199 protein-coding genes, 2 tRNA genes, 1 other RNA gene, 1 pseudogene and 1 riboswitch (1 of these 204 running past the window's edge) are annotated in these 229,781 nt (G+C 65.6%); of the genes and pseudogenes, 144 read left to right on the forward strand and 59 right to left on the reverse strand.

The genetic code is table 11. The features are described 5' to 3' along the window. The first annotated feature begins 52 nt into the window (after nt 1-52). The 4 genes from B5X78_RS11660 to B5X78_RS11675 all read left to right on the forward strand — a co-directional run bounded on the left by B5X78_RS11660 (nt 53) and on the right by B5X78_RS11675 (nt 2,898). Nucleotides 53-919: a TSCPD domain-containing protein gene (locus B5X78_RS11660; RefSeq protein ID WP_079724711.1), complete on the forward strand. Its 867-nt coding sequence runs from the start codon at nt 53-55 to the stop codon at nt 917-919. A 327-nt stretch (nt 920-1,246) separates the two neighbouring features. After that, nucleotides 1,247-1,702 carry an antitoxin Xre/MbcA/ParS toxin-binding domain-containing protein gene (locus B5X78_RS11665; protein WP_079724712.1) on the forward strand — a complete coding sequence of 152 codons (456 nt, stop codon included), beginning with the start codon at nt 1,247-1,249 and terminating at the stop codon, nt 1,700-1,702. Next, complete coding sequence (locus tag B5X78_RS11670) at nt 1,687-2,160, forward strand: RES family NAD+ phosphorylase (protein ID WP_139381542.1); 474 nt, start codon at nt 1,687-1,689, stop codon at nt 2,158-2,160. The genes B5X78_RS11665 and B5X78_RS11670 overlap by 16 nt, the downstream gene beginning before the upstream one ends. A gap of 66 nt (nt 2,161-2,226) precedes the next feature. Continuing rightward, nucleotides 2,227-2,898 carry a hypothetical protein gene (locus tag B5X78_RS11675; protein ID WP_079724714.1) on the forward strand — a complete coding sequence of 224 codons (672 nt, stop codon included), beginning with the start codon at nt 2,227-2,229 and terminating at the stop codon, nt 2,896-2,898. Nucleotides 2,899-2,965: 67 nt separating this feature from the next. On the opposite strand, the gene B5X78_RS11680 is transcribed toward B5X78_RS11675, so the two are convergent. Beyond that, nucleotides 2,966-4,102 carry a DUF2235 domain-containing protein gene (locus tag B5X78_RS11680; protein WP_176140849.1) on the reverse strand — a complete coding sequence of 379 codons (1,137 nt, stop codon included), beginning with the start codon at nt 4,100-4,102 and terminating at the stop codon, nt 2,966-2,968. Nucleotides 4,103-4,298: 196 nt separating this feature from the next. On the opposite strand from B5X78_RS11680, the gene B5X78_RS11685 reads away from it, so the two are divergent. Then, complete coding sequence (locus B5X78_RS11685) at nt 4,299-6,269, forward strand: patatin-like phospholipase domain-containing protein (RefSeq protein ID WP_079724715.1); 1,971 nt, start codon at nt 4,299-4,301, stop codon at nt 6,267-6,269. A gap of 140 nt (nt 6,270-6,409) precedes the next feature. After that, a complete protein-coding gene (locus B5X78_RS11690) occupies nt 6,410-6,784 on the forward strand; it encodes a DUF6970 domain-containing protein (protein WP_139381543.1) in 375 nt (124 codons plus the stop codon). Nucleotides 6,785-6,837: 53 nt separating this feature from the next. Here the strand turns inward: B5X78_RS11690 and B5X78_RS11695 are convergent, their stop codons facing one another. After that, nucleotides 6,838-7,764 (reverse strand): phosphoribosylaminoimidazolesuccinocarboxamide synthase, encoded by a 927-nt coding sequence (locus B5X78_RS11695; RefSeq protein ID WP_079726154.1) that lies wholly within the window; start codon nt 7,762-7,764, stop codon nt 6,838-6,840. Nucleotides 7,765-7,852: 88 nt separating this feature from the next. Here B5X78_RS11695 and B5X78_RS11700 point away from each other — a divergent pair, with 88 nt between their 5' ends. The 10 genes from B5X78_RS11700 to B5X78_RS11745 all read left to right on the forward strand — a co-directional run bounded on the left by B5X78_RS11700 (nt 7,853) and on the right by B5X78_RS11745 (nt 15,804). Then, the gene (locus B5X78_RS11700; RefSeq protein ID WP_079724717.1) at nt 7,853-8,179 is read left to right on the forward strand and encodes a J domain-containing protein; all 327 of its coding nucleotides are present in this window, start codon (nt 7,853-7,855) and stop codon (nt 8,177-8,179) included. Between the two features lie 21 nt (nt 8,180-8,200). After that, nucleotides 8,201-8,875 (forward strand): ribulose-phosphate 3-epimerase, encoded by a 675-nt coding sequence (gene rpe, locus B5X78_RS11705; protein WP_079724718.1) that lies wholly within the window; start codon nt 8,201-8,203, stop codon nt 8,873-8,875. 77 nt (nt 8,876-8,952) lie between these two features. Next, nucleotides 8,953-9,921 carry a lipid kinase YegS gene (gene yegS / locus B5X78_RS11710; RefSeq protein WP_079724719.1) on the forward strand — a complete coding sequence of 323 codons (969 nt, stop codon included), beginning with the start codon at nt 8,953-8,955 and terminating at the stop codon, nt 9,919-9,921. A gap of 118 nt (nt 9,922-10,039) precedes the next feature. After that, nucleotides 10,040-11,515, forward strand: coding sequence for an anthranilate synthase component I (trpE, locus tag B5X78_RS11715; RefSeq protein WP_079724720.1), 1,476 nt, complete (start codon nt 10,040-10,042; stop codon nt 11,513-11,515). A gap of 27 nt (nt 11,516-11,542) precedes the next feature. Further along, entirely contained in the window at nt 11,543-12,238 is a 696-nt protein-coding gene (locus B5X78_RS11720) for a class I SAM-dependent methyltransferase (protein ID WP_079724721.1), read from the forward strand. A gap of 57 nt (nt 12,239-12,295) precedes the next feature. Further along, on the forward strand, nt 12,296-12,874 hold the full coding sequence (locus B5X78_RS11725; protein ID WP_079724722.1) for an anthranilate synthase component II: 579 nt from the start codon (nt 12,296-12,298) through the stop codon (nt 12,872-12,874). Between the two features lie 3 nt (nt 12,875-12,877). Further along, nucleotides 12,878-13,915 carry an anthranilate phosphoribosyltransferase gene (gene trpD, locus B5X78_RS11730; protein WP_079724723.1) on the forward strand — a complete coding sequence of 346 codons (1,038 nt, stop codon included), beginning with the start codon at nt 12,878-12,880 and terminating at the stop codon, nt 13,913-13,915. A gap of 1 nt (nt 13,916) precedes the next feature. Further along, on the forward strand, nt 13,917-14,264 hold the full coding sequence (locus tag B5X78_RS11735) for an antibiotic biosynthesis monooxygenase family protein (protein WP_079724724.1): 348 nt from the start codon (nt 13,917-13,919) through the stop codon (nt 14,262-14,264). After that, the gene (gene trpC / locus B5X78_RS11740) at nt 14,261-15,055 is read left to right on the forward strand and encodes an indole-3-glycerol phosphate synthase TrpC (protein ID WP_079724725.1); all 795 of its coding nucleotides are present in this window, start codon (nt 14,261-14,263) and stop codon (nt 15,053-15,055) included. Before B5X78_RS11735 ends, trpC begins: the two co-directional genes overlap by 4 nt. Beyond that, nucleotides 15,052-15,804: a haloacid dehalogenase-like hydrolase gene (locus B5X78_RS11745; protein ID WP_079724726.1), complete on the forward strand. Its 753-nt coding sequence runs from the start codon at nt 15,052-15,054 to the stop codon at nt 15,802-15,804. The genes trpC and B5X78_RS11745 overlap by 4 nt, the downstream gene beginning before the upstream one ends. Before the next feature lie 47 nt (nt 15,805-15,851). Here the strand turns inward: B5X78_RS11745 and crp are convergent, their stop codons facing one another. Further along, entirely contained in the window at nt 15,852-16,538 is a 687-nt protein-coding gene (gene crp / locus B5X78_RS11750) for a cAMP-activated global transcriptional regulator CRP (protein ID WP_079724727.1), read from the reverse strand. Nucleotides 16,539-16,736: 198 nt separating this feature from the next. Here crp and speD point away from each other — a divergent pair, with 198 nt between their 5' ends. Both speD and sugE read left to right on the forward strand, forming a co-directional pair. Beyond that, complete coding sequence (gene speD, locus B5X78_RS11755) at nt 16,737-17,531, forward strand: adenosylmethionine decarboxylase (protein WP_079724728.1); 795 nt, start codon at nt 16,737-16,739, stop codon at nt 17,529-17,531. Between the two features lie 175 nt (nt 17,532-17,706). Next, a complete protein-coding gene (sugE, locus tag B5X78_RS11760; RefSeq protein WP_079724729.1) occupies nt 17,707-18,036 on the forward strand; it encodes a quaternary ammonium compound efflux SMR transporter SugE in 330 nt (109 codons plus the stop codon). Between the two features lie 9 nt (nt 18,037-18,045). Here the strand turns inward: sugE and coq7 are convergent, their stop codons facing one another. Beyond that, the gene (gene coq7, locus B5X78_RS11765) at nt 18,046-18,690 is read right to left on the reverse strand and encodes a 2-polyprenyl-3-methyl-6-methoxy-1,4-benzoquinone monooxygenase (protein WP_079724730.1); all 645 of its coding nucleotides are present in this window, start codon (nt 18,688-18,690) and stop codon (nt 18,046-18,048) included. Between the two features lie 225 nt (nt 18,691-18,915). Between coq7 and rplM the strand changes: the two genes are divergently transcribed. From rplM to maiA, 6 genes are all read left to right on the forward strand, one after another. Then, on the forward strand, nt 18,916-19,344 hold the full coding sequence (gene rplM / locus B5X78_RS11770) for a 50S ribosomal protein L13 (protein ID WP_079724731.1): 429 nt from the start codon (nt 18,916-18,918) through the stop codon (nt 19,342-19,344). 7 nt (nt 19,345-19,351) lie between these two features. Beyond that, a complete protein-coding gene (rpsI, locus tag B5X78_RS11775) occupies nt 19,352-19,744 on the forward strand; it encodes a 30S ribosomal protein S9 (protein WP_079724732.1) in 393 nt (130 codons plus the stop codon). A 21-nt stretch (nt 19,745-19,765) separates the two neighbouring features. Continuing rightward, nucleotides 19,766-19,840: transfer RNA gene (locus B5X78_RS11780), tRNA-Gln, on the forward strand. Nucleotides 19,841-19,953: 113 nt separating this feature from the next. Then, nucleotides 19,954-20,694, forward strand: a complete 741-nt coding sequence (locus B5X78_RS11785) for a 2OG-Fe dioxygenase family protein (protein ID WP_079724733.1) — start codon at nt 19,954-19,956, stop codon at nt 20,692-20,694. 68 nt (nt 20,695-20,762) lie between these two features. After that, nucleotides 20,763-21,752, forward strand: a complete 990-nt coding sequence (locus B5X78_RS11790) for a fumarylacetoacetate hydrolase family protein (protein ID WP_079724734.1) — start codon at nt 20,763-20,765, stop codon at nt 21,750-21,752. A 96-nt stretch (nt 21,753-21,848) separates the two neighbouring features. After that, a complete protein-coding gene (gene maiA, locus B5X78_RS11795) occupies nt 21,849-22,505 on the forward strand; it encodes a maleylacetoacetate isomerase (RefSeq protein WP_079724735.1) in 657 nt (218 codons plus the stop codon). Between the two features lie 33 nt (nt 22,506-22,538). Here the strand turns inward: maiA and B5X78_RS11800 are convergent, their stop codons facing one another. Beyond that, nucleotides 22,539-23,672: a PilT/PilU family type 4a pilus ATPase gene (locus tag B5X78_RS11800; protein ID WP_079724736.1), complete on the reverse strand. Its 1,134-nt coding sequence runs from the start codon at nt 23,670-23,672 to the stop codon at nt 22,539-22,541. A 94-nt stretch (nt 23,673-23,766) separates the two neighbouring features. On the opposite strand from B5X78_RS11800, the gene B5X78_RS11805 reads away from it, so the two are divergent. The 13 genes from B5X78_RS11805 to B5X78_RS11865 all read left to right on the forward strand — a co-directional run bounded on the left by B5X78_RS11805 (nt 23,767) and on the right by B5X78_RS11865 (nt 41,257). Beyond that, nucleotides 23,767-24,162: a DUF4398 domain-containing protein gene (locus B5X78_RS11805; protein ID WP_079724737.1), complete on the forward strand. Its 396-nt coding sequence runs from the start codon at nt 23,767-23,769 to the stop codon at nt 24,160-24,162. After that, nucleotides 24,159-25,046 (forward strand): OmpA family protein, encoded by an 888-nt coding sequence (locus B5X78_RS11810; protein WP_079724738.1) that lies wholly within the window; start codon nt 24,159-24,161, stop codon nt 25,044-25,046. Before B5X78_RS11805 ends, B5X78_RS11810 begins: the two co-directional genes overlap by 4 nt. 349 nt (nt 25,047-25,395) lie before the next feature. Beyond that, nucleotides 25,396-25,614 (forward strand): HP1242/YdcH family protein, encoded by a 219-nt coding sequence (locus B5X78_RS11815; RefSeq protein ID WP_079724739.1) that lies wholly within the window; start codon nt 25,396-25,398, stop codon nt 25,612-25,614. Between the two features lie 109 nt (nt 25,615-25,723). Then, complete coding sequence (locus tag B5X78_RS11820; RefSeq protein WP_079724740.1) at nt 25,724-27,094, forward strand: pyridoxal-phosphate dependent enzyme; 1,371 nt, start codon at nt 25,724-25,726, stop codon at nt 27,092-27,094. Between the two features lie 89 nt (nt 27,095-27,183). Beyond that, complete coding sequence (locus B5X78_RS11825; RefSeq protein ID WP_079724741.1) at nt 27,184-28,383, forward strand: cystathionine gamma-synthase; 1,200 nt, start codon at nt 27,184-27,186, stop codon at nt 28,381-28,383. Between the two features lie 9 nt (nt 28,384-28,392). Then, on the forward strand, nt 28,393-29,772 hold the full coding sequence (locus B5X78_RS11830) for a glycosyltransferase (protein ID WP_079724742.1): 1,380 nt from the start codon (nt 28,393-28,395) through the stop codon (nt 29,770-29,772). Continuing rightward, nucleotides 29,769-30,563 carry an ABC transporter permease gene (locus tag B5X78_RS11835; protein WP_079724743.1) on the forward strand — a complete coding sequence of 265 codons (795 nt, stop codon included), beginning with the start codon at nt 29,769-29,771 and terminating at the stop codon, nt 30,561-30,563. The genes B5X78_RS11830 and B5X78_RS11835 overlap by 4 nt, the downstream gene beginning before the upstream one ends. Further along, complete coding sequence (locus tag B5X78_RS11840) at nt 30,560-31,813, forward strand: ABC transporter ATP-binding protein (RefSeq protein WP_079724744.1); 1,254 nt, start codon at nt 30,560-30,562, stop codon at nt 31,811-31,813. The genes B5X78_RS11835 and B5X78_RS11840 overlap by 4 nt, the downstream gene beginning before the upstream one ends. Next, nucleotides 31,810-33,216 (forward strand): FkbM family methyltransferase, encoded by a 1,407-nt coding sequence (locus tag B5X78_RS11845; protein WP_079724745.1) that lies wholly within the window; start codon nt 31,810-31,812, stop codon nt 33,214-33,216. The genes B5X78_RS11840 and B5X78_RS11845 overlap by 4 nt, the downstream gene beginning before the upstream one ends. Next, on the forward strand, nt 33,213-36,803 hold the full coding sequence (locus B5X78_RS11850) for a glycosyltransferase (protein WP_079724746.1): 3,591 nt from the start codon (nt 33,213-33,215) through the stop codon (nt 36,801-36,803). The genes B5X78_RS11845 and B5X78_RS11850 overlap by 4 nt, the downstream gene beginning before the upstream one ends. A gap of 1 nt (nt 36,804) precedes the next feature. Beyond that, entirely contained in the window at nt 36,805-37,839 is a 1,035-nt protein-coding gene (gene gmd, locus B5X78_RS11855) for a GDP-mannose 4,6-dehydratase (RefSeq protein ID WP_079724747.1), read from the forward strand. Further along, nucleotides 37,839-38,741: a GDP-mannose 4,6-dehydratase gene (locus B5X78_RS11860; RefSeq protein ID WP_079724748.1), complete on the forward strand. Its 903-nt coding sequence runs from the start codon at nt 37,839-37,841 to the stop codon at nt 38,739-38,741. Before gmd ends, B5X78_RS11860 begins: the two co-directional genes overlap by 1 nt. A gap of 107 nt (nt 38,742-38,848) precedes the next feature. Beyond that, the gene (locus tag B5X78_RS11865) at nt 38,849-41,257 is read left to right on the forward strand and encodes a hypothetical protein (RefSeq protein WP_079724749.1); all 2,409 of its coding nucleotides are present in this window, start codon (nt 38,849-38,851) and stop codon (nt 41,255-41,257) included. Nucleotides 41,258-41,298: 41 nt separating this feature from the next. Here the strand turns inward: B5X78_RS11865 and B5X78_RS11870 are convergent, their stop codons facing one another. The 6 genes from B5X78_RS11870 to B5X78_RS11895 form a co-directional block, all read right to left on the reverse strand. Next, complete coding sequence (locus B5X78_RS11870; RefSeq protein WP_079724750.1) at nt 41,299-42,258, reverse strand: glycosyltransferase family 2 protein; 960 nt, start codon at nt 42,256-42,258, stop codon at nt 41,299-41,301. Nucleotides 42,259-42,278: 20 nt separating this feature from the next. After that, nucleotides 42,279-43,682 (reverse strand): mannose-1-phosphate guanylyltransferase/mannose-6-phosphate isomerase, encoded by a 1,404-nt coding sequence (locus B5X78_RS11875; RefSeq protein ID WP_079724751.1) that lies wholly within the window; start codon nt 43,680-43,682, stop codon nt 42,279-42,281. Nucleotides 43,683-43,697: 15 nt separating this feature from the next. Continuing rightward, a complete protein-coding gene (locus tag B5X78_RS11880; RefSeq protein WP_079724752.1) occupies nt 43,698-45,056 on the reverse strand; it encodes a phosphohexomutase domain-containing protein in 1,359 nt (452 codons plus the stop codon). A gap of 84 nt (nt 45,057-45,140) precedes the next feature. Then, nucleotides 45,141-46,085: an electron transfer flavoprotein subunit alpha/FixB family protein gene (locus B5X78_RS11885; protein WP_079724753.1), complete on the reverse strand. Its 945-nt coding sequence runs from the start codon at nt 46,083-46,085 to the stop codon at nt 45,141-45,143. A gap of 58 nt (nt 46,086-46,143) precedes the next feature. Further along, nucleotides 46,144-46,890, reverse strand: a complete 747-nt coding sequence (locus tag B5X78_RS11890) for an electron transfer flavoprotein subunit beta/FixA family protein (protein WP_079724754.1) — start codon at nt 46,888-46,890, stop codon at nt 46,144-46,146. Nucleotides 46,891-46,975: 85 nt separating this feature from the next. After that, entirely contained in the window at nt 46,976-47,908 is a 933-nt protein-coding gene (locus B5X78_RS11895; protein ID WP_079724755.1) for an ATP-grasp domain-containing protein, read from the reverse strand. 109 nt (nt 47,909-48,017) lie between these two features. On the opposite strand from B5X78_RS11895, the gene B5X78_RS11900 reads away from it, so the two are divergent. The 3 genes from B5X78_RS11900 (at nt 48,018) to B5X78_RS11910 (ending at nt 51,819) form a co-directional block, all read left to right on the forward strand. After that, complete coding sequence (locus B5X78_RS11900) at nt 48,018-48,761, forward strand: CoA transferase subunit A (protein ID WP_079724756.1); 744 nt, start codon at nt 48,018-48,020, stop codon at nt 48,759-48,761. Further along, nucleotides 48,761-49,390 carry a CoA transferase subunit B gene (locus B5X78_RS11905; RefSeq protein ID WP_079724757.1) on the forward strand — a complete coding sequence of 210 codons (630 nt, stop codon included), beginning with the start codon at nt 48,761-48,763 and terminating at the stop codon, nt 49,388-49,390. Before B5X78_RS11900 ends, B5X78_RS11905 begins: the two co-directional genes overlap by 1 nt. A 140-nt stretch (nt 49,391-49,530) precedes the next feature. Continuing rightward, on the forward strand, nt 49,531-51,819 hold the full coding sequence (locus B5X78_RS11910) for a reprolysin-like metallopeptidase (RefSeq protein ID WP_079724758.1): 2,289 nt from the start codon (nt 49,531-49,533) through the stop codon (nt 51,817-51,819). A 116-nt stretch (nt 51,820-51,935) separates the two neighbouring features. On the opposite strand, the gene B5X78_RS11915 is transcribed toward B5X78_RS11910, so the two are convergent. Genes B5X78_RS11915 through B5X78_RS11935 form a run of 5 tightly spaced genes read right to left on the reverse strand, consistent with a single transcriptional unit; the run spans nt 51,936 to nt 58,484 of the window. After that, on the reverse strand, nt 51,936-52,868 hold the full coding sequence (locus B5X78_RS11915; RefSeq protein ID WP_079724759.1) for a lysylphosphatidylglycerol synthase domain-containing protein: 933 nt from the start codon (nt 52,866-52,868) through the stop codon (nt 51,936-51,938). Further along, on the reverse strand, nt 52,865-53,599 hold the full coding sequence (locus B5X78_RS11920; RefSeq protein WP_079724760.1) for a class I SAM-dependent methyltransferase: 735 nt from the start codon (nt 53,597-53,599) through the stop codon (nt 52,865-52,867). The genes B5X78_RS11915 and B5X78_RS11920 overlap by 4 nt, the downstream gene beginning before the upstream one ends. Then, nucleotides 53,592-54,827, reverse strand: a complete 1,236-nt coding sequence (locus B5X78_RS11925) for a glycosyltransferase family 4 protein (RefSeq protein ID WP_079724761.1) — start codon at nt 54,825-54,827, stop codon at nt 53,592-53,594. Before B5X78_RS11925 ends, B5X78_RS11920 begins: the two co-directional genes overlap by 8 nt. Beyond that, complete coding sequence (locus B5X78_RS11930; RefSeq protein WP_079726155.1) at nt 54,799-56,832, reverse strand: glycoside hydrolase family 99-like domain-containing protein; 2,034 nt, start codon at nt 56,830-56,832, stop codon at nt 54,799-54,801. Before B5X78_RS11930 ends, B5X78_RS11925 begins: the two co-directional genes overlap by 29 nt. 41 nt (nt 56,833-56,873) lie before the next feature. Beyond that, nucleotides 56,874-58,484, reverse strand: a complete 1,611-nt coding sequence (locus tag B5X78_RS11935) for an electron transfer flavoprotein-ubiquinone oxidoreductase (RefSeq protein ID WP_079724762.1) — start codon at nt 58,482-58,484, stop codon at nt 56,874-56,876. 80 nt (nt 58,485-58,564) lie between these two features. Between B5X78_RS11935 and B5X78_RS11940 the strand changes: the two genes are divergently transcribed. Then, the gene (locus B5X78_RS11940; protein WP_079724763.1) at nt 58,565-59,176 is read left to right on the forward strand and encodes an alpha-ketoglutarate-dependent dioxygenase AlkB family protein; all 612 of its coding nucleotides are present in this window, start codon (nt 58,565-58,567) and stop codon (nt 59,174-59,176) included. Nucleotides 59,177-59,183: 7 nt separating this feature from the next. On the opposite strand, the gene B5X78_RS11945 is transcribed toward B5X78_RS11940, so the two are convergent. The 5 genes from B5X78_RS11945 to B5X78_RS11965 are packed head-to-tail and all read right to left on the reverse strand — an operon-like array spanning nt 59,184 to nt 63,596. Continuing rightward, a complete protein-coding gene (locus B5X78_RS11945) occupies nt 59,184-59,825 on the reverse strand; it encodes an ABC-type transport auxiliary lipoprotein family protein (protein ID WP_079724764.1) in 642 nt (213 codons plus the stop codon). Beyond that, nucleotides 59,822-60,748: an MlaD family protein gene (locus B5X78_RS11950; protein ID WP_079724765.1), complete on the reverse strand. Its 927-nt coding sequence runs from the start codon at nt 60,746-60,748 to the stop codon at nt 59,822-59,824. The genes B5X78_RS11945 and B5X78_RS11950 overlap by 4 nt, the downstream gene beginning before the upstream one ends. Before the next feature lie 3 nt (nt 60,749-60,751). After that, on the reverse strand, nt 60,752-61,591 hold the full coding sequence (locus B5X78_RS11955; RefSeq protein ID WP_079724766.1) for an ABC transporter ATP-binding protein: 840 nt from the start codon (nt 61,589-61,591) through the stop codon (nt 60,752-60,754). Nucleotides 61,592-61,593: 2 nt separating this feature from the next. Further along, nucleotides 61,594-62,709: an ABC transporter permease gene (locus B5X78_RS11960; protein ID WP_079724767.1), complete on the reverse strand. Its 1,116-nt coding sequence runs from the start codon at nt 62,707-62,709 to the stop codon at nt 61,594-61,596. Continuing rightward, the gene (locus tag B5X78_RS11965) at nt 62,706-63,596 is read right to left on the reverse strand and encodes a DMT family transporter (RefSeq protein WP_079724768.1); all 891 of its coding nucleotides are present in this window, start codon (nt 63,594-63,596) and stop codon (nt 62,706-62,708) included. The genes B5X78_RS11960 and B5X78_RS11965 overlap by 4 nt, the downstream gene beginning before the upstream one ends. A gap of 95 nt (nt 63,597-63,691) precedes the next feature. Here B5X78_RS11965 and B5X78_RS11970 point away from each other — a divergent pair, with 95 nt between their 5' ends. Next, entirely contained in the window at nt 63,692-64,939 is a 1,248-nt protein-coding gene (locus tag B5X78_RS11970) for a threonine/serine exporter family protein (protein WP_079724769.1), read from the forward strand. Nucleotides 64,940-65,034: 95 nt separating this feature from the next. Here the strand turns inward: B5X78_RS11970 and B5X78_RS11975 are convergent, their stop codons facing one another. The 4 genes from B5X78_RS11975 to B5X78_RS11990 form a co-directional block, all read right to left on the reverse strand. Next, nucleotides 65,035-65,409 carry an H-NS histone family protein gene (locus B5X78_RS11975; RefSeq protein ID WP_079724770.1) on the reverse strand — a complete coding sequence of 125 codons (375 nt, stop codon included), beginning with the start codon at nt 65,407-65,409 and terminating at the stop codon, nt 65,035-65,037. A 139-nt stretch (nt 65,410-65,548) separates the two neighbouring features. Further along, nucleotides 65,549-67,243 carry a proline--tRNA ligase gene (locus tag B5X78_RS11980; RefSeq protein ID WP_079724771.1) on the reverse strand — a complete coding sequence of 565 codons (1,695 nt, stop codon included), beginning with the start codon at nt 67,241-67,243 and terminating at the stop codon, nt 65,549-65,551. A 69-nt stretch (nt 67,244-67,312) separates the two neighbouring features. Beyond that, nucleotides 67,313-67,594: a DUF4124 domain-containing protein gene (locus B5X78_RS11985; RefSeq protein ID WP_079724772.1), complete on the reverse strand. Its 282-nt coding sequence runs from the start codon at nt 67,592-67,594 to the stop codon at nt 67,313-67,315. 6 nt (nt 67,595-67,600) lie between these two features. Beyond that, nucleotides 67,601-67,996 carry a DUF4124 domain-containing protein gene (locus tag B5X78_RS11990; RefSeq protein ID WP_079724773.1) on the reverse strand — a complete coding sequence of 132 codons (396 nt, stop codon included), beginning with the start codon at nt 67,994-67,996 and terminating at the stop codon, nt 67,601-67,603. A 98-nt stretch (nt 67,997-68,094) separates the two neighbouring features. Here B5X78_RS11990 and pssA point away from each other — a divergent pair, with 98 nt between their 5' ends. From pssA to rimI, 3 genes are read left to right on the forward strand one after another with little or no spacing between them, the layout of a single operon-like run. Next, nucleotides 68,095-68,874: a CDP-diacylglycerol--serine O-phosphatidyltransferase gene (gene pssA / locus B5X78_RS11995; protein ID WP_079724774.1), complete on the forward strand. Its 780-nt coding sequence runs from the start codon at nt 68,095-68,097 to the stop codon at nt 68,872-68,874. After that, nucleotides 68,871-69,317: a hypothetical protein gene (locus tag B5X78_RS12000; protein WP_079724775.1), complete on the forward strand. Its 447-nt coding sequence runs from the start codon at nt 68,871-68,873 to the stop codon at nt 69,315-69,317. The genes pssA and B5X78_RS12000 overlap by 4 nt, the downstream gene beginning before the upstream one ends. A gap of 50 nt (nt 69,318-69,367) precedes the next feature. Continuing rightward, the gene (gene rimI, locus B5X78_RS12005) at nt 69,368-69,808 is read left to right on the forward strand and encodes a ribosomal protein S18-alanine N-acetyltransferase (RefSeq protein WP_079726156.1); all 441 of its coding nucleotides are present in this window, start codon (nt 69,368-69,370) and stop codon (nt 69,806-69,808) included. 105 nt (nt 69,809-69,913) lie between these two features. Here rimI and B5X78_RS12010 read toward each other — a convergent pair whose 3' ends face one another. Genes B5X78_RS12010 through B5X78_RS12020 form a run of 3 tightly spaced genes read right to left on the reverse strand, consistent with a single transcriptional unit; the run spans nt 69,914 to nt 74,727 of the window. After that, nucleotides 69,914-72,808, reverse strand: coding sequence for a valine--tRNA ligase (locus B5X78_RS12010; protein ID WP_079726157.1), 2,895 nt, complete (start codon nt 72,806-72,808; stop codon nt 69,914-69,916). An 8-nt stretch (nt 72,809-72,816) separates the two neighbouring features. After that, entirely contained in the window at nt 72,817-73,242 is a 426-nt protein-coding gene (locus tag B5X78_RS12015) for a DNA polymerase III subunit chi (RefSeq protein WP_079724776.1), read from the reverse strand. 12 nt (nt 73,243-73,254) lie between these two features. Further along, entirely contained in the window at nt 73,255-74,727 is a 1,473-nt protein-coding gene (locus B5X78_RS12020) for a leucyl aminopeptidase (RefSeq protein WP_079724777.1), read from the reverse strand. A gap of 130 nt (nt 74,728-74,857) precedes the next feature. Here B5X78_RS12020 and lptF point away from each other — a divergent pair, with 130 nt between their 5' ends. Both lptF and lptG read left to right on the forward strand, forming a co-directional pair. Beyond that, complete coding sequence (gene lptF, locus B5X78_RS12025; protein WP_079724778.1) at nt 74,858-75,937, forward strand: LPS export ABC transporter permease LptF; 1,080 nt, start codon at nt 74,858-74,860, stop codon at nt 75,935-75,937. Beyond that, entirely contained in the window at nt 75,934-77,034 is a 1,101-nt protein-coding gene (gene lptG / locus B5X78_RS12030) for an LPS export ABC transporter permease LptG (RefSeq protein ID WP_079724779.1), read from the forward strand. Before lptF ends, lptG begins: the two co-directional genes overlap by 4 nt. On the opposite strand, the gene B5X78_RS12035 is transcribed toward lptG, so the two are convergent. Then, a complete protein-coding gene (locus B5X78_RS12035; protein ID WP_079724780.1) occupies nt 77,031-77,513 on the reverse strand; it encodes an RDD family protein in 483 nt (160 codons plus the stop codon). The genes lptG and B5X78_RS12035 overlap by 4 nt on opposite strands. Nucleotides 77,514-77,585: 72 nt before the next feature. Between B5X78_RS12035 and xerD the strand changes: the two genes are divergently transcribed. The 19 genes from xerD (at nt 77,586) to B5X78_RS12130 (ending at nt 101,270) form a co-directional block, all read left to right on the forward strand. Further along, nucleotides 77,586-78,539, forward strand: a complete 954-nt coding sequence (gene xerD / locus B5X78_RS12040) for a site-specific tyrosine recombinase XerD (RefSeq protein WP_079724781.1) — start codon at nt 77,586-77,588, stop codon at nt 78,537-78,539. Between the two features lie 78 nt (nt 78,540-78,617). Continuing rightward, complete coding sequence (locus B5X78_RS12045) at nt 78,618-79,415, forward strand: thioredoxin fold domain-containing protein (RefSeq protein ID WP_079724782.1); 798 nt, start codon at nt 78,618-78,620, stop codon at nt 79,413-79,415. Nucleotides 79,416-79,487: 72 nt separating this feature from the next. Next, a complete protein-coding gene (purL, locus tag B5X78_RS12050; protein ID WP_079724783.1) occupies nt 79,488-83,396 on the forward strand; it encodes a phosphoribosylformylglycinamidine synthase in 3,909 nt (1,302 codons plus the stop codon). Between the two features lie 112 nt (nt 83,397-83,508). Then, nucleotides 83,509-85,218, forward strand: coding sequence for a type II secretion system ATPase GspE (gene gspE / locus B5X78_RS12055; RefSeq protein WP_079724784.1), 1,710 nt, complete (start codon nt 83,509-83,511; stop codon nt 85,216-85,218). A 107-nt stretch (nt 85,219-85,325) separates the two neighbouring features. Then, a complete protein-coding gene (locus B5X78_RS12060) occupies nt 85,326-87,131 on the forward strand; it encodes a family 43 glycosylhydrolase (protein WP_244898565.1) in 1,806 nt (601 codons plus the stop codon). Nucleotides 87,132-87,218: 87 nt separating this feature from the next. Continuing rightward, nucleotides 87,219-88,436, forward strand: a complete 1,218-nt coding sequence (xpsF, locus tag B5X78_RS12065; protein WP_079724786.1) for a type II secretion system protein XpsF — start codon at nt 87,219-87,221, stop codon at nt 88,434-88,436. A 105-nt stretch (nt 88,437-88,541) separates the two neighbouring features. Continuing rightward, complete coding sequence (gene gspG / locus B5X78_RS12070; protein WP_079724787.1) at nt 88,542-88,973, forward strand: type II secretion system major pseudopilin GspG; 432 nt, start codon at nt 88,542-88,544, stop codon at nt 88,971-88,973. A 7-nt stretch (nt 88,974-88,980) separates the two neighbouring features. Next, complete coding sequence (xpsH, locus tag B5X78_RS12075; RefSeq protein WP_079724788.1) at nt 88,981-89,472, forward strand: type II secretion system protein XpsH; 492 nt, start codon at nt 88,981-88,983, stop codon at nt 89,470-89,472. Beyond that, the gene (xpsI, locus tag B5X78_RS12080) at nt 89,472-89,894 is read left to right on the forward strand and encodes a type II secretion system protein XpsI (RefSeq protein ID WP_079724789.1); all 423 of its coding nucleotides are present in this window, start codon (nt 89,472-89,474) and stop codon (nt 89,892-89,894) included. Before xpsH ends, xpsI begins: the two co-directional genes overlap by 1 nt. Then, nucleotides 89,891-90,535, forward strand: a complete 645-nt coding sequence (locus B5X78_RS12085; protein WP_079724790.1) for a prepilin-type N-terminal cleavage/methylation domain-containing protein — start codon at nt 89,891-89,893, stop codon at nt 90,533-90,535. Before xpsI ends, B5X78_RS12085 begins: the two co-directional genes overlap by 4 nt. Then, on the forward strand, nt 90,532-91,380 hold the full coding sequence (locus B5X78_RS12090) for a type II secretion system minor pseudopilin (RefSeq protein ID WP_079724791.1): 849 nt from the start codon (nt 90,532-90,534) through the stop codon (nt 91,378-91,380). The genes B5X78_RS12085 and B5X78_RS12090 overlap by 4 nt, the downstream gene beginning before the upstream one ends. Further along, complete coding sequence (locus B5X78_RS12095) at nt 91,377-92,519, forward strand: PilN domain-containing protein (RefSeq protein ID WP_139381547.1); 1,143 nt, start codon at nt 91,377-91,379, stop codon at nt 92,517-92,519. The genes B5X78_RS12090 and B5X78_RS12095 overlap by 4 nt, the downstream gene beginning before the upstream one ends. Continuing rightward, nucleotides 92,500-93,156: a type II secretion system protein GspM gene (gene gspM / locus B5X78_RS12100; protein ID WP_229730718.1), complete on the forward strand. Its 657-nt coding sequence runs from the start codon at nt 92,500-92,502 to the stop codon at nt 93,154-93,156. Before B5X78_RS12095 ends, gspM begins: the two co-directional genes overlap by 20 nt. Further along, on the forward strand, nt 93,146-93,940 hold the full coding sequence (locus B5X78_RS12105) for a hypothetical protein (protein ID WP_079724793.1): 795 nt from the start codon (nt 93,146-93,148) through the stop codon (nt 93,938-93,940). The genes gspM and B5X78_RS12105 overlap by 11 nt, the downstream gene beginning before the upstream one ends. A gap of 9 nt (nt 93,941-93,949) precedes the next feature. After that, nucleotides 93,950-96,259, forward strand: coding sequence for a type II secretion system secretin GspD (gene gspD / locus B5X78_RS12110; RefSeq protein WP_079724794.1), 2,310 nt, complete (start codon nt 93,950-93,952; stop codon nt 96,257-96,259). Then, entirely contained in the window at nt 96,256-97,089 is an 834-nt protein-coding gene (locus tag B5X78_RS12115) for a glycosyltransferase family 2 protein (RefSeq protein WP_079724795.1), read from the forward strand. The genes gspD and B5X78_RS12115 overlap by 4 nt, the downstream gene beginning before the upstream one ends. Continuing rightward, nucleotides 97,082-97,945, forward strand: a complete 864-nt coding sequence (locus B5X78_RS12120) for a glycosyltransferase family 2 protein (protein ID WP_229730767.1) — start codon at nt 97,082-97,084, stop codon at nt 97,943-97,945. The genes B5X78_RS12115 and B5X78_RS12120 overlap by 8 nt, the downstream gene beginning before the upstream one ends. 55 nt (nt 97,946-98,000) lie before the next feature. Beyond that, nucleotides 98,001-99,170, forward strand: a complete 1,170-nt coding sequence (gene pncB / locus B5X78_RS12125; RefSeq protein WP_176140851.1) for a nicotinate phosphoribosyltransferase — start codon at nt 98,001-98,003, stop codon at nt 99,168-99,170. 204 nt (nt 99,171-99,374) lie between these two features. Next, nucleotides 99,375-101,270: a M60 family metallopeptidase gene (locus B5X78_RS12130; protein ID WP_176140852.1), complete on the forward strand. Its 1,896-nt coding sequence runs from the start codon at nt 99,375-99,377 to the stop codon at nt 101,268-101,270. Nucleotides 101,271-101,352: 82 nt separating this feature from the next. Here B5X78_RS12130 and B5X78_RS12135 read toward each other — a convergent pair whose 3' ends face one another. Next, nucleotides 101,353-102,663, reverse strand: a complete 1,311-nt coding sequence (locus tag B5X78_RS12135) for an NCS2 family permease (RefSeq protein WP_079724797.1) — start codon at nt 102,661-102,663, stop codon at nt 101,353-101,355. A gap of 197 nt (nt 102,664-102,860) precedes the next feature. Here B5X78_RS12135 and B5X78_RS12140 point away from each other — a divergent pair, with 197 nt between their 5' ends. After that, nucleotides 102,861-103,079 (forward strand): hypothetical protein, encoded by a 219-nt coding sequence (locus B5X78_RS12140; protein ID WP_079724798.1) that lies wholly within the window; start codon nt 102,861-102,863, stop codon nt 103,077-103,079. A gap of 51 nt (nt 103,080-103,130) precedes the next feature. On the opposite strand, the gene ettA is transcribed toward B5X78_RS12140, so the two are convergent. Continuing rightward, a complete protein-coding gene (gene ettA, locus B5X78_RS12145; RefSeq protein WP_079724799.1) occupies nt 103,131-104,792 on the reverse strand; it encodes an energy-dependent translational throttle protein EttA in 1,662 nt (553 codons plus the stop codon). 283 nt (nt 104,793-105,075) lie between these two features. Between ettA and glyA the strand changes: the two genes are divergently transcribed. From glyA to thiL, 11 genes are all read left to right on the forward strand, one after another. Then, nucleotides 105,076-106,329: a serine hydroxymethyltransferase gene (gene glyA / locus B5X78_RS12150; RefSeq protein WP_079724800.1), complete on the forward strand. Its 1,254-nt coding sequence runs from the start codon at nt 105,076-105,078 to the stop codon at nt 106,327-106,329. A 24-nt stretch (nt 106,330-106,353) separates the two neighbouring features. Continuing rightward, nucleotides 106,354-106,890: a transcriptional regulator NrdR gene (nrdR, locus tag B5X78_RS12155; protein WP_079724801.1), complete on the forward strand. Its 537-nt coding sequence runs from the start codon at nt 106,354-106,356 to the stop codon at nt 106,888-106,890. Between the two features lie 12 nt (nt 106,891-106,902). Beyond that, nucleotides 106,903-107,394 (forward strand): hypothetical protein, encoded by a 492-nt coding sequence (locus tag B5X78_RS12160; RefSeq protein ID WP_188444672.1) that lies wholly within the window; start codon nt 106,903-106,905, stop codon nt 107,392-107,394. Nucleotides 107,395-107,435: 41 nt separating this feature from the next. Then, nucleotides 107,436-107,894, forward strand: coding sequence for a GNAT family N-acetyltransferase (locus tag B5X78_RS12165; protein WP_079724803.1), 459 nt, complete (start codon nt 107,436-107,438; stop codon nt 107,892-107,894). A gap of 58 nt (nt 107,895-107,952) precedes the next feature. Continuing rightward, entirely contained in the window at nt 107,953-109,017 is a 1,065-nt protein-coding gene (gene ribD / locus B5X78_RS12170) for a bifunctional diaminohydroxyphosphoribosylaminopyrimidine deaminase/5-amino-6-(5-phosphoribosylamino)uracil reductase RibD (RefSeq protein WP_425478744.1), read from the forward strand. Between the two features lie 13 nt (nt 109,018-109,030). Continuing rightward, on the forward strand, nt 109,031-109,795 hold the full coding sequence (locus B5X78_RS12175) for a class I SAM-dependent methyltransferase (protein ID WP_079724804.1): 765 nt from the start codon (nt 109,031-109,033) through the stop codon (nt 109,793-109,795). A 74-nt stretch (nt 109,796-109,869) separates the two neighbouring features. After that, nucleotides 109,870-110,015: riboswitch (FMN riboswitch) on the forward strand. 83 nt (nt 110,016-110,098) lie between these two features. Next, nucleotides 110,099-110,707 (forward strand): riboflavin synthase, encoded by a 609-nt coding sequence (locus B5X78_RS12180; RefSeq protein WP_079724805.1) that lies wholly within the window; start codon nt 110,099-110,101, stop codon nt 110,705-110,707. Further along, on the forward strand, nt 110,704-111,801 hold the full coding sequence (gene ribB / locus B5X78_RS12185) for a 3,4-dihydroxy-2-butanone-4-phosphate synthase (protein ID WP_079724806.1): 1,098 nt from the start codon (nt 110,704-110,706) through the stop codon (nt 111,799-111,801). The genes B5X78_RS12180 and ribB overlap by 4 nt, the downstream gene beginning before the upstream one ends. Nucleotides 111,802-111,849: 48 nt before the next feature. Further along, nucleotides 111,850-112,317, forward strand: coding sequence for a 6,7-dimethyl-8-ribityllumazine synthase (gene ribH / locus B5X78_RS12190; RefSeq protein ID WP_079724807.1), 468 nt, complete (start codon nt 111,850-111,852; stop codon nt 112,315-112,317). A 20-nt stretch (nt 112,318-112,337) separates the two neighbouring features. Continuing rightward, the gene (nusB, locus tag B5X78_RS12195; protein ID WP_079724808.1) at nt 112,338-112,796 is read left to right on the forward strand and encodes a transcription antitermination factor NusB; all 459 of its coding nucleotides are present in this window, start codon (nt 112,338-112,340) and stop codon (nt 112,794-112,796) included. 24 nt (nt 112,797-112,820) lie between these two features. Next, nucleotides 112,821-113,771, forward strand: a complete 951-nt coding sequence (gene thiL / locus B5X78_RS12200) for a thiamine-phosphate kinase (RefSeq protein ID WP_079724809.1) — start codon at nt 112,821-112,823, stop codon at nt 113,769-113,771. A gap of 76 nt (nt 113,772-113,847) precedes the next feature. Here thiL and B5X78_RS12205 read toward each other — a convergent pair whose 3' ends face one another. The 4 genes and pseudogenes from B5X78_RS12205 to B5X78_RS12220 form a co-directional block, all read right to left on the reverse strand. Then, nucleotides 113,848-114,702 (reverse strand): SGNH/GDSL hydrolase family protein, encoded by an 855-nt coding sequence (locus B5X78_RS12205; RefSeq protein WP_079724810.1) that lies wholly within the window; start codon nt 114,700-114,702, stop codon nt 113,848-113,850. Next, on the reverse strand, nt 114,699-116,078 hold the full coding sequence (locus B5X78_RS12210; protein ID WP_079726162.1) for an FAD-binding oxidoreductase: 1,380 nt from the start codon (nt 116,076-116,078) through the stop codon (nt 114,699-114,701). Before B5X78_RS12210 ends, B5X78_RS12205 begins: the two co-directional genes overlap by 4 nt. A gap of 88 nt (nt 116,079-116,166) precedes the next feature. Beyond that, entirely contained in the window at nt 116,167-116,538 is a 372-nt protein-coding gene (locus B5X78_RS12215; protein ID WP_079724811.1) for a YraN family protein, read from the reverse strand. Beyond that, a pseudogene (locus B5X78_RS12220) lies at nt 116,528-117,763 on the reverse strand (penicillin-binding protein activator); the annotation flags it as partial. The pseudogene B5X78_RS12220 and the gene B5X78_RS12215, both read right to left, overlap by 11 nt. A 205-nt stretch (nt 117,764-117,968) precedes the next feature. Between B5X78_RS12220 and rsmI the strand changes: the two are divergent. Both rsmI and rnpB read left to right on the forward strand, forming a co-directional pair. Further along, nucleotides 117,969-118,787 carry a 16S rRNA (cytidine(1402)-2'-O)-methyltransferase gene (gene rsmI / locus B5X78_RS12225; protein ID WP_079724813.1) on the forward strand — a complete coding sequence of 273 codons (819 nt, stop codon included), beginning with the start codon at nt 117,969-117,971 and terminating at the stop codon, nt 118,785-118,787. A 56-nt stretch (nt 118,788-118,843) separates the two neighbouring features. Then, an RNA gene (rnpB, locus tag B5X78_RS12230) (RNase P RNA component class A) lies at nt 118,844-119,196 on the forward strand. Nucleotides 119,197-119,643: 447 nt separating this feature from the next. Here the strand turns inward: rnpB and B5X78_RS12235 are convergent. Beyond that, entirely contained in the window at nt 119,644-120,408 is a 765-nt protein-coding gene (locus B5X78_RS12235) for an NRDE family protein (protein ID WP_079724814.1), read from the reverse strand. A 330-nt stretch (nt 120,409-120,738) separates the two neighbouring features. Here B5X78_RS12235 and mraZ point away from each other — a divergent pair, with 330 nt between their 5' ends. From mraZ to lpxC, 15 genes are all read left to right on the forward strand, one after another. Beyond that, nucleotides 120,739-121,185: a division/cell wall cluster transcriptional repressor MraZ gene (gene mraZ, locus B5X78_RS12240; protein ID WP_079724815.1), complete on the forward strand. Its 447-nt coding sequence runs from the start codon at nt 120,739-120,741 to the stop codon at nt 121,183-121,185. Next, nucleotides 121,182-122,153, forward strand: a complete 972-nt coding sequence (gene rsmH, locus B5X78_RS12245; protein ID WP_229730719.1) for a 16S rRNA (cytosine(1402)-N(4))-methyltransferase RsmH — start codon at nt 121,182-121,184, stop codon at nt 122,151-122,153. The genes mraZ and rsmH overlap by 4 nt, the downstream gene beginning before the upstream one ends. After that, nucleotides 122,150-122,413 (forward strand): cell division protein FtsL, encoded by a 264-nt coding sequence (ftsL, locus tag B5X78_RS12250; RefSeq protein WP_079724816.1) that lies wholly within the window; start codon nt 122,150-122,152, stop codon nt 122,411-122,413. Before rsmH ends, ftsL begins: the two co-directional genes overlap by 4 nt. 26 nt (nt 122,414-122,439) lie before the next feature. Further along, nucleotides 122,440-124,296 (forward strand): peptidoglycan D,D-transpeptidase FtsI family protein, encoded by a 1,857-nt coding sequence (locus B5X78_RS12255; protein ID WP_079726164.1) that lies wholly within the window; start codon nt 122,440-122,442, stop codon nt 124,294-124,296. Beyond that, nucleotides 124,293-125,777 carry a UDP-N-acetylmuramoyl-L-alanyl-D-glutamate--2,6-diaminopimelate ligase gene (locus tag B5X78_RS12260; RefSeq protein ID WP_079724817.1) on the forward strand — a complete coding sequence of 495 codons (1,485 nt, stop codon included), beginning with the start codon at nt 124,293-124,295 and terminating at the stop codon, nt 125,775-125,777. Before B5X78_RS12255 ends, B5X78_RS12260 begins: the two co-directional genes overlap by 4 nt. After that, nucleotides 125,774-127,141: a UDP-N-acetylmuramoyl-tripeptide--D-alanyl-D-alanine ligase gene (locus tag B5X78_RS12265; protein ID WP_079724818.1), complete on the forward strand. Its 1,368-nt coding sequence runs from the start codon at nt 125,774-125,776 to the stop codon at nt 127,139-127,141. Before B5X78_RS12260 ends, B5X78_RS12265 begins: the two co-directional genes overlap by 4 nt. Then, nucleotides 127,131-128,216, forward strand: coding sequence for a phospho-N-acetylmuramoyl-pentapeptide-transferase (mraY, locus tag B5X78_RS12270; RefSeq protein ID WP_079724819.1), 1,086 nt, complete (start codon nt 127,131-127,133; stop codon nt 128,214-128,216). The genes B5X78_RS12265 and mraY overlap by 11 nt, the downstream gene beginning before the upstream one ends. Continuing rightward, nucleotides 128,216-129,541: a putative lipid II flippase FtsW gene (gene ftsW, locus B5X78_RS12275; protein WP_079724820.1), complete on the forward strand. Its 1,326-nt coding sequence runs from the start codon at nt 128,216-128,218 to the stop codon at nt 129,539-129,541. The genes mraY and ftsW overlap by 1 nt, the downstream gene beginning before the upstream one ends. Beyond that, nucleotides 129,538-130,635 carry an undecaprenyldiphospho-muramoylpentapeptide beta-N-acetylglucosaminyltransferase gene (gene murG, locus B5X78_RS12280; RefSeq protein ID WP_079724821.1) on the forward strand — a complete coding sequence of 366 codons (1,098 nt, stop codon included), beginning with the start codon at nt 129,538-129,540 and terminating at the stop codon, nt 130,633-130,635. Before ftsW ends, murG begins: the two co-directional genes overlap by 4 nt. Nucleotides 130,636-130,669: 34 nt before the next feature. Further along, nucleotides 130,670-132,127: a UDP-N-acetylmuramate--L-alanine ligase gene (murC, locus tag B5X78_RS12285; protein ID WP_079724822.1), complete on the forward strand. Its 1,458-nt coding sequence runs from the start codon at nt 130,670-130,672 to the stop codon at nt 132,125-132,127. 3 nt (nt 132,128-132,130) lie between these two features. Continuing rightward, nucleotides 132,131-133,099 (forward strand): D-alanine--D-alanine ligase, encoded by a 969-nt coding sequence (locus B5X78_RS12290; protein WP_079724823.1) that lies wholly within the window; start codon nt 132,131-132,133, stop codon nt 133,097-133,099. Continuing rightward, on the forward strand, nt 133,096-133,941 hold the full coding sequence (locus tag B5X78_RS12295; protein WP_079724824.1) for a cell division protein FtsQ/DivIB: 846 nt from the start codon (nt 133,096-133,098) through the stop codon (nt 133,939-133,941). Before B5X78_RS12290 ends, B5X78_RS12295 begins: the two co-directional genes overlap by 4 nt. After that, nucleotides 133,938-135,173 carry a cell division protein FtsA gene (gene ftsA, locus B5X78_RS12300; protein ID WP_079724825.1) on the forward strand — a complete coding sequence of 412 codons (1,236 nt, stop codon included), beginning with the start codon at nt 133,938-133,940 and terminating at the stop codon, nt 135,171-135,173. The genes B5X78_RS12295 and ftsA overlap by 4 nt, the downstream gene beginning before the upstream one ends. 125 nt (nt 135,174-135,298) lie before the next feature. Next, nucleotides 135,299-136,534 (forward strand): cell division protein FtsZ, encoded by a 1,236-nt coding sequence (gene ftsZ, locus B5X78_RS12305; RefSeq protein ID WP_079724826.1) that lies wholly within the window; start codon nt 135,299-135,301, stop codon nt 136,532-136,534. A 222-nt stretch (nt 136,535-136,756) separates the two neighbouring features. After that, a complete protein-coding gene (gene lpxC / locus B5X78_RS12310) occupies nt 136,757-137,674 on the forward strand; it encodes a UDP-3-O-acyl-N-acetylglucosamine deacetylase (RefSeq protein WP_079724827.1) in 918 nt (305 codons plus the stop codon). Nucleotides 137,675-137,874: 200 nt separating this feature from the next. Here the strand turns inward: lpxC and B5X78_RS12315 are convergent, their stop codons facing one another. Next, nucleotides 137,875-138,348, reverse strand: a complete 474-nt coding sequence (locus tag B5X78_RS12315) for a DciA family protein (protein ID WP_079724828.1) — start codon at nt 138,346-138,348, stop codon at nt 137,875-137,877. A gap of 8 nt (nt 138,349-138,356) precedes the next feature. Between B5X78_RS12315 and B5X78_RS12320 the strand changes: the two genes are divergently transcribed. The 3 genes from B5X78_RS12320 (at nt 138,357) to B5X78_RS12330 (ending at nt 143,387) form a co-directional block, all read left to right on the forward strand. Beyond that, a complete protein-coding gene (locus tag B5X78_RS12320) occupies nt 138,357-139,307 on the forward strand; it encodes a M23 family metallopeptidase (protein WP_079724829.1) in 951 nt (316 codons plus the stop codon). A 145-nt stretch (nt 139,308-139,452) separates the two neighbouring features. After that, nucleotides 139,453-142,188, forward strand: coding sequence for a preprotein translocase subunit SecA (secA, locus tag B5X78_RS12325; RefSeq protein WP_079724830.1), 2,736 nt, complete (start codon nt 139,453-139,455; stop codon nt 142,186-142,188). A gap of 212 nt (nt 142,189-142,400) precedes the next feature. Beyond that, a complete protein-coding gene (locus B5X78_RS12330; protein ID WP_229730720.1) occupies nt 142,401-143,387 on the forward strand; it encodes a Nudix family hydrolase in 987 nt (328 codons plus the stop codon). Between the two features lie 6 nt (nt 143,388-143,393). Here the strand turns inward: B5X78_RS12330 and coaE are convergent, their stop codons facing one another. From coaE to pilB, 4 genes are all read right to left on the reverse strand, one after another. Further along, nucleotides 143,394-144,011 (reverse strand): dephospho-CoA kinase, encoded by a 618-nt coding sequence (coaE, locus tag B5X78_RS12335; RefSeq protein ID WP_079724831.1) that lies wholly within the window; start codon nt 144,009-144,011, stop codon nt 143,394-143,396. Between the two features lie 172 nt (nt 144,012-144,183). Continuing rightward, nucleotides 144,184-145,047 carry a prepilin peptidase gene (locus B5X78_RS12340; RefSeq protein ID WP_079724832.1) on the reverse strand — a complete coding sequence of 288 codons (864 nt, stop codon included), beginning with the start codon at nt 145,045-145,047 and terminating at the stop codon, nt 144,184-144,186. A gap of 9 nt (nt 145,048-145,056) precedes the next feature. Then, nucleotides 145,057-146,325 (reverse strand): type II secretion system F family protein, encoded by a 1,269-nt coding sequence (locus B5X78_RS12345; protein ID WP_079724833.1) that lies wholly within the window; start codon nt 146,323-146,325, stop codon nt 145,057-145,059. 119 nt (nt 146,326-146,444) lie between these two features. Further along, the gene (pilB, locus tag B5X78_RS12350; RefSeq protein ID WP_079724834.1) at nt 146,445-148,178 is read right to left on the reverse strand and encodes a type IV-A pilus assembly ATPase PilB; all 1,734 of its coding nucleotides are present in this window, start codon (nt 148,176-148,178) and stop codon (nt 146,445-146,447) included. Nucleotides 148,179-148,401: 223 nt separating this feature from the next. Between pilB and B5X78_RS12355 the strand changes: the two genes are divergently transcribed. Beyond that, entirely contained in the window at nt 148,402-149,121 is a 720-nt protein-coding gene (locus tag B5X78_RS12355) for a hypothetical protein (protein ID WP_079724835.1), read from the forward strand. 53 nt (nt 149,122-149,174) lie between these two features. Here the strand turns inward: B5X78_RS12355 and B5X78_RS12360 are convergent, their stop codons facing one another. The 5 genes from B5X78_RS12360 to B5X78_RS12380 form a co-directional block, all read right to left on the reverse strand. Next, nucleotides 149,175-150,032 (reverse strand): serine hydrolase domain-containing protein, encoded by an 858-nt coding sequence (locus B5X78_RS12360; protein ID WP_176140853.1) that lies wholly within the window; start codon nt 150,030-150,032, stop codon nt 149,175-149,177. A gap of 93 nt (nt 150,033-150,125) precedes the next feature. After that, complete coding sequence (locus B5X78_RS12365) at nt 150,126-151,280, reverse strand: methyltransferase family protein (protein ID WP_188444674.1); 1,155 nt, start codon at nt 151,278-151,280, stop codon at nt 150,126-150,128. A 121-nt stretch (nt 151,281-151,401) separates the two neighbouring features. Then, nucleotides 151,402-151,851: a pilin gene (locus B5X78_RS12370; RefSeq protein WP_079724838.1), complete on the reverse strand. Its 450-nt coding sequence runs from the start codon at nt 151,849-151,851 to the stop codon at nt 151,402-151,404. 562 nt (nt 151,852-152,413) lie between these two features. Beyond that, entirely contained in the window at nt 152,414-153,802 is a 1,389-nt protein-coding gene (locus B5X78_RS12375; RefSeq protein WP_079724839.1) for a sigma-54-dependent transcriptional regulator, read from the reverse strand. Nucleotides 153,803-153,897: 95 nt separating this feature from the next. Continuing rightward, nucleotides 153,898-155,514 (reverse strand): sensor histidine kinase, encoded by a 1,617-nt coding sequence (locus B5X78_RS12380; RefSeq protein ID WP_079724840.1) that lies wholly within the window; start codon nt 155,512-155,514, stop codon nt 153,898-153,900. A 189-nt stretch (nt 155,515-155,703) separates the two neighbouring features. Here B5X78_RS12380 and sucC point away from each other — a divergent pair, with 189 nt between their 5' ends. The 3 genes from sucC to B5X78_RS12395 all read left to right on the forward strand — a co-directional run bounded on the left by sucC (nt 155,704) and on the right by B5X78_RS12395 (nt 159,558). Next, the gene (sucC, locus tag B5X78_RS12385) at nt 155,704-156,867 is read left to right on the forward strand and encodes an ADP-forming succinate--CoA ligase subunit beta (protein ID WP_079724841.1); all 1,164 of its coding nucleotides are present in this window, start codon (nt 155,704-155,706) and stop codon (nt 156,865-156,867) included. Nucleotides 156,868-156,892: 25 nt separating this feature from the next. Beyond that, nucleotides 156,893-157,765, forward strand: a complete 873-nt coding sequence (gene sucD, locus B5X78_RS12390) for a succinate--CoA ligase subunit alpha (RefSeq protein ID WP_079724842.1) — start codon at nt 156,893-156,895, stop codon at nt 157,763-157,765. Nucleotides 157,766-157,920: 155 nt separating this feature from the next. Continuing rightward, nucleotides 157,921-159,558: an NAD+ synthase gene (locus B5X78_RS12395; protein ID WP_079724843.1), complete on the forward strand. Its 1,638-nt coding sequence runs from the start codon at nt 157,921-157,923 to the stop codon at nt 159,556-159,558. Nucleotides 159,559-159,597: 39 nt separating this feature from the next. On the opposite strand, the gene B5X78_RS18465 is transcribed toward B5X78_RS12395, so the two are convergent. Beyond that, nucleotides 159,598-159,900 (reverse strand): hypothetical protein, encoded by a 303-nt coding sequence (locus tag B5X78_RS18465; protein WP_139381550.1) that lies wholly within the window; start codon nt 159,898-159,900, stop codon nt 159,598-159,600. Between the two features lie 268 nt (nt 159,901-160,168). Here B5X78_RS18465 and B5X78_RS12400 point away from each other — a divergent pair, with 268 nt between their 5' ends. Beyond that, nucleotides 160,169-160,411 (forward strand): hypothetical protein, encoded by a 243-nt coding sequence (locus tag B5X78_RS12400; protein WP_079724844.1) that lies wholly within the window; start codon nt 160,169-160,171, stop codon nt 160,409-160,411. Nucleotides 160,412-161,234: 823 nt separating this feature from the next. Here B5X78_RS12400 and B5X78_RS12405 read toward each other — a convergent pair. After that, complete coding sequence (locus tag B5X78_RS12405; protein WP_079726166.1) at nt 161,235-162,140, reverse strand: outer membrane protein assembly factor BamD; 906 nt, start codon at nt 162,138-162,140, stop codon at nt 161,235-161,237. Between the two features lie 132 nt (nt 162,141-162,272). Here B5X78_RS12405 and rluD point away from each other — a divergent pair, with 132 nt between their 5' ends. Further along, on the forward strand, nt 162,273-163,247 hold the full coding sequence (gene rluD, locus B5X78_RS12410; protein ID WP_079724845.1) for a 23S rRNA pseudouridine(1911/1915/1917) synthase RluD: 975 nt from the start codon (nt 162,273-162,275) through the stop codon (nt 163,245-163,247). Then, entirely contained in the window at nt 163,244-163,999 is a 756-nt protein-coding gene (pgeF, locus tag B5X78_RS12415) for a peptidoglycan editing factor PgeF (RefSeq protein ID WP_079724846.1), read from the forward strand. The genes rluD and pgeF overlap by 4 nt, the downstream gene beginning before the upstream one ends. 258 nt (nt 164,000-164,257) lie before the next feature. Here pgeF and B5X78_RS12420 read toward each other — a convergent pair whose 3' ends face one another. Next, nucleotides 164,258-166,684: a TonB-dependent receptor plug domain-containing protein gene (locus tag B5X78_RS12420; protein ID WP_079724847.1), complete on the reverse strand. Its 2,427-nt coding sequence runs from the start codon at nt 166,682-166,684 to the stop codon at nt 164,258-164,260. Between the two features lie 229 nt (nt 166,685-166,913). Between B5X78_RS12420 and B5X78_RS12425 the strand changes: the two genes are divergently transcribed. The 3 genes from B5X78_RS12425 (at nt 166,914) to clpB (ending at nt 171,831) form a co-directional block, all read left to right on the forward strand. Beyond that, nucleotides 166,914-167,381: a DUF3574 domain-containing protein gene (locus tag B5X78_RS12425; protein WP_079726167.1), complete on the forward strand. Its 468-nt coding sequence runs from the start codon at nt 166,914-166,916 to the stop codon at nt 167,379-167,381. 81 nt (nt 167,382-167,462) lie between these two features. Next, nucleotides 167,463-169,061, forward strand: a complete 1,599-nt coding sequence (locus tag B5X78_RS12430) for a SulP family inorganic anion transporter (RefSeq protein ID WP_079724848.1) — start codon at nt 167,463-167,465, stop codon at nt 169,059-169,061. Between the two features lie 187 nt (nt 169,062-169,248). Beyond that, entirely contained in the window at nt 169,249-171,831 is a 2,583-nt protein-coding gene (gene clpB / locus B5X78_RS12435; RefSeq protein ID WP_079724849.1) for an ATP-dependent chaperone ClpB, read from the forward strand. Nucleotides 171,832-171,908: 77 nt separating this feature from the next. On the opposite strand, the gene B5X78_RS12440 is transcribed toward clpB, so the two are convergent. Next, entirely contained in the window at nt 171,909-173,123 is a 1,215-nt protein-coding gene (locus tag B5X78_RS12440; protein ID WP_176140855.1) for a DUF3300 domain-containing protein, read from the reverse strand. 205 nt (nt 173,124-173,328) lie between these two features. Between B5X78_RS12440 and B5X78_RS12445 the strand changes: the two genes are divergently transcribed. Next, a complete protein-coding gene (locus B5X78_RS12445; RefSeq protein ID WP_176140856.1) occupies nt 173,329-175,566 on the forward strand; it encodes an EAL domain-containing protein in 2,238 nt (745 codons plus the stop codon). A gap of 227 nt (nt 175,567-175,793) precedes the next feature. Here the strand turns inward: B5X78_RS12445 and ybaL are convergent, their stop codons facing one another. Continuing rightward, nucleotides 175,794-177,476, reverse strand: coding sequence for a YbaL family putative K(+) efflux transporter (gene ybaL, locus B5X78_RS12450; protein ID WP_079724852.1), 1,683 nt, complete (start codon nt 177,474-177,476; stop codon nt 175,794-175,796). A 102-nt stretch (nt 177,477-177,578) separates the two neighbouring features. Then, complete coding sequence (locus B5X78_RS12455; RefSeq protein ID WP_079724853.1) at nt 177,579-179,969, reverse strand: TonB-dependent receptor plug domain-containing protein; 2,391 nt, start codon at nt 179,967-179,969, stop codon at nt 177,579-177,581. A 161-nt stretch (nt 179,970-180,130) separates the two neighbouring features. On the opposite strand from B5X78_RS12455, the gene B5X78_RS12460 reads away from it, so the two are divergent. The 24 genes from B5X78_RS12460 (at nt 180,131) to B5X78_RS12575 (ending at nt 203,110) form a co-directional block, all read left to right on the forward strand. After that, nucleotides 180,131-182,005, forward strand: a complete 1,875-nt coding sequence (locus tag B5X78_RS12460; protein WP_079724854.1) for an ABC-F family ATP-binding cassette domain-containing protein — start codon at nt 180,131-180,133, stop codon at nt 182,003-182,005. Nucleotides 182,006-182,249: 244 nt separating this feature from the next. After that, the gene (locus tag B5X78_RS12465; RefSeq protein WP_079724855.1) at nt 182,250-184,319 is read left to right on the forward strand and encodes a hypothetical protein; all 2,070 of its coding nucleotides are present in this window, start codon (nt 182,250-182,252) and stop codon (nt 184,317-184,319) included. 212 nt (nt 184,320-184,531) lie between these two features. Beyond that, entirely contained in the window at nt 184,532-184,756 is a 225-nt protein-coding gene (locus B5X78_RS12470) for a hypothetical protein (RefSeq protein WP_079724856.1), read from the forward strand. A gap of 116 nt (nt 184,757-184,872) precedes the next feature. Then, complete coding sequence (locus B5X78_RS12475; protein WP_139381551.1) at nt 184,873-187,005, forward strand: hypothetical protein; 2,133 nt, start codon at nt 184,873-184,875, stop codon at nt 187,003-187,005. A gap of 79 nt (nt 187,006-187,084) precedes the next feature. After that, entirely contained in the window at nt 187,085-187,411 is a 327-nt protein-coding gene (locus B5X78_RS12480) for an FmdB family zinc ribbon protein (RefSeq protein WP_079724858.1), read from the forward strand. A 155-nt stretch (nt 187,412-187,566) separates the two neighbouring features. Next, entirely contained in the window at nt 187,567-189,321 is a 1,755-nt protein-coding gene (gene aspS / locus B5X78_RS12485) for an aspartate--tRNA ligase (RefSeq protein WP_079724859.1), read from the forward strand. Nucleotides 189,322-189,350: 29 nt separating this feature from the next. Beyond that, nucleotides 189,351-189,650 (forward strand): DNA primase, encoded by a 300-nt coding sequence (locus B5X78_RS12490; RefSeq protein ID WP_079724860.1) that lies wholly within the window; start codon nt 189,351-189,353, stop codon nt 189,648-189,650. A gap of 2 nt (nt 189,651-189,652) precedes the next feature. After that, nucleotides 189,653-190,183 carry a GNAT family N-acetyltransferase gene (locus B5X78_RS12495; RefSeq protein ID WP_079724861.1) on the forward strand — a complete coding sequence of 177 codons (531 nt, stop codon included), beginning with the start codon at nt 189,653-189,655 and terminating at the stop codon, nt 190,181-190,183. After that, the gene (locus tag B5X78_RS12500; RefSeq protein ID WP_079724862.1) at nt 190,176-190,826 is read left to right on the forward strand and encodes an esterase/lipase family protein; all 651 of its coding nucleotides are present in this window, start codon (nt 190,176-190,178) and stop codon (nt 190,824-190,826) included. Before B5X78_RS12495 ends, B5X78_RS12500 begins: the two co-directional genes overlap by 8 nt. A gap of 55 nt (nt 190,827-190,881) precedes the next feature. After that, on the forward strand, nt 190,882-191,613 hold the full coding sequence (locus tag B5X78_RS12505) for a YebC/PmpR family DNA-binding transcriptional regulator (protein ID WP_079724863.1): 732 nt from the start codon (nt 190,882-190,884) through the stop codon (nt 191,611-191,613). Nucleotides 191,614-191,627: 14 nt separating this feature from the next. Then, nucleotides 191,628-192,149 (forward strand): crossover junction endodeoxyribonuclease RuvC, encoded by a 522-nt coding sequence (gene ruvC, locus B5X78_RS12510; protein WP_079724864.1) that lies wholly within the window; start codon nt 191,628-191,630, stop codon nt 192,147-192,149. A 52-nt stretch (nt 192,150-192,201) separates the two neighbouring features. Next, nucleotides 192,202-192,789, forward strand: coding sequence for a Holliday junction branch migration protein RuvA (gene ruvA, locus B5X78_RS12515; protein WP_079724865.1), 588 nt, complete (start codon nt 192,202-192,204; stop codon nt 192,787-192,789). A gap of 48 nt (nt 192,790-192,837) precedes the next feature. Further along, nucleotides 192,838-194,778, forward strand: coding sequence for a potassium transporter Kup (locus tag B5X78_RS12520; RefSeq protein WP_079724866.1), 1,941 nt, complete (start codon nt 192,838-192,840; stop codon nt 194,776-194,778). A 15-nt stretch (nt 194,779-194,793) separates the two neighbouring features. Beyond that, entirely contained in the window at nt 194,794-195,834 is a 1,041-nt protein-coding gene (gene ruvB / locus B5X78_RS12525; RefSeq protein ID WP_079724867.1) for a Holliday junction branch migration DNA helicase RuvB, read from the forward strand. Between the two features lie 49 nt (nt 195,835-195,883). Then, nucleotides 195,884-196,315 carry a tol-pal system-associated acyl-CoA thioesterase gene (ybgC, locus tag B5X78_RS12530; protein WP_079724868.1) on the forward strand — a complete coding sequence of 144 codons (432 nt, stop codon included), beginning with the start codon at nt 195,884-195,886 and terminating at the stop codon, nt 196,313-196,315. A gap of 77 nt (nt 196,316-196,392) precedes the next feature. Continuing rightward, entirely contained in the window at nt 196,393-197,160 is a 768-nt protein-coding gene (gene tolQ / locus B5X78_RS12535; protein ID WP_079724869.1) for a protein TolQ, read from the forward strand. Between the two features lie 12 nt (nt 197,161-197,172). Then, nucleotides 197,173-197,613 (forward strand): protein TolR, encoded by a 441-nt coding sequence (tolR, locus tag B5X78_RS12540; RefSeq protein WP_079724870.1) that lies wholly within the window; start codon nt 197,173-197,175, stop codon nt 197,611-197,613. Beyond that, entirely contained in the window at nt 197,603-198,622 is a 1,020-nt protein-coding gene (gene tolA / locus B5X78_RS12545) for a cell envelope integrity protein TolA (protein WP_079724871.1), read from the forward strand. The genes tolR and tolA overlap by 11 nt, the downstream gene beginning before the upstream one ends. 113 nt (nt 198,623-198,735) lie before the next feature. Then, a complete protein-coding gene (gene tolB / locus B5X78_RS12550; RefSeq protein WP_079724872.1) occupies nt 198,736-200,052 on the forward strand; it encodes a Tol-Pal system beta propeller repeat protein TolB in 1,317 nt (438 codons plus the stop codon). A 64-nt stretch (nt 200,053-200,116) separates the two neighbouring features. Then, nucleotides 200,117-200,632 (forward strand): peptidoglycan-associated lipoprotein Pal, encoded by a 516-nt coding sequence (gene pal, locus B5X78_RS12555; RefSeq protein WP_079726168.1) that lies wholly within the window; start codon nt 200,117-200,119, stop codon nt 200,630-200,632. A 12-nt stretch (nt 200,633-200,644) separates the two neighbouring features. After that, nucleotides 200,645-201,472, forward strand: a complete 828-nt coding sequence (gene ybgF / locus B5X78_RS12560; RefSeq protein WP_176140913.1) for a tol-pal system protein YbgF — start codon at nt 200,645-200,647, stop codon at nt 201,470-201,472. A 75-nt stretch (nt 201,473-201,547) separates the two neighbouring features. Next, nucleotides 201,548-202,237 carry a 7-carboxy-7-deazaguanine synthase QueE gene (gene queE, locus B5X78_RS12565; protein WP_079724873.1) on the forward strand — a complete coding sequence of 230 codons (690 nt, stop codon included), beginning with the start codon at nt 201,548-201,550 and terminating at the stop codon, nt 202,235-202,237. 63 nt (nt 202,238-202,300) lie between these two features. Continuing rightward, the gene (gene queC / locus B5X78_RS12570; RefSeq protein ID WP_079724874.1) at nt 202,301-202,966 is read left to right on the forward strand and encodes a 7-cyano-7-deazaguanine synthase QueC; all 666 of its coding nucleotides are present in this window, start codon (nt 202,301-202,303) and stop codon (nt 202,964-202,966) included. Nucleotides 202,967-203,034: 68 nt separating this feature from the next. After that, a tRNA-Lys gene (locus B5X78_RS12575) sits at nt 203,035-203,110 on the forward strand. On the opposite strand, the gene B5X78_RS12580 is transcribed toward B5X78_RS12575, so the two are convergent. Next, a complete protein-coding gene (locus tag B5X78_RS12580) occupies nt 203,098-205,338 on the reverse strand; it encodes a methyl-accepting chemotaxis protein (RefSeq protein WP_139381552.1) in 2,241 nt (746 codons plus the stop codon). The two genes, B5X78_RS12575 and B5X78_RS12580, sit on opposite strands and share 13 nt — an antisense overlap. A 301-nt stretch (nt 205,339-205,639) precedes the next feature. Here B5X78_RS12580 and B5X78_RS12585 point away from each other — a divergent pair, with 301 nt between their 5' ends. The 7 genes from B5X78_RS12585 (at nt 205,640) to B5X78_RS12615 (ending at nt 212,477) form a co-directional block, all read left to right on the forward strand. Beyond that, entirely contained in the window at nt 205,640-205,771 is a 132-nt protein-coding gene (locus tag B5X78_RS12585; RefSeq protein WP_268234344.1) for an MbcA/ParS/Xre antitoxin family protein, read from the forward strand. Between the two features lie 156 nt (nt 205,772-205,927). Then, entirely contained in the window at nt 205,928-206,929 is a 1,002-nt protein-coding gene (locus B5X78_RS12590) for a sensor histidine kinase (protein ID WP_079726170.1), read from the forward strand. Between the two features lie 8 nt (nt 206,930-206,937). Next, nucleotides 206,938-207,288 carry a response regulator gene (locus B5X78_RS12595; RefSeq protein WP_079724877.1) on the forward strand — a complete coding sequence of 117 codons (351 nt, stop codon included), beginning with the start codon at nt 206,938-206,940 and terminating at the stop codon, nt 207,286-207,288. Nucleotides 207,289-207,371: 83 nt separating this feature from the next. Further along, entirely contained in the window at nt 207,372-209,675 is a 2,304-nt protein-coding gene (locus B5X78_RS12600) for an FdhF/YdeP family oxidoreductase (protein WP_079724878.1), read from the forward strand. After that, on the forward strand, nt 209,665-210,486 hold the full coding sequence (gene fdhD, locus B5X78_RS12605) for a formate dehydrogenase accessory sulfurtransferase FdhD (protein WP_079724879.1): 822 nt from the start codon (nt 209,665-209,667) through the stop codon (nt 210,484-210,486). Before B5X78_RS12600 ends, fdhD begins: the two co-directional genes overlap by 11 nt. 77 nt (nt 210,487-210,563) lie before the next feature. Then, nucleotides 210,564-211,403, forward strand: coding sequence for an N-acyl homoserine lactonase family protein (locus B5X78_RS12610; RefSeq protein ID WP_079724880.1), 840 nt, complete (start codon nt 210,564-210,566; stop codon nt 211,401-211,403). A 105-nt stretch (nt 211,404-211,508) separates the two neighbouring features. Continuing rightward, nucleotides 211,509-212,477 (forward strand): HPP family protein, encoded by a 969-nt coding sequence (locus tag B5X78_RS12615; RefSeq protein ID WP_079724881.1) that lies wholly within the window; start codon nt 211,509-211,511, stop codon nt 212,475-212,477. A 43-nt stretch (nt 212,478-212,520) separates the two neighbouring features. Here the strand turns inward: B5X78_RS12615 and B5X78_RS12620 are convergent, their stop codons facing one another. The 5 genes from B5X78_RS12620 to B5X78_RS12640 all read right to left on the reverse strand — a co-directional run bounded on the left by B5X78_RS12620 (nt 212,521) and on the right by B5X78_RS12640 (nt 217,229). Further along, on the reverse strand, nt 212,521-213,024 hold the full coding sequence (locus tag B5X78_RS12620) for a hypothetical protein (RefSeq protein WP_079724882.1): 504 nt from the start codon (nt 213,022-213,024) through the stop codon (nt 212,521-212,523). A 108-nt stretch (nt 213,025-213,132) separates the two neighbouring features. Continuing rightward, nucleotides 213,133-214,173 carry an MDR family NADP-dependent oxidoreductase gene (locus tag B5X78_RS12625; protein WP_079724883.1) on the reverse strand — a complete coding sequence of 347 codons (1,041 nt, stop codon included), beginning with the start codon at nt 214,171-214,173 and terminating at the stop codon, nt 213,133-213,135. A 75-nt stretch (nt 214,174-214,248) separates the two neighbouring features. Next, nucleotides 214,249-214,482 carry a hypothetical protein gene (locus B5X78_RS12630; protein WP_079724884.1) on the reverse strand — a complete coding sequence of 78 codons (234 nt, stop codon included), beginning with the start codon at nt 214,480-214,482 and terminating at the stop codon, nt 214,249-214,251. Between the two features lie 346 nt (nt 214,483-214,828). After that, nucleotides 214,829-216,622, reverse strand: coding sequence for a DNA helicase RecQ (recQ, locus tag B5X78_RS12635; protein WP_079724885.1), 1,794 nt, complete (start codon nt 216,620-216,622; stop codon nt 214,829-214,831). 76 nt (nt 216,623-216,698) lie between these two features. Next, nucleotides 216,699-217,229, reverse strand: coding sequence for a Dps family protein (locus B5X78_RS12640; protein ID WP_079724886.1), 531 nt, complete (start codon nt 217,227-217,229; stop codon nt 216,699-216,701). A gap of 84 nt (nt 217,230-217,313) precedes the next feature. Between B5X78_RS12640 and hrpA the strand changes: the two genes are divergently transcribed. From hrpA to B5X78_RS12655, 3 genes are all read left to right on the forward strand, one after another. Then, nucleotides 217,314-221,288: an ATP-dependent RNA helicase HrpA gene (gene hrpA / locus B5X78_RS12645; RefSeq protein WP_079724887.1), complete on the forward strand. Its 3,975-nt coding sequence runs from the start codon at nt 217,314-217,316 to the stop codon at nt 221,286-221,288. Nucleotides 221,289-221,394: 106 nt separating this feature from the next. Next, nucleotides 221,395-223,605, forward strand: coding sequence for a RelA/SpoT family protein (locus B5X78_RS12650; protein ID WP_229730721.1), 2,211 nt, complete (start codon nt 221,395-221,397; stop codon nt 223,603-223,605). 19 nt (nt 223,606-223,624) lie between these two features. Next, complete coding sequence (locus B5X78_RS12655; protein WP_229730722.1) at nt 223,625-225,226, forward strand: tetratricopeptide repeat protein; 1,602 nt, start codon at nt 223,625-223,627, stop codon at nt 225,224-225,226. A 52-nt stretch (nt 225,227-225,278) separates the two neighbouring features. On the opposite strand, the gene B5X78_RS12660 is transcribed toward B5X78_RS12655, so the two are convergent. Beyond that, complete coding sequence (locus B5X78_RS12660; RefSeq protein ID WP_079724888.1) at nt 225,279-227,384, reverse strand: glycosyltransferase; 2,106 nt, start codon at nt 227,382-227,384, stop codon at nt 225,279-225,281. 97 nt (nt 227,385-227,481) lie between these two features. On the opposite strand from B5X78_RS12660, the gene mrcB reads away from it, so the two are divergent. Then, a protein-coding gene (gene mrcB / locus B5X78_RS12665) for a penicillin-binding protein 1B (RefSeq protein WP_079724889.1) crosses the window boundary here: on the forward strand, nt 227,482-229,781 show its 5' portion. Its footprint extends 118 nt past the window's final position; only the first 2,300 of its 2,418 coding nucleotides appear in the window; it begins with the start codon at nt 227,482-227,484; its stop codon lies beyond the right edge, outside the window.

Below are 229,781 nucleotides of genomic sequence, written 5' to 3' on the forward strand. Positions count from 1 at the left end.
CCTCCGCCCACCGCCCAATCACCACACAAGAACCAAGCACAGGATTCGCGCCATGGCCGTCAAAATCGACAAGAAGATCAAGGGCTACACCGTCCTCACCCCGGAAGACAAAGCGCGCGAAGCCGCCGCCCCGGTGCAGGCCGAGTCGATCAGCCGCAGCAAGGCCGAATCCGAATTGCCCACCGCCGAAGTCATCCACATGCACGAGCGCATCGAGCGCCCGGAAGTGCTGGTGGGCAGCACCTACAAGATCAAATCCCCGCTGGTGGAACACGCCATGTACGTGACCATCAACGACATCGTGCTCAACGCCGGCACCGAGCACGAACTGCGCCGCCCGTTCGAAATCTTCGTCAACAGCAAGTCGATGGAACACTTCCAGTGGATCGTCGCGCTCACCCGCATCATGAGCGCCGTGTTCCGCAAGGGCGGCGATGTCACCTTCCTGGTCGATGAAATGAAGGCCGTGTTCGATCCGCGCGGCGGCTACTTCAAGGCCGGCGGCGTCTACATGCCGAGCCTGGTCGCCGAACTGGGCGCCATCGTCGAAGAGCACATGAAGTCGATCGGCCTGATCCACGACCCGGAAATGAGCGAGCACCAGCGCGCCATCCTGGCCGACAAGCGCAAGCAGTACGAAGAACGCGCAAAAAAAAACTCTGAAGTAAGCCCGGCCGCGCCGGCATCAGTCTCCTCCGCCAGCGCCACCCCTTCTCCCGCCAAAGCGGGAGAAGGTGCGCGAAGGGCGGATGAGGGCAACGCCGTGCAAAACGGCAGCTCCGAAGACATCGCCGTGACCGGCGACGGCACCAGCTTCCCGCCTTCGGCGACGCTTTGTCACAAGTGCAGCACCAAGGCCCTGGTGATCATGGATGGGTGTGCTACTTGCTTGAATTGTGGGTATTCGAAGTGCGGGTGAGGTGATCGCGCCACACCAGGTTCTCAAGACTTCGTTCTTGCAAACAGCGCAGCGGGGCTCCTTCTTGGGGCCCCTTTTGCTTCCTGGACTGCAAACTCTAATAGATGCACCCGGCCTCAGGAACACGGATATCGCCAGCTTACTCAGTCGTGCTACGACGATCACTTTTTGCAGAGGGAACATTAGCTTCGTCGTGGCAAAAGGACCGCACTATCGCGTGCATCTCAGGCTGAAGATTCCGCAACCTTTCGCCGCAATGTAAGTTGACGCTTTGAACGCACGGGAAGCAGGCTGGTCATCAACTTCCCTCGCAAGTTCACCGCGCGCATGACGCACACACTCTCCCCACCGGCAGACCAGACCCCAACACTCGAAGATGCCCTTCGCGCCTTCGAGTTCCTCGACCTCAAGGCCCAACCGCCGACAAGCAAAACCGCCCGCGCGCCCCTGCTGCCCGGGCGCGTTATTCGAGTGCTGGCAAACAAGCTCGCAATTCACGAGCGAAACGTGCTGGCCTTGCTGAAAATTCCGGAGCAGGCCTTCCAACGCAGGCAAGCGGCCCATGGGTCTCTGACCGAAGTCGAATCCGGACGCGTCCTGCGCATTGCACGCATCGCCGGCTTGGCCCGACACGTCTTCGAGAGTGATGCCAAAGCCACGCGCTGGTTGTCCAGCCGGCATCTGATCCTGGGTGGACGGCCCATCGATATGCTCGTTTCGGATGCTGGCGCCAGAGAGGTGGAAGATGAACTCTGGCGAATCGAGTGGTGCGACTTCGCCTGATGCGCGTGTACCGCATCAGCAAGTCCAGGTACATCGAACAAGCATTGTCAGGCATCGGAGCAGCCCGCAAACCGGGCCGGTGGAACTCGTGTGACAGACGGGTCGCCTACACGTCCAGCTCTGTTGCTCTGGCGATGCTCGAGTCGTTGGCCCACATGGACGAGGAAAACATGCCGAACGGCTGCATGCTGCTGGGATTCGACGTTCCCGATGCCGCCATCACCACGCTACCGGAGGTGGCGTATCCACCCGGCTGGAACAGGCTTCCGTACTCCGCCACCGTGCAGCGGGTCGGCGACAACTGGCTCAGGACCTCAGGCTCCCTGGCGCTTCGAGTACCCAGCGCCATCGCGCGCTATGAGTTCAACTTGTTGATCAATCCCCTCCACGCCAGATTCGCCGAGATAAGGCGCGTCTCGCTGGACCCGTTCTCGCTGGATACCCGACTTCAAAAATAGGGAAAGCCAAGTTGCGCCCGCCGCATCGAATTGCCATGCTCCGTCCAGGGAAGCGGGGAGCAAGTCATGGCAGACGGGGAATTGTCGTTCGCGGCGCTTGAGGCGCGGTTGAAGGAAATACCAGATGGACCGTCCTCGGTCCTGGACACACCCGGATGGCTGAAGGTATTCGTGGCTGTCTTCATCGCGGGATCCATCCTAGGCTTGGCGCCGTTGTTGCTCGTGCAGTTTCTGACGCCGCAGGAATGGATGGTGACGATGGCGCGCTTCGGGTTGATCTCATGCGCTTTGGGTGCGCTTCCCTACATCGTCCGTCACGGTTATGTCTTCGTCATGCAGATGCGTCGATGGCGCACTGAGCAAACAGCACAGCTGGACCATGACCGGATTGAATTCATGACGCTGGCGAGCTGGCTTGCCAAGCATTCGCCGGACCAAGTCAGCGAGCTCAGGGCCACCGTTCGCCTGCACCTGTGCACGATGGATTCGAAGGTGGGCCTGATCTCGGGCGGGCTGGCGCGGCTCGGTTTTCTGCCCGCTGCAATTGCTATCTGCACGTTCTTCGCGAATTGGAGGCAGCCACTGGACATGCCGGCCTGGCTCTTCGTGCTCGCCGTGTCTGTGGTGATGATGTACGTCGTATCTGTTGTGGCTGCGTTGATGCTGATTCGGTTGCAGTTTCTGGATGCGGTTTTGTCGGCGGCATTGAAGGACTTTGAAGCAGACAGCATCGTTTGATAGAGGGTCGGGTTCGGGGCTGAAGCCCCTCCTACAGTTCCTCGGTTCGATTTTTTGGGGGCGGTGATTACGCCGGACTCGGCGCCTTGACCCCCATCCCCACCTTCGCGACCCTCGGGTCATTCACCATCTTCAAATACCGCACCAGGTTGTTCGGGCGATAGCTCGGGTCCTTGTCCCAGCGCTCCAGCACGGACGGATGCAGATGCTGGGTGGGGTCGCGTTCGGTGGTGCTTTCGGTGGGTTGTTCCTGCAGCTTGGCGGCCATGCCGATCACGCGTTCGATGCCGGGGGTGACGCGGTACAGGCCTTTCTTGGATTCGTGCTTGTCGGCCAGCGGGTCGCTGTTCAACTGGTTCTGCGGGGCGGCTTCGAGGGTGGGGTCCATGTGCAGGCGCAGGGCTTCGGCCTTGTCACGCATCCATTTGAGCGGGATATCGGAGAGGCGGCGCTTGTGCGCGTCGGGCGGGTAGCCGCCGCCCACGTCGGTGTGCACGCCGCAGAACCACATCTGCTCCACGTACTGCTCGTCCTTCGGGCGCGGCACCCAGCGAGCGGCTTCGAAGGGCGCGCGGTGTTCGTCGATGGCCAGGGCCTGGTAGGCGTTCTTGACCGCGCTACTCAGCTCGACGTCGTGGAATTTGTACTTGTCGGCGGTGACCCAGCGCAGGCCGCGCACGGGGATGCCGAGTGAGCCCACGGTGTCCCACACGCCGATCATCTTGATCGGGATTTCCTTGCTGGTGGCGATGGAATGCTCGCAGCGGAACGCGGTGGGGCCTTCGTCGCCGGGGCGGGCGTTGTCGCAGTAGGTGTCGATGGCTTGCCGGTAGTGATCGACGGACAACCGATTGAGAATGCCGCACTTGCGGATCATTCCGGCCAGGCTGCGCACGGTGTAGGCGCCACGGCTGAAACCGAACAGGAAAATCTCGTCGCCCACTTCGTAGTTCAACATCAGGAAGCGGTAGGCCTCGTAGAGGTTGATATCCAGGCCCTTGCCGAATGCGCCGCCGGTGAGGCGATCGAGCTGGTTGCCGGTGCCCACGCCCTGGTCGTAGTAGGTGATCTGCGGCAGGCCGTCGGCGCCGGTGCGGGCCACGCGGGTGGCCAGCCGCATCACGTTGCTGGGGCAGGCCTGGCCGTCGTGTTCCTGGTCGGCCTGGTTCCAGGTGCCATCGCAGAAGATCGCCAGTCGCTTCATGGCCGCCATCCGGTTGCCCGTCCTCCCTGGTTCAACGCGGCACCGCGGGGGAACAGGCCAATCCCGCGGAGCATGGCGAGCCTCGCACCCGCGCCCACGCTGTCCGCGCTTCACGCCATTGCACGTGCAGGCTTGTGAGCATGGACGTCGGAAAGCCCGGAACGGTCCGGGTGGCGCATGACGCGAGGACACCACGATGCCCCACGAATCGGCCACTCCCGCTGCCGCAGGCCAGCGCGTATTCGCCACCCAGTGCGATCTGATCATGAAGGGCGGCATCACCAGCGGCATCGTCTATCCGCTGGCGGTGGCGGAAATCGCCAAGGCCTTCGAGCTGCGCTGCATCGGTGGGACCAGCGCGGGCGCGATTGCCGCGGCGGCGGCGGCAGCAGCGGAACTGGGGCGGCAGCGCTACAGGAACGGCAAGCTCGCTGAGGATCCGCAGGGCTTCCGGAAACTGGAAACCTTGCCCGCGCAACTGGCGGGCAAGCCGGCGGACGGGCAGGGCACGCTGTTGAAGGCGTTCTTCAAGCCCGTGCCCACGCTGCGGCCGTTGTTCGATGTGTTCCTGTCGATGCTGGGCGACAAGAGTCGCGGCGCGCGTGTGGTCTCGGTGGTCTGGGCCCTGCTGCGTCACTTCGGCTTCTGGATCGTGTTGGGCGCGCTGATCGGCGGCGCGCCGCTGGCATGGCTGGCCGGGCGGCAGCTGGTGTTCTGGCCATGGGTGCTGGCCGGCGCACTGGCGGGGGCGGTACTGGTGGTGATCGCCAATATCGTGCGCCTGCTGTTCCGCGAACTGCCGGCCAATCGCTTCGGCGCCTGCTCGGGCATGGCCGCTCCGGACGATCCCGCGCCCGATGAGGCGCTCACTCCCTGGCTGACGCAGTACTTCGACGACCTGTGCGGACAGGCGCAACGTTGGCGCGAGGACAATGACGCCATCCAGCGCGCCAAGCCGCTCACCTTCGGCGACTTGAACGAGGGCGACATCGACCTGCAGGTGATGACCACCTGCCTGACCCTGGGTCGCCCTTTCCGCATGCCGTTCCGCGACGACGACAAGGTGCGCGAGAACAAGCAGTTCTACTACCGCGATGCCGATTTCGAAGCGCTGTTCCCGCCGCGGATCACCGAATGGATGAAGGCGCGCGAGCGGCCGGCGTCGGATGAAGACCGCAGCGACATCGACCTGACCGGCTTCCGTCGCCTGCCCGCACCCGAAGACCTGCCGGTGGTGGTGGCGGTGCGCATGAGCCTGAGCTTTCCGCTGCTGCTCAGCGCCATCCCGCTGTACTCGGTGGATTACCTCAAGCCCAAGGCCGAGCGCAGGCTGGAGCGGTTGTGGTTTACCGATGGCGGGGTGGGTTCCAACTTCCCCATCCACTTTTTCGACAGCGCGTTGCCGTCGCGGCCGACGTTTGGCCTCAACCTCGGGCAGATCGACAGCGAGGACGCGCGCGATCCCGCGCACGGCCGCAACCAGCGCGTGGTGTTTCCCGCCACCAACGACAAGGCGCGGCTGCATCCGTGGCGGCGGTTTCCCGCTACGGGCGTGGCCGGGGTGATGGGGTTCCTGGGCGCGGTGGTGCATGTGGCCAAGGACTGGAACCACGACACCTTGTCGCATCTGGCCGGCTTTCGTGATCGCATCGGTTTGATCCGCCTGACGAAGCAAGAGGGTGGCCTGAACCTGACGATGGAAGACGCGCTGATCACCAAACTCACCGACTACGGGCGCGAGGCGGGCCGGGTGTTCGTGGAGCGTTTTGGCGATCCCGTGCATTGGACCACCGCCACCGAGCCGTCGAAGATGGGCTGGGGCAACCACCAGATCATCCGCCTGCGCCTGCTGCTGTCGAGCACGGCCGAGCTGCTGGAGTCACTGGAGAAGTCATGCAGCCGACTCGATGGCACGGACGCCGAGTACGCGCGCTTCTTTGACCCCGAAACTGGCAAGGGCAGCTATGCCTTCCACGGCTTGGGCGAGCTGGGCACCGACGAACAAGGCTTGTACCTGACGCAGGCCGGGCTCGCGCAGGAATCGCTGCGTCGCCTGCGTGAGTTGTCGAAGCTGATCATGGCCAGCAACGCGGCGCGCCCGGCCACGCAGTTGGATGTGGGCGCACCCAAGCCGACTCCGGAGTTGAAGTTGCGGCCGAGGATCTGAGCTTCGTCGCGAGGCCAGCTGCGTAATTGGATGCGGGGAGCTGGCCCCAACTGCCACAGGCGCTCGCCGTATCGGGCGTGTGCACATCGTGCTGGGTATAGTGCCGAAAAAGAACGAGACCCGGCATGCGCATCGCTACCATGAATCGAATCCTTGGCCTGGCGTTGGCGGCGACCACGCTACTCGCTTGCAGCGCCCATCCCGTTGGTGACGCGGCCATGCCCGACTGGCTGCAGCAACGCATTGCCGGCTATGAAGCCGGCGCGGAGCACGAATCGCCTTCCGCCATCTGGAAGATCCGCCACAACGGCGCCACCGCTTATTACGTGGTCGCGCCATGCTGCGATCAGTTCAACCCATTGTGGGATGCACGCGGCGACACGCTGTGTCATCCCTCGGGTGGCTTTGCGGGACACGGAGACGGCAAGTGCCCGGCGCCGAAGGATGCCGGCAGCGAAGCGACCTTGCTCTGGTCGGACCCGCGCAAGCCCGCGCCGGAAACGGTGCCTCCCTGAAAAAGAATCGCCCGGCAAGCGGGCGATACTTTCCTTGCTTGCGTAGCGCTACCTCAGTCGACGTGGATATCCGCCAACTTCAACAACGCCTCGGCGTACTTGGCGCGCGTGCGCTCAATCACTTCGGCCGGCAAGCGCGGGCCGGGCGCGGTCTTGCCCCAGTCCAGCGTCTCCAGGTAATCGCGCACGAACTGCTTGTCGTAGCTCGGCGGGCTGGTGCCTATCTCGTACTGATCGGCCGGCCAGTAGCGCGAGGAATCCGGCGTGAGCATCTCGTCCATGATGTACAGGCGACCATCGGCATCGGTGCCGAATTCGAACTTGGTGTCGGCCAGCAGGATGCCGCGTTCGGCCGCGTATTCGGCGGCGTAGCGGTAGATGCGCAGGGTGGCGTCGCGCACGCGCTCGGCCAGCTCCGCACCCACGGTCTTGACCATGGTGTCGAAGTCGATGTTCTCGTCGTGATCGCCAACCGCCGCCTTGGTCGACGGGGTGAAGATCGGCTCGGGCAGGCGCTCGGCCTGACGCAGGCCATCGGCCAGGTCGATGCCGCTGACCTTGCCGGTGCGCTGGTAGTCCTTCCAGCCGCTGCCAATCAGATAGCCACGCGCAATCGCTTCCACCGGCACCGGTTTGAGCTTGCGGGTGACCACGGCGCGTTTGGCGTACAGCGCCGGGTCCACGCCTGCGGGCAGCACGCTGGCCACGTCGATGCCGGTCAGGTGGTTGGGCATCAGGTGCGCGGTCTTGGCGAACCAGAAATTGGAAATCTGGCAGAGCATCTCGCCCTTGCCGGGAATCGGGTCCGGCAGCACCACGTCGAACGCGCTCAGGCGATCGGTGGCCACCATCAACAGGTAGTCGCCGGGCGGGGCGTCGGCGGGCAGGCGCTCGCGGGGCAGGTCGAACACATCGCGGACCTTGCCGCGATGGCGCAGCGGCAAGCCGGGCAGATCGGATTCAAGCAACGTCGTCGGCACAAACACTCCAGAAACGGCCGGGCCGCGTAGTGTACGGCGGGAATGGCCGGCTGTGACGTAAAATGCCCGGGAATTTTGAGGAGTGCGGATGAAGCGCTGGTACGGGAAATTGCTCGGATTCATCGCCGGCTGGCTGCTCATGCGCCACCCCCTGGGCGGCCTGCTCGGCGCCATCATCGGCCATGCCTTCGACGAGGACTGGTTCAAGCTGTCCCGCGAAAATCCCTACCGGATCTTCAACCTGACCAGCGAGGCCAGCGATGCCGAGGTCGACCAGGCCTACCGGCGGCTGATCTCCCAGTACCACCCGGACAAGATGGCCGGCGCGGCGCCCGAACTGGTGCGCCAGGCCGAACGCAAGGCCGGCGAGATCAACGCCGCCTACGACCGCATCAAGACCCTGCGCAAACGCTGACCCATTGCCGAGAGCCGCCCCATGTCGACCTGCCTGATTGCCCCGTCCATCCTGTCCGCCAACTTCGCCAAGCTGGGCGAGGAAGTGGACAACGTGCTCGCCGCCGGTGCGGACTGGGTGCATTTCGACGTGATGGACAACCACTACGTGCCCAACCTGACCATCGGCCCGATGGTCTGCCAGGCGCTGCGCAAGCATGGGGTGACCGCGCCCATCGACGTGCACCTGATGGTGGAGCCGGTGGACCGCATCGTGCCGGACTTCGCCGAGGCCGGCGCCAGCATCATCAGCTTCCACCCGGAAGCCTCGCGCCACGTGCACCGCACGATCCAGCTGATCAAGTCGCACGGCTGCAAGGCCGGGCTGGTGCTGAATCCGGCCACGCCGGTGGATGTGCTGGACTGGGTGCTGGACGACCTGGACCTGGTGCTGCTGATGTCGGTCAATCCGGGCTTTGGCGGCCAGGCGTTCATTCATTCCACGCTGGAAAAACTGCGCGCCGTGCGCCGCAAGATCGACGCCACCGGCAAGGACATCCGCCTGGAAATCGATGGCGGGGTGAAGGCCGACAACATCGGTGAGATTGCGGCAGCGGGCGCGGACGCCTTCGTGGCGGGCTCGGCGATTTTCAACGCGCCGGACTATGCCGACGTGATCCGCCGCATGCGCGCGGCAGTGGCGGCTGCGCGCGGCTGAGCGAAGCCGGACAACGCCTGCACACGCTGCGTCAGGGTGACCGGCTACGCTTGCGCACCCCCACCGGAACTTCCTCCATGGCAGCACCGCATTGGCGCCTGATCCTCAATGGCAAGGCCGCTGGCAACGACGATCTGCGCGAGGCCGTGGCGCATTGGCGCAAGCAGGGCATTGCCCTGTCGGTGCGGGTGACCTGGGAAGCCGGCGATGCCGAGCGCTACGTGGCCGAGGCGATCGAGGCGGGCGTGGATTGCCTGGTGGCCGCAGGCGGGGATGGCACCCTCGGTGAAGTCGCCGCGACCCTGGCCTTGCGTCCGGAAGCGGCCGAAGACCTGCCCAGCCTGGCGCTGGTGCCGCTGGGCACCGCCAACGATTTCGCCAGTGCGGCCGGCGTGGCGCAGGAGCCGCGCGATGCGCTGGGCCTGATCGCCGTGGCCCCGGCGGTGCCGGTGGATCTGCTGAAGGTGCAGGCCGACGATGGCCCGCACTGGTGCGCCAACCTGGCCAGCGGCGGCTTCGGCACCGACGTGACGGTGGAAACCGATGAAGGCTTGAAGAAGGTGCTCGGCGGCCTGGCGTATCTGATTACCGGCATCGCCAAGCTGGGCCGGATCGAGCCGATTCCGGCGCGCATCAGTGGTCCGGAGTTCGAGTGGAGCGGTGAATTCATCGCCCTGGGCATCGGCAATGGCCGCCAGGCCGGCGGTGGCCAGGCGCTGTGTCCGGAAGCGCTGGTCGATGATGGCCTGCTCGATCTGACCATCATCCCGGAGCTGCAGGGCGAACTGGCCGGTACCGTCAGCACCTTGTTGACCCAGGGCAAGCAGCCCGCACTGGAACGCATCGCCACGCGTGCGCGTCTGCCGTGGCTGGAACTGCAAAGCGATCAGCCCATCACCTTGAACCTGGATGGCGAACCGCTGCGTTCACGCCGGTTCCGGGTCGAATGCGTTCCAGGCCGGTTGCGCATGCATCTGCCGCAGGATTGCCCCTTGCTGGCCCCGAATCGCGCTTCACGACTGGTCCAGGCGGACACCCTCGGGTAAAGTACGGTCGTGCCCACGCAGACGCCCCTGCTTTCCGAAATTTCCGCTCGCCACGGCTGGCGATGGTGGCCTGTTGCCGTCGTCTGCCATGCCCCCGCGTCCCGGAAGGAAAGCCACCTTGATCTCGTTCGAGCAGTTCCAGCGCTACGCCGCTGAAGGCCACACCCGCATTCCCGTTGTCCGTGAGGTGTTGTCCGATCTGGACACGCCGCTGTCGGTCTATCTGAAATTGGCCGACGCGCCGCACACCTATCTGTTCGAATCGGTTGAAGGCGGCGAGCGTTTCGGCCGCTACTCGATCATCGGCCTGCCGGCGCGACGGGTCATCACCGTGCGCGGCCAGACCCTGGAAATCCGCGACCATGGCGCGCTGATCGAGCAACGCGAGGTCAGTGATCCGTTTGCCGAAGTCGAAGGCCTGCGCGCGGCTCACTTCGTGCCACAGCTGGAAGGCCTGCCCGGCTTCACCGGTGGCCTGGTGGGCTGGTTCGGCTTCGAGTGCATCGGCTACATCGAGCCGCGGCTGGCGCGTGGCGACAAGCCGGATGAGCTGGGCACGCCCGACATCCTGTTGATGCTGTCCGAAGAACTGGCGGTGTTCGACAACCTCAAGGGCCGGCTGTACCTGATCGTGCATGCCGATCCGCGCGAGGACGGCGCCTGGGAGAACGCGCAGGAACGCCTGGATTCGCTCACCGCCACCCTGCGCCAGCCCGGTTCGGGCTATCCGGCGCCGATCACCCGCGATGTGCTGGACGAAAGCCATTTTGTCTCCGGCTTCACCCGCGAGGGTTTCATCGCCGCGGTCGAGAAATCCAAGGAATACATCCGCGCCGGCGACATCTTCCAGGTAGTGCTGTCGCAGCGCCTGAGCGTGCCGTTCAATGCGCGGCCGGTGGATGTGTACCGCGCGCTGCGCGCGCTCAATCCTTCGCCGTACATGTACTTCCTGGATGTGGGCGATGTGCAGGTGGTGGGTTCCTCGCCGGAAATCCTGGTCCGCCTGCAGGACGGCGAAGTGACCGTGCGCCCGATTGCCGGCACCCGTCCGCGCGGCCGCAGCCACGAGGAAGACGTGGCGCTGGAAGCCGAGCTGCTGGCCGATCCCAAGGAACGCGCCGAGCACCTGATGTTGATCGACCTGGGCCGCAACGACGCCGGTCGCGTGTCGCAGGCCGGCACCGTGGAAGTGGGCGAGCAGTTCGTCATCGAGCGCTACAGCCATGTCATGCACATCGTCAGCGAGGTCACCGGCCGCCTGCTGCCGGGCCTGAGCTATGCCGATGTGCTGCGCGCGACCTTCCCGGCCGGCACGGTCAGTGGCGCGCCGAAGATTCGCGCGCTGGAAGTGATCCGCGAGCTGGAACCGATCAAGCGCAATGTCTATGCCGGCAGCATCGGCTACATCGGCTGGCATGGCGATGCCGATACCGCGATCGCCATACGCACCGCGGTGATCCGCGATGGTCGCCTGCACGTGCAGGCCGGCGCCGGCATCGTCTACGACTCCGACCCGCAGAAAGAGTGGGAGGAGACCATGAACAAGGGACGTGCCTTGTTCCGCGCCGTGGCCGAGGCGGCCAAGGGTCTTTGATTTCCGCCGAGTGAGCAGGAGGGTGCGGTGACGGACAACGACAGCCAATTCCAGGAAAACTGGTTCGAACACAACATCCCGCAATGGCGGGAGTGGCTGGGCGCATTCGCCGGCCGGGCCGGCTTGCGCGCGCTGGAAATCGGCAGCTTCGAAGGCCGCTCGACCCGCTGGCTCTGCGGCAACATCCTGACCGCGCCGGACGCGCATATCGACTGCGTGGACTTCTTCGCCGTGGATCCGGTGTATGGCGACTACCACGCGCGGTTCCGCAAGAACACCGCCGCCTACCAGGACAAAATCAGCGAATACGCCGGCCCCAGTTTCGAGATGCTGCGCCAGCTCGAAGGTCCGTACGACATCGTCTATATCGATGGTTGGCACTCGGCGTTCGGCGCGCTGTCCGATGGCGTGATGACCTGGCCGCTGCTCAACGTGGGCGGGGTGATGATCTTCGACGACTACCTGTGGCTGCCGCCGAAACTGGGCAAGGTGGCAAAACCCAGTGGCTTGTCGCGACGCCTGACCAAACTGCGCGGCGGCGACTGGCGACGTGAAGCCCTGCAACGCAGGATCGACAGCGTCGCCGTGGATACGCCCAAGCTGGGCGTGGACCATCTGCTGGATACCCTGCGCGGCTACCATGAAGTGATTGGCAGCCAGTACCAGCTGGCCGTGCGCAAGACGCGCGGCTTCGACCAGGGCCAGGTGGGTCATGACACCTGAGCATTCCGCGACATCCGCGCGCCCGGCGCGCGCCCCCCACTTAGCGAGACCGTTCCCGTGCTGCTGATGCTCGACAACTACGACAGCTTTACCTACAACCTGGTGCAGTACCTGCAGGCATTGGGCGCGGAGGTGAAGGTGGTGCGCAACGACGCGATGACGGTCGACGAAATCGCGGCGTTGGCGCCCGAACGCATCGTGATCTCGCCAGGTCCGTGCACGCCCAACGAGGCCGGCGTCTCGCTGGAAGTCATCGAACGGCTGGGCGCGACCACGCCGATTCTCGGCGTGTGCCTGGGCCACCAGGGCATCGGCCAGGCCTACGGCGGCAAGGTCATCCGCGCCGGCCAGATCATGCATGGCAAGACTTCGCGCATCCGCCACGAAGGAAAGGGTGTGTTTGCCGGCTTGCCGGACAGTTACGAGGCCACGCGCTACCACTCGCTGGTGGTGGAACGCAGCTCATTGCCCGAGGCGCTGGAAATCACCGCCTGGACCGAGAACGAGGACGGCAGCTTCGAGGAAATCATGGGCCTGCGCCATCGCGAGTTTCCGGTCGAGGGCGTGCAGTTCCATCCGGAGTCGATCCTCACCGAGCATGGCCACGCCCTGCTGAAGAACTTCCTGGAGCGCTGAACCATGCCGATGTCGCCACAAGAAGCGCTGCAGCGCACGATCGAGCACCGTGAAATCTTCCATGACGAGATGGTCGATCTGATGCGCCAGATCATGCGCGGCGATGTCTCGCCGACCATGACCGCGGCGATCCTGACCGGCCTGCGGGTGAAGAAGGAAACGGTGGGCGAAATCGCCGGTGCGGCCACGGTGATGCGCGAGTTCTCGCGCACGGTGCCGGTCAGTGATCGCAGCCGGCTGGTGGACATCGTCGGCACCGGCGGCGATGGTTCGCACACCTTCAATATTTCCACCTGCTCGATGTTCGTCGCGGCGGCGGCGGGTGCGCGCATCGCCAAGCATGGCAATCGCAGCGTGTCGTCCAAGTCCGGCAGCGCCGATGTGCTGGAAGCGCTGGGCGCGGCCATTGAATTGCAGCCCGAACAGGTGGCCGCTTCCATCGAGCAGGCCGGCATCGGCTTCATGTTCGCGCCCATCCACCATCCGGCGATGAAGGTGGTGGCGCCGGTGCGTCGCGAGATGGGCGTGCGCACGATCTTCAACATTCTCGGCCCGCTGACCAATCCGGCCGGTGCGCCCAACATCCTGATGGGCGTGTTCCATCCGGATCTGGTCGGCATCCAGGCGCGCGTGCTGCAGGAACTGGGCGCCGAACGCGCACTGGTCGTGTGGGGCCGCGACGGCATGGATGAGCTTTCGCTGGGCGCGGCCACCCTGGTGGGCGAACTGCGTGATGGCGAGGTACGCGAGTACGAGCTGCATCCGGAAGACTTCGGCATCGCCATGGCCGCCAGCCGCAACCTGCGCGTGGCGGATGCGGCCGAATCGCGCGAGATGCTGCTGGGTGTGCTCGACAACCGGCCGGGGCCGGCGCGCGAAATCGTGGTGCTCAACGCCGGCGCGGCGCTGTACGTGGCCGGCGTGGCGGAAAGCGTCGAAGAAGGCATCGCGCAGTCGCGCGAAGCCATTGCCAGCGGCCATGCCTTGGCGCGCTTGCAGGACTTTGTACGGGTCAGCCAGTCGCTGGCCAAGGGCGCATGACATGTCAGCCAGCGGATTCGCCAGCCTGCCCAAGCCGCCGTATTACGCGGTGATTTTTTCCTCCCTGCGCAATGACCGGGATGACGCCGGATACGGCGCCATGGCCGATCGCATGGTCGAGCTGGCCGCGCAGCAGCCCGGCTTCCTGGGGGTGGAGTCCACCCGCGGCGCCGACGGCTTCGGCATCACCGTGGCGTACTGGGACAGCGAGGACGCGATCCGCGCCTGGCGCCAGCATGCCGAACACACCGCCGCGCGCGAGCAGGGTCGCCGCGACTGGTACGATCACTTTGAATTGCGCGTGGCCAAGGTGGAACGCGCCTACGGTTGGAACCGATCCCCCGAATGAGCGACATCCTGGAAAAAATCCTGGCGCGCAAGGCTGAGGAAATCGCCGCGCGCCGCGCCGTCACGCCCCTGCAGGAGCTGGTGGCGCGGGCGGCGGACGCGCCGGCCACGCGTGGCTTTGCCAACGCCTTGAACGCGATGATCGCGCAGGGCGATCCGGCGGTGATTGCCGAAGTGAAGAAGGCCAGCCCGTCCAAGGGCGTGATCCGGCCGGATTTCCGCCCGGCGGATATCGCGGTGAGCTACGAGTTTGGCGGTGCGGCCTGCCTGTCGGTGCTGACCGACGTGGATTTTTTCCAGGGCGCCGATGACTACCTGCGGCAAGCGCGCGACGCCTGCACGCTGCCGGTGCTGCGCAAGGATTTCACCGTCGATCCCTACCAGGTCTACGAGGCGCGCACGCTCGGCGCGGACTGCATCCTGCTGATCGTGGCGGCCCTGGATGACCACCAGTTGGTGGGGCTGTCGGACCTGGCGCTGGAACTGGGCATGGACGTGCTGGTGGAAGTGCACGACATCGACGAGCTGGAGCGTGCGCTGCAGGTGCCGGTGCCGCTGATCGGCATCAACAACCGCAACCTGCGCACCTTCGAGGTGTCGCTGGACGTGACCCTGGAAATGAAGGACGCGGTGCCGCGCGATCGCCTGCTGGTCACCGAGAGCGGCATCCTGGTGCCGGATGACGTGGCGAAAATGCGTGCCGCCGGGGTCGATGCCTTCCTGGTCGGCGAGACGTTCATGCGCGCCGAAGAGCCGGGCGAGGCGCTGCGTCAGCTATTCTTCGCCGCATGAGCAAGTCCGTGTACCCCCGGCCCCGGCCGGAAGCCCCGCTGGTGGTGTTCGATTTCGATCACACCCTGTACGACGGCGATTCCGGTGGGCATTTGGTCAAGTGGTTGCTGGTGCGCAATCCCCTGCGCGCGCTGGTGGCGGTGGCCGCTTCGCTGGTGCTGGGGCCGATGACGGCGTTCCTGCCCACCCGTCGTCATGGCATCTCCGGCTATATCTGGATCGGCACGTTCGGCCTGCATGGCCGGCGCAGCTTCGACTCGCTGATTGACCGCTATGTGGCCACGCATCGCGAGGAAATCCAGGCCCGGCTGCTGCCAGTGGCGCTGGAGGTGTTCCGCGAACATCGTGCCGCTGGCGATTGCGTGGTGGTGGCCACCGGCGCACCGCCGGAACTGGCGCGTGCGATCCTGAAATTCGTGGCCCACGAAGACGTGCCGGTGGTGGGCACCGCGGTGGGCCCGCGCCTGGGCGCGGTGGTGGCCACGCGCCACTGCCACAACGAGGAAAAGATGCGCATGCTGCGCGAGCGCGGCTATGGCGAAGTGGCCGTGGCCTATTCGGACAGCAGCGCCGACCTGCCGTTGCTGAAAGCAGCGCGCGCGCCGGTAGTGGTCAATCCCAAGGCCTCGCGGGTGCCGATGTTCCGCAAGGTGCTGCCGCCCGGCACGCCGATACTCAACTGGGGTTGTGCGGATCGGGCCGGTAGCCGCGACCCGCTGGCGGTCCATCGCGAAGCCGACGGCCAGTAGCCGTCCTTGCCGCCGGTGGGGCGCTGCCCGCCGGAGCGGTAGCCGTCTCAGCGGGTGCCGTAAACCACGACGGTTTTGCCACGCGCGTGCAGCGCGCCGTCGGCCTGCAGCTTCTTGAGCACGCGGCCGGCCATTTCGCGCGAGCAGCCGACCAGGCGGGCCAGTTCCTGGCGCGAGACGCGCAGCTGGGTGCCTTGCGGATGGCTCATCGCTTCGGGTTCGCGCGCCAGATCATGCAGCGTGCGCACGATGCGGTCGGTGACATCCAGGAACGCAAGGCGGCTGGCCTTGCGGCTGGTATCCAGCAGGCGCCGCGAAAGCTGCGCGCCAATGGCGTAGAGCAGCTTGGGCGCGTCGGCCGAGAGCGTGCCCAGGAACAGCTGGTGCAGGCGCTCGTAGCTGATTTCCGCCAGCTCGCACTGGGTGCGGGTGCGGAGGATGACCTCGCGCCGGTCGGACTCGATGAACAGGCCCATTTCACCGACGAACTCGCCGGAGCCGAAGTAGCCCAGGACCAGCTCGCGGTCGTCGTCTTCCTCGGTGATGATGCTGACCGAGCCGCTGACCACGTAATACAAGGTGCCGGCCGGGTCGCCGGGCCGGAAGACATCGGCGCGGGCGGGGTAGCGGCGGCGATGACTGTGAGCCAGGAACCGCTCAAGCGTCGCCGTATCCGGCGTCAGCGGGTTGGCGGCAGCACGGGCGGGGGCGGAAAGGGGGATGCCTGGGCTCATGGTGGTCGGGGCAGTGAATTCACGAAGCTTAGGTCAACGTGAGCCCCACGGCAAACCCCGCCATGCAAGGGCTGGGCCAAAGCGGCGTCGGCGGGCCGACGCCCCTGCCGGGCCTGCGGGCCACCGACATTTCGTTGTCACGCGGTTTGCCTCATAATCGCGCCCCTTCACCGACACCCCCAGAGAGGGACCGCTGCCGTGGTAAAACCACTGCCTCGCCTCAGGCTGCAAGGCTTCAACAACCTCACCAAGGCGCTGAGCTTCAATATCTACGACGTGTGCTACGCCGTCTCCGAAGACGAGCGCCAGCGCTACATCGAATACATCGACGAGGAATACAACGCCGATCGCCTGACCCAGATCCTGACGGATGTGGCGGAGATCATCGGCGCCAACATCCTGAACGTGGCCCGCCAGGACTACGACCCGCAGGGCGCCTCGGTGACGATCCTGATCTCCGAAGAACCGGTGATCGACAAGAAGCAGGCAGGCAAGGAAATCATCTCCGACGCCGTGGTCGCGCATATGGACAAGAGCCATATCACCGTCCATACGTACCCGGAGACGCATCCGCAGCACGGCATCGCCACCTTCCGCGCCGACATCGACGTGGCCACCTGCGGCGTGATCTCGCCGCTGAAGGCGTTGAACTACCTGATCGAAAGCCTGGAATCGGACATCGTGATCATGGACTACCGCGTCCGTGGCTTCACCCGTGACGTGAAGGGCAAGAAGCACTACATCGATCACAAGATCAATTCGATCCAGAACTTCCTGGCCAGCAACATCAAGTCGCGCTACGAGATGTTCGACGTCAACGTCTATCAGGAAAACATCTTCCACACCAAGATGCACCTGAAGGACTTCGACCTGGACCAGTACCTGTTCGAAGAGAAGGCCAAGAACCTGTCGTTCAAGGAACGCATGAAGATCGAAGCGCTGCTCAAGCGCGAGATCGAAGAGCTGTTCCATGGGCGCAACCTGTCCGAGTAAGCCCGGCAGGCGCCGACGGGTTACATCCCGTTCGGCACCGGCGGATTAGTCTGGCGGCACAGTGAGCGGGACGACCCGCCCGCGGCTCGCGCCGCGAACCAGGACCGACGGCGGTCCGGAACGTAAGTTCCGGGCCGTTTTGCGTTACAGGCCCGGGAAAAACCTGGAGGTAATCATGGCGTGGGTATATCTGGTGTTGGCGGGTGTGTTGGAAGTGGTGTGGGCGGTGGGGCTGAAGTACTCCGAAGGCTTCAGCAAGCTCTGGCCGAGCGTGATCACGTTGGTCGCCACGGTAGCCAGCTTCTGGCTGCTGGCTCTGGCCTTGAAGCATTTGCCGCTGGGCACGGGCTATGCGATCTGGGTCGGCATCGGCGCGGTCGGCACGGCCGTGCTGGGCATGCTGATCTTCAAGGAACCGGCGACGGTGGCGCGGCTGATGTGCATCGGCCTGATCGTGGCCGGCATCATCGGCCTGAAGTTGACCTCGGGCGCCGACGCGGCCTGAGGCGGTGGCTCACAGCCGGTAGGCGATCGCCTTCATGAAGTTGGAGGCGGTCGCCATCAGCCGCGGAATCGGCTGCGGCAACGCGCGCGCGCCGGCCTGCTCGGCGTGCTCGGCGTGGCGGGCTTCATCGGCTTTCATCACCTGCAGGATTTCGCGGCTGCGCAGATCGGCCGGCGGCAGGGTTTCCAGGTGTTCGTCCAGATGGGCTTCCACCTGGTGCTCGGTTTCCACCACGAAGCCCAGGCTCCAGCCGTCACCGCGCAGGCCGGCCAGCGCACCCAGTGCATAGCTGCCGGCGTACCAGAGCGGATTGAACAGGCTGGCGCGGCTGTCCAGTTCGCGCAGGCGATCAGCGCACCAGGCCAGATGATCGGTTTCTTCCTGCGCGGCTTCGAGCAGCTGCGCGCGGGTCTGCTCGTCGCGGGCGACCGCGGCCTGGCCGAAATACAGGCCTTGCGCGCAGACCTCGCCGACGTGGTTGATGCGCATCAGGCCGGCCGCATGGCGGCGCTCATCGGCCGTCAGCTCCACTTCGGGGGTGTCGCCGGCCGGATTGGCGCGCAGGGCGGGCGGATTGCCGAACACCGTCTCCAGCGCCCGCTGTGATTCCACCAGCAGGCGGTCCAGGGGGGTATGCAGACGCTGGGCAGTCATGGGCGGGGCGGGGTGGGGGACCAGCCGGCATTGTCTCCGCCACCGGCGATACTGCCAACCGGTGGGCCGGATCCGCTTCCGGCCCCGCTCAGGCAAGCCAACCCCGGACTTGCGTGAACCCGGCCGGGTCCGTACAATCCCGCTCCTTTCCGCCGTACCACAACGCGTGGCAGAGTTCCGCCGGCTTTCCGGTGCAATGAGCCCGACCAAACAACAGAGTCAGTCATGAAAACCTTTACCGCCAAGTCCGAGACCGTCCAGCGCGACTGGTATCTCGTCGACGCCGCTGGCAAGACGCTGGGTCGTCTTTCCACCGAGCTCGCCCGCCGCCTGCGTGGCAAGCACAAGCCCGTCTACACCCCGCACGTCGATACCGGTGATTACCTCGTCGTAATCAATGCCGAGAAGATCGCGGTGACCGGCAACAAGCTGCAGGACAAGAAGTACCATCGCTTCACCGGCTACATCGGCAACCTGAAGACGGAAACCCTGGCGCAAGCGCTGGAACGTCATCCGGAGCGCGTCATCGAGACCGCCGTGAAGGGCATGCTGCCGAAGGGCCCGCTGGGTCGCGACATGTACCGCAAGCTCAAGGTCTACAAGGGCTCCGAGCATCCGCATTCCGCACAGCAGCCGCAGCCGCTGGACATCTGAGGCAATCATGGCAATCACCCAAAATTACGGCACCGGCCGTCGCAAGTCCTCCACCGCCCGCGTGTTTCTGCGCAAGGGCGCCGGCAACATCACGGTCAACGGTCGTCCGCTGGACGAGTTCTTTGGTCGCGAAACCGCGCGCATGATCGTGCGCCAGCCGCTGGAGCTGACCAAGAACACTGAAAACTTCGACATCCTGGTCACCGCCACCGGCGGCGGCACCACCGGTCAGGCCGGCGCTATCCGTCTGGGTATCGCACGCGCGCTGGTGGAGTATGATGAAACCCTGAAGAGCGAACTGCGCAAGGCAGGCTTCATGACCCGCGACGCCCGCGAAGTCGAGCGTAAGAAGGTCGGTCTGCACAAGGCACGTCGCGCTACCCAGTTCTCGAAGCGCTAATCCAGGCTTCCAACGCGTTACAGCCCCGTCGCCAAGCGGTAAGGCACCTGACTCTGACTCAGGCATTCGGTGGTTCGAATCCATCCGGGGCTGCCAATTCGAAGTCCGCAAGGACATCAGCAAAAAGCTCGCTACGGCGAGCTTTTTGTTTTTGGCGCTCCGATAATGGAGGCCTTCGCGCTTGCGCTCGCTGTGATCGGATCCCCGCCATGGTCGCCACGTTCCTGCCTCCCTTTTCAACTGCCGAGCAACTGCAGCCGTGCATGCGCGAGCGCGGTTACGCGGTGTTGACGCCGGAGGCGCTGGCGCAAGCCACGGGCGTTGCCCTTGCGGATCTGCAGGCCTTGACGCCTGACTGGGACGATCTGGAAGTGGATCAGTACCTCAAGGATGGCGGACGCTATCGCCGCCGCCGCCATTCCTGTTTCATCGCGGACCACAGTCGGCTGGAGCAGGCGCCGCATCGCGCGCATTGGCAGTCGGTGGACTACAACGCGCTGCACGGTGGCATGCATCGCTGGTTCGAGCCGATGAAGCCGGCCACAGCGGCCAATGACGCCTGGCAGACGCTGCTGCTGGGGCTGTCCCGGCATTGCTCGGCGTTGAAGGGCGAGCAGCCCTGGTACATCGAGGCGCATCAGTTCCGCATCGATACCATCGATGGCATCGGCCGGCCGACGCCGGAAGGCGCGCACCGCGACGGCGTGGATTTCGTGGCGGTGCTGCTGGTGGCGCGAGAAGGCATCAAGGGCGGCGAAACCCGTGTGTTCGAGGCCGCTGGCCCCGACGGCCAGCGTTTTACCCTGGAGACACCGTGGTCACTGCTGTTGCTGGATGATGCCCGCGTCATCCACGAATCCACGCCGATCCAGCCCGCTGCCGATGGCGGTGGGCATCGCGATACGCTCGTGCTGACCTTCCGCTCCGGGGGCTTCCAGGGCGAAGCCTGATGCGGCCCCCGAACGGACCCGGGGTAGTTACAATTGAAACCAACAGTCAGCCAACGAGTGGGGAAAGAATGAAGCTGGGTTCGTTGAAAGAAGGCGGCCGCGACGGCACGCTGATCGTGGTGTCGCGTGATCTGACCCGCGCCGTGCGCGCCACCAGCATTGCCGCCACGCTGCAGGCCGCACTGGAAGACTGGTCCAACCTGGCGCCGCGCCTGAACGCGTTGTCCGAATCGATCAACGCGGATGATGCCGACGGCGTCTTCGATCTGGATCCCAAGGCGCTGGCCGCACCGTTGCCGCGCGCCTACGAATTTGTCGATGGCAGCGCCTACCTGCCGCATGTGGAGCGCGTGCGGCGTGCGCGCGGCGCCGAGATTCCGGACACCTTCTACACCGACCCGCTGATGTACCAGGCCACCAGCGCTGGTTTCTACGGCCCGCGCGATGCGGTGCGCGTGGTCAGCGAGGACTACGGCATCGACCTGGAAGCCGAACTGGTGGTGATCACCGACGACGTGCCGATGGCGGTGACGCCGGAACAGGCCGCCGCGCACATCCAGCTCGTGGGTTTGGTCAACGATGTCTCGCTGCGCAATCTGATCCCGCCGGAGCTGGCCAAGGGCTTCGGCTTCCTGCAGTCCAAGCCGCGCTCGGCCTTGTCGCCGGTGTTCGTAACCCCGGACGAGCTGGGCGCCGCCTGGCAGGACAGCAAGGTGCACCTGCCGCTGCTGACCCACATCAACGGCCAGTGGTTTGGCGCGCCGGAAGCGGGCGAGGACATGCAGTTCAATTTCGCCCAGTTGGTGGCGCACGCGGCCAAGACGCGTCCGCTGTCGGCCGGCGCCATCGTCGGCTCGGGCACCATCGCCAACCAGGACACCAGCAAGGGCGCCTCGTGCTTTGCCGAGCAGCGCACGGTGGAAACATTGCGTGACGGCAAGCCGAGCACTCCGTTCATGAAATTTGGTGACGTGGTCCGCATCGAGATGCTGGACCGTGACGGCCATTCCATTTTTGGTGCAATCGAGCAGCGAATCGAGCAGCAGTCCTTGTCTTGAGGCAAGGCAGCGGCAAACTGGGTCAGCGCGAGCAGGGGAAACGCATGGTCAGTGGGTTACAGGGAAGTCGGTTCGACCGGCCGCAGGATCGCGGCCATGGGTGAGCATTTGCGCCTGTACTCGTACTGGCGGTCGAGCGCCGCCTATCGCGTGCGCATTGGCCTGAACCTGAAAGGCTTGAGCTACGAAATCCTGCCCGTGCACCTGGTGCGCGACGGCGGCCAGCAGCACCAGCCCGACTACGCGGCCAAGAATCCCCAGCACCTGGTGCCGACGCTGCTGCATGGCACCCGCGTGGTGCGGCAGTCGTTGGCGATCCTGGAATATCTGGACGAGGCCTGGCCGTCGCCGCGGCTGCTGCCGATGACCGCCCGCGATCGCGCCCGCGTGCGCGCGCTGGCGCAGATGGTCACCAGCGACATCCATCCGCTCAACAATCTGCGCGTGCTGCAATACTTCGAGAACACCTGGCATGTGCCGCACGCCGAGCGCGATGACTGGATCAAGCACTGGATCCTGGAAGGCTTCACCGCCATGGAGTCACTGCTGTCGCAGGACTCGGCCACCGGCGTCTATTGCCATGGCCAGAGCCCGGGCATGGCCGATTGTTGTCTGATTCCGCAGATCTTCAATGCGCGCCGCTTTGGCGTGGACATGGATGCGTTTCCGACCCTGGTGCGCATCGAGCAGGCCTGCCTGGCCTTGCCCGCCTTCGATCATGCTCGTCCGGAGCGGCAGCCGGACGCGCAGTAAGGCGGTTGCGGCGACGCAGTGCGTCGCCGGCGGTTACGAAAAGCCCTGGGTGATGCGCGGCGCGCTGCCGGTGTCGTAGTCGGCGTATGGATCGTGTTCGCCCTTGCTGCCTTCGGACAGGCGGAATTTCAGCGCCAGGCCATCACGCGAATCGGCGGCACGCAGCGCTTCTTCCTGCTCGATCTGGCCTTCCTTGACCATGCGGAACAGGCACTGGTCGAAGGTTTCCATGCCTTCTTCCAGCGATTCTTCCATCGCCTGCTTGATTTCGTGGACCTGGCCGCGGCGCAGCAGGTCGCGAATCATCGGCGTGTTGATCAGCACTTCCGCGGCCGGCAGGCGGCGACCATCCTCACCCTTGACCAGACGCTGCGAGACCACGGCGCGCAGGTTCAGCGCCAGGTTCATCAGCACGTTCTTGTGCGCACTCTCGGGGAAGAAGTTGAGGATGCGTTCGATGGTCTGGTCGGCGTTGTTCGAGTGCAGCGTGGCCAGGCACAGGTGACCGGTTTCGGCAAAGGCGATGGCCGCCTCCATCGTGGTGGCGTCCAGGATTTCGCCAATCAGGATGACGTCCGGCGCCTCGCGCATCGCATTCTTCAGCGCGTTGTGGAAGGCATGCGTATCCAGGCCTACTTCGCGCTGGTTGACGATAGACTGCTTGTGCTTGTGCAGGTATTCGATCGGATCTTCGATGGTCAGGATGTGGCCGGTGGTGCTGTTGTTGCGGTGGTCGATCATCGACGCCAGCGTGGTCGACTTGCCCGAACCGGTGGAGCCGACAATCAGCACCAGCCCGCGCGGGGTCATGATGATGTCCTTGAGCACCGACGGCAGGTGCAGCTCCTCGATCGAGGGGATCACGCTGCGGATGGCGCGGATGACCATGCCCACTTCGCCGCGCTGCTTGAACACGTTGACGCGGAAGCGTCCGGCGTCCTGCAGAGCGATCGCCATGTTGAGTTCCAGCTCGCGCTCGAAGGTGGGCACCTGGCCCTCGTCCATCAGCGAGTAAGCGATCTTCTTGACCATGCCCGCCGGCAGGCCAGTGTTGCCCAGCGGGTAGAGCTTGCCTTCAATCTTGATGTAGACCGGCGCCCCGGTGGTCAAAAACATGTCCGAGGCGTTTTTCTCGGTCATCAGCTTCAGGAAATAGCCGATGTCCATATGCAAGCATCCCCAATATGGCGGCCACCATTGCAACGGCGCCGCAGGCTTCCGACAATGGCCGCGCGATCCCCTGATACGACACGGCACCCGAATGAATCGTAGCTTCGCACAATTCCATATCCCGCTGCATGTGATGGCGGCCTCACTCGCGCTCATGCTGGCCTTCATCGGCACGGCAAATGCCCAGTCGGCGCCCATTCCGGAAGTGGATACCGCCCGCCAGGCCGTGGACCGGGCCGACCAGGCCGACGCCGACCAGTACGCGCCCGATGCCATGGCGCGTGCACGCAACCTGCTCGCCCAGGCCCAGCAGGCGCAAAGCAACCGCGACAAGAAGGACGCCATCGAGTTTGCCCTGCGCGCCTCTGCCGACGCCGATCTGGCACGCGCATTGAGCCAGGAAGCCCTGGCCAATGCCGAGTTGCAGCATCGGCGCGCGGAGATTTCGGAACTGCAGCGCAAGCTCGGCACGGAGGAGACCCCATGAAGGCATGGACGCAGCTGGCCCTGGCCACCGCTCTGACGCTATCGACCATCGGCGCTGCGACTGCCGCCGACGACCCGATAGCGGTCCAGCTCAACCAGCGCCTGCGCGCGCTGCAGGCTGACCCGAGCAGCAATGAACTGGCGGCGTTCGAACGGCTGCAGGCCCAGCAAGCCATTTCCGATATCCAAGAGGTCCGCCGCAGCCAGCGGGAGCGCGCCCAGTACGTGGCCACCCGTCGGGTGGAGATCGCCGAAGCCGTGGCCCGCACCCAAGCCGCGCAGCGCGAGCTTTCCCGACTGGACCGCACCCGCAGTGAATTGCTGGTCGAAGCCAGCCGCCGCGACGCAGAACGCGCCCGCCAGGAAGCCGACCGCCTGCGCCTGCAGGCGCAGATCCAGGCCGAGGAGACCGAGCGCCTGCGCCAGGCCGCCGAAGCCGAGACCCTGGCCCGGCAGGATGCCGAGCTGGCCCTGACCAGCGTGGCCGGCCAGCAGTCGGCGCGCCTGAGCGCGGCCCGGCAGAAGGAAGCCAGGCTGGCGCGCGAGGAAGCCGAGCTGGTCGCCGGCAGCAAACTGCCGGCCTCGAAATTCGAGGCCCGCGGCGAGGTCTTCACCTTGCCGGCCTCGCTGTTCGCCAGCGGCAGCGCCAAGCTCTCGGCCAGTGGCCAGGACATCGTCAACGCGCTGGCCGCTTACCTGCAGGCGAGCCCGAAAGCCAAGGCCCGCATCGAAGGCTACGGCGACAAGCAGACCAACGGCCAGCGCCGCGCCGATGCCCTGCGCGATGCGCTGGTGGCGGCCGGTGTTCCCAAGGCGCGCGTGCAGACAGCCGGTAAGGGCACAGGCAGCGCGGCGAAGGCGGCAGAATTCATCGTGACGCAGTAATTTCTGCCTATATTTCAATGGCTTGAACGAACAAGTGCGGCTTCCAGGCCGCTCCGCTGAACCGCAGCAATCAAGGCAAAATCCCGCGCGATCAGGCACTTGCGACAGGCCTTGCGGGGCCAGAAATCGGGGAGTAGGGTCATATACCCAGGCGCCCCCCGGTGCCTGGCTCACCGGAGAGAAGCGAGCCGATGAAGCAGTACCGCAACCCCCAGGAGATCAGTCCCGACGGCCAGGTCCGTGCGGGTGGTTCCGGTGGAGGCGATCGCCCGTCCAATCGAAGCTCCGAATTCCAACGCCCCGTGCCGTAAGGCCGGGGCGTTTGTATTTCTGCTGAAGGAGGTATCCCATGTTCGAAGGTCAACCGCAGGCTGAAATCGATGCACTGATCAAGGCCGACCCCGAATTCAAGCAGCTGTACCAGCGCCATCGCGAACTGGACAAGAAGGTCGCCGATGCCGAGCTGGGCGTGCTGCCCATCGATGACAACCTGCTGGGCCAGATGAAGCGCGAGAAGCTCGTCGCCAAGCAAAGGTTGATCCGAATCTACGACGCCAAACCACACTGACCCCTCTTTATCGTCGCGGGCGGCGACGGCCTCCTCGTCGGCCGTCGCCGCTCGCGTCACTCGAATGCGATAATCCGGGCTCCATCTCCTTTCGGATGTGCAGGCCCGCATGGCGATTCATTCCTCTGTTCTCCAGTTGATCGGCAACACGCCGATCATCCGCGCCCAGCGCCTTGATACCGGCGTCTGCGAGTTGTATCTGAAGCTGGAGAGCGCCAATCCCGGCGGGTCCATCAAGGATCGCATCGGCCTGTCGATGATCGAGGCGGCCGAAAAGCGCGGCGATCTCAAGTCCGGCGCCACCCTCGTGGAAGGCACCGCGGGCAATACCGGCATTGGTCTGGCGCTGGTGGCCCAGCAGAAGGGCTACAAGCTGATCCTGGTGGTCCCGGACAAGATGAGCCGGGAAAAAATCTTCAACCTCAAGGCGATGGGCGCCGAAGTCGTGCTGACCCGGTCCGATGTGGCCAAGGGCCATCCGGAGTACTACCAGGACCTGGCCGCGCGCATCGCCCAGGAAACACCGGGCGCTTACTTCATCAACCAATTTGGCAACCCGGACAACCCGGCCGCGCATGAATTCGGCACCGGCCCGGAAATCCTGGCGCAGATGGACGGCCAGCTGGACGCCATCGTGTTTGGCTGCGGCAGCTCCGGCACCATGACCGGCCTGTCGCGGGCATTTGCCAAGGACGCGCCGAACGTGGAGTTCGTGCTGGCCGATCCGGTCGGATCGATCCTCACCCAGTACATCAACGAAGGCACCCTGAGCGAAAAATCGGGGACCTGGTTGGTGGAAGGCATCGGCGAGGATTTCCTGCCGGAGATCTCCGACTTCACCCGGGTCAAGAAGGCCTATTCGATCACCGACCGCGAGAGCTTCCTGACCGCACGCGAGCTGCTGGCCAAAGAAGGCATCCTCGGCGGCTCCTCCACCGGCACCCTGCTGGCTGCGGCGCTCAAGTACTGCCAGGAACAGACCACGCCCAAGCGGGTGGTGGTGCTGGTGCCGGATACCGGCAACAAGTACCTGTCCAAGATGTACAACGACTACTGGATGCTGGACAACGGATTCATCGACCGCCCGCAGTACGGCGACCTGCGCGATCTGATCCTACGCCCCTACAGCCAGCGCGACACCGTGGTGGTCTCGCCGACCGACCTGCTGACCACCGCCTACCAGCGCATGAAGCTGTACGACGTCTCCCAGCTGCCGGTGATGCAGGGCGACCGCCTGGTCGGCATCGTCGACGAAAGCGACGTGCTGCTGCATGTCTACGGTGACGAGGCGCGCTTCCGCGACCCGGTCTCCACCGCCATGGTCAGCAAGCTGGATCGCCTGGACGTGCGCTCGCCCATCGAGGCCCTTCTGCCGGTGTTTGATCGCGGCCAGGTCGCCATCATCACCGACGGCGAGGCCTTCCTCGGCCTGATCACCCGCATCGACCTGCTGAACTACCTGAGACGGCGCGCCCAGTAAGGCCATTCAGCCGGGGAAGGGGCAACGCGCGAGGACGGCGCGTTAAGCCCCTGCTGCTAGAATTACAGGTCGATTTGAAAGGATTTCCCATGTCGGCACCCTCCCATGACGGCGACCCGAGCCAGTACGCCCTGGCCACCCTGGCCATCCACGGCGGCCAGTCGCCCGATCCCAGTACGGGCGCGGTCATGCCGCCCATCTACGCCACCTCCACCTACGCCCAGGCCAGCCCGGGCGTGCACCAGGGATTCGAGTACTCGCGTACCCACAATCCCACGCGGTTTGCCTATGAACGCTGCGCCGCGGCGCTGGAGGGTGGCACCCGCGGTTACGCCTTTGCCTCGGGCATGGCGGCTACTTCGACTGTGCTGGAACTGCTCGACAGCGGCAGCCACGTCATCGCCATGGACGACCTGTACGGTGGCAGCTATCGCCTGTTCGAGCGCGTGCGCAAGCGCAGCGCCGGTTTGGATTTCAGCTTCGTCGACCTGACCGACGTCGCCGCGTTCGAGGCGGCAATCCGTCCCGAGACCCGCATGGTCTGGATTGAAACGCCGACCAACCCGATGCTCAAGATTGTCGACATCGCCGCGATCGCCGAGCGGGCGCGCAAGCGGGGTTTGATCGTGGTGGTCGACAACACGTTTGCCTCGCCGATTCTGCAGCGCCCCCTGCAATTGGGCGCGCATCTGGTCATGCATTCGGCCACCAAGTACCTCAACGGCCACTCCGACATGGTCGGTGGCCTGGTGGTCGCCGGCGATGACAGCGAGTTGGCCGAGCAACTGGCCTTCCTGCAGAACTCCATCGGCGCTGTGCAGGGCCCGTTCGACAGTTTCCTGGCCCTCCGTGGATTGAAGACCCTTCATCTGCGCATGCAGGCGCATTGCCAGAATGCCCAGGCCCTGGCCGAATGGCTGCAAGGCCAGGCGGCCATCGAACAGGTGATCTATCCGGGCCTGGCCGCGCATCCGCACCATGCCTTGGCCACCCGGCAGATGCAGGGCTACGGCGGCATCATTTCGATCGTGCTCAAGGGCGGCTTTGAAGGCGCACGCCGTTTCTGCGAGACCACGCGCTTGTTCACCCTCGCCGAGTCGCTGGGTGGCGTGGAAAGCCTGGTCAACCATCCGGCGGTGATGACCCATGCCTCGATTCCGCCCGAGCGCCGCGCCGTGCTGGGGATCAGCGAAGGCTTGGTGCGCTTGAGCGTGGGTGTGGAGGATTTGGCGGATTTGCAGGCCGACCTGGCGGCCGCCTTGCAGGCATCTTCGGGCACGGACGGCTGATAGCACGCCATGCCCCGCCAACGCCTGGATCAGGTGCTCGTCAGCCTGTCCGCCTGGATCAGGCGCCAGCCATGGATGCGCACGCTTGCGCGAATCTTGCCCGCCACTTGGCGCAGGCAGGCAGCCACGCGCCTGCACGCAGCAGCGGTTGAGCGCCTGCGCTTTGCCAACAGCCACTCGTGGCCGGCGCCGCCGGGTGTGACCGACGCAGCCGTACGCCCGGCCCGGATTGACAAGTCGATCGGCATCAACGTTGTCGGCTACCTGCGCGGCGAGTTCGGCCTGGCCGAAGCAGCCCGGCTGTATGCGGGCGCGCTGATTGCCAGCGGCCATGACGTCGCGATGCGCAGTGTCGAGTTGGCATTGCCGCATGGCTGGGATGATCGCAGTCTGGAACCATGGATCACCGATCAGACGCCGCACGCGGATACGCTGGTGTTCGTCAATCCGGATTACCTGGCGCAAGTGGTGGATCACCTGGCGTTGCGTCGTGATCCGGATCATCGACTGTATGCGTGCTGGTTCTGGGAACTGGAAACCGTGCCCGCGCACTGGCAGCGCGCCATCGACGCGGTCGACGGCATTCTGGTGGCATCGAAATTCGTCGAACAGGCGTTCCGCGCCCGTACCGAAAAGCCGGTCCTGCGCGTGCCACTGCCGGTGACGCAACCCCCGCTCCTGCCGATGACGCGCAGTGACTTTGACCTGGAAGAGGGGGTATTCGTCTTCCTGTGCATGTTCGACTTCCACTCCGCCATCGAGCGCAAGAATCCGCATGCCGCCATCGCGGCATTTCGCGCGGCGTTTCCCCCGGCACGCAATGACGTGCGACTGCTGATCAAGACCAGCAATGCCGCCGCCGCTCCTGACCAGTTGGCCGGGCTGTTGGCCGCCATCGGCGACGACGCCCGCATCCGTGTGCGTGACCAGCACCTTCACCGCAGCCACCTCCATGCGTTGCAGGCGTGTTGCGATGTCTACTTGTCCCTGCACCGCGCCGAAGGATTCGGCCTGGGCATGGCCGAAGCGATGGCACTGGGCAAACCCGTGATTGCCACGGCCTGGTCGGGCAACCTGGATTTCATGGACGACCACAACAGCCTGCTGATCAACTGCCAACTTGTACCCGTGCCTGCAGGTGCCTATCCGGATGCCGCGGGCGCTCGCTGGGCCGAACCCGACATCCACGCCGCCGCCGCCGCGATGGCGCGCTTGGCCGACGATCCATCGCAGGCCCGCGAACTGGGCGAACGCGCTCGCATCTCGGTGCTCGAAACCCTCTCCGCCCCGCGTGCAGCATCGCAGATCCATGACTGGATCGCGCGCCAGGCACAGTCTCTGTCCACGCCGCATTCGGCCATCCACGAACAACAAGCGAGTCACCCGTGAGAGATTTACTTCGAGCCATCTACACGTATCGGCTCTTCATCCTCTCGTCGATCAAGAACGAGCTGCACCTGCGCTTTGTACGCAGCAAGCTGGGTGCCCTGTGGATCGTGATCCACCCACTGATGCAGGTGTTGATCTTCGCCCTGATCCTGTCAGAGGTCCTGTCGGCCAAGTTGCCGGGCATCGACAACAAGTATGCCTACGCGCTGTACCTGATGGCGGGCACCCTGTGCTGGGCGCTGTTTTCCGAAACCATATCCAAGTGCCTGACCTTGTTCATCGACAACGGCAATCTGATGAAGAAGATGGCATTCCCCAGGGTATGCCTGCCGCTGATCGCAGCAGGTACCGCGCTGGTCAACAACGTCCTGCTGTTCGTCGCGATCCTCATGGTGTTTGCCGCCCTGGGTCATTTTCCGGACCATCACCTGATCTGGTTGCCGGCATTGATCCTGGTCACGATGCTGATGGCGATGAGCGTCGGCTTGTTGTTGGGCACGATGAACGTGTTCATGCGCGATATCGGGCAGATCGTGCCAGTCATCCTGCAAGCGTTGTTCTGGCTGACCCCGATCGTCTACAACATCAGCATCTTGCCGCCGACACTGCAACACTGGTTCAAATACAACCCGTTGTATCCGCTGGTGACGAGTTACCAGAACATCATGGTGTTCGGACGCGAACCGTTATGGGAGTCCCTGGCAGCGATCGCCGTCGTCTCCTGCATTCTCTCGGTCGCGGCGTTGATCGTCTTTCGTCGCGCAAGCCCTGAAATGGTGGACTCGCTATGAGTGGCCGGCTGCTCGTCCAGAATGTAGGCAAGGTTTACCGTACCTGGTCCAGTGAATGGCTGCGCGTGGCTTCCTGGCTTGGGTTCAAGACCCGGCCGGCGGAAGAACACTGGGTATTGCGGGATGTTTCATTCTCCATCGGCCCCGGCGAAGCCGTCGGCGTCATCGGTCAGAATGGCGCCGGCAAGAGCACGCTTCTCAAGTTGATCACGGGTACCGCCCAACCGAGCGAAGGCAGCATCGTGCGCACTGGCAGGGTGGCGGCGATCCTGGAGCTAGGGATGGGCTTCAACCCCGACCTGACCGGTCGCCAGAACGCCATTCATTCGGCGGGCCTGATGGGATACGGCCAGTCCGAAATCGAAGCAGTCCTGCCGGAAATCGAAGCCTTTGCGGAAATCGGCGACTACTTTGATCAGCCGGTGCGTACCTACTCGAGCGGCATGCAGGTGCGCGTTGCGTTCGCGGTCGCCACCGCATTCAAGCCCGACCTGTTGATCGTCGACGAGGCGCTGTCGGTGGGTGACAGCTACTTCCAGCACAAGAGCTTCGATCGTATGCGCCGGTTCCGCGAGGAGGGTACTTCGATCATGCTCGTCTCTCATTCCATGGGCGACGTCAAGTCGCTATGTGATCGCGCGATCCTCCTGGATCGAGGGCGCGTCGTCCGTGAAGGCACGCCGGAAGAGGTGGTCGACTACTACAACGCCGCGATCGCGGAAAAAGAAAGCAGCCAGCAGAGCATCGAGCAGAAGCGTGCCAAACACGGCTGGGTCACCACGCGAAGTGGTTCCTTCGAGGTCATGGTGGACCACCTGGGGTTCCGGGATCCCACCACTGGAAACAGTATCGAGATGCTACGAGTCGGCCATGATGTCGAGCTTGTGCTGGAGGCGGCGGTGCACAGCGACATCGAACGACTCGTGCTTGGTTACATGATTCGGGACCGGCAGGGCCATGTGGTCTGGGGAACGAATACCTGGCATACCAGGCAGGTGTTGACTGACCTGCGCGCAGGCGACAGGGTGAGTTTCGTGCTGCCGTTCCGATGCACCTTCGGACCCGGCTCCTATTCGGTATCACCGGCGCTGGTGAGCTCCGATACGCACCTGGAGAACAATTACGAATGGACGGACAACATGCTTGTATTCGACGTACTCAATCTTGACCAGTCCGTCTTCATCGGGACGAACTGGATCGACGCTGAATTTTCCATCAGCCGGAGCCGGCCGACTGCGGAGCAGGCATGAGTACGTTTGTCTCATACGCGCAGAATTTCGAAGACGTCATGTTGCGGCGCGCATTGCGCGACGTAACGGAGGGTTTCTACATCGATGTGGGGGCCAACAGCCCCGTCATTGATTCAGTCAGTTTGGCGTTCTACCAACTTGGCTGGCGCGGCATCAACGTAGAGCCTTCGATCGAGTTCATCAACCAGCTGCGCGAGCAGCGGTCCCGCGACATCAATCTGCATGCAGCGCTGTCGGATGAACCGGGCATGCTGAAGTTCTTCGATTTTCCACAGACGGGTCTCAGTACCCTGGTCGAGGAAGTCGCACAGCAGCATCTAGCGTCTGGCTTCGAGGTGAAGGAGGATTGGGTTTCCGTCGTCACCTTGGATGACGTTTTCGCCCAGGTACCCGTGGATGAGGTCCATTGGCTGAAGGTCGATGTGGAGGGAGCCGAAAAACAGGTACTGGATGGATGGAGCAAGTCCGAGGTTCGGCCCTGGATCGTGATCGTCGAGGGAGTGGACCCGGAGCAACACGCGCCGTCGCATGCCGAGTGGGAAAGTGGCTTGCTTGCGAAGGGATACCGGTTCGTCTATTTCGACGCCTTGAACCGTTTCTATGTGTCAGAAAAGCACCTGCATCTGGCCGATGCGTTTTCCCTTTCCCCGAACCTGTTCGACAGATTCGCATTGAGTGGAACCGCTACCTCGATGTTTACCTCGTCGCTGGCGCAGCAAGCCCGCCAAGCCCATGCGGAGGCACTGGCAGCGATCGAGGATGGGCGCAGAAGGCGCGAGCAGCATGAGCATCTTCTGGAAGAACTTGCGCAGCGCTACCAGTCGGAGCGCGAGGCGTTGCAGAGCCGGCTGATTGCCACGCTTTCGGAGTATCGAGGCATCGTCCAGGAACGCGACGCGGCAGCGGCAACCCTGCAACGCACGAGTGACGAGTTGGTGGTGGCAAGAAGGGAGTTGTCGGAGTTTGCTGCCGTTCGCGAAGACCTGGCGCATGAGCTTGCAGTCAGCCGCCAGCGCGAGGCCATGCACAAGGCCGAAACGCGCCTGGTCGAGATGCAGATCCGGGAAATCCGCGCCAGCACGTCATGGACAATCACGGCGCCGCTTCGCTTCACGGTGTCGTTGTTGCGCGGCAAGCGTGCGGACGCTTCGCAGTACCTGCGTGAGGCACTGAAAGGAGCCGCAAATATCGGCTGGTTGCGCGCGCTCGCACGCACGCTGATCCCTGCTGACAGTCGCCTCAAGCGTGCCCTGGTTGCGCGCATCGTAAGTGCACCGACGGTGGTCCACGCCGGTGGTGTCGCCTCGATACTGCTGAGTGAGTCAGGGGCACCGATGGGTCCGGAGCGCGCCCAGCTCCTGAGCAGGATGAGGCGTGCCTCGGGACCGGAGCAAATGCGATGAAAATCGGCCTGGACATGCAATCGCGCCAGACCCAGGACAGCCGCGATCGAGGTATCGGGCGTTATTCGCTGTCGCTGGCCCTGGCCATGTTGCGTCAGAGGCGTGGCCATGAGTTCTCGATTCTGCTCAATGGGCGGTTCAAGCGCAGCCTGAATCTCGTCATGGACGATTTCGGGATAGAGCCAGGTGATCCGCAGGTCAGGATTTACCAGACCCTGCCTCACTCCACGGAATGGCACGCCCAGGATGCCTGGCGGCACGAGGCGTCCAAGCTGCTGCGGCAATCGAGCCTGGCGGCGATGGGTCTGGACATGGTCCACTGCACCAGCCTGTTCGAGAATCCGGCCGGGGACGCGTCGACGTCCTGGGGGGATGTGCCAACCGGCAGCCTGCATGCCGTCACCTTGTACGATTTGATCCCGTACAGCTTCCAGGACATCTACCTGCGAGATCCCACGATGCGGGCCTCGTACCTGCGCAAGATCCAGCAGCTTCGCGATGCGGACCTGCTGCTGGCGATCTCCGATTTCTCGCGTGCGGAAGCCATCGAACGTCTTGGCATCGACCCGCATCGCGTCGTCAACATCGCCGGCGCGGCAGACGCCCGCTTCCAGGAAGTGGACATCGATCCAGGCACCCGGGCGTCATTGCTCGCGCGTTTCGGCCTGGGGCGATTCGTCATGTACACGGGCGGTATCGACCATCGAAAGAACATCGAACGGCTGATCCAGGCCTATGCCAGTTTGCCGCGCGAACTCGTCGCGCAGTTCCAGTTGGTGATTGTCTGCAGCGTGCAACTCGCCCAGAAAGAGGAACTCCAGCGCCTGGCTGCTTCGCATGGCCTGGCTCCCGACCGCCTGGTGATGACCGGATTTGTCAGCGATCAGGATCTGCTCCACTTCTACAACCTGTGCGAGCTGTTCGTGTTCCCTTCCTGGTGCGAAGGATTCGGCCTTCCGGTGCTCGAGGCAATGCAATGCGGAGCCCCGGTCATTGCCGCGGGAACGTCCAGCCTGCCGGAAGTCGTTGGTTTCCCGGAGGCCTTGTTCGACCCCTATTCGATCTCCGACATCTCAGCCAAGATCCGGCGAGCTCTCGAGGATGAGGCGTTTCGCGCGGCGCTGAAGGAACACGGCCGACTGCAGGCACAAAAGTTCAGCTGGGATGCTTCGGCGACGCTGGCCTTGGATGCCATGGAGGAATCGCATGATCGCCGCGGACCGCGCAATACCCTGGTGCCGGTCGCCGAGACCAGTCCCGACCGGCCGACGCTGGCATTCGTCTCGCCGCTGCCACCCGGCAAGTCCGGTATCGCCAGTTACTCCGCCGAACTGCTGCCCTACCTGGAAGAGCATTACGAGATCACCTTGATCTGTAGCAGCGGGGAGATCAATGAGCCGTACCTCGAGGCCAACTTCCAGGTGAAGACACCGGAGTGGTTGCGCGAAAACGCCAGTGCGTTCGACCGTATCGTCTACCAGTTTGGAAACTCCGACCACCATACGTACATGTTCCGGTTGCTGGAGGAGCTGCCGGGCACGGTCGTACTGCACGATTTCTGGCTCAGCAACATTCTGGAACACACCCAGTTGCACAACCCCGAGCCTTACATTTGGGACCAATACCTGCACTATGCGCACGGTTGGCCAGCACTGGCACGGCGCGTGGGCCGTGGCCACGATCGAGCCGCGATTACGGCGTTCCCTGCCAATCGTCGCGTCATCGACGGTGCCATCGGCGTCATACTGCATTCGCAGTTCAGTGCCGCGCTTGCGACTTCCTGGTACGGCGACGACATGATGGCGAACATTCGCGTCGTGAAGCACCAGAGATCCGTGGCGCCGAAATTCGACAAGGCTGCGGCAAAGGCGAAACTGGGCCTGCGCCCGGATGAGTGGCTGGTATGTTCGTTCGGCTTCATCGACGCGACCAAGCATAGCCTGCGGCTCGCCCGCAGCTTCCTGGCATCGGATCTCCATCACCAGCGCAAGGCGAGGCTGGTATTCGTCGGGCAGAACCCGGGCGATGACTACGGACGCGAGATGGCCGAGTTGGTCGCAGGCAGCGCGGGCAGGGTCAGCTTCACCGGGTTTGCCGCTGACGAGGACTACGCGCTGTATCTGCAGGCGGCGGATGCCGCCGTGCAACTGCGGGGTCAGTCACGCGGCGAGACCTCCGGTGCAGCACTGGATTGCCTGGCCCATGAAGTGCCCCTGGTGATCAATGACAATGGTGCGTTCTCGCAAATTCCCGACGTTGCCGTCATCAAGTTGGCCGACGACTTCGACGATGCCACGCTGACGACCACGTTGAACGGGTTGATGGACGATCCCGCCCGTCTGCAGGCGATCAGTGTTGCCGGCCGGCATTATCTGGTCGAGGAATGCCATCCGCGCATCACGGCGCTCCACTATCGCGATGCAATCGAAGCCTTCCATCGGGAGCACCCTGGCGCCTTGCGCCTGGCTACCGTTGATCGGCTGGGCCTGCTCGCCTCACAGCATCAACCTGGCAGCGGAGATTTCGATCTCGCCGTGGCGGCTGTGCAGGCCAACTTTCCGAAAAGGGCGACGCAAAGCCACTTGTACGTCGACGAGCGGTTGTTCGACGGCATGGATCGGGAGGACGAGGGCGCCTGGAAGGCGGCTTTGCTGGCCCCGGGCGAGTCGCGCATCGAGATGCTGGGATTGGGGTCAGGCGGTTACATCAACCCGGTGGGCCGGACAGCGAGCTTCCTGGGACTGGAGGCAATCGCCTTGCCAGCCACTGGCATCGACTTGCGGCAAGACGACATGTTCCTGTTGTCGCCCCGCTCGGCCTTCGCTGATACCGAACAGCAGGCAGGTCTTGCTCGACTGCTTCGCGACGCCGCGATGCAGCAGTCTCGAGTTGTCTGGTACTGGCCCAGCCTGGCCCGCGACGTTGCCACGCTGGGTCTGGCCCGGGTCAGTGAAGCTTGGCTGCGCTACTCGGCCGAAGGCCATGCAATCGTGGTCGATACCGAAGCCGATGCTCGCTGGCTGTGTGATCACCAACTGCTCATGGGCACCGCCGCGGCCGGTTCGTTGCCGATTTTCCATCCGATCGACAGTGCGATCAGGAACGTGGCTGGCTTGCGTGCGCTGGTTCGCGACGGCGAGGCAGAGGGCTGGCAGATCGCCAAGGCAGTCGTCGCCACTCCGCATGCCTGGGTGGCCACGGATGCGGCCCTGAATACCCGGGTTGGGGTCCTGCGTGATGGCTGCCTGGTTGCTACAGGCAACGACGGCTATCTCGTCTATGGACCCTACGCCCGCGTTCCCGCGGGGCGATACACCCTGGCCATCTGGGGTGCCCTCGACCCGCCTGTCAGCGAAACAAGCGCGCAGACCAGATTCGAAGTGGCCACGGATTCGGGCAAGACCGTCTTGAAAGAGGGCCCGCTCAGTGAAGGACAGGGCCCGATTGCCGAGGCGTCGATCGTGCTGGAGGCGCCAAGCCACGATCTGGAGCTGCGAATCTGGGTCGATTCCGGCGCTTCATTGGCCTTCCGCGGGTACTATTTGTCACCTGTTGAGTCTGCCCCCCATTTATTGCAAGGATCTTGAAGTGAAGAAAGCCATCATCACCGGAATCACGGGGCAGGACGGCGCCTATCTGGCCCAGTTGCTTTTGGACAAGGGCTACGCGGTTTACGGTACCTATCGTCGTACGAGTTCGGTCAATTTCTGGCGCCTGCAGGAAGTGGGAGCGCTGGGTCACCCGAACTTGCACCTGGTCGAGTACGACTTGACCGATTTGGGCACGAGCATTGCCTTGCTGCAGAAGGCGGAGCCGGACGAGGTCTACAATTTGGCGGCGCAGAGCTTTGTCGGCGTCAGTTTCGACCAGCCGTCGACCACCGCCCAGATTACCGGCGTAGGCGCACTGAACCTGCTTGAAGCCATCCGGTTGACCAACCGGGGCATTCGCTTCTACCAGGCTTCGACATCGGAGATGTTCGGCAAGGTCCAGGCCATTCCCCAGGTGGAGGAGACGCCGTTCTATCCGAGAAGCCCCTATGGCGTCGCGAAATTGTATGCACACTGGATGACGGTGAACTACCGGGAGAGCTACGGCATCTTTGGCTCGAGCGGCATCCTGTTCAACCATGAAAGTCCCTTGCGCGGACGCGAGTTCGTGACGCGCAAGATCACCGACTCGGTCGCGAAGATCGCGTTGGGCCAGCTCGAATGCCTTGAGCTGGGCAATCTGGATGCCAAGCGCGACTGGGGATTCGCGAAGGAGTACGTGGAAGGCATGTGGCGCATGCTTCAACACGACGAGCCGGATACCTTCGTGTTGGCGACCAATCGCACGGAGACCGTTCGCGATTTCGTCTCCATGGCGTTCAAGGCAGCGGGCATCACGGTCGAGTTCCGTGGCAAGGATCTGGACGAAGTGGCGATCGACACGTCGAGCGGCAGGACGGTGATGCGCATCAATCCGCTGTTCCATCGCCCCGCTGAGGTCGATCTGCTGATCGGCAACCCGGACAAGGCCCTCCGCAAATTGGGCTGGCAAGCAAACACCACCCTGGAAGCGCTTTGCGACATGATGGTGAAAGCCGACCTGGGGCGGAACGAGCGCGGCGCGTCTTTCTGATGAGCAGGCCCCAGCGCGCGCTGATTACCGGAGTTCGAGGATTCACCGGACGTTATCTGTCCAGGGAACTTCAAGAGCATGGGTACGACGTATTCGGCCTGGGAAACAGCGGGTCAGACGAGGCCGGTTACTTCCGTGTCGACCTGGACGACCCCGCGGCCCTGAGGGCTGCCATCGACCAGGTGCGACCGGATCTGGTGTTCCACCTGGCGGCGCTTGCGTTCGTTGCCCACGGCAATCCGGACGACTTTTATCAGGTCAATGTCGTGGGGACCCGCCACCTGCTCGATGCAATCCACGCATCAGCCCACCGGCCCGTCAAGGTGTTAGTCGCCAGTAGCGCCAACATCTACGGAAACTCGTCCGCCAGTGTCCTGGCGGAGGAGACGCCGCCAGCCCCGAGCAACGATTACGCAGTCAGCAAGCTGGCAATGGAATACATGGCCTGGCTCTGGAGCGACCGGTTGCCGATCACCGTGGTCAGGCCGTTCAACTATACCGGCGTGGGTCAGGACGAAAATTTCCTGTTGCCGAAGATCGTCAGTCACTTCCGGAAACGGGCGGCATACATCGAGTTGGGAAACATCGATGTATCACGCGACTTCAGCGACGTCCGCACGTTCGTGCAGCTGTACCGGCGCCTGGCCGAATCGTCCGACGCGGTGGGCGGTACATTCAATTTCAGCTCCGGGAAAAGCCACTCGCTCCAAGAGGTGATTGCGATGTGCGAATCGCTCACGGGCCATTCGATGGAGATACGCATCAATCCGGCGTTCGTCAGGCCCAACGAAGTGAAGACCCTGCGCGGCGACAACAGCCGCCTGCGTAGCGTGCTGGGCACATGGAACGAGATCGAACTGCGGGACACCCTGGCATGGATGCTCGATGCGGGGCAGGGGTAAACCGACCGAATGGTTGGGGAGCGTAGCGACACTTGCGGCTGAAGCATGACCGCGCCAGTCCGGTGCCCTGGAGGCAATGGGCATTTGCAAACGAGAGGGGGAACTAGATGATGATTGACGAGTCCGGTAAGCGGCTGGATGTCTGGCGATGCCTGGAGTTGCTGGCCGTGGGGATACTGTCCGCGTCCATACTTGGCCTGCTGGCGATGCGCTTGGGTGTCTTCCACGCGTGGCCGATCTGGCTGCTCAGCATTCTGGCCACGTTCGCGTATGGCCACCGGTTTCCCGCCACTGCCGCGAAACCGCTGATTGAGCCGCCGGCCTGGCATGTGCTCGTCATCGTGCTGGTCGCACTGCTGTTCCGGCTGACACCTTATGTGTATCAGCTCGGCGGACAGGATGAAGGCATCTACACGAACATGGCCGCCTATCTGATGCACACAGGTGGCCTGGTTCCGTCCGATGCCATCCTCCAGTCGTCCACCAGTGCAGAAGCCCGCTCGGCCTATCTGCTGGGCAACTATTCCGCGCCCAAGCACTACTTGCCTGGGATCTACGGCGTGGAAGGAAGCCTGGAATTCCAGTTCTACCACTTGTTCCCCGTATGGTTGGCCTTGTTCGGCGACATCCTGGGTGTCGACAAGATTGGCTATGGTCTGTGCTTCCTTGCACTGGTCTCCGTGGTCTTCTTCCAGCGGGTTGCGCACCAGCTGACCGGGAGCGCCAAGGCCGGGCTTGTGGCGGGGTTGCTGCTCGCAGTGAACCCGCTGCATGCCTTTTTCTCGAAGTTTCCCGTCACTGAAATCCCGACGCTCGCCTTCTCGCTGATATCGCTGTCGTTTCTGCTGGCGTACTGGAAGGCACCCGAAGATCACGCGCAGCGGCGTTACCTTTACATCTCCGCGCTGGGGATGGCTGGGTTGTTCATGACTCGCATCAGCGGATTCATGTATTTGCCACTGATCCTTGGCGTGCTTTTCCTGGCGCTGATGATGGACCACCGTTCCCTCAAGCGGCGTCCCCTGCTGGGATGGGCCGGTCTGACCATTGCCCTGTACGTCGCGAGCATTGCCTACGGACTGGAATGGTCACGTATCTATTCCGTCGACATCTACAACTCCTCATTCGGTCCCGCGCTTGGCCCGCGCTGGAAGTTTTACGTACTGGCGCTGGTGGTCGGGCTGGGCTTGGCCTGGGTCGCCTTCTGGTACGCGGCCAACGAGCAGAGGCGACAAGCGAATCTGCTCAAGACACTGCAGCCGTTGCAGTTCCTGTTGCCGGTGATACTGGTGGCGGCCACTGCCATTTCGCTCTGGCGCGCCTATCGACTCGGTTACACCGACGCCTACGCCGAGCACCAGTGGTACGGCAAGATGTTTGGCCTCTCTCACAGTGGGTACTATGCGCTACGGTCAGTAAGTCTGATCGCGACCACCTTGTACGTATCTCCCTTCCTCCTGTTCGGGTTCTATGTCGCCAGCGTGAGGCGTCGGCTCGACCCCGCCATGGCAATCCTTCTGGTTTTCGTCACGGCGGTCTACTGCTACATCGCCGTGCTGCAGTGGGTCCTGCCCTATCAACCGTACTACGCACGTTATCTGGCCAGTGAGTTCGTGCCCTACATGCTGTTGTTCGTCGTGGTCAGCTGGCAGCAGGCGCCGACTGGCAACCTCAGGCGTTTCCTTGCGTCCTGTCTGGTGATTTGCGGGGCGTGGAGCTTGGTGTTGAGCGTCCAGCAGATCGGCAAGAACGAGCATCAGGGCGTGCAGCAGTCGCTTACCCGCCTGTCCCAGCATTGGGATCCGCGAGACCTGGTGTTCGTCGACAAAGGCATGACGGAGCCGCTCGCGCACGAAGTCAAGACCGCGCTGGTCTACACCTACGGAATCAACGTGGTCACCGTAACGCCACCGGACTTGCAAGCGGGTGGTTACGGGCATCGTCTGGCCTCGACCTACAATGACGTGTACTTCGTGACCCGCAGCCTGGTCGCGCCTCCGGGCTTCACCGAAGTGGACTCCGTCGACTTCCTCGAAAAGTTCTATTGCCACGGCTCGATGCCGCCGACGGAACTCTGCGTGCGTAGCGACAGTCGCTTGATGGTCTACAAACGTACCAGCCTGCCTCCTGCAGTGGCCGGTGACACGGCATTGGCGCTCAACGCGGATTCGCGCAAGATTGGCACGCTGGTCGGCACGCGCGAAGGCGCCCGGATCGTGGCCGATGGCCGTGCCGGCGTGCTGATGTTCGGACCTTACGTGCCACTGGGGGCCGGGCGCTACACGGTGGAAGTGCGGGGTACCGGCAGCAAGCCGTTTACGTTGGACCTGGTCGCCAACAAGGGGCGCGAGGTCATTTACCGCAGCACGTTCGAGACGGCGAAGGATGGCAAGGCAGGCATCCTCGCCAAGGCCGACGTCGAATTGAAGCAGCCAGTGGACGATCTCGAAATTCGCCTTCTGGTGCAGCCGGGCTCGGATGCCAGCATCGACGGCTACGTGGTCCTTCACCGATGAAACAAGGTCGGGCGCCCGTCACGGGCGCCCGATGTGCGTGATCAGGGCTTGTCCTGCTCCAGGCGCCGGTGCTCAACGCGCTGCAAGCGCACGTCGATGCGCTCCATCAACTTGCGGTTGGTGGAAATGAGTTCGGCCAGGAAGCCCATCATCACCATCAACGCACTCAGGATCAGGCACAGGGCGGCGAAGATCACCGACTGCACGTGGCCGCCGCCCTGGCCGATGGCGACGAAATAGACATAGCGCAGGCCGGCAATCAGGCCGGCCCCGCCCAGCACCACGGCCGGCCAGAAGAACAGCAGGAATGGCCGGTAGATCGCAAACACACGCAGGATGGTGATCAGCGAACGCTGCACATAGCTGCGGATGCTCTTGACCAGGCGGGAAGGACGCAGATCCGGGTTGGTGCGGATCGGCACCGACAGCACGCGCAGGTTGCTGCGGCCGGCCTGGATGATCGTTTCCAGTGTGTACGTGTAGGAATTGAACACGTTCAAACGCATCGCCGTTTCCCGCGAGATTGCGCGGAAACCGCTGGGTGCATCGGCCACGTCTGTCTGGCTGGCCACACGCACTGCCCAGCTGCCCAGGCGCTGCAGCTTCTTCTTGACCCAGGAGAAGTGCTCGGTCTCGTCGATTGGGCGCGCGCCAATCACCATGTCGGCCTGGCCGGCGAGGATGGGTGAGGTCAGCAGCGGAATGTCGTCGGCTTCGTACTGGTTGTCCGCATCGGTGTTGACGATGACATCCGCGCCCAGCCGCAGGCAGGCATCCAGGCCGGTCATGAAGGCCGTGGCCAGGCCACGGTTCATCTGGTGGCGGATCACATGGTGCACGCCAAGCTGGCATGCCAGCTCGCCGGTGTTGTCGGTCGAACCATCATCGATGATCAGCCACTCGACCTGGTCGAAGCCCTCCACCGTTCGCGGCAATGCGCCAATGGCCACGGCCAGCGTCGCGGATTCATTGAGGCAGGGGATCTGGATGATCAGCTTCATGCGTTGGCGTTCCTTGTGCCTCAGGTGCGTCCGTAGGTGTCTTCGAAGCGGACGATGTCGTCTTCGCCCAGGTAGCCGCCGGACTGCACTTCAATCAGTTCCAGCGGCAGCTTGCCGGGGTTGCGCAGACGATGGGTCACGCCCAGCGGAATGTAGGTGCTCTGGTTCTCGGTCAGCAGGATCACTTCTTCGCCGCGGGTCACCTCGGCGGTGCCGCTGACCACGATCCAGTGCTCGGCGCGGTGATGGTGCATCTGCAAACTCAAGGTGCCGCCCGGCTTGACGGTGATGCGCTTGACCTGGAAGCGCGCGCCATTGTCGATGGAATCGTAAGCACCCCAGGGACGATAGACCTTGCGATGCGCAGCGGCTTCGCTGCGGCCTTCGCGCTTGATCCGGCCGACGATGGCCTTGACGTCCTGCACGCGATCGCGATGGCCCACCAGCAGGGCGTCATCGGTTTCCACCACGACCACGTCTTCCAGGCCCACCAGGGCGATCAGGCGCGAGCCGTAGGCATAGGTGTTGCGGCAGTCGATTTCCATCACGTCGCCATGGTGGGCGTTGCCGGCCGCGTCCTTGTCGGACACCGCCCACAGCGCGGACCATGAGCCGACATCGCTCCAGCCCGCATCCAGCGGCACGACGGCGGCGTCGGCGGTCTTCTCCATCACCGCGTAGTCAATCGAGTCATTGGGGCTTTGCGCGAACGACTCGGCATCCAGACGGATGAAGTCCTGATCCCGCGCGGCCTTGGACAGGGCGGCTTCGCTGGCGCTGATGATGGCGGGCTGGAACTTGCGCAGTTCGGCGAGGTATCGCGATGCCTGGAACAGGAACATGCCGCTGTTCCAGAAGTATTCGCCCGAGGCCACATACTGGGTGGCGGTGGCCAGGTCCGGCTTTTCAACAAAGCGCTCGACTGCACGGACTTCGCCCTGGCCTTGCGCCTTGATGTAACCGTAGCCTGTTTCCGGCGCGTCGGGAACGATGCCGAAGGTGACCAGCTTGCCTTGCGCCGCTGCCTGGGCAGCGATCTTGACGGCCGCATGGAACGCGCGGTCATCGCGCACCACATGATCGGAAGGCAGCACCAGCAGCAGGGCGTCTTCGTGCCGGGTCAGCGCGTGCAGGGCGGCCACGGCAATCGCCGGCGCCGTATTGCGGCCGATGGGTTCCAGGATCACGGCGTCCGGCTCGGCGTTGCACTCACGCAACTGCTCGGCCGCCATGAAGCGGTGTTCCTGGTTGGCGACGATGATCGGCGCCTGATCGGCAATCGGAGCCACGCGCTTCCAGGTGGCCTGCAGCATGGTGTCGCTGCCCACCAGCGGCAGGAACTGCTTGGGGTAGGCTTCGCGCGACAAGGGCCACAGGCGCGTGCCAGAACCACCGGAAAGGATGACGGGGATGATGGGGAGCATGCGATCAGTCCTGGATCATGAATGGGTTGCTTGTCCACCCAGCAGGGCAGACAGTTCCTGGGTGCGGGTGGCCAACAGCGCCGCATCCGCTCGGGTCTCGACGTTCAGGCGCAGCAGCGGTTCGGTGTTGGAGCTGCGCAGGTTGAAACGCCAGTCGCCGAAGTCTGCGCTGAGCCCATCGGTGTCGTCCAGCACGGGATTGCGCGAACCGAAATGATCCATCACCCGCGCCTGCGCGGCCTTGGCATCCTCGACCCGGAAATTGATTTCGCCGCTGCAGGGAAATGCCGCGATGCGCTCGCGCACCAGCTCGCCCAGCGGCAGACCCGAGCGCGACACCAGCTCGGCAATCAACAGCCACGGAATCATCCCCGAGTCGCAGTAGGCAAAGTCGCGGAAGTAATGGTGCGCGCTCATTTCACCGCCGTAGATCGCATCCTCGGCGCGCATGCGCTCCTTGATGAAGGCATGCCCCGTCTTCGACATGATCGGCACGCCACCGGCTTGCTCGACCATCTCCACGGTGTTCCAGACCAGGCGCGGGTCGTGGATCACCTTGCCGCCGGGATGACGCCTGAGCAACGCGCTGGCGAGCAGACCCACCAGGTAATAGCCTTCGATGAACTGGCCTTCGGCGTCAAAGAAAAAGCAGCGATCAAAATCGCCGTCCCACGCAATGCCGAAATCCGCGCCGTGCTCGCGCACCGCATCGGCGGTGGCGGCGCGGTTGTCCGGCAGCAGCGGATTGGGAATGCCGTGCGGGAAGCGCCCGTCGGGTTCGTGCTGGATGCGGATGAATTCGAACGGCAGATGCGGGGCCAGTGCGTCGATCACCAGTCCGGCGCCACCATTGCCCGGATTGGTGACGATCTTCAGCGGCTTCAGGGCGGCGCGTTCGACGTAGCCCAGCAGGTGCTGGATGTAGGCCGACTTGTCGGCATCGACGCCGATCCCGCCGTGCCCGGCTGGCAGTGGCGTGTCGGCGGCGGCGAAATCGCGCACCTGGAACAGGCCGCTGTCGCCGCTGATCGGGCGCGATTGCTCGCGCACCAGCTTCATGCCGTTGTAGTCCATGGGGTTGTGGCTGGCGGTCACCATCACGCCGCCGGCCGCCTGGCGGTGGAAGGTCTGGAAATAGACTTCTTCCGTGCCGCACAGGCCGATGTCGATGACCTCGCGCCCGGCCAGGTTGAACCCCTCGGCCAGGGCCCGCTGCAGTTCTTCGCTGCTGAGGCGGATGTCGCGGCCCAGGACGACCGGACCGGGGCCGAGCAGGGCGGCGGTGCCGGCGCCGATGCGCCTGGCCAGGCCGGCGTCCAGTTCGTCCGGCACGCGGCCGCGTATGTCGTAAGCCTTGAAACAGGGCAGCAGCATCAAATCATTCCATTTCCAGGAACCCCGCAGTATAGCGACGGGGTCCGGGAGTCGGAATGAAGCGGGCTGTGCGACCTTGCGGACTCAGGCCTTGAGTGCGGCTTCCAGTTCCGGCAACAGGGTGAACAGATCACCCACCAGGCCGATGTCGGCGATTTCGAAGATCGGCGCATCGCCGTCCTTGTTGATTGCGACAATCGTACCGGCGTCCTTGATGCCGGTCAGGTGCTGGATGGCGCCGGATATGCCGACTGCCACATACAGCTCCGGCGCGATGATCTTGCCGGTCTGGCCCACCTGCAGCTCGTTGGGCACGTAGCCGGCATCGACTGCGGCGCGCGAGGCGCCCACACCCGCGCCGAGCTTGTCGGCCAAGTCATAGATGATCTTGAAGTTCTCGGCCGAGCCGACACCGCGGCCGCCGGACACCACGCGCTTGGCGCTCTGCAGGTCGGGACGGTCGGACTTGCCCGCCGCCAGGCCCACGTAGCGCGTATGCGTGGGCAGGCTGGCTTCCACGGTCGCTGCTTCCACGGCGGCATTGCCGCCCTTGGCGGCTTCGGGCCAGGACGCGCTGCGCACCGTCGCCACGACGGTGTGATCGGCGGGCGCTTCCACGGTGATGATGGCGTTGCCGGCGTAGATGGGGCGCTTGAAGACGTGGCTGGATTCCACGCTCATGACATCGGACACCTGCGCCACGCCGAGCAGCGCAGCCACGCACGGCATCAGATCCTTGCCGAAGGTGGTGGACGGACCGAACACGTGGCTGTAGCCGCCAGCGAGTGCGGCAACCTGCGGCGCCAGTACCTGCGCGATGAGCTGCGCGTTGGCGGGGTTGGCCACGGTCAGCACCTTGGCCACGCCGGCGATCTGGGCGGCTTCAGCGGCCACGGCGGCCGGTTCGGCGGCCAGCACGACGATGTCGATGCGGTCGGGTTTCAGCGCCAATGTGGCGCTCACGGTCTTGGCGGTGGAGGCATTGAGCTTGCCGTCCAGGTGTTCGGCGACGACGAGTACGGTCGACATGGTTACATCTCCAGAATGTGGGTCAGGGCGCCTGTGGGCACCCTTCAAGGAAGGACCTTCAGAGCAGGCCCTTGGCCTTCAACGCGGCCACCAGCTCGGCAGCATCCTTCACCATCACGCCCTTGCTGCGCTTGGCAGGTGCGGCGTAGTGGCGGGTGCTGAGCGTATCGGCGGCGGTGACACCCAGATCTGCCAGCTGCAGGGTCTCGAGCGGCTTGCTCTTGGCCTTCATGATGTCGGGCAGCTTGATGAAGCGCGGCTCGTTCAAGCGCAGGTCGGTGGTGATCACGGCGGGCAGATCCACTTCCAGCGTTTCCAGGCCGGCATCCACTTCGCGGGTGACCGTGGCCTTGTCGCCGGCCACTTCCAGCTTGGAGGCGAAGGTGGCTTGCGGGCGGCCCCACAGGGTGGCCAGCATCTGGCCGGTCTGGTTGGCGTCGTCATCGATCGCCTGCTTGCCCAGGATCACCAGCTGCGGCTGTTCCTTCTCGATCAGTTTGAGCAGGGTGCGCGCTGCGGTCAGCGGCTGGATCGCCTGATCGGTGACCACGTGGATGGCGCGGTTGGCGCCCATGGCCAGGCCATTGCGCAGATGCGCCTGTGCATCGGCGGGTGCGATGGTGGCAACCACCACTTCGCTGGCCACGCCCTTGTCGCGCAGGCGCAGGGCTTCTTCCAGCGCGATTTCGTCGAAGGGATTGGCCGAGAGTTTGACGCCGTCGGTGACCACGCCCGAACCATCCGGCTTGACCTGGATACGGACGTTGTAGTCCACCACGCGCTTGTAGGCGACGAGAATCTTCATCCTGTGGGATTTCCTCAGTGCTGCAACAGCTGTGAATGGCCCCGGTCGCGGCGGCTGACCGAGGGCAGAAGCGGGATTTTAGCGGTCAGACCCGGTCCGTGCGAGCCCGTACGGAAGTGTGAGGCAACCTGCCAAGCACGGCCTGGACCAGGCGATCGGCCGCCCCGGGGGCCTGGGCGAAGAAAAGAGAGGGCTCGGTAAGCTCCAGCTCCAGCAGGCAGGGCTGGCCGTGCGGGTCGCGCAGCAGGTCAACCCGCGCATACAGCAGGGGCGCGTCCAGCCGCAGCACCCGCTGGGTGGCGGACAGGATCTGTTCGGCCAGGGCCAGTTCGTCCTCGTCGGCGTCGGTGGCGCTGATGCCCTTGGAGGCAAAGGGCGTGGCGGCCTGCGCGTCGCCAGGGGCAAGCTGTGCCGCCTTGCGGATCGCATGGCTGAATCGGCCGTCGAAGTAGATCAGGGCGGTTTCGCCGCGGCTGTCCACGGCGGGCAGGTACGGCTGCAACATCACGCTGCGGTTTTCGTCGAGCAGTCGCGCGATGTGGTTGCCGGCAGCGAACTCCTGCTCGCGCCGGTAACGCTGGGTGTCGCGCGAGCCGGCGCTCACCGCCGGTTTGACCACGAACTCTTCCGCGCCGTGTTCTTGCAGGAACACCTGCAGCGCTTCCAGCGGTTCCTCGTGCGGCTCGACGAAGCGCGTGGACACCACCGGCACGCCGGCCTGCGCCAGATCACGCAAATAGTGCTTGTCGGTGTTCCAGCGGATCACCGCCAGCGGATTGAACAACGGCACTTGGCGGGCAGTGTGCTCGCACCAGGCCAGGAATTCGGGCAGGCGTTCGGTGTAGTCCCAGGGGCAGCGGAACAGCGCAGCGTCCACGCGCCGCCAAGCCACCGAGGCATCGTCCCAGGCCAGGGCACGGGTATGCAGGCCGGCGCGCGCGCAGGCCTCGATCAGCGGCGGCAGATCGTCGTCGTGTCCCGTGGCGGCGATGGCGGTGATGAGCGCAAGTGTGGTCATGCCGTCAGTCTAAGCGCAGCCTGCCTTCGCGATCCGCCATTGCCCGAAAGTACCTGTCGCCCAAGGGTGGCATCGGTAGAATGTGAGGATTCCCAAACGGATCAACCTCATGGTCGATGTCGCCGTCGCCGCCCGCGGTTCCGCGGGCAAGCAGAAGCTGTACCCCAGTGCGCAGGCCGCCCTGCAGGGAATCGTGGCCGATGGCCAGACGCTGGCCGTGGGCGGATTCGGTCTTTGTGGCATACCCGAAGCCCTTATTGCCGCCCTGCGCGACAGTGGCGTCACCGGCCTGACCGCCATTTCCAACAATGCCGGCGTGGATGGATTCGGTCTGGGCCAACTGCTGGCCACACGCCAGATCAAGAAGATGATCTCGTCCTACGTGGGTGAGAACAAGGAGTTCGAGCGGCAGTTCCTGGCCGGCGAACTGGAACTGGAATTCAATCCGCAGGGCACGCTGGCCGAGCGCCTGCGTGCGGGCGGCGCCGGCATCCCGGCGTTTTTCACCCGTACCGGCTTCGGCACCATCGTCGCCGAGGGCAAGGAAACCCGCCAGTTCGGCGAGCATTGGTACGTGATGGAAACGGCGCTGACCGCCGATGTGGCGCTGGTCAAGGCGTGGAAGGCCGACAAGGCCGGCAATCTGGTGTTCCGCAAGACCGCGCGCAACTTCAATCCCGCCTGCGCGATGGCCGGCCGCATCTGCGTGGCCGAAGTGGAGCAGGTGGTGGAGGTGGGCGACATCGATCCGGATCAGGTGCACCTGCCCGGCATCTATGTCGATCGCATCGTGCACAACCCCAGTCCCGAAAAGCGCATCGAGCAGCGCACCGTTGCCCAAGGAGACAAGTAATGCCCTGGACCCGTGACGAAATGGCCCAGCGGGCCGCGCGCGAACTGACCGATGGCGCCTATGTGAACCTGGGCATCGGCCTGCCGACCCTGGTCGCCAACCATATCCCGGACGGCATCGACGTCTGGCTGCAATCGGAAAACGGCCTGCTGGGCATCGGTCCGTTTCCGACCGAAGAGCAGGTTGACGCCGACCTGATCAACGCCGGCAAGCAGACCGTGACCGCCCGCGCCGGCGCCAGCTATTTCGGCAGCCACGACTCCTTCGGGATGATCCGCGGCGGCCATATCGACCTGGCCGTGCTGGGGGCCATGCAGGTCACTGACCAGGGCGACCTGGCCAACTGGATGGTCCCGGGCAAGATGGTCAAGGGCATGGGCGGGGCCATGGACCTGGTGGCCGGGGTCAAGCGCATCGTGGTCCTGATGGAACACGTAGCCAAAGATGGCAGCCACAAAATCCTGCCAAAGTGTGACTTGCCGCTCACTGGCGTGGGCGTGGTGAACCGAATCATCACCGACCTGGCGGTGTTCGATGTGACCCCGGAAGGGCTGCAGTTGGTGGAGATGGCGGAGGGGGTCAGCGAGGCTGAATTGGCCGGCAAGACCGGCGTCCCATTCCGCAGCTGACGGACCGCTCGATTACGGCTTAAGCCCTGCTGTACGGTCCTTTCCGGGGGAAAGGACCGAAATCACCGATTCACGTGGCCAAGAGTGTGAGGTGAGTTATATTTGTGATCTCAGGGGCTTTTCCGAGATTGAGGGTAAGCATGAAGTTTCGCCTCGGCGCGTGCGCCGCAGTTATGTTGTTGGCCGCGTGCAGCGGCGAAAAGTCCGCCGATGGCGCCGCTCAACTGTCTGTCAAGTCAGCCAGTGGCGTTGCCGCCACCGCGGCGAGCGTCCATTCCGGCCGCGCAGTCCTGACCTCGATCGCCAACGCGCCGGATCGCGGCGCGCTGATGACGTACCAGAACAAAGGCAAGCCCAGCAAAGTTGAGGGCGCCTTTACCTATTACCCGGTCGCGATCAGTGAAGACCACGCGCTCAAGGGTGTCGTCAGCGGTCACATGACCGTGCCCATGCCTGATGGCAGCCAAGTCAAGCTCAAGTACGAGCACCACGATGAAACCATCGATGGCAACTGGACCTGGGTGGGCAAGGTCGAAGGCGGCGATCCCATGCAGGAAGCGATCATCACCTTCGGTGAGAAGGCCGTGTTCGCCTCGATCCCGCAGAGCCAGGGCCGTCACCCGATCAGCATCCAGACCAGCAATGGTCAGCTGTTCGCCGTGCAGGTGGACCCGTCGCAACTGAAGTCCGGCAACTCGCATGACCGCACCGACGTGGCGATTCCCTCGGTTTCGTCGATCGTGGAAGCGGCCACGGCGCAAATCGCAGCGTCCGCGCAGGTCGCCCAGAGCGCGCCGGCGGTGGCTGCCAATGCGCCGCCGACCAGCCTCAACACGGTCGACGTGGCTGTCGGTTACACCCCGTCCGTCCGCACTCGCTACGGCAGCGCCTCAGGCGCCGTCACCCGCATTGCATCGCTGGTGGCGACGGGCAACGAAGCCCTGCGCAACAGCAAGGTCAACGGTTATATCCGCCTGGTCCATGCCATGGAAGTGGCTTACACCGAGACCAACAGCAATCAGACTGCGCTGCAGGAACTGACCGGCAGCAATGGTGTCAGCCCGGTGACCATCCCGGCGGCGCTTGCCCCTCTGCGTACCGCCCGCGACACCTACGGAGCGGACGTGGTGCTGCTGATGCGCAAGTTCCAGGAGCCGGAGCATCAGGGTTGCGGTATTGCCTGGCTGATCGGCGCCAATCAGGCATCGGTCACGCCTGCCAATGATTCGCGCTGGGGCTATGGCGTGGTCAGCGATGACAACGACGACAACTTCTATTGCGCCACCACCAGCTTTGTCCACGAAATCGGACACCTGCTGGGCTCGCAGCACAACGTGGCGAATGCGAACAACATTATCGGTCGCTATCCGTATTCGTACGGTTACAAGACTGACAGCGCCAACGGCAATTTCTTCACCATCATGGCGTATGGTGACGAAAACCAGACGCCGATGCTGTACTTCTCCTCGCCGCTGTTGACCCTCTGCGACGGCCGTGCATGCGGTACCGCCACCGCGGACAACGCGCGCAGCCTGAACCAGACCTTCCCGGTGGTGGCACAGTTCCGCGCCACGGTGGTGCCGTTCAATCGTGGTCTCGGCAACGATTTCAATGGCGATGGTCGCTCGGACGTGTTCTGGCGCAATTCGCAGACCAACGGCAATTCGTTGTGGTGGTCGGCTTCGCCCACGGGCTCCTACTCCACCACCACGGCGGCGAACTGGCGAGTCGTGGGTAGTGGTGACTTCAACAACGACGGCAAGTCGGACTTGCTGTGGCGGAGCACCACCGGTTCGAACTCGATCTGGTGGGGCGGCGGCGCTGCCGGTGCCACCAGCAGCTCCACCGCGCTGCCCTGGCAGGTGGCCGGAGTTGGCGATTTCAATGGCGATGGTCGCGACGACATCTTCTGGCGCAACCCGGTCAGCGGCGCGAATTCCATCTGGTGGAGCGGCAGCGTGACGGGCGCCAGCAACAGCAGCACGGCGACGGTGTGGTCCGTGGTCGGCGTCGGTGATTTCAACGGCGACGGGCGCAGCGACGTGCTGTGGCGCAACACCACCTCGCTGAACAACTCGATCTGGTTCTCCGGTGTGGCCGCGGGTGCACGCTCCAGCTCGGTGGCGGCCAACTGGTCGGTTGCCGGCATCGGCGACTTTGACGGTGACGGCGCGTCCGACATCCTCTGGCGCAATACCGGAGGCGGCAATTCCATCTGGCTGAAGGGTCTTGCTACCGGTTCCCGCAGCAGCAACCTGGCGACTGCGTGGACGGTTGAAACGACCGGTGATTTCGATGGTGATGGCGCCTGGGACATCTTCTGGCGTAATCGCAGCACCGGCGAGAATCAGATCTGGCGTTCGGGCTTGCCCACGACCGTGCAGGCCGTGCCTGCGGTCAGTGGTACAGCCTGGAGTGTCCAGCCCTGAGTCAAGCTGGATGAGCCCGAGTCCCTGATCAGGATGGGCCATGTCAATGCCAGAGGGCCCGCCAATCGGCGGGCCCTCTGCTTTTGGTGCGCGGCCTTGCCCCGGGATCAGGATGCTCAGGCTTGCGGCAAGCGTTTCATCATCACCAGGCCAACCGCAAACACCACCGCATCCATCAGGGTGGTGGTAACGCGCAACAAGGCGGCGGCCAGAAGCGCGACATCGTGGCCGGCGATGGGCGCCAGTCCCACGAGCAGGCACGCCTCGCGGATGCCCAGCCCCGCGGGAGCGCCAGGAATCAGGAAGCCCAACAGCCAGGCCGCGGCATAGACACCCACGACCTCTGGCAGGACGGACCACGGCGACACGCTGGGGGCCAGCGAACCGAGCAACAAGGACAGAGCCAGGCCACCCAGCAGGAAGCTGATGCAATACAGCCCGATGCCCTGGCCAAGCAACGGAAAGCTCTTTGGATTGGCGAGTATCGAAACCAGGCGGGCCAGCGCGCCCGCTTTCAGCCAGTGGGCGCGAGTCAGCCATGCGACGGCGCCCGCGGTCAACAGGCAGCCCAGGATCACGAGCAGCCATGTGCCGGAAAGCGCCACGCGTTGGCTGGCCAAGGCCCATATCAACGGATAACAAGGCAGGCTGCACAGCAGCGCCGCCAGCACCACCATCAGGCTATCCACCAGCAGACTGCCCACCACGAGTTGCGCCGGCAGGCCCGCACGTTGCGCCAGCAGCACTCGGCCGACGTGGTGACCCACGTTTCCGGGCAGGTATTTGGCGAACTGCGATACCAGGATGATCGCGGCGGAATGACCCAGGGCCAGGGTTGCGCCAAGGAAGCGCAACGCGCGCTGCCAGGTCGCTGCCGAAACGAGATAGGTAGTGGCGTAGAGCACGCCCGCCGCAATCATTGCCTGCAGCGTGAGCATCCCGAACTCGAACGACTTCAGCGATTCCCAATGCTTGCCGATGGCCTGTACGAAATAGAACGCGGACAGCAGGGTGAGGATGACTCCGACAATGACGTACAGCCGCTTCATGCGGGCTGTCTCTTCAGCCGGTAGATGAGCGTGGGTATCACCGGCATGGTCAGCTTCAACAGGCCATCGGGGACGAATCGACGCACCCAGGGCGTCACCGGAGAATGGGGATGCTCGATATCCAGGGTGGCGCGCAACGCCGGGATCGTGATGTCCTGGTGCAGCAGGTGACCTTCGTCAAACAGGCGCTCGGCAGAACGTGCGCTCAGCGGAACGCAATCGTAGTATTGGCCGCGTCGCGTACGACGGACCCACGCGTCGGCGATCGACTGCGGCAACCAGCTCAGCAAGGGCAAGCGGTAATGCGGCTCGACCAGGCGCCACTTGTTGGGGACGGCGAGGTAGCCGACACCCGCAGGCAACAATACGCGCGCGATTTCGCGCAAGTGTTCAAGTTGTGCCTCGTGGTTGCCTACGTGTTCGATGACATGGTTCGAAATGACCAGATCGAAATGGTGATCCGGGAAGGGCAGGTGCGTCCCTTCCACAATCGAGAAGTGATAGCCGGCAAACTCGATGCGGTTGTCCTTCACGTCGACGGCATGCACTTCCGCATTCGGCGCGACCTCGGCCAGTCGACTGGAAATGACGCCGGAACCACAACCGATTTCGAGGATGCGGCGACAACTTGCAAGGTCCAGGTCCGGTAGCAGAGCCACGATCTTGTCGGCCTTGCTGATGCGGCTGTCGCGCTCGAGGATTGCGTGTGCCTGGCGATCCGGCTCAGCCATGGTGGGCGTCCTTGCTCTGGCGCGGCGAGGCGTCGGGCCCTGCGGTCAATCGGTGAAGTTGCCGGGCGAGCGTATCCCAGGTCCATTGCCGACTCTGTGCCTTGACGTTGGCCGACAGGCGTTCCGCCTGTTCGCGACGTGCATCGGCCATCACCTGCGTCAACGCCGCAACGTCGTTGGGCGGAAACAGCATGCCCGTGACGTCGTGTTCCACTACGTCGGGAAGGCCTCCGACGTTCGTCGCCAGCAACGGTTTTTGGTAATGATGCGCGACAGACGCCACTGCGCTGCCGGTGGCATGACGGTACGGCAGGATCACGAAGTCCGCGCGCTCGAAATAATCGGCGACTTCCTCGTCTCCCTTGTACTCGAGGTGCAGTTCGACCCGGTCGCCCAAGCGCGCCGCAGCTTGCTGGATGGCCTCCATGTCGCCCCATGGTTCGCCCACCACAGTCAGGTAGACCGACGAATCCTGCAGCCTCTCCAAGGCTTCCATCAGCAGGTCCAATCCCTTGTAGGGTCTGATGAAGCCGAAGAACAGCAGTTCCAGGCGCCCGCGTTTCGGTAGGGAGCCGGTGGGCGCCGGGTAGTGTCCGTAGCTGGGAATGGGATGACAGAGAACCGGCTTGCCGGGGAACAACGCTTCCAGCGCCGCCTTCTGCGATTGCGAGTGGGTGAGAAAGCCGTCGGCCATGCCCAGCAAGCGCCGCGACAGCACCGACTTCAGCCGACCGGCGTCATGATCTTCGAGGTTGTGGACGATGAACGCGACACGCACGCGACGTCTCCGCAACAGGTAGCACATCGCAATGAAACACGGGGCCCAGAAGATCGTCCACCAGTGGAAGGCGACCAAGGCGGGTCGGGTCGCCGCAATTCGCCGTGCGCTGCGCCACCAGGTCAGGGGATTCAACGAATCGATGTCATACCGCACGCCAGGCAGCGATTGACCCAACTTCGAAGGATCCTTGTCACTCTTGCCGGGATACAACAGCGCGGGGTATTGACGCGAGAAGGAAATGAAACGGTTCGGCAAGCCCAGTTTTTTCATGCTGCCGTACAGCAGTTCGTTGTATTGGGATATCCCGCCGCGAAAAGGCAGGATCGGGCCCACGACCACGATGTCAGCGGGTGCCGATGGGTTTTCCTCTGGATTCATGCTTCGTGCTGGTCGCTGCGCATGACGGGATTCTAGCCTCTCAGCCGCCGTTCCTCGTAGGCCGGGCATAGGGATAGTGGTGGATGGCCGGCTCGATCCCGCTCCGGACGAAGGCCATGCTGTGCACGCGAAAGCCCGCGACCTGCACGCAATGGCCAAACTCGCGTTCGACGGCATGCGCCAGCGTGCCGTCCACCTGTCCCGCCTCGTCCTCGAAGTCGGAGGCAAACAGACAGGCATCCAGCAACGGCCGCAGTGCACGCAGCCGGACCCAGAACATGCTGCCAGCGACAAAGACCTGGTCAGGCCCGGCAGGCGGCACTCCCATCAGCGTGTTCAAGCGTGCCACGCTCGCCGCATTGGCGCCCAGGTAGTCCGCGTGGCGCAGCAGATGCCCTTCCGGGCCTATGACGCCCAGATCATCTTTCGCCTTGAACGCGGCAAGCACCGCTTGGACCGCTTCAGGGGCAAGCAGATCGTCGACCAGCTCGCGCCGCCATTGCTCTCCGTCGGCACGGTGCACGGAACGCTTGGTGTGCAGTTTCAGGACCAATTCGATCCCTTCGTCCATCAGGTCTTGTGCCACACGCAGGAAGGGCAGGATGTCGCGGCCTCGATTTTCGCAACAGCGCACCTCGGCATATGGGCAAGTGCGCTCGACGATGGCGCGCACCTGCTCTGCGACTTCGGGTGCGGTCGTGACGATCAGGCGAGCCTGGGGCAGATGCTCGGCGGTCGACCGCAGGAGCGGCGCCAACAGCTCCGGATACCAGGCGTGGATGATGCAAGCCAGGCCGCCGACGGGCACGGCAGGTCGGGACAGGGCATCGCGCGTGGCCTGGAGATAGGCATGGCCCAGGGTGGCGGTCGGCTCGAGGACCGCGCCCTCGGCCCATTCGTTCCAGGCGTTGATGAAGACCAGCGCGGAAGCAGGCTGCGCGTGAGTCGGGGTCAGTTCCAGCACGCTTCGCAGCCAGTCGCGGTACGCGCGCGGTGAATCATGGACAAAACTGCGTCCACGACCGGAACGCCGAGCTTCGTTGTCCCAGCCCGGGTTCACGCCTCGATACACGCGATAACCGGATTCCGCGGCACGCTGCTGGAATTGCGCGGACATGGAACGCCAATCCAGCACCTGGCCCGCGTAGCCGGCAGTGAGCAAAGCAGGCTGCGGATCGGCATGCTGGGGCGTGCCCAGGTTCGGCGGAAACTCCACCGCCGCGTCAAAGCCGATATCGGCCGGCACGGGGCGCTCGAAGCTCTGCACGTAGGCCAGATGAATCTCGCCAATGCCGTTGTCGCGACACCATCCGCGCCAGCGCTCCGCAGTGGCCGCCATCTCCGGAAACAGGCCGGGTCGGTACACCAGCAACACCGGCTTGCCGTCCACGCGCAGGTAGCGCGGGTCGCGCAGGTAATCGGCGATGTAGGCGATGAAGGCCAGATCATCGGCCGCACTGTGTTGCTGATCGATCAGGATTTCGTTACCGCGTCCATCCCACGTGCGCGACCACTTCTCGTTGGCCCAGCACAGGCAGAACGGCAGATCGATCGAGGGATCCGCCAACCAGTTGCGAAGTGGCGCTTCGAGCAGGGTCTTGCCGCCAAACCAGTAGAAGTAGAAGCAGAACGCACCGATCCCGTACTCGCGTGCCAGCCGTGCCTGTTCGCGCATCACCTCGGGATTGCGCAGATCGTAGAAACCGAGATCGCCAGGCAGCTTCGGCTGCACATGCCCTTCGAACTGCGGCAGCGCGCGGGTGACATTGCGCCACTCGGTGAAACCCTTGCCCCACCAGGCATCGTTTTCGGGGATGGCGTGGAATTGCGGCAAGTAGAAGGCCACCAGGGTGGCGGGCAGCGGGTCGATGAGCGGCTCTTTCCGGTACTCGACATAGCCCAACGCGCGTTCGTCGGCGCGTACGCGGCGATTCGATGCATGCTCGGCCAGCACACCGCGCGGCCCCACCGGCACCAGATCCGCATGCCGATCCAGAAACCGCTGGCGCAGGCGATCCCGCGTGGCCAGCGACATCGGCGTGATCCGGAATGCCCAGCGCAGCGCGTAGAACATTGCGTTGCGCAGCGGCGTGGGTGAGCGGGACGCCACGTTGCTCAAAGGTTCTGGTAGTTGGGGCCGGAACCGCCTTCCGGCGTGACCCAGGTGATGATCTCGTACGGGTCCTTGATGTCGCAGGTCTTGCAATGCACGCAATTGGCCGCGTTGATCTGCAGACGCTTGCCGGCCCCGTCATCGACGATTTCGTAAACTCCGGCCGGGCAGAAGCGCGTGCAGGGATTGTCGTACTCCACCGTGCAGCGTTCGATGCAGATGGAGGTGTCGGCCACCTTCAAGTGCACCGGCTGGTCTTCGTCATGCTCGGTGGCCGCGTAGTACACCGCCTGCAGGCGGTCGCGCGGGGCCAACGTGCGCTCGACGTAGTCGCGACGCGGCGCCTCGTGTGCGCCAATCTGGTCCAGCGAGCACCAGTCGGGCTTGTTCTTGAGCGTCCACGGCGACAGGCCGAACGACACCGTTTCCCACGCTGCATTCATCAGGCCAAACCACAGGCCCTTCTTGAAGCCGGGTTTGATGTTGCGGATCTGCTTGAGCTCCTTCATCGCCTCGGAGTCGCGCAGCTTGGCATCGAAGCCGCTCGGCTCCAGCGCGTTGCCGGCCAGGTGTTCGGCGGCCAGCATGCCGCTGCGGATCGCCTGGTGCGTTCCCTTGATCTTGGGCACGTTGAGCAGGCCGGCGGTATCGCCGATCAACAGCGCGCCCGGCATTTCCACCTTGGGCAGGGATTGCCAGCCGCCGGTGACGATGGCGCGCGCTCCGCCGGACAGGATGGTGCCGCCTTCCAGCAGCGGCTTGACCAGCGGATGGTTCTTCCATTGCTGGAAGGCTTCCCACGGTTTGTATTCCGCATCCTGGTAATCCAGGCCGCTGACGTAGCCCAGTGCAATCTGGTTGTTGTCCAGGTGGTACAGGAAGCTGCCGCCGTAGATTTTGTCATCGGCCGGCCAACCCAGGGTGTGCACGATCTTGCCGGGCGTCACGCGGCCTTCCGGCACCTGCCACAGTTCCTTCAAGCCAATCGAATAACCCTGCGGATCGCTGTCGCGGTCCAGCGCGAACTGCTTGACCAGGCGCTTGGTCAGATGGCCGCGCGCACCTTCGGCGAGCACCGTCACCTTGGCGTGGATGTCGATGCCCTGCGTGTAGCCGGGCTTGTGCTCGCCATCCTTGGCCACGCCCATGTCGCCGATGCGCACGCCAACTACGCGGCCGCTGTCATCGTGCAGGGTCTCGGCCGCGGCAAAGCCCGGATAGATCTCCACGCCCAGCGCCTCGGCCTGCGGCGCCAGCCAGGCGCAGAGTGCGCCCAGGCTGACGATGAAGTTGCCATGGTTGTGCATGCCCGGCGGCACGATTGGCGACTTGAAGCCGCCGGTCTTGGTATAGAACCAGAACTCGTCGTCCTTGGCGGGAACGCAGATGGGCGGCGGCGCGTCGCGCCAGCCCGGCAGCAGCGCATCCAGTGGCGCCGGCTCGATCACCGCGCCGGACAGGATCTGCGCACCCACGGTGCTGGCCTTCTCGATCACGCAGACCGAAATCTCCGGGTTGAGCTGCTTCAGGCGAATGGCGAAGGCCAGGCCCGCGGGACCGGCACCGACGGTGACGACGTCGTACTCCATGACATCGCGTTCAACCTCGGACATGCGGAATCCTCTCTGGCGTTTTGGCTGGGACCATTTTCGGGGTTTGCGCCAGCAGGGGCAATTCCATCAGCATGAGGCCGATGAGCCTGCCCCTGTTTCCGTCCGCAGAAAGTGAACTCGCATTGCCGGATGCGCGCTTGATCTGGCGACCGGGCTGGCTGGCCGTGGACGCGGCGGATCGCCTGCTGACGGCCTTGCGGACGGAAATCCCCTGGGAAATCCATCGCCTGCTCCTGTTCGGGCGCGAGGTGGACTCGCCGCGCCTGAGCTGCTGGATGGGTGATCCGCAGGCCCGCTACCGCTATTCGGGCAGCGAGTTCCGGCCGCGTCCCTGGCATCCGGCATTGCGCGAACTGGCTGAACGCCTGCAGGCCGAGCTGGGTGAGACATTCAACAGTGTGCTGGCCAATCGCTATCGCGATGGCCATGACAGCATGGGCTGGCATAGCGATGACGAGCCGGAGCTGGGGCCCGCGCCGGTGATAGCCTCACTCAGCCTGGGCGGCACGCGCCGCTTCGTGCTCAAGCATCGCCGGGATCCGGCGCTGAAGGCCGAGCTGGCGCTGGACCACGGCAGCCTGCTGGTGATGGCCGGCGACACCCAGCGCCACTACAGGCACGCCTTGCCACGCACTTCGCGGCCGGTCGGCGAGCGCATCAACCTGACCTTCCGCCACATCCGGCCGCATTGAACGCGGCTCAGCGCACGACGGCCGCCGGTCGAGTGGCGTCTGCCTGGCCCTGCACCAGTGACCAGCCGACGATGTCGTGGGTGATGCGGGTCAGCGATTGCTCGAACGCGCCGGCCACCTGGCTGACCTCGGTGCCGCTGGCCGGCTCGGCCTGCAGGAAGGTGCGCGAAGCCACCACGCGCTGGCTGCGCTGCTGGACCAGCTTGGCGCTGATCTCGATCGTCGCGGCCGGCACGCTCTGGCTGGCGTAATCGGACTCGAACCGGCGCACGTCCATCACCAGGCGGTAGTCGCCCAGGATGCCGGCATCGGAGCTGGACACGGCAGCAATGCGTCCGGAATCTTCAAGCACGCGTTGCACCGCATCCTGCAGCAAATCTGTGGCCGGTTGCGCCCAGGCGGCGCCCTTGTAGACCTGCAGTTCGCCCGGCGCAGGCCGTACCGAAATGCGTGGGCTGTCGACCACGCGCGCGGCAGTCGGCTTGGCGATCACCAGCGACCAGGCCACGGTGGGCCAGTTGTCGTCCGGCGCCACCCTGATCTGCGGCGAGTAGATCGTGACGGGATCGGTCTGCTTGCTGTCCAGGATCGAACAGCCGGCCAGCAGCAGCGCCGACAGTGCAAAGCTCAGGGGTCGCAGCGCCTTCATTTGGGTTCAAACTCCTTGGGTGCGTCACGGCCCAGCAGGTAGCGGGCGGGGTTGCCTTCCAGACGGTCACTGACCCGGCGCAGATCGCGAACCAGTCCGCGCAGTTCGGTCAGAGTCGGGCCCAACTGCCCCAGGCCGTCGGTGGCGAAACTGTTGATGGCCGCGCGGTTCTCGCCGAGGATCGCGTCGGCATTGCCGGCCGCCGAATCCAGCTTGGACAGCGTGGCGTCGAGCTTTTCCAACAGCGGCGGCAGTTCGCGCACCAGGTTCTGATCGATCCGCTCAATCGTGCCGTTGGTGGTGGTGAGGGTGGTGTCGAGTTTGCGCGCGGCATCGCGGGCGCTGACGATCAGCGTCTGCAGGCCTTCATCGCGGCTGGCCAGCGAACCACTGATCGATTCCAGGTTGTCCAGTGTGCGGGCGATGCTCGCCACGTTCTTGTCGCTCAACACCTGATCCAGCCGCTCGACGATGCGGCTGGCGGTGTCGGTGATGTTCTGCAGTGCAGAAGGTGCGGTCTGGATGACCGGGGCTTCGCGCTTGTCGACCGAGGTCAGCGCCGGCGCCTGCGGCGTGCCGCCACTGAGCTGGATGATGGTCGGGCCGGTCAGGCTGGTGATCGCCAGCTTGGCGCGGGTGTCGGTCTTGATGGGCGTGGAGGACTCCACGCGGATCTGGGCCACCACCTGGCGTGGATCGTTGGGCGCCAGCGACAGCTTGGTGATCGAACCGACCGCGATGCCGTTGTACTGCACCGGGCTGCCGACCGACAGGCCGGTCACCGCTTCGCGGAAGACGATCTGGTATTCCTGCCAGGTGCGCTCCGAGGAGTACTTGGCCGCCCACAGGCCGAACAGCAGCAGGGCGAACGCCACCACCAAGGTGAAGGCGCCGATCAATACATAATTGGCTCGGGTTTCCATGACTCAGTCTGCCTCTTGCTGTGCGGGCACGGCCGAACGGGCGGCGCGCGCGCGGGGTCCGTGGAAATACTCCTGCACCCACGGATGTTCGAATCGTTCCACTTCCGCCAGCGGCGCGGCGATCACCACCTTGCCATCGGCCAGCACCGCCACGCGATCACAGATAGCGTACAAGGTGTCCAGATCGTGGGTGATGAGAAAAACGGTCAGGCCCAGCGCTTCCTGCAGGGTCTTGATCAGCCGGTCGAAAGCGGCCGCGCCAATCGGGTCCAGGCCGGCGGTGGGTTCGTCCAGGAACAGCAGCGGCGGGTCCAGCGCCAGTGCACGCGCCAGGCCGGCGCGCTTGCGCATGCCCCCGGACAACTGCGCCGGCAACTTGTTCAATGCGTCGGCCGGCAGGCCCGCCAGTTTGACCTTGAGTAGTGCCAGTTCGTAGCGCCAGCTGTCGGGCAATTCGGCGTGGTGCTCCTTCAGTGGAACCTGCACGTTCTCGCCGACGGTCAGCGACGAGAACAGCGCGCCATCCTGGAACAACACGCCGGTATTGCGCTCGATGTGCAGGCGCGCGGCGGGATCGTCGGACAGCGCATCGGCATCCAGCACGGTAATCGTGCCGGCCTGTGGACGGCGCAAGGCCAGGATGCTGCGCATCAACACCGACTTGCCGGTGCCCGAACCGCCCACCACGCCGAGGATCTCACCGCGCCGCACGTCCAGATCGAGATTGTCGTGCACCGTCTGGTCGCCAAAGCGGTTGACCAGGCCACGCACCGAGATGATCGCCTCGGCGCCGGCGTTGGGGTCGCCCTCGGCGACGTCCTGCGGGGGAGCGTGGGTCTGCATCCTCACCAATCCATGTTCATGAACCACAGCGCGGCCATGGCATCGATGATGATCACCAGCGAGATCGACTGCACGACGCTGGAGGTGGTGCGTTCGCCGACCGACTGCGCCGTGCCTTCCACGCGCAGGCCTTCCAGGCAGCCAATCAGGCCGATGACCATGGCGAACACCGGCGCCTTGGACAGGCCCACCAGGAAATGCCGCACCTCGATGGTTTCGTGCATGCGCGACAGGTACATCTGCGGCGGGATGCCCAGGTCGAAAGCGCCCACGGTGATGCCGCCGGCCAGGCCGGCCATCATTGCGACGAAGGTCAGCAGGGGCAGCATCAGCAGCAAGGCGATCAGGCGCGGCAATACGAGCAGGTCAATCGGGTCCAGGCCCAGCGTGCGGATGGCGTCGATTTCCTCGCGACTCTTCATTGCGCCAATCTGCGCGGTGAACGCCGACGCCGTGCGCCCGGCCAGCACGATGGCGGTCAACAGCACGGCAAACTCGCGCAGGAAGGCGATGCTGACCAGTTCCACCACGTAAATCTCGGCGCCGAAATCGCGCAGGATCGTCGAGCCCAGAAAGGCGATCACGGCCCCCACCAGGTACGACAACAACGCCACCAGCGGCACCGCATCCAGGCCCACTTCTTCCATGTGCGAGACCGTGGCGGTCAGGCGGAAGCGCTTGGGCTCCTTGATCATGCGCAGCAACTTGACCAGGTTTTCACCGGTGAAGCTCAACAGCGAGACGATTTCCTTGCCGTTCTCGCTGACCCGCTCACCCAGCCGCGACAGCGCCGCGAGCACGCCGTAGTCGCGCTTGCGCGGCGGTCGATCATCGACCACGTCCTCGATGGTGGAGACCAGGGCCTGGTGGTCGCTGCGGAACTGGATCGCTTCGGCAGCCAGCTCGCGCCGCTTGGCATAGCGCAGCAACTGCAGCACACCGGCCGAATCGATGCGGGCGATGCCGGTGGCATCCAGGCTGCGCACGTCCTCGGGCAGTTCGCGCAGGCGATCGGCCACCACCAGCGCATTTATCAGCGTCCAGTCGCCTTCCAGCCGGACCCGGGACGGGTCGGCGGAGTCGGTCTTGCAGAGCGGGCGGGCGGGGGTAGGCGTCATGGGCTCGTTCGGCCAAGGAGCATACAGGCTATGCCGCCGAACGTGAGGGCTACGCCGACAACCCCACGCCGCCCCAGAGGCTCGCGCAACCACACCGCGGCCAGCACCACCAGGAACACTGAAGCCGACTCATTGAGTACCGCCGCCACCGACGCGCTGGTGTATTTGTACCCCCCCAACCAGCACAGCATCGACAGGCCCTGGCCCACCAGAGCCGCCGCCACGAGCCGCGGCCACGCTACGTTCCGCGGCGAAAAGGCAACCCAACGACGCATCGCCGGCAGCCACGCGATGGCCGCCAGCCCCACCACTGCGCCAAGCAGCCGCAGCAGGGTCACCCACAGCAACGGCTGTTGCTCCAGCACGCGCTTCACCATCACCACGGCTACCGCCATCAGTGCGATCGCGGTCATCCCAATCAACACACCGCGCAAGGTGTGGCCTGACGTCCGCTCGCCGTTGGCCGAAGGTCGGGTCACCAGCAACACGCCCAATGCCACCAGGCCGAATCCCAGCCATTGCTGTACGCCCAGCCGCTCCTGCAGCCAGACATAGCCCATCAGCAGCACCAGCGGGCTGTAGAGGTTGCCGATGATGCCCATGCGGCCGGCGCCCAATTCGTTGAGGGCGCGGAAGTACAAGGTGTCGGCAATTGCGATGCCCAGCACGCCACTGAGCAGGACCAGCAGCAAATCCGCCGTCGGCAATTGCGGCCACTGGCCGGCATACAGCCATAGCGCGATGGGCGCCAGTACGCTCAGCACCAGGCCGTTCTTGAGCAGGTTCAAGGCCAGCGGCGGCAGGGTCGAGCCGAGTTGGCGCGCCAGGATCACGCCCACCGCCCAGGTGGCCGCGCTGGCCAAGGCCAGGGCTTCGCCGATACCCATGTTCAAGATTCACCTTTATGCTGGCTTGCCGTTGCGAAAGTTTACGCACAGCGATCCTGGTCTTTCAGCCGGTGCCGTCCGATCCCTTCCGAGCCATGTCCGAACCTTCGACCACGTCCGCCACCTACGCGCAACGCATCGCCTTCGTCTGCGAGATCGCCAGTCGCTTGCACAGTTATGGAACCACGGCGCAGCGACTGGAGGCCGCGGTGGCGGCGGTGGCGCAGCGTCTGGGGCTGGACTGCGAACCCTGGTCCAATCCCACCGGCTTGATCCTGAGCTTCAATGATCCCACGCGTCCCCTGGGCGCGAGCGACACCACGCGCGTGATCCGGCTGGCGCCGGGCGAAACCGATCTGAACAAACTCAGCCAGGCGGATCGGATCGCCGAGGACGTGATGGCCGGCCACCTGAGCGTGGCCGAAGGCCACACCGCCCTGCGCTCGCTGGATCGCAAGCCCAGCCGGAGTTGGCGGGTGATGCAGGTGCTGGCCTCCGGGCTGGCATCCGGCGCGGTGGCCGGGCTGTGGCGGCTGCCGTGGGTGGACATTGGCGCCGCCACCTTGATTGGCGTGCTGATTGGCGTGTTCAACCATCTGCTGGAGCGGCGACCGCAGATGAAGGAAGCCGCCGATGCCGTGTCGGCCTTCATGGCCGGCTTTGTCGCGGTGCTGGTGGCCAACTTCGTGGCGCCGCTGAACCTCAACACGGTGATCATCGCTTCGCTGATCGTGCTGCTGCCCGGCATGTCGTTGACCAACGCGGTCAACGAGCTCACCAGCCAGCATCTGGTCTCAGGCGTGGCGCGTTTCGCCGGCGCGATGGCGACCATCCTCAAGCTCACCGTGGGCAGCCTGATTGCGATCACGCTGGCGCAACTGCTGGGCCTGTACCCGGAAGTGCGCGCGTTGCGTCCGCAACCCGAATGGGTGGAGTGGTGCGCGATGGTGGTGGCCGCCTATGCCTTTGCCGTGCTGTTCAAGGCCCATCGGCGTGACTATGTGTGGGTCATGGCGGCCGCGATAGGCGGCTACAGCATCTCCCGCTATGCCGGGCAAGCCTGGGGCGCTCCGGTCGGCATCTTCCTGTCGGCGCTGGTGCTCACCGCGGCCGGCAACGCCTTCGCGCGCTGGGCCAATCGCCCGGGTGCACTGATTCGCGTGCCGGGCATCCTGATGCTGGTGCCCGGCAGCGCCAGCCTGCGCGGCCTGATGAACCTGGTACAGCAGCAGGATGTGGGCGTGGGTCAGTCCGCTCTGCTCGGTGTCACCAACATCGTGATGGCGCTGATTGCCGGATTGCTGTTCGGCAATCTGGTGGTGTCGGCGCGCAAGAACCTCTGAAGCCAAGCGCCGGCATCGACACAGGAAAAAGCCGCCTCGCAGGCGGCTTTTTCGTGTTTGCGTGATCACTTGCCCGATGTGGCGGGCAAGCACACTTATTTCTTCTTGATCAGGAAATCCTCGACCTTCTTGCCCTTCGCGGTCAGCGCCGCCATCCAGCGCGGCTGCTTGCCACGGCCGGTCCAGGTTTCCTTGGGATTGGCGGGATTGCGGTATTTGGGCGCTACCTTGCCCAACTTGCGACCTGCGCGCGAGGACGGTGCGGCTGCGGTTTTGCCACGTGACGGAGCACTCTTCACGCCGCCGAAAAGTTCCTCCAACGTATAGCCTTCGGCCTGGGCGAACTTGGTGATCTTGCTGCGGACAGTGGCAATGGGCGTGCGCTTGGCCAGCTTGGTCTGCTGCTTGCGCGCCTGATCAATCAGGGCGCCCAGCTCTTTGGCCGACAGGCCTCGCAAATCAATCGACATCAAATTCTCCGGTGGATGGGTAGGTGGCACCAATCCATGGCGGCGACCCCATCTTAGGACATGGATTCGGCATAGGGAAACAAATCGGGCGGGCCATTGCGGACCCGCCCGACGAGTAACAGCTATAACGTTATTCGAGTCACGCGGAGATGCGTGCGAGCAACGTGGCCTTGTCCAGGTTTTCCGCTTCGCTGGCGCGTCGCGCGCGGTATTCGTACGTGCCCGCCGCCAGTCCGCGTTCGGAGACCACCACACGATGCGGGATGCCGATCAATTCGATGTCGGCGAACATCGCACCCGGGCGCAGTCCACGATCATCCAGCACCGCGTCCACACCGGCAGCACGCAGCTCCGCCAACAGATCGGCGGCGGCCTGCGCCACCTGGGCATCGTTCTTGGGATTGATCACGCACACAGCCACGGTCCACGGCGCCATCGGCACCGGCCAGATGATGCCGTTGGCATCGTTGTTCTGTTCAATGGCCGCGGCGACGATGCGCGACACGCCGATGCCGTAGCAACCCATCGCCGGCACGCTGGCCTTGCCGTTTTCATCGAGCACGCTGAACTGCATGGCCTCGCTGTACTTGCGGCCGAGCTGGAACACATGGCCCACTTCGATGCCGCGACCAATGCGAATCACACCACCGTCAGCGGCGGCTTCGCCTTCCACCACGTTGCGGATGTCGGCCACGGTCTCGGGCTCTTCCAGATCGCGACCCCAATTGACGCCGGCCAGGTGATAGCCGACCTCGTTGGCGCCGACCACGAAGTCGGCCATCGCGGCCACGTCGCGATCCGCCACCACGCGGATGGCTTCGCGCGGCCGCAGCGGTCCGAGGAAGCCCGGTTCGCTGCCCAGGTGCTGGCTGATTTCCGCTTCGCTCGCCAGGCGATAACCCGCCAGGCCCGGCACCTTGGCCAGCTTGATTTCGTTGACTACGTGATCGCCGCGCACCAGCGCCAGCACGAAGCCACCCTCGGTCATCACCGCGATCGACTTGACCGTGCGTTGCAGCGCAATGCCCATCAACGCCGCCACGTCTTCGCAGGTCTTCTGCGTCGGCGTGTCGACCTTGCGCAGTGCTTCGGTTGCGGCCGCACGCGGCGCCGGTGCGGCGGCCACCGCCGCTTCCACGTTGGCGGCATAGTCCGAGCCGGTGGAGAAGGCGATGGCGTCTTCGCCTGATTCGGCGAGCACATGGAATTCCTGCGAGGCGTCGCCGCCGATCGCACCGCTGTCGGCCTGCACCGCGCGGAACTCCAGGCCCAGGCGGGTGAAGATGCGCGTGTAGGCCGCATGCATGTTGTGGTACTCGCGCACCAGATCCTCGTCACTGATGTGGAAGGAGTAGGCATCCTTCATCAGGAACTCGCGCGCGCGCATCACTCCGAAGCGCGGGCGGATTTCGTCGCGGAACTTGGTCTGGATCTGGTAGTAGTTGACCGGCAACTGCTTGTAGCTGTTGAGCTCCTGGCGCGCGAAGTCGGTTACGGCTTCTTCTGCGGTGGGGCTGTAGCAGTACTGGGCTTCCTTGCGGTCGGTGATCTTGAGCAGCTGGTCGCCGAATTTTTCCCAGCGGCCGGTCTCGCGCCACAGTTCGGCCGGCTGGATGGTCGGCATCAGCAGTTCGATGGCGCCGGCAGCGTTCATTTCTTCGCGCACCACCGACTCCACCTTGCGCAGCACGCGCAGGCCCAGCGGCGACCAGGTGTACAGGCCGGCGGCCAGCTTGCGGATCATGCCGGCACGCATCATCAACTGGTGGCTCACCAGCTCGGCATCGGCCGGAGTTTCCTTGGTGGTACGGAGGTGGAATTGCGAAAGACGCATTGAAGGGGACTTGGCAGGGGATGAACACCGTATTCTGCCAGCCTTGGCCGGGGACCGCCCGATGGGCGCTCAGTCGCCCTGGCGCTGGCCATCCACGGCGATGGCCGGGTCACCCTGCCGATCCACGCGTTCATAGGGGCGACCACGCGGCGGCTTGTCGGTGATCTGCAGCACGCCCTTGTCGTCGCGCCAGCGGTACAGGCCGGGCAGGGCATCGGCATCCTGGCTGTCGGCGGCGCCGGGTGCGCGCGGGTCCGGCAGCGGGCGGTCGGCGTGCTCTTCACTCGCCAGCCATAGCGCCAGGCCAATGCCCGCGGCGGCTCCCAGCAGGATGGCCCAGACGGCGCGCATCGGCGGTCAGGGCGTGCAGTAGGCCTTCTGCGCGGCCTCGGCCAGGGCGCGCTGGTTGGCGCGCTGCTGTTCGTCCAGCGGTTGCCCACCGGGCTTGCCGTCTTCGCCGGCTTGCAACACGCGCGTGCTGCTGCTGAGCACTTCCAGATTCTTGCGTGCCTGCAGGCACTGCGGGCTGGCCACCGACTTGCCGGCCGGCTCGGACTGCGCCAGCGGTTCGCCGCGCGGGTCGATGCGACGATCCTTGTATTGCTCGCCAGCGGGCGGCTTGTCGGAATAGTGGGTGACGCCGTTGGCATCCTTCCACTGGTATACCGGGGCGGCCTGGGCGGCCAGGCTCGCTGCCGCCAGCAGGCTGCCCAGGACGACAGCGGCCGAGAGCGATCGGAAAGTGGCCCGCATGGTCGTTCCCCTGGCAGATAAGCGAGATTGCGATTCCAGCATCCCGCCAGCAGGGTTGGCAAGCCGTTGCGCCGATGCCATGGGCTAAACTGCGACCCATGGACGAAATCAAGCCGCCGCCGCGCTCGCGCGGGATCTACCTGCTGCCCAACCTGTTCACCACGGCGGGCCTGTTTGCGGGCTTCTACGCGATCATCGCCGCGGCCAACGAACAGTTCGTGCATGCCGCCATCGCGGTGTTCGTGGCCGGGTTGATGGATGGCATCGATGGCCGCGTGGCGCGCCTGACCGGCACCAGCAGCGACTTTGGCGTGCAGTACGACTCGCTGGCCGACCTGGTCAGCTTTGGCCTGGCGCCGGCGCTGGTGATGTACCACTGGTCCCTGTCGGCGCTGAAGCTGGACAGCCAGACCATGGGCCGGGTCGGTTGGGCGGTGGCCTTTCTCTATGCCGCCTGCGCCGCATTGCGCCTGGCGCGCTTCAACACCCAGGTGGGCTCGGTCGACAAGCGCTGGTTCATCGGGTTGGCCAGTCCGGCCGCGGCCGGATTGATGATGTCCTTCGTCTGGGCGTTTGCCGACGGCACCCTGGGTTGGAACGGCGACGAGCTGCGCTATGTCGCGCTGGTGGTGACCATCCTGGCCGCGTTGCTGATGGTGAGCCGGATCCGTTTCTGGAGTTTCAAGGGAACTGGTGAAGGTGGCGCGCGCGCCGATCGCGTGCCCTTCGTCGCCCTGCTGGTGGTCGCGGTGGCGATCGCCATTGCCTTCATCGATCTGCCGCGCGTGCTGTTTGCGGTGGGCGTGGTCTATGCACTGTCCGGGCCCGGCTACTGGCTGTGGCAGCGTGCGCGTCGCAGCGAGGCGCGGGTGTCATGAGCCTGGTCGACGCGGCGCTGCCCTGGTCGGCAGAACAGCAGGAGTGGCTGGCGGCGTTGGGCTACACCGTGTATGCGAGTGGTTCGGTGACCGAGGCCGTCGAACCGGAGGCTGTCGCCGCAGCGACGCCTGCACCGGAAACCGCCAACGCCGCGCCCGTCACGGCGAGAGCGCAAGCGCGCGTGGCGCCATTGCTGGATGAGGCCGCGCCGGCCCGCCCCGCGGCCGCCGCGCGGCCCGCCGCACGTCCCCGCGCAGCCGGAGCGCGACTGCCGGATCGCCTGCACTTCGCGCTGATTCGTGCGTCGGGCTGCAATCCGAATGCGGAAGGCGCCGCCGAGATCTTCGCGCAGTGGCCGGCGTCGGCCGAACTGCGCGGCAATCCCTCCGCCAAGCGCGCGCTGTGGCCGCGCCTGCGCGCGTTGCGCAGGCCAGTCCCCTAGTGAGCGCCATCCGCGCCGAACCTGCCGCCGGCCCGGTCGCATTGCGTCCGATGCGCGACAGTGATCTGGACGCGGTGATGGCGATCGAGCAGCGCGCCTATCCGTTTCCGTGGACCCGCGGCATTTTCCGCGACTGCCTCAAGGCCGGTTATCCGGCCTGGGTGCTGACCGAACATCAGTTGGTGATTGGCTACGGCATCCTCAGCGTGGCCGCCGATGAGGCGCATATCCTCAATGTCTGCGTGTCCCCCGAACGGCAGGGCCGGGGCCACGGCCGTTACCTGCTGCGTGCGCTGGTGAACTCGGCGCGCGATCTGCGCGCCGGCCGCGTTTTTCTCGAAGTGCGCCCCTCGAACCTGGGCGCGATCTGCCTGTACCACAGCGAAGGCTTCAACGAGATTGGTCGCCGTCCGCGTTACTACCCGGCGCGCGATGGTCGCGAAGACGCGCTGGTGATGGCGATCGAATTGTTCTTTGACGAGATGGCGTAGCGGCGAGCGCGCCACGCAGTTACCCACCCGCGTTCCAGCGCGTCGTTACGACCGGTAAAAAAAACGGGCCATGGGCCCGTTTTATTTCCGTGCTGTCCAACGGATTCAGAGCTTGCCGCGCTGCTCGCGCAATGCGCCCAGCTGGTTGGTCCAATCCGCCAGGCGTTGGCGTTCCTGTTCGACCACGGCGGCGGGCGCATTGTCGACGAAGGTGGCGTTGCCCAGCTTGCCGTTGCACTTGCCGATCTCGCCTTCCACGCGCTTGATTTCCTTGTCCAGGCGCGTGCGCTCGGCGTCCAGATCGACCAGGCCTTCCAGCGGCACCAACAAGGTCAGGTCACCAACCACCGCTGTCGCCGATGCCGGTGCGCTGTCGTTGGCCGAGAGCCAGGTGATCGCTTCGAGCTTGAGCAGGAACGCCAGCGACGCGCGGAAGCGATCCATGCGGGCGGGATCCTTGTCGCTGCCGCCTTGCAGCAGCAGGCTCACCTGCCTGGAGGGCGCCACGTTCAATTCACTGCGCACGCGGCGCAGCGCCGACACCATCTGCTTGAGCCATTCCACGTCCGCTTCGGCGGCAGCGAAATCCTGGCCGGCAAAGTCGGCGGCGTTGGGGTAGGGCTGCAGGGAGATGGTGTCGCCGGCAATACCCAGGCGCGGTGCGACCTGCTGCCAGAGTTCTTCAGTGACGAAGGGGATCAGCGGATGCAGCAGGCGCAGCAGCGATTCCAGCACGTGCAGCAAGGTGTGGCGGGTGCTGGCCGCGGCAACGGCGTCATCACCATTGAGCGCGGGCTTGGACAGTTCGACGAACCAGTCGCAGAACTCGTTCCAGGCAAACTCGTACAACGACTGCGCGAGCAGGTCGAAGCGGTAGTTGGCGTAGTGGCCTTCGGCTTCGGCGGTGACCTGCGCGAGGCGGGCGAGGATCCACTTTTCGGCGTCGGTGACGGCTGAAAGCTGATTGGCCGGCTTGCCCCCATCCGCCCTTCGGGCACCTTCCCCCGCTTGCGGGGGAAGGGAAGAGCCGTCGGCGGTTTCGGCAGCGGTGTTCATCAGCACGAAGCGGCTGGCGTTCCAGAGCTTGTTGCAGAAGTTCTTGTAGCCTTCGGCGCGGCCCAGATCGAACTTGATGTCGCGGCCGTGGGTGGCCAGGGCGGCAATGGTGAAGCGCAGCGCGTCGGCGCCGTGCGCGGCGATGCCGTCGGGGAATTCCTTGCGCGTGGCTTTTTCGATGCGCTCGGCGATCTTGGGCTGCATCAGCCCGACCACGCGCTTGGCCACCAGATCTTCCAGCGCGATGCCGTCGATGATGTCCAGCGGGTCCAGCACGTTGCCCTTGGACTTGGACATCTTCTGGCCCTGCGCGTCGCGGATCAGGCCGGTGACGTACACGTCCTTGAACGGCACGCGGCCGGTGAAGTGATCGGTTGCCATGATCATGCGCGCGACCCAGAAGAAAATGATGTCGAAGCCGGTGACCAGCACCGACGACGGCAGGTAGCGATCAAAACCGCGCTCCTGCATCGCCTGCGCATCAGGCCAGCCCAGCGTGCTGAACGGCCACAGCTGCGAGGAGAACCAGGTTTCCAGCACGTCGCTGTCCTGGTGCAGGGCCACGTCGGCGGAAAGGCCGGCCTTGGCGCGCGCTTCGGCTTCGTCGCGGCCGACGTAGCAGTTGCCCTGATCGTCGAACCACGCCGGTATGCGGTGGCCCCACCACAGCTGGCGGCTGATGCACCAATCCTGGATGTTCTCCATCCAGTGGCGATAGGTGTTGATCCAGTTGGCCGGGACGAACTTGACCTCGCCCTTTTCGACCAGTTCCAGTCCGCGCTGGGCCAGCGCGTCCATCTTCACGAACCACTGATCGGTCAGGTAGGGCTCGATCACCTGGCCGGTGCGATCGCCACGCGGTACCTGCAGCTTGTGCGGCCTGGTCTCGACCAGCAGGCCGAGATCTTCGAGGTCGGCTAGCACTACCTTGCGTGCTTCGTATCGGTCCAGGCCGCGATACTTCTCCGGCGCGTTGTCGTTGACCGCGGCGACCGGCGTGAACAGGTTGATCAACGGCAGGTCATGGCGCACGCCCACCTGGTAGTCGTTGAAGTCATGCGCTGGCGTGACCTTGACCACGCCGGTGCCGAAGGCGCGGTCGACATAGTCATCGGCAATCACCGGGATGCGCCGATCGGTCAGCGGCAGCTGCACCGCCTTGCCAATCAGCGACGCATAGCGGGGATCTTCCGGATGCACCATCGCGGCGGTATCGCCGAGCATGGTTTCCGGGCGGGTGGTGGCGACAATCAGGTAGTCGCGGGTTTCGCGCAGGATTTCGTTGCCGTCGGCGTCATGCTCGACGTGCTCGTAGCTGGCGCCATCGGCCAGCGGATAGCGGATCGACCAGAGGAAGCCGTCTTCCTCGACGTTCTCCACTTCCAGATCCGAGATCGCGGTCTTCAGCACCGGATCCCAGTTGACCAGCCGCTGGCCGCGATAGATCAGGCCTTCCTCGTGCCAGCGCACGAACGACTCGATGACCGCGCGCGAGGGCTGCTCGTCCATGGTGAAGGTGCTGCGCGACCAGTCACCGGAGGTGCCCAGGCGGCGCATCTGCCGTTCGATGGTGTCGCCGGACTGCGCCTTCCATTCCCAGACCTTGCCGATGAAACCCTCGCGACCGAGTGAATCGCGACTCTCGCCCTTGCCTTCGATCGCCAGGTTGCGGCTGACCACCATCTCGGTGGCGATGCCGGCGTGATCGGTACCCATCTGCCACAGCGTGTCGTAGCCGCGCATGCGGTGGTAGCGGATCAGCGCGTCCTGCAGGGTGTGCTGGAAGGCGTGGCCCATGTGCAGCGTACCCGTGACATTGGGCGGCGGCAGCAGGATCGAATACGGCTCGCCTTCGCCGCGCGGCTTGAAGTGGCCGGCGCTTTCCCACTCGGCGTACAAGCGGGCTTCAAAGGATTTGGGGTCGTAGCTGGAGGCGAGAGTCATGGGGTCCATTACATGTCGTACTTGTTTACGTCAAAGCCGCGCGCCTTGTACTGCTTCCAGCGCTCGCGCAGCGGATCGCGGGCGGCGGGATCGGCCGGGACCACTTCCAATACCCGCTCGCACTGGCCGGAAAAGGCCTCATCGCGCAGGTTGATCACCAGGGCGCGGGCGGGTGCATCGATGTCGGGCGTGGCGATCAGCACGGGCGTGAGATCGTCTTCGTCATCGGTGCCGGCAATCTGGTGCGGGATGTAGGCCTCCTCGTCGAAGGCCCACAACAGCTCGTCCAGTTCCTCGGCCTGCGCGGCGTCGCGGGCCAGGATCAAGGTCCACAAATTGCCGTCATACGCCTTGCGCGCCAGTTCGCAGACCAGCCGCAAGGGCTCTTCCAGGAAACGGGGCTTGGCGATCAGGTAGAAATCGGCGCGCATCAGGGGGAGCGGCGGTCAGCCGACGCGATCCAGCAACCACTGCGTCAGCAGACCCACCGGCCGGCCCGTGGCCATGCCGCGCTTGCCTTCGTCGTTGGCCACGCCGGCAATGTCCAGATGCGCCCAGCGCTGGCCTTCGGTGAAGCGCGCCAGGAAGCAGCCCGCGGTGATTGCACCGGCCCAACGGCCACCGATGTTGTAGACGTCGGCAAAGGTCGAGTCGAGCTGGGTCTGGTATTCGTCCCACAGCGGCAGGCGCCAGGCGCGATCGAATACGGTTTCACCCGCGGCCAGCAGTTCGTTGGACAGATCGTCGTGCTTGCTCATCAGGCCGGTGGCGTAGCGGCCCAGGGCCACCACACACGCGCCGGTCAGGGTGGCGGCATTGACCAGGGCCTGCGGCTCGAAACGCTGCGCATAGGTCAGTGCATCGCACAGGATCAGGCGGCCTTCGGCATCGGTGTTGCCCACTTCAATGGTCTTGCCGGACATGCTGGTGATGACATCGGACGGGCGATAGGCATTGCCGTCGATCGCGTTTTCCACCGCCGGCACGATCACCACCAGGTTGATCGGCAGCTGCATCTTCACCGCTGCCACGTAGGCGCCGATCACGCTGCCGGCGCCGAGCATGTCGTACTTCATTTCCTCGATGCCGCCCTGCGTCTTCAAGTTGACGCCGCCGGTATCGAAGGTGATGCCCTTGCCGACCAGCACGAACGGCTTGGCGTCGCCGCCGTTGTTCCACTTCAGCACGACCATGTACGGGCGATTGGCCGAACCGCGCGCGACCGCCAGCAGCGACCCCATGCCCAGGGTTTCCATCTGCGCTTCGTCGAGGACTTCGCACTCGGCGCCTGCGTGGTCGGCGGCAATCTTGCGGCCCTGCTCGGCGAGATAGGCGGGGTTGCAGATGTTGGGCGGCAGGTTGCCCAGTTCGCGGGTGACCTGCACGCCGGCCGCAATCGCGATGCCATGCGCCAGTGCCTGCGCGTCGTTGCCGCTGATCGCGAATCCGGTCAGGCCGGCTTCGTCGTTCTTCTTCTTGCCCAGCGTGGCGGTGTACCGGTAGCAGGCATGGTCGGCGGCGATCACCGCCTGGCGAATCTTCCAGGCATCGTCACGCTCCTTCACTTCCACTTCGGTCAAGGTGAAGAGCGCGTTGGCGGTCGGGCCGGTCTTCAACGTGCGCGCCGCATCGCCGATCGCCTTGAGATACTGCGGCACGCCGAACTTGGCCGGCTCGCCCAGTCCCACCACCAGCACGCGCGGCGCGGTGACGCCGGCCAGATCGTGCAACATGGCGGTCTTGCCGGTCTTGCCGCTGACGTCGCCACGTGCCACCAGGGCGGCCAGGCGACCTGCGCTGGCGCCGTCAATGGCTTGCGCGGCGGCGGTCAGGGTCTTGTCGGCGTAGACGCCGACGACGACGCAGTCGACCATGGCGTGGGCCGGGGCTTCCTGGTTCAGGGTGAATTCGAGGGTCATTGAGGAGATTCCGTGGACAGTTCCGTACAATCGCGCGTTCCGTCGGAGAGGGGACCGACCCGGGCGCAAGCCCGACAGGCCCCGCGCGGCGAACACCAGCGAACGAACCCCGGATTGTAAGACAAGCACGATGGCGAAGCTGGACCGCTACCTCTTCCGCGAATTCACCCAGAGCTTCCTGGCGACCCTGATCATCCTGTTGATGGTCAGTGTGGGCGGGGTGATGGCCGACATCCTCGGCCGGGTCGCCGACGGCAAGGTGCCGGCGCGCCTGCTGCTCTCCCAGTTGGGCCTGCAGTTCCTGGGCTATCTGCCCTACATCCTGCCGCTGGCCCTGATGTTGGGCCTGCTGCTGGCGTTCTCGCGCCTGTACCGGGACTCGGAAATGGCGGTGCTGACCGGCACCGGTGTGGGTCCGCGCCGGCTGTTGCGGCCGCTGCTGTCACTGGTGCTGCCGGTGGTGCTGGCCGTGGCCACCTGTTCGCTGTGGCTGGGCCCCTGGGCCATCCGCACCAGCCAGACCATGCTGGACCAGGCCAACCGCAGCCTGGTGGTGGCCGGGCTGGAAGCCGGCAAGTTCACCGTCCTGTCCAATGGCACGGTGGTCTATATCAGCGCCCTCTCGGCCGACGGCACCAGCCTCAAGCGGATTTTCATGCACCGGCAGAAGGACGATCGGTTGGACGTGGTCACCGCCCAGGACGGGCAGATGTTCTTCGAAGGCGAGCGCAAGCGTTACCTGCGCCTGAGCGACGGGTTCCGGGTCGAAGGCCCGGCCGGCAGCGGTCTGGATTACCGCTTGATGCGCTATGCCAGCAACGAAGCCGCGCTGCCGGATCGCGGTGACACCCTGGACAAGGACGATCCGGAAGTGTTGTCCACGCCCGCGCTCTTGACCGATCCGCGCCCCGGCGCCACCGCCCAGTTGCATGCCCGGCTCACCCCGCCGCTGCTGGCGCTGGCCTTCGCCCTGTTGACCTTGCCGCTGTCGCGCAGTTCGCCGCGGCAGACGCGCTATGGGCGAATCATGGTGGGTTTCCTGGCGTATCTGGTCGGGATCAGCCTGATGTTCAACGGTACCCAGGCCCTCACCGACGGCAAGCTGCCCGGCGTGGTGGGCCTGTGGTGGTTGACCCTGCCGATGCTGGCCCTGGCGATTTGGCTGTATCTGCGCGATGGCACGCTGGGCCGGGCCAAGGTGCGCGCATGAAGCTGGTCCCCAACATCCACGATCTGTACATCGGCCGGGTCGTGCTGGCCACGGTGCTGCTGACCTGGGCAGTGCTGGTGGGTCTGGACATGGTGATGGCGCTGTCCAACGAAGTGGGCGACATCGGCAAGGGCAACTACACCTTCGGCCACGCGGTGGCCTGGTTGTTCTACACCGTACCGCGTCGGGCCTACACGATGTTCCCGACCGCCGCGGTGATCGGTTCGCTGATGGGACTGGGCCAACTGGCCGCCAGCTCGGAACTGACCGCCCTGCGCGCGCTGGGCCTGTCGCGCCGTCGCCTGAGCATCTCGGTGGCGGCTGCACTGGCCTTGCTGACTGGTCTGATGGTGTTCAGTGGCGAAACCCTGGGCCCCTGGGGCCAGCGTCAGGCTGACGTGCTGAAGAACAGCGCACGCAGTGGTGACGTGGCGGTGGATCGCTACTCCGGGCTGTGGGCGCGCGAAGGCAATACCTTCATGTACGCCCAGGGCGGCGAGGAAATGGAAGACAAGGGCCGCAGCTGGCTGCAACTGCGGGATGTGCGCCTGTACGAACTGGCCGCGGATGGTCGCCTGGCGTCGATCGCGCATGCGGCCACCGCCGATCACCAGGAAGGCTTCTGGTTGCTCAAGAACGTGCGCCGCACCACCTTCCATGAGCGTTCCGTCAGCCAGGTGGTGTCGCTGGGCGAGCGCTGGGAATCCAAGCTGGATGCGGCGGTGCTGTCGTCGGGCCTGACCAAAGCGCGCAACATGCCGACCCGCGAACTCAGCCAGAACATCGACTACCGCAAGCGCAATGGCCTGGATGCGCGCGAGTACGAAGACCTGTACTGGAGCCGCTGGTTCTTCCCGCTCAATGTGTTGGCTCTGTGCCTGGCGGCCATTCCGTTCGCCTTCGGCAGCCTGCGCAGCGGCGGCATGGGCAAGCGCCTGTTCCTGGGCATCGTGTTCGCGGTCAGCTTCTGGGCGCTGCAGTTGCAGTTCGTCCGCCTGGCCAGCGCGTTCCATCTCGACTTCCGTCTGGCCTATGCGATGCCACCGATCCTCTTGCTGGCGGTCTCCGCCCTGATGTTCCGGCGCCGCAGTACCTAGCGGCGGGCGCGCTTGGGTTCGCGGATCAGGCGGGTGCCGCTGGCGCGGTCATGCCAGGTCAGATGTTGCCGGTCGATCCAGGCCCACCAGAAGCCCAGCCCACCGGCGAGCAACGACACGGTCGCTACGGCATAGCGCAGCCACAACGCGCGCCAGCCGGGCTGGCTGCCTTCCACGCCGACCACCCGCGTGCGCCACGGACGCATGCCCAGGGTCTGTCCGCCGCGGCGCCAGCTGGCCGTGGCGTAGACACCCGTCACCGCCCAGCACACCAGCCACAAGAGAATCTGCAGCGGGCTGAACGGAGCGATGTTCTCGCGGGCGGCGTGATGACCCAGGAAGGTATAGGCGACGGTGAACAGCGCCGAGATCAGCAGCCAAAGCGCAATTACCGGCAGCGCGTCGTAAACCATGCCGAACAGGCGCCAGAACACCAGCGCGCGCGGCTTTTGCGGGGAAGAATCGAGGGTGTCGTCCATCGCGAAAGGATAACGCGAGCGCCCGCCGGGCTCGCGTCCCCACTTTCGCAAGACGCCGGCTAAAGTGGCGGCATGAGTTCCAGCACGCCCGCCGAACGCCGCCAGGCCATCCTGGCCTTGCCGCCTGTCCCCGACGCCGACGCGGTGGCGATTGCCGCTTTCCTGGATGCGATCTGGGCCGAGAGCGGCCTGGCACGCCCCTCGCTGGACAGCTACCGGCGCGACCTCGAAGGCTATGCACGTTGGCGCAACGGCAAAGGCGGCGGCCTGCCGGCTGCCGATCGTGCCAGCCTGTTCGATTACCTGGCCTGGCGCACCCGCGAGGGCTACTCGCCACGCAGCAATGCGCGGCTGCTCTCGTCGCTGCGCGCGTTCTTCGCACATCGACTGCGACGTGGGGATCGTCCCGACGATCCCACCGCGCTGCTGGATCCACCCAAGTTGCCGCGGCCGCTGCCCAAGGCGCTGGCCGAATCGCAGATTGAAGCGCTACTGGCGGCGCCGGCGCTGGACGACCCGCTGGGCATCCGTGATCGCGCGATGCTGGAACTGATGTATGCCGCCGGCCTGCGCGTGAGCGAACTGGTCAACGTGCCCGCCAATGCCGTCAACCTGCGCCAGGGCGTGATCCGGGTGACCGGCAAGGGCAGCAAGGATCGGTTGGTGCCGCTGGGCGAGGAATCGCAGCACTGGATCGAACGCTACCTGGCGCAGTCACGCCCGGCGCTGGCCGGCAAGCGCAGCCTGGCGCCGCTGTTCCTGACTCCCAATGGCGAGGCGCCCACGCGGCAGCAGTTCTGGGCGCTGGTCAAGCGCTATGCGGTGTTGGCCGGAATCGATCCGGCCAAGATCAGCCCGCACGGACTGCGCCACAGTTTCGCCACCCACCTGCTCAACCACGGCGCTGATTTGCGCGCGCTGCAGCTGCTGTTGGGCCACAGTTCGCTGTCGACCACGCAGATCTACACACTGGTGGCGCGCGAGCACCTGAAATCGCTGCACGCCCGCCATCATCCCCGCGCCTGAGCCACCACCGGGATTCAGCGGCGCCGAAGGGCGCTGTGCGAGAATGCCGCGCATGTCTTCCGCCCCCCAGGAATCCTGATGAAGCGTCTTCTTGCCACCGCCCTGCTGGGTGCGCTCAGCCTGACCGCCTGCGCGCAAGCGCCGCAGTCACAGGCCGCGCAGACCCAGGGGCAGGCCAAGGCGCCCGCCAACAGCAGCGCGGCCGACGCGAAGGTGCGCGCCGCACTGAGCAAGCTCAATCCCGACGTCAGCGTGGAGTACATCGGCGTGGCGCCGCTGCCGGGCTTCCGCGAAGTGATCGCCGGTGGCCAGCTGGTCTACATCAGCGACGACGGCCGCTACCTGGTACAGGGCGCGGTGGTGGACCTGCAGCGCGAGAACCGCGACCTGATGCGCGACAGCGCGGCGTTGGCGAAATTCCGCCAGAAGCTGATCGACACCGTGCCGGTCAGCGATCGCATCGTGTTCGCCCCGCCCAATCCCAAGTACACCGTCACGGTGTTCACCGACATCGAATGCGGCTACTGCCGCAAGCTGCACAGCGAAATCGCCGAGCTCAATCGGCAGGGCATCGCGGTCCAGTACATGGCATTCCCGCGCATGGGCCTGGGCAGCAAGGACCACCAGGACATGATCTCGGTCTGGTGCGCCAGCGATCGCCGGCGCGCCCTGACCAACGCCAAGGGCGGTGGCTCCATCGAGCGCCGCGACTGCAAGAACCCGGTCTCGATGGAATACAACATCGGCCAGCGCATCGGCGTGGACGGCACCCCGGCCATCTTCACCGCCGACGGCACCCAGCTGGGCGGCTACCTGCCGCCGGGCAACCTGCGGCTGGCCCTGGACCAGTGGGCCGAAGGCAAGGGCGGCCAGTAAGCGGGAACCGGAGCCCCGGCTCACGTACAATGGCGAGCCCCGTCCCGACGGCACGCTCCCACGGTTCCGGACATGATCGTCCTTGAAGGCCAACCGGCCTTGTCGCAATTCCGCCGCGCGCGGCTTGAAAGCAAGCTCCAGTCCCTGGCTCCCGACGTCCGCATCCGCGGCGCCTGGCATGTCTACTTCATCGATGCCGAAGGGTCCGACCTGGACCTGGCCACGCTGGGACGCATCCTGCAGGCCAGCGGGCAGGCCGAGGGGCTGGCGCCGGGAGCGCAGTCGCGCTTCGTGGTGCCCCGCCTGGGCACCTTGTCGCCCTGGGCCAGCAAGGCCACCGAGTTGCTGCGCGGCGCCGGCCTGAAGCTGCGCCGGGTCGAACGCGGCCTGCGCATCGACCTGGAAAACTGGCGCGACGACGCCCGCGAGCTGGCGCGCGCCCTGCACGATCCGATGACCCAGTCGCTGCTGGCCAGCCGCGAGCAGGCCGCTGCCTTGTTCAGCGCCCCGGCGCGCGGCGAACTGGAACGCATCGCCCTGGCCGATCTGGAAGCGGCCAACAGCCGCCTGGGCCTGGCCCTGGCGCAGGACGAAATCGACTACCTGCGGGATCGCTTCGGCGAACTGGGACGCGACCCATCCGACGTCGAACTGATGATGTTCGCCCAGGCCAATTCCGAGCACTGCCGGCACAAGATCTTCAACGCCTCCTGGACCATCGACGGCAAGGAGATGCTGCACAACGGCGGCCAGCAGTCGCTGTTCCGCATGATCAAGCACACCCACCAGCAGACCCCGCAGTACACGCTGTCGGCATACAGCGACAACGCCGCGGTGGTGGAAGGCTATCCGGGCGCGCGGTTCCGCCCCGATACCGGCGGTCATTACCGCAGCGAAGCGGTGCTGGATTCGGCGTTCTGCATCAAGGTCGAAACGCACAACCATCCCACCGCGATTGCGCCCTTTCCCGGCGCCAGCACCGGCGCCGGCGGCGAGATCCGCGACGAAGGCGCGACCGGCCGTGGCGGCAAGCCCAAGGCCGGCCTGACCGGCTTCAGCGTCTCGCACCTGCGCATCCCGACCTTGCCGCAGCCGTGGGAAGCCGCGCGCGCGCTCAACCCGCGGATGGCGCCGGCGCTGGAAATCATGCTCGACGGCCCGCTCGGCGGCGCTGCGTTCAACAACGAATTCGGTCGTCCCAACCTGCTGGGCTATTTCCGCAGCTTCGAGTTGTCGCAGGGCGATGCGCTGGCGCGCGCCTACGACAAGCCGATCATGCTGGCCGGTGGCCTGGGCGCCATCGATCGCGTGCAGGTGGAAAAGAAGACCCTGTCGCCCGGCGATGCGGTGATCGTGCTCGGTGGTCCGGCCATGTTGATTGGCCTGGGCGGCGGTGCGGCCAGTTCGGTGGCCTCCGGCGAAAGCGCCGAGGAGCTGGATTTCGCCAGCGTGCAGCGCGACAACCCGGAGATGGAGCGGCGCTGCCAGGAAGTCATCGATCGCTGCGTCGGCCTGGGTCTGGACAATCCGATCCTCTGGTTCCATGACGTCGGCGCCGGTGGCCTGTCCAATGCCATTCCGGAATTGCTGCACGACTCCGGCGTGGGTGGCGTGATCGATCTGGGCAAGGTGCCCAGTGACGATCCCTCGCTCTCGCCGATGCAGTTGTGGTGCAACGAATCGCAGGAACGCTACGTGCTCGGCGTGCCGCAATCGCGGTTGGCGGAGTTTGCCGCGATCTGCGAGCGCGAGCGCTGCCCGTTCGCCGCCGTGGGCGTGGCCACCGCCGAAGAACGGCTGGTGGTGGGCTACGGCGCCACGGTCGATGCTGACCTGACGCGCGACTACCCGATCAACCTGCCGATGGACGTGCTGTTCGGCAAGCCGCCCAAGATGCATCGCGACACCCGTCATCCGCCCGCCGCGCCGTGGCCGGCGATCGACACGCGCGCGCTGGATCTGCATGAAGCCGGCCTGCGCGTGCTCGCGCATCCGACCGTGGCGTCCAAGCAGTTCCTGATCACCATCGGCGATCGCAGCGTCGGCGGCTTGACCGCGCGCGAACAGCTGGTCGGCCCCTGGCAGATGCCGGTGGCCGATTGCGCGATCACCCTGACCGATTACGAACGCTTCAACGGCGAAGCCATGTCCATTGGCGAACGCACGCCGCTGGCCTTGCTGGATGCCGCCGCGTCGGCACGCATGGCGGTGGGCGAGGCGATCACCAATCTGTGCGCCGCACCGGTGGAATCGCTGGACCGCATCAAGCTGTCGGCCAACTGGATGGCCGCCGCCGGCCATAATGGCGAAGACGCGTTGTTGTTCGACGCGGTCAAGGCCGTGGGCATGGAACTGTGCCCGGAACTGGAGATCAGCATTCCGGTCGGCAAGGACTCGCTGTCCATGCAGGCGCAGTGGTCGTCGGAAGCGGGCGCGCAGAAGTCGGTGTCGCCGGTGTCGCTGGTGATCTCCGCGTTTGCGCCGGTCACCGACGTGCGCCAGCAGCTGACGCCACTGCTGCAACGCGATGAAGCCAGCGACCTGTGGCTGATCGGCCTGGGCGCGGGCAAGAAGCGCCTGGGCGGTTCGGTGCTGGTGCAGGTCTATCCGGACGCACGCCTGGACAGCACGCTGCCGGCTTTTGCCGGCGACGATCAGGACGGCGTGCCGGATCTGGACGACCCGCAGCGCCTGCGCGATTTCTTCGCACTGATTCGTGATGCGCGCGAAGCCGGCCTGCTGCTGGCCTACCACGACCGCAGCGACGGCGGCGCGTTCGCCACCTTGAGCGAGATGGCCTTTACCTCTCATCTCGGCCTGGACATCAACCTGGATGGCTGGGGCGATGATCCCTTCCGCACGCTGTTCGCCGAAGAACTGGGCGCGGTGGTGCAGGTGGCCGATGAAGACCGTGCCGCATTCGCCGATCTGGTCGAACGCCACGCGCTGACCGAATGTGCGCAACGCATCGCCCGGCCCACCACCGCCCCGATGATTCGCGTGCAGCAGGAGGGCGAGTTGCTGTCGGAGTGGCGCTGGGAAGCCTTGTTCGATGCCTGGTGGTCGGTCAGCCACGCCATGCAGAAGCTGCGCGACAACCCGGAAAGCGCCGATCAGGAACGCGAGACCGCGCGCCAGTTCAACGCGCCGGGATTGAAGCCCAAGTTGAGCTTTGATGCCGGCGACGACATCGCCGCGCCCTTCATCGCCAAGGGCGCACGGCCGAAGGTGGCGATCCTGCGCGAGCAGGGCGTCAATGGCCAGATTGAAATGGCCTCGGCGTTCACCCGCGCCGGTTTCGATGCCTTCGATGTGCACATGAGCGATCTGATCGCCGGTCGCGTGACGCTGGATGGCTTCAGCGGCTTCGCGGCGTGCGGTGGTTTCAGCTACGGCGACGTGCTGGGCGCCGGTCGTGGCTGGGCCACCTCCGTGCTCGAACGCAGCGCGCTGCGTGACGCGTTTGCCACGTTCTTCGCCCGCAACGACACCTTCTCGCTGGGCGTGTGCAATGGCTGCCAGATGCTCAGCCAGCTCAAGGACATCATTCCCGGCGCCGAGCATTGGCCGCGTTTCCTGCGCAATCGTAGCGAACAGTTCGAAGCCCGCACCGCACTGCTGGAAGTGCTGGAATCGCCCTCGGTGTTCTTCCGCGGCATGGCCGGCTCGCGCATTCCGGTGGCGGTGGCGCATGGCGAAGGCCGCGCCGACTTCGATTCCGGCGTGGATCCGGCGGCGGCGCGGATTGCCCTGCGCTATATCGATGGCGAAGGCCACGTGGCCGAGCACTATCCGACCAATCCCAACGGCTCGCCCGACGGCATCACCGGCCTGACCAGCAACGACGGTCGCGCCACCATCTTGATGCCGCACCCCGAGCGCACCCCGCGCCGGGTCAACCACAGCTGGGCGCCGGCCGACTGGCCGGAAGACTCGCCGTGGCTGCGCATGTTCCGCAACGCGCGCGTCTGGGTGGGATGACCGCCAGTGCAGCGCCGAACCTGCTCCGTCGCTGCGCTGCAGGCGCTTCGGTACCAGGGTAGGGCGGCTCGCTGGCCGGTGCTAAAGTCTGCACGTCTTGACGAGGTGCTCGATGGAAGCTGACTCCGCCACACTGCAAGCGATGGAAGCGCAGATTGTCGACGCCCTGCTGGCCAAGGGCCGGCTCAAGGATGCGGATCTGACCCGCGCGCGCCGCCTGCAGGAAGAAACCGGCGGCAGCCTGCTGGGCCTGCTGGCACGGCTGGGCCTGGTGTCCGAGCGCGACCATGCCGAAACCTGCGCCGAAGTGCTGGACCTGCCCCTGGTCAGCGCCAAGGACATGCCGGAGTTGCCGCCGGAATCGGTGCCGCTGTCGATGCGCTTCCTCAAGCAGTTCCATGTCTGCCCGGTCGGCGAGGACGATCACGGCATCGATCTGCTGGTGGCCGACCCGCAGGAAAGCTACCCGGCCGAAGCCGTGCAACTGGCCACCGGCAAGGCCGTGCGCCAGCGCATCGCACTGCGTTCGGAAATCGATGATCTGGTCGAGCGCTACTTCGGCCAGGGCCGCAGCGCGATGGGCGCGATCATCGAAAACGCCGACGGCGACAACAGCGCCGATCTGGACGATGTCGAACACCTGCGCGACCTGGCCTCGGAAGCGCCGGTAATCCGCCTGGTCAACCTGCTGATCCAGCGCGCGGTGGAACTGCGTGCCTCGGACATCCATATCGAGCCGTTCGAGAATCGCCTGAAGGTGCGCTATCGCATCGACGGCGTGCTGGAGGAAGCCGAGAGCCCGCCTGCCAACCTGACCGCGGCGGTGATCAGTCGCATCAAGATCATGGCCAAGCTCAACATCGCCGAACGCCGCCTGCCGCAGGACGGCCGGATCATGCTGCGCGTGCAGGGCAAGGAACTGGATCTTCGCGTCAGCACCATGCCCACCGCGCATGGCGAAAGCGTGGTGATGCGCCTGCTGGATCGCGAGACCGTGGTGTTCGATTTCAAGCGGCTGGGCTTTACCGATGCGTTCCTGCCGCAGTTCCAGCGCGTGCTGGAACAACCGCACGGGATCCTGCTGGTCACCGGCCCGACCGGTTCGGGCAAGACCACCACGCTGTACACGGCGCTGAGCAAGCTCAACACCAGCGACGTCAAGATCATCACCGTCGAAGACCCGGTGGAATACCAGCTCGAAGGCATCAACCAGATCCAGGCCAAGCCGCAGATCGGCCTGGATTTCGCCTTCGCCCTGCGCAGCATCGTGCGCCAGGATCCGGACATCATCATGATCGGCGAAATGCGCGATCTGGAAACCGCGCGCATCGCGATCCAGTCCGCCCTCACCGGCCACCTGGTGTTGTCCACCCTGCATACCAACAACGCTGCCGGCGGCATTACCCGCCTGCTCGACATGGGTGTGGAGGATTACCTGCTCACCTCCACCGTCAACGGCATCCTCGCCCAGCGGCTGGTGCGCCGGCTGGAGCCGACCCACGCGGTGCCGTACCGCGCAACGCCGGAAGAAATCGAGAAGTTCGCCCTGCGCCGCTTCCAGCCCGAGGGCGACGTCATCCTCTACCGCCCCGGCCCTTCGGCGCTCGCGCCCACCGGCTACCTGGGCCGCACGACGATCATGGAATTCCTGGTGATGAACGACGAACTGCGCCGCGCCGTCATGCGCCATGCCGGCATGGGCGAGATCGAACAGATCGCCCGTGGCTCCGGCATGCGCACCATGTACGAAGACGGCATCGCCAAGGCGTTGGCAGGCGAGACCACGATCGAGGAAGTGCTGCGGGTGTCCGAAGACGCCTAGCAGCTGCATCGCTACGCTGCACTGCGTCTTTCCAGTCTCTCCCCAAGCGCGAATAATCGGGCCTGAAACCGTTTTCAGGCCCTGCCGTGATCCCCATGCTTCAAGCCATGGCCCTTGCCGCCGCGCTGCCATGCGCACTCACGGCATTCGCTGCCGAACCCGCGCGCCTGACCTACGCCAACCCGGTCGACATCGACTACCGCTACAACTTCGAGCAGCTCAATCTCGACATCTCCTATCGCACCGGCGCCGATCCGGTGATCGTGCGCCACCAGGACGCCTACTACCTGTTCCAGACCCTGGCCGATGGCTATTGGCGCTCCACCAACCTGGTCGACTGGCGCTTCATCGAACCCAGCCGCTGGCCCTTTGACAGCATGGTGGCGCCGGCGGCGATTTCCGACGGTGATCGCCTGCTGCTGATGCGATCGTTGTTCACGCCCGGCGCGGTACTGGAAAGCCGCGATCCCGAACACGGCAAGTTCGACTTCCTCACCCGCATGTTGCCCGAGCTTCCCAACGCGGTGGCGCCCGGCCTGGATCGCGACCTCACCCGCTGGCACAACGGCGATCCGCAACCGGATGCCATTCCACCCGGGCCCTGGGATCCGGCGTTCTTCAAGGATGACGACGGCCGCTGGTACCTGTACTGGGGCTCGTCCGACACGTTTCCGCTGTATGGCATCGAGCTCGACATGCGGCGTGGCGTGCGCTACATCGGCAAACCGCGCGCGCTGCTGGCACTGGATCCGCAGCAACATGGGTGGGAGCGATTTGGTCAGGACCATCGGCAGGAACAGCACCCGACCTACATCGAAGGTGCGTGGATGAACAAAGTCGGCGGCCGGTACTACCTGCAATACGGCGCACCGGGTACCGAATACAACGCCTACGCCACCGGTGTGTACGTGGGCGACAGTCCGCTGGGGCCGTTCCAGTACGCGCCTTACAACCCGGTCGGCTACAAGCCCGGTGGCTTCGTGCAGGGTGCCGGGCATGGCTCCACGTTCCAGGATGCCTACGGCAACTGGTGGAACACCGGCACGCCATGGCTGGGCTACAACTGGACCTTCGAGCGTCGCATCGCGATGTTCCCGGCCGCCTTCAGCAGCGACGGACAGATGTCGGTGTCAACGCGCTTCGGCGATTTCCCGCATTACGTGCCGCAGGGGCCGAACGCCGATCCGGAATCGTTGTTCACCGGCTGGATGTTGCTGTCGTATCGCAAGCCGGCCACGGCATCGTCCACCGATGGCGAATTTGTCGCCAGCCGCATCACCGATGAAAACCCGCGCACGTTCTGGGTGGCGGCGCGCAACGAGCCCGGACAGACCGTGACGGTCGATTTGCGCGGCGTGCGCACGGTCCGTGCCGTGCAGGTCAACTTTGCCGACTACAAGGCCGGTGTGTTCGGCGACTCGGACGAGATCTACACCGAGTTCCGCATCGAGGGCTCCGCTGATGGCCGCCAATGGCAGCCGTTGGCGCAGACCGAAGCACCGCGCCGGGATCGCCCCAACGCGTATCTGCCGCTCGCCATGCCGGCGCGCGTGCGCTATGTGCGCTATGTGCATGGCCATGTCGGCGGCGCGCATCTGGCGATCAGTGATCTGCGCGTGTTCGGAAAGGCTGACGGACCTGCGCCTCGCGCGCCGCGCGGGGTCAGCGCAGCGCGCGCCGCGGATCCGCGACAGATGACCGTGCGCTGGCGGGCCGTGCCGGGCGCCGTGGGCTACAACGTGCGTTGGGGCACCGCGCCGGATCGCCTCAATTCCAGCTATCAGGTCTTTGCCGATCAGGGCACGGCGCAGGAGATCCGGGCCCTCAACCGGGGCGTGAGCTACCACGTGGCGGTGGAGGCATTCGACGAGCGCGGCGTGTCGGTCTTGAGCCAGGTGCTGGCCGTGCCGTGAGCCGCTGCCGGAGCCGGCTGCGGCCAGGCCTCCCCGTGCATGTGCCTTCGGGCCTATCCTTGGCGCACGCATACCCTCGGCGCTGCCATGCCCCTGTACCGTTACAAAGCCCTCAATCCACGCGGCGAAGTGCTGGAAGGCCAGATGGAGGCCGCCAGTGACGCCGATGTCGCCGCCCGCCTGCAGGAGCAGGGCCACCTGCCCATCGAGGCACGACTGGCGTCGGAAGTGCGCGGCGGCACCTCGTGGCGGAGCATGCTGCGCGCGCAACCACTGGGCGGGGATCGGCTGGTGCAGTTCACCCAGCAACTGGCCACCTTGCTGGGCGCGGGCCAGCCACTGGATCGCGCGCTGACCATCCTGCTCGACATGCCCGAAGACGTACGGGCGCGTGACGTGATTGCCGATGTGCGTGATGCGGTGCGCAGTGGCGCACCGTTGTCGGCGGCGCTTGAGCGCCAGCACGGTGTCTTCAGCCGCCTGTACGTCAACATGGTGCGCGCCGGTGAGGCCGGCGGCAGCCTGCAGGACACGCTGCGCCGCCTGGCCGATTACCTGGAGCGCGCGCGCGCCTTGCGCGGCCGCGTGGTCAATGCGCTGATCTATCCGGCCATCCTGTTGATCGTGGTCGGCCTGGCGCTGCTATTCCTGCTCGGCTACGTGGTGCCACAGTTTGCGCAGATGTACGAGAGCCTGGACGTGGAGCAGCCCTGGTTCACCAGCCTGGTGATGGCACTGGGCGGCTTCGTGCAACAGGCGTGGTTCCTCCTGATCGCCTTGCCGCTGGTGGCGGTGTGGTGGTTTGACCGCAAGCGTCGTGACCCGGTGTTCCGCAACCGTTTCGACGACTGGCTGCTGCGGCAGAAGCTGGTCGGCCCGCTGGTGGCCAAACTGGAAACCGCGCGCCTGGTGCGCACCCTCGGCACCCTGCTCAAGAACGGCGTGCCCCTGCTGGCGGCGCTGGGCATCTCGCGCAACGTGCTGTTCAACCGCGCGCTGTGGGCCGACGTGGAAGCCGCCACCGAACAGGTCAAGAACGGCCATGGCCTGGCCGCATCGCTGGGACGTGGCAAGCGCTTTCCGCGGCTGGCCCTGCAGATGATCCAGGTGGGCGAGGAATCCGGCGCGCTCGACAGCATGCTGATCAAGACCGCCGATACCTTCGAGCAGGAGACCGGGCAGGCCATGGAACGCCTGCTGGCCTTGCTGGTGCCGGCCATCACCGTGCTGCTGGCCGGCGTGGTGGCGCTGGTGGTGCTGGCGGTCCTGCTGCCGCTTTACGATTTGACCAACGCCATCGGCTAGCGGCCGCCGCCGTACAACAGGTTCAGGCAGAATCCCCCAGACTCAGGTCCCTCCCGCCCCGGCGACGTCGCGGGGGAGGGGCACTCCACCAGCCCAGGAACCGCCATGCGTCCGTCCCGTTCCCGCGCCCCAGGCGCACCCTCCCGCCAGGCCGGTTTCAGCCTGCTGGAAATCATCATCGTGCTGATCCTGATCGGCGGCATCCTGGCGCTGGTGGGAAGCCGCCTGCTGGGCGGCGCGGATCGCGGCAAGGCCAACCTGGCGCGCTCGCAGGTGCAGACGCTGGCCGGCAAGATCGAGAACTACCAACTCGACACCGGCAGCCTGCCGCAACGCCTCGATGATCTGGTCGTCGCGCCGCAGAATGCGCCCAACTGGCTCGGCCCCTACGCCAAGGAAGCGGAGCTGAAGGATCCCTGGGGCCACGCGATTGAATACCGCGCACCCGGTGAAACCCAGGACTTCGATCTGATCAGCTACGGCAAGGATGGCAAGGCCGGCGGCAGCAGTTTCGACGCCGACATCCAGTACCAGTAATTCCTGCATGCGGTCAGGCGGTCTCCAGCGCCAGGGTCCGACGTCGCGGCATCGCGCCGGCGGCGTGACCCTGCTGGAAATCCTGCTGGTGCTGATGCTGATGGCGCTCGGCGGCGCGCTGGCGGCGATGTTGCTCAGCGGTGGCCTGGACGGCATGCGGCTGCGATCGGAAGCCCGCGAAATCGCCGCGCAACTGCGCTACACGCGCACCCAGGCGATGGTCACCGGCAAGCCGCAGCGCTTCGTGATCGATCCGCGCGCGCATCGTTGGGAAGCGCCCAACGGGCGTCATGGCGAAATTCCCAAGCAACTGGGTGTCACCGTCGTCAGTGCGCGCCAGGTGCAACGCGACGCCGGGCAGGCGGCGATCGTGTTCTTCCACGATGGCGGTTCCTCGGGCGGACAGATCCGCCTGAGCGCCAAGCGCGGACGCTGGCATGTGGACGTGGCCTGGCTCACCGGTGAAGTACGCGCCGTGCGCGGTGGAGGCGGAGGCTGATGCGCCGCCAACGTGGCTTCACCCTGCTCGAAGTGATCATCGCCTTTGCCTTGCTGGCCTTGGCGTTGACCTTGCTCCTGGGCTCCCTGTCAGGCGCCAGCCGGCAGGTTCGCGCGGCCGATCAATCCACCCGCGCTGCGTTGCATGGCCAGTCCCTGCTCGCGCAACTCGGGGTCGGTGAGCGATTGCAGATCGGCCATACCGAGGGCGAATTCGAAGGCGGTCGTTATCGCTGGCAACTGGATGTGGCCCCGTATGTCGATCCCGTCGCGGCCGCGGCGCCGCTGCGCGGCGCCAACACGCCGGAGCTGCTGCAACTGCGGCTGGTGATGCGCTGGGGCCAGGGCGCGCGCGAACGGATGGTCTGGGATTCCTTGCGGCTGGTGCCGCCGGATCCCAATCGCGGGCGGAACGTGCCATGAGCCGGCGCCCCCGCGGCTTCACCCTGCTCGAAGTGCTGGTGGCGCTGGTGCTGCTGGCGGCGGGGCTGGCGCTGGCTTTCGCGACGCTGCGCGCGGCCACCACCCTGGCCGAACGCGGGGAACTGCGTGCGCAGGGCAACGAGCGCATGCGCGCCGTGCAGGGCTTCATGCGCCGCAACCTGATGACCGCGTTGCCCTTGCCGTTTCATACGGACCCGGCCACGTTCCGTCAGTCACGCTTTCTGGGCGAACCCAAGCGGGTTCGCTTCGTTGCCGACCTGCCCGGTTACCTGGGGCGCGGTGGGCCGTACCTGTATGACATCCAGGCCGATGATGAGGGCCGGCTGCAGGCCAGTTTCGCGATGGTGCAGACCGGCCAGACCGTGGAGGACGCCGGCATCGCCCGCCCGGAACTGCTGGCCGACGGCCTGCGCTCGGTGCGCTTCCGCTATCGCGGCATGGATGGGCAGGGGCAGTTGGGCCCATGGCAGGATGCCTGGCGCGGCGGCGAACTGTTGCCCTTGCAGGTGGCGATGGATGTACGCGGTGAGGACGGCCGCGCCTGGCCGACCATGATCGTCAGTCTGCTGCACAGCGAAGGCGGCGCTGGCGGTGGCGAACTGCCGGTGCAGACGCAATGACCCGCGCGCGCGGCGCCGCCTTGATTCTGGTGCTGTGGCTGATCGCCTTGTTGGCGATGCTGGTGGGCGCGTTTGCGCTGACCGCGCGGATGGAGTCGTGGCAGGGCCAGGTGGCGCGCGATGGCAGCGTCGTGCGCGAACACGCGCGTGCGGGACTGGAATACGCGCTGGTGCGGGTGGTGGACAGCCAGGCGCAGACCCGCTGGTTGCCCGATGGCCGCCGGTATCGCTGGACGTTCGCCGGCAGCCGCCTGGAAGTTAGGCTGGTCGATGAAGGCGGCAAGATCGACATCAACCAGGCCGATGCCAACCTGCTCGCTGCATTGCTGCGCGTGCGCGGCGTGGAGTCGGAGCAGGCCGACGCCCTGGCCGCGGCGATCCTGGACTGGCGTGATGCCGACAACCTCAACCAGCCGCAGGGTGGCGCCGAAGATCCGGACTACGCCTCGGCCGGCCTGGGCTATGGCGCCAAGGATGCCCCCTTCGAAAGCATCGACGAGCTGCAGCAGGTATTGGGCATGGACGCCGGCATCTACGCGCGCATCGCGCCGTATCTGACGATCTATTCCGGACGCAACCTGCCGGACTCCAGCTATGCGCCAGGCCCGGTGCTGCAGGCGATGGGCCTGGATGCCGAACGCTTGCTGGCGCAGCGCGAGTTGCCGCAGGAGGGGAACGGCCAACTCGTCGGCAGCGGAAGCGGCACGTATAGTATCGACAGCCACGCCACGCTACGCGACGGCAAGGAAGCGACGTTGCGTGCAGTGATCCGGGCGGCGGGTGGACCGTTGCCGGGGTCGGCCTATGCCGTTTTGCGCTGGGAAGAAGGAGCGCCACCCCCGTGAACACCTACCGCGACAGTCTGGACACCCTGCGCACGCGCCTGTGGCCGCGGGCGGGTGGCTGGCTGTCCTGGTGGGGAACGGCGTTGGCCAGTTGGCTGCCGCAGCGTTGGCGGGCCCTGCTGGGCCTGACCCGCGATCGCCTGTTGCTGCGGCCGCTGGGTGACGAGCTGTATCTGCAGTGGCACAACACCGACGGCGTGCGTGACCTGGCGCAGGTGCCGTTGCCGCTGGACAGCGGTGATCTGGATCGCCTGCTGGGCAAGCGCCTGGCCGATTTGCCGCGCTGGTTGTTGTTGCCGGCGGGCAGTGCGTTGCGTAGGCCGCTGGTGTTGCCGGCCGCTGCGGCCGATCGCCTGCGCGACGTGGTGCGCTTTGAAATCGATCGGCAGACTCCGTTCAGTGCCGACTCGGTGCGCTTCGATGCCTGCCTGCGCCAGCGCCGCGACGACGGCCAGCTGGATGTTGAGCTGGTCGCCATGCCGCGCGCACGCTTCGATGCGGCGATGGCGCCGCTGGGCGATCTTGCCGCGGTGCTGAGCGGTGTCGATGTGGCCGATGCCAATGGCCGACCGCTGGGCGTGAACCTGTTGCCCGACAACGAACGCCGCCAGCGGCAGACCTCGCTGCGAGCCTGGCAGTGGGCGCTGGCTGCGATTGCGCTGCTCGCGCTGCTCTTTGGCGGCTGGAAACTGCTCGACAACCGTCGCCAGGCCGCCGATGCGCTCGAGGCATCGCTGCGCGCCAGCAGTGGCCAGGCACGGCTGGCCAGTGCGCAGCGACAACAGTTGATCGAAACCATCGACGGCATCAACACCCTGGATCGCGCGCGCGCGCAGCGACCCACCGCGCTGGAAGTGCTCGACGAACTGGCCCGGCGGCTGCCCGACAGCACCTATCTGGAAAAAGTGTCGATGGAGGGCGATCAACTGGTGTTGATCGGCCTGAGCACCGAGGCCTCTTCGCTGGTCGGCAAGCTGCAGGGTTCGCCACTGTGGCGCTCACCGGCGCTCAGCGGCGCCGTGCAACCGGACCAGGCGCTGCGCCGGGATCGCTTCACCCTGACCGCGCAACTGGTCGGCACCGCGCCGGCCAGTGCCGCCGCCACCACGGGAGCGCCGAGTGGCGAACGCGCTGACTGATCGGGATCGCTGGCTGGCGCTGGCGCTGTTGGCCGGTGCGTTGCTGCTCGGCTATTTCCTGCTGATCCATCCGTGGTGGACGGCGCCGATGCTGGAAGCCAACGATCGCATCCAGAGCCTGCGCGAGCGCGAACTGCGTGTGCGCAGCCAGCTCCAGCAGGCGCCTGCGGTACGCGAGCGGCTGGCCGCGGTGTTGGCGCAGCAGGCGCAGCGTCCGGGCTTCCTGCCCGAGGGCAGCGCCGAGCTGGCCACCGCCGGGCTGGTGCAACGGCTGGAAGCGGTGGTCAAGCAAGCCAGCCCAGGCAACCGCAGCTGCGCCATCGCCAACCAGTCGCCACTGCCGCAATCGGCGCGCGAGCGCTTTGCCCGCGTGGCGGTGCAGGTGCGCCTGCGCTGCGGCACGCCGGAGCTGGCCGCCGTGCTGCATGCCCTGGAATCGGGCAGTCCGCGCCTGTTCGTCGACAACCTCAACATTCTTTCCCAGCGCTACGCCTACATGACGCCGGACAGCGGCACCGGTGGCCTGGACGTGACCTTTGATCTGTATGGCTACCTGCGCCCCGGCACCGTGCCGGTGACCGCGGCGCCCGCACGCACGGCCGACACCGGTCCGGATGAGGTGGGCGATGCGCGCTGAAGCCTTCGGTCCGCGCACCTGGCTGTTGTTCGCCCTCGCAGGCTGGGCATTGCTGTTCGCGGTGTTGGCCTTGAGCGGCATGGGCGGGCATATCTCCCGGCTACCCGACGATCCCGCCCGGGCGGCGCGCCTTCCCACCCTGCGCCCGGCCTCGCCGGAGCGTCTGGGCGTGCTGGGCAAGTACAGCGAACTGACCGCGCGCCCGCCGTTCTACGACAGTCGCCAGCCGCAGCCATTCTTCATCAGTGGCGAAAGTGAGGCGCAGGCGCCGACCTTCGACTTCGTCCTGACCAGCGTGCTGATCACGCCGGCGTTCCGGATGGCCATCGTGCAACCCACGCAGGGCGGCGAAGGCATCCGCATCCGCCAGGGCGAGGCGGCCAGCAGTGCGCCGCAATGGACGCTGGTCGACCTGCAGCCACGCAGCGCGGTCTTTGAAGGACCCGATGGCCGACGCACGCTGGTGCTGCGCGTGTTCAACGGCAGCGGCGGCCAGCCGCCGACCGCGGTGTCGCAGGGCCCGGCCCCGGTGGCGCCGCCACCGGCCGGTCCCGTGCCGGGGCAACGTGTCACCGGGGGTAATGGCGGCGTCCGGCCGACGGGTTCCGCGCCCACGGCCGCCACGTCCACCGGGCCCGAACCACCCACCACCACCGAAGCCCCGGAAAGCCCTGCGATGAGCACCGAGGAACAGATGGACGCAATCCGCAAACGCATCGAGGCGCGTCGCGCGCAGATGCGCCAGCAGCAGGCCCAACCGCCTGCACCCCCGAATAATCAGTAGAGTGCCGGCATGACGCTACGCCTATTTCTAGTCTCCCTCTGTATCGGCACCCTGGCCGCCTGCGCCACGCCGCCGACGCCGGAGGTACGCCGTGGCGGCCCGCCGACCCCGACCGTCAGCCGTGGCAGTACGACCGTGGCGGCCGATGGCAGCACCATTCCCTCCTACCAGCAGACCTGCGCCGAATTTCCCAACGCCTGCACGGTGGAGCCGCTGCCGCCCGGCAGTGCGCAGACCGTGCCGCTGACCCAGGGCGAAGCGCCCGAAGCTGGTCCGCAGGCGGTGATCCGTCGTGGCAGCGGGCAGATGATCAACCGCAGCGCCGCCGCTGCGCCAATGCCGTCACTGGCCGGTGCCAGCAGCGGCTCGGCCAGCTTCAATTTCGAAGGCGAGTCCGTGCATGCCGTGGTCAAGGCGATCCTGGGCGACATGCTGGGGCAGAACTACGTGATCGCACCGGGCGTGCAGGGCACGGTCACCCTGGGCACGCCCAAGCCGGTGTCGGCCGCGCAGGCGATGACCCTGCTGGAGCAGGTGCTGGCGCAGAACAACGCGCGCATGGTCTACAGCGACGGCCGCTACAACATCATGCCGGCCGATCAGGCGATGGTCGGCACGGTCGCTCCGCGCACCGGCAGCGCCGGCAATGCGCGCGGCTATGAAGTGCGGGTGGTGCCGCTGCGCTACATCGGCGCCACCGAAATGAAGAAGGTGCTGGAGCCGTATGCGCGACCCAACGCCATCGTCAACATCGACAGCACGCGCAACCTGATCACCCTGGCCGGCACCCGCTCGGAGCTGGAGAACTACCTGCGCACGGTGGAAGTGTTCGACGTCGACTGGCTGTCCAACATGTCGGTGGGCGTGTTCCCGCTGGAAACCGGACAGGCCACCAAGGTGGTGGCGGATCTGGAAAAAGTCTTTGGCGCCGACAGCAAAACGCCCAGCGCCGGCATGTTCCGCTTCATGCCGCTGGAAGGCGCCAACGCGGTACTGGTGATCACGCCGCAGCCGAGTTATCTGGATCAGATCCAGCAGTGGCTGGAGCGCATCGACAGCGCTGGTGAAGGTTCGCGGCTGTATTCGTATGAGCTGAAGTACATCAAGGCGCGTGATCTGGCGCAGCGGTTGGCCGAGGTGTTCGGGTCCAATGGTTCGCGCAACGGCGACAGCAGCAGCACCGGCGGCAACGCGTCGCTGATTCCCGGCAGTGAACCGACCACCCTCAGCGACAGCGGCATGATCGGCCAAAACGACAGTTCGGGCCTGGACAGCGGCGGCTATGGCGGCGGCTCCACGGGGGGCAGCCTTGGCGGTGGCTTCAACCTCAGCCAACGACGCGACGGCAACGGGGCGGTGACCTTGCAGATCGACGGTGATCGCGTCGGCGTGGCAGCGGTGGAGGAAACCAACACGTTGCTGGTGCGTTCAAGCGCCAGCGCGTGGAAGTCCATCAAGGACGTGGTGGAAAAACTCGATGTGATGCCGATGCAGGTGCATATCGAAGCGCAGGTGGCCGAGGTCAAGCTGAGCGGCGATCTGAGCTACGGCGTCAACTGGTTCTTCGAAAACGCGGTGACCGATGAAGCGGGCTTGGCCAGCGCGCTTGGCCGGCAGATCTGGGGCGATATCAGCGGCAGCATCCGTGGCGACGGTCAAGGGCTGGGCTGGACTTTCCTCGGCAAGAACGCGGCGGCGATCATCGAAGCGCTGGAAGAAGTGACCGACGTCCAGTTGCTGCAGACGCCGTCGGTGCTGGTGCGCAACAATGCCGAAGCCACGCTCAATGTCGGCACCAAGATTCCGATTACCTCGGTGTCGGTGAATCCGGACACCTCGAACAGTTCTTACAGCAGCGTGCAGTACCTGGACACGGGCGTGATCCTGAAGGTGCGTCCGCGCATCACCAAGGACGGCATCGTTTTCCTGGATCTGGTGCAGGAAGTCAGTTCGCCCGGCCCGCGACCGGCAAATTGCGGCGACGACAACGTCAGCTGCAACGTTCCCATCGACACCCGCCGGCTGAAGACCGAAGCGGCGGTGCAGAGCGGCGACACCATCATGCTGGCTGGCCTGATCGGCGATTCCGTGGACAACGGCTCGTCGGGTATTCCCTATCTGGCACGCGTGCCGATCATTGGCGGATTGTTTGGCAGCAAGCGCCAGAACACCGATCGCCAGGAAGTCATCATCCTGATCACTCCCACGATCGTGCGTAACCCGCAGGAAGCGCGCAACCTGACTGATGAATACGGCCGTCGCTTCCGGGCAATGGAACCGTTGTACGCGCCCAAGGCACAGGGAGAACCGACCCGGTGACAGCGCTGCCTGTCGTCCTGCTGCCGGTGGGCGCGGACGACGACGCGCTGGACGCCTGTCTTGCTGCACTGGATGCCGGCACGCCTGCCGGCACCCGCGTCTGGCTGGCGGATGATGCGCAAGCAGGCCCACGCGGCCTGGCGATCGTCGAACGCTGGCTCGCCAGTACCCGTCTGCAGGCCGACTACACCCGCCGTCCCCGACCCGTGGGCGAAGTGGCGCACGTGGAGGAGATGTTCCAGGCCTGCGGCGACGCCGACGTGGCGCTGCTCGCGCCGGATGCGCAGCCGCTGCCCGGTTGGCTGCAACAGTTGAGCGCCTGCCTGACACGCGACCCGTCCATCGGCACCGCCACGCCCTGGTGCAACGCCGGCGAAGCCGCCGCGTGGCCGCGTCTGGGCGAGATCTCACCGCCGCCCGTGGATTTCGATCGCACCGCGCGCGCCTGCGCCGCCATGCCGCCGCTGCATCCCGAGTTGCCCTCGGCGATTGCGCACGCCGTGCTGATCCGTGGCAGTGCGCGCAAACGCGTCGGTGGCCTGGATGCGAGCAGCTATGGCTCCTGGTATGCCGCCTTGATTGACCTGTCGTTGCGGCTGGCCGGCCTGGGCTGGCGCAATGCCTTGTGCGAAACCGCGTTCGTCGCACGCGGTGGCGAAGGCAGGCCGGCCGACGGCGATCTGGACACCATCAACGCACGCTGGCCGACCTGGAATCCAAGGCTGGCCAAGTTCCTGATGGAAGATCCCATCCTGCGCCTGCGCGAACAACTGACCGACGCCTACAGCGATATCGGCGCACCGGAGCGGCAGCGTGAACTCTTTGACTGATCGCGATGACGCAGCGGGCATCGCGGCTGTCGTCGTCACCTACGAAAGCGCCAGCACGATCGAACAATGCCTGCAGCGCCTGCGCGCAGCGCACGGCGTGGTCGAGATCCGCGTGGTCGACAACCAGTCCAGCGACGACACCCTGGATGTGGTGCAACGGCATGCCATTGCCGATGCGCGCGTGCGCTTCATCGCCAATCCCGACAACCCGGGCTTTGGCGTGGCCTGCAACCAGGGGGGCATCACGGCCAGCGCGCCGTGGTTGGCCTTCGTCAATCCGGACTGCCTGGTGGAAGTCGACACCTTCACCCGCATGCAGGCATTGATTCCGGCCGGCACGCGCATGCTGCTGGGCGCGGACCTGGTGGACGAGCAGGGCGTGCGCGACGGCGCGGCGCGCCGGCATGATCCGGATTTCGCCGCGATGCTGGCAGCGGTACTGCGCGGGCGATCCCCGCCGAGCCTGGACGTGCCCATCGATGATGCGCAGTCGCTGCAGCCGGTCGAGGCGATCTCCGGTGCGCTGATGCTGATGCCGCGCGCGCTGTTCCAGCACATCGGCGGCTTCGATGAAGGCTACCGCCTGCACGCGGAAGATCTGGATCTGTGCCGCCGCGCGCGTGCAGCCGGGGCGCAGATTGCCGTGGCCAATGCCGTGCGCGTGCTGCACGTGCGAGGTGTCTCCAGCCGTTCGCGGCCGCTGTTCGTGGAGTGGCACAAGCACCGTGGCCTGTGGCGCTACTTCCGCAAATTCGAGGCGCCACAGCGCAGCATCGGCCAGCAAGTGCTGGTGATGCTGGCGATCATGGCGCGCTTCCCGCTGGCCTGGTGGCGCGCGCGTCGTCGCTGCCGATGACAATGGCCATCACGCCCTGGCGCTATGCTCGCCCGTGTCACGACGGTGCCTGCCGATGATCATCCGCTCCCTGCTCGACACCGATCTCTACAAGTTCACGATGATGCAGGCCGTGCTGCATCACTATCCGGCCGCGCAGGTGCAATACCGCTTCAAGTGCCGCACGCCCGGCGTGCCGCTAGCTCGGCACATTGATGAGATCCAGGGCGAGATCAACCAGCTGTGCCAGCTGCGCTTCCAGCCGGAGGAACTGGATTACCTGCGCGGCCTGCGTTTCATCAGAGCTGATTTCGTCGACTTCCTCGGACTGTTCCACCTGGATGCCAAGTACATCCGCCTGCGCCCTTCCGTGGAAGCGGAGGGCGAGATCGAGCTGGTAATAGAAGGCCCCTGGCTGCACACGATCCTGTTCGAAGTACCGCTGCTGGCGATCATCAACGAGGTCTGGTTCCGCCACGCCGACCCTGCCGACCCGCCCGAAGGCGAGCGCCGGTTGCGCGCCAAGATCGAGCGCTTGCGGCAAGCCGGCGGTGGCGTCGATTGCGCGATTGCCGATTACGGCACGCGCCGGCGTTACTCACGCGACTGGCACGCCCGTGTGGTGCCGATCCTGCGCGATGGGCTGGGCGAGCAGTTCGTCGGCACCAGTAATGTCCACCTGGCACGGACGCTGGGCCTCACCCCGCTGGGCACCATGGCGCACGAATGGTTGCAGGCCTTCCAGGCGCTGGGTCCGCGCCTGCGCGATTCGCAGGCGGTGGCCTTCGATGTCTGGGCCAAGGAATACCGCGGCGATCTCGGCATCGCGCTTTCGGACGTCGTGGGGCTGGATGCCTTCCTGCGCGATTTCGATCTGTACTTCTGCAAATTGTTCGACGGCATGCGCCATGACTCCGGTGATCCGTTCGAATGGGGTGAGCGAGTCATTGCGCACCTCCAGCAGATGCGGCTGGATCCGCGCAGCAAAGCCCTGGTCTTCAGTGATGGCCTGGATGTGGACAAGGTCCTGGCGCTGTACGCGCATTTCCGCGGACGCTGCCGGCTCGCCTTTGGCATCGGCACCAACCTGACCAATGATCTGGGGCCCACGCCGCTGCAGATCGTCATCAAGATGACCCGCTGCAACGGCCAGCCGGTGGCCAAGCTCAGCGACTCGCCCGGCAAGAGCATGTGCGAAGACGAAGGCTACGTGCGATACCTGCGCCAGGTGTTCGAGCTGGACTGAAGGCTCAGGACAGGGCGTAGCGCAGCACGAACAGCGCCGAGACCAGCCACACCGCCGGATGCACCTCGCGCCAGCGGCCCGGATTAGGATTTTTCCTATGGGGCGCTGATCCACGGCCCTCTATGTTCCGCAAGCGCCTCGCCACACGGCGTGAGCGGCATGACACGCGGGCCGATGCCCCACCCACCACCCGGATCACCCTCTATGAACCTGCAAACTTTCGCAGTGCGAGCGCTGATGTTCGCGCTCTGCTTCTTTTCCACCAGCGCGTGCACCCAGGCCGCCCCGCCGGCCACGCCGGCTACTCCTGCGGTGCCGGCGGCCATAGACAATGAGCCGCTACCGGAAGGTGATTATTTCATCCTGGCGCGAAACTCCTACAAACCGGTCACCGCCTACAGGACGGCCGACGGCGGGATAGCCGCTGCGCAGCAGAGCTGGTCGCCGGAAAATAGACAGGGTGAAATCTGGACGATCAAGAGGAAGGGCGATGGCTATCTGCTCTACTCGCGGCAGTTTGATCGCTATCTGGCCATGCCGAAGGGCAGCGAGGAAATGGGCGATGTGGCGCAGATGCAAACGCTTGCCGAGCTGGCATCCCATTGGAAACTGGCGCATCCCTTCATGAGCTCGTGGGGCCTGGCGGATGCGCTCAGTGGACAGACGCTGTGCATCAACAACAACCTGCCCGACGATGGCATGGCACTGGTGCAGTATGCCGAACCGCGTGATGACGAGAACGCGCAGTTCTTCTTCGTTCCGGTGACCTCGGCCGGCCGGGCGATTCGACGCAAGCTGGAGGGTGACCCGCTGCGACAGTCGCGCTATGACAACCAGCAGCGTCGTTATCACCTGTCCGCCCTGCTGTCCGGCGCCATGGAAGCACAGCGCGGCCGCCGTGTGCAGCTCATGGACTATCACCCCAGCGGCTTGTTCGTACGCCGGGGTGAAACCATCCAACTGCAAGTGGAAGGGCTGCTGCCCATGCTGGGCGATGGCCTGGTGGTCATGGTGGGCCAGGCCAATGGCTTCTGGGATGGCCCGGCGGCGCAGAATCCCCAGCGCGTGCAGGCGCGTGCCGGCAGCAACACGTTGACCGCCGCGCGTGACGGCATGCTTTACTTCCAGTACGTGGATCACGGCCTCAGTGCGCAGCCCGCGCCGGCCATTGACGTGGCGGTGACCCAGGGCGGGACCGCCATTCCGTTCTATGTCAGCGGCACCACCACCGACCAGCAATGGCAAGCGATGCTGCGCAATTCCGCCGCGCCGTGGGTCGAGATGGTGGGCCCGCGCAGCATGGCCACTGTCACCCGCGCGCTGTACGACAAGTCCAGCCACGAAGATCCCCGCCAGCTGGTCGATTACCTGGAAGGGATTGTCGAAAACCACGATGCCATCTCCGGTTTCGACAGCAGCAACTGGCGACACGTGCCGCCGGCGCAGCGCCTGCACTTCATGCAGGATGCGGTCACCTCGCCCAAGGTGTTGCAGGACGTCTACATGTATGCCGGTGACCACTTCATCGGTATGCCCGAAGACAGCGCCCTGCTGCTCTTGAACGGGCCGTGGAAGGTAAGCGCCTGGGGCCTGTGGCACGAGGCCGGGCACGTTTACCAGCAGACGGACTGGACCTGGGGCGCGGTGGGCGAAACCACCGTCAATATTTACTCGCTTACGATGCAGGAACGCGAAGGTGGCGAGTCGGAGATTGGCAAGGTGAACCCGGACACCGGCTACTCGCTGGAGGACTGGGCCGGGTCGTATCTGCAGCAGGACCTGCGCCGGTTCAATGATGACAACGGCTTCCCGGAAGGTTCCGAGACCATCTGGGTCCGGCTGGTGATGTTCGAACAATTGCGCCAGGCGTTTGGCGACAGCTTCTACCAGCGCCTGCACAAGTACTATCGCGAAAGTCCACTGGGCGGTGGCGCGATGGAGGACGAGCAGCGCATCCAGGCCTTCATCCTTCGCAGCAGCGTGATTGCGGGCAAGGACCTGAGCGCATTCTTCAGGCGCTGGGGTTTGCCCGCCAATGCCAGTACCCAGGCCGAACTGCGCCAGCGTGGCCTGCCGCTGGCGGCCGATCTGATCCACTGAGGCTACGCGGCGAGCCCTCGGCATCGCGGCGAAGTTGAAACCGGCGGCCCTGTGCCGCCGCTTTCATTTTTGTGTTCAAGGCTCAGGACAGGGCGTAGCGCAGCACGAACAGCGCCGAGACCAGCCACACCGCCGGATGCACCTCGCGCCAACGGCCCGTGCCCAGCTTGAGCGCGGCGTAGGCGATGACGCCGAAGGCCAGGCCATTGGCGATGGAGTAGGTAAACGGCATGGCCAGCGCGCACAGGGCGGCAGGTACAGCCTCGGTCAGGTCGCTCCATTCCACATCCACCAGTTCGCGCAGCATCAGTCCGGCCACGAACAACAGCGCCGGCGCAGTCGCATAGCCCGGTACCATCGCCGCCAATGGCGAGAAGAACAGCGCCACCAGGAACAACAGCGCCACCACCAACGCGGTCAGTCCGGTGCGGCCGCCCACCTGCACGCCGGAGGCGCTTTCGGCGTAAGCCGTGGTGCTGCTGGTGCCCAGCAGGGAGCCGGCGACAATCGCGCTGCTGTCGGCGAGCAGGGCGCGGCCAAAGCGCTTCTGCCCATCGGGCAGTTCCAGCAGGCGCGCGCGCCCCATCACTCCATACAAAGTACCGGTGGCATCGAAGACCTCCACCAGCACGAATACCAGCACCACCTGCAGGAGGATGGCGATGGGTGCGCCGCCATCACGGTGCAGCAGGCCCGGCAGATCCAACTGCAGCAGGGTAGGGGCCAAGCTGGGCGGGGTGGACACAATGCCATGGAATTGCACGTGGCCAGCAAACACCGAGGCGGCGGTGACAGCCAGGATGCCGATGAGGATCGCGCCACGCACGCGCCGCGCTTCCAGCACCGCAATCAGCAGGAAACCGCCGAGCGCCATCAACGGTTCCCACGCATGCAGGGAACCCAGCGTCACCAGCGTATCGGGATCGCCGACGATCACCTGCGACTTCTGCAAGGCGATGATCGCCAGGAACAAACCGATGCCGGCGACGATCGCCGCGCGCAACGAGGGCGGGATGCCCGCCACCAGCCACGCGCGCACACCAGTCAGGCTGAGCACCAGGAAGACGATGCCGGAGATGAAGACCGCGGCCAGCGCCTGCTGCCACGACAAGCCGGCGGCGCCGACCACGGTGAAGGCGAAGAACGCGTTCAAGCCCATGCCCGGCGCCATGCCGATCGGGAAGTTCGCCAGCAGCGCCATGATCAGCGAACCGAACGCGGCCGCCAGGCAGGTCGCCACGAACACCGCGCCCGCGTCCATGCCGGTGGTGGCCAGGATGTCGGGATTGACGAAGACGATGTAGGACATCGTCAGGAACGTGGTCAGGCCCGCGAGCACTTCGGTGCGGGCGTCGGTGCCGTGTTGGCGGAGTTTGAAGAAGGCGTCGAGCATCCGCGGTATCCGGCAGGCAGGGCAGGGCGAGGCCACCTTAGCACCGCGCCCGTGCAGCTCGCAGGCGAAGGGCACGGGTCGCCCATTGGCCGGTTTCATCGGCGCATACGGCGATTCGTCGCAGGGGTGATTGCCAGCGTCAGGACACGACCGCACCGTGCCGGGAGCGACGCTCCTGTCGCGTCGGAGACTGCCTGGTGAATACCCTGTTCCTGTTGGTGGCCTGGTGCCTGTTGCTGGTGCTGTGCTGGCCGCTCGCCTTGCTGGCGCTGGTGGCCTGGCCGGTGTTTTACCTGCTGTCGCTGCCGTTCCGCCTGGTCGGCATCACCTTCTCGGCGCTGTTTGCCTTGCTGCATGCGCTGCTGATGCTGCCGGCCCGCCTGCTGGGTTGGCGGCCGCGGCCGGCGGTGGCCTGACCCCTCCTACAGGTTTGCAGCCGTGGTCGCTGGGCGACCACGGCTTCTGCCTTATTTCAGCGCCTTGAAGCGCAGGCGGTGCGGCTGTGCGCCTTCGGCGCCCAGGCGACGCTTCTTGTCTTCTTCGTATTCGCGGTAGTTGCCCTGGAAGAACTCCACGTGCGAGTCGCCTTCGAACGCCAGGATGTGGGTGGCGATGCGATCCAGGAACCAGCGGTCATGCGAGATGACGAAGGTGTTGCCGGGGAATTCCAGCAGCGCATCTTCCAGCGCACGCAGGGTTTCGATATCCAGGTCGTTGGACGGTTCGTCGAGCAGCAGCACGTTGCCGCCCTGCAGCAGGGTCTTGGCCATGTGCAGGCGGCCACGCTCACCACCGGACAGTGAGCCGACCATCTTCTGCTGGTCCTGGCCCTTGAAATTGAAGCGGCCGATGTAGGCGCGCGACTGGATTTCGATGCCGTTGATGTTGAGGATGTCCAGGCCGCCGGAGACTTCCTGGAACACGTTGTGGTTGCCTTCCAGCTTGTCGCGGCTCTGGTCCACGTAGGCCAGCTTGACCGTCGAGCCCATGTCGATTTCGCCGGAGTCCGGTTTTTCCTGGCCGGTGATCATGCGGAACAGGGTCGACTTGCCGGCGCCGTTGGGGCCGATGATGCCGACGATGGCGCCCGGCGGCACGCTGAAGCTCAGGTTGTCGATGAGCAGGCGATCGCCGAATTTCTTGCTGACGTTCTTGAACTCCACCACCTTGTTGCCCAGGCGCTCGCCCGGCGGGATGAAGATTTCATTGGTTTCATTGCGGCGCTGGTAATCAACCGACTGCAGCTCGTCGATGCGCGCCAGGCGCGCCTTGCCCTTGCTGCGGCCGCCCTTGGCGTTCTGCCGCGCCCATTCCAGTTCCTTGGCGATCGCCTTCTGGCGCGCCTTTTCCTGGTTCTCTTCCTGCTTCAGGCGCTCTTCCTTCTGCACCAGCCAGTCGGTGTAGTTGCCCTTCCACGGAATGCCGCGGCCGCGATCCAGTTCCAGGATCCACTCGGCGGCGTTGTCGAGGAAGTAGCGATCATGGGTGACCGCCACCACGGTGCCGGTGTAGCGGGCCAGGAACTGCTCCAGCCATTCCACCGATTCGGCGTCCAAATGGTTGGTGGGTTCGTCGAGCAGCAGCATGTCCGGCTTCTGCAGCAGCAGGCGGCACAGCGCCACGCGACGCTTCTCACCGCCGGACAACTTGCCCACGACTGCATCCCACGGCGGCAGGCGCAGCGCGTCGGCGGCCACTTCCAGCTGGTTCTCCAGGGTGTGCGCATCGCCGGCGGCAAGAATGGCTTCCAGGCGTTCCTGCTCCTTGGCCAGCGCGTCGAAGTCGGCGCCTTCTTCGGCATAGGCGGCGTACACCGCTTCCAGCGCGGCCTGCGCGTTGAGCACTTCGCCGACGCCTTCCTCGACCGCTTCGCGCACGGTCTTCTCGGGATCAATCTGCGGTTCCTGCGGCAGGTAACCGACCTTGATGCCGGGCTGCGGACGCGCTTCACCGGAGAAATCGGTATCCACGCCGGCCATGATCTTCAGCACCGTCGACTTGCCCGCGCCATTGAGGCCAAGCAGGCCGATCTTGGCGCCGGGGAAGAACGACAGCGAGATGTCCTTGATGATCTGGCGCTTCGGCGGCACGGTCTTGCTGACGCCATTCATGGTGTAGATGTATTGCATGCGGACTCCGAAGCAGGGACGCGCCCGGCCGGAACAGGTCCGGCCGCGGCGGGAATTGGGATGTGGCGATTATATATCGGCGGTCCTGTATGGGCCTGCCGCTGGCCCGGCCCGGCAGGCCCGGCGCCGGTAAAAGCCTCGCCAGATAGCGCCGGGCGCGCCTGCCAATGGCCGGCCGGGGCCTGGCTGGGCTACTATTCGAGGTCTCGCGCCGCCCCCTCCAAGCGCATCGGACTGGCCCTGCGGCGCCCCGTCTTCCCTTCCGCTTGCCCCGAGGTCGCGCATGTTTCCCAGCTCCACCCGTATCGCCGGATTCGACGATGAACTGGCCCAGGCCATCGCCGCCGAAGCCCGCCGCCAGGAAGACCACGTCGAGCTGATCGCCTCGGAAAACTACGCCAGCCCGCGGGTGATGGAAGCCCAGGGCAGCGTGCTCACCAACAAGTACGCCGAAGGCTATCCCGGCAAGCGCTACTACGGCGGCTGCGAATACGTGGACATCGCCGAGCAGCTGGCCATCGACCGCCTGAAGGAGCTGTTCGGCGCCGACTATGCGAACGTGCAGCCGCATTCCGGCTCGCAGGCCAACCAGGCCGTCTACTTCGCCCTGCTCAACCCGGGCGACACCATCCTGGGCATGTCGCTGGCCCACGGCGGCCACCTGACCCACGGCGCCAAGGTCAATGCCTCGGGCAAGATCTTCCACGCCGTGCAGTACGGGGTGAACGAGCAGGGCCTGATCGACTATGACGAAGTCGAGAAGCTCGCGCTGGAACACAAGCCGAAGATGGTCGTGGCCGGCTTCTCCGCGTACTCGCAGGTGGTGGACTGGGCGCGATTCCGCGCCATCGCCGACAAGATTGGCGCCTACCTGTTCGTGGACATGGCGCACGTGGCCGGCCTGATCGCCGCAGGCGTCTACCCGAGCCCGCTGCCGCACGCGCACGTGGTGACCTCCACCACCCACAAGACCCTGCGCGGCCCGCGCGGCGGCATCATCCTGGCCAAGGGCGCCGGCGAGGAAATCGAGAAGAAGCTGCAGAGCATCGTCTTCCCCGGCATCCAGGGTGGTCCGCTGATGCACGTGATCGCGGCCAAGGCGGTGGCCTTCAAGGAAGCGCTGCAGCCGGAATTCAAGGCCTATCAGGCGCAGGTGGTGAAGAACGCGCAGGCGATGGCGAAGACGATCATTGATCGCGGCTACAAGATCGTGTCCGGCGGCACCGAGAACCATCTGATGCTGGTCGACATGATCGGCAAGGGCATCACCGGCAAGGCGGCGGAAGAGGCGCTGGGCAAAGCGCACATCACCGTCAACAAGAACGCCGTGCCCAACGATCCGCAGAAGCCCTTCGTCACCTCGGGCCTGCGCATCGGCACCCCGGCCGTGACCACCCGTGGTTACGTGGAAGCCGACTGCATCGACCTGGCCAACTGGATCTGCGACGTGCTGGATGCCCCCACCGACGAGGCCGTGCTGGCCAAGGTGCGCGCCAACGTCACCGCCCAGTGCGCCAAGTATCCGGTTTACGGCTGATCCGGTAACGACAGGCGCTCGCCCATGCATTGCCCCTTCTGCCAGCACACCGACACCCGCGTGATTGATTCGCGCGTGTCCGAGGACGGCGCGACGATTCGTCGCCGCCGTGAGTGCGAGGCGTGTGGCGAGCGCTTTTCGACGCTGGAAAACATCGAAATCAAGCTGCCGGCGGTGATCAAGTCCGACGGCCGTCGCGACGCCTTCGATGCCCGCAAGCTGCGTGCCGGTTTCGACCGCGCGCTGCAGAAGCGGCCGGTGTCGGAAGAACAGGTGGAAGCCGCCGTGCGCGCGGTCGTCCACAGCATCCGCATGAGTGGCGAACGCGAACTGCCGTCGCGCAAGATTGGCGAGTTCGTCATGATCGAACTGCGCAAGCTAGATCACGTGGGTTACGTACGCTTTGCCTCGGTCTACCGCAGCTTCGAGGACGTGGCCGATTTCCGCGAGGAAATCGAGAAGCTAGAGCGCGATCTGCCGGCGTCCAGCGGCCAGCTGTCCTTGCTCGGCGGCGAAGTGGTTCCGTTCGACAAGAACGTCGACAAGAACAAGAAGCGCTGAGCCTGCCAAGAAATGCGCTCGGGTCGTCTCCACAGATTCAATCGGAAAGAACTCATCCGCCAATTCCGCTTTGGCACCGGCTTGCATATCTACTTTATCGCAGCCGTGCCAATGCTTGTCGTCCTGATGGGTGCGCATGTTTTTTGGCAGGCGTGGGTCGTAAGTCTGCTGTGGTGTGCTTACGGGAGTTGGCGTTGGTATCGTGAAAGTCGGGCTGAGACTGCCGACTGGGCGACCCAGCGCAAGATCGTCGTGCGGTTTGTCGACGGAGACTTGATCGCCGAGAATGGCAGCGAATCGATCCGGGTTTCGCTTTCCGATGTGAAGAGCATCGAGGTCTATGGCACGCGCCGACGAGGGCCGGAACGCTTGATTGCAATCGATGCGAAAGCCAATCGCACTGTTTACGCGGGATATGAGGACATGGACGCCTTCGTACGGGATTTCCGGGCGCAAGCCCCTCGCGCCCAGTACCAAGAACACATGGGCTTTGTTTTCATTTGACCGTGACCAAGACGCTTTCATTCCGCTACTTGAGTCAGCACATGGACCTGGCGCGCGAACTCGCCCAAGCCCACGTCGACGCCTTCGGCTCGGTGCTGCGCGACTGGACGGTGGACGCGGCCGAGCAGGAACTGCGCGAACATGACGGTGGCTGCCGCATTCCCACCACGCTGCTGGCAATGGACGGCGACACCTGGCTGGGCAGCGTGAGCCTGCTGCAGAACGATGACGAGCGTATCCGCCAGTATTCGCCGTGGCTGGCCAGCCTGGTCGTGCGCGAGCAAGCGCGTGGCAAGGGCATCGGTCGCGCGCTGGTGGCGCGCTGCCTCGAAGAAGCCGCGGCCTTGCAGGTGCCCACCCTTTATCTCTATTGCGAAGCGCATCTGGTGCCGTACTACGGCGCCCTGGGTTGGCGCGAACAGGACATGGTGATGCTCGGCAAGCTGCCGGTGGCCGTGATGGCGCATGATGGCGCCCCGCGTGCCGAAGCAGCTGCCTGAGCCACCCAGCGAGGACCACGTGACCGACATCGCCTTCACCGCCTTCGACCACCTGTGCATGGCCCAGGCCCTGCGCCTGGCTGAGCGTGGCGCGTATACGACCAAGCCCAATCCGATGGTGGGTTGCGTGCTGGCCAAGGACGCACAGATCGTCGGCGAAGGCTGGCATCAGCGTGCCGGCGAAGCGCATGCCGAAGTGCTGGCGCTGCAGGCGGCCGGCGACAACGCACGCGGCGCCACCGCTTACGTCACCCTGGAGCCCTGCGCACACACCGGCCGCACGGGTCCCTGTGCCGATGCCTTGATCGCTGCGGGCGTGTCACGCGTGGTCGCGGCGATGCGCGATCCGTTTCCGCAAGTGGATGGCGCGGGTTTCGACAAACTGCGCGCGGCGGGTATCGAAGTCCAATCGGGCTTGCTGGAAGCGCAGGCACGCCATCTCAACCGCGGCTTCCTCTCGCGCATCGAGCGCAAACGTCCGTTCGTGCGCATCAAGCTGGCCACCAGCCTGGATGGCCGCACCGCCATGGCCAATGGCGATTCCAAGTGGATCAGCTGCGAAGCCTCGCGCCTGGATGTGCAGCATTGGCGAGCGCGCGCCGGCGCCATCCTGACCGGCGCGGGCACGGTGCTGGCCGACGACCCGTCGCTAACGGTGCGCCTGGGAGACGACACGCCGTTTGTCGCGCCCCTGCGCGTGGTGCTGGACCCGGGTCTGGCGACGATTGCACGCGGCCGTGTGCGCGAAGGCGACGCACCGACGCTGTACATCCACATGGCCGACGCCAAGCCGCCGCGCGAGATCCAGGCGCAGCGCGCCGTGGCGGCCACGCGCGATGGCAAGTTCGATTTGAAGGCCGTGCTCGAACTGCTCGCCGCGCGCGACGTCAATGAAGTGCAGGTGGAGGCGGGTGCGACCCTGGCGGGCGCGTTCATTGCCGCCGGCCTGGCCGACGAAATCCTGCTGTATGTGGCGCCGGTATTGTTGGGGGACCAGGCGCGCCCGCTGTTCGGTGGCTTGGGCATCCAGGACATGGAGCAACGCGCAAACCTGAAGATTGTCGACGCGCGCGTGATTGGCCAGGATCAACGCCTGTTGCTGCAACCCAGACCGGCCGCTTGAGCCGCAGACCGATATGGCCACTTTCAAGGATCACTTTTCCGCCTTGGCGGAAACCTATGCCGCCTCGCGACCCACCTACCCGGACGTGCTGTACGACGTCATCGCCTCGGTGGTGCCGGCGAGCGCGGAGGTGTGGGAACCCGGCTGCGGCAGCGGCCAGGCCACGATTGGCCTGGCGCAACGCTTCCGCCATGTCTACGCCACCGATCCCAGCGCCGCGCAGATCGAGCGCCACTGGGCGCGCCGGCAGCGCGCCGACAACGTGACGGTGGCGGTGGAGCCGGCCGAATCCACCCCGCTGCGTGATGCCAGCATCGACCTGATCGCGGTCGCCCAGGCATTGCACTGGTTTGATCGACCGGCCTTCTTCGCCACCTGCGAACGCGTGCTCAAGCCCGGCGGGGTGCTGGCTGCCTGGACTTACCAGGACATCGTGTTTTCCGACGACATGGCCGACGTGGCCGAAGCCGTGCGCGACGACATCGATCCGTACTGGCCACCGGAGCGCAACGACGTGGACGTGGGCTACACCGGCTACGACTGGCCGTTCGAAGCGCTGCCGGTACCGCAGGACATGTGGATGTACGCCGACTGGACCCTGTCGCAGTTGCTGGGCTACTTCTCCAGCCTCTCGGCCAGCGCCTGTTTCCTGCAGGCCACCGGCCGCGATCCCATCGCCATGCATGGACCGGAACTCGCCGCCGCCTGGGGCAATCCGGATCAGGTCAGGCGCATGCGCTGGCCGCTGGTGCTGCATCTGCGCCGCAAGCCGGCCTGAGCGCAACAGCGCGTCCCGGCCGTCGCCGCGGACCCGGATGCTACAATCCGCACCGCCGGTTCGCCGGCACTCCATGACGTCTTCAGGGCGGGGCGCAATTCCCCACCGGCGGTAGGTGCTTCGGCACGAGCCCGCGAGCGCCTCCGGTTCCGCCGGAGGGTCAGCAGAGCCGGTCCAATGCCGGAGCCGACGGTTACAGTCCGGATGAAAGAAGACGGCAATCGCACGCTCACCGCATCCCGTGGTGGCGGGTGCTTGCCATTGCCTGCGGGCGTTTTTCGCCATTACCTTGGGAAAAACGACATGTTTACCGGAATCATCGAAGGCGTCGGCCGCCTGGCCGCCAGCGAAGCACGCGGCGGCGACGTACGCCTGCGCGTGGACGTGGGCAGCCTGCCTTTCGAGCACGTGCAACTGGGCGAGAGCATCGCCGTCAACGGCGTCTGCCTGACCGTGGTCGCATTCGACGCCCGCCATTTCCAGGCCGACGCCTCCACCGAGACGCTGTCGCTGACCACCCTCGGCCAGCTGGTCGTGGACGCGCCGCTGAACCTGGAACGCGCGATGCGCCCGACCGATCGGCTGGGTGGGCACCTGGTCAGCGGCCATGTCGACGGTCTCGGCCAGGTGCTGTCGATCCATGAAGATGCGCGTGCGCAGCGCTGGCGTTTCGCCGCACCTGCGGCCTTGCTGCGCTACATCGCCAAGAAGGGTTCGATTTGCGTGGATGGCGTCAGCCTGACGGTCAACGAAGTCGACGCCGAAGGATTCGAGGTGGCGCTGATTCCGCATACCGTCTCGCACACCGCCTTCGCCGCCACCGGCGTCGGCGATGCGGTCAATCTGGAAATCGATCTGGTCGCGCGCTACGTCGAGCGCCTGCTGGGCGAGCGCACGGGAGCAGCAGCATGAGTTTCGCCACCGTCCCCGAACTGCTGGAAGAAATCCGCAACGGCCGCATGGTCGTGATTGTCGATGACGAGGATCGCGAGAACGAAGGCGATCTGATCATGGCCGCCGAGCTGGTCAAGCCATCGGACATCAACTTCATGGTGACCCACGCGCGCGGCCTGGTCTGCCTGTCACTGACCCGCGAGCGCTGCCGTCAGTTGGGCCTGCCGCCGATGGTGCAGTCCAACACCTCGCAGCACCACACCAACTTCACCGTCAGCATCGAAGCCGCCGAAGGCGTGACCACCGGCATCTCCGCCTACGATCGTGCGCACACCGTCCGCACTGCGGTGCGGCCGGACGCCAAGCCGCAGGATCTGTCGCAGCCGGGCCACATCTTTCCGCTGACCGCGCAGCCCGGCGGCGTGCTCACCCGCACCGGACACACCGAAGCGGCCTCGGATCTGGCCTTGCTGGCCGGCCTGGAACCGGCCGGCGTGCTGGTGGAAATCCTCAATCCCGACGGCAGCATGGCGCGCCGCCCGGAGCTGGAAGTGTTCGCCCGCGAGCATGGCCTGAAGATGGGCTCGATCGAGGAACTGATCCGCTACCGGCTCAGTACCGAACATACGGTCGAGCGCGTGGACGAGCGCGAGATCGACACCGAGCACGGCCCCTTCCGCCTGCACACCTACCGCGATCGCATCAGCCACGGCCTGCACTACGCGCTGTTGCGTGGCACGCCCGACGCCGCCACCCCGACCCTGGTGCGGGTGCACATGCAGAACCCGCTGGCCGATGCCCTGCACTGGCGGCGCGCCGACTTCGGCCCGGCGGTGGGCGATGTGCTCAGGCGGATTGCCGCCGAAGGCCAGGGCGCACTGGTCCTGCTGGGTGACAACGCCAGCGCCGACAGCCTGCTGGATCGCATCCGCCAGACCCCCGCGGCGCCGTCCAGCCGCGCCGGCGCGCTGGCCGAGTGGCGCAGCAACGGGGCCGGCAGCCAGATCCTGGCCGACCTGGGGCTGGGCAAGCTGCGCGTGCTGGGCACGCCACGCCGCCAGATTGGCCTGGCCGGGTTTGGCCTGGACGTGGTGGAGTACGTGGAGCCCTGAGCTTTGCGCGCCTGTTAAACTCCCCGACCCCCAAGGAAATCCCGTCCCATGGCCCATTACGAAGGCGACCTGCGCGCTCCCGAAGGCGCTCGCTTTGCCATCATCGCCAGCCGCTGGAACGCCCGCATCACCGATGTGCTGGTGGCCGGTGCGCGGCAGAGCCTGGATGGCAATGGCGTGGGCGCCGACGCGATCGACGTGATCCGGGTGCCCGGAGCCTGGGAGATTCCGCTGGTCGCGGCGCGCCTGGCCAAGGCCGGCCAGTACGTGGCGATCATCGCGCTGGGCTGCGTCATCCGTGGTGACACCCGCCATTACGAGCATGTGGCCGATGGCTGCGCGCAGGGACTGATGCGAGTGCAGCTGGATTACGCGCTGCCGGTGCTCAATGGCGTGCTGGCGGTGGAACGTATCGAGGATGCCGAGGCGCGAGCCGGCGGCAGCCATGGCAACAAAGGCGAAGAGGTCGCGCTGGCGGCCGTCGAGATGGCGCAGCTGCTCGAACAGTTGCCCTAACCCTACAGGCGAAAAAATCCGTGAGCCGACAGATCCGAAAAGATGGCGTTGATCCCGTAACCCGCGCGCGTGCGCGCCGGCGTGCGCTGCAGGCGATCTACGCCTGGCAGGTAAGCGGCGGCATGGTCGACCAGGTGATTGCCCAGTTCGCCCACGAGCAGGCGCATGAAATAGCCGATCTGGAGTACTTCGAGGATCTGGTGCGCGGCGTGGTCAAGCATCGTGCTTCGCTGGATGAAGCGCTGACGCCTTACCTGGATCGCACGGTCGAGGAAGTGGACCCGATCGAACGCGCGGTGCTGCGCATTGCCGCCTACGAGCTGCTGCACCGGATCGATGTGCCGTATCGGGTGGTCTTGAACGAAGCCATCGAGACGGCCAAGCGCTTTGGTTCCGAGCATGGCCATACTTACGTCAATGGCGTGCTCGATCATGCCGCCGTGGCCTGGCGCCCGGCCGAAACCGCCAGCAAGCGCTGATACGACCGTACCGGCGCATCGCCCATGATTCCGCCCAGCGGCAGTGGCGAGTTTGATCTGATTGCGCGCATCCGCGCACGCGTGCGCGACCGCGGTGATGTGGTGGTGGGCATTGGCGATGACGCCGCCGTGCTGCAGCCGCCCGCAGGCCAGCAGTTGGCCATCACCACCGACACGCTCAACGTGGGCGTGCATTTTTTTGCCGAAACCCGCGCCCGCGATCTGGGTTGGAAAGCGCTGGCGGTGAACCTGTCGGATCTGGCCGCGATGGGCGCCGAACCGGCCTGGTGCACGTTGTCGCTGTCCTTGCCGGAAAGCGATCCGGCCTGGCTGGATGAGTTCATCGAAGGCTTTCTGGATCTGGCTGGCGAACAGCGGATTGCGCTGGTCGGCGGCGACACCACGCGCGGCCCGTTGTCGATTGCGGTCACTGCCATCGGCTGTGTCGACGCCGGGCGCGCCTTGCGCCGCGCCGGCGCCTGTCTGGAAGACGATGTCTGGGTCAGCGGCACGCTCGGCGATGCCGCGGCCGCACTGGCGCCGTGGCCCACACCGCGCGATGCCCTGCGCCGCCGCCTGGAGCGGCCGCAGCCGCGCGTGGCCCTGGGTCGCCAGTTGGTGGGCCTGGCGCATGCCGCGGCCGACGTATCCGATGGCCTGCTGGCCGACCTCGGCCACATCTGTCGCGCCAGCGGCATGGGCGCGGAGATCTGGCTGCCGAGTTTGCCCGCTTCGGAAACCCTGCTGGCGCTGGAAGCCAACGACCGCGTGGCGTGGCAGGCCAGCGGCGGTGACGATTACGAGTTGTGCTTCACCGCGGCTTCGTCCCAGCGCGATGCCATTGCGCGGCTGGCCAAGGAGCTGGATCTGCCACTGACGCGGATCGGCCGGATCGTGGCCGGCAACGAGGTGGTGGCGCTGGATGCGCTGGGACGACCGTGGCGCGGTGAGCGCAACGGCTACGCACACTTCTGAAGTCGAGTCACGGCCGCTGCATCGGCCCGCATCGGCCTGCAACGGCCGCGTGCATCACCTGGCATGCCGCCTGAGCTTACGGGGGCGGTTCGGCCGCCTCGATCAGCGGTGGCAATTCACTCGCCGCCAGCGTCACCGGTCGCGCCAAGGCATTGAGTGCGGCGTTCTGCTCCAGTGGTTGGTTGGCGTCCATGCGACTGCCTGCCGGCAGCAGTGGAAAATCAAGCAGCATCGGGGCTGCCTCGGCCGTGCGTCCGCTGATCTCGTGATACAGCGACGCGGCCAGCAAGAGCGACCCCTGCAAGGCCGGGTGGGTGCCGTCCTCGCTGATCAGCGGCACATCGCGATGGCTGCTCTGGTAATTGCGCAGGCGTGTCCCCGCGAACAGCGGCGTCGCGCCGGTTTCGCGCGCCAACTGCCTGAGGCCGCGATCCAGGCGGTCCTGCCAGTCCGAATCCGGGCCCCAGGTGCCCAGCAGGATCACCCGCGTGTGGCTTGTCTTGGCGGCTTCGATGAAACGCTTGTGCGCGCGCACGCTGTTGCGGCATTCGCTTTCGTCGCGCTGGCCCAGGCTGTCCAGGCAGGCCAGCAGTCCGCCGCGTTCCTGCAGCACCAGTACATCCCAGTGCTGCGACTGCAGCGCCGTCAGCGCCTGGCCTTGCTTGAGATGGGTCTGCAAGTCCGCACCCGGCATCACGTAACTGGCGGTTTCGATGCGCGGTCCAACGTCCTGCGCGCGTGCCAGGCTGCGCAGCAGGCCGGGCAGGTTGTTGGTGTAGACGAGACTGTTGCCGACCAGCAGTACCTGCAGCGGCGGTTCGTTCGTGGCCGATGCCGCCGACGGCGCGGCTTGTGGCTGGGCGGGTGGCTGCGCCTGTGCAGGCAGCGATGCCGCCAATCCGGACACGATCAGCAGCAGCGCGGCTTTCATGGCGGCAGCACTTTCCCCGGATTGAGGATGCCGTGCGGATCCAGCGCATGCTTGATCGCGCGCATGGTATCGAGCGTGGCCGCGTCGAAGGCGTCCGCCATGAAGTCGCGCTTGGCCACGCCAATGCCGTGCTCGCCGGACAGGGTTCCGCCCAGCGACAAGGTCAAGGCGAACAGGCGCGGAAGCGCGGCGCGTGCACGCGCGCTTTCATCGGCATTGTCGGGATCGAACAGCAGGTTGACATGCAGGTTGCCGTTGCCGGCATGGCCAAAGGCGACGATCGTCAGATCGAACTCGCTGGCCATTGCTTCCACCCCCGCCACCAGCGCGGGAATCCGTGACACCGGCACCACCACGTCTTCGTTGATCTTGCCCTTGGCAATCGTGCGCAGCGCCGGCGACAGCGACTTGCGTGCCGCCCAGAGCTTCTCGCGCGAGTCTTCGTCGGGCGCTTCATCGATCGCGATCACGCCTGCGCCGTCGGCGGCGCGATTGAGCGCTTCCAGCGCGTGCGGCAAAGTCTCGGCCTCGCCATCGACTTCGATCATCAGCAGCGCGCCCGCATCCGGCAAATCGGCGCCGCCCACTTCGCGGGCCAGGCGGATGCAGGCGTGATCCATGAATTCCAGCATCGACGGTGCGACCGGTTGCTGCATGATGCGCGCCACCGCGGCGGCGGCGCTGGCCACGTCGCGATACAAGGCCCGCAGGCTGGCCCGGTGCGGCGGCCGCGGCAGCAGCCGCAGCGTGGCTTCCACGATGATCGCCAGCGTGCCTTCGCTGCCTACCAGCAAGTGGGTCAGGTCGTAGCCGGTGGCGTCCTTGGTAGTGAGGCTGCCGCAATGGATCACATCGCCCTTGCCGGTCACCGCGGTCAGTGCGAGCACGTTGTCGCGGCTGGCGCCGTATTTGACCGCCATCGGCCCACCGGCATTGCAGGCCAGGTTGCCGCCAATCGTGGACACATCGGCGCTGGCGGGATCGGGCGGCCAGAACAGGCCGTGCGCTTGCAGCGCTTGCTGCAGGTCACCGTTGATCACGCCGGCTTCGACCACCGCGTAGCGATCTTCCGGCGCGATCTGCAGGATGCGTGTCATCCGCTCGAAGCCGATCATCACGCCGCCGGCATACGGAATCACCGCCCCCGTGCTGCTGGTGCCGGCGCCGCGCGCGACCACCGGTACGCCGTGTTGCGCACAGGCGCGCACGATCATCTGCACGTCTTCGACCGTGCGTGGCAGCGCCACGGCGGCGGGCAGGGCATGGCGACGCGAATTGTCTTCGCCGTAGCGACGCAGTGCGTCGGCATCGGTCAACCAGCCGTCGCCGAGCAGGTCGGCCAGGCAACGGGCGAGGGACGGGGGCAGGTCATTCATGGCCGCCATTCTAGGCGTGATCCACGCCGACTCGGTCACCCCGGTCATGCGCCTGCGCGTTCGACCCGCGAACGGTCTGCAGGGAAGGTCAGTCGTCGGCGCGGAACGCGTCGCGAATCCAGTTCAGGCGAGGAGCGTCTGGATCGCCGTCCGCTTCGACGATATCGAACCGGCAAGGCGACTCGTTCCATTGGCGATTGCGCAGCAGGAACAGTTCGGCGGCGCGCACGATCCGGCGCTGCTTGCTCCAGTCCACCGACTCCGCGCCGCCGCCAAAACCGGCGTTGCCGCGATAGCGCACTTCCACGAACACCAGCGACTGGCCGTCGTGCATCACCAGATCCAGTTCGCCCAAACGCATCGCCACGTTGCGTGCGATCTGACGCAAGCCGGCATCCAGCAAGTACTGCAATGCCGCCTGTTCTACCGCAGCGCCACGAGCGCGACGATCAACCGCCATCGCGTACCGGTACGGGGCTGCCACCGCTGAAGGTGGACCAGGCCGGTGAACGCAGCACGTTGCCAAAGCCGTCCAGTTGCAGGCGACCGGTGGCGCCATCGATTTCCGGCTTGGCGCCGCTGACCAGTTTTTCCAGGTACGCACTGAGCAGCCAGGCGTCGTAGCCGAAGGCGAACAGGCGCGCGGCCGGACCGCGCGCGGTCGGCAGGCGTTCGCCGGTCATGCTGGCCGGCGGCAAGCCGGCCACGCCGCGCGAGGTCCACACCTCGGTCGGAAACACGATGCCATCCAGGGCCACGTCGTCCACGACCTTGCCGGTGCCCGACAACAACTGCGAAGTGGCCACGCGGGTCTTGCCGCCGAGGCCGGCCAGCGCCAGCTGCGGCGTCAGCAAACGCGCGGTGCTGCCCTTGACCGCCAGGAACACCGCATCCACGCCACCCGCGGCGGCGGTGGCCAGCGCGGCCGACAAGTCACCCGGCGCGTCGCCCACGCTGAGCACGCTGGCGACCTTGCCGCCGCGTTCGCTGAAGCGAGCGTTGAAGGCCTGCGCGGCGCGACGGCCATTGTCGTCGCTGCCGCTGATCACCAGCACATTGCGATGCTCGCGATTGAGCAGGTACTCGGCGGCGATCAGCCCATCGTCTTCCGGCGCCAATGAAAAACCGGCATTGCCTGCCGGCGGGGCCACATTGCCGCGGTTGAGCACCAGCACCGGCACGCTCAGCTGCGCCTGCTGGAAAATCGCGGTGACTTCATCGCGGCCCAGCGGACCGACCACGAAGTCGGCGCCGGCAGTGACGGCACGCTGGTAAGCGCCGATCGCACCGCCTGCGGTCCCGGCCGTGTCGAAGAATTCAACCTCGGGACGGCGGCGTGTTTCGCCGTAATAACCCGTCATCAAGCCATCGCGTACCGGCGCGGCGGCGGTGGCCAGTTCGCCGGACAGCGGCAGCAGCACCGCCAACTTCACGGGCGGGCGATAGCCATCGCGATCGGCGGGCGGACGGGCGTCGAACTTCCACGCGCTCGCATCGAACGGATGCGGCAGCGGCAAGCCACGGCGCAGCAGCGCGCGCCCGACGAAGTTGTACAGCGGGTCGCTGGCCGGCAGGCCTGCGGCATCGCGTGACAGCGTGGTGTTGTCCAGACCCGACAGCAGGCGCTCGATCTCGCGCGCGTTGTCGATGCGGGCCTGGCCGGTGAGGGTGGCATCCTGGCTGGCCAGCGTGGATGCCTGCGCGATGGCGGCGGATGCTTGCGCCTTGGGCGTGGTGGGGCCGCTGACCTGACTGGTGGCGCAGGCCGACAGCAGCGCAGCGAGCAACAACGGGGCAAGAATCCGGGCGTGGCGCTTATCCGCAGGCATGGGCATCGTCTGGACCAGGGAACGGGCTACGATTCTAACCTTGCCGAAGGAAGCCCACCGCATGTCCGCAGGAACCCTGTTCATCGTCGCCACACCGATCGGCAACCTGGCCGACATGAGCCCGCGCGCGCTCGACACGCTGCGGCAGGCGGCGGCGATCTGCGCCGAAGACACCCGCCGGACGGGACAGTTGCTGTCGCACTTCGGCATCGCCACCTCACTGGTGGCCCTGCATGAGCACAATGAAGACGCGTTGGCGCAGCGGCTGGTCGAGCGCTTGCTGGCGGGCGATTCGCTGGCGCTGGTCAGCGACGCCGGCACGCCGCTGGTGAGCGATCCCGGCTTTCGCGTGGTGCGCGCCGCGCGCGCGGCCGGCATCAAGGTCAGTCCGGTGCCGGGCGCCTGCGCGGCCATCGCGGCGTTGAGCGTGGCGGGCTTGCCGAGTGATCGCTTCGTCTTTGAAGGCTTCCTGCCGGCCAAGGCCAGCGCCCGCCGTGAGCAGTTGGCCAGGCTGGCCGGTGAGACCCGCACGCTGGTGTTCTACGAATCCTCGCATCGCATCGAAGAGTCCCTGGCCGACATGGCCGCGACCCTGGGCGCGGATCGCCCGGCGGTGATGGCGCGCGAATTGACCAAGCTGTTTGAAACCGTGCTCGATGGCGATCTTGCCGGCCTGCAAGCGCGCGTGGCGAGCGATGACAACCAGCGCAAGGGCGAATTCGTGGTGATGGTGCAGGGCGCGGGTGACGATGCGGCGGCGCAGCTGACCGAGGGCAAGCGCGTGTATGCGCTGCTGGGCCAGCATCTGCCACCGTCCACCGCTGCCAAGCTGGCCGCGGAAATCACCGGCGCGCCGCGCAAATCGCTGTACGGCTCCTAGGCGCGCGCTTTTCGCCACGCCTGCTCAAGCGGGCGACGTGCGACAATGCGCGCGGCGGAGTCGGCCAGACAGTCGCGTCATGCGCAAGCATGCCGAGGAAAGTCCGGGCTCCACAGGGCACGGTGCCAGGTAACGCCTGGGCGGCGCGAGCCGACGGAAAGTGCAACAGAAAGATACCGCCGATGGCCGTCTTCGGATGGCACAGGCAAGGGTGAAATGGTGCGGTAAGAGCGCACCGCGAGTCTGGCAACAGACCGGCACGGCAAACCCCACCGGGAGCAAGACCAAATAGGGAGGCAATGCCGCGGCCCGCGGTGTCTCCGGGTAGGTTGCTTGAGCGTCGCGGTGACGCGGCGCCTAGAGGAATGACTGTCCACGACAGAACCCGGCTTATCGGCCGGCTCCGCCGCTTTATCGCGCTGGCGCGATAAAGCCCCACGATTTTGCTGCGCAAAACCGTGGGCCCCGGCGCATCGCTTCCACACCCCCGGCTCGCGCTGTCGCGCTCGTCGCCCCCTGACTCAGGGGGCGATTGCTGGGCTTTGCCCAGCAACTCCTCGTTTCGTTACTGCGCGCTCGTGCCTGCGGCACTCGTTGGGATCGTTGGGATCGTTGGGGGATGAGATTGCGCGCTCGTGCCTGCGGCACTCGTTGGGATCGTTGGGATCGTTGGGGGGATGAGATTGCGCGCTCGTGCCTGCGGCACTCGTTGGGATCGTTGGGGGCGCGGGATTTCGCGCTCGTGCCTGCGGCGCTCGTTGGGATCCGGTGGCGGGGTTTGCCCCTTCCCCCGCTTGCGGGGGAAGGTTGGGATGGGGGCGCGACGCTCGCGCGTTGCCTCCGAAGAGCTGCTGACTCAATCGTGATTGGCCAGCGTGGTTTCTCCTTGCAGCTTGCCTTCCTGGTCGAATCGTCGTTCGCTGATCCAGCCACGCCCTTCGTAATCGAGCGCTATCACCGTGCTGGCCCTGGTGCCGTAGATCGGATTGCGGATGAAGGCGGCTGAGAGCAGGCGCTCGCGGTCCAGGCCTATACCGGTGTCGGGCAGGTTCTGGTCTTCGGCCAGGTGCTCGTCGGCCAGGGCCTGCCAGAGGCTGTCCGGTTCCGATTCCTGGCGGGTCACCCAGTCGGACAACACTTGCCGCAGGCGCACGGTCTTGGGCCAGGGTTCGTCCAGGTCGCCATTGGACAGGCCATAGACGCCTGGCTGCAGGCGGACTTGGCGGGCGAGCGGATAGTTGCTCAGGAAGATGGCGTCCTGGCCGTCGGCCAGGATCAGGTTGAAGGGGGCATAGGCGGGGGCATTGGCCTGCACGTCTTGGCCGTAGCTCGCCGCCGTTTCGCCGCCGCCGAGGAAATCCGCCGCCAGCGCGCCGCGGGAGGGGGCCTGGGGCAGGACGATGCGCGGGTCGCGGACATTGGTGACCACGGCCATCCGGCCGTCGTGGTCCAGACCGGCCCAGGTGCCGCCGGAGCGCAGGTCGCGACCGGCCAGAACGCCGGGGTGATCAGTCCAGCGGGCCAGGGGGGACGTCGGGCGTGCGTGGGCTTCGTCGCGGTTGCCGGCCATCAGCAGACGCCAGCGGGGATGCACATTCCAGGCAAGGGCGAGCAGGCACATGGCGCCATTCTGGCGCGGCGATGCGCGATAGGACCACCTGTCGCCCGCCAACAGGCAGACGACGTTGACGCCAGTCTCACGTCGGTGAACTTCGCCGAAATCTCAAAAATTGAGACTAAACAGCAACTTGTGGATAAGGCTTGAACAAGTCTCTGAAGTTCGCTGCAAGCCATTGATACATCAAGCGATTCTTTCCTTCCGCGCCTGTTGACAACCCTGTGGCCGGTGCTAATGTGGGCACCCGAGGGAAAACCAGGTTTTACGTGGTTTTTCGTGGTTCAATGACCGCCTTCGTGCGGCACGTCATGGGTAAAGGGAAGGGCAGGGGTCGTGTTTCAAGGTGAGACCGCCATCACAGTTGATGACAAGGGCCGGCTTGCGGTGCCCACCGCATACCGTGACCTGGTCGCGCGCGAGTGCGGCAATCGCCTGGTGATCACCTACAACCCTTTCGAAGCCGGCAGCCTGTACCTGTACCCCGAGCAGATCTGGCAACGGGTCCGCGACGAGGTCAGCAAGCTGCCCAGCACCCAACGCGCCCATCGCAATCTGCAGTTGAAGCTGATTGGCGCCGCCTCGCCGGTGGAACTGGACGGCAACGGCCGCATCAGCATCCCGGCCAGTCATCGCAGCGCCGTGGGCATCGAGAAAAAGGCCGTGCTGCTGGGCATGGGCGACAAGTTCGAACTTTGGAGCGAGCAGGCTCACCACGCGCAGATCCGCCAGACCATCGGCGACGAGGATCTCAGCGCGCACATGCTCGAGTTGCGCTTGTGAGGACGGGTGACGGCACGCGGCAGTCTGCGCAGGCCGGTCACCTTCCAGCGCTGCATTTGCCGGTGTTGTACGCGCAGGTCATGGAAGGGCTGCAGGTGAAGCGGGACGGGACATATCTGGACGGCACGTTCGGGCGTGGAGGCCACGCGCGCGGCGTGCTTGAACGACTGGGGCCGGGAGGTCGGCTGCTGCTGATGGACAAGGATCCCGAAGCGATCGCACATGCCGAAGCCCACTTCGGCGGCGACGCGCGCGTGCAGATCCGCCGCGGCAGTTTTGCCGGCATGGCGCAGTGGGATGCGGTGGCCGACGGCCTGGACGGCGTGCTGCTGGATCTGGGCGTGTCCTCGCCGCAACTGGATGTGGCCGAACGCGGCTTCAGCTTCGGCAAGGACGGCCCGCTCGACATGCGCATGGATTTCGAATCCGGCCAGAGTGCGGCTGATTGGATTGCCAGCGCCGACGAAAAAGACATCGCCGACGTGCTGTGGACCTATGGCGAGGAACGCATGAGCCGGCGCATCGCCCGCGCCATCGTGCAGCGCCGCGAGAGCGAGCCGTTCACCCGCACCGCCGATCTGGCCGCGGTGATCGCCACGGCCGTGCCGCGCGGCAAGCAGGAGATTCACCCGGCCACGCGCAGCTTCCAGGCGATCCGCATCCATATCAATCGCGAACTGAGCGATTTGGAGACCGGCCTGGATGCCGCACTGGCCAGCCTCAAGCCCGGTGGCCGGCTGGCGGTGATCAGCTTCCACTCGCTGGAAGATCGCATCGTCAAGCGCTTCATCACCGCCCACGCCAAGGCGCCGCCAACCAACCGCCGGTTGCCGGTGGCGATCGAGTTCGTGCCCACGGTCAATGCCATCGGTGGCGCGCAGAAGGGCACGGCCGAGGAAATCTCCGCCAATCCGCGTGCGCGCAGCGCCGTGCTGCGGGTGGCCGAGAAGCGGGAGGCGCAAGCATGACCCGCATCCTCCTGACCATCCTGCTGGTGGCCAATGTCGCTTCGGCCATCGGCGTGATCTACGCGCGCCATCGCCATCGCCAGCTGTTCGTCGAGCTCAACCGGCTGATCAACGCGCGCGATGAACTGAACATCGAATTCGGCCGCCTGCAACTGGAACAGGCCACCGTGGCCGAGAGCAACCGCGTGGATCAGATCGCACGCACGCGCCTGGGCATGAAGTTCCCGGAAGCCAATGACGTTGTCGTGGTGCGCCCGTGAACGGCCCCTCGCGCACCTCGCCGCCGATCAAGAACCGCAACCGCGCGCGCTTCAATCTGCGCGGCCGGCTGGCGCTGGTGATTGGCGCGCTCGGCCTCTGCTCGGTCAGCCTGGTCGGCCGAGCCGCCTACGTGCAGCTGGTCAACAACGATTTCTACCAGCGCCAGGGTGATTCGCGCTTCCTGCGCGAGATTCCCATCCCGACCTCGCGCGGCATGATCACCGACCGCAACGGCGAGCCGGTGGCGGTGTCCTCGCCGGTGGAATCGGTGTGGGCCAACCCGCGCGAACTGATGAAGTTTCCGGATCGCCTGCCCGAACTGGCGCAGGCGCTGGGCGTGCCGGTCGAGCATTTGAACAATCGCCTGTCGCAGCGTGCCGACAAGGAATTCGTCTACCTCAAGCGCCGCATCAATCCGGACGAAGCGCACCGCATCCTGTCGCACAAGATTCCGGGCGTGTTCTCGCAGCGCGAATTCCGTCGCTTCTACCCGCAGGGTGAGGCGATGGCGCACGTATTGGGTTTCACCAACATCGATGATCGCGGCCAGGAAGGCCTGGAGCTGGCCTTCGACGAATGGCTGCGCGGCAAGCCCGGCGCCAAGAAGGTGATCCGCGACAACCGCGGCCGCATCGTCGAGAACGTGGATCTGGTGCGTTCGGCCGAGCCGGGCAAGGACCTGACCCTGAGCATCGATCGGCGCATCCAGTTCCTGGCTTACCGCGAACTGCGCAACGCACTGATCGAACACCAGGCCAGCAGCGGCTCGATGGTGATCCTGGATGTGGCCACCGGTGAAGTGCTGGCGATGGTCAGCCTGCCCACCTACAACCCCAACGCCGTCGGCCAGGCCGGTGCGGAAACGCGCCGCAACCGCGCCGTCACCGACGTGGTCGAGCCGGGTTCGACGATGAAGCCGATCACCGTGTCCGGTGCGCTCAAGGCCGGCGTGGTCACGCCCAATACGCTGATCAACACTTCCCCCGGCTACATGTCGCTGGGCAAGTACACGATCAAGGACGTGCCGCGTAACAACGGCGTGCTGACGGTCACCGGCATCATCACCAAGAGCTCCAACATCGGCTCGGTCAAGCTGTCGGAAAAACTCTCCAGCGAATATTTCTACAACCATGTGCGCAGCTTTGGTTACGGCAGCGCGCCGGGCAGCGGTTTCCCGGGTGAAGCGGTCGGCATCCTGGCGCCGCCCTCGCGCTGGAACGGTTTGCAGAAAGCCACGATGTCCTATGGCTACGGCCTGTCGGTGACGCCGCTGCAGATTGCGCGCGCCTACGCCACGCTCGGCAACGGTGGCCGTCTGGTCACGCCCACCTTCGTCAAAGGCGAGCACCACGACACCCAACAGGTGCTGGATCCGGCGATCGCGCAGGAAGTGGTCAACATGATGGAAACCGTGGTCACGCAGGGCGGCGCCAAGCGCGCCGGCGTGCTCGGTTACCGCGTGGCCGGCAAGACCGGTACCGCGCGCCTGGCGTCGGGCGGCGGTTACGCGCGCGGCCGCTACGCCTCGCTGTTCGCCGGCCTGGTGCCGGCCAGCAATCCGCGTTTTGCCGCGGTCATCGTCATCAGCGATTCGCAGGAAGGCGGCTACTTCGGTGGCCTGGTGGCTGCGCCGGTGTTCCACAACGTCATGGACGGCGCGCTGCGCCTGATGGACGTGCCGCCGGATGACATCGAAACCTGGCTCGCCGCGCAGGCCAAGAGTGAAGGCAAGGCGGGCAAATCGAGCACGGCCAACGCCGTCGCCACGCCGGCCGCGCTCACCGATTTCACCGACGATGCCGCCGACGTGACCGATACCGCCACGTTCGATGCGCCGGCCCCCGTCACTGCCACCGCACCCGTGCAGGGCGGTGTGCGATGAGGCGGATGATGGCCCTGGCCGAACTGCTGCCCGACGTGGACGTGCCGCGGGATCTGGTCGTGCGCGGCCTGGTGCAGGACAGTCGCGACATCGGTCCCGGCGATGCCTTCGTGGCCATCGCCGGCTTTGGCGCGCACGGCTTGAACTTCGTCGAGCAGGCCAGGCAGAAGGGCGCCAGTGCGATCCTGTTCGAGCCGCCGGTGCCGGCCGGATTGAGTGCGCCGCGCGACGCCATCGCCGTGCCCGGTTTGCGTGCACGCATGGGCGCGCTGGCGGATCGTTTCCACGCCTATCCCTCGCGTGACATGCGCATGGTCGGCGTGACCGGCACCAACGGTAAAACCTCCACCGTGCAGTTGCTGGCGCAGGCCTGGCATATCCGTGGCACCCGCTGCGGCAGCATCGGCACGCTCGGCGCGGGCATGTACGGCGAAGTGGTGCCGACCGGCTTCACCACCCCGCTGGTGCTGCAGATGCATGCGTTGCTGGCGCAGCTGCGCGATTCGGGCGCCAAGGCGGTGGCGATGGAAGTCAGCTCGCACGCGCTGGATCAGGGCCGCGTGGATGCCGTGCATTTCGATGTCGGCGTGTTCACCAACCTCACCCGCGATCACCTGGACTACCACGGCGACATGGCCAGCTACGGCGCGGCCAAGGCGCGCCTGTTCGCCTGGCCGGAGCTGAAGGCGGCGGTAATCAACCTGGATGACGACTACGGCCGCATCCTGCATGCGCAACTGCCCAAGGCGGTGCGCCCGGTCGGCGTCAGTTCGCGCGGCCAGGCCGATGCGGCGCTGCTCGCCACCGGATTGACCATGGACGCCAGCGGCATCGGCTTCCAGCTGGAAGCCGATGGCGAGTCGCATCCGGTCGCCTCGCGCCTGCTGGGTCGTTTCAATGTCGACAATCTGCTGGCGGTCGCAGGCGTGCTGTACGCGCTCGGCGAACCCGTGCTGGAAATCGCCCGCACGCTGTCGCGCCTGCAGCCGATCCATGGCCGCATGAACCGCCTCGGCGGCACCGTCGATGAGCGGCAGCGTCGCCTGCCGCTGGTGGTGATTGACTACGCGCATACCCCGGACGCGTTGGAACAGGCCTTGGCCAGCCTGCGCGACCACACCGCCGGCCGCCTGATCTGCGTGTTCGGCTGCGGCGGCGATCGCGACGCCGGCAAGCGTCCGCAAATGGCGGAGGCAGCCGAACGGCTGGCCGATCGCGTGATCGTCACCGATGACAACCCGCGTACCGAAGACGGCGACCGCATCGTCGCCGACATCATGGCCGGCTTCGTCAACCCCTCGGCGGTGACTGTGCTGCGCGATCGCCGCGCGGCCATCGAGCGCGCCATTGGCGAAGCCGGTGAGAACGACATCGTGCTCATCGCCGGCAAAGGCCATGAGCCCTACCAGGAAATCAACGGCATCAAACATCCTTTTGACGACACCGGCGTCGCCCGGCAAGCGATGGAGGTGCGCGCATGAAACGCCTGCCGCTTTCCCTGCTCGCCCATTGGTCCGGCGGCGAACTGCAGGGCGATGACGCGATCATCGCCGGCATCACCCAGGACACCCGCGCGCTGCAACCGGGCAGCCTGTACGTGGCGCTGCGTGGCGAGCGCTTCAACGGTCATGACTTCGCCTACGACGCCGCCATGCGCGGCGCCAGCGCACTGCTGGTCGAGCATGCGGTCAACGTGGACCTGCCGCAGATCATCGTCGGCGACAGCCAGCTAGCGCTGGCGCGCATCGCCACCGGCATCCACCAGGATCAGGGTGGCAAGGTGGTGGCCATCACCGGCAGCAACGGCAAGACCTCGGTGAAGTCGCTGATCGTGTCGATCCTGCAGCGCGCCGGCGTGACCTATTTCAATCCGGGCAACCGCAACAACGAGATCGGCCTGCCGCTGGCGGTCATCGATGCGCCGGACGACGCCGACTTCTCGGTGTACGAAATGGGCGCCGGCCAGCCCGGTGATATCGCCTACCTCACCGACATCGTGCCGCCCGACGTGGCGCTGGTGAACAACGTCGCGGCCGCGCACCTGGAACGCATGGGTTCACTGCTGGGCGTGGCCGAAACCAAAGGCGCGATCTACGACGCGCTGCCGGCGGCGGGCACGGCGGTGATCAATGCCGACGATGCGTTTGCCGAGTACTTCGCCGAGAAAGTCGCCGATCGCCGCATCCTGCGCTACGGCCTGGAATCCAGCGCCGATATCACCGCGCAGGGGATCCAGCTCGGTGCGGACGGCAGTCGCTTCACCCTGGTCACGCCGCAGGGCGAGATCGCGGTGGAGCTGCACCTGCCCGGTCGCCACAACGTGCTCAACGCGCTAGCCGCGGCTTCGCTGGCGCTGGCCTGCGACGTGTCGTTGCGCATGATCGCCGAAGGCCTGGCCGCGGCGCAGCCGGTGGCCGGCCGCCAGATCGCGCACACCCTGGGCAGTGGCGCCGTGCTGATCGATGACAGCTACAACGCCAATCCAGGCTCGCTGGCAGCCGCCATCGATACGCTGGCGGCAGGCGCGGGCGAGGCCTGGCTGGTGCTGGGCGACATGCGCGAACTGGGCGCCGACGCCATCGCCCTGCATGCCGATGCCGGTCGCCGCGCGCGCGATGCGGGCATCAAGCGCCTCTACACCCTGGGACCGCTGAGCCAGGCCGCCACCACGGCGTTCGGCGAAGGCGCCCGCCATTTCGATACCCACAAGATCCTGGCTGATGCATTGCGCGTCGATCTCCACGCCGGTGTGCGCTGCCTGATCAAGGGCTCGCGCGGCAGCGCCATGGACAAGATCGTCACCGCCCTGCTGTCCGAAGGGGAGGGCAAACCGCATGTTGCTTGAACTCGCTCGCTGGTTGCAGAGCCTGGAAAATTTCTTCGGCCTGTTCGGCTACCTGACTTTCCGCGGCATCCTGGCGGCGCTGACATCGTTGGCGCTTTCGCTGTGGTGGGGACCGGCGGTGATCCGTCGCCTGGCCCAGTTCAAGGGTGGCCAGCCGATCCGCCAGGACGGCCCGCAGACGCATTTCTCCAAGGCCGGCACGCCGACCATGGGCGGCGGCCTGATCCTGATGACCGTGCTGGCCGCGGTGTTGCTGTGGGGTGACCTGCGCAACAAGTATGTGTGGGTGGTATTGCTGGTGATGTTGGCCTTTGGCGCCATCGGCTGGTACGACGACTGGATCAAGATCGTCCGCCGCGATCCGAACGGCCTGAAGTCGCGCTGGAAGTATCTGGCCCAATCCGTGTTCGGGCTGATCGCCGGCCTGTACCTGTATCTGTACGCCGACGTGCCGGCGGCGACCACCTTCTATGTGCCGTTCTTCAAATCGATCGCCTTGCCGCTGGCCGGCATCAGCTTCGTGGCGATCGCCTACTTCTGGATTGTCGGCTTCTCCAACGCGGTCAACCTGACCGACGGCCTGGATGGCCTGGCGATCATGCCGACCGTGCTGGTCGCCTGTGCACTGGGCATCTTCGCCTACGCCTCCGGCAACGCGGTGTTCTCCAACTATCTGCAGATTCCGCAGGTGCCGGGAGCGGGCGAGCTGGTGATCATCTGCGCGGCCATCGCCGGCGCAGGCCTGGGCTTCCTGTGGTTCAACACCTATCCGGCCATGGTGTTCATGGGCGACATCGGCGCGCTGGCGCTGGGCGCGGTGCTGGGCGCCATTGCCGTGATCGTCCGCCAGGAACTGGTGCTGGTGATCATGGGCGGCATCTTCGTCATCGAAACGCTGTCGGTGATGATCCAGGTGGCTTCGTTCAAGCTCACCGGCAAGCGCGTGTTCCGGATGGCGCCGATCCATCACCACTTCGAGCTCAAGGGCTGGCCGGAGCCGCGCGTGATCGTGCGCTTCTGGATCATTTCGGTGGTGCTGGTGCTGATTGGCCTGGCCACGTTGAAGGTGCGCTGATGAACGATCGCGCCCGCCAAGCCACGCGCCTGGAAGCCATCGGAGGTCGCTACGACCCGTGGCTGCTGGGCGCTGCGCTGGCGCTGGCGTCGCTGGGCGTGGTGATGGTGGCGTCGAGCTCGATCTCGCAGACTGCCAGCCCGTTCTACTACCTGATCCGCCACGTGCTGTTCCTGGGCGTGGGCATCGGCCTGGCCGTGTGGGCCATGCGCACCGAGCTCAAGACCATCGAGCACTACAACCAGTTGCTGCTGCTGGGTTGCGTGGGCCTGCTGGTGTTGGTGTTCGTGCCCGGCCTGGGCCAGAGCGTGAAAGGCGCGCACCGCTGGATCAACCTGGGCGTGTCCAACTTCCAGGTGGTGGAAGCGGTCAAGGTGTTCTTCATCGTCTGGCTGGCTAGTTACCTGGTGCGTTTCCGCGACGAGGTCAACGCCACCTGGACCGCGATGCTCAAGCCGCTGGGCGTGGTGGTGGTGCTGGTCGGGCTGTTGCTGATGCAGCCGGACTTTGGTTCCTCGTCGCTGTTGCTGTCGATCACCGCCGGCATGCTGGTGCTGGGCGGGGTCAACATGCCGCGCATGTTCGGCCCGGTGCTGGTCGGCCTGCCGGTGCTGGCGGTCATCGCCATCGCCGAGCCGTATCGCATGCGCCGCCTGACCTCCTTCGCCGATCCGTGGGCGGATCCGTTCGGCAGCGGGTACCAGCTGACCAATGCGCTGATGGCCATCGGCCGCGGTGAGTGGACCGGCATCGGCCTGGGCGGTTCGGTGCTCAAGCTCAACTACCTGCCTGAAGTGCACACCGACTTCATCTTCTCGGTCATCGGCGAGGAACTCGGCTTTGCCGGCATCTGCCTGGTGATCGCGCTGTATGCGCTGCTGGTCGGCCGTGCGTTCTGGGTGGGCCTGCGCTGCGTGGAAATGGGCCGGCATTTTGCCGGCTACTGCGCGTTCGGCATCGCCCTGTGGATTGGCCTGCAGAGCTTCGTCTCGATGGGCGTCAACCTGGGACTGCTGCCGACCAAGGGGCTGACCCTGCCGCTGATTTCTTCCGGCGGGTCCAGCGTGCTGATGACGTGCGTGGCCATGGGCCTGTTACTGCGCGTGTCGTACGAACTGGATCGCGCAGCACGCCAGGTGGCCTTGCGTGGCGAAGCGCTCGGTGATGTCCCCGCCAGTGCCGACCCGGCTGCGGCTCCGTCGCGCGATGCCGCGCCGGTCAGTGCAACGGCTGCCGCGGCGGCCGCGCAGGTAACGGCGCCGGCCGTGCGCGGCACCAGTCGACTGCGCCAGCGCATCGAACCGATCTTCGAGAGGATGGCATGAGCAGCGCCACGCCCTCGATCGCCTCCTCCGCACCGGTGATGGTGCTGGCCGGTGGTACTGGTGGCCATATCTTCCCGGCGCTGGCCGTGGCCAAGGTGCTGCGCTCGCGCGGCGTGCCGGTCACCTGGCTGGGCGCCGACGGCGCCATGGAAACCCGGCTCGTACCGCCGCATGGCATTCATCTGGACACGCTGGCCATCGCCGGCCTGCGTGGCAAGGGCAAGGCCACCTTGCTGGCGGCGCCGCTGCGGGTGGCGCGCGCGGTGATGTCGGCCATGGGCGTGCTGCGTGCGCGCAAGCCGCGCGCGGTGATCAGCTTTGGCGGCTTTGCCGCCGGTCCCGGTGGCATGGCCGCGCGCCTGCTCGGCAAGCCGTTGCTGGTGCACGAACAGAACCGCGCGCCGGGCTTTACCAATCGCGTGCTGGTGCGCTTCGCGCGCCGCGTGCTGACCGGTTTCCCGGGCAGCTTCGCCCAGCGCGAGGAATACGTAGGCAATCCGGTGCGCGAAGAAATCGCCGCCATCGCACCGCCGAGGCAACGCATGGCCGAGCGTGTCGGTCCCCTGCGTTTGCTGGTGCTGGGTGGCAGCCAGGGTGCGCGTGCGCTGAACCAGGCGGTGCCCAAGGCGCTGGCGATGCTGGGCGCGGAGTTCCGCGTCGACGTGCGTCACCAGTGTGGCGAAAAAATGCGCGAACAAGCCGCGCAGTGCTACGCCCAGGCCGGCGTGGAAGCCAGCGTGGAAGCCTTCATCACCGACATGGCCGGCGCCTATGCCTGGGCTGATCTGGTGGTGTGCCGCGCCGGTGCATCCACGCTCGCCGAACTGTGCGCGGCGGGCGTGGGCAGCATCCTGGTGCCGTTCCCGCAAGCCGTGGACGACCACCAGACCCGCAATGCCGAATTTCTGGTCGAACGCCACGCCGCCATCCTGTTCAAGCAGGACGACTACCTGGCAGAACGCCTGCACGGCGCACTGAGCGATCTGGCCAGCCACGCCGACAAGCGCGTGGCGATGGCCGAGTCCGCGCGTGCGCTGGCCAAGACCGATGCAGCCGATCGCATCGCCGACATCATCCTGGAAGAGAGCAAATGAGCAGCAAGCAGTACCGCAACAAGGGAGCACGCGCATGATGGCCGCCGCACGCGAACGTCGCCTGCAGCACACCGGCAACCTGGCGGGCGAGTTCCGCCGCGTCCATTTCGTCGGCATCGGTGGCTCGGGCATGAGCGGTATCGCCGAGGTGCTGTGCACGCTGGGCTATGAAGTCTCCGGTTCGGACAACGCCGACAACGCCTCCACGCGCCGGCTGGCGTCGCTGGGTGCACGCGTCATGCGCGGCCACAATGCCTCCAACGTGCTGGGCACCGATTGCGTGGTGGTCTCCAGCGCCATCAAGAACGACAACCCCGAACTGATGGAAGCGCGCTCGCAGCGCATTCCGATCGTGCCGCGCGCGGCGATGCTGGCCGAGCTGATGCGCTTCCGTCGCGGCATTGCCGTGGCCGGCACCCATGGCAAGACCACCACCACCAGCCTGACCGCCGCGATCCTGAGCGAGGGTGGCCTGGATCCGACCTTCGTCATCGGTGGCCAGCTGCTCGCGGCCGGCGCCAACGCCAAGCTCGGCGATGGCCAGTGGCTGGTGGCCGAGGCGGATGAAAGCGATGGCAGCTTCCTGCGCCTGAATCCGCTGATCGCGATCATCACCAACATCGACGCCGATCATCTGGAGAACTACGGCAACGATTTCGAGCGGGTCAAGGAAGCCTTCGCCGAGTTCCTGCAGCGCCTGCCGTTCTACGGCCTGGCGGTGCTGTGCATCGATGATCCGGAAGTAGCCGCGCTGGCCGCGGAAACCCCGCGCCACGTGATGACCTACGGCTTTGCCGCCAACGCCGACGTGCGTGCGGAAAACGTCAGCCAGGACGCCGGCCGCATGCGCTTCAGCCTGCGCCTGCCGGAAGACGTGAGCATCGACGTGACCTTGGCGCTGCCGGGCCGGCACAACGTGCAGAACGCGCTCGCTGCCGCCGCCGTGGCCTGGCAGTTGGGCGTGTCGCCGCAGAACATCGGCGCCGCGCTGGAGAAGTTCGCCGGCATCGGGCGACGTTTCAACGATCTGGGCACGGTCACCACCGCGCAGGGCGCACGCGTGCAACTGGTCGACGACTACGGTCACCACCCCAGGGAACTGGCGGCCGTGTTCGCCGCCGCGCGTGGCGGTTGGCCGGACAAGCGCCTGGTGGTCGCCTTCCAGCCGCATCGCTACAGCCGCACGCGGGATCAGTTCGACGCCTTTGCGGCGGTGCTCTCCGAAGCCGACGCGCTGGTCTTGAGCGAGGTGTATCCGGCCGGCGAAGCGCCGATTGCCGGCGCCGACGCAAAGTCGCTGGCGCGCGCGATCCGTGCGCGTGGCCGCAATGAACCGGTGGTGGTGAGCCAGGTCGGTGATCTGGTGGACGTGCTGCCCGACGTGCTGCGCGACGGCGATCTGCTGTTGCTGATGGGCGCCGGCGATATCGGTCATGTGTCGCAGCAGTTGGCGGCGCATGGCTTTGTCAAACCGAATGATGCCAAGGCCTGAGTGATGAGCAGTTTCGTGTTCCCATCGCCCCGCGTGACCGACCCGGCCCAGTTCGGCCGCGTCGCCGTGCTGCTGGGCGGTACCTCCAGCGAGGCCGAAGTCTCGCGCGACTCCGGCCGCAACGTGCTGGAAGCACTGCGTGCGCGCGGTGTGGACGCCGTGGCGGTGGATGGCATTCCGGCGCTGGCCGAGGCGCTCGTGCAGCGCCGCTTTGATCGCGTCTTCAACATCCTGCATGGCCACAAGGGCGGCGGCGAAGACGGCGTGGTGCAGGGGCTGATGGAAGCCTTCGGCATGCCCTACACCGGCTCGCCGGTATTGGGTTCGGCGCTGAGCATGGACAAGGTGCGGACCAAGCAGGTGTGGTTGTCGCTGGGCCTGCCGACGCCGCGTTACGTGCGCCTGCTCAAGGGCGATGACGTCCACGCCGCCGCGCGCTCGCTGGGGCTGCCGGTGATCGTCAAGCCGGCCAATGAAGGCTCCAGCGTCGGCGTGACCCGGGTCTTCGCCGATGCCGATCTGGATTCGGCGGTGGAGCTGGCCATCCGTTACGACGGCGAACTGCTGATGGAGCAGTTGATTGAAGGCGACGAACTGACCGTGGCCGTGCTGGGTGATATCGCGCTGCCTTCGATCCGAATCGTGCCCAAGGGCCAGTGGTACGACTACCACGCCAAGTACGTGGCCGAGGACACCCAGTACCTGTGCCCGGGCCTGGAAGGCGCGGCCGAGGAAGAAATCCGCGACATCGCGCTGGCCGCGTTCCGCGCCGCCGGCTGCCGTGGCTGGGGCCGCGTGGACGTGATGCGGGATCGCAACAGCGGCCGCTTCTATCTGCTTGAAGTCAACACTGCGCCGGGCATGACCAGCCACTCGCTGGTGCCCAAGTCTGCCGGCAAGGCAGGCCTGGGTTTCGAAGAACTGTGCTGGCGGATCCTGGAACAGACACTGCCGGAGGAAACCTTGGCGTGAGCGCCCTGTTGCGCATCCTGGCGTGGGTCTTGGCGGTGGCGCTCGTAGCGCTGCCGGTCGTGGCCGTGGTCAATGGCTGGATCGGCGCCGATCGCTGGCCGTTGAGCAAGCTGCGCGTGCACGGCGAGTTCAAGCGCGTGGATGCCAACCAGTTGCGCGGTGCGCTGCTGCCGTACGCCAAGCGCGGCTTCTTCGCGGTGGATCTGCAGCAGGCGCAGGACGCCATCGAGAAGTTGCCATGGGTGGAGCGCGCCGAAGTGCGCAAGCGTTGGCCGGACGTGCTGGAAGTGAGCATCGTCGAACACCGCCCGTTCGCGCGCTGGGGTGATGATCGCCTGCTGTCCGAACACGGCCACCTGTTCCCCACACCCAAGGCGCTGGAAGGTCTGAAGCTGCCGCAGCTGGGCGGACCGGATTCGCAGGTGATGGAAGTGGTGGCGCTGTACAACGAATCGCGCCAGCTGTTCGCGCCGCTGGGCATGCAGGTGGACAGCCTGGTGATGGATCGCCGTGGCAGCTGGACGCTGTTGCTGGCCAACGGTACCGAAGTGGTGATTGGCCGCGCCGACGCGCGCCCGCGCCTGACCCGCTTCGTGCGGATGCTGCCGCAGATCCTGGGCCGCACCGACGAAGCGCTGCAGCGCGCCGACCTGCGTTACACCAACGGATTTGCCCTGACCTGGAAGAGCGGCCGCAGCAACGGCGCCGCCAGTGCCGCGCCTGCCGCCACGCCTTCCACTGTCGTCGCCGCGCCCGTGGCCGCGGTAGTGCGCGCGGTGCGCGCGCACACGCTTGCTCACGGCATCACTCCTTTCCACCCCATTTCTGGTTTCGCAACATGAATCGCAAGGGCGACAAATCGCTGATCGTCGGACTCGACATCGGCACCTCCAAGGTCACGGCGCTGGTCGGCGAATACGCGCCGGGCAATCCCATCGAAGTGATCGGCATCGGCTCGCACGAATCGCGCGGACTCAAGCGCGGCGTGGTGGTCGATATCGAGTCCACCGTGCAATCAATCCAGCGCGCGGTGGAGGAGGCCGAGTTGATGGCCGGCTGCGAAATCCGCTCGGTCTACGCCTCGATTTCCGGCAACCACGTGCAATGCCGCAACTCGCCTGGCATCGTGCCGATCCGTGATGGCGAAGTGACCTGGGGCGATCTGGATCGCGTGCTGGAAGCGGCCAAGGCCGTGGCCATCCCGGCGGATCAGAAAATCCTTCATGCCATCCCGCGCGAGTACAAGCTGGACAACTCGCAGGAAGGCATCCGCAATCCGGTCGGCATGACCGGCGTGCGCCTGGAAGTGGACGCGCACCTGGTGTTCTGCGCGCAGTCGGCCGCGGCCAACATCAGCAAGTGCGTGCAGCGTTGCGGTTTGCAGATTGACGATCTGATCTTCTCCTCGCTGGCCTCCAGCGTGGCGGTGCTGACCAGCGACGAGCGTGAACTGGGCGTGGTGCTGGTCGATGTCGGCGCGGGCACCACCGACCTGGCGGTGTTCGTGCAGGGCGCGATCTGCCACACGGCCTCGCTGCCGATTGCCGGCGATCAGGTCACCAACGACATCGCCCACATGCTGCGCACGCCCACCCCGGAAGCCGAGCAGATCAAGGTGCGTTACGCCTGCGCCTTGGCGCAGCTGGCCACCGCCGAAGAAAGCATCCAGGTGCCGAGCGTGGGCGATCGTCCGCCGCGACGCCTGCCGCGTCATTCGCTGGCGCAGGCCGTGCAGCAGCGCTACGAGGAAATCTTCGAGATGGTGCAGGCCGAACTGCGCCGTTCCGGTTTCGAAGAGCGCGTGCGTGCCGGCATGGTCCTGACCGGCGGCGCTTCCAAGATGGAAGGCGTGGTCGAACTGGCCGAGGAAATGTTGCAGATGCCGGTGCGCGTGGGCATTCCGCAGCACGTCACCGGCTTGGGCGAAGTGGTTGGCAATCCGGTCCACGCCACCGGCGTGGGCCTGCTGCTGATGGGCAGCCAGATAGAACATCCGCGGCGTCCGTCCCTGCCTACGGGCAAGGCCGGCAGCTGGTTCAAGAAGATCCAGAACTGGTATCGCGGCGAGTTTTGAGCAGTAGCAAGTGCAAGTGCGTCGAGCGGCGGGCAGGGACGGAGTGAAGCGATTTTGCAGTACGCGGTAACACCTAAAACACAACAGTACGCCGGCGTCGTACCGGCTCAATGAGGACAATGGACATGGCACATTTCGAACTGGTTGAAAAAATGGCTCCGAATGCGGTGATCAAGGTGGTGGGCGTGGGCGGCGGCGGCGGCAACGCCGTGGCGCACATGGTCAACAGCAGCGTGGATGGCGTCGAGTTCATCACTGCCAACACCGATTCGCAGGCCATCAAGAATTGCGGCGCCAAGTTGCAACTGCAGCTGGGCGGCAACGTCACCAAGGGTCTGGGCGCTGGCGCCAACCCGGAAGTGGGTCGCCAGGCCGCACTGGAAGATCGCGAGCGCATCATCGAAGCGCTGGACGGCGCCGACATGGTGTTCATCACCGCCGGCATGGGCGGTGGCACCGGTACCGGCGCAGCGCCGGTGGTAGCGCAGCTGGCCAAGGAGATGGGCATCCTGACCGTGGCCGTGGTGACCAAGCCGTTCCCGTTCGAAGGCCGTCGCCGCATGCAGGTGGCGCTCAAGGGCATCGAGGAACTGAGCCATCACTGCGACTCGCTGATCACCATCCCCAATGAAAAGCTGATCACCGTGCTGGGCCGAAACGCCACCATGATCCAGGCCTTCCGCGCCGCCAACGACGTGCTGCTGGGCGCCGTGCAGGGCATCGCCGATCTGATCGTGCGTCCGGGCCTGATCAACGTCGACTTTGCCGACGTGCGCACCGTGATGAGCGAAATGGGCCTGGCGATGATGGGCACTGGCCATGCGCGTGGTGATGATCGTGCCCAGGCTGCGGCCGAGAGCGCGATCCAGAACCCGCTGCTGGACGACGTCAACCTGTCCGGCGCCAACGGCATCCTGGTCAACATCACCGCCGGTCCGGACTTCACCATGGCCGAGTTCGACGAAGTGGGCCGCACCATCGAAGGCTTTGCATCGGAAGACGCCACCGTGGTCGTCGGCACCGTGCTGGATCCGGAAATGCAGGACGAAGTGCGCGTGACCGTGGTCGCCACCGGCCTGAACCGCAGCGCCGGCCGTCAGGCGGTGGGTGGTCGCGGCGGCATGGAACGCGAGACGGTGCGTGCGCCGATCAAGCTGGTCCGTGACGCCACCACCGGCCTGCCGGCGTATGACGCCATGGCCAACCTGGATCCGGTGGCCGATGCCGTCGGTGGCCTGGGCCTGCGCCGTGGTTCGGCCAGCCCGGCGCCGAGCATGTCCTCCGCTCCGGTCGCCGCCGCAGCGGACCTGCCGGCGGACTACCTGGATATCCCGGCCTTCCTGCGTCGCCAGGCCGACTGATTCAAAGCAGCACCCCTCCCTGGAGACGGGGAGGGCAGAAGTACCGCCTTGTCCTTGGCTGCCGGACCACCCGGTCCGGCAGCGTTTTCTCCGATGGCCAACCGGCCAGCTTCGGAGGTGGATGTTTCACTGCCGGGACAGTGTGATTCTTCCGTTAAGATTCAGCTAATTGCGTGGTATTCTCGCCGCCCTTGGACGCACATTCCTCGGTCCCCACACCCGATGGCCCAACAACGAACCCTCAAGAACGTCATCCGCGCCACCGGCGTGGGCCTGCACAGTGGCGAAAAGGTCTACATGACCTTGCGTCCGGCCCCGGTGGATACCGGAGTGGTGTTCCGTCGCGTCGACCTCGAGCCGGTCGTTGAAATGCCCGCGAGCGCCGAGCTGGTCACCGAGACCACGCTCTGCACCGGCCTGACCTGCCAGGGCGCCAAAGTCCAGACCGTTGAACACCTGATGTCGGCACTCGCCGGCCTCGGCGTGGACAACGTCTATGTGGAACTGTCCTCGGCCGAACTGCCGATCATGGATGGCTCGGCCGGTCCGTTCGTGTTCCTGCTGCAGTCGGCGGGCATCGCCGAGCAGAACGCACCCAAGCGCTTCATCCGGATCACCGCACCGATTGAAGTGACCGACGGCGACAAGGTCGCCCGCTTCACCCCGTACAACGGCTTCAAGGTCGGCTTCACGGTCAAGTTCGATCACCCGATGATTCCGGCCGCGCAATCACGCGCCGAGGTGGAGTTCTCCACCGGGGCGTACATCAAGGAAGTCTCGCGCGCCCGCACCTTCGGCTTCATGCGCGATTTGGAATACATGCGCGAGCGCAACCTGGGCCTGGGCGGCTCGATGGACAACGCCATCGTCCTGGACGAGTTCCGTGTGCTCAACGACGACGGCCTGCGTTACGCCGACGAGTTCGTCCGCCACAAGATCCTCGACGCCATCGGCGATCTCTACCTGGCCGGTCGCCCGATCCTGGGCGCCTACGAGGGCTACAAGTCCGGCCATGCGCTCAACAACAAGCTGGTCCGGGCCCTGCTGGCCCAACCGCAGGCCTGGGAAGAAGTGACCTTCCAGGACGCCGGCCGGCCCTCGCCGGTGCTCTACGGCACCCCGGCCACGGCCTCGGCCTGAGCCCACCGGCGTCATTCGACGCCGGCTTCACGACAAATCTGATCCAAATCCCGGTTCGATCGGCAAACCGCCGCTACGCATGGTCGTTTTTGAGACGTGCGTCTGATTTTGTTGTGAACGTTAACGCCGTTTTAACTTTTGGCTAACGACCCGACCAGCGGTGGCCGGTACTATGCCCCCTGCTTCGCGCCGCGGGTCCCCTACCGCTTTCGCCCGCCGCGCCGGCTGCCAGGAGTTGTGTCCCCGGAAGAGTTCGGGGTTTCCAGGGACGCCAGGACGGCTGCAAGCGCTTTGCGCGACGCGTCAGTGACAGGGGTAGTTGCAGGTCCATCGGCCCGGAGCGGCGGATGGAGTGGAGACAAAGAAATTTTGACGGTGACTTCGGTGACTGTCAGGCCGATGGAACGGGCCGCATCAAGGAGTTCGGCCGAGGCAAGCCTGAGTTTGGCGCGCCACACGGGGGAGTCGACGATAAAAACGAGCCGTTCGCCGGCCACATTCGCCAATCGGCAATGCGGGGCCAGGGCGGGCGGGAGACAGGGGCGAAGTTGCTGTTCCAAGTCGTCGAGCCAGAGGGCACGACGGACCGGGTCGGTAGCGGACCCCGTCAGTGCGGCCTGCAAGGCGCGCTGCGGGTAGTTCGGACCACGCGGCTTGGACTTCGAATCAGACATCGGTATTTATGGCTTTCCAAAACATCCTCAACAATACGCGTGCTTGGCTGGTCCAGCATCTTGCTGGCCCGTCCTACCACGCGCGGCGTGTCATCCACGCCCGTCCGCTCACCATCGCCTCGTGCGTGCTGGCCGTGGGTCTGGTCGCCGGCCTGGCCGGTCGCAGTGCACTGGGCATGGCCCAGGTGTCGGTGCTGCAGGCCAAGGCGGATCGCCAGGGCGCGGAACTGGAGCAGGTGCGCCGCGGCGCCCAGCAAGAGATCAACGCCATGGCCGCCCGCCTGGGTGAGCTGCAGGCCCAGTCCAACCGCCTCAACGCGCTCGGCGAACGGCTGACCCGCATGGGCCAGCTGGAAGACGGCGAGTTCGATTTCGAAGAGCCGGTGGGCGTGGGTGGTAATGATGTCACCTACGACATGTCGCCGTCCGAGTTGAATCGCGAAGTCGGCCAGCTCGAGCGCCAGTTTGCCGCCTCCGGGCAGCAGCTGTCGGTGCTGGAGTCGCTGCTGTTCAATCGCGAACTGGACAAGAACGCCACGCCTTCGCGCATGCCGATCGCCAACAGCTACATCACCTCGGGCTTTGGTGGCCGCGCCGATCCGTTCGGCGGCGGTGGTCAGTACCACAAGGGCATCGACTTCAAGGCCAAGGTGGGCGACCCCGTGTTGTCCGTGGCCGATGGCGTGGTCAGCTTCGCCGGCGTCAAGGGCGGCTACGGCAACGTGGTCGACGTGGATCACGGCAATGGCTACGTCACCCGTTACGCGCACAACTCGCGGCTGGTGGTGAAGGCCGGCGATCTGGTGCGCGTGGGCCAGGAAGTGGCCCGTGCCGGTTCCACCGGCCGCTCCACCGGCGCCCACGTGCATTTCGAGGTGTGGGAAAACGGCCGAGTGGTCAACCCGCGCAAGTTCCTGGGCGATGGCCCCACCCCGGTAGGCAAGGTGCAGCGCGGCTGATGCCGTGATGGGGCAAAGGCGTCAGGGTTGATTCCCCGGCCCGCGCCCCAAGTTACAATGCGGTGTTGCCAGACAGGGCGCCTAGCGCCCTGTTTCGTTTTGGGCCCTTTGCCGGCCCAACGCTCATTTCCAACCGGTTCCTTACATGATCAACAACTTGCTTACCCGTGTCTTTGGCAGCCGCAACGAACGCCTTCTGAAGCAGCTGCAGCGCAGCGTCAGCAAAATCAATGCCCTGGAACCGGAGATGGAGAAGCTCTCCGATGAAGAGCTGAAGGCCAAGACCCCGGAATTCCAGAAGCGCATCCAGGACGGCGAGTCGCTCGACAAGATCCTGCCGGAAGCCTTTGCCGTCTGCCGCGAAGCCAGCCGTCGCGTGCTGGGCATGCGCCATTACGACGTGCAGCTGATCGGCGGCATGGTCCTGCACCTGGGCAAGATTGCGGAAATGCGCACCGGTGAAGGCAAGACCCTGGTCGCCACCCTGCCGGTCTACCTCAACGCCCTGGAAGCCAAGGGCGTGCACGTGGTGACGGTCAACGATTACCTGGCCCGCCGCGACTCGGCCTGGATGGGTCGCCTGTACAACTGGCTGGGCCTGTCGGTGGGCGTGGTCTACCCGGGCATGCCGCACAGCGACAAGCATGCCGCCTATGCCGCCGACATCACCTACGGCACCAACAACGAATTCGGCTTCGACTACCTGCGCGACAACATGGCCATGGCCAAGGAAGATCGCTTCCAGCGCGGCCTGCATTACGCGATCGTCGACGAAGTCGACTCGATCCTGATCGACGAAGCCCGCACCCCGCTGATCATCTCCGGCCCGGCCGACGAATCGCCCGAGCTGTACCTGCGCGTCAACCAGATCGTGCCGCAGCTGGTGAAGCAGGAAAACGAAGAAGCCGAAGGCGACTTCTGGGTCGACGAGAAGGGCAAGCAGGTGCACCTGTCCGAAGCGGGCATGGAGCACGCCGAAGCGCTGCTGCTCAAGGCCGGCATCATCACTGACGAAGACAGCCTGTACGGCGCCAACAATCTTTCCGTCGTCCACCACCTCAACGCCGCCATGCGCGCGCACGCCATCTACCAGCGCGACGTGGATTACATCGTGCGCGATGGCGAAGTGGTGATCGTCGACGAGTTCACCGGCCGCACCCTGCCGGGTCGCCGCTGGTCCGATGGCCTGCACCAGGCGGTGGAAGCGAAGGAAGGCGTGCAGGTCCAGCGCGAAAACCAGACGCTGGCCAGCATCACCTTCCAGAACCTGTTCCGCATGTACAAGAAGCTGTCCGGCATGACCGGTACGGCCGATACCGAAGCCTACGAATTCCAGAGCATCTACGGCCTGGAAGTGATCGTGATCCCGACCCATCGCCCGACCGTGCGCAAGGATTCGCCCGACCAGGTGTTCCTCAACCGCAAGGGCAAGTTCAATGCGGTGTTGACCGACATCCAGGACTGCTACGAGCGCGGCCAGCCGGTGCTGGTGGGTACGACCTCGATTGAAACTTCCGAAATGCTGTCGGACTTCCTCAACAAGGCCGGCGTCACCCACGAAGTGCTCAACGCCAAGCAACATGAGCGCGAAGCGCACATCGTCGCCCAGGCCGGTCGCCCGAAGGCGGTGACCATCGCCACCAACATGGCCGGTCGCGGTACCGACATCGTGCTGGGCGGTTCGCTGGAAGCCGAACTGGAAACCCTGCCCGAAGACGCCACCGAGGCCGATCGCGCCGCCATCAAGAGCGAGTGGCAGAAGCGCCACGAAGCAGTGAAGGCCTCCGGTGGTCTGCACATCGTCGGCACCGAACGCCACGAATCGCGTCGCATCGACAACCAGCTGCGCGGCCGTTCCGGTCGCCAAGGCGATCCGGGTTCCTCGCGCTTCTACCTGTCGCTCGAAGATAACCTGATGCGCATCTTCGCCTCGGACTGGGTGCAGAAGGCGATGAAGCTGATCGGCATGAAGGAAGACGACGTGATCGAAGATCGCCTCGTCAGCCGCCAGATCGAGAAGGCCCAGCGCAAGGTCGAAGCGCACAACTTCGACATCCGTAAAAACCTGCTGGACTTCGACGACGTCAACAACGACCAGCGCAAGGTGATCTACGCCCAGCGCGACGAGTTGCTGGAAGCCGAGTCGGTACAGGACAACATCGACGGCATCCGCGGCGACGTGGTGGCCGAGACGGTCTACCGCTTCGTGCCGGCCAATTCGGTCGACGAACAGTGGAACCTGGCTGCGCTGGAAGCCGAACTGGCCGAGGAAATGGCGCTGCCATTGCCGGTCAGCCGCTGGCCGCAGGAGATCGAAGAGCTCGACGCCGAAGGCATCGAACAGCGCGTGCAGGACGCGATGAACGCGCACTTCGCCGACAAGGAAGCGCAGATCGGCCCGGACACCATGCGTGCGCTCGAGAAGCACATCATGCTGACCGTGCTCGACAAGAACTGGAAGGAACACCTGGCCCGCATGGACTACCTGCGCCAGGGCATCCACCTGCGTGGCTATGCGCAGAAGCAGCCCAAGCAGGAGTACAAGAAGGAAGCCTTCGAGCTGTTCTCCGAGATGCTCGAGCGGGTCAAGCGCGAAGTGGTGACCCTGCTGTCGCGCGTGCGCATCCGCACCGAGGAAGAAGTGGCCGCACTGGAAGCGCAGGAACGCGCGCTGGCCGAGGCCAAGGCCCGGCAGATGCAGTTCCAGCACGCCGACGTGGGCGGTTATGGCGCCGACGAGGAAGCGGCCGCCGCCGCGCTGGCCCAGGCCGGTCGCCCGCTGCCGCTGCCGGTCGAAGCCGGCCCCAAGGTCGGCCGCAACGACCCGTGCCCCTGCGGCAGCGGCAAGAAGTACAAGCACTGCCACGGCCAGCTGGGCTGAGCCGTCGCCCATGCCGCGCCCTGATGGCGCGGCGCGATCCGGAAAGGCCGCCGCAAGGCGGCCTTTCTGCATCTAGGTATGGGCATTCCCCGTTTCCCTGTAGGAGGGGCGACCAGACATACGTCTGTTGAGAGCCAGCCCCGAACCGGCCATCCCCCCACCCCATGACTTCCGGCGTTGCACGACCCTGCAACTACCGGCAAGCTTCAGCCATGTCCTCCGAACCGCTGCGATCCATCCATGTCATGGCTGGGGTCATCACCGACCCGCGCGGCCGCATCCTGCTGACCCGCCGCACCGAAGGCCGGGATCTGGCCGGTCGCTGGGAATTCCCCGGCGGCAAGCGCGAACCCGGCGAGACCGAAGCCCAGGCGCTGTCGCGCGAACTGCACGAAGAACTCGGCATCGCCGTTGAAGTGGGCGAGCCCCTCATCACCGTGCCGCAGCAATACCCCGACAAACGCCTGCGCCTGGACGTGCGCCATATCGCCTCCTGGAAGGGCGCCCCGCGCGGCCACGAAGGCCAGGCGCTGGCCTGGGTCGCGCCCGATAAACTGCCGCGCTACGCGATGCCGCCGGCGGATCGCCCGGTGGTGGCGGCGCTGCTGCATCCGGATCGTTACCTGGTCACGCCGGTCCCCGCCGCAGGCGAAGACACCACCTGGCTGGTCCAGTTGGAAGCCGCGCTGTCGGCTGGCGTGCGCCGCGTGCAAATTCGCCTGCCCGGCATGGGCGAGGACGCCCGCCGCCGCCTCGCGCGCCTGGCCGTCACCCTCTGTCGCAAGGCCAACGCCGAGGTGCTGATCAACGGCGACCTGCGCCTGGCCCGCGAACTGGAAACCGGTGTGCACCTGCGCGCGGCGCAGCTGCCAGAACTGTCCCTGCGTCCCCTGTCCGACGCGGTCCCGGTCGCGGCCTCCTGCCATACCGCCGAAGAACTGCGTCGCGCCGAAGACCTGGGCTGCGACTTCGTGGTGCTGGGCAGTGTCCAGGCCACCGCCAGCCATCCCGGCGCGGCGCCGTTGGGCTGGGAAGGTTTCGCACGCCTGCGCGAATCGGTGTCGCTACCCATCTACGCCATTGGCGGCATGCAACCGGACCAGATCGATCACGCCCGCCAGCAGGGCGCGCAGGGCATCGCCGCCATCCGCGGGCTGTGGCCGGTGACGGCGGAAGCCGTGGCGACCAGTTTGAGTTGAGCCGATCTACCTGGCTGCTTCCGCCAATGCGCGATAACGCGCATCCAGTTCGGCCACCGCCTGGTCCAGATGATCCCAGTGGCCGTCGTTGATCACGATGTCATCGGCCAAGGCCAAGCGCTGTTCGCGACTCGCCTGCGCATCGATCATGCGATCCGCCAACGCCGCATCAATCCCGTCGCGCTCCATCAAACGCGCCTGCTGCATCGCGCGCGGCACATCCACCACCAGCACGCGATCCAGCCAGGGGTAGGCCGTGCGGCCACCGCCTTCGGTCAGCAGGGGAATGGTCGCCACCGCGTAGATGCTGTCGGCTGCACTGCAGATCTCATGCATGCGCTGGCGGATGCGCGGATGCAGGATGCCTTCCAGCGCGCGCCGCTCGCCTTCATCGGTGAACACATGCGCCCGCAACGCCGCGCGATCCAGCCGGCCATCGGCGGTGAGCATGCCGCCACCAAACCGCGCCGCCACCTCGGCCAACGCCGGCTCGCCCGGCTCGACAATCGCCCGGGCAATCAAATCCGCATCGGCAATGACAATCCCGCGCGCGGCAAAGCACCGCTCCAGCGCACTCTTGCCGGAAGCGATGCCACCGGTCAGTCCAATCACGTAATCGCTCATAAGCCGATTATGGTCGCGGCAATGGCCTATCGGCGAGGCCTGTTAGCCCCTTCCGCCGCTTGCGGGGACACATCGGCAGGATTGCCGATGTGTACGGCGAAGCCGCCCGAAGGGCGGGCCACAGAGATGTGGCGAGTACACGCTGGGAGGGGGGCAGTCCGAAGCCGACCCTCTACCTCATCCCCGCAAATCTAAGGTAAGCATCAATCAAATCCTTACCCCAGAAAAACACAATCCACCCGGCAATCGCCAGATACGGCCCGAACGGAATCGGCGTAGCCCGGTCGCGCCCCTTCACCGCCAGCCAGATGGAGCCGATGATCGCCCCCACCAGCGAGGAGATCAGGATGGTCGGCAGCACGCCCTTCAACCCGGTCCAGGCACCAATCGCCGCCAGCAGCTTGAAGTCGCCGTGGCCCATGCCTTCCTTGCCGGTCAGCTGCTTGAACAGCCACCACACCGACCACAGCGAGATATAGCCGGCCATCGCCCCCAGCACGGCCGACTTGGGCGGCAGGTACAGGTTTTCCACGCTGGCGATCAGGCCCAGCCACATCAGCGGCAGGGTCAACTGGTCCGGCAGCAGGCGGGTGCGCAGGTCGATGCCCGACAGCGCCACCAGGAAGCAACTCAACAGCGCCGCGCCAAAGCCCTGCCAGCCGAAGCCGAAGCGCCAGACCGAGGCCACCACCAGCACGCTGGTCAGCAGCTCCACCAGCGGGTACTGCGGCGAGATGGGCGCCTTGCAATGTCGGCAGCGGCCGCGCAGGGCCAGCCAGCTGATCAGCGGGATGTTCTCGAACCAGGACAGCTTGTGCTTGCAGTGCGGGCAGTGCGAGCTTTCGACCACAATGCCCGGTGGGGGCGGGTCGTAGATGTCCTGTTCTTCCAGGATGTCGCGCGCCTCACGCCGCCACTGCCACTCCAGCTTGCGCGGCAGGCGCAGGATCACCACGTTGAGGAAGCTGCCCACCAACAGGCCAAGACCGGCCGCGACTGGGAAGCCGAGGCCGGGATGCTGATCTAGAAATGCCATCGGGCCAGTTTAAATGGTCGCGGCGAGTTTGAAGATGGGCAGGTACATACCAATCACCATGCCACCCACCAGCACGCCCAGGATGACCATGATGAAGGGCTCAATCAGGCTGGCCAGCGCGTCGACTGCGTTGTTGACCTCCTGTTCGTAGTACTCGGCCACCTTGAACAGCATGGTGTCCAGCGCACCGGCCTCTTCACCCACCGCGGTCATTTGGATGACCATGTGCGGGAACAGGTTGGTCTGCTTCATCGCCATGTTGACCGGGTAACCCACGGCCACGTCGTCCTTGATGCGATGCACGGCTTTCTCGTAGACCGTGTTGCCGGTAGCGCCGGCCACGGTGTCCAGCGCTTCCACCAGCGGCACGCCGGCGCGGAAAGTCACGGCCGTGGTGCGGGCAAAGCGGGCGATGGCCGAGTTGTGCATGATTTCGCCGATGACCGGCACTTTGAGGATCATGCGATCGACGAAATGCTGGAAGGCGGGTGAGCGTTTGAAGAAGAAGATAGTGCCGAAGATGGCGCCTACAAGGATGATGAGCAACAGCCACCAGTAGGCCACCATGAATCGCGACGCTGCCACGATCATCTGGGTGAACGCCGGCAGCTCTGCGCCAAAGCCCTTGAACGTTTCTTCGAACTGCGGCACCACGAAGATCAGCAGGATCGCGCTGACGATAATCGCCACGGCAATGGTCATCGCCGGGTAGAACATCGCCTTCTTGATCTTGCCCTTCAGCGCTTCCAGGTTTTCTTTGTAATTGGCGATCGTGTCGAGCACGGTCTCCAGCACACCGGCGCTTTCGCCGGCACGGACCAGGTTGCGGTAGAGCTCGTCGAACTGCACCGGGTGTTGACTAATGGCTTCATGCAGCGAAGAACCGCCTTCGATGTCGGCACGGATTGTCCCGACCATTTTCTTCATGCGGGGATTCTTTTGCCCACCCTCGATGATGTCCAGCGAGCCGACAATCGGCACGCCTGACTTCATCATTGTCGCCAACTGGCGACTGAAGAAGGCGATTTCTTTGGGGCTGATGGTCCGGCCCGCGGAGCCAAACAGCGGCTTCGGCTTGTTCTTGACCACGTTGGGGGTGATGCCTTGCTTGCGCAGTTCGGCGCGCAGCATGTTGGCGTTCTTGGACGCCTGCTCACCCTTCATCTTGACGCCGCGTTTGTCGACGCCTTCCCACACAAAGGTGGTCAGCGCCGTTTCCCGCAGGGGACCTGCGGCGGCAGCGGCGGACTTCTTGGCAACGGATCGGCTGGCAGCCATATTGGTTTCCCCGTCCGGCTTCCCCCACCGGACTACTCCCCGCATGGTAGCCGTTATTGCCGGGAAGGGAACTCCCCCCGCCTGTGACGCGGGGCAGGGTTTACACGCCCGGCAGGTGATTAGTCCTTGGTGACGCGGTTGATCTCGGCCAGGCTGGTCACGCCATTGCGGACCTTCATCAGCGCCGACTGGCGCAGGTCACGCACGCCGGCCCGCTGGGCGGCTTCGGAAATCTGGATGGCGTTGCCGCCTTCCAGCACGATGGTGGCGATTTCCTCGCTCATCGGCATCACCTGATAGATGCCGGTGCGGCCCTTGTAGCCCTCGGTGCACTCGTCGCAGCCGACCGGCTCGTACAGGGTGAAGCCCTTGCTGATCTCCGCCTCGGTGAAGCCTTCGGCGATCAGGGCATGGTGCGGCAGCTCGGCCGGGCGCTTGCAGCGGCTGCACAGCCGGCGTGCCAGGCGCTGGGCGATGACCAGGGTCACCGAGCTGGTGATGTTGTAGGGCGCGATGCCCATGTTCATCAGGCGGGCGATGGTCTGCGGGGCGTCGTTGGTATGCAGGGTCGACAGCACCATATGGCCGGTCTGCGCGGCCTTGATGGCGATTTCGGCGGTTTCCAGATCGCGGATTTCGCCGACCATGATGATGTCCGGATCCTGGCGCAGGAAGCTGCGCAGGGCCGCGGCGAAGGTCATGCCGCGCTTGACGTTCTGTTGCACCTGGTTGACGCCGGGCAGGCGGATTTCCACCGGGTCTTCGACCGTGGAGATATTGCGGATTTCGTCATTGAGGATGCCCAGGGCGGTGTACAGCGACACCGTCTTGCCCGAGCCGGTGGGGCCGGTCACCAGCACCATGCCGTAGGGCTTGGCGATGGCGTCCTCGAACAGCTTCTGCTGGTCCGGCTCGTAACCCAGCTTGTCGATGCCCAGCTTGGCCGCGCTGCCGTCCAGGATACGCAGCACCACCTTCTCGCCGAACAGGGTGGGCAGGGTGCTGACGCGGAAGTCGATCTGCTTGCTCTTGCTCAGGTTGAGCTTGATGCGGCCGTCCTGCGGCACGCGCTTTTCGGCGATGTCCAGCTGCGACATCACCTTCAGGCGCGCGGCAATGCGCTGGCTCAGCTTCACCGGGGCCTTGGCCACCTGCTTCAGGATGCCGTCGATGCGCAGGCGCACGCGGTAGTCGCTTTCGTAGGGTTCGAAGTGGATATCCGAGGCGCCGCGCTTGATCGCGTCAATCAGCACTTTGTTGACGAACTTGACCACCGGCGTGTCGTCGCCCTTGGCGTCGACGCCTGCTTCGCTGGCGGCGTCGTCGTCATTCCCGACTTCCAGGTTTTCCAACCCTTCATCGTCGTCGCCACCAAAAGTACCCGTCAGGCTGCTGGAGGCATTGATCCACTGGTCCAGAGCCCGGCGAAGCGAATCATCGTCGACCAGGATCGGCTCCACCACCAAGTTGGTGTGGAACTTGATTTCGTCCAATGCCTGCAGCTTGTTGGTCGGGTCGGAAACGCCCACAAACAGCTTGTTGCCACGCTTGTAGATCGGGAGGACCTGGTGCTTCTGCAGCAGGTCTTCGCTGACCAGCTTGACCGCGTTGTGGGAAACGTCAAAGGCGTTGACGTCCATCAGGGGCATGCCGAATTCCACTGCGTTGGCCGCCGCCATCTGCGCGGCCGTCACCAGCTTCTTGTCGGTGATCCACTGGGCCAGCGGCACCTTGGCATCGCTGGCCTGGCTCATGCTGGCGCGCGCGGCGGACTCGTCCATCGCCCCGTCCATGACCAGGCGGCGGGCAATGCCGGTGATTCCGACGAGGTTGGGGGCGGCGACAGCATTCATGGGCAAGTCTCGGCAACGGGGCAAAGGGCAGAACGCAAGGACCGGGCCAACTGGCGGGGTCACCGGGATAAGGTAACCCCGAAGCCGCCGGCTCGGCCATGGCTCGATGGTAGAACTTGTGGGGTGCATCGCGGTCCATGCAGCCGTGGCGGTCTCAGCCGGATTGCAAGCCGAGGGACCCCTCCACAGAATCTCATATGCCCGACCTTCTCACGGAACCACAATGAATCGCTGGAAAGCCTCTGCCGTGCATCTGCTGCTTAGCCTGTTGCTGATTGGCGGCATTGCCCTCACGGCTCTGCACACATGGTTTCCCTTCGGCCTATACCGCGTCGCGGCGCCTGATCGCCTCCTCTACGTCATGTGGGGTATCGATCTGGTCGCCGGCCCGCTGCTGACGCTTGTAGTTTACAAGGCGGGTAAACCCAGTTTGCGATTCGATCTGACGGTCATAGCGATTCTGCAGCTAGCCTTCCTATCTTACGGATTGCATACGCTCTGGGTTTCACGGCCAGTGTTTCTGGTAGCCATGCCCATGCGCATGAGCTTGGTGTTCGCAAACGAGATTGAACCGTCTGAACTGGCGAAAGCCAACAAGGAGGAATGGCGGAGGTTGTCCTGGAGTGGCCCCACGCTCGTTGGCGCTTTGGCGCCAAAAAATGACCAAGAACGTCAAGATCTGCTCTTCGCCACCCTTCAATCAGGTGTTGATCTCGACAAGATGCCGTCTCGGTATGTCGAGTTCTCGGAGTCCGCTCCGGCGCTGCTGGCAGTGGCACGTCACGTTGAGTTGGCAGAATCCGAACGAGCCGGGCTAAAGCAACAGGTCAAGGAAGTAGTACTGGTCACTACTCGGGCCAACGGTGTCATGTGGCTCGATGCGAGTTCCGGCATGCCGGTAGCGGCATGGCCGGGTACAAGGCGCAACGTTTCTCGGAGGTGAGCAAATCCAATTGCAAGTCGTCGCTGCGTCCTGCGGCCAAGAGCCATTCCGAGTCACTCGGAAAGCTCCATGCATCGCCAGGCACCTCGGGCAAGCGTAAGTGCAGTCGAATCCACGTCAGCAGGGTCTCCGTCAAAGTACGCAACCATTAGTTTGTGTCGACCATCGGTCACAGCGACGGTCATCAAGCCAGGCTGGCGCCCGAAATGCGTCCACTTCGGTCCTTGCACTGTATCGGGCCAGTGCCGCCAACCAAAGTCGTAGTGGCTGCCATCCGGCAGAGAAACACTGTCGTCGATATGCCGCAACGGCAAGGTCTCAAACAGACGATTGTGCAGTTCCCCAAGGGTAGAAAACCAGCCGCCGGCCGATCCCAGGGGCGATTGAATCATAGTTAGATCTGTCGATGGGATGTGGTCCATGTGCTCGACCAGGATCTTCCCAAGCAGGCAATATCCGGCGTTGCTGTAAGCGACTCGCTCGCCAGGAACGAAATCGAAGCGAGCCCTTAAGATGTAGTCCGCCGCAGCCATGCAGTCCGCTTTAGGTTCGTGCAACCCATCAGAACTCCAGAGTGGATCGCCGCTTATGCTGCGGTCAAAGCCAGCAGCGTGCTGGAGAAGATGTCGAAGGCGGATGTCACGATGTGCGGCATCTACTGAATCGAGCGCGGATAGAGGAAGTAAATCGGCGATCCGACCGTCAAGTGACAGTGCACGCGTGTCGACAAGCTGGCGGATATCGCTGGCTGTGATGGGCTTGCTAAGGCTTGCTGCTGGCAGCTTTCTGTTGAATGCCAAACGAAGCTTGGCCTTGAGGTCCCCCGCCATCGCGGTGGAGTTGCCATTCAAGTCACTGAAAACGGCTTGGCCATGATGCAGTTCCGTCTGCGTACTTAGAAACGTCCTCACACATGTTCCGCGCGGCGAGTCACCCTGCGCACATCCGCTCAGGCATACCCCAAGGAATGCCGCCAAACTGACGATTCTAGGCAATGGCATGGATCAGGACCGCCCTGCCAACCTGTGGCGAAGACTGCCAAGCAAGCCGTGCTTATCGATCCAGGCCGCATATTGGCGGTATGACTCGTCCTGCATCAGATGACGCTCTTCTGTTCTCGCGCGGAGCCAATAGATGATGTTCACACCAATCAGAGCAAGGCTGTTGAAAAGTGCGGTCTTGAGGCCTGCATTCGCAACGAACGGAACTGAGATCAACCACCAAGAAAGATTTTTGCAGAAGTAGGCCGGATGCTTGCAATAGCGGTATGGGCCGGACGTAATGATTCCGCGATTGGTCAAGTTCGAAAAACGCGGTCCGAACATGACGGTCGAAAGCGTGTAAATCGCGGTTAGCAGTAATATGGCGGCTCCCCATACAAGAGCCAAGGCGGGTGATGCGTGCAGCCACGCATCCCACTCGAATCCATCCTTGTACTCAAGCCATGTGCGCAGCACGAGCAAGCTCAAGGGTGGATAGCAGGCGAGGGCGGATAGCCAACCGAGTAACGCCGTATCTACGGATCGTATGTGGGCGCCGATCCGCCGCGACGTGGACATGTAACCGATAGTGGCGAATGCGGTATCGATTGCATACAGCCATGCCATCGCGATGGCGAAGAAAGACGCCCAGCCAATGCTATTCCAATTTTGATCGCTGGCGTCTGCTAACCAGACATATGACCAAGCCAGCATCAAGGGCAAGAAAAAAGCCTTGACGACCCAGCCCAGAAGAATCTGTACGCCGCCAGCGTCTAGCCTTTTTTGGTTCCAGGCTCCGACAATCGATATGCCGAGTTCTTCGATTGGTGATGGAGGGCCGGGCCGACAAAATAGTTGCCAGAGACAAAAGAAGCCAAGGACAGGCGCGGCAGGCAGCGTCCACTCATAGACGCCCACAATCCAGTCCTTCGCCAGGAAATTCTGCATGGTGATGGATGATGCAAACAGAATCGCTACGCCGGCCAACCCAATCAAGCGTTGAAGTCGGAGTTGCTTCAGCGGGACTTGACGCTCATGGTCCCCATGGTCGAATGCGCGGGAATGGCGCCGCAATTCCAGCAACCACATAGGAATTGCCGTTGACACAACGAGCAGTACGATGGCTGGCAATGCAGGCAATCGCCAATGAAGTATTGCCACCCATGCAAGTGTGGCCATGAAAAGGCCCGTAAGGCCTGTTCGAATAGGCACTGACGAGGCAGGCAGAACCGATGCGGAAGACAAAAAAGAGTTGGGGGGCGCAAGGCCCCCCAACTCGGAACGCAATTTTCTCGATGAATCAGCCGCCATTGGCCGGAGCAGCGGCAGCGCCCTGGCAGGAACCCGGACGGAACTGCGGCTCGATGGTGCCATCGCAGGTCCAGCGACCGATAACGCCGTTGCCAGCCTGTGCGTCATCCGGAGTCAGGGTGATGGTGTCGGTATCGACGTCATCAGCAATGCCGGTGGCCGTGGCGGTAACGGCAGTGCCGTTCCAGGTGATGCCCGAAACGTACTGGGTAGCAACCGACTGCGGCTCATACTCAGCCTGGGTCGGCAGACGGTTGTTCGAAGCCACGAACTCCGAGATCGCGGTACGCGAAGCCGAAGCAGCGGTGATGACTTCCGAAACCTTCGCCTTCTTGGTGTAGTCGGAGTAGGCCGGCAGCGCGATGGCGGCCAGGATGGCGATGATGGCGACCACGATCATCAGTTCGATGAGGGTGAAGCCCTGCATGTTCTTCTTCATTACATTCCCCTTTCAGGATTGGCTTGGATAGTTAAGGACACACCGGCCCCGTGTCCCTAACGTGGACCCGTGGGCGCCGTGCAACACGACGCACTGGCATTGGAACAATTGCAGAATGCGTGCCAACTGTCGGAACCACTTTCCTGTTTCCTTTAGCAGGTCACAGAAAAGACCCCAGGTGCCGAAGTCGAGGCGAACTATGGCAGCAAACTCAAAAGTTGGATATCGGGAAAGCGGTCCACAAAGCGTTGTTTCATCACAATCTGGCGAATTCCCGACGCTCGCTGGATTCAACTCGCGAGTGGCCGTCCGCAGCAGCTGACGCACAACGTCACATAGCGACGCAACAGGTCAGATTTCCGGCGGGCAGGCGGCCGTGTGTCGGATTACTGTCGCGCGACGGACCGGAGGAGGCCGGTCGGTCGAAGCGCCTGCGTCGCGAACCTGCGCCGGCTTGGCCGGCCCCTGCCCGGACGCAATCGCGTCCGACCCGGACAAACCGGGTCAGATCCTGACCTATACCTATAAAAGGAGCGGCGGGGCCTGGCCTCCGCCGCTGCCTTCATTCCATGCCCAGCTTCTTGAGCTTGTAGCGCAGGGCGCGGAAGGTGATGCCCAGCTGCGCGGCGGCGCGGGTCTTGTTCCAGCGGTTTTCTTCCAGCGCCTTCTGGATGGCCGCGCGCTCCAGTTGCTCGATGTAGCTGGGCAGCGGACCGCCGGCCGGGTCCAGGTCCACCGGGCTGACGATGGTGCCGGGGCTGGCGCCGGGCTCACCGCCACGGGCGGCGCCGGCCTGGGGCAGGTACAGATCCTCGACCTCGATGCTGTGGCCATCGGCCATGGCCAGGGCGCGTTCCAAAATGTTCTCCAGTTCGCGCACATTGCCCGGGAACGCATAGCGCCGCAGTTCGGTCATGGCATCGGGCGAGACCGACGGCGCATTGCGGCCATGCTGCTCGGCCAGGCGATCCAGGATGGCGCTGATCAACTGCGGCAAATCGCTGGAGCGCTCCCGCAGCGGCGGCACCCGCAGCTCGATGACATTGATGCGGTAGTACAGGTCATGGCGGAAGCGGCCATCGCTGGCCAACTCGCCCAGATCCTTGTGGGTGGCCGAGAGGATGCGCACGTCCACCTGCACTTCCTGCGCGGCGCCGACCGGGCGCACGGCCTTTTCCTGGATCGCGCGCAGCAGCTTGACCTGCATCGGCAGCGGCAGCTCGGCCACTTCGTCCAGGAACAGGGTGCCGCCATGCGCGGCCTGGAACAGGCCGGCCTTGTCGGCATGCGCGCCGGTGAAGCTGCCCTTCTTGTGGCCGAAGAACTCGCTTTCCATCAACTCGGCCGGGATGGCGCCGCAGTTGACCGGCACGAACGGCCCGGCCGCGCGTGCGCCCTGCTCGTGGATGGTGCGCGCCACCAGCTCCTTGCCCACGCCGGATTCGCCGCGGATATACACGGGCGCCTGGCTGCGTGCGACCTTGCCGATGGTGTCGCGCAGGGTGGCCATGGCGGTGGAACTGCCGAGCAGGCGGCTGGCCTGTTCCGGCGGCGGCGGGGTCGGTGCGGCGCGCTCGGCGTTGTTCAATTCCAGCGCGTGCTTGACCAGGCCGCGCAGCACGGTCAGATCCACCGGCTTGCTGACGAAGTCGAAGGCGCCGGCTTTCAGCGCTTCCACCGCCAGCTCGATATTGCCGAAGGCGGTAATCATGGCTACGGGCGTGCGCGGGAAGTTGCGCGAGATTTCGCCGACCAGCTCGATGCCGTTGCCATCGGGCAGGCGCATGTCGGTGAAGCACAGGTCGTAGGTATTGCGCGAGAGTTGCTCGCGGGCCTCACCCAGGTTGGCCGCGGTGTCGATGCGCAGGCCCATGCGGCCCAGCGTCAGTACCAGCAGCTCACGGATGTCGCGTTCGTCATCGACGATAAGGGCGCTACGGTTTTCGCTCATGAATCCCCCTATTGCCCCTGTCCATTCAGTTTAGCGGCAAGGCGCGAGAGGCCGCTAGTCTGGCAAACCATCCATGAAAAATCCGCAGGCGCGGGTCAAGCGGGCAACAGCGCATGCGGGCCGGGCAGGGTGATGCGGAAACAGCTGCCGCCACCGGGCACGGCCACGTATTCCAGCGTGGCCTGGTTGGCACGGCACAGCTCGCGGGCAATATACAGGCCCAGTCCGGTGCCATGCTCCGAGGTGGTGAAGAACGGGCGGAACAACTGCGAGGCCACCGCTTCGGGAATGCCGGGGCCGCGATCCATCACGTCGATCATCGGCCGGCTCTCGGCCTGGAACACCCGCACCCGCACCCGCGCGGGCTCGCCGGGCAGGCGGCCGTAGTTCATCGCGTTCTGGATGAGCACGGTGACCACCTGCTGCAGGTGGCGCAGATCCACCAGCGCCGGCACCGGCTTGTTGCCGATCACCGACTCCAGCGTGTCGGTCTCGATCGACAGCGACTGCTGGTACTCGTCGATGAAGCGGCGCACGAAGGTGTTGAGATCCACGTGCTCGGGGTTGGCGCGTTCGCGCCGCGCCAGGCCGAGCACGCTTTCGACGATGCCGTTGGTGCGCTGGCATTGCTGGTGGATGATCTGCAGCAGCCGCTTGTCGCCATCGATGATGTGCGGGGATTCTTCCAGCAACTGCACCGCGTAGTTGATGGCGGCCAGCGGATTGCGGATTTCATGCGCCAGGCTGGCCGAGAAGCGGCCCAGAGCGGCCAGGGTCAGCGACTCGGCGCGGCGCGACACCACCGTGGCGTCGTCCAAAAAGATCAGCGAGGTCTCGCTGTCGGCCAGCAGGCGGGCAAAGCGCGGCTGCATCTCCGGCTGGTCGGGCGAGAGCTGCATGGGCGTGTCATCGGCCTGCCAGCCATTGCGCCAGCGCTGCAGGCGTCGCGCCAGTTCGGGTGCGGCATGGGTCAACAGCACGCCGCCGTCATCGCGGCCTTCGCTGCCATCGCCCAGCAGCAGGCTGGCTGCTTCGTTGGCCAGCTTGATGTGGTTCTCGGCATCCACCACCAGCACGCCGGTGCGCATGCGGCGGATGATCAGCTCGTTGATCTCCACCAGGTTGGCCACTTCGGCGCCGCGCTTGTCGGCCAGCGCCTCGCTGTGGCGCGCGCGCTGGCTGATCTGGTGGGCCAGGTAGCCCACCGCCAGGTAGCTGATGCAGAACATGATCAGCTCGGCCACCGAGCGGTCGTTGCCGTTGTGGCGCACCGAGGTCCAGATGAACTCGAAAGTCAGCGCGCCCACCGCCATCAGGGTGGCGGCCATCGCCCAGCGCGCGGTGGGCAGCAGCAGTGCGGCCGAGGCCACGTTGAACAGCAGCATCATCGCCACGCCGGCGGTGGCCGCGGGCATCGCATGGGTAATCAGGGCGCCGGCCAGCACGTCCACGGCCAGGCTGACGAAGACGGTGGCGGTCAGTACGCGCGGGTTGCGCGCCACCAGCAGCAGGATGACCGAGGCCAGCAGGTAGCCGACGGTGACCGCGATGCCCAGCTGGGGATGGCGCTGCTGGCCCAGCAGGTCCGACAGCGGGCTGAACAGCAGCCCTGCCAGGATGGCTGCCTCCAGCGTCCGGTACAGGGCGAAGAAGTACAGCTCGCGGCGTGGCGCGGATTCGATGCGACCCAGGATCGAATGGCGTTGCAGCAAGCGCGAACTCCCCCTGTAGCGGTGCAACCAGTATAGGCACGGCCGGCCCCGGAGGCCCGGTTTTGCGCCGCCCGCCCCGGTGGGCGACAATAGGGGGCTGGCCGAGGGCCTTGGGCAACCTATTGCCCATCCAACGCAATTTGGCAGTCCGCCCGGCCGTGCTTGTTTGTTCCCTACCCACGGTGACGCATGAATTTTCACGAATACCAGGCAAAACAACTGTTTGCCGACTATGGCATTGCAGTCCCGGCCGGGCGCGTCGCGCGCACGCCGGAAGAAGCGGTGGAAGCCGCCAAGTCCATCCCGGGCGATCTCTGGGTGGTCAAGGCCCAGATTCACGCCGGTGGCCGCGGCAAGGCGGGCGGTGTGAAGCTGGCCCGGAGCCTGGACGAGGTCAAGCAGTACGCCGCCGCCATGCTGGGCACGCGTATGGCCACCTACCAGTCGGCCGGCGTGGCCCTGCCGATTGACGCGGTGCTGATTTCCGAAGGCACGGACATCGCCAAGGAACTGTACCTGTCGGTGCTGATCGATCGCGGCACCCGCGCGATCACCTTCATCACCTCGCCGGAAGGCGGCGTGGACATCGAAAAGGTTGCCGAGGAAACCCCGGAACTGATCTACCAGCTCGACGTGGACTTCGTTGAAGGTCTGCAGCCGTACCAGTGCCGCGACATCGGCTTCAAGCTGGGTCTGAACGCCAAGCAGGTCAACCAGCTGAGCAAGATCATGCTGGGCCTGTACAAGCTGTTCAACGAAAAGGATCTGGCGCTGGTCGAACTCAACCCGCTGGCCATCCTCACCAACGGCGACCTGGCCGTGCTGGACGGCAAGATCAACTCCGACGACAACGCCAACTTCCGCCATCCGGCGCTGGTTGCCATGCGCGACAAGGCGCAGGAAGACGAGACCGAAGTGCTGGCCTCGGAGATGGACATCAACTACGTCACCATGGACGGCAACATCGGTTGCATGGTCAACGGCGCAGGCCTGGCCATGGCCACCATGGACGTCATCAAGCTCAATGGCGGCGAGCCGGCGAACTTCCTGGACGTGGGCGGCGGCGCCAACAAGCAGCGCGTGATTGAAGCCTTCAAGCTGATCCTGTCGAGCGACAAGGTCAAGGCGATTTTCGTCAACATCTTCGGCGGCATCGTCCGCTGCGACATGATTGCCGAAGGCATCATCGAAGCGGTCAAGGAAGTGGGCGTGCAGGTGCCGGTCATCGTGCGTCTGGAAGGCACCAACGTGGAAGAAGGCAAGAAGCTGCTGAAAGAAAGCGGCATGGCCATCATCCCCGCCGACGACATCAACGACGGCGCCAAGAAGGCCGTTGCTGCGGTCGCCGCCTGAGTCCACACGAGCCTAGGAACTATCCATGTCTGTTTTGATCAACAAGAACACCAAGGTCATCGTGCAGGGCTTTACCGGCCAGCAGGGCACCTTCCACGCCACCCAGATGATTGAGTACGGCACCCAGGTCGTGGGCGGCGTGACCCCGGGCAAGGGCGGCACGACGCACATCGAACTGCCGGTGTTCAACACCGTGGCCGATGCGGTCAAGGCCACCGGCGCCGACGCCTCGGTCATCTACGTGCCGCCGCCGTTCGCGGCCGACGCGATCCTGGAAGCGGCCGCGGCCGGCATCAAGGTCATCGTGTGCATCACCGAAGGCATCCCGGTGCTGGACATGCTGCGCGTCAAGAACGTGCTGAAGTCGCATCCGGACACCGTGCTGATCGGTCCCAACTGCCCCGGCATCATCACCCCGGGCGAGTGCAAGATCGGCATCATGCCGGGCCACATCCACAAGCCGGGCAAGATCGGCATCGTCTCGCGTTCGGGCACGCTGACCTATGAAGCGGTCAAGCAGACCACCGACGTGGGCCTGGGCCAGAGCACCTGCATCGGCATCGGCGGCGACCCGATCAACGGTTTGAACTTCGTCGACTGCCTGAAGCTGTTCAACGAAGACCCGCAGACCGAAGGCATCATCATGGTCGGCGAAATCGGCGGCGACGCCGAGGAAGCCGGCGCCGAGTACATCAAGGCGCACGTGAAGAAGCCGGTGGTGGGTTTCATCGCCGGTGCCTCGGCTCCCAAGGGCAAGCGCATGGGCCACGCCGGTGCAATCGCCTCGGGCGGCAAGGGCACGGCCGAAGGCAAGTTCGCGGCGATGGAAGCCGCTGGCGTCACCACCGTCCGTTCGCCGGGCGACCTGGGTGCGGCCATTGCGGCACGCTTGAAGTAAGCCTCCGCGCAAGCGGGTGTGTGGAAGAAGCCGCCTTCGGGCGGCTTTTTCTTTTGGGGGGAGGGGAGGGCTGGCAGTGGCCGGGCGTGAGGCGTGTGACCACGCCGCTTCTGGAATAATGCGCTTCTGTAGCAAGTACACGGCAGAATGACTCCATGACCGCACCGCTGCGCATCGCCCTGGCCCAGTTCGACTTTCCGGTGGGTGACGTCGCCCGCAATGCCGAGCGCATCACCGAGTACATCGCGCAGGCGCGCGATGAGTACGGCGCCGATGTGGTGTTGTTCCCGGAACTGGCCATCAGCGGCTATCCGCCGGAAGACCTGCTGCTGCGGCCGCGCTTCCTGGCCGATTGCGAGAGCGCGCTGCGGCAGATTGCCGCCACCACGACCGGCATCACCGCCGTGGTCGGTTGGCCGGAGACCGCCGGCAGCGTGGTCTACAACGCGGCCAGCGTGCTGCGCGATGGCCATGTCGAACAGACTTACCGCAAGCGCGAGTTGCCCAACTACGCGGTGTTCGACGAGCGCCGCTATTTCGACGTCGACCCTAATGGCGAGACCTGCGTGTTCCAGGTCAAGGACGTCACCCTGGGGCTGATCATCTGCGAAGACCTGTGGTTCCCCGAGCCGCTGGCCGACACCGCGCGGGCCGGCGCCAGCGTGGTGCTGATTCCCAACGCCTCGCCTTACGACCGCGACAAGCACGCCCAGCGCGATGCCTTGCTTGCCGAACGTTGCCGCGATACCGGCCAGGCGCTGGCCTACTTGAACGTGGTGGGCGGGCAGGATGCGCTGGTGTTCGACGGTTCTTCCGTCGTGGCCGATGGCGATGGCACGGTGCATCCGGCCGCCGCTGCGTTCACCGATCAGTGGCTGGTGGTGGACTACGACGACGCCACCCGCAAGTTTCGCCCGGTGCAGTGGGTCGATGACGGTGATGAAAGCCGCGAGGCGCTGGCCTGGCGCGCCATCGTGCGCGGCTTGCGTGATTACTGCGGCAAGAACGGTTTCCAGAAGGTCTGGCTGGGCCTGTCCGGTGGCATCGACTCGGCGTTGGTGCTGGCGATGGCGGTGGATGCGCTGGGTGCGGACCACGTCACCGCCGTGCGCCTGCCTTCGCGCTACACCGCCGGCCTGTCCAATGACCTGGCCGCCGAGCAATGCCGCGCGCTGGGGGTAAAGCTGGAAGCCATCTCCATCGAAGCGCCGTTCAAGGGTTTCCTGGAAGCTCTGGCGCCGATGTTCGGCGACCTGCCGGTGGACGTGACCGAAGAGAACCTGCAGTCGCGCAGCCGCGGCGTGATCCTGATGGCGCTGGCCAACAAGTTCCATGGCCTGCTGCTGACCACCGGCAACAAGAGCGAGTACGCGGTGGGCTACGCCACCATCTACGGCGACATGTGCGGCGGCTACGCGCCCATCAAGGATCTGTACAAGACCGAGGTGTTTGATCTGGCGCGTTGGCGCAATACCGTGGGCGGCGCGCCGGTGATTCCGCCGGAGGTGATCAATCGCCCGCCGTCGGCGGAGCTGCGCGAGAACCAGAAGGATCAGGACTCGCTGCCGCCGTACGACGTGCTGGATGCCATCCTGTTCCGTTACGTGGATCAGGAACAGTCACGCGACGAGATTGTCGCCGCCGGCTTTGATGCCAACGTGGTGGATCGCATGTTGCGGCTGGTGCGCATCAGCGAGTGGAAGCGCCACCAGGCCGCGCCGGGGCCAAAGATTTCGCGCCGTGCGTTCGGGCGTGAGCGGCGCTATCCGATTACCAACAAGTATTCGAGTTGAGAGAAAGCCCGGCAACGCCGGGCTTTCTTTTGGCTGGCCTCATGCGGCCAGCGGGTCTTGCGGTTCCTTCAGTGCTTGCGCCAGCTGGGTGCTGAGCAGGTTCAGGCAGCCGCTCCATTGCTCGGGCGCGATGATGGGATCGTCATTGCGCGAGAGGGTGAGCAGGTGGAGCAGATGCAGGGTTTCCTGCACGGTCCAGAGTTGGTCGCGGGCGTCGTCGGAGAACGGCGCTGTGGTGGGAGGGGCCGGCGGGGCCGGAGGCGAAGGCGGTGCGGGGGGCGGGTTGAAGGCGCCTTCGGTAGCCGGGCGGAGGAGGGTGCTTGTAGGATTGAGGCTAGCCATGATCGGTACTCCACTTACTGGTTTTGGTTAGCGGGCCGGCTGAGTGACTGCTCAGACGGTCCGCGCTTTTGACTCGCAGCTGGGGAATGGGGCGGGGCGCTGCGGGACGGGGATGCCCTGTAGCAAAACCTAGAACCTGTAGCGACGGATTGCACCTATATCGCGAAAGAAATTTTGTCGGTGAAGTGCGCGCGTGGGTGTCGGAAATGACTGACAAGGAAGCGAAACGGACTTCGCACACAAGAGGGGGAGCACGATGGAATCAGCGATGCACATGATCCTGGGCTTGCCAAAGTCTCAACTTCTCTTTGGCGCCCTGTTCTTGCTGACAACCGCGGTTGGACCCAACCTGGTCTTCCGCAGCCATAAGCGACGCACGGGCAAGCAAGGTTCGCTGTTCGAGGACGTCGTCCCGTACCTGGCCAAGTTCAATGCGAAAGAGTGGCTCTGGATGGGTGTCGTTGCCCTGCTGTCCTTCGCATTCCTGGTCCTCGCGATGCATGCATCGTGACTATGGGGAGTTCTTACTTCTGAGCGCTCTGCGATCACGGCAATGGCGTGCACACTGTACAAAGTCAGCAAGGAACGCGGTGTGGGATCAAGGTGGCGGTCGTAGATTCGTGCTCTGACCCGCGTTTTCCTTTCTCGCCTAAATTGAACTACGAACGTCCAAAGGAAGAATGAAGTGATCCTTGTGCTCGTTGTTGCTACGTTCGCTCTTAATACTGCTTACTTGGCAAGTTTTCGCTCACTGATGACGAAATTGGAGGACGGAGCGGGGGCCTACTGGGAAAGTATCGGGAGGCCGAACAGTTTTTCCGGGAATCATGTCTCGGCAGTCTTGTCGAACCTTTATCGCAAGAAGATGGCTTTGGCTTGCGAACAGGCAGGGATATCAGGATTGCTTGGTGCGATAAGAGTTCTGCTTCCCGCAACATTTCTTGTTACTGGGTATACCTTGTTCTGCCTTTCCGAGTTACTTAATGGCTTGCAAAGCTGAGCAAGAAATCTGGGGCCGAGAAAAATGCCCGCTCACCGAGCGGGCTTTGTCGTTGCGGCGCAAGACTCATCGCCACCATGAGGGGTTAGGAAAGGGCTTCGGCCGCGTGCCTAGCTGTGCATGCATTTTCCGACCCGCTTCGAGGGCCGGCCCAATCTAGGCGTTGGTCGATCAAGGAACACCGCGAATCGGACCCAGAAACTTGCTGCTCGCGAAAGCGGCACAACTGCAGAATGTAGCCAACGCAGCGGGTGACGTCGGGTCGGCAACACCAGCCGACTTTCGAGCAAAAAAAAGAGCCTTGCGGCTCTTTTTTTTTGGGGAGTCGGCGAACTTACTTCCGCTCACTCATCCCACTCGCCGGCGACTTCTCGCCCGCAAACGGATTCAGGCGGCGAATCTGCCAGGGGTACTTCGGCCAGTCGCCGGTCAGCCACGGGTGCTGCGGGTCGTTGAGCTGCAGCACGCGGCGGGCGTCGTCGGCCAGGGCCTGGTTGCCCAGCTTGGTGTAGGCCTCGCCCAGCACAGCGACGGCGTCGTACTGGTACTCGCTCTGCGGGTAGGTTTCCAGCAGGTAGCGGGCGCGGGTGGCGGCGGAGACGTAGGCGTCGCGGCGCATGTAGTACAGCGCGGTGTCCAGCTCATGGCGGGCGAACTGGTTGCGCAGAAAGATCATTCGCTGGCGCGCGTCGGCGGCGTAGCGGCTGTTGGGGTAGCGCTCGGCCACGATGCTCAGATCGTTGTAGCCCTGCATCGGCGTGGACAGATCGCGGCGGCTGGCGTCCAGCTTCCACACGCGCTGCAGGAACACCGCATCGCGGGTCGAGTTGGCCAGGCCGCGCAGGTAGTACATGTACGGCACGTTGCGGTGGGTCGGGTAGGTGCGCAGGAACTTGTCGATTGAGGAGACCGCATCGTCCAGCTTGCCGGCCTTGTACTGGGCGTAGGCCGATTCCATCAGCGCCTGCTCGGTGTAGGGGCCGTACGGGTACTGGGCGATCAGGCTGCGGTACTGGGTCTGCGCGCGGTCCCAGTTGGCCGTCTTCATCGACTGGTGGCCGGTCTCGTACATCGTCTCGACCGGCTGCACCACCGGCGCGTCCTTCTTGAACCACTTGCAGCCCGTACCGGTCGCGGTAACGGCCAGGACCAGCGCCAGCACCAGGAAACGGGCCACGGAGGAAGAGCGGGGGGTTACGTGCGGCTTCGCGGTGGACGGGCTCGAAGCGGGCAGGGTCATGCGCTGGGTCATGGGCTGGCGGCGGGGCCGCGGCAGGGAAACGAGCCATGGATGATAGCCTAGGCAGTGCCCCAGCCATGAATATTCGGCCAACATTCCCGGAAACCCCGGGCTTGGCCGCACCGACCCCGTATGACCGATACCCCCTCATCCGACGCCCCGCGCACCGCGCGCGTGCCTGAATCCGCCGCCGGCCGCCGTTTCGACGCGGTCCTGGCCGACCTGTTCCCGGAGTACTCCCGCTCGCGCCTGGCCGAGTGGATCAAGTCCGGCGACGCGCAACTGGACGGCCAGACCGTCAAGCCGCGTGATGCCGTGCGCGGCGGCGAAACCGCCAGCCTGAGCGTGGTGCTGGACACCCAGACCCACGCCGAGCCGGAAGACATCCCGCTGGACGTGCTGTACGAGGATGCCGACGTGTTCGTGCTCAACAAGCCGGCCGGCCTGGTGGTGCACCCGGGCGCCGGCAATCCGCGCGGCACCCTGGTCAACGCCCTGCTGTTCCGCGACCCGTCGCTCAACGTGCTGCCGCGCGCCGGTATCGTCCATCGCCTGGACAAGGACACCTCCGGGGTCATGGTGGTGGCGCGCAACGTGGTGGCGCAGACCGCGCTGGTGGAACAGCTGTCCTCGCGCGAAGTGCATCGCCAGTACCTGGCGATCGTGGTCGGCGCGATGGTCTCGGGTGGCACCGCCAATGCGGCCATCGACCGCCATCCGCGCGACCGCCTGAAGATGGCCGTGCGCGAAGACGGCCGCGACGCCGTCACCCATTACCGCCTGCGCGAGCGCTTCCGCGCGCACACCGCGCTGGAGTGCCGCCTGGAAACCGGCCGCACCCACCAGATCCGCGTGCACATGGCGCACATCAAGTACCCGATCATCGGCGACCCGCTGTACGGCGGTCCGCTCAAGCTGCCCAAGGGCGCCAGCGAGGAACTGATTGCCGCGCTGCGTGGCTTCAAGCGCCAGGCGCTGCATGCCGAAACGCTGGAGTTCCGCCATCCGGTCAGCGGCGACGCCATCCGCGTCAGCGCGCCGGTGCCACAGGACATGCAGGATCTGATGGCCGCCCTGCGCGCGGATAGTCAGGCGCACAAGGCGTGAGCGAAGGGGCGATCCTGCGCGCCGACTGGCCCGCGCCTGCCGGCGTGCATGCCTTCACCACCCTGCGTCATGGCGCGGGGCGGTCGCAGCCGCCGTTCGATCACTTCAACCTGGGTACCCGCTACGGCGACTACCGCGATGACCCGGCGGTGGTGGAAGCCAATCGCATCGAACTGATTGAACGCTTTGGCCTGCCTGCTGCGCCGCAATGGCTGCGCCAGGTGCATGGCACCGATGTCGCGGTGGTGGAGCGCGTCGACGGCGAAGAACCGGTGGCCGATGCCGCGGTGACCCGCCAGGCCGGCGTGGCGCTGGCCATCCTCACCGCTGATTGCCTGCCGGTGGTGTTTGCCAGCGACGACGGCCAGGTCATCGGCGCGGCGCATGCGGGCTGGCGTGGGCTGGTCGGTGGCGTGCTGGAGAACACCATCGCCGCGATGGCGGTGCCGGGTTCATCGATCATTGCCTGGCTGGGGCCGGCGGCGGGGCCAGCTTCGTATGAAATCGGCGCGGAAGTGCACGATGCGTTCGTGGGTCACGATGCCGGCGCGGCCTCGGCGTTCATCGCGACGCGACCGGCTCATTGGCGCGTGGATTTGTATGCGCTGGCGCGGCGGCGATTGCATGCAGCGGGCGTGACCCGCGTCAGTGGCGGTGGCCGCGACACGATTGCCGAGGCCGATCAGTTTTTCTCGCATCGACGGGATGCGCAGACCGGGCGGATGGCGACGATCATCTGGAAGGTCGCCTGAGACTAGCCCCCTCCCCCGCGAGCGGGGGAGGGCTGGGGTGGGGGCGAACGAAGACCAGACTTCGACGCACCTGGTTGTCGTCGTCGGAGCCGACAGATCCGCTTGGAAGGTGTAACGCACCCGCGTGTAGTGAGCGAAGGACAGATTGATCGCATGCCCAGTTGATGCGCTTCGGTGCGAAGGTTGCAGGCGTTGAGGTTGGGACTTCGGTGGCCCCCACCCCAACCCTCCCCCGCACGCGGGGGAGGGAGCAAAATGTCAGAAGCTGTAACGAACCCGCGTGTAGTAGTACGCACCATTGCTGCCAATCGGCGACAACACGTCATACGGCAGGTTGCCGAAGTAGTAGATGTCCTGGTTCGACAGATCCGGGTACTCGTCGGTCAGGTTCAAGCCACCCAGCGCCAGACTCCAGCGTTCGCTGAAGCGATACTCCACTTCCGCATCCAGCTGCCACTCGGCGCCGTAGGTCTGCTCCGGCTCGAAGCCGCCGCCAAAATTGAACACCCGCTTGGCGCTGCCATGCCGGCTCACGCGGCCGAGCAGCGACCAGTTGTCATTGCCCCAGTTGGCGCTGAACACCGCGCGTGTGCGCGGCGCGGCATCGGTCAGCGTGTTGCTCTCTTCCACGCCAAACAGCACGTAGGACGGGTCGATATCCAGCAGCGCCTGCGGGGTGGCGGTGACGTTCTTCAGCTCGGTCTTGGCGTAGCTCCAGGTGCCGGTCAGCAGCAGCTGGCCATTGCCCAGGCCCTGGCGCCAATTGGCGACCAGCTCGCCGCCTTCGGTGCGGGTGTCGGCGGCGTTGATGAAGAAGCCGGCGCTCTGCACGCCCGGCACGCCGAAATTGTCCAGCACGAACTCGGTGAGCGCATCGCCGGTGATGCGTTCGGTAATCGCGATGCGATCGTCGATATCGATGCGGAACACGTCGAACGACAGGTCAAAGTGCTCGCCTATGCGGCTGGTGAAACCCAGGCTCAGGTTGATCGACTTTTCCGGATCCAGATCGGTGGCGCCCAGCGCGCGGGCAATCGGATTATTGACCGAGAGCAGGCGCCCCTGGGTCAGTTGGCCGGAGGCGTCGTAGCCGGTGGAGGTGGATTCGAAACCAATCTGGCTCAACGAAGGCGCGCGGAAGTTGTTGGAGACCGAACCACGCAACGCGAAGGCCGGCGCAAATTCGTAGCGCGCGGCCAGCTTGCCAGTCAGTTCGCCGCCAAAGTCGCTGTAGTGCTCGTAGCGCGCGGAGATATCGGTGTAGAACTTCTCGCCGAAGCGGCTGCTCAGGCTGGCGTAGACACTGGCCACGTCGCGATCCAGATCCGCGGTGTCCTGCGGGGTCAGGCCGCCGCCGGCCTGCGAGCCGGTCGGGCGATCAATGAAGGGTCCGGTGGCATAGGAGGCGGGATCGCCGGCGCCGGTCTGGTAGTCCTCGCGGCGGAATTCCACGCCGGTGGCAAAGGTGTGATCGCCAAACACGCGGCTGATGTCGAAATTGAACAAGGCCTGCTGGAATTCGTAATCGCCGACGCGGAACTGGGTCGGGCTGCTCGGGCCCAGCGAGGCATTGAGTGAATTGCGCAGGCGGTAGGTGAAGTCGTTGCGGCCGTAGTTGAGGCTGCCGTCGTAATCCCACTCACCCCACTGGCCGCGCACACCGGCGACCAGCGCAGTGTCCTGGTTCTCGCCCAGCGAGACCGGGCGATAGCCGTTCGGATAGATTTCGCGCCAGGTCGACACGCTGTCCGGATAGCGGAAGTAGTTGGCGCCCTGGGTCTTGCTCTGGTGGAAGGTGCCGAAGGCGTACAGGCTGGCGCTGTCGCTGATCGGCAGCTCGCTGTTGAACCAGCCGTTGATGTCCTTGGAATCGCCGTCGCCGAGGTAATAGTTGCGCTTGCCGGCCAGCGCCAGGTTGTCCGGGGTCTGCTCTTCGAAGAAGGGAATCTGATCGAAGCCGGCGCGGTTGGTGCCGTTGCGCTCCTTGTACTCCACGCCCACGCGCAGGAAGCCGCCATCGCCCAGTGCGGTGCCGACCTTGCCGCTGAAGAAGCCGGTCTGGCCATCGGTGATCGTCTGTCCAATCGGCTCCACGTCGGTGTGGTGCAGGCCGTAGCTCACTTCCACTGCGCCGCCTTCCGGAGCGTCTTCGAGGATCACGTTGATCACGCCGGCCAGCGCATCTGAACCGTACTGCGCGCCGGCGCCGTCACGCAGCACTTCGATGCGCTTGATCGCGCTGACCGGGATGGCGTTGAAGTCGACCGGGGTGTTGCCCTTGCCGATCTTGCTGTCGGTGTTGACCAGCGCGCTGGTGTGGCGGCGCTTGCCATTGACCAGCACCAGCACCTGGTTGGGGCTGAGGCCGCGCAGCTGGGCGGCGCGGATGTGGTCGGCGCCGCCGGAGTTGGACTGGCGCGGGAAATTGAACGAGGGCAGCAGCGCCTGCAGCGCGCTGCCCAGTTCGCCGTTGAGCACGCCGGCCTTGCGGATGTCCTCGGCGGTCAGCACGTCCACCGGCACGGTCGATTCCAGCACCGTGCGATCGCGGGCCACGGTGCCGGTGACCAGCACGGTGTCGAGGTTGGTGGGGTTGGCGGCGGGGCTGCTGTCCTGGGCATGAGCGGGCAGGGCCAGGGCGGCGGCGATGGCGACGGCGAGCGGCGCCGCGTAGGTGCGGGGCATGGGGGGCTCCAGTGGGGGTCGGGGTCCGGAAAGTGGCGCGGCCAGTCAGGCCAGGCCAGCCGGCAGTCTATTGCCAACCATCCATCCGGATATAGAGATATATTAGCCGCCGACCGGACCCAGCAGCGCCGCCCGGCATATGGCGCTGGTCCATCTGCTTATGACCAGCGGTTATTTCGGCGCCACGCCGGTGGTGGCCGACAGTGGTCGCCTTGTTATCGGAGTTGCCATGCGTCGCCGTTCGCTCGTCCTTGCTCCCCTGTTGTTGGCCCTGGTCGCTTGCGCCAGTTCTCCCACCCCCGTCGTCCGCCGTGGCGGCGAAGTCACCGCCACCATGCAGGGCGACGCGGCCCGGCCGGCGCAGGCCGCGGGTTGGGTGCGCAGCGAGCTGTACTTCGGGGTGGGCACCGAGGGCGATACCACCTCGTCGATCAGCGAGACGCAGTGGCGCGCGTTCCTGGACAAGGAAGTGACGCCGCGCTTTCCCGACGGGCTGACCGTGTTCAACGCCTATGGCCAGTGGCTGTTCCGCGGCAAGGATGGCCCGGAGCGGTTGAACTCGAAGGTGCTGGTGATCCTGCATGAGGACACGCCGCAGCGGACGGCCGACATCGAGGCAATCCGGTTGGCGTGGAAGCAGGCGACCAAGCACCAGTCGGTGCTGTGGTCCAAGCAGGCGGCGGAAGTTTCGTTCTGATCGATCATCCGCGCGTCCTGCCCTCATCCCAGCCTTCTCCCGCAAGCGGGAGAAGGGGCTAAAACCGGTTTCGAGCTGCCCATGAATTCAACGTCTTTCCGCCCCCGCTGGTTCGTCCCCGGCGATCTCAATGGCTTCTTCGGCCTGGTGGTCGACAACCTGTCGATCCTCGGCTTCATTGCCGCCGCACTCATCGGCATCTTCCAGTTCCCGGCCGATGTGGTGTTTACCCGCATGTTCCCGGGCACCGCGCTGGGCGTGCTGGTCGGCAATCTGATCTACACCTGGATGGCGCATCGACTGGCGCAGCGCACGGGTCGCGATGACGTGACCGCGATGCCGCTGGGCCTGGATGCGCCCACCAGCATCGGCATGGCGCTGCTGGTGCTGGGCCCGTCATTCATCGGCTTCAAGCAGGCCGGCCTGGACGAAAGCGCCGCCGCATTGGCGACTTGGCAGCTGGGCATGGCCTCGCTGGTGGTGATGGGTACGCTCAAGCTGGTGCTGTCTTTCTTCGGCGATGCGATCACGCGCGCAGTGCCGCGCGCCGCGCTGCTGGGTTCGATTGGCGGCGCCGCGTTGACCCTGCTCGGCTTCCTGCCGCTGATCGAAACGCTGCGCTCGCCGGTGGTGGGCTTCGTCACCTTTGGCCTGCTGCTGTACGTGCTGGTGGCCAAGGGCAAGTTGCCGGTGCGTATTCCGGGCGTGCTGCTGGCTTTCATCGTCGGCACCACGCTGTATTACGGGCTGGGCCTGGCCGGGCTGGGTACGCCGGGCTTCAAGGTGCCCGAAGCCACCGCGCTCGCGTTCACCCTGCCGTTGCCCACGCTGGGTTTCATCAACGGCCTGCGCGACACCGTGCCCTACCTGCCGTTGCTGCTGCCGTTCGGTCTGCTGATGGTGGTGGGCGGCATCAACGTCAGCGAAAGCGCGCGCGCCGCCGGTGATGACTACCGCACGCGCGATGTATTGCTGGCTGAAGCGATTTCCACGCTGGTGGCCGGCTTCTGCGGCGGCGTCGCGCAGACCACGCCCTACATTGGCCAGCCCGCTTACAAGCACATGGGTGCGCGGCTGGGTTACACGCTGCTGGCCGGCTTGTTCATTGGTCTGGGTGGCATCTTCGGTTACGTCTCCGGGCTGGTGCAGTGGCTGCCGGTGGCGGTGCTGGCGCCGATCATCGTGTACGTGGGCCTGGACATCACCGTGCAGGCCTTCCACGAAAGCCCGCGCAAATATGCGCCGGCGGTGGCGCTGGCGTTCCTGCCTTCGATTGCCTACCTGCTGGTGATCAAGGTCGGCAACCCGGCGTGGATCGCGCCGGAAAACTTTGCCGCGCTGTACAACGGCGTCGACAGCCATGGCCTGCCGGATCTGGCCACCATCGTGACCCTGGGCAACGGCTTCATCATCACCGCGATGATCTGGTCGACCGCGCTGGTGGCGATGATCGATCAGCGCTTCGGGCGTGCCGCACTGGTGTTGCTGCTGGGGGCGGGGCTGACCCTGTTCGGCTTCATCCACTCGGTGGATCCGCGCGGCGGCATCTATCTGCCCTGGCACGTGGTCGGGCTGGGCAAGGCGATCCTGTGGCAGTTCGTCGGCGCCTATGTGGCCTTGGCGGTGCTGTTGGGATTGCTGGGGCTGCAGAAGCCGCAGGTGCAGGCGGAGAGTCGCTGAGGTTTGCCCTCACCCGGCGCGCTATGCGCGCCGACCTCTCCCGCTGGCGGGAGAGGTGGACGCCTCAGGCTGGCTGGTCGCTGACGCTGCATCGTGCGCCGTCTCAAATGGTCTTGAAACCGACGGCAGCACCCGCATCTGGATACCATTGCCGGCGCAGGCCGGCCTCTTTTTGAGGGTTTCCCCGATGCGGATGGACAAGCTCACCTCGCGTTTCCAGCAGGCGCTGGCCGACGCGCAATCGCTGGCCGTGGGCCGCGACCACACCATGATCGAGCCGGTGCACGTGCTCAGTGCGCTGCTGGAGCAGAGCGGCGGCAGCACCCGGCCGCTGCTGGCCCAGGCCGGCGTCAACATTCCCGTGCTGCGCGAACGCGTGGGCGAGGCGTTGGACAAGTTGCCCAAGGTCACCGGCCAGGCCGGTAATCTTTCCATCGGCAACGATCTGTCGCGCCTGCTCAACGTCACCGACAAACTGGCGCAGGACAATGGCGATACCTACATCGCCAGCGAGTGGTTCCTGTTGGCGGCGCTGGATGATCCGGGAGCGGCCGGCCAGGAACTGAAATCCAGCGGCGCCGACAAGCAGAAATTGCGCGCGGCGATCGACAAGCTGCGGGGAGGCGAAAAGGTGCAATCGGAAAATGCCGAAGACCAGCGCCAGGCGCTGGAAAAATACACCATCGATCTGACCGAACGCGCCGAGGTCGGCAAGCTCGATCCGGTGATTGGCCGCGATGAAGAGATTCGCCGCACCATCCAGGTATTGCAGCGTCGTACCAAGAACAATCCGGTGCTGATCGGCGAGCCGGGCGTGGGCAAGACCGCGATTGTCGAAGGCCTGGCCCAGCGCATCGTCAACGGCGAAGTGCCCGAAGGACTGCGCGGCAAGCGCGTGCTGTCGCTGGACATGGGTGCGCTGATCGCCGGCGCCAAGTTCCGCGGCGAGTTCGAGGAGCGGCTCAAGGCCGTGCTCAGTGACCTGTCGAAGAACGAAGGCCAGATCATCCTGTTCATCGACGAGCTGCACACCATGGTCGGCGCCGGCAAGGCCGAAGGTTCGATGGACGCCGGCAACATGCTCAAGCCGGCGCTGGCGCGCGGCGAGTTGCACTGCATCGGCGCCACCACCCTGGACGAATACCGCAAGTACGTGGAGAAGGATGCCGCGCTGGAGCGCCGCTTCCAGAAGGTCTTCGTGGGCGAGCCCAGTGTCGAGGACACCATCGCGATCCTGCGCGGGCTGAAGGAAAAGTACGCCGTGCACCATGGCGTGGAAATCACCGACCCGGCCATCGTCGCCGCGGCCACGCTCTCGCATCGCTACATCGCTGATCGGCAACTGCCGGACAAGGCCATCGACCTGATGGACGAAGCCGCCAGCCGCATCCGCATGGAAATCGACTCCAAGCCCGAAGAAATGGATCGGATGGAGCGCCGCCTGATCCAGCTCAAGATCCAGCGCGAAGCGCTGAAGAAGGAAAAGGACGCGCAGTCCAAGCAGCGCTTGAGCGATTTGGAAAGCGAAATCGACAGCCTGCAGAAGCAGTTCAGCGATCTGGAGGAAGTCTGGAAGGCCGAGAAGGCCACGCTCACCGGCGCGACAAAAATCAAGGAACAGATCGAGCGCGCCAAGCTGGATCTGGAAGCGGCCCAGCGCAAGCAGGACTACGCGCGCATGAGCGAAATCCAGTACGGCTTGCTGCCGTCGCTGGAAAAGCAGCTGGGCGCCGCGCAGGAAGCCGAGCAAAAGGGATTCAAGCTGCTGCAGGACAAGGTCACCGACGAAGAAATCGCCGAAGTCGTGTCGCGCTGGACCGGCATCCCGGTCAGCAAGATGCTGGAAGGCGAGCGCGAGAAACTACTGAAGATGGAAGACTCGCTGCGCGGACGGGTGATTGGCCAGGAAGAAGCGATCAAGGTCGTCTCCGATGCGGTGCGGCGTTCGCGCGCCGGTCTGTCGGATCCGGAGCGGCCGTCAGGCAGCTTCCTGTTCCTGGGCCCCACCGGCGTGGGCAAGACCGAGCTGTGCAAGACGCTGGCCGAGTTCCTGTTCGATTCTTCCGATGCCATGGTCCGCATCGACATGAGCGAGTTCATGGAGAAGCACGCGGTCAGCCGCCTGGTCGGTGCGCCTCCGGGCTATGTGGGTTACGAGGAAGGTGGCTACCTGACCGAGGCGGTGCGTCGCCGTCCGTACAGCGTGATCCTGCTCGATGAAGTCGAGAAGGCGCATCCGGATGTGTTCAACATCCTGCTGCAGGTGCTGGACGACGGCCGTCTGACCGATGGCCAGGGCCGCACGGTCGACTTCCGCAACACCGTGATCGTGATGACCTCCAACCTCGGCTCCAGCCTGATCCAGGAGCTGTCCGACGACAGCCCGGAAAGCTACACGCAGATGAAGGCCGCGGTGATGGGCGTGGTGCAGGCGCACTTCCGTCCGGAGTTCATCAACCGGCTCGACGACATCGTCGTGTTCCATCCGCTGGACAAGGCGCAGATCCGCGAGATTGCCCGCATCCAGACCCGCTACCTGGCCAAGCGCCTGGCCGAGCGCCAGATCAGCTTCGAGATCGACGACAGCGCGCTGATGCTGCTGGGCAATGTCGGCTTTGATCCGGTTTACGGTGCGCGCCCGCTCAAGCGTGCGATCCAGAGCCAGTTGGAAAACCCGCTGGCGCAGAAGATCCTGTCCGGCGAGTTCGGCCAGGGCGACCGCGTGCGGGTCGCGGCCGAAGGCGGGCACCTGGTGTTCCGCAAGGAATGAGTTGGGTCCATGCGTTGTGCAGAAAAAGAAGGCCGCCTCAGGGCGGCCTTCTTGATCCATCAGGGTGGAAGCGCGGGTTACTCGTCCTCGTCACCACTGAATCCGCTGTCGGCATCGCCGCCGTCATCGCTGATTCCACCGTCGGCATCGCTGTCATCACTGCTTAGCCCATCGTCCGAACCATCGTCTTCATCGCTGAACCCATCATTGGATTCTTCGACAGGGTCATTGTCGAAGGAAATGTCGGCTTCCTGCTCCTCCTCATCATCCTCGCCGACGATGGTGTCATCGGCGCCATCATGATCCGGCTGGCCTGAGCTGATATCGTCGCCGTCGTCTCCTTCATCGTCGTCGATCACCGGGCTCGACGCGTCAACCTGCGAAACATGGTCGCTGTTGTCCTCGACGTGGTTCGAGTGGTCGCTGTTGTCCTCGATGTGGTTCGAGTGGTCGCTGTTGTCTTCGACGTGGATCGAGTGGTCGCTATTGTCTTCGACGCGAATCGAGTGGTCACTGTTGTCGACATGCGTGGAACGGTCATCCACGTAGACGCTGTTGTCGGTGTAGTAATGGTTGACCACGGTCGTGCCGTGATCCCAGTCGATGTCGCCCCACTGCGCGTTGATGATGGCCACGCCCAGACCAAAGGCCAGTCCCGCCGCTACTGCCTCGCCCACGCGCGCGCGCGGTGCGAAGACGACCGGCGGGGAGGCGTAGGCCCAATGGCCATACACCACGACCGGGTCGTAGGCCGGCACGTACACCAGGCGCGGGTCGACCGGCTCGATGCTGATCCGTCCATGCGCCAGCACCACCTGCTGCTGTTTGCCGGTCCGCAGATGGCCTGCCTGGTAGGCCTGCCGGCGCAAGCGTTGCACCGCGTCCATCACCTGGGTCGGCTGCTGCGCATAGGCCTGACCCAGGTTGCGCAACCAGGCGGGCTGACCGGCCATGGCGTGCAGCACGTCCGGGAACGCCACCAGCGACTGGACGCTGGCATTCCAGCGTTTGCGGGCGGCCTGGCGGGTGGCGGCATCACCCTGCAGACGCGGATTGAGCTGCAACCAGCGCGAGGCTTCGGCCACTTGTCCGGGGAACTGCGCGGCGGTGAACACCTGCGCCAGCAAGGGATCCGGATAGAGCGCCACTGATGCGACCACCGGTACCAGCCGGTCGGCCGTCGAGATCGCAGGGGCGGCCCGGGCCGGCGCGATGACGAGGCCGCTGACCGGGGCGCAGCCGAGAAAGGCGGTCAGCACAGCGGCCAGATAGTGCGTGCGGGGAAAGGACATGGGGGGCAGGCGATGGGGAAACGGGCAGGGCGTTGCGGCGGTTCCGCAGCGGTCGAGCATGGTAGGCGGCCGACCACCGCGCTTGCGTGCGTGCTTTGTCAGCACGCCTGAGCGGCAGGGCTTGGCCGCTTTGCGCCTTGTCCTGCGTTCGTCGAACCATAGGACGTGCCCGATGCACGTCCATCGACAAGGCGTGGATGAGCCAATGAAAGCATGGTGGCGCAGCCCGGCTGGCAAGATCGTCCTGTTGGGTGGCCTGTGCGTGCTGGCCCAGCAGGTGGCGATCAGCTATCGCATCGATTTTTTCGGCACCACCGCCAACGCCTCCCTGATTCACCTGCACGCCGGCCTGCTGCTGGCCATTGCCCTGCTGGAAACCGACCGCCGCGTAGTAGCGGGCGCCGTGGCGTTCACGGCCGTGGGCTGGGCGGTGCGGCAGTGGAATTTCGAGCCCGGCCAGTGGCCTCCGCTGCTGTGGGGACTGGGCGCCTGGATCGCCATCGGTTTCTGGACACTGGCCTGTGCCCGTTGGGCCGGCTGGCCGCGGGATCCCGAACGTCGCCGCATCGACCGCCGTGGCCTGGGCCGGTTGGTGGTGATGGGCTTGTTTGTCTATCCAGCCGGGCTGGCCTTGCTGGGTGGCACCACCGTCCTCATTGCCGAGCCGGCGGTGGCGATCAGCTCGATGTTCCAGACCTTTTTCGCCAAGCAGTTCGGCGTGGCGGTGGTGACGTTGCCGCTGTTGGCGGCCTGGACCGAGCGGGGCGAGACCGCACCGCACCGCAGCAGCCGCTTCGCCGGCTGGGGCTGGCCGCTGGCGCTCATCGCCGGCCTGGCGATCAGCCTGTGGAGTTCGCAGGCCGTGCATGCGGGCCTGGCATCGCCGGCAGTGGTGTTGATGGATTACCGCTTCGCCCTGTTCGTGGTGCTGGCCTGGTTCGTGCTGCGGCTGCCGCCGCGCCGCTCGATGCCGGCGCTGGCGGCGGCGCTGTTCTGCCTGGTGTATGCGATGTCGGGTGCGGCCGAAGCCGGCAACACGGGCCTGGGCCTGGTCAATCTGTTCCACCTTGCGCTGGAAGTGGACATCCTGCTGCTGGCGATGCTGTACCTGTGGGTGATCAGCCGCGATCGCCGCGACCTGTCGCAACGACTGGGCGAGGAAAGCCTGCGCGACACCATCACCGGCCTGCCCAACCTGCGTGCATTGAGACTACGCATGCGCAACGCGCCGCCGGCGCGGCACGAACTGGGCTTCCTGCTGCTGGATCAGGCCGACACCCTGCTGACCGGCTTCGGCCTGGACACGCAGGCCCGGGTGATGGAAGCCATCGCCACGCGCCTGTCCGATCTGGTCGAGGTCTATTACCTGGGCACGGGCCAGTTCGGCCTGGTGCCGTTGAACAAGAGCGACGACGACATCTGGGAGCGGCTGGTGGTGCGCGTCGAGCACGCCGAACTGCATGCCGAGGATCAGCCAGTGCGCCTGCTGCCGTACCTGGGCGTGGCGTCGCTGTCGGCCTCGCCGGCCGACACCGTGGACGCGGCGCTGCTGACCGCCTCGCACCTGGCTTTTGATGCGCGCCAGCATGGCGAAGTGCTGCCGCGTTACAGCGATCTGAATGATGATCGCCTGCGCGAATCGCATCGCCAGCAGATGTCGGATGCGGCAATGGCACTGTCCTGCCTGCGCAACGAACGCATGGTGCTGTACTTCCAGCCGATCCGCCGACGCGCCAGCGCCGACGAAGCCGACGCCACCATCTCCGGCGAGGTGCTGTGCCGCCTGCGCGATGACGAAGGCCGGCTGATTCCCCCGGCGCGCTTCATGCGCCCCATCGAAGCCGCCGGCCGTGGCGCCGAACTGGATCTGGCGGTGATCCGCGCGCTGTTCCGGCAACTGCGGCGTTACCCCGATGCCTTGCCGTATTGCGAGCGCATCGCCATCAACCTGACCGGGCAGAGTCTGGCCTCGATGAGTTTCCAGATTGAGCTGCGCACCTTGCTGGCGGACTCGCCGCTGCCGCTGTCGGCGCTGTGTTTCGAAGTGACCGAAACCGCGGCCATTTCCAGCACCGCCATGGCCAGCCGCCTGCTGCGGGATCTGCGTGCGCGCGGATGCCAGGTGGCAATCGATGATTTCGGCACCGGCATGCAGAGCTTTGCACGCCTGAAAGAACTGCCGGTGGACATCATCAAGATTGACGGCTCGTTCATCCGCAACGTTGCCCAGCGCGGCAGCGATTACGCGCTGGTGCAGGCGACCGTAGCGGTGGCTGGTGTATTCGGCGCCGAGACCGTGGCCGAATTCGTCGAAGACCGCATCACCGCCGAATGCCTGGGTGAACTGGACGTGGACTGGGTGCAGGGCGATTTGTATTCGCCGCCACTGCCGCTGTCGGAAGTGCTGGCCAACGTGCTGCCTCGCGAGATGTCGTTCGGCTGATCTGCAGGGATGGCTTCAATGCCACGCTGCTTTTGCTCCCTCTCCCGCTTGCGGGGGAGGGCTGGGGTGGGGGCAGAACGAAGTCGCAAACTCAAAGACCTGGTCTTCGTTCCGCCCCCATCCCAACCTTCCCCCGCAAGCGGGGGAAGGGGCAGAAGCGATCCGCCCCGCAGCGCGTGGAGATGTCTGGCTTATCGGGCGCGCAGCGCCCGGTGACGTTTGACTTATCAGGCGCGCAGCGCCCGATACGGTGGCGTGGCCATCACCATCTCCGCCAGCGAGAACGCCAATTCGCGCTCGGCCAGCACCGCGCCATCGGCGCCATGTTCCAGCAGGTGCCGCACTTCGGTGTCGCTGTGCGCGCGCGCCAGCAGGGTCAGGCCGGGATTGATCGCACGCAGCTTGGCGATGGCCTCACCGGCTTCCAGTGGCTGCGGAATCGCCAACACGGCAATCTTGGCGCGATCCGGATGTGCTTCGGCCAGCACGCGATCTGCCGCCGCACTGCCACGGATGGCGGGAATACCGGCGGCATGCGCGCGCGCCACATGCTCGCCGTTGTCATCGATCACGATCAGCGGCACGCCGCGATCGCGCAGCACCTGCGCCAGCGCACTGCCCACGCGGCCGTAGCCGATGATGATGGCGTGGTCGTGCAGATCGAGCGACGGACCCGGCGGGATTTCCGGCTCGATCGGTTGCGGCGCATTGGCTTCGCGCTTGCGCACCCAGCCATCCAGCCACGAGAACAGGAACGGATTGGCGATGATCGACAGTAGCGAGCCGGCCAGGATCAAATCGCGTCCGGTCTGCGGCAGCAGATCCAGGCTCACACCGAGCGCGGCCAGGATGAAGGAGAACTCGCCAATCTGCGCCAGGCTGACCGAGATGGTCAGCGCGGTGCCGGTGGGATGGCCGAACATCCGCACGATCACGAACGCCGCCAGCGACTTGCCCACCACGATGATCAGGAAGGTGCCCAGCACCTGCCACGGATGCTCGATCAGGATGGCGGGATCAAACAGCATGCCCACCGAGACGAAGAACAGCACGGCGAAGGCATCGCGCAGCGGTAGGGAATCGTTGGCCGCCTTCTGGCTCAGTTCCGACTCGTTGAGCAGCATGCCGGCAAAGAACGCGCCCAGCGCGAACGACACGCCGAACAGGGTGGCCGAGCCGAACGCCACGCCCAGCGCGATCGCCAGCACCGACAGGGTGAACAACTCGCGCGAGCCGGTGGCGGCGATTTTTTCCAGCGTCCACGGAATGACGCGGCGGCCGACCACCAGCATCACCGCCACGAACAGGCTGAGCTTGACCAGCGTCCAGGCGATGGCCACCACGATGACGCCGAACACGCCTTCCTCGGCCTGCTGGCCCTTGCCGAACACATCGGCCAGCGCCGGCAGCAACACCAGCGCCAGCACCATCGCCAGATCTTCGACCACCAGCCAGCCCACCGCGATGCGGCCGCGCTGGGTGTCGAGCAGGCGTCGATCTTCCATCGCCCGCAGCAGCACCACCGTGCTGGCCACCGACAAGGCCAGGCCGAACACGAAACCATTGATGGGGGTCCAGCCCATGCCCCAGGCCAGGCCCCAGCCTAGCAGCGTGGCCACGGCGATCTGCGCCAACGCGCCGGGGATGGCGATGGCTTTGACTTCGAGCAGATCATCGAGCGAGAAATGCAGACCAACGCCGAACATCAGCAGCATCACGCCCAGTTCGGACAACTGGTTGGCCAGCGCCTGATCGGCGACGAAGCCAGGAGTGAAGGGACCGACAAGGATGCCCGCGAGCAGATAACCGACCAGAGGTGACAGGCGCAGTTTGTGGGCCAGCGCGCCCAGGACGAATGCCAGGGCCAGGCCAACCGCGACGATGTTGATCAGGTCGGTGTCATGATGCATCGATACTCGCGGGTGGTGGCAGGGGGAACCCCGAGTTTCGCCGAAGGCGGCGCGATCCTGCAAACCCGTCTTGTTGTGGCACAGATTCATGCACCGGTTTGCTTACCAGCGATAGCCAACCCGGCCGTACACGAAGGCGCCGTTGAAGCCGAACGGCGAGTAGCTGCTGTAAGGGAATTGCCCCGAGTTGGAGGTGGCGAAAATCGTCTTGTCCGGATAGCTGTCCAGCAGGTTGTCCGCGCCCACGGTGAAGGTCCAGCCCTGCAGCTTGTAGCTGGCCGAGGCATCCACCACCCATTCGTCGCCGTAGCGCTGATCGTTGGCGGCGCTGGTGGCGTTGCGCACGGTGTAGTCGCCATAGCGCGTGGTGGACAGGGCGAAGTCCCAGTTTTCCAGGTTCCAGGTCGCGCCGAGGTTGAGCTTGGTCTTGGGATTGACCTCTTCGATGCGCCCTTGCTCGTCACGCGAGACGCGTTGCAGGTTCAGGCCGTTGCTTTCCAGCTCGGGCGGGTTGGCCGCGATGTGGGTGATCTCGGTCTTGTTGTAGCCGAAGCTGCCGGTCAGGTTGAGCGTGCCGCTGCCCAGCGGCAACGCATAGGAGCCGACCAGATCCACGCCGCGGGTACGCGTGTCCACCGCGTTGGTGAAGTAGCGCACGCTGGTGACGTTGGGATAGCCCAGCGAGGACACCAGCGACACCAGTGCGGCACCCTGCAGGTTGCCCGACAGGATGATGCGATCGTCCACGTCGATCTGGTACGCATCCAGGGTGATGTACAGGCGATCAATCGGCTGCAGCACCAGGCCCAGACTGTAGGACAGCGAGGTTTCCGGTTGCAGCGGTTCGGCGCCCAGCGCGGCGGCCACCGGATGATCGACCGGGAACGTGCCCGACTCCAGGAATACCGTGCCGTTGAAGTTGCTCGTCACCGCGGTGTAGTGCTGCTGCGGCAGCGACGGCGCGCGGAAGCCGCTGGCCACGGTGGCGCGCAACGCGACCTGATCGGTGAAGGCATATCGCGCCGACAACTTGCCGGAAGTCTCGCTGCCGAAGTCGCTGTAGTCCTCGTAGCGCACGGCCGCGCCGCCGGAGAATTTGTCGGTGAAATCCGCTTCCAGATCCGCGTACAAGGCGTAGCTGTGGCGCGAATAGTGACCCGCGTTGGCCGGCGAGAAACCGCCAAAGCCCTGCGCACCGGCCGCCAGCGTGCCGGACTGGAAGTAGGAGTCCGGCCGGCCCGGCGACTGGTTCCACTTTTCGTCGCGGTATTCGGCGCCGAAGGCCAGCGTGACCGGATAGGCCAGGCCCCAGTCGAAGCCCTTGCTCACATCCAGGTTGACGATGTTCTGCGTGGTTTCCAATGCGCCGTCGTAGAACGAACGCGGGCTGGACGCGCCCAGGCTGGTGTTGAGCGAGTTGCGGGTGAAGAACTCCAGGTGGTTGTAGCCGTAGTTGTAGCTGGCGTCCCACTTCCAGCCGCCGGCGGTATCACCACGCAGGCCGGCGACCAGCGAGCGATCCTGCGAGACGTTGTTGATCTCCGGCACGAAGCCGTCCGGATAGATCGACAGGATGTTGCGTGCATCGCCCGGCGCGCGATAGAAGGCGAACGAGGTGATGTCGCGGTTGCCGAAGATGCCGAACGCGTACGCGGTGATCGCATCGGTCAACTTGAATTCGGTGTTGAGCGAGACCGACTGCGCTTCCACTTCCGGATCGCCGTAGACGAACTTCTTCTGGCCCAGTTGCGGATTGGAACCGCCCGGCGAGGTACCGGCGTAGGGGCGGGCGCGGTTGGTGCTGTCCTGGTCGTCGACCTGGCCGGCCACGTGCAGGAAGCCGCGGTCGCCGCCGAAAGTGATGCCGACATCGCCGGCCAGCTGATACTGCGCACCGTCGCCGGCCGAGTACTGGCCACCCTTGACGCCGATGCTGCCGCCTTCACCCGCGCCCTTGAGCACGATGTTGACCACGCCGGCGATGGCGTCGGAACCGTATTGCGCCGAAGCGCCGTCGCGCAGCACTTCGACGCGATCGATGGCGGCGATCGGGATGGTGTTGAGATCCACCGGCGCCGAGCCGCGGCCCATGCTGCCGTTGACGTTGAGCAACGAAGAGGTGTGCCGGCGCTTGCCGTTGACCAGCACCAGCACCTGGTCCGGGGCCAGGCCGCGCAGCTGCGCCGGGCGGATGGCGCTGGTGCCGTCGGTCACGGCAGGACGCGGGAAGTTGAGCGAGGGCAGGGAGCGCGCCAGGGCGGTGGCCAGTTCGGTGGTGCCGGTGGCCTGCAGCGCTTCGGAGGTGATGATGTCGATGGGCGAGGCCGACTCGGCCACGGTGCGGTCACTGACCCGGGTACCGGTGACAATCAGGGTGTCGAGCGTCTGCGGGGCTTGGCCTGGCGCGGCCACGGGGGCGTTCTGGGCGAGGGCGGGGGCGGTGGCGAGGGCCAGGAGGATGGCGGCGGACAGCGACGAAACCTTGCGAATCATGGGATCTCCAGCGACGGCGGGGAGGGGGCGGCGGCCCGGTACCTGCGAGGGCGGGGGCCACGGCTCCAACGTAACGTCAATTATTTGTTAACAGGTAGAATGGTGTCGCAGAACTTCTGCTTATCTGCTTATTCCCTCCGGCTCTCTCTGGCATTGCCCCCATGATTTCCTTGCGTAACTTCGCCATGCGGCGCGGCGAACGGTTGTTGCTGTCCAACGTCGATCTGACCTTGCATGCGGGCTACCGCGTGGGCGTGGTGGGCCGCAACGGCACCGGCAAATCCAGTCTGTTCGCGGCGATCCGCGGTGAGCTGGAAGCGGACAAGGGCGATGTCGATCTGCCCGGCAAGGTGCGTATCGCCAGCGTGGCGCAGGAAACCCCGTCGCTGCCGGACTCGGCCATCGACTTCGTGCTGGGCGGCGACCCGGTGGTTGCTTCGGCGCTGAAAGCCGAAGCTGATGCGCTTGCGGCCGAGGATTGGGAAGCCGTGGCTGCGGCGCATATCCGTCTGGAAGAAGTGGGTGGCTACGACGCCAGTGCCCGCGCCGGCAAACTGCTGCATGGCCTGGGCTTCCCGGCCGATACGCATCAGCGCGCGGTGTCGGCGTTCTCCGGCGGCTGGCGCGTGCGCCTGAACCTGGCGCGGGCGCTGATGATGCCCAGCGATCTGTTGCTGCTCGACGAACCCACCAACCACCTGGATCTCGATGCGGTGCTGTGGCTGGAGCAATGGCTGCTCAAGTATCCCGGCACGCTGTTGCTGATCTCGCATGATCGCGAGTTCCTCGACAACGTCGCCACCCACACCCTGCACCTGCATGGCGGCGGCGCCAAGCTCTACACCGGCGGCTACACCGACTTCGAGCGCCAGCGCGCCGAGCAACTGCGCCAGCAGCAGATTGCGTTCGAGAAGGAACAGACCGAACGCGCGCACCTGCAGTCCTTCATCGATCGCTTCAAGGCCAAAGCCAGCAAAGCCAAGCAGGCGCAGAGCCGGATGAAACGCCTGGCCAAGCTGGCCGGCACCGAAGCCGTGCGCATGGAGCGCGAGTTCCGCATCGAGTTCGCCCCACCCAACCGCCTGCCACATTCGCTGATCCGCATCAACCATGGTGAGGCCGGTTACCCCGCGGAAAGCGCGGCGGCCACACCCACCGTCATCCTGCACAACGTTGGCTTTGGCCTGGAAGCCGGCGATCGCATCGGCCTGCTCGGCCCCAACGGCGCCGGCAAGACCACGCTGGTGAAGTCGCTGGTGGGCGAATTGCCCTTGTTGGCCGGCGAGCGCGCCGCGCATCCGGATCTGCGCATCGGCTACTTCGCCCAGCACACGGTGGAGTCGCTGCACGAGGGGCAGTCGGCCATCGATCACTTCCGCGATCTGTCGCCGGACGCCTCCACGCAGTCGTTCCGCGACTTCCTGGGCAAGTGGAATTTCCCCGGTGATCGCGCGTTTGAAGTGGTCGACGGATTTTCCGGCGGCGAGCGCGCGCGCCTGGCCTTGGCGCTGATCGCCTGGCAGCAACCCAACGTGCTGCTGCTCGACGAACCGACCAACCACCTGGATCTGGAAATGCGCGAAGCGCTGGCCGAAGCGCTCAGCGATTTCGACGGCGCCATCGTCATGGTCTCGCATGACCGCCATCTGATTGGCCTGGTCTGTGACAGCTACTGGCGCGTGGCCGATGGCGTGGTGGAACCCTTCGACGGCGACCTGGACGAATACGCCGCCTGGCTGCGCACGCGCCCGGCCGCGCAGGGCACCAAGACCCGCATGGCCGAAGCCGCGCCCACCCCGCCGCCCAAGCCGGCCGGTCCGAAGAAGCCGCCCAACCCGCACAAGCTGGCCCAGGCCGAAGCGCGTCTGACCGAGTTGGAAGCGCAGATCGCCGGCATCGACGCCGACCTGGCCGACCCCAAGGTCTACGCCGACCCGCGCCGCGTCGAAGCCTTGGGCAAGGATCGCCAGGCCGCGCAGTCGGCGCTGGAACAGGCCGAGCAGGCGTGGTCGGCGTTGTACGAGGAAGCGGGCTGACCCGCTCGGCATCAGACGACCCTCTTCGCGCAGCCTCGATGAAGGCTCGAAGGTCGCCAGACGCACTCGACGGACTCCGGGGCTTGGGCTAGATTTGCCGTCATCCAAGGAAAGGCGTTGCGGGCTTCCGGGGAATCGCCCACAGCTACAGCGCCTGGACGCGAAGGGGGCGGGGATGCGGATTCGAAGTGCAACAGCCGGTGTGGCCCTACTGGCTGTAGTGGCTTGCGCCTGGGCCGCACGCATGGATTGGGCACCGTTCGCGGATGGACCGCGCGTCGCAGCGCGTGCCGCGCAAGCGGATCCGGGTATCGCCGCCGCGGCTGCCGCCGCGGCTGCCGGAGCGCGTGCAAACGGTTCACAGCCGCTGGTGCCTGGCGGCTACTTCACCATCGTCGGCGATGTAGTGGATCTGGCCAGCGCCAATGAACCCATGACAGTCACCGCACGCGTCGGCACGCGGGTATTCCCTGCCGTCGTACAGGGCCATACCTACAGCGTGAGCGTGTCAGGTGGACCGTCCACGGCAATGGTGAAGGTGGAAGTGGAATCCACCCGTGTGCATTACGAATCGGTGCTCGGCACCTTCGGCAGACTGCAGGCGCTGGCCGGCCCCGATGCACGTCTGGTGCAGGCGGAAAACGCCTGGGTGAAGGTGTCGTCGTACACCACCGCGCTCTCGCTGATGAGCGAATTCCAACTGGGAGGGCGGCAGGCAGCCAACGACACCGACATCCAGCGTGGCATGCGCGCCACGCCGACCGAAGATCTGGAAGCGGCCGCCTACCTGTTGATCCGGGGCATCACCGATCCCACGCCGGCTTACTTCCCGAACGGCTACGAGATGGTGAAGAACCAGGTCGAATACAGCCTGGCCTTGCGGGAAGACTCCGACCTGCTCTACGCGACCTATGGTTTCCTTTCGAAGCGGCCACCGACGGCGCCCGTCGCTTCGCTGAGCGAATTGCCCGAGCAACTCGTGATGAGCGACGGCGTGTCGGCGCTGGACTTGCCGCTGGGCGGCAAGCGCACGGTATTCCTGTTGCAGAAGGAGGCAGGCAATCAGGTCTCCTTTCTCGAGTCCTACCCGATGGCCCATACGCAGTACCGGGCCAGCATCGCGAGCGATGGCACGGTTGTACTCGAGCCCGACGTGCCGCCCGTCCACCGCGCTTTCAGCCGTGATCACGACGCCACGGTGGAGCGGCGCCGCACTCGTTATGAGCTGCGTCGCCTCTATCAGGGCGACCCGTACAGCCACTGGGCGATCAAGATGTTCTGGACCGAGCAGGTCGTGTCGTCGCCGGACCTACCGGTAGTGACCGGTTCGACCGAATACGTAATGGCAGGCATCGACGTGCAGCGCTGGTCGCAGCCGCAAGGCTGGGTCAATCCATCCAATCAGTTGATGGTGATGCCCTGGCTGTGCATCGACAGCGAGTCCAACCTCAATCGCTGCGAATCCACCCGCCATTCGTTTGCAGCCAACGGCAACGGCAGTACGCTGGGCTACGGAATGAAGTTCGCAGACAATCTGGCGATGGCGGGCGAAAGCGCACCAGGCCCGGATTTCAGCTGGAGCATTGACTCCGCTGCGCGCACATTGCAGATCACAGCGGGCGCCATCAGCACCACGTTCTGGCGGGTGGATGGCCAGGATCACGGCGCTGGCACGCTGCTTTATCTCGCGCGCGAGCAGGGCTCAGGGCAAGTGCAGGTCAGCTTGGATTTCGTCATCCCGCAGCCCGACCCGGCTCAGTGGTTGAGCTCCGGCGAAGGGCAGTGGCGTCGCAGCGATTATTCGCCCAGCAGCATCCGGTTCTATTACTACTACTGGCCGGGCCAGTTCGACATGACCCGCACCGCGGGCGTGGCCACCTACTACCGTCGTCCGCCAGCCTCGCGCGTGGACGTGCCACCGCTGGACTACCTGACCTATACCCAGCAGGGCGCCGTGGTTGACCATCGCGTCAACCGGATAACCACGCCCACGACCTGCGCCATCTATTACCCGGCCACCTGTCAGACCTTGCTGGTTTACTTCCGCCCGTTGTTGCGCGTTGGCAATCGTTACTACGGCCTGCAGGAAGAATACGAGCACCTCGCGGGCGGCAGTGTGGCGACCACCCTCACGCGCACGAGCAGTCGGGCGGTGTTCCAGGATTGCCTCGCCGGCGCCTGCAACGGGGTCACCGGACTGACCGACGTCGCTGCAGCGCCATCGCACGCTTCCGCGGGGCGCGCCTGGATGATTGATCGGGCTCCGGTCCAACGGCGTGCACGATACAAGGGAATTGCGCGCGCGGACCTGTAAGTGCATCGCCCGGCTGTCCGCCCGCACTCGACTGGCCCGGGTTGAGTGTGCAGAAGCACACGTTTCCACCGGCAATCGCCATGTCGGGCTCGACGGCGCACAGAGATACCTATAGATTGCGCGCCAGGGGAACGCGCAGCGGCAGCTGGATCGTCGCTACTTGCCATCAGGAAGTAAGGAAATCCATGGAAAGGAATCAGTCAGGTAAACGCATGGCGATGCTGGCCATCTTCAGCTTCGTTGCCTATGCCTGCGCGGCACACGCGCTGGGCGAATGGGAAAGCTCCCGCCAGCGCGAACCTGCCCGGGCCACGGCCTCGGCGGCGATGCGCATGACCGCCGCGGTGGTCGAAGCCACCCGCCATCCGGCCCGGCAGACCCGCTCGCTCCCACTGCCGGATAGCCGTCGCAAAGACGATACCGCGCGCATGCCGTAGCGCACTCGACGGCCAATGCCGGTTCGGCTAGATTGGCAGCATCCAAGGAAAGGCGCGTGGGGATTCGGGGGAATCGCCCACGGTTGCAGCGCCTGGACGCGTATTCGGGGAAATCAGTGAAGCGGATCAAGACAGGCTTGGCCATCGTGGCCGTATTGGGCGTGGTCGCGGGCGCATGGGCCGCGCGCATGCAATGGGCATCGCCTGACACAGCATCCGGCGTCAGCAACCGAACTGACTCCCGTGGTGTAGCGCTGCCGGCTTCCGCGGCTGCGGCCGCAGGCAAGCGCGCCAATGGCTCGCAACCGCTGGTCCCGGGCGGAATCGTCACCCTCGTCGGCGAGGTCGTCGAGCTTGCGCCGGGTGGTCGACCCATGAGCGTGGTGGTGCAGGTCGGCGCCAACGACTATCCCGCTGTCGTGCAGGGCACTACCTACAGCGTCCGCGTTTCCGGTGCTCCTTCGAACGCGATGGTGAAGGTGGTGGTGGAATCCACCCGGGTCCACTACGAATCGGTCCTGGGCACCTACGGCCGCCTGCATGTGCTGGCCGGCGCGGACAACACCCTGAGCCTGAGCGAACAACCCGCGCTGCGCGTTTCGCCGTACACCACCGCGCTGGAATACCTGGCGCGCAATTCGCTGGGCCATGCCGCAGGCAGCGATCGCGAATTCGAACTGGCGGTGCGGTCGGTCTACTCCGACGAACTGGAAAACGCGGCGTATCTGATATCGGCCGTGTCAGCCGGCACAATCGCGCTGCCGACCCTGTTCGCCGACGGCTACGGCATGCTGCATGACCGCGACCGTTTCCGCGATCTCTACTACGACACCGCCTTCCTGGCAGCGGCCAAAGGCTATCTGGATCGCCAGGCCACGCAGGCGCCGGTGGCTTCGCTGGCGAACATACCGGTCAAGCTGGCGATGATGTCGGCCCTGCCTTGGCACGAGTTGCCGATGAATGCCGACCAGTTCTTCCTGTTCGATCGCTCCGCCTCCGGGCAGGCGCTGTTCCTGGAGAGCATCAGCCTGCCGTCGCCGTACTACAACGTCAGCGTGCTGCCCAATGGCGTGATCGATCTGCAGCCCTGGAATCCCTACCCGAACCAGTTCTATCGCGCTGCGGACAACACCAACGTCAATCGCACGCGCGTGCGCTACCAGCTGCGTCGCCTGTTCCAGGGCGCCGACTATAGCCAGTGGGTCGTGCGCCTGGACTGGAAAGAGCAGGTGATCACCTGGGACGACACGGGTGCGATTGAAACCGGCACGGACTATTTCGTGCTTGGCGGTGTCGACATGGATCGCTGGATCCGGCCGGAAGGCTGGGGCAACCTGAATGGAAAACAGGTCGCCTTGCCGACCACGTGCCCGGAACAGAACACGCTGCAGGTGATCCAGTGCGCGTTCGCGCGGCAGCGGTTCAACATCGGCGGCACGGGCGTGCAGGTCGAACCGGGCGAGAAAATGGATGACGACTTCGTCCTCTATCCCGTGGCGGCCGACGGCGTGGCGACGACGTGGTCGGTGGACGTGGCAGCGCGCAGTCTCAGCGTGGGCCACGACATGCTGCAGAGCACGTACTGGAAAGTCGACGACAGCCGCTACGGCATGTCGCCGGTGGTGTACCGCTCGCGCGACACGCGCTATGGCTACACGCGCGTGGGGCTGGGTTTCCAGATTCCGGAGAACACGCCGCAACAGGGCGCACTCACCGCGGAAGGCGACTGGTGGGCAGACGATTTCCGCAGCCTGCCGGCGACCTACATGGATTACGAATGGCAACGGCGCGTGCAGCGCGATGGTGCCAACAACGCCGACTATCGCACCTACATCGAAGGCACCTGGCCGACGCCCACCCGCCACCAATGGTCCTTCGCCAATGGCGCGTGGCTGGACAGCCGCGCCCTGGTGACCGCACCGATGACCACGTGTGCCGAGATCTTCCCCGCGATCTGCTACTCCAAGGGCACGTATTTCCGCCCGCTGCTGCGCGCCGGCAACCGCTACTACGGCGTCCGCGAGGAATACGACCACTACAACAACTGGGTCAACGGCTCGGACTCGTTGCGCTCGCGCAGCCGCGCCGGCTTCTACGACTGCCTGAGCGGGCCGTGCACGGGACCGAATGGACTGGTGGACCTTGCGCCGGTCGCTGCCACAGCCGCGCCAGCTCGTCCGGCAGTCGCCGCCCGTGCGGCTTACGGTTCGCGCGCGGCCATCAAGGGTCGGGCCGCAGTCGCGCACTGAGTCGGAGACGAGGGCGGCGGTTGAATCCCGGCCGCCAGCCCTCAGAATAGCCATCCGCTCCGTCTTCCTGCGTTGCCCCATGCCCATCTATGCCTTCCAGTGCGCCGAGTGCGGCCACCACTTCGACCGCCTGCAGAAGCTGTCCGACCCGGATCCGGAAATCTGCCCGTCCTGCGGCAAACCGGCGATCAAGCGCCAGCTGACCGCGCCCAGCTTCCGGCTGGCCGGCGGCGGCTGGTACGAGACCGACTTCAAGAAGGACGGCGACAAGAAGCGCAATCTGGTCGATGGCGGCGAAGGCGCCAAGCCGTCGTCGGGCGGCGAGGGCGGCTCCGCCAAATCGGAGAGCAGGACCGAAGCGCCCAAGGCCGAGTCCAAGCCGGCGGGCGGATCCGCGGCCCCCTGAGGCCAGCCGCCGGGGCTGCCCGGGCCCGCCCGGATATCGCCGGAAACCCCATCCTCCGAGCCTGAACGCCCCGGGCCACGACCCCGGCTGCGGGCCCAGCGGTTAAACTACGCGGCTTTCCGGCACCTGCCGGCGCTTTTGTTCGTGGAGCCCCCATGCGTACCCATTTCTGCGGCCTCATCGATGAGGCCATGATTGGCCAGACCGTCACCCTGTGCGGCTGGACCGACGTCGCCCGCAACCTGGGGGGCCTGTGCTTCATCGACCTGCGTGACCACGAAGGCATCGTGCAGGTGCTGGTGGAACCGGACCAGGCCGAAGTCTTTGCGGTCGCCGCCAGCCTGGGCTACGAGGACGTGCTGCAGGTCGAGGGCGTGGTGCGCGCGCGTCACTCGGTCAACGACAAGATCAAGACCGGCAAGGTGGAAATCCTCGCCAGCCGCATCACGATTTTGAACAAGGCTGCGCCGCTGCCGTTCCATGCGCACGAGAACGCCGGCGAAGAAACCCGCCTGAAGTACCGCTACCTGGATCTGCGCCGCCCGGAAATGCAGCGCATGCAGCGCACCCGCATCCAGCTGGTGCAGTCGCTGCGCCGCTGGCTGGACGCGCGCGGTTTCCAGGACATCGAAACGCCGATCCTGACCAAGGCCACGCCGGAAGGCGCGCGCGACTTCCTGGTGCCTGCGCGCATGCATCCGGGCGAGTTCTACGCGCTGCCGCAGTCGCCGCAGCTGTTCAAGCAGATCCTGATGGTGGCCGGCTTTGATCGCTACTACCAGATTGCGCGCTGCTTCCGCGACGAAGCCCTGCGCGCGGATCGCCAGCTGGAATTCACCCAGCTGGACATGGAATTCGCCTTCGTGCGCGAGCGCGACGTGCAGGACACCGTGGAAGGCATGATCCGCACGATCTTCAAGGAAGTGATGGAGGTGGATCTGGCTGATCCGTTCCCGCGCCTGACCTGGGCCGAAGCCATGCGCCGCTATGGGTCGGACAAGCCGGATCTGCGCATCGATCTGGAACTGGTGGACGTGGCCGAGTTGGTCACAAACAGTGAATTCAAAGTGTTCACCGATGCCGCCGCCAATCCGGACGGCCGCGTCGCCGCGTTGCGCGTGCCGAAGGGCGCGGCGCTGTCGCGCAAGCAGATCGACGACTACGCTGCCCACGCCGCCAAGTACGGCGCCAAGGGCCTGGCCTACATCAAGCGCGGCGACAATGGCGAAGTGACCTCGCCGATCGCCAAATTCTTCGCCGAGGACGCCTTTGCCGCGCTGATGCAGGCGGTGGGCCTGGAAAATGGCGATCTGGTGTTCTTCGGCGCCGGCGACTACAAGGTGGTCAGCGACTTCATGGGCGCGCTGCGCCTGAAAGTCGGCAAGGACAACGGCCTGGTCCAGGATGCCTGGAAGCCGCTGTGGGTCACCGACTTCCCGATGTTCGAGTGGGATGCGGAAGCGCAGCGCTATGTGGCTCTGCATCATCCGTTCACCGCGCCGGCGGTGGATGACATCGACGACCTGCGCGCACATGCCAAGACCGCGGTGTCGCGTGGTTACGACATGGTGCTCAACGGCAACGAGATTGGCGGCGGTTCGATCCGTATCCACCGCCCGGAAATGCAGAGCGCGGTGTTCGAGCTGCTGGGCATCGGCGCCGAAGAGGCCGAAGCCAAGTTCGGCTTCCTGCTGGATGCGCTCAAGTACGGCGCACCGCCGCATGGCGGCATCGCCTTCGGCATCGATCGCATCGCTGCGCTGATGGCCGGCACCGAATCGATCCGCGACGTGATCCCGTTCCCCAAGACCACCACCGCCCAGTGCCTGATGACCGGTGCGCCGTCGCCGATTCCGGATGCGCAGCTGGCCGAAGTGCACATCCAGGTCCGTCCGAAGAAGCAAGACTGAAACAGAACCAACTCAACGAGATTTGCGCAATGACCGAACACGCTTTTGCATTGGAGTGGGAACGTCTGGGCAACGAAGGATCGGAGGCCGCGCTGGTCACCGAACGCGCCCGTGTCTTTGGTGGCTGGCTGGTGCGCGTGGGCAGTAGCCCCGCCGCGATGGCGGTGACCTTCGTGCCGGATGGCCAGTTCCGCTGGGATGGCGAGGACTTCGGCGAAGACGACTACGAAGAAGAAGACGAAGAAGAGTACGAAGAAGAAGACGGCGAGGAAGAAGAGGAAGAAGACGCCGACGAGGAAGAAGAGGAAGACGACGAGGAAGACGCGTAAGCGTGCTGATTCGTCGCGCCACGGTCGCTGACGCCCAGGTCGTTTCCGACCTGGCCACGCGCACGTTCGTGGAGACCTTCGGCCATCTGTACCCGCCGGAGGATCTGCAGGCCTTTCTCGAAGAGGCCTACGCGGTGGAGCGCCAGCGCATCATCCTGGCGCATCCGGACTACGCGGTCTGGCTGCTGGAAGACGATGGCGTTGCCGTGGGTCATGCCGCTGCCGGCCCTTGCGGCCTGCCGCATCCCGAAGTCGTCGCCGGCGATGGCGAACTCAAGCGCCTGTACGTATTGAAGAGCCACCAGAATGGCGGCTGGGGCGCGCGCGTGTTCGATGAAGCGCTGCGTTGGCTGGAACGTGATGGCCCACGCCGGTTGTGGATCGGTGTGTGGTCGGAAAACCTGGGCGCACAGCGCTTCTATGGGCGCTATGGATTCGAGCGGGTAGGCGATTACGAATTCCCGGTCGGGCGCGTGCGCGATCTGGAGTTCATCCTGCGGCGCGAGGCATCGGCATCCACCGGGCATGGCTGAGAAGCTGCTGATCCTGCACGGCATCTGGAATGCGCGCAGCTGGGTGCTGCCGCTGGCGCGACGCATGCGCGCGCTGGGATTCGATGCCGAGATCTTTGCCTATCCGAGCGTGCTGGGCGGCGCCGAGGCGGCGATTCCCGCATTGACCCGGCGTATTCGCCAAAGCGGACCCACGTTGTTGCTCGGGCACAGCCTGGGCGGGGTGATTGCGTTGGAAGCCCTGCGCCGCGCACCGGATCTGCCGGTGGCGCGCCTGGTCTGCCTCGGCTCGCCGCTGTGTGGCAGCCAGGCCGCGCGCACTCTGGTGGGCCGTCGTTGGACGGCGCCCTTGTTGGGCCGCAGCGGTGATTTCCTGGACCGCGGCTGTCAGCCCTGGAGCGGCGTGACCGAGGTGGGCATGGTCGCCGGCACCGTCGCGCGCGGGGTGGGGCGCCTGTTCGCGCGAATTGATGGCCCCTCCGACGGCACCGTGTCGCTGGCCGAAACCCGTCTGCCCGGCCTGGCCGATCATTGCAACGTCGCTTCCAGCCATACCGGGTTGGTGTTTTCCGCGGCGGCGGCCCGCCAGGCCGCGGCCTTTCTGCGGCAGGGCCGGTTCCTGCCCGCCGACGCGCTTCCAGGCCCGGGCTCAAATCAACGGTAGTGGCGGGGCGATGGAGTAAAATCGCCGCCCCAACCATCGCCGTAACGGAAAGACCATGGGCAGAGGCCCCTCCATCGAAGCCCGCAAGAACGCCACCGATGCCAAGCGCGGCAAGATCTTCACCAAGATCATCCGCGAGATTGGCGTGGCAGCCCGTGGCGGTGGAGGCGACCCGCACAACAATCCGCGCCTGCGCGTGGCGATGGACAAGGGCCTGTCGGCCAACATGTCCAAGGATGTGATTGAGCGCGCCATCAAGAAGGCCACCGGCGAGCTGGAAGGCGTGGTCTACGAGGAGGTTCGCTACGAAGGCTATGCGCCGGGCGGGGTGGCGGTGATCGTCGACTGCCTGACCGACAACCGGGTGCGCACCGTGGCCGATGTCCGCCATGCCTTCAGCAAGTGCGGCGGCAACATGGGCACCGAAGGCTCGGTGGCTTTCATGTTCAAGCGCGTGGGCGTGCTCAGTTATGCACCGGGCGCCGACGAAGACGCCATCACCGAAGCCGCCATCGAAGCCGGCGCCGATGACGTGGTGGTGTATCCCGATGACGCCTCCATCGACGTCATCACCAGCCCCGAACAGTTCCAGGCGGTCAAGGACGCGATGGATGCGGCCAAGCTGGCCGCCGACCAGGCCGAAGTGACCTTCCGCGCCGACAACGACATCGCCGTCGACGGCGATACCGCCAAGCAGGTGGTGAAGCTGCTGGACATGCTGGAAGACCTGGACGACGTGCAGAACGTCTACTCCAATGCGGAACTGGGCGCGGACGCCTACGCGTAAGCACGCGCCCTGACATGACCCGTATCCTCGGCATCGACCCCGGTTCCCAGCGCACCGGCATCGGCATCATCGATGTCGATGCCGCCGGCAAGGTCAGCCATGTCCATCACGCGCCGTTGGTGCTGCTGGGCGCGGAAGACTTTCCGCGCCGGCTGCGCGTGCTGCTGGACGGCCTGAGCGACGTCATCGAGACCTGGAAGCCGACCGAAGTGGCGATCGAAAAGGTCTTCATGGCGCGCAATCCGGACTCGGCGCTCAAGCTGGGCCAGGCCCGCGGCGCGGCGATCTGCGCGGTGGTCATGCGCGATCTGGCCGTGCACGAGTACGCCGCCAAGGAGGTCAAGCTGGCGGTGGTGGGCAAGGGCAGCGCCGAGAAGCAGCAGATCCAGCACATGGTCGGGATCATGCTGGGCCTGCACGGCAAGCTGCAGGCCGATGCCGCCGACGCCCTGGCCGTGGCCATCACCCACGCGCATGTACGCGCCACCGCGCAGCGCCTGGGCGTGAATGCGCGCCTGGCCTGGAGCCGCAAATGATGTCGCAGCGCCGGCTTGCTGTAGGCTGCACGCCCAACCCCGGGAGTTGTCCATGATTGGTCGTCTGCGCGGCATCCTTTCGCACAAGCAGCCACCGTGGCTGATCATCGACGTGGGCGGCGTGGGTTACGAGCTGGAAGCGCCGATGAGCACGTTCTACGACCTGCCGGAACTGGGTCGTGAGGTCAGCCTGTTCACCCATTACGCGCAGAAGGAAGACAGCGTCTCGCTGTACGGTTTCCTGCGCGAGAGCGAACGCCGCCTGTTCCGCGACGTGCAGAAGGTCAGCGGCATCGGCGCCAAGATTGCGCTGGCGATCCTTTCCGGCGTCAGCGTGGACGAGTTCGCGCGACTGCTGCAGGCTGGCGACGTGACCGCGCTGACCCGCGTGCCCGGCATCGGCAAGAAGACGGCCGAGCGCCTGGTGGTGGAATTGCGCGACCGCGCGGCCGATCTGGCCGGTGGCGGCGTCACCCTCAGTGCCGGTGTGCCGGCCGATCCGCAGTCCGAAGCCACCGTCGCCCTGCAGCAACTGGGCTACAAGCCGGCCGAAGCCGCACGCATGGTCCGCGATGCCGCGGCCGCGGGCGACGACGCTGCCCTGATCATCCGCAAGGCCTTGCAGTCAGCCCTGCGCTGAACGCCTCTAGAGCCTTTCCTCACCTCTCGCGCGCTAGCCTTCTCCGCCATGTCCGCCTCTGCTTCCTCTTCTTCTTCCGCCTCGCATGCCGGCGGACACGGCCACGATCATGGCCACGGCCACGGCAAGCAGGGCCTGGCCGGGCTGGTGATCGCCGCCGGTGGCGTGGTGTTTGGCGACATCGGCACCAGCCCGCTGTACACGCTGAAGGAAGCCTTCTCCGAACACTTCCACCTGCAGGCCAACCACGACACCGTGCTGGGCATCCTGTCGCTGGTGTTCTGGGCGATGATGATCGTGGTGACGCTGAAGTACGTGTCCATCATCATGCGCGCCGACAACGAGGGCGAGGGCGGCATCATGGCGCTGATGGCGCTGACCCAACGCACCCTCAAGCGCGGTTCGCGCACCGCCTACGTGGTGGGCATCCTCGGCATCTTCGGCGCCTCGCTGTTCTTCGGCGACGGCGTGATCACCCCGGCAATCACCGTGCTGGGCGCGGTCGAAGGCCTGCGCGTGGCCGCGCCGGGGCTGGAACATTTCATCGTGCCGATCACCATCGTGATCCTGCTGACCGTGTTCATGGTCCAGCGCTTCGGCACGCAGAAGGTCGGCCGCGTGTTCGGCCCGGTGATGATGGCCTGGTTCCTGTCGATCGGCGCGCTGGGCATCCACAACATCATCGATGCGCCGGAAGTGCTGAAGGCGCTCAACCCGATCTGGGGCGCGAAGTTCTTCATCCAGCATGGCTGGCACTCGGTGCTGATCCTGGGCGTGGTGGTGCTGGCCGTCACCGGCGGCGAGGCGCTGTACGCGGACATGGGCCATTTCGGCGTCAAGCCCATCCGCTATGCCTGGTACACCCTGGTGCTGCCGTGCCTGACCCTGAACTACCTGGGGCAGGGCGCGTTCGTGCTGGATCACCCGGCCGCCGTGGTCAATCCGTTTTACGAAGCCATGCCGGGCTGGGCGCTGTATCCGATGATCATCCTGGCCACCATGGCCGCGGTGATCGCCTCGCAGGCGGTGATCACCGGCGCGTTCTCGGTGGCGCGCCAGGCCATGCAGCTGGGCTACATCCCGCGCATGCAGATCAAGCACACCTCGCACGACACCATCGGCCAGATCTACATCCCCGGCATCAACTGGATCCTGATGGTCTGCGTGCTGGCGGTGGTGCTGATGTTCCAGGATTCCACCCGCCTGGCCGCGGCCTACGGCATCTCGGTCTCGGCCACGATGCTGATCGATACCCTGCTGCTGGCGCTGGTGGCGCGCGCGCTGTGGCCCAAGACCGGCGGCGTGATCATCGCGCTGTGCGTGGTGTTCTTCATCGTCGATGCCGGTTTCGTGTTCGCCAATGGCGCCAAGTTCTTCCAGGGCGCCTGGTTCCCGGTGGTGCTGGGCATCCTGGTGTTCACCCTGCTGCGCACCTGGCGTCGTGGCCGCGAACTGTTGAGTGCCGAAATCCGCAAGGAAGGCATCCAGCTCGATACCTTCCTGCCCGGCCTGATGCTGGCCCCGCCCGTACGCGTGCCCGGCACGGCGGTGTTCCTGACCGCGCAGACCGGCATGGTCCCGCATGCGCTGATGCACAACCTCAAGCACAACAAGGTGCTGCACGAGCGCAACGTGTTCCTGACCGTGGAAACCCTGCCGGTGCCCATCGCGCCGCCGGAGAAGCGCTTGAAGATCGAATCGATCGGCGACGAGTTCTTCCGCGTCATCATCAAGTTCGGTTTCATGGAAACCCCGGACGTGCCGCAGGCGTTGATGCGTTCCTGCGACCGCGGCGGCATCTACTTCGATCCGATGGAAACCACCTACTTCGCCAGCCGCGAGAGCATCGTGGCCAGCGCCCACCGGGGCATGCCGGTCTGGCGCGACAAGCTGTTCGCGGTCATGCACCGCAATGCGGCGCCGGCGACGGGATTCTTCCGGATTCCCGGCAATCGCCTGGTCGAACTGGGCGCGCAGGTGGAGATTTGACCGCATAATCGCCCCATGACCGACGACCGCATCATTTCCGCCGGGGCCAACCGCGAGGACGAGGCCATCGAGGCCAGCATCCGGCCCAAGCGCCTGGACGAGTACCTGGGCCAGAAGCCGGTCCGCGAACAGCTGGACATCTACATCCAGGCCGCCAAACAGCGCGGTGAGGCGCTGGACCATGTGCTGATCTTCGGTCCGCCTGGCCTGGGCAAGACCACGTTGAGCCATGTCATCGCCAACGAGCTGGGGGTGAACATGCGAGTGACCTCCGGCCCGGTGATCGAGAAAGCCGGCGATCTGGCCGCCCTGCTGACCAACCTGCAGCCGCACGACGTGCTGTTTGTCGACGAGATCCATCGCCTGTCGCCGGTGGTGGAAGAAGTGCTGTATCCGGCGATGGAAGATTTCCAGATCGACATCATGATCGGCGAAGGCCCGGCGGCCCGCTCGATCAAGCTGGACCTGCCGCCCTTCACCCTGATTGGCGCCACCACCCGCGCCGGCCTGCTGACCGCACCGCTGCGCGACCGCTTCGGCATCACCCAGCGGCTGGAGTTCTACACCAGCGAAGAATTGACCAGCATCGTGCGGCGCTCGGCGCGGATCCTGGGCATCGACTGCGAGCCGCAGGGTGCGGCCGAGATCGCGCGCCGCTCGCGCGGCACCCCGCGTATCGCCAACCGGCTGCTGCGCCGCGTCCGCGACTATGCGCAGGTCAAGGCCGATGGCCATATCAACAGCGACGTGGCCAATGCCGCCATGCAGATGCTGAAAGTGGACCCGGAAGGCTTCGACGATCTGGATCGGCGCATGCTGCGCACCATCGTCGACAGCTTCGACGGCGGTCCGGTGGGTGTGGAATCGCTGGCTGCGGCATTGTCCGAAGAACGCGGCACATTGGAAGATGTCATCGAGCCTTACCTGATCCAGCAGGGCTTCCTGATCCGCACCGCGCGCGGCCGCATGGCCACCTCCAAAGCCTACCGCCACCTGGGCCTCAAGCCCCGTCGCGAACTGGAACTGGGCGCGGCCGGCAGTGAGGAAATGTTCTGAGCCGCCGCCTTTCCGACGCCATGGCCAGGGGCAGCACGTGAGCGGGGAGTTGACGTCCCCGTCACGGAATGTGCCTTTATTCAGTTGGCCGACACGGGTCTATTGGGAAGATACGGACGCAGGCGGCGTTGTCTACCATGCCCAGTACGTAGCCTTCCTGGAACGCGCGCGCACCGAATGGTTGCGCGCCAATGGCCATCATCAGGAACAGCTGCGCAACGAGCATGATCTGGTTTTCGTCGTGCGCGCCATGACCCTGGATTTCCTGCGTCCGGCGCGGCTGGATGATCTGCTGCAGGTGCAACTGGGCCTGCGCCAGTGCAAGCGGGCCAGCGTGATCTTCGTCCAGCGGTTGTTGCGCGGCGAGGAACTGCTGCTGGAAGCCGAGGTCAAGGTAGCGTGCCTGGCCGCGTCGAGCTTTAAACCCAAAGCGCTGCCCGAACCGTTGTATGAAGAATTCAAGTCGTTCGAATCGCCCTGATCGACTGTTGCACCCCGAACTCACCGCTGTAACCCAATCGCTTTCCCCCGAAGACGTCGCACCCTGAGGAATACCGGATGATCGCATCGCTCCTGGCCACCGTGGTCGAAGCCCTGCCCGAGGACACCGCCGCCGCGGCCGCGCAGGCCTCGACCGCCGTCACCCACACCGGCATCAACTACCTGGAGCTCATGCTCAAGGCCAGCCTGCCGGTCAAGTTGATCGTGGTGCTGCTGCTGGTCGGCTCGCTGATCAGCTGGGTGATCATTTTCCGCAAGGCGCGCGTGTTCAAGGCCGCCAATCGCGACGCCGACGAGTTCGAAAGCCGCTTCTGGTCCGGCGCCGAACTGAGCAAGCTCTACGCCGGCGCCACTGACCGCAATCGCGTGGTCACCGGGCTGGAGGCCATCTTCGAAGCCGGCTTCCGCGAGTTCGCCCGCCTGCGCGACAAGCGCCGGCTCGATGGGCGTGCCCAGCTGGAAGGTGCGCAACGTGCGATGCGCGCTACTTATGCGCGTGAGGTCGACCAGCTCGAGCGCAATCTGGAACTGCTGGCCAACATCGGTTCCACCGCGCCCTACGTGGGTCTGGTCGGTACGGTGTTCGGCATCATGGTGACCATGCACGACATGCTCAACAGCGGCGAGCAGGCCGGTATCGCCGCGGTCGCGCCGGGCATTTCCGAAGCGCTGTTCGCCACCGCCATCGGCCTGTTCGTGGCCATCCCGGCGGTGTGGGCCTACAACCGCTTCACCACCCGGGTCGAGCGCATCTCGGTGCGTTACGAAACCTTTGCCGAAGAGTTCAGCTCGATCCTGCAGCGCCAGTCTTCGGCTGACGAATAAGCGGAGTCCGCCATGACCGCCGCCATTTCCCGCTCGCGCAAGCGCCGCAAGCTCAAGTCCGAAATCAACGTCGTGCCGTATATCGACGTGATGCTGGTGCTGTTGATCATCTTCATGGTCACCGCGCCGCTGCTCACGTTGAGCGTGGACGTGGATCTGCCCAAGTCCACCGCGCGATCGGTGGAGAGCAAGAAGGATCCGATCATCGTCGCCGTCGACGAACAGGGCGGCTATACGCTGACCCTGCAGCCGGGCAAGCCCGAATCGCTGGACGGCCCGACCCTGCAGGCCAAGCTCAAGGCGTTTGTCGATCAGAACCCGGAAGTGCCGGTGTTCGTCGCCGCCCCGGGCACCTCGAACTACCAGAAGGTCATGGACACCATGGTCATGCTGCAGCAGTCCGGGGTGAAGAAAGTCGGCCTGATGAGCCAGCCGGGTGGCAATGCACGCTGACGCCTTCCCGCGCCGCCCCTACGACGAGCGGGAGGACTGGAAGCTCCCGATCGCGCTGGCCATCGGCGTGCATCTGTTGCTCGCGCTGTTGTTCGTGGCCGCGTATCTGTGGTCGCCTTCGCACGATTTCGATGCGGCGGCCGGTTCGCCGGTGGTCGAGGCCTCGCTGGTGATTTCCAGCGCAGACGTGGCCTCCGCGCAACAAGCCATGCGTGATGCGCCCAAGCCGCCGGAACCGCTGCCGACACCGGTGGAGGACGTGGCCGAAGAAGACACCGTGCCGCCACCGCAGCCGCTACCCGAGCCGCGTCCGCAGGACTCGCCGGTGGCGCCGCAACAGCAGGCGCAAGAGCGCATCCCGGTGCCGGACACCACCGATCAGGACGCTGCCAGCAAGCTCGCCATCGCCCAGGAAAAGGCGCTGAAGGAGCAGGAAGAAAAGCGCCGCCAGGAGCAGATCGATCTGACCGAACGCGATCGCCAGCAGGAAGCCGAACGCAAGGCGCGCCTGGCCAAGCAGCAGCTTGACGAAGATCGCGAGAAGAAGCTGGCCGACATCCGCAAGCGCCGCGAGCAGGCGGCGCGCGAAGTGGCGATGGCCGAGCAGAAGAATCGCCAGTTGCAGAACGTGCAGCAGCAACGCGCCGCCGCGGCCGCGGCCGCGAGCAGCACCGCCGCGACCTCGGCTCCCAGTGCTGGCCAGCCGGGGCAGGGCGGCACCAGCGATGACCTGGCAGCCAAATACGCCGCCGCCATCCAGGCCGCCGTTTCCAAACAGTGGATCCGTCCTGACAGCGTGCCGCTGGGCCAGCGCTGCCGCGTCACCATCCGCCAGTTGCCGGGTGGCGAGGTGATTGATGCCAAGGTCGACCCCAGTTGCCCCTACGACGAGGCAGGGCGCCGTTCGGTGGAGGCGGCCGTGCTGCGTGCGCAACCGCTGCCGTATCGGGGCTTCGAGAGCGTCTTCCAGCGCACCCTCAACTTCACCTTCCAGGGCCAGGACCGCTGATTTCATTGCCGTGACGCCGTATTGACGAGCTCGTCGTTCATAATTGCGAAAACATTCACGTCAATGCTGGTATCCCTTATCCATTCAGACAGACCGAGACGTTCCGACCTGCCATGAAGAACCTGCCGCGTTGGCTTTGCGCCCTGACCGGGCTTTTCCTGTCCTTTTCCGCCGTCGCCCAAGAGCGCGGACTGGACATCGACATCATCGGCGGCAATGCCTCGGCGCTGCCCATCACCGTGGTGCCCATGCCCTACCAGGGCTCGGCTGCTCCGCAAACGGACGTGGCGCAGGTGGTCCGCGCCGATCTGGAACGCTCGGGCGCCTTCCGCACCCTGCCCGAGGCCAGCATCGTCGAGCGTCCCACGCGTGGCAGCGAGGTCCAATACCCCACCTGGCGCGCACTGAAGCAGGACTATCTGGTGGTCGGCCGTGTGGTTGACGGTGGCGAAGGCAGCTACCGGGTCGAGTACGAACTGTTCGACGTAGCCAAGCAGGAACGCCTGCTGGGCCTGGCGATGACCGCGCGCAGCAATGCCATGCGCGATGTCGCCCATCAGATGGCCGACGCCATCTACGAAAAAATCATCGGCATTCCCGGCGCATTCTGGACGCGCATCGCCTACGTGACGGCCAGCGGCAGCGGCAAGGGCTCGCGCTATGCGCTGATGATCGCCGACTCCGATGGCTACAACCCGCAGACCGTGGTGCGCTCGGCCGAGCCGCTGGTGTCGCCGTCGTGGAGCCCGGATGGTCGCCAGCTGGCGTATGTCAGCTTCGAAGGCGGCAACTCGGCGATCTTCCTGCAGGACATCACCACCGGTGCACGCCAGAAGATTTCCAGCTTCCGCGGCATCAACGGCGCGCCCTCGTTCTCGCCGGATGGTCGTTCGCTGGCGCTGACGCTGTCCAAGAGCGGCAACCCGGAAATCTACGTGATGGACATCGCCAGCCGGCAGCTGCGCCAGCTGACCAACCAGTCCAGCATCGACACCGAGCCGGTGTGGAGCGCCAATGGCGCCACCATCTATTTCACCTCCGATCGCGGCGGTCGCCCGCAGATCTACCAGGTGCCGTCCGGCGGTGGTTCGGCCAGCCGGGTCACCTTCGAAGGCAGCTACAACGCCACCCCCAGCGTGTCCTACGACGGCAAGAAGATCGCCGTGGCCCAGGGCAGCGGCAACAACTACCGCATCGCCCTGATGGACAGCAGCCTGGGATCGGCGCGCTGGTCGTCGCTGTCGCCGGGGTCGCTGGATGAATCGCCGAGCTTCGCACCCAACGCCAGCATGGTCCTCTATGCCGCGCGCGAAGGGGGCCGGGGCGTCCTGTATGCCGTGTCCGCCGACGGCCGGGTCCGTCAGCGGCTGGTGCTGGCCGATGGTGACGTGCGCGAGCCCTCCTGGTCGCCATACCGGGCCAAGCGTTAAAACGTTAAGATAGTGTCTACGGTTCACCCCCCTGACTCCCGCGACTGAAGCCGAAGGAATGACGATGAACAACACCACCCGCGTTTTGCTGCTCTCCCTGATGTCCGTGGCCGTGCTGGCCGGCTGTAAGCAGAAGGTCAAGGAGACCCCGCCTGCCGACACCGGTACCACCCAGCCCACCACCCCGACCGAACCGACCACCTCGGGCGTGTACGGCCCCAACGATCTGGATACCGACGCCTGCCTGCGCCAGCGCGTGGTGTACTTCGATCTGGACCAGGACAGCCTGAAGCCGGAATTCCAGGCCGTGATGGCCTGCCACGCCAAGTACCTGCGTGACCGTCCGTCCTCGCGCATCACCCTGGAAGGCCACGCCGACGAGCGCGGCAGCCGCGAATACAACATGGGTCTGGGCGAACGCCGCGGCAATGGCGTGTCCTCGGCACTGCAGGCCAACGGCGGTTCGGCCAGCCAGCTGAGCGTCGTGAGCTACGGCGAAGAGCGTCCGGTCTGCACCGAATCCGGCGAATCCTGCTGGGCGCAGAACCGTCGCGTCGAAATCGTGTACACCGCCAAGTAAGCGATGCACATGATGACGATCGGCAAGCGTTTCCTGCTGGTCATGGCGGCGGCCCTGGTGGCCGCCGCTCCTGCTTTTGCGCAACGCGCCAGCCTGGCGGATCGCGTGGCCGCGCTGGAAGCGCAGGCCAACAATTCGCAGGCCAACCTGGACTTGCTCAACAAGCTGGGGCAGCAGGAAAACGAACTGCGCGAGCTGCGCGCCCAGATCGAGAAGCTGCAGAACGATCTGGACCAGATGCAGCAGCGCAACCGCGACCAGTACCTGGATCTGGACGGACGCATGGAGCGCCTGGAAGGCGGCGGCGTTCCGCCGGTTTCCGCTCCCGGTGCACCCGCTGCTCCGGCCGCGGCACCCGCGGGCAAGTCGGCTTCGGCAGCGCCGTCGCCGGCTCCGCGCATCGAACCGGCGCCATCGGTGCACGGCGACGTGGGCGCGATGGCCCAGGCCGGTGACGAGCGTACCGCCTACAACCTGGCGTTCGACAAGCTCAAGTCCGGCGATTACGTCGGCTCGGCGCAGATGTTCACCAGCTTCCTGCAGGCTTATCCCAACGGCGTGTATGCCCCCAATGCCCTGTATTGGCTGGGCGAGAGCTACTACGTCACCCAGAATTACGCGCTGGCTTCGGAGCAGTTCCAGGCCGTGGTGGATCGCTATCCGACCCACGACAAGGCGCCGGGCTCGCTGCTCAAGCTGGGCCTGAGCAACTATGGCCTGGGCAAGATTGACGTCGCCGAGCGCGTCTTCACCGACGTGGTGAGCCGGTATCCCGGCACCGACGTGGCCCGCACCGCCGACGACCGGCTGCGCGACATCCACCTGCGCAAGTTGCGCTAAACCCCTCTATTCCCACCCCGCGAGGCCAATGGCGGCAAGCCAGAGAGCCGCTGCGCGGGCGATAATGTCGGCCTGATGAGCGCCGTAGACCCCACCGAACCCGCCGTCCCGCCGGCTTCCTCGCAGGAACGCCTGAAGTTGACGGAAATCTTCCTGTCCCTGCAGGGCGAAGCCAACGCCGTGGGTTGGCCGACCGTGTTCGTGCGCCTGACCGGCTGCCCGTTGCGTTGCCAATACTGCGATACCGAGTACGCCTTCTACGGTGGCCAGTGGTGGGACATCGACGCCATCCTGGCCGAAGTGGCGCGCCACGGCGTTCGCCACGTCTGCGTGACCGGCGGCGAGCCGCTGTCGCAGAAGCGCTGCCTGGTGCTGCTGCGGCGCTTGTGTGATGCCGGCTACGACGTATCGCTGGAAACCTCGGGCGCCATCGATATCGCCGAAGTCGACTCGCGGGTATCCCGCGTGGTGGACCTGAAAACGCCCGGCTCGCGCGAAATGGCCCGCAACCGACTGGAGAACCTGCCGCTGCTGACCGCACGCGACCAGGTCAAGTTTGTCCTGTGTGGCCGCGAAGATTACGAATGGGCGCGCGACATGCTGACCGAGCATCGCCTGGCCGAGCGCTGCGACGTGCTGTTTTCGCCGTCCAAGTCCGAATTGGCGCCGCGCGATCTGGCCGACTGGATCGTCGCTGATCGCCTGCCGGTGCGCTTCCAGATGCAGTTGCACAAGCTGTTGTGGAATGACGAACCTGGCCGCTAGCTCGCTGTCGTCCCAACTCCTTCTCCGCTTCCGCTTCCGTTTCAGCTTCCTGGTCTGCCTCCGATGAAAAAAGCCGTCGTCCTGTTGTCTGGTGGGATGGACTCCGCCGTTGTCGTCGCCATCGCCCGCGAGCAGGGCTATGCCGTGCACGCGCTGAGCGTGCGCTATGGCCAGCGCCACACCTCCGAGCTGGCCGCGGCGGAACGCGTGGCGCAGGCGCTGGGCGTGGCCGCGCACAAGACCGTGACGGTGGACCTGCGCAGCATCGGTGGTTCGGCCCTGACCGATGACATCGACGTGCCCGAATCCGGCGGTGCCGGCATCCCGGTGACCTACGTGCCGGCGCGCAACACGATCATGCTGTCGATGGCGCTGGGCTGGGCCGAAGTGCTGGGCGCGGCCGACATCTTCTGCGGCGTCAACGCGGTGGACTACTCCGGCTATCCGGATTGCCGCCCGGAGTTCATTGCCGCCTTCGAGCAGTTGGCCAACCTGGCCACCAAGGCCGGCGTCGAAGGCGCGGGCCTGCGCATCCACGCGCCGCTGATGCGCATGGGCAAGGACACCATCGTGCGCGAAGGCCTGCGCCTGGGCGTGGATTTTTCCCGAACCGTGTCCTGCTACCAGGCCGACGAACAAGGCCGCGCCTGCGGCCATTGCGACGCCTGCCGCCTGCGCGCGGCCGGCTTTGCCGAGGCCGGCGTGGCCGATCCCACGCGCTATGCCTGAACCAGCGCGGGTTTTTCCGCGCGCCCGCCTGGGGTAGAATTCGCACCCCGGCGCAATGCCGGGCCTGTGGGCCGTTAGCTCAGTCGGTAGAGCAGAAGACTTTTAATCTTTTGGTCGAAGGTTCGAATCCTTCACGGCCCACCATTTTCCGCGACCCGAAACGCATCCACTTCGCGCACCAGCTGCGTGGCCTGCTGCGCCAAGCCATGCGCGGAGGCGGACGCCTCCTCCACCAGTGCCGCGTTCTGCTGCGTGCCTTCGTCCATCTGTTCGATGGCGCGGTTGATCTGTTCGATGTCCTCGTACTGCGCCGCGGTGGAGCGGGCGATGCCGGACATCAGCCGTGAGACTTCGGCGTTGCGCTCGACGATCTGCCGCATCATGTGACCGGCCTGCTCCACGCGCTGCTGGCCTTCGGTGGCCTGTTGCGTCGATTGGCCGACCAGTGCATTGACCTCGCGCGCCGCCGCGGCGCAGCGCAGGGCGAGCGCGCGCACTTCCGCGGCGACCACGGCGAAGCCCTTGCCTTCCTCGCCTGCACGCGCGGCCTCCACCGCCGCATTCAAAGCCAGGATGTTGGTCTGGAAAGCGATGCCGTCGATGACCGAGACAATCTCGCCCACTCTTCGTGAGGAAGCATGGATGTCCATCATGGTCTCGATGACCTGCGCCACCAGTACATTGCCCTGCTGCGCGTCGGTGGATGCATCGGTGGCAATGCCATTGGCCAGTTCGGCGCTTTCCAAGCATTGACGCACCATCTGCGTGAGCTGTTCCATGGAACTGGCCGTCTGCTCGATCGAGGCAGCTTGCTGTTCCGTGCGGACCGCCAGGTCGGCATTGCCAAGATCGATTTCGTGAGCTGCCGTCTGGATGTCGCGGCTGACGTCGCGAATCGTGCCGACCATCCGGGTGAGCTGGACCAGGGTGGCATTGGTACTGTCTTTCATCTCCTGGAACAGGCCTTCCATGGGCATGTTGATGCGCGGACGCAGGTCTCCCTGCGCAAGCGCTGCCAGCACCGAGAGCGTCGCGCGCAAACTCACTTCGGTGCGGGCGAGCAGATCGTTGACGCCCTGGCCGAGCAGTTCCAGATAGCCGTCCTGGCCGTCGAGCCGGATGCGCTGGCTGAAGTCGCCGCGTACCGCGCCGCCGACCACCCGATTGAGGCTGCCCGCGAGCGAGTCCATCGCCACGGTCAGATCCCGCCATTCGCTGACAGTGCCTACGCGTCGGCTGCGCTCGTCAAAAACCGGGGTCAGAGTCAATTCGAAGCGATGCCCGCCCAAGGTCATCATCGTGTGCAGGGGAGTGCTCAATGAAGCCAGCAACTTCCGTTGCTGCGGCGGATCGACATGCAGTTGATCCAGACCACGGCCCAGCACCGCATCGACATCGAAGTCGGGCAGGTCGGCGCGTAGATCCGCTTCGGCGGCGCGCAACATGGCGTGCATGGCGGGATTCAGATAGATCACATCGCTGCTTTCGTTGGCGATCACCATGTTGACGCCGGCCATGTCCAGCGCGCGGGTGATGCGCGCTGCCTCGGTGTTGCGCCGCTCGGCGTCCTGCATTTCGAAACCCAGGCGCACCTGGGTGGACTTCAGGCCCAGCAGGATCGCGCCGATTTCGTCGTCGCGATCGATGGGAATCACCCCGTCGTACAGGCCGCTGGCCAGGCGCCGGAAATGCGCGTTGGCCTGCTCCAGGCGATCGACCACGTCGTGTGCCAGCCACCACGCGCAGTACGCGGCGATCACCGTGCAGGCGGCGATCGTGAGCAGGGCCAGTCCGCGCGGCGCATCCAGGTATTGGATCGCCATCAGCGCCAGGCCGTATACGCCCATGGCGCCGGCCGACATCAGCAAGCGAGTGCGCAATGACAGCTTCCACAGCGGATTCCAGCGGATGTACCACGGCACGGGATCGTGCAGGCTGCCTTGGCGCAGCACCTGGGTGCAGGTGCCGGCGCGGATGCGCGCATACGCCTGTTCGGCCGCGGCGACCTGCGCGCGGTCCGGCTTCCTGCGCACGGACATGTAGCCCACGTGCGTGCCGTTTTCATACACCGGTGCGGCGTCGGCCCGGACCCAGTAGTAGTCGCCGTTCTTGCAGCGGTTCTTGACCATGCCGACCCAGGGCCGCCCGGCCTGCAGCGTCGCCCACAAGTCGGCGAAGGCCGCCGGGGGCATGTCGGGGTGGCGCACGATGTTGTGTGCGTTGCCCAGCAGTTCGGCTTCGCTGAAGCCGCTGATCCGCAGGAAGGCGGCGTTGGCGTAGACGATGCGCCCCTTCAGATCGGTCTTGGACACGATCAGGTCATCGTCGGCGAGCAGCACTTCCACGTCGGTAACCGGCAGGTTCTGGCGCATGCTTGATTCTTGTTGGGTGGGCGGCGTCATCGGCTCGCCCTCCCCATGAGGCGTCGCCGGTCCGCGTGGCCATGGTGCGGAAAGTGTGATCGGGGTCGCCTTGATCCTGATCAATTGAACCAGGCGGCCGCTGTCGTCGTGGCGCGACGTCGATCCACTGCGGGCGATCCTGCGCACCGGTCGACACGGCGCCGGGGCGTCGGAAAATTCCGCCCTGAGCTGTCAGAAAACCTGGCTTTCCCTGTGGGAAAACACCGATTGCGCGGGGCTTGAGAGTGCCGCTACTGACGTCTTCGCATGGCTGGGTCGATGGATGCGGCGCCCGCAGCGCGCGCTGGCCGGCTTGTCGCCGGCCGAGATGATCGACACGCCCACCGGACGCGAGTCGGCCCTGCGGGTTCTGGGCGCGATCCAGTCGGGCGTCTATCTGTGAAGCTGGCCCGTATCGGATCCGCTGGCCCGGACTGGGCGCCGGACGACGTGTCGGGCACCGACTGAGCGTCGCGCCGGAATCCTGACCTTCACGGTTTTTGAACATGCAGGCGCTAGATTCGCTTTCACTTCGAAGGGGTGCGCAATGGATCACGTGATGCCGCTTGCTGACGTCTCAGCGACAGCGGCCAAGTTCCGGCTCTACGAGGCGATTCTGCAGGCCACACCGGATCTGATGTACGTCTTCGATCTGCAGCACCGCTTCATCTACGCCAATGGCGCGCTGTTGGACATGTGGGGCATGACCGCCGAGCAGGCGCTGGGCAAGACCTGCCTGGAACTGGGATACGAGCCCTGGCATGCGGCCATGCATGATGCGGAGATCGATCAGGTCATCGCCACCGGCCAGCCGGTACGCGGCGATGTGCCGTTCCCGCACACGAGCATGGGCGTGCGCATCTACGACTACATCTTCACTCCGGTATTCGGACCGGACGGCAAGGTCGAAGCCGTTGCCGGCAGCACCCGCGATGTCACCGACCGCAAACACCATGAGCAGCACATGCGCTTGCTGGTCAACGAACTCAATCACCGGGTCAAGAACACGCTGGCGCTGGTGCAATCGATGACCGCGCAGACCCTGCGCGGCAGCGTCGATGCGCAGGACGCGCAGGATCGCATCGAGGCGCGCTTGATGGCCTTGTCCGATGCGCACGACATCCTGACCCGGCAGAACTGGAAAGGCGCCAGCATCGAGGACATCGTGCGTGCCGCGGTGGCGCCCTACCAGCAGGACGACGTCGTCCGGTTCGGCGTGAGCGGACCCGGCGTGGTGCTCGATCCGCGCCGCGCGCTCGCGCTGGCCATGGCCCTGCATGAGTTGTGCACCAACGCGGTGAAGTACGGCGCCCTGTCGGTGGCCGACGGACGCGTCGCGTTCCAGTGGACCTGTGAGCCGGCCGAACAAGGCACCACGCTGACCCTGACCTGGGAGGAGCGCGGTGGACCGCCGGTGCAGGCGCCGAGCCGGCGCGGCTTTGGTTCGCGGCTGGTCGAGCGCGGACTCAAGCACGACCTGGGCGGCGAATCGCAGCTGTTTTTTGAACCGGGTGGCGTGTGTTGCCGCATCGTGATGCCGTTGCCGCTGGAACTTGCCTGAGGACTGTCATGGAAAATCGTGTTCTGGTGATCGAGGATGAGTCGCTGATCGCCATGCTGCTGGAAGATCTGTTGCCGGAGATGGGTTACACCGTCGAGGCGTTGGCGGCGACCGTCAGCGAGGCTTTGGCGCTGCTGGAGCAACGCCCCGTGGATCTCGCGGTGGTGGACGTCAACCTGGGTGGGGAATCCTCGTTCCCGGTGGCCGATGTGCTGCAGCAACGCGGCATCCCGTTCCTGTTCACCACCGGCTATGGGCAGATGGGCCTGCCCGCGCCCTACAGCACCTTGCCGGTCCTGCAGAAGCCCTTCCGCAAGAAAGATCTGCAAGCCGCACTGCAGGCCCTGCAGGAGCGCTGACGCGCGCGCCGACAGCGCGGCAACGCCGCTTCGAGTATCCTGCGCGCTCGGCCACCCCGCCCTGTACGTGGCAGGACATTCCGATGACTGAGCGCAAGGTTCCAGGCGTGTCCGATTACCAGGCGGCCGCGGGAGGCTGGGGCGCATTGGCGGCGGTGGCGCGGGTCATCAAGGGACAAATGGCAGTGGGGCGGGAGACGGCCGCGCTGCGCCGGGTCAACCAACCTACCGGCTTCGATTGCCCCGGCTGTGCCTGGCCCGATCCCAAGCACACCTCGTCCTTCGAATTCTGCGAGAACGGCGCCAAGGCCGTGTCGTGGGAAGCCACCGGCAAGCGCGCCACGCCTGAGCTGTTTGCCCGGTACAGCGTGGCCGAACTGTGGGAGTGGAGCGACCATGCGCTGGAAGATGCCGGCCGGCTCACCCATCCACTGATCTATGACGCCGACAGCGATCACTACCGCGCCATCGAGTGGGACGAGGCGTTCTCCCACATTGGCCAGGCGCTGCGTGCGTTGCCGGACCCGGACATGGCCGAGTTCTACACGTCCGGCCGCACCTCCAACGAAGCCGCCTTCCTGTATCAGTTGATGGTGCGCGAGTACGGCACCAACAATTTCCCCGACTGCTCCAATCTTTGCCACGAAGCCACCAGCGTCGGCCTGCCGGATTCGATTGGCGTCGGCAAGGGCACGGTGACGCTGGAAGACTTCGAGCATTGCGATGCCGTCTTCAGCTTTGGCCACAACCCCGGCACCAATCATCCGCGCATGCTTGGCACGCTGCGCGAGGTGGCGCGACGCGGTGTGCCGATCGTGGCAGTCAATCCGCTGCGCGAGCGCGGCCTGGAACGTTTCACTTCGCCGCAGGACGTGTCGGAGATGCTGGCCAACCGCGCCACGCCGATTGCGCAGACCTACTACCAGGTGCGCATTGGCGGCGACGTCGCGTTGCTGAAAGGCATGATGAAGTGCCTGCTTGACGCCGACGCCGCCGATCTCGCGCGAGGTGGGGCTGGCGTGCTGGATCACGCTTTCATTGCCGAACACACCGAAGGCCTGGAAGCCCTGCGCGAAGACCTGGCACGCACACGCTGGGAGGATGTGCTGGCCAAAACCGGCTTGTCGCGCGCGGACATCGAAGCCGCCGCGCGCGTCTACGCCAATGCCGAACGCGTCATCATCTGCTACGGCATGGGCATGACCCAGCATCGCTTCGGCACCCACAACGTGCAGCAGATGGCCAACCTGTTGCTGCTGCGCGGCAACATCGGCAAGCCCGGCGCTGGCATCGCACCGATTCGCGGGCACTCCAACGTGCAGGGCGATCGCACTGTCGGCATCACCGAAAAGCCAAGCCAGGCGTTGGCCGACGGGATCAAACGCACCTACGGCATCGAGTTTCCGCTGACCCACGGCCATGATGCGGTGGAATCCATCCGCGCCATCCGTGACGGACGCTCCAAGGCGCTGATCTGCCTGGGCGGCAATCTGGCCGTGGCCATGTCCGATCCCGAGACCACGTTGCCGGCGATGCGCAAGCTGGACCTGGCGGTGCATATCGCCACCAAGTTGAACCGCTCGCACCTGATTCCCGCGCGGCAGACCTTGCTGTTGCCATGCCTGGGCCGAACCGAACGCGATGAGCAGGCCAGCGGCCTGCAGTCGGTGACGGTGGAAGATTCGATGTCGATGGTGCATGCCTCGCAGGGCGGACTGACGCCGGCCTCGGAACACCTGCGCTCGGAGCCGGCGATCGTCGCCGGCATCGCCAAGGCCACTCTGCCGCACAGCAAGGTGGACTGGGATGGCCTGGTGAGTGACTACGATCGCATCCGCGACGACATCGAAAGCGTGTTTCCGATCTTCCACGACTTCAACCGGCGCGTACGCGAGCCGGGTGGTTTCCGCCTGTACGTGGGTGCTTCCGTGCGCGATTGGGGCGGGCCGGGACGCAAGGCGCGGTTCCTGCTGGCGCCGGGGCTGGATGAGGATCCGCAGGGACAGGAGCCGGATCTGCTCACGCTCACCACCGTGCGTGCGCACGATCAGTACAACACCACCATCTACGGCTTCGACGATCGCTACCGAGGCATCAGCGGCCGTCGCGACGTGGTGTTCCTCAATGCCGAGGACATGCAGGCGCGCGGCATCGCCCATGGCGACGCCATCGAGGTGGAGTCGCGCGTGCCGGGCGCGGGTGGCACGCACTCGCGCCGCATCAGCGGCTACATCGCCGTGCAGTACCACCTGCCGCGCGGCTCGGCCGCGATGTATTTCCCCGAAGGCAATCGGCTGGTGCCGCTGGACAGCCACGATCCCAACTCGGGTACACCGGCATACAAGTCGATTCCCGTGCTGATCACGCGCCTGCCCGATGCCTCCTGAACCGCCACGTCGCACTGCGGGATTGGCGGAGCGCGCGGTCATCCAGGTCGAGTCGGGCGCCAGCACGCCGGCGCAGGACTGCCTGGCCGAGGAAGTGCCCGTCGCTATCCACTACAACGGCGAACCGCACGCGGTGATGATGGCCACGCCCGGTGAGCTGGAGGATTTCGCCTACGGTTTTTCGTTGAGTGAGCACGGCATGGGCGTGGACGAGATCGCGCAGGTACTGCGCGAGGACCTGCTCGAAGGCATCCGCCTGGATATCCGCACGCACGGGGCCTTGCCGGCTGCCTTGCAGAACGAGTTGCAGCGCAGCCTGCCGGGTCGCAGTGGCTGCGGCATCTGCGGTCACCGGTTGCTGGAGGACATCATCCAACAGCCGCCGCCCGTGGGCGTTGGCCTGCGCATCGACGCACAGGCGCTGGCGCGAGCGCTGGACGAGCTGCAGGGTCGCCAGCCCTTGAACGCCGCCAGCGGCGCCCTGCACGCGGCAGCGTGGGCATTGCCGAATGGCCAGTTGCTGGCCGTGCGCGAAGACGTGGGCCGGCACAACGCCCTCGACAAGCTGATCGGCGCGTTGACGCGCGCGCAGGTTGATCGCCGCGAGGGGTTTGCCGTGGTCACCAGCCGCGCCAGCTACGAGATGGTCAGCAAGGCGGCCATTGCCGGCATGCCGATGCTGCTGGCCATCTCGGCGCCGACCGCACTGGCGGTGGATCTGGCCAACAGTTGTGGGCTGACCCTGGCCGGCTTCGTGCGACCCGGGCGGCACGTCATCTACAGCCATGCCTGGCGCTTGCAAGCGGCCTGATGAGTGCAAGTAGCCCGCGTACCGAGGCCCCATGCAACGCCAGGGAAGAAATCGTGCATCCACCCGGAGGACATGTCATGAAGTTTCGTTCGCTGACGCTGATCGCCACTTTGCTGTTGTCCACGCCGCTCGGCGCTGCGGAGAACAGTGCGCCGCTGCCCTTGCAGCTATGGCGCCTGGACTGCGGTCAGCTCTGGGTGGCCAACCTGGACGACATGTCCGACACCCACGCACATGTGGGCAAGAACCTGCGCGTGACCAGCAGCTGCTATCTGCTGCGCCACGGCGATAATTACCTGCTGTGGGACGCCGGCTTGCCGCACAGTGAACTGGGCAAGCCGTTGACCCAGGGCAAGGAGGATTCGCAGACTCTGGCCATCACCCTCGTGCAGCAGTTGGCGCAGATTGGCGTGCGGCCCGCGCAGATCGGCAAGCTGGGCATCAGCCACTACCACTTCGATCACATCGGCCAGGCCGAGGACTTTCCGCAGGCCACCCTGCTGATGGGGCGTGGCGATTTCGAGCTGCTGGGCGAGCCCGAACACGCCTGGCGCGCCAAGCATCTGGGCGCGTGGATGAAGCCCGGCGCCCGCACCCAGCTGGTGGCCGGCGATCTGGACGTCTTCGGCGATGGCAGCGTCACGATGCTCGCGCTACCCGGTCACACCCCGGGCCACCATGGCCTGCTGGTGAAGCTGCCCAGGCTGGGCCCGGTGCTGCTGTCCGGCGACGTGGCGCATTTCCGCGAGAACCTCGACAGCTCCGGCGTGCCTTCATACAACACGGATCGCGCGCAGTCGCTGGCGTCGATGGATCGCTATCGCGAGCTGGGCCGCAACCTCAAGGCCACCGTGATCATCCAGCACGACGAACGCGACATCGCCAAGCTGCCGGCTTTCCCGCAGGCCGCCGAGTAGCGTGCGTGGGTTCCCGCATCCGCCGTCGCGGTCGCCTGCCGGCTTGTTGAGCCCGTCCACGCCTGCCTAAGATGGCGTCCGCGCCGCCGCCGCCCCTGGAACCCCATGTTGTTGAATCCGGTCCTGCAGGAACTCCGCCTCTGGTTGGGCATAGAACGCAATGCCACCCGCCATGGCGAGAAATGGATCTCGGCGCTGGGCGCCTTGCTTGGCATAGTCTCGGTGTACTGGATCACCCATTGGGCGTTTCCCGACGGCTTCATGGGCACCCCGGGCGGCAGCCTGATGCTGGCCTCGATGGGGGCGTCGGCCGTGCTGCTGTTCGCGGTGCCGCAGGGCGCGCTGTCGCAGCCGTGGGCGGTCCTGGGCGGGCATCTGATCTCGGCTGCGATTGGCGTAAGCGTGCAGCGCTGGTTTCCCGGGCATACCTGGACCGCCGCGCTGGCCGTGGGGCTGGCAGTGGGGGCGATGCACTATCTGCGCTGCATCCATCCGCCCGGTGGCGCGACCTCGCTGGCGGCGGTGATCGGCGGCGCTGACATCCATGCGCTGGGCTACCAGTACTTGCTTTCGCCGGTGCTGATCAACGTGCTGGCGATCCTGCTGATGGCGCTGGCCTTCAATGCGTTTTTTCCCTGGCGTCGCTATCCGGTGCATCTGCACCGCAGGCATTTGGCTTCGCGCATGACCCAGCCCGCCGAGCGTCAGTTCGAACTGACCCAGGAAGACTTTGCCGCGGCAATGGAGCAACTCAACTCCTACGTCGACATCAACAGCGAGAGCCTGACCGAGTTGCTCGAACTGGCCAAACAGCACGCCGAACAGAACATCACCCACCCGCAGCAGATCCTGCCCGGCCACTGCTACAGCAATGGCAAGCTCGGCAAGTTGTGGAGCGTGCGGCGCGTGCAGGCGCAGGGCGATGCCGCGTTGGGGCTGGGACAGAGCGTGGACTACGCCGTGGTCGCCGGCGCGCAGGCCGGGCAGTCAGGCAGCTGCAGCGTGGAAGAGTTCCGCGCCTGGGCGCGCTTTGGCGTGCGTCTGCAGGACACCGGGCGCTGGGTGAAGCAGTAGTGCGAACGGGCAGTGGGGCGAGCCTGCCCCGGGCCAGCGCGACTCAGCGGATGCGTGCGCCGCCGAAGCCCTGCGCAGGTGGCGGGCCCACATCGCCCGGCGCACGCCGGTTGTTGTAGTAACCACGGCCATAGCCTGGACCCCAGCCCGGACCGTCGTACTGGCTGACCCCGATGTTGAGGTTGAAAGCGCCGGTGTTGCCTTCATCGGTGGTGTAGGTCTTGCAGAGATTGACGTTGGCGGCATTCCAATGACTGTTGCCACGGCCCTTGGTGTAGCCGATGCCGGTGGCCACGCTGCCGTGGACTGCGGCCTTGCCATCGTCCTCATCCAGCGGCGTGCCGCAGGCATTGCGCGCCACCACCGTGTTGGCCTGGCTGACGGGTACGCCGCTGGTATCGCCGTAGAAGGTGCCGGGCGGATCCTGCGAGTAGACGGAGCCCTGCGGCAGCTTGAGGTCCAGCGCCTCCTGCGCACGCACCGTGCCCGGCACCAGCGCAGAGGCGATCAGGCAGGGCAGCAGCAGGGAGGGCAGCGATGCTTTCATGGCGGCAACCGTAGCAGAACGTGACTCACGTTATGCCTTGTCGCTTGAACGCGGGCTGGCTCGCGCCGCGCAGGGCAGGGAACTCGCGGCGCCCTGGCCGCCGCGCGGTCAATCCAGCGCCACCAACAGCTTGCCGAAATTTTCGCCACGCAGCAGGCGGGTCAGCGCCGCCGGCGCCTGCTCCAGTCCGTGCATGATGTCCTCGCGATACTGCATCCGACCTTCGCGCAGCCAACCGCCCATGTCGGCGACAAAGCGCGGATCCACCAGCTGTTGTGGATGCACGCGCAGGACATCGCGCTCGGTGAAGCCGCGCACGCTCAGGCGCTTGAGGAAGATCTGTTCCAGCAACGCCGGCAGATGATCGGACCGACCCAGGCCGGGGGCGACTTCGCCGTCGGAAGGCAGCGCACAGATCGCCACGCGGCCGAGGTCGTTCATCAGTGGCAAGACCACGCGATGGACGGCGCGCTGGCCGTTCTCCAGAAACCCGTCCACGCCTTGCGGGCAGGCGTTCGCCAACTCGGCGGCGAAATCCGCCGACAGCCGATCGACCACCGCATCCATGCCCAAGGCCTGGCACCAGGCGACCTTGTTGGCGCCCGAGGTGATGCCCACCACGCGGGCACCGTGCTGCCTGGCCATCTGGGCGGCCGCCGCGCCGGTGGGACCGGCGGCCGAGGGAACCACTACGGTTTCGCCCGCCCGCGGACGGACGATTTCATTGATGGCGCAGTAGGCGATGTAGCCATACAGCCCATACACGCCCAGGCCGGTACTGACCGGTGCGACCTTGGGGTGCAGCTTGCGTTTCAGATCGCGGCCGGCCACCACGGCATGGCTCTGCCAGCCCACGTGGGCCAGCACGCAATCTCCCGGTTTGAATGCCTGCGCCCGCGATTCCAGCACTTCGCAGATGGCGCCGCTGCCCAGCACATCGCCCGGCGCGATGGAGGCGCCATCCGGACGGTCGGCCTCCATCACCCCGCGTGCGCAGATATCGATGGACAGATAGCGGGTCTTGAGCAGCACGTCGCCGTTGCCCAGTGCGGGCAGTGGCGAGGAGCGCACATCAAAATTGGCGGCGACGGGTTCGCCAGTGGGCCGCGAGGCCAGGACGATCTGATGGGTACGCAAGGAGGCGAGCATGGTGATGTCGGGGGAGCGGGGGACGTCGTTGTACTTACGGCAAGCGCGGTCGCGACCAGCCAGCGGCTGCGCCGGTTACGGGCGCAGGTAGTGGCCCAGGGCCTGCAGAGGCAGACACAGCGCATCCGGACCCAGCCCGTGGCCATGACCGTCGGGGTGGTAGCAGGCGAGCATCTGGATGACTTCGCGCACGCGCCGATCATGGCCATGGCGGGCTTCCAGCAGATCGGCCAGGCGCAGCGCCGTGGACAGGCGCGTGTCCTGACCCGCCACCATCAATTCAATCAACCGCAGGATGTCCTGGCTCAACCCACTCCCTCGCAGCAGGGCCGGTGGTCGCATCAACCCGGCACACGATCGCCGTTGCATCGGCGGCTGACCAATGCGGGTTGTCAGGGGCTCCCTTGCAGGCAGCCAATAGCCACCCTGACTTCCGGGCTATGCCGGGGCGGCCCAGAGGTACCAGGTCATAGTGACTTTCAGGCGTGGCAGGTCTGGCTGGGCGCGTGAAAGGATGCCGTCATGCCACCGGATGCAACTTTTTTGCCTCCACGCGCATCTCTATAAAAAAGAAAACAGCAACTCTCTCTCTCTCGGCTGCCGATATCCCCCGGCAGCCTTTTTTTATGGGTTCGCGTGAGGGCGCTTGGCCGGCCTAGCCGGCGGCGCGGATGGCGTCGAGCAGCTGTTCGCCGTAGCGGGCCAGCTTGGTGCCGCCGATGCCGCCGACCCGCGCCAATTGGTCCAGCGTGCCGGGGCGATGCTCGGCAATGTTGCGCAGGGTGCTGTCGTGGAAGATCACGTACGCCGGCACGTTCTGCTCCTTGGCCAGTTGGGCGCGCAGTTGGCGCAGCGCGCCGAACAGCGGCAGATCGGTTTCGGTCACCACCACGCCACTGCGCGGAGCGCGTTCACGCTCGCGGCTGGGCGTATCCCGGCGCAACAGCAGCCGGCGTTCACCGCGCAACGCGACGCGGCTGGCGTCGGTCAGGCGCAGGCTGCCGAAGCCTTCGGCATCCACTTCCAGCAGGCCCGAGGCCACCAGTTGGCGGAAGATGCTGCGCCAGGTGGCGGTGTCCACGTCCTTGCCGATGCCATAGGTGGTCAACTGGTCGTGGCCGCACTGGCGCACTTTCTCGCTGTCGCTGCCGCGCAGCACGTCGATCAGATGATTGACGCCATAGCGCTGGCCGCTGCGATACACGCAACTCAACGCCTTCTGCGCCGCGACCGTGGCATCCCAGGTGGCGGCAGGGTGCAGGCAGTTGTCGCAGTTGCCACACTCGCTGGGGTAGGTTTCGCCAAAGCCGGCCAGCAGCACCTGCCGCCGGCACTGCAGCGATTCGCAATAACCCAGCAACTGATCCAGCTTGCGCCGCTCCAGCCGCTTGCGCTCTTCGCCGGACTCGGATTGCTCGATCATCTGCTTGAGCAGGACCACATCGCCCAGGCCATAACTGAGCCAGGCATCGGCGGCCTCGCCATCGCGGCCGGCGCGGCCGGTTTCCTGGTAGTAGCCTTCCAGCGACTTTGGCAGATCCACATGCGCGACGAAACGTACATCGGGTTTGTCGATGCCCATGCCGAAGGCGATGGTGGCCACCATCACGATGCCTTCCTCGCGCAGGAAGCGGCGCTGGTTGTGCGCGCGCACGTCGGCATCCAGGCCGGCGTGATAGGGCAGGGCATTGAAGCCCTGCTCGACCAGATAGTCGGCAAACTGCTCCACCCGCTTGCGTGACAGGCAGTAGACGATGCCCGCTTCGCCGCGATGCTGCTGCAGGAAATCGCGCAGCTGGCGCTTGGCGTTGTCCTTCTGCACCACCGTGTAGCGGATGTTGGGCCGGTCAAATGAGCTGACGAAGCGCTGCGCCTCGTTCAGGCCCAGCCGCTCGGCGATCTCGCGTTGCGTGGGCGGGTCCGCGGTGGCGGTGAGCGCGATGCGCGGCACGTCGGGCCAGCGCTCGTGCAGGATGGTCAGCTCCAGGTATTCGCGGCGGAAGTCGTGGCCCCAGGCAGACACGCAGTGGGCCTCGTCGATGGCGAACAGGCCGATGCGACTGCGGTCGAGCAGGGACAGGAAGCGACTCGTCAGCAGGCGTTCGGGAGCGACGTAGAGCAGGTCCAGTTCGCCGCGCAGCAGGGCCTGTTCAATGCGCGCGGCGGTTTCGCCATCCAGGGTGGAATTGAGGTACTCGGCGCGCACCCCGAGCTGGCGCAGCGCCTCGACCTGATCCTGCATCAGCGCGATCAGCGGCGAGACGATGATGCCGACGCCGTCGCGCAGCAGTGCAGGAACCTGGTAACAAAGCGATTTGCCGCCACCGGTGGGCATCAGCACGAGGGCGTCGTTGCCGGCGACGAGGTGTTCGACGATGGCTTGCTGGTGGCCGCGGAACTGGCTGTAGCCGAAGACCCGTTTCAGCAGGTCGGTGGGACGTTCTGACATGCGGGATAGGGTAGCAGGCGGGGGCAAAAAAAACGCCCGGACGGGCCGGGCGTTTCGTGCGTGAGTCAGGGCGGGATCACTCCAGCAGCGAGCGCAACATCCACGCATACTTCTCGTGCGTCTGCAGCCGCTGGGTCAGCAGGTCAACCGAAGGATCATCGCCGGCATCATCCGCCGTCTTCAACACCTTGCGCGCGGTCCGGCACACGGCTTCGTTACCGGACACCAGCTGCTCGATCATTCCCTTCCACGCCGGCACGCCGTCGGCGCCGGTTTCTTCCTGGATGGAAGACAAACGCACGAACTCCGCATACGATCCCGGCGCGTTGTAGCCCAGCGCGCGGATGCGCTCGGCGATCTCGTCCAGTGCCGTCCACTGCTCGGTGTACTGGCCCTCGAACATCGTGTGCAGCGAATTGAACATCGGGCCCGTCACGTTCCAATGGAAGTTGTGGGTCTTCAGGTACAGCGTGTAGCTGTCGGCGAGGAAGCGCGACAGCCCCTCGGCGATCTTCTTGCGATCGGCATTGGCAATCCCGATATCGATGTTCGGGGAAGTCGCCGCCGGGGCGGCCACCGTCTTGCTCTTGGCCTTGGTCTTGGACATCTGCACTCTCCTTATGGGGGACATGGCCCACAATACAAAAGTTAAACCAGCTTGCGTTATTAAACGTTTCACACGCTCCGATTGATGAACGCCATAGAACCCGCCCAATCCCCCGACCTCCACCACGCCCGCCGCGCCATCGACGGGGCGATGAGCCGTGACCGCGGCCGGCTGCATGGGCTGTGGTCGCGCTGGCAGGCCAAACCGGGCGAGGCGGCCCCGCGCGAGGCCTTCGCCCAGGCCCTGGCCAGTTCGGTGGCCCGGCGCGAGGCGCGTGCTGCGTCGGTGCCCACGGTCACCCTGGACGAAGCCCTGCCCATCGCCCGCGAAGGCGAGGCCATCGTCGAGCTGATCCGCAAGCATCCGGTCGTGGTCATCGCCGGCGAGACGGGTTCGGGCAAGACCACCCAGTTGCCCAAGCTGTGCCTGGCCGCTGGCCGCGGCGTGGCCGGGATGATTGGCTGCACCCAGCCGCGCCGCATCGCCGCGCGCGCGGTGGCGCGCCGGGTCGCCGAGGAACTGGGCACCGGCATCGGCGATGCCGTGGGTTACCAGGTGCGCTTCAACGACCAGGTGGGCGAGGACACCCGCATCAAGTTCATGACCGACGGCATCCTGCTGGCGGAGATCGCCAGCGACCGCTGGTTGTCGAACTACGACACGATCATCGTGGACGAAGCGCATGAGCGCAGCCTCAATATCGATTTCCTGCTCGGCTATCTCAAGCAGTTGCTGCGCAAGCGCAAGGACCTGAAGGTGATCATCACCTCGGCCACCATCGATACCGAGCGCTTCTCCCGTCATTTCGACGATGCGCCGGTGATCAGCGTCGAAGGCCGCACCTATCCGGTGTCGGTGCTGTACCGGCCGTTGGAGGGTGAGGGCGGCGAGGATGGCCGCGCCGGCGAGCGTACGGTCAACGATGCCATTGTGGCGGCAGTGGACGAGATCACCCGCCACGACCCGCGCGGCGACGTGCTGCTGTTCCTGCCGGGCGAGCGCGAAATCCGCGACGCCCACCAGGCACTGGAGCGGCGCAAGTACCGCGAAACCGAAGTGCTGCCGCTGTACGCGCGGCTGTCCACCAAGGATCAGGATCGGGTGTTCAACCCGGGTCCGAAGCGACGCCTGGTGCTGGCCACCAACGTGGCCGAGACTTCGCTGACGGTGCCGCGCATCCGCTACGTCATCGATCCCGGCTACGCTCGGGTCAAGCGCTACAGCCCGCGGCAGAAACTGGACCGTCTGCATATCGAGCCCATCGCCCAGGCCAGCGCCAACCAGCGCAAGGGTCGTTGTGGGCGCATCGCAGAAGGCATCTGCTATCGGCTGTATGCCGAATCCGATTTCCTCGCACGGCCGGAATTCACCGATCCCGAGATCCGTCGTTCCAGCCTGGCCGGCGTGATCCTGCGCATGCTGCAACTGGGACTGGGCCGGATCGAGGACTTCCCGTTTGTCGAAGCTCCGGACGAACGTGCCGTGGCCGATGGCTGGCAGCAGCTGGGCGAACTGGGCGCGGTCGACAAGGATCGCAAGCTGACCACCATCGGCCGGCAGATGGCGCGCCTGCCGGTGGACGTCAAGCTCGCCCGCATGCTGGTGGCCGCGCAGCAACACCGCTGCCTGCGCGAGATGATCACCATCGCCGCCTTCCTGGGCATCCAGGATCCACGCGAGCGCCCACCCGAAGCGCGCGAGGCGGCGGACAACGCGCACGCACGCTTTGCCGATCCGCGTTCGGAGTTCCTGGGCATCGTCAAGCTGTGGGACGCCTACCGAAGCGCGCACGAAGAACTGACCCAGTCGAAGCTGCGCGACTGGTGCGAGCGGCATTTCCTTGGCTTCCTGCGCATGCGCGAGTGGCGCGAACTGCATCGGCAACTGCTGTTGCTGTGCGAGGAGCTGGGCTGGTCGCTGGACACCGCGCCGGAGCCGGACACGGAGAAAGCGCGCCAGGCCGCGTACGTGGCGCTGCATCGCGCCTTGATTGCCGGCCTGCCCACGCAGGTGGGCCACCGCACCGAGAAGAACGACTACCAGGCGCCACGCCAGAGGCGCTTCCAGGTATTCCCGGGATCGGCGCTGGCCAAGAAGCCACCGCCCTGGCTGCTCGCCGCCACCCTGCTCGACACCCAGCGCGTCTGGGGCCTGACCAATGCGGCGATTGAACCGGACTGGGTGATCGCCGAAGTACCGCACCTGCTCGCGCGCAAGCATTTCGATCCGCACTGGTCGCGGGCGCAGGGCCACGTGCTGGCTTCCGAACAGATCAGCCTGTTCGGCCTGGTGCTGGCGCCGAAGAAGCCGGTGCACTATGGCCGCATCGCACCGCTGGAAGCGCACGACATCTTCGTGCGGCAGGCGCTGGTGACCGGCGAGATCAACACCCGCGCCGGCTTTGTGGCCGACAACCTGCACACGCTGGAGCAGGCGCGCGAGGAAGAAGCCAAGCTGCGTCGCGCCGGCCTGGTGGCCGATGAGGACTGGCAGGCGCGCTGGTACTTGCAGCGCATTCCTTCGGACATCCACTCGGCCGCCGGTCTGGATGCCTGGTGGAAAGCGCAGGCGCCGGAAGCGCGGCGCAAGCTGCTGTGGTCGTTGACCGAACTGTTGCCCGGCGAGGGCAGCGAAGAGGATCGCTATCCCAAGTATTTCGCCCTGGGCGATGCACGCTTGCCGCTGCACTACCGGTTCGAGCCGGGCGCGGTCGACGATGGCGTGACCCTGGAACTGCCGCTGCATCTGCTCAATGCGCTGGATCCGGCACGCTTGTCGTGGCTGGCGCCGGGCTTCGTGGCGGACAAGGCCGCGGGCCTGATTCGCAGCCTGCCCAAGGCGATGCGGCGCAATTACGTGCCGGCGCCGGATTTCGGCCGCGCCTTCTTCGAAGCGTTTCCGCAGCCGAGCGCGGACGACATCCGCGGTGAGCTGGCGCGCTTCCTGGCGCGCACCACCGGCACCACGCTGGCTGCGCTCGACTTTGACGAGTCTGCGCTGGAGCCGCATCTGCGCATGAACCTGCGCCTGCGCGAGGACGTGCGCGATCCGGCGCGTGCCAGTGAAGCCAAGGTGCTCGCCGAGTCGCGGGATCTGGATGCTTTGCGTGCCCGCTTTGGTGACCGTGCCGGCCAGGCGTTTGCCGCCCGCGCCGGCCGGGCGATGGCCGCCAGTGGCCTTCGCGAGTTTCCGGCGCAGGCGATTCCGGAACAGGTGCCGGGCGAAGCCGGCGTGCCGGCATTTCCGGCGCTGGTGGACGAAGGCGACAGCGTGGCGCTGCGCGTATTCGCCGATCGCGGCGAAGCCCGGCAGGCGCACCCGCTCGGCGTGCGTCGCTTGCTGGAGTTCGCGCTGGCCGACAAGCTCAAGCAAGCGCGCAAGCAACTGCCGGTGTCGCCCAAAACCGGCCTCCTGTACGCGGCCATCGAGCAATTCCACGATGCCAGTGGCAAGCCCGGCCTGCATCCGAATGAGCGCAAGGAACGTTTGCAGGCCGATATCGCCGATGCGGCCATGAACGCGGTGCTGGCCGAAGGCCTGGAACAGATCCGCGATCGCGCAGCCTTCGAGCGTCGTCGCGACGAGTCGGCGCGCGTGTTGTTTGCCGAAGCGATGGCGCGGCTGACTCTGGCCGAATCCATTCTCGCAGCGGTCGCGGAAGTGAAGCCGCAGTTGGAATCGCCGCTGATGGGCTGGGCCCGCGGCAATCTGGACGATCTGCAGGGCCAGTTGCAGGGCCTGATCCATCCGGGCTTCCTGCGCCGCACCCCGGCCGCCGCGCTGGCCGAGTTCCCGCGTTACCTGAAAGGCATGCGCCTGCGCGCCGAACGCGCGCTGCGCGATCCGGTACGCGACCAGGCGCGCATGCTGGAAATCAAGCCGTTTGCCGATGCCTTGGCCGAGGCGCGCGCGCAGGGCCTGGATGCACGTGCCGACTGGCAGGCGCTGCGCTGGGATCTGGAGGAATTGCGGATCTCCGTTTTCGCCCAGGAGCTGTCCGCGCGCGGCGGCGTCTCACCCAAGAAACTGGCGCAACGTCTGCAGGCACTGCGTGGGTGAAACCCGCACCAGCAGCTGTGGCATGACCTCATCACCGCGCAGGACTGTATTCCCGCCGCGCGTGCAGGTAAGTTAGAGCGGCCCCACCGAACGAGAGACGCCTGTGTTGTCCGCTCCACGCACCGACGTGATCACCCTGCTGCAACGGCCGTCGCTGGCCACGCTGCCGGCGGATCTGCGTGCGCTGGTACAGACGCGTATCGATGCGAGTGGCGAGGTACCGCTGCGCGATGCGCTGCCGGTGGTGGCCGATACGCTGGACACGCTGGCGGCGTTGTCCGCCGATGGCGAAGTCCTGGCGGCAGCCCTGCTGTTCGCCTTGCCTGGCAGTGAAGGCGAACAGCCGAAGCCCGAACCCGGCAAGCCGGATACAGCGAAGCAGGAAGCAGCCAAGTCGGCTGCGGCCAAATGGCCGCCGGCGCTGGTGGACCTGATCGAAGGCCAGCAAGCCGCGTCACAGGTCTGGGTGCTGCACGCCGAGCAGCAGCGCGGCGGCAGCAACGAAGGCCTGCGCCGCCTGCTGCTGGCGATCGTGCGCGATCTGCGCGTGGTGCCGATCCTGCTCGCACGGCAACTGGCGCGCATGCGCCACGCCGGCGCGCTGGAAGAGACCGAACGGCGCGCACTGGCGCGCCTGACCCGCGACATCCACGCGCCGCTGGCCAACCGGCTCGGCATCTGGCAGCTCAAGTGGGAGCTGGAAGACCTCGCCTTCCGCTACCTGGAGCCGGACACCTACAAGCAGATCGCATCGCAGCTGGATGAAAAGCGCGTCGGTCGCGAGCGCTATATCGAAGCGGTCAAGACCACACTGCGCGAAGGCCTGGCCGAACACGGCATCAGCGCCGAGATCAGCGGTCGCCCCAAGCACATCTACAGCATCTGGCGGAAGATGCAGCGCAAGCAGGTCTCGTTCGACGAGTTGTACGACCTGCGCGCCGTCCGGGTCACCGTCGATGACGTGGCCGCCTGCTATGCCGCGCTCGGCATCGTGCATGCCCTGTGGCAACCGGTGCCGAGCGAATTCGACGACTACATCGCCCGCCCCAAGTCCAACGACTACCGCTCCCTGCATACCGCGGTGATCGGACCCGAAGGGCGCACGCTGGAAGTGCAGATCCGCACCCACGAAATGCATGCGCAGGCCGAACTGGGCGTGGCCGCGCACTGGCGCTACAAGGAAGGCGGCGGCGACAAGGCCTTCGATCGCAAGATCGCCTGGATGCGCCGTCTGCTCGATCACACCCAGGAAGGCGGCGACGGCGATGGCCTGGCCAGCGAACTGGATGCCGAGTTGGTCGAGGATCGCGTGTACGCGCTCACACCCAAGGGGGAAGTGATTGATCTGGTGCAGGGCGGCACGGTGCTGGACTTCGCCTACCACGTACACACCATGGTCGGACACCGCACGCGCGGGGCCAAGGTCAATGGCCGCATCGTGCCCCTCAACCACGCGCTGCACAGTGGCGACCGCGTGGAAATCCTGACTTCCAAGACCGGCGAGCCGCGCCGCGACTGGCTCTTGCCGGCCAATGGTTTCCTCGCCAGCGGGCGCTCGCGCGACAAGGTGCGCGCCTGGTTCCACAAGCTCGATCGCGCGCGCAACCTGCAGGCCGGCCGCGAGTTGCTGGAAAAGGAACTCAAGCGCCTCGGCCTGCACCATGCCGACCTGGCGCCGATGGCGAAGAAATTCCACGCCGAAAGCGTGGATGATCTCTACATCCAGGTGGCGCTGGGCGACGTGGGCCCCAACCAGATCGTGCGCGCGCTGCACGACGAACAGCGCGCCGCCGCGGCCCCGGCGGCACCGCCGTCGCTGCTGCCGCCCGGGCGCAAGCCGGGTGGCCGCAAGCCGGCCGCACCAGGCAAGTCCAAGTTCACGGTCGAGGGCGTGGGCAATCTGCTGGTACAGCTGGCGCGTTGCTGCCAGCCGGTGCCTGGCGAGCCCATCAGTGGCTATCTGACCCGCGGTCGTGGCGTGACCGTGCATCGGCGCGACTGCGCCGCCTTCCTGCGGCTGGCCGCGACCAACCCGGCGCGTGTGTTGCCGGTGGAGTGGGGCGTGGCCGGTGGCGGTGGTTATGAAGTGGACGTGGTGGTGCGGGCCTTCGACCGCAAATGGCTGTTGAAGGACATCACCACCCTGATCGCCCAGGAAGACGCCAACGTGCTGGACATCAACAGCGACAACGCCCGCGGCAGTGGCCGGGTCCAGCTGCGCCTGCGCCTGAAGGTGGCCGACTTCGGCCAACTGTCGACCCTGCTTGGCAAACTGGACGCCATCCCCGGGGTCGAGGACGCGCGACGTTCAGCCTGAGTGGGTATGCTGGCGCCGAATGTCAATCAACGAACAAACGCCGCCGCGCGATCGCATCGAACCCAGCACCGACTGGGACAAGGTGCGTTTTCGCGACGATCCCAGGAACAACGACGACGACTACGGCTACGACGAGTCGCGTTACCCGCCGCCGGCCTGGCGTTCGCGCCGGGTCTGGCGCTGGGGGCTGCTGATCCTGATCCTGTTGGCGGCGGTGCTGGTGGTGTTCCGCCAGCCGCTGGCAGCGGTGTTCTGGCCTGACACGCGCATTCAACAGTTGCTGGATCAAGGCGATGCCGCCTTGCGCATTGGCCAGTTGAGCGCCAGCGGCGGACGCGGTGCGCGCCAGTATTACGAAGCCGCGCTGGCACTGGACGGCGATCGCAGCGAAGCGCGCGCCGGCCTGGCCAAGGTGGCCGAGGCCGCCCTGGTACAGGCGCGCCAATACACCGAACGCAAGCAATACGATCGTGCGCATGCCGCGCTGGCACTGGCCAACGAACTGCAGGTGCCGCGCGCCAACGCCACCCAGGTGGCCGACACCTTGCGCCAGCACGAAGCCGGTGGCTCGGACATCGAACCGCTGTTGAAGCAGGCGCTGGCCGCGCAGGCCGCGGGTCGCCTCGACGGCGCCCCGGATACCGCGCTGCCGTTGTTCCAGCGCGTCCTCAGCTTGCAGCCCGGACGCATCGAAGCCTTGGAAGGCCGCGAGGATGCGCTGTCGGACCTGCTGAAGGAAGCGCAGGCGCTGCTGGCCCAGGGCAAGGTGGCCGAGGCGGGCGCGGTGATCGCGCGTGTGCGCGGCTATGACCCCGGCCATGTCGATCTGCCGGCGGCGCAGGCGGCACTGGCACGCGCAGGCGACAACGGCGTGAGCCGCGCCGATCAGGATCTGCGCGCACGACGCCTGGAAGCCGCACGCAAGGGCTACGAAGACGTGCTCTCCACCTCGCCCGACGAAGCGCGGGCGCGCCAGGGCCTGGATCGGGTCGCCGCCGCCTATGCCGAGCAGGCACGCAAGCAGGCCGGCGACTTCCACTTCACCGAGGCCGAAGCGGCGTTGGCGCAGGCGCGCGAGATTGCCCCGCAGTCCGCCGCGGTCAACGAAGCCGAGCAGGCCTTGGTGCGCGCCCGCGCCGCCGAGGCCCGCCTGGATGCACGGACCTCGCCGCGACAGCGTGGTCAGCAGTTGGCCGACCTGCTCGACGGCATCGCCAAGGCCGAAGCGCGCAACGACTGGATCACCCCGCCGGGCGAAAGCGTCTACGACCAGCTGCGCGCAGCGCAGGCGCTGGCGCCGGACGATGCACGGGTGAAGAGCGTCGCCGCGCGGCTGCTGCCGGCGGTCACGCGCTGCTACGAGGACGAACTGCGCGGCAATCGCCTGCGTCGCGCGCAGGCCTGCCTGTCGGCGTGGCAAACCCTGAGTCCGGGCGCCTCGGCGCTGCCCGAAGCGCGCCGGCAGATGGCGCAGAAGTGGATTGCCGTGGGCGGTGAACGTTTGGGCGCAGGCGACGTGGCGTTTGCCACGCAGGCCTTGAATGAAGCGCGTGCCTTGGCGCCGCAAGCGCCGGGTCTGCATGAGTTTGCCGAGCGCGTGCGGATGGCGCGCGTACCCTGATCGGGCACACCCCCATTCGCGCTGCGCGCGAATCGCCCCCTGACTCAGGGGGCTAAGGCGCCTGGGTCAATCCGAATACGGTACGGACGGTCTCTCGGGCGGCATCGAGAGAGAAGTGTCGGGCGACGTTGTCGCGGCCGGCTGCGGACAGTCGGGTCCAGAGTGCTTCATCGCGATAGAGCGTGACGATCGCGTCGGCGAAGGCGTCGGCTGTGTCGACCACCAGTACGTCACGCCCATCCTGCAGACTCATGCCTTCCACCGCGCACGTCGTCGCGACGATGGGTTGGCCGTGGGCCATGCTCAGGTTGATCTTGCCCTTCACGCCGGCGCCGAAGCGCAGTGGCGCCAGCGCCACGCGCACCTGATCCATGTAGGGATCCAGATCGGCGACGTGGCCGTGCACGCGCACGCCGTGGCTACCGTCGAACGCGCGGATGTCGGCGGGTGGCTGGTCGCCGATGCAGTGGAAGCTCACGTCCGGCAGCTGTGCGTGCACCCGCGGATGGATGGCCTGCAGATACCAGCGCATGGCATCCAGATTGGGGGCGTGCTGGAATCCGCCGACAAACACCAGATCGCGGCGCGACGCGTAATCACCGCCGGCTGCGGTCAGCCGATGCAGGTTGCTCACCACTTCGACGCGGGCATCCGGGACATCGGTGGCCAGCAGGCTCCGCTCCACCGCACTGACCACCAGGGTGATGTCGCTGGCGCGCATCAGTCGTAGTTCGTCGGCGCGGGTGCGTTCGGCGGCGCGCAGCAGGGCGGCATCACCGGCCGTCTCGGCGGCGCGGCGTTCGCGCAGGTAGTGCAGATCCACGGTGTCGAACACCACCCGCGCCCGGGTGGACTTGCGCAGCAGGGGCAGGAACTCGTTGGCCACGTGGTGGCGCGAGACCATGACCGTGTCGAAGCGCGCGCCGTGCTCGCGCAGCCAGGCCGGTGCATTGCCGGCAAACGGCGCATACCAGCACTCCACACCCAGATCCTGCAGGGCCTGGGTATCGGCGCCCGCGTAGGCCAGGTCGGCCGGCAAAAAGACGACGTGCGCGCCTTCCTCGATCAACAGCCGCATCAGATTGAGCAGACGCAGCGAACCGGAATCGCGATTGGCGCGTGGCGTGCTTTCTTCGATGATCAGAATCTGCGGACGATCCCGCGCCAACAATCCCGGCGAGGGCAATGATCGCGCCGGCAGTTGTCGCTGCAGGGCATCGGCCCACTTGGCGGCAAACACACCCTGGTTGCGCGCCTGGTAGGCCTTGACGCCGCTGGAGGGGTCGGTGCCGGCGGTGACGCCTTCGCGATGGACCACGCGCGAGCGCGGTTGGTAGAGCACCTCGCGCCCGGCCGCGCGCACCGCGAAGGCCAGGTCGGTGTCTTCGTAATACGCAGGCGCGTAGCGCGTGTCGAATCCGCCCAGTTCGCGGAACAGCGGCGTGGGCACGGCCAGTGCCGCGCCCGAGCAGTAGTCGGCTGCGCGCAGGCTGGCGTAGCGTGGATCATCGGGCGAATCGAAGCGGCCATAGTTCCAGGCCGCGCCATCGGCCATCACCACGCCGCCGGCTTCCTGCAGGCGACCGTCCGGGTAGATCAGCTGCGCCCCCACCAGTCCCGCGCGCGGGTGGGCTTCGAAGGTGGCCAGCAGCGCATCCAGCCAGCCTGGCTGCGGCACGGTGTCGTTGTTCAACAGCACTAGGTAATCGCCACGCGCGAGCGCCGCGCCGTCGTTGCAGGCGGCGATGAAGCCGCCATTGGCCGCGCGCCGGTGATAGCGCAGGCCGTCGATGGCGCGCATCCACGCTTCGGTCTCGTCGCTGGAGCCGTCGTCGACCACGATCACTTCCATGCTTGCCTGCGGCGGATGCGCGGCCAGCGCGCGCAGGCAGTCCAGCGTGTCGGTGGCGTGGTTGTAGACCGGGATGACGATGCTCGCGCGCGGCGCATCGGCGCGCGGCAGTTCGAAAGGCGCAAACGGCGCCGGCGCCGGTGCGTACAGGAGCGGGGCGGGCAGGGGCAGGGCGGGTGACCAGTGCCGGCGCAGGCGCGACCAGGTGGCCTGCCAGCCGCGCGTTCGCACGCTGTTCATTCCCCGCCGGAACAGGCCGCTCAGGCGCGCGAACAGAAAGCGCACATGGGCCAAGGGCATCGACATTCCGTTGCAACTCCAGCAATCAGGGGCCAGGACAGGGTACGCCGACGGCCCCCCGGAGCGGGGCCTGCGTTAGACTGCCGGCACCTTTCATTGTCGCATCCCCGTGGCCCAGACCGACTACGAAGACGAAGACGACGACGCATACGACGACGACAGCACCGACACGCCCGTGTGGCGGCAGTGGTTGCTGACCTGGGGCCTGGCGGCGGTGGCCCTGGGCCTGGGCTTCCTGATTCCGTATACGCTCTACCTCAACCACCAGGTGACGCAACGCTTCGGCGAGTTGCGCTGGCAGGTGCCCACGCGCGTGTACGCCCGCCCGCTGGCGGTGGCGCCGGGCGTGGCGATGGACGCGCAGACCCTGAAGACCGAACTGGATGCGGCGTCCTACCGCGACGACGGCAAGGGCGAGCTGCCCGGCACCTATGCACGCAACGGTGGCCGCTACACCATTGCCAATCGTGGCTACACCGACGTCGACGGCATCGTCGCGCCGCGCCGCCTGCAGGTGACCCTGTCCAGCGGCCGCGTGCTGACTGTGCGCGATGTGGCGCGCAAGCAGAACCTGAAGGCCGCGCGCCTGGATCCGGCGCGCATTGCCACGCTGTACGGGCAGAAGCAGGAAGAGCGCCGGCTGGTGCGGCTGAAGGAAGTGCCGATCCTGCTGGTCACCGGACTGCAGGCGGTGGAAGACCGCGACTTCAAGGATCACCACGGCATCGATCTGAGCGGCATCGCGCGTGCAGTGTGGGTGACCCTGCGCTCCGGCGGCGAGACCCGCCAGGGCGCCAGCACGCTGACCCAGCAGCTGGCGCGCAGCGGCCTGCTCGGCATCGGCAAGGAAGTCACGCCCTCGCGCAAGTTCAACGAGATCCTGTTCGCCCTGATCCTGGAAGCGCGTTACGACAAGAGCACCATCCTCGAGGCTTATTTCAACCAGGTCTATCTGGGCCAGCGCGGCAGCCAGGCGATCCACGGCGTCGCCGCCGGTTCGGAGTTCTGGTTCGGTCGCGACCTCAATGCCCTGACCAGTGAACAGATCGCCCTGCTGATCGGCATGGTCAAGGGTCCGTCCTACTACGACCCGCGGCGCAATCCGGAGCGGGCCAAAGAGCGCCGCGATTTCGTCCTCGGCAAGCTGCACGCGTCCAACCTGATCGACGACAAGGAATACAAGCGCGCCGTGGCTGCACCGCTGGGGGTGACGCAGACGCCTGGCATGGTCGCTGCCAACCGTTTTCCTGCCTACGTGGATCTGGTGCGTCGCCAGTTGGCCCGCGACTATCCCGAGAATGTGCTGCAAGGCGCCGGCCTGATCGTGCTGACCGGCATGTCGCCGTCGGCGCAGGCCTATTCCGAAGGCGCGGTGACGCGCACCATCAAGGCGCTGGAAAACAAGCGCCGTCCGCCGCTGCAGGCCGGCATGGTGGTGACCGACGTGCACAACGGCGACGTGTTGGCCGTGGTGGGTGGACGCGACGTGGCCAATCCCGGCTTCAACCGCGCGGTGGAAGCACAGCGGCCGGTCGGCTCGTTGCTCAAGCCCTTCGTCTATCTGCTGGCCCTGGCGCAGCCGGATCAGTACTCGCTGGCCAGCTGGGTGGACGATTCACCGGTGACCGTGCAACTGGGCCGCAACAAGAAATGGTCGCCCGGCAATTCCGACAATCGCAGCCATGGCACGGTGCGCCTGATCGATGCACTGGCCAATTCCTACAACCAGGCCACGGTACGCGTGGGCATGAAGGTGGATCCGGAGCGGCTGGCCGAACTGCTGCGCGTGCTGGCCGGCATGCAGGCGGAAAAGAATCCTTCGCTGATCCTGGGCTCCACCGATCAAAGCCCCTATGCGATGGCGCAGCTGTACCAGTTCCTCGCCTCGGGCGGTGAAATCCAACCGCTGCATGCGGTGCGCGGGGTCATGGATCCCAATGGCAAGTTGCTCAAGCGCTATGACAAGACGCCCGCGCCCGCACAGGAAGGGGATTCCATCGCCGCCAACCTGATCAGCGTGGCCTTGCAGCAGGTGGTCAGCAACGGCACGGCCCGGCAACTGCTCGGCGACGGTCGCGGGCATCTGCAATCGGCCGGCAAGACCGGCACCAGCAATGATGGCCGTGACAGCTGGTACGCCGGCTACACCGGCGATCACCTGGCAGTGGTGTGGATGGGCAATGACAAGAACGAGCAGACCGGCCTTTACGGCGCCACCGGTGGCATGCGTGTATGGTCCAACCTGTTCGCGCGTCTGCCGAGCACGCCGCTGAAAGTATCGGGCAAGGGCCTGGACTGGCAGTGGGTGGCCGGCAACAACAGCACCGATCCAGGCTGCCCGGGTGCGCGCACGCTGCCCTTCGTGGCCGGCTATGCGCCGCCCTACAGTGCGTGCGTGATGGA

Origin of the sequence: Pseudoxanthomonas indica (assembly GCF_900167565.1) — a bacterium.
In the GTDB taxonomy this organism is placed as follows: Bacteria; Pseudomonadota; Gammaproteobacteria; order Xanthomonadales; family Xanthomonadaceae; genus Pseudoxanthomonas_A; species Pseudoxanthomonas_A indica.

What these genes read in the sequence shown, in the direction of transcription:
- B5X78_RS12260 (WP_079724817.1), top strand. Translation starts at nt 124,293, where the DNA reads ATGAGGCGGATGATGGCCCTGGCCGAACTGCTGCCCGACGTGGACGTG.
- B5X78_RS11805 (WP_079724737.1), top strand. Translation starts at nt 23,767, where the DNA reads ATGAATCGTAGCTTCGCACAATTCCATATCCCGCTGCATGTGATGGCG.
- lptF (WP_079724778.1), top strand. Translation starts at nt 74,858, where the DNA reads ATGGCGAAGCTGGACCGCTACCTCTTCCGCGAATTCACCCAGAGCTTC.
- B5X78_RS12590 (WP_079726170.1), top strand. Translation starts at nt 205,928, where the DNA reads ATGCCGCTTGCTGACGTCTCAGCGACAGCGGCCAAGTTCCGGCTCTAC.
- B5X78_RS11885 (WP_079724753.1), bottom strand. Translation starts at nt 46,085, where the DNA reads ATGTCGACCGTACTCGTCGTCGCCGAACACCTGGACGGCAAGCTCAAT.
- B5X78_RS12060 (WP_244898565.1), top strand. Translation starts at nt 85,326, where the DNA reads ATGGCCCTTGCCGCCGCGCTGCCATGCGCACTCACGGCATTCGCTGCC.
- pal (WP_079726168.1), top strand. Translation starts at nt 200,117, where the DNA reads ATGAACAACACCACCCGCGTTTTGCTGCTCTCCCTGATGTCCGTGGCC.
- B5X78_RS12130 (WP_176140852.1), top strand. Translation starts at nt 99,375, where the DNA reads ATGAACCTGCAAACTTTCGCAGTGCGAGCGCTGATGTTCGCGCTCTGC.
- B5X78_RS11680 (WP_176140849.1), bottom strand. Translation starts at nt 4,102, where the DNA reads ATGAAGCGACTGGCGATCTTCTGCGATGGCACCTGGAACCAGGCCGAC.
- coq7 (WP_079724730.1), bottom strand. Translation starts at nt 18,690, where the DNA reads ATGACTGCCCAGCGTCTGCATACCCCCCTGGACCGCCTGCTGGTGGAA.
- lptG (WP_079724779.1), top strand. Translation starts at nt 75,934, where the DNA reads ATGAAGCTGGTCCCCAACATCCACGATCTGTACATCGGCCGGGTCGTG.
- rimI (WP_079726156.1), top strand. Translation starts at nt 69,368, where the DNA reads ATGCGCGACAGTGATCTGGACGCGGTGATGGCGATCGAGCAGCGCGCC.
- B5X78_RS12455 (WP_079724853.1), bottom strand. Translation starts at nt 179,969, where the DNA reads ATGATTCGCAAGGTTTCGTCGCTGTCCGCCGCCATCCTCCTGGCCCTC.
- ftsL (WP_079724816.1), top strand. Translation starts at nt 122,150, where the DNA reads ATGACCCGCATCCTCCTGACCATCCTGCTGGTGGCCAATGTCGCTTCG.
- B5X78_RS11920 (WP_079724760.1), bottom strand. Translation starts at nt 53,599, where the DNA reads ATGGCTGAGCCGGATCGCCAGGCACACGCAATCCTCGAGCGCGACAGC.
- B5X78_RS12090 (WP_079724791.1), top strand. Translation starts at nt 90,532, where the DNA reads ATGACCCGCGCGCGCGGCGCCGCCTTGATTCTGGTGCTGTGGCTGATC.
- B5X78_RS12580 (WP_139381552.1), bottom strand. Translation starts at nt 205,338, where the DNA reads ATGCGCCAGAACCTGCCGGTTACCGACGTGGAAGTGCTGCTCGCCGAC.
- B5X78_RS12345 (WP_079724833.1), bottom strand. Translation starts at nt 146,325, where the DNA reads ATGGCTGCCAGCCGATCCGTTGCCAAGAAGTCCGCCGCTGCCGCCGCA.
- B5X78_RS11820 (WP_079724740.1), top strand. Translation starts at nt 25,724, where the DNA reads ATGGCGATTCATTCCTCTGTTCTCCAGTTGATCGGCAACACGCCGATC.
- thiL (WP_079724809.1), top strand. Translation starts at nt 112,821, where the DNA reads ATGATTCCGCCCAGCGGCAGTGGCGAGTTTGATCTGATTGCGCGCATC.
- B5X78_RS12440 (WP_176140855.1), bottom strand. Translation starts at nt 173,123, where the DNA reads ATGTCCTTTCCCCGCACGCACTATCTGGCCGCTGTGCTGACCGCCTTT.
- sucC (WP_079724841.1), top strand. Translation starts at nt 155,704, where the DNA reads ATGAATTTTCACGAATACCAGGCAAAACAACTGTTTGCCGACTATGGC.
- B5X78_RS11950 (WP_079724765.1), bottom strand. Translation starts at nt 60,748, where the DNA reads ATGGAAACCCGAGCCAATTATGTATTGATCGGCGCCTTCACCTTGGTG.
- B5X78_RS11875 (WP_079724751.1), bottom strand. Translation starts at nt 43,682, where the DNA reads ATGCTCCCCATCATCCCCGTCATCCTTTCCGGTGGTTCTGGCACGCGC.
- murG (WP_079724821.1), top strand. Translation starts at nt 129,538, where the DNA reads ATGAGCAGCGCCACGCCCTCGATCGCCTCCTCCGCACCGGTGATGGTG.
- B5X78_RS12290 (WP_079724823.1), top strand. Translation starts at nt 132,131, where the DNA reads ATGAGCAGTTTCGTGTTCCCATCGCCCCGCGTGACCGACCCGGCCCAG.
- sugE (WP_079724729.1), top strand. Translation starts at nt 17,707, where the DNA reads ATGGCGTGGGTATATCTGGTGTTGGCGGGTGTGTTGGAAGTGGTGTGG.
- trpC (WP_079724725.1), top strand. Translation starts at nt 14,261, where the DNA reads ATGAGCGACATCCTGGAAAAAATCCTGGCGCGCAAGGCTGAGGAAATC.
- B5X78_RS11935 (WP_079724762.1), bottom strand. Translation starts at nt 58,484, where the DNA reads ATGTCCGAGGTTGAACGCGATGTCATGGAGTACGACGTCGTCACCGTC.
- B5X78_RS12655 (WP_229730722.1), top strand. Translation starts at nt 223,625, where the DNA reads ATGTCAATCAACGAACAAACGCCGCCGCGCGATCGCATCGAACCCAGC.
- ruvB (WP_079724867.1), top strand. Translation starts at nt 194,794, where the DNA reads ATGACCGACGACCGCATCATTTCCGCCGGGGCCAACCGCGAGGACGAG.
- B5X78_RS11660 (WP_079724711.1), top strand. Translation starts at nt 53, where the DNA reads ATGGCCGTCAAAATCGACAAGAAGATCAAGGGCTACACCGTCCTCACC.
- pssA (WP_079724774.1), top strand. Translation starts at nt 68,095, where the DNA reads ATGGACGAAATCAAGCCGCCGCCGCGCTCGCGCGGGATCTACCTGCTG.
- queC (WP_079724874.1), top strand. Translation starts at nt 202,301, where the DNA reads ATGAAAAAAGCCGTCGTCCTGTTGTCTGGTGGGATGGACTCCGCCGTT.
- queE (WP_079724873.1), top strand. Translation starts at nt 201,548, where the DNA reads ATGAGCGCCGTAGACCCCACCGAACCCGCCGTCCCGCCGGCTTCCTCG.
- B5X78_RS12365 (WP_188444674.1), bottom strand. Translation starts at nt 151,280, where the DNA reads ATGGCCACACTTGCATGGGTGGCAATACTTCATTGGCGATTGCCTGCA.
- rsmI (WP_079724813.1), top strand. Translation starts at nt 117,969, where the DNA reads ATGTCCGCAGGAACCCTGTTCATCGTCGCCACACCGATCGGCAACCTG.
- B5X78_RS12265 (WP_079724818.1), top strand. Translation starts at nt 125,774, where the DNA reads ATGAAACGCCTGCCGCTTTCCCTGCTCGCCCATTGGTCCGGCGGCGAA.
- rpe (WP_079724718.1), top strand. Translation starts at nt 8,201, where the DNA reads ATGTCGACCTGCCTGATTGCCCCGTCCATCCTGTCCGCCAACTTCGCC.
- B5X78_RS12315 (WP_079724828.1), bottom strand. Translation starts at nt 138,348, where the DNA reads ATGTCTGATTCGAAGTCCAAGCCGCGTGGTCCGAACTACCCGCAGCGC.
- B5X78_RS12395 (WP_079724843.1), top strand. Translation starts at nt 157,921, where the DNA reads ATGACCGCACCGCTGCGCATCGCCCTGGCCCAGTTCGACTTTCCGGTG.
- B5X78_RS11915 (WP_079724759.1), bottom strand. Translation starts at nt 52,868, where the DNA reads ATGAAGCGGCTGTACGTCATTGTCGGAGTCATCCTCACCCTGCTGTCC.
- B5X78_RS12400 (WP_079724844.1), top strand. Translation starts at nt 160,169, where the DNA reads ATGCACATGATCCTGGGCTTGCCAAAGTCTCAACTTCTCTTTGGCGCC.
- B5X78_RS11930 (WP_079726155.1), bottom strand. Translation starts at nt 56,832, where the DNA reads ATGTTCTACGCGCTGCGCTGGGCATTCCGGATCACGCCGATGTCGCTG.
- B5X78_RS11945 (WP_079724764.1), bottom strand. Translation starts at nt 59,825, where the DNA reads ATGAAGGCGCTGCGACCCCTGAGCTTTGCACTGTCGGCGCTGCTGCTG.
- ybaL (WP_079724852.1), bottom strand. Translation starts at nt 177,476, where the DNA reads ATGCATCATGACACCGACCTGATCAACATCGTCGCGGTTGGCCTGGCC.
- B5X78_RS12330 (WP_229730720.1), top strand. Translation starts at nt 142,401, where the DNA reads ATGTCCTCCGAACCGCTGCGATCCATCCATGTCATGGCTGGGGTCATC.
- B5X78_RS12610 (WP_079724880.1), top strand. Translation starts at nt 210,564, where the DNA reads ATGAAGTTTCGTTCGCTGACGCTGATCGCCACTTTGCTGTTGTCCACG.
- xpsI (WP_079724789.1), top strand. Translation starts at nt 89,472, where the DNA reads ATGCGCCGCCAACGTGGCTTCACCCTGCTCGAAGTGATCATCGCCTTT.
- B5X78_RS12355 (WP_079724835.1), top strand. Translation starts at nt 148,402, where the DNA reads ATGAATCGCTGGAAAGCCTCTGCCGTGCATCTGCTGCTTAGCCTGTTG.
- B5X78_RS12020 (WP_079724777.1), bottom strand. Translation starts at nt 74,727, where the DNA reads ATGACCCTCGAATTCACCCTGAACCAGGAAGCCCCGGCCCACGCCATG.
- glyA (WP_079724800.1), top strand. Translation starts at nt 105,076, where the DNA reads ATGTTTCCCAGCTCCACCCGTATCGCCGGATTCGACGATGAACTGGCC.
- B5X78_RS11965 (WP_079724768.1), bottom strand. Translation starts at nt 63,596, where the DNA reads ATGGGTATCGGCGAAGCCCTGGCCTTGGCCAGCGCGGCCACCTGGGCG.
- ruvA (WP_079724865.1), top strand. Translation starts at nt 192,202, where the DNA reads ATGATTGGTCGTCTGCGCGGCATCCTTTCGCACAAGCAGCCACCGTGG.
- B5X78_RS12035 (WP_079724780.1), bottom strand. Translation starts at nt 77,513, where the DNA reads ATGGACGACACCCTCGATTCTTCCCCGCAAAAGCCGCGCGCGCTGGTG.
- B5X78_RS11840 (WP_079724744.1), top strand. Translation starts at nt 30,560, where the DNA reads ATGAGTGGCCGGCTGCTCGTCCAGAATGTAGGCAAGGTTTACCGTACC.
- B5X78_RS11905 (WP_079724757.1), top strand. Translation starts at nt 48,761, where the DNA reads ATGCCCTGGACCCGTGACGAAATGGCCCAGCGGGCCGCGCGCGAACTG.
- B5X78_RS11985 (WP_079724772.1), bottom strand. Translation starts at nt 67,594, where the DNA reads ATGCGCGCCGTCTGGGCCATCCTGCTGGGAGCCGCCGCGGGCATTGGC.
- B5X78_RS11675 (WP_079724714.1), top strand. Translation starts at nt 2,227, where the DNA reads ATGGCAGACGGGGAATTGTCGTTCGCGGCGCTTGAGGCGCGGTTGAAG.
- ftsW (WP_079724820.1), top strand. Translation starts at nt 128,216, where the DNA reads ATGAACGATCGCGCCCGCCAAGCCACGCGCCTGGAAGCCATCGGAGGT.
- B5X78_RS11880 (WP_079724752.1), bottom strand. Translation starts at nt 45,056, where the DNA reads ATGCTGCTGCCCTGTTTCAAGGCTTACGACATACGCGGCCGCGTGCCG.
- B5X78_RS11940 (WP_079724763.1), top strand. Translation starts at nt 58,565, where the DNA reads ATGAGCCTGCCCCTGTTTCCGTCCGCAGAAAGTGAACTCGCATTGCCG.
- B5X78_RS12600 (WP_079724878.1), top strand. Translation starts at nt 207,372, where the DNA reads ATGACTGAGCGCAAGGTTCCAGGCGTGTCCGATTACCAGGCGGCCGCG.
- gspG (WP_079724787.1), top strand. Translation starts at nt 88,542, where the DNA reads ATGCGTCCGTCCCGTTCCCGCGCCCCAGGCGCACCCTCCCGCCAGGCC.
- trpD (WP_079724723.1), top strand. Translation starts at nt 12,878, where the DNA reads ATGCCGATGTCGCCACAAGAAGCGCTGCAGCGCACGATCGAGCACCGT.
- B5X78_RS12105 (WP_079724793.1), top strand. Translation starts at nt 93,146, where the DNA reads ATGCGCGCTGAAGCCTTCGGTCCGCGCACCTGGCTGTTGTTCGCCCTC.
- B5X78_RS11825 (WP_079724741.1), top strand. Translation starts at nt 27,184, where the DNA reads ATGTCGGCACCCTCCCATGACGGCGACCCGAGCCAGTACGCCCTGGCC.
- B5X78_RS12370 (WP_079724838.1), bottom strand. Translation starts at nt 151,851, where the DNA reads ATGAAGAAGAACATGCAGGGCTTCACCCTCATCGAACTGATGATCGTG.
- B5X78_RS12465 (WP_079724855.1), top strand. Translation starts at nt 182,250, where the DNA reads ATGGATTGGGCACCGTTCGCGGATGGACCGCGCGTCGCAGCGCGTGCC.
- recQ (WP_079724885.1), bottom strand. Translation starts at nt 216,622, where the DNA reads ATGTCAGAACGTCCCACCGACCTGCTGAAACGGGTCTTCGGCTACAGC.
- ftsA (WP_079724825.1), top strand. Translation starts at nt 133,938, where the DNA reads ATGAATCGCAAGGGCGACAAATCGCTGATCGTCGGACTCGACATCGGC.
- B5X78_RS11700 (WP_079724717.1), top strand. Translation starts at nt 7,853, where the DNA reads ATGAAGCGCTGGTACGGGAAATTGCTCGGATTCATCGCCGGCTGGCTG.
- B5X78_RS11870 (WP_079724750.1), bottom strand. Translation starts at nt 42,258, where the DNA reads ATGAAGCTGATCATCCAGATCCCCTGCCTCAATGAATCCGCGACGCTG.
- B5X78_RS12010 (WP_079726157.1), bottom strand. Translation starts at nt 72,808, where the DNA reads ATGACTCTCGCCTCCAGCTACGACCCCAAATCCTTTGAAGCCCGCTTG.
- B5X78_RS12085 (WP_079724790.1), top strand. Translation starts at nt 89,891, where the DNA reads ATGAGCCGGCGCCCCCGCGGCTTCACCCTGCTCGAAGTGCTGGTGGCG.
- ruvC (WP_079724864.1), top strand. Translation starts at nt 191,628, where the DNA reads ATGACCCGTATCCTCGGCATCGACCCCGGTTCCCAGCGCACCGGCATC.
- B5X78_RS12210 (WP_079726162.1), bottom strand. Translation starts at nt 116,078, where the DNA reads ATGAATGACCTGCCCCCGTCCCTCGCCCGTTGCCTGGCCGACCTGCTC.
- ribD (WP_425478744.1), top strand. Translation starts at nt 107,953, where the DNA reads ATGGCCCAGGCCCTGCGCCTGGCTGAGCGTGGCGCGTATACGACCAAG.
- aspS (WP_079724859.1), top strand. Translation starts at nt 187,567, where the DNA reads ATGCGTACCCATTTCTGCGGCCTCATCGATGAGGCCATGATTGGCCAG.
- ybgF (WP_176140913.1), top strand. Translation starts at nt 200,645, where the DNA reads ATGACGATCGGCAAGCGTTTCCTGCTGGTCATGGCGGCGGCCCTGGTG.
- B5X78_RS11815 (WP_079724739.1), top strand. Translation starts at nt 25,396, where the DNA reads ATGTTCGAAGGTCAACCGCAGGCTGAAATCGATGCACTGATCAAGGCC.
- gspD (WP_079724794.1), top strand. Translation starts at nt 93,950, where the DNA reads ATGACGCTACGCCTATTTCTAGTCTCCCTCTGTATCGGCACCCTGGCC.
- B5X78_RS11665 (WP_079724712.1), top strand. Translation starts at nt 1,247, where the DNA reads ATGACGCACACACTCTCCCCACCGGCAGACCAGACCCCAACACTCGAA.
- rpsI (WP_079724732.1), top strand. Translation starts at nt 19,352, where the DNA reads ATGGCAATCACCCAAAATTACGGCACCGGCCGTCGCAAGTCCTCCACC.
- B5X78_RS11745 (WP_079724726.1), top strand. Translation starts at nt 15,052, where the DNA reads ATGAGCAAGTCCGTGTACCCCCGGCCCCGGCCGGAAGCCCCGCTGGTG.
- sucD (WP_079724842.1), top strand. Translation starts at nt 156,893, where the DNA reads ATGTCTGTTTTGATCAACAAGAACACCAAGGTCATCGTGCAGGGCTTT.
- B5X78_RS12135 (WP_079724797.1), bottom strand. Translation starts at nt 102,663, where the DNA reads ATGCTCGACGCCTTCTTCAAACTCCGCCAACACGGCACCGACGCCCGC.
- B5X78_RS11790 (WP_079724734.1), top strand. Translation starts at nt 20,763, where the DNA reads ATGAAGCTGGGTTCGTTGAAAGAAGGCGGCCGCGACGGCACGCTGATC.
- B5X78_RS18465 (WP_139381550.1), bottom strand. Translation starts at nt 159,900, where the DNA reads ATGGCTAGCCTCAATCCTACAAGCACCCTCCTCCGCCCGGCTACCGAA.
- B5X78_RS12180 (WP_079724805.1), top strand. Translation starts at nt 110,099, where the DNA reads ATGTTTACCGGAATCATCGAAGGCGTCGGCCGCCTGGCCGCCAGCGAA.
- B5X78_RS12505 (WP_079724863.1), top strand. Translation starts at nt 190,882, where the DNA reads ATGGGCAGAGGCCCCTCCATCGAAGCCCGCAAGAACGCCACCGATGCC.
- B5X78_RS12405 (WP_079726166.1), bottom strand. Translation starts at nt 162,140, where the DNA reads ATGACCCTGCCCGCTTCGAGCCCGTCCACCGCGAAGCCGCACGTAACC.
- lpxC (WP_079724827.1), top strand. Translation starts at nt 136,757, where the DNA reads ATGGCCCAACAACGAACCCTCAAGAACGTCATCCGCGCCACCGGCGTG.
- ribB (WP_079724806.1), top strand. Translation starts at nt 110,704, where the DNA reads ATGAGTTTCGCCACCGTCCCCGAACTGCTGGAAGAAATCCGCAACGGC.
- B5X78_RS12520 (WP_079724866.1), top strand. Translation starts at nt 192,838, where the DNA reads ATGTCCGCCTCTGCTTCCTCTTCTTCTTCCGCCTCGCATGCCGGCGGA.
- B5X78_RS12470 (WP_079724856.1), top strand. Translation starts at nt 184,532, where the DNA reads ATGGCGATGCTGGCCATCTTCAGCTTCGTTGCCTATGCCTGCGCGGCA.
- B5X78_RS11810 (WP_079724738.1), top strand. Translation starts at nt 24,159, where the DNA reads ATGAAGGCATGGACGCAGCTGGCCCTGGCCACCGCTCTGACGCTATCG.
- B5X78_RS11865 (WP_079724749.1), top strand. Translation starts at nt 38,849, where the DNA reads ATGATGATTGACGAGTCCGGTAAGCGGCTGGATGTCTGGCGATGCCTG.
- fdhD (WP_079724879.1), top strand. Translation starts at nt 209,665, where the DNA reads ATGCCTCCTGAACCGCCACGTCGCACTGCGGGATTGGCGGAGCGCGCG.
- nrdR (WP_079724801.1), top strand. Translation starts at nt 106,354, where the DNA reads ATGCATTGCCCCTTCTGCCAGCACACCGACACCCGCGTGATTGATTCG.
- B5X78_RS12045 (WP_079724782.1), top strand. Translation starts at nt 78,618, where the DNA reads ATGAAGCGTCTTCTTGCCACCGCCCTGCTGGGTGCGCTCAGCCTGACC.
- rluD (WP_079724845.1), top strand. Translation starts at nt 162,273, where the DNA reads ATGACCGATACCCCCTCATCCGACGCCCCGCGCACCGCGCGCGTGCCT.
- B5X78_RS12340 (WP_079724832.1), bottom strand. Translation starts at nt 145,047, where the DNA reads ATGGCATTTCTAGATCAGCATCCCGGCCTCGGCTTCCCAGTCGCGGCC.
- xerD (WP_079724781.1), top strand. Translation starts at nt 77,586, where the DNA reads ATGAGTTCCAGCACGCCCGCCGAACGCCGCCAGGCCATCCTGGCCTTG.
- yegS (WP_079724719.1), top strand. Translation starts at nt 8,953, where the DNA reads ATGGCAGCACCGCATTGGCGCCTGATCCTCAATGGCAAGGCCGCTGGC.
- B5X78_RS11960 (WP_079724767.1), bottom strand. Translation starts at nt 62,709, where the DNA reads ATGACGCCTACCCCCGCCCGCCCGCTCTGCAAGACCGACTCCGCCGAC.
- pncB (WP_176140851.1), top strand. Translation starts at nt 98,001, where the DNA reads ATGATCATCCGCTCCCTGCTCGACACCGATCTCTACAAGTTCACGATG.
- secA (WP_079724830.1), top strand. Translation starts at nt 139,453, where the DNA reads ATGATCAACAACTTGCTTACCCGTGTCTTTGGCAGCCGCAACGAACGC.
- B5X78_RS12175 (WP_079724804.1), top strand. Translation starts at nt 109,031, where the DNA reads ATGGCCACTTTCAAGGATCACTTTTCCGCCTTGGCGGAAACCTATGCC.
- B5X78_RS11990 (WP_079724773.1), bottom strand. Translation starts at nt 67,996, where the DNA reads ATGCGGGCCACTTTCCGATCGCTCTCGGCCGCTGTCGTCCTGGGCAGC.
- B5X78_RS11900 (WP_079724756.1), top strand. Translation starts at nt 48,018, where the DNA reads ATGGTCGATGTCGCCGTCGCCGCCCGCGGTTCCGCGGGCAAGCAGAAG.
- B5X78_RS11860 (WP_079724748.1), top strand. Translation starts at nt 37,839, where the DNA reads ATGAGCAGGCCCCAGCGCGCGCTGATTACCGGAGTTCGAGGATTCACC.
- xpsH (WP_079724788.1), top strand. Translation starts at nt 88,981, where the DNA reads ATGCGGTCAGGCGGTCTCCAGCGCCAGGGTCCGACGTCGCGGCATCGC.
- B5X78_RS12445 (WP_176140856.1), top strand. Translation starts at nt 173,329, where the DNA reads ATGAAAGCATGGTGGCGCAGCCCGGCTGGCAAGATCGTCCTGTTGGGT.
- tolB (WP_079724872.1), top strand. Translation starts at nt 198,736, where the DNA reads ATGAAGAACCTGCCGCGTTGGCTTTGCGCCCTGACCGGGCTTTTCCTG.
- B5X78_RS11845 (WP_079724745.1), top strand. Translation starts at nt 31,810, where the DNA reads ATGAGTACGTTTGTCTCATACGCGCAGAATTTCGAAGACGTCATGTTG.
- B5X78_RS12000 (WP_079724775.1), top strand. Translation starts at nt 68,871, where the DNA reads ATGAGCCTGGTCGACGCGGCGCTGCCCTGGTCGGCAGAACAGCAGGAG.
- B5X78_RS12625 (WP_079724883.1), bottom strand. Translation starts at nt 214,173, where the DNA reads ATGCTCGCCTCCTTGCGTACCCATCAGATCGTCCTGGCCTCGCGGCCC.
- B5X78_RS12615 (WP_079724881.1), top strand. Translation starts at nt 211,509, where the DNA reads ATGTTGTTGAATCCGGTCCTGCAGGAACTCCGCCTCTGGTTGGGCATA.
- B5X78_RS11830 (WP_079724742.1), top strand. Translation starts at nt 28,393, where the DNA reads ATGCCCCGCCAACGCCTGGATCAGGTGCTCGTCAGCCTGTCCGCCTGG.
- B5X78_RS11800 (WP_079724736.1), bottom strand. Translation starts at nt 23,672, where the DNA reads ATGGACATCGGCTATTTCCTGAAGCTGATGACCGAGAAAAACGCCTCG.
- tolR (WP_079724870.1), top strand. Translation starts at nt 197,173, where the DNA reads ATGACCGCCGCCATTTCCCGCTCGCGCAAGCGCCGCAAGCTCAAGTCC.
- B5X78_RS11975 (WP_079724770.1), bottom strand. Translation starts at nt 65,409, where the DNA reads ATGTCGATTGATTTGCGAGGCCTGTCGGCCAAAGAGCTGGGCGCCCTG.
- clpB (WP_079724849.1), top strand. Translation starts at nt 169,249, where the DNA reads ATGCGGATGGACAAGCTCACCTCGCGTTTCCAGCAGGCGCTGGCCGAC.
- B5X78_RS12620 (WP_079724882.1), bottom strand. Translation starts at nt 213,024, where the DNA reads ATGAAAGCATCGCTGCCCTCCCTGCTGCTGCCCTGCCTGATCGCCTCT.
- B5X78_RS12490 (WP_079724860.1), top strand. Translation starts at nt 189,351, where the DNA reads ATGACCGAACACGCTTTTGCATTGGAGTGGGAACGTCTGGGCAACGAA.
- pilB (WP_079724834.1), bottom strand. Translation starts at nt 148,178, where the DNA reads ATGAATGCTGTCGCCGCCCCCAACCTCGTCGGAATCACCGGCATTGCC.
- B5X78_RS12500 (WP_079724862.1), top strand. Translation starts at nt 190,176, where the DNA reads ATGGCTGAGAAGCTGCTGATCCTGCACGGCATCTGGAATGCGCGCAGC.
- B5X78_RS11785 (WP_079724733.1), top strand. Translation starts at nt 19,954, where the DNA reads ATGGTCGCCACGTTCCTGCCTCCCTTTTCAACTGCCGAGCAACTGCAG.
- B5X78_RS11690 (WP_139381543.1), top strand. Translation starts at nt 6,410, where the DNA reads ATGAATCGAATCCTTGGCCTGGCGTTGGCGGCGACCACGCTACTCGCT.
- xpsF (WP_079724786.1), top strand. Translation starts at nt 87,219, where the DNA reads ATGCCCCTGTACCGTTACAAAGCCCTCAATCCACGCGGCGAAGTGCTG.
- B5X78_RS11890 (WP_079724754.1), bottom strand. Translation starts at nt 46,890, where the DNA reads ATGAAGATTCTCGTCGCCTACAAGCGCGTGGTGGACTACAACGTCCGT.
- B5X78_RS12375 (WP_079724839.1), bottom strand. Translation starts at nt 153,802, where the DNA reads ATGAGCGAAAACCGTAGCGCCCTTATCGTCGATGACGAACGCGACATC.
- B5X78_RS12480 (WP_079724858.1), top strand. Translation starts at nt 187,085, where the DNA reads ATGCCCATCTATGCCTTCCAGTGCGCCGAGTGCGGCCACCACTTCGAC.
- B5X78_RS12640 (WP_079724886.1), bottom strand. Translation starts at nt 217,229, where the DNA reads ATGTCCAAGACCAAGGCCAAGAGCAAGACGGTGGCCGCCCCGGCGGCG.
- B5X78_RS11910 (WP_079724758.1), top strand. Translation starts at nt 49,531, where the DNA reads ATGAAGTTTCGCCTCGGCGCGTGCGCCGCAGTTATGTTGTTGGCCGCG.
- B5X78_RS12425 (WP_079726167.1), top strand. Translation starts at nt 166,914, where the DNA reads ATGCGTCGCCGTTCGCTCGTCCTTGCTCCCCTGTTGTTGGCCCTGGTC.
- B5X78_RS12205 (WP_079724810.1), bottom strand. Translation starts at nt 114,702, where the DNA reads ATGAAAGCCGCGCTGCTGCTGATCGTGTCCGGATTGGCGGCATCGCTG.
- ribH (WP_079724807.1), top strand. Translation starts at nt 111,850, where the DNA reads ATGGCCCATTACGAAGGCGACCTGCGCGCTCCCGAAGGCGCTCGCTTT.
- ettA (WP_079724799.1), bottom strand. Translation starts at nt 104,792, where the DNA reads ATGCAATACATCTACACCATGAATGGCGTCAGCAAGACCGTGCCGCCG.
- B5X78_RS12595 (WP_079724877.1), top strand. Translation starts at nt 206,938, where the DNA reads ATGGAAAATCGTGTTCTGGTGATCGAGGATGAGTCGCTGATCGCCATG.
- B5X78_RS12430 (WP_079724848.1), top strand. Translation starts at nt 167,463, where the DNA reads ATGAATTCAACGTCTTTCCGCCCCCGCTGGTTCGTCCCCGGCGATCTC.
- B5X78_RS12165 (WP_079724803.1), top strand. Translation starts at nt 107,436, where the DNA reads ATGGACCTGGCGCGCGAACTCGCCCAAGCCCACGTCGACGCCTTCGGC.
- B5X78_RS11685 (WP_079724715.1), top strand. Translation starts at nt 4,299, where the DNA reads ATGCCCCACGAATCGGCCACTCCCGCTGCCGCAGGCCAGCGCGTATTC.
- B5X78_RS11970 (WP_079724769.1), top strand. Translation starts at nt 63,692, where the DNA reads ATGTCCGAACCTTCGACCACGTCCGCCACCTACGCGCAACGCATCGCC.
- rplM (WP_079724731.1), top strand. Translation starts at nt 18,916, where the DNA reads ATGAAAACCTTTACCGCCAAGTCCGAGACCGTCCAGCGCGACTGGTAT.
- B5X78_RS12320 (WP_079724829.1), top strand. Translation starts at nt 138,357, where the DNA reads ATGGCTTTCCAAAACATCCTCAACAATACGCGTGCTTGGCTGGTCCAG.
- B5X78_RS11955 (WP_079724766.1), bottom strand. Translation starts at nt 61,591, where the DNA reads ATGCAGACCCACGCTCCCCCGCAGGACGTCGCCGAGGGCGACCCCAAC.
- B5X78_RS12160 (WP_188444672.1), top strand. Translation starts at nt 106,903, where the DNA reads ATGCGCTCGGGTCGTCTCCACAGATTCAATCGGAAAGAACTCATCCGC.
- crp (WP_079724727.1), bottom strand. Translation starts at nt 16,538, where the DNA reads ATGAGCCCAGGCATCCCCCTTTCCGCCCCCGCCCGTGCTGCCGCCAAC.
- tolA (WP_079724871.1), top strand. Translation starts at nt 197,603, where the DNA reads ATGCACGCTGACGCCTTCCCGCGCCGCCCCTACGACGAGCGGGAGGAC.
- B5X78_RS11895 (WP_079724755.1), bottom strand. Translation starts at nt 47,908, where the DNA reads ATGACCACACTTGCGCTCATCACCGCCATCGCCGCCACGGGACACGAC.
- B5X78_RS12235 (WP_079724814.1), bottom strand. Translation starts at nt 120,408, where the DNA reads ATGTGCCTGCTCGCCCTTGCCTGGAATGTGCATCCCCGCTGGCGTCTG.
- B5X78_RS12420 (WP_079724847.1), bottom strand. Translation starts at nt 166,684, where the DNA reads ATGCCCCGCACCTACGCGGCGCCGCTCGCCGTCGCCATCGCCGCCGCC.
- B5X78_RS12460 (WP_079724854.1), top strand. Translation starts at nt 180,131, where the DNA reads ATGATTTCCTTGCGTAACTTCGCCATGCGGCGCGGCGAACGGTTGTTG.
- B5X78_RS11850 (WP_079724746.1), top strand. Translation starts at nt 33,213, where the DNA reads ATGAAAATCGGCCTGGACATGCAATCGCGCCAGACCCAGGACAGCCGC.
- mraY (WP_079724819.1), top strand. Translation starts at nt 127,131, where the DNA reads ATGTTGCTTGAACTCGCTCGCTGGTTGCAGAGCCTGGAAAATTTCTTC.
- B5X78_RS11925 (WP_079724761.1), bottom strand. Translation starts at nt 54,827, where the DNA reads ATGCCCGGCCTACGAGGAACGGCGGCTGAGAGGCTAGAATCCCGTCAT.
- B5X78_RS12660 (WP_079724888.1), bottom strand. Translation starts at nt 227,384, where the DNA reads ATGTCGATGCCCTTGGCCCATGTGCGCTTTCTGTTCGCGCGCCTGAGC.
- purL (WP_079724783.1), top strand. Translation starts at nt 79,488, where the DNA reads ATGATCGTCCTTGAAGGCCAACCGGCCTTGTCGCAATTCCGCCGCGCG.
- tolQ (WP_079724869.1), top strand. Translation starts at nt 196,393, where the DNA reads ATGATCGCATCGCTCCTGGCCACCGTGGTCGAAGCCCTGCCCGAGGAC.
- B5X78_RS11980 (WP_079724771.1), bottom strand. Translation starts at nt 67,243, where the DNA reads ATGCGTCTTTCGCAATTCCACCTCCGTACCACCAAGGAAACTCCGGCC.
- hrpA (WP_079724887.1), top strand. Translation starts at nt 217,314, where the DNA reads ATGAACGCCATAGAACCCGCCCAATCCCCCGACCTCCACCACGCCCGC.
- murC (WP_079724822.1), top strand. Translation starts at nt 130,670, where the DNA reads ATGATGGCCGCCGCACGCGAACGTCGCCTGCAGCACACCGGCAACCTG.
- B5X78_RS12215 (WP_079724811.1), bottom strand. Translation starts at nt 116,538, where the DNA reads ATGGCGGTTGATCGTCGCGCTCGTGGCGCTGCGGTAGAACAGGCGGCA.
- coaE (WP_079724831.1), bottom strand. Translation starts at nt 144,011, where the DNA reads ATGAGCGATTACGTGATTGGACTGACCGGTGGCATCGCTTCCGGCAAG.
- gspE (WP_079724784.1), top strand. Translation starts at nt 83,509, where the DNA reads ATGGAAGCTGACTCCGCCACACTGCAAGCGATGGAAGCGCAGATTGTC.
- B5X78_RS11735 (WP_079724724.1), top strand. Translation starts at nt 13,917, where the DNA reads ATGTCAGCCAGCGGATTCGCCAGCCTGCCCAAGCCGCCGTATTACGCG.
- maiA (WP_079724735.1), top strand. Translation starts at nt 21,849, where the DNA reads ATGGGTGAGCATTTGCGCCTGTACTCGTACTGGCGGTCGAGCGCCGCC.
- ftsZ (WP_079724826.1), top strand. Translation starts at nt 135,299, where the DNA reads ATGGCACATTTCGAACTGGTTGAAAAAATGGCTCCGAATGCGGTGATC.